Below are 194,772 nucleotides of genomic sequence, written 5' to 3' on the forward strand. Positions count from 1 at the left end.
GGGAGCGACGGCCTTTTGTCGCATCCGCGGTTATTTGTCGACGTTGCGCAAGCAGGGCGTGGATCTGCTTTCTGCTTTGGAGGCCACGTTGCGCGGTCATCCTGTCCTTCCTTCATTTCAGACTACCTGAGTAGTTACGAAAACTTACTTTACCAAAACCAAATAAACGATGTAGAGACCTAACGAATTGCATCTCTACATCGCTTTTCAGGCAGAATACTACCCATTGAGTGAGCAAACCCAATCACGCCGTCCTGATGTTCCTCGCCTCCTCAAGCCCTAACATCTTGATAGCGTTCTCGCGCAGGACAAATTTCTGCACTTTGCCGCTGCCCGTCATGGGATAGGACGTGACGAACTGGAAGTAGCGCGGAATCTTCTGGCTGCTGATGCGGCCCTTGCAGTACTCACGCAATTCTTCCTCAGTGAGCTCCACACCCTCTCGAGGAAGCACCACGGCCAGCAGTTCTTCACCATAGAATTTGTCGGGAACGCCCAGCACCTGCACATCGGCTATCTTAGGATGGCGAATGAGGAATTCTTCAATCTCGCGCGGGAAGATATTCTCGCCGCCGCGGATCACCATTTCTTTGAGGCGGCCCACAATGTTGACATAGCCGCGCGCATCCATTGTTGCCAGGTCGCCGGTATGCAGCCAGCCATCAGCGTCAATAACCTCGGCAGTTTTCTCCGGCATATTGTAGTAGCCCTGCATCACCAGGTAGCCACGGCAGCAAATCTCGCCGCGCTCGCCGCATGGAACGACCTGCCCCGTCGCCGGATCAATGATCTTGACATCGACATACGGCTGCGGCACGCCTACCGTCGCCGCCTTGAGTTCGAATGGGTCTTCCGGGAAGGTCAGGGTGAAGCCGCCGGTGCTTTCGGTCTGACCGAAGGTAATCGCTACATCCGCCCCCATACGCTCTTTTACTGCCTCCATCAAGGCGACTGGTACGGGAGCGCCTCCACAGAGTATCATTTTCAGTGACGAGAGATCGTACTTATCAAAGTCGGGATGCTGCAACATGGCAAGAAACATCGTAGGAACGCCGCCGGTATAGGTGCATCGTTCGCTACTGATGATCTGCAGGGCTTTCAGGGGATCGAAAGCGATCAGCGGATAGATGGTGCCACCCTGACTGAGCGCGGCTACCACGAAACCCACACAGCCGAAAACATGGAAGAAAGGAACGATGACGCAGCCGCGCAGGTCCTGGTCAAACCCCAGACGCTTGCCACCGATCCAGCCAATGTTGATGACCGCGAGGTGTGAGAGGACGGCCCCCTTGGGAAAGCCGGTCGTGCCGGATGTATAGAGAATCATCACCGGGTCGTCAGGTGTAACGCTCGCCTGCCGCTCCTTGAGGGCCTCGGCGCTGATCTGGGCGCTACCGGCGACCATCTCGCGGAACATCGTGGGCCGCCATTCCTGTTGCTCTAACAATCCCTGCGGTGGAGCACCGAGTAAGCTGACGTAACGCAGGTTGGGTAAACGCTCGCCCGTTACTTCGCCATTCTTCGTGCCGGGAGTCGTCAGAGAGCGTATCGTCGCCAGGCAATCGTGGTCGCGTATCTGCGCCATGAAGAACAATGCGGCAACGTCGCCCTGCTTCAGAATATACTCCAATTCGGCCCCGCGCAGCAGGGGATTGATTGTTACCAATACCAGGCCGATTTTAGCGGCGGCCAGCTGGATGAGCGGCCATTCCGGCAGATTAGCAGCCCAGATGGCGATATGCTCGCCCTTGTTCAAGCCAAGCGCCATCAGGCCGCGGGCCACGGCATTGACGCGCTCGCGATACTCGACATAGCTCCAGCGAATATCGAGCGCCCCGCCAAACTCTGGATAGCCGGAATAGACCAGCGCTTCCTTGGTGGGATATTCTTGAGCGCGCAGGTCTAAAAGATCGCCAATAGTGATTTCAAGCAGTGATTCGCCGTCAGTTTCAGCCTGCCAGTACGACAGGCCATCATTGGTCATGCCCATGATCGCATTTCCTCCTCCTGGGCAGCAGGTGAAAGCATCTATACAGACGGTTCAGTTAAGGATATAACTCAGTATAGCACGTCAACAATTTAGCGTATATGTTTTCTTGTACGGCAAATCTTTATACAGAGATCATAGTGAGACTTTGGACACCGGAAACTGGGCAAACTACTCACCTTTAGGACTACACTCTCCCAATTTGAGGCAATACGACATGAAGACGAAAATGGCAACGAGTATTGGAGCGCTAAGGTTTATTCCTTCTGATCATTTCAATTCAGGAAGGCAGCCATAAAAAGATCAAGGGCTACACCTTCACATACACATGCGTTGTCGCATCATAGCGATACGCCGGATTCCCCTTATGAAATATCAGGTTGCCGTTGTTGTCGAGCGTGAGCCAGAGCAGAACCTGGGTACCGGCGGGGAGATGTAAGGGATAGCCCCAGTGATCAAGCGCGCCGGGTCCGGTGACTCCAAACAGCCAGGCGCCATTATCATCGATAATTGTGTTGGGGAGCAACTGGCTGCAGGAGAGTGAGTTATCATCATGGGTATTGTCTACCTGTAGATCACAGGCACGTAGCGACATTCCATTGAACGAAGCGGTAGGATCGGCATAGGGATAGTTCGGGAAACCAGGCACGACCTTGCGCGCAAGCGTGGCCTGCGCCCATACCCAGGAACCAACTTTAACCGGCAGAGATGTTTGCACAAGCAGGTGAATCTTCACGCCCGGAGCAACACGCACAGTGAGCCAGCAGCCGCCGGAACAATCGATGCCGATATTTTGCTGCTGCGCGACATTGATTAAGGGCGTCGGTAATGGCTGCTGAGGAGCGGTTGGATTGATCTGCACAACTACGCCGCCCAGCGCTACCAGTGGATATTGCGGGGGCAGGGCCAGCACCATACCGGGTTGTAGGGCGTGACAATTTTGACCAAGTACAGCATTCAGAGCTTTGACGGTATTTGGATTGGCATCACTGAAGATCTCGCTTGCATCTGCCATGCGCATTTGCACAGTGAGTATTTCATCGCAGGAATCACCTGCCTGGACAGTATAGAGAATGGAACCTGCTTGCGGCAGCACCGGGGAAAATGGGGGCAAGGGCGTGGGGGTTGGGGCCGGCGGCGGACCGGAAATGTTATAGAAATACCTGGTCAGGGCCGGTAATAGCTGCTGGCCTTGCTTTGTGCCAAATAAAAAAGCAGGGAAAGCGACTATGATTAAAATAGGCAGCAAGAGCAGTAATCGCCAGGGGATAGCATGGACTACCGCACGTACATTTTCCCGTGGTGTGCTGCGATGTTGAACACGGCCGTCCATAGGTTTTTTCCCCTCGTTAAATCGTCTCTTCCAGAACGTATTATAGCAAGATGACACAGAAATTACCATCAATACATATGAACACATAAATTTTTCAATGGCTATTTTTAGCTATTCAGATGGCGGAATATACGCTTTATACTTTTTGCAAGGTATACTTTTTATTAGCGCAAGGTTTCATTAGGAAGGGGTATTATTCGTGGCAAATGCACCAAAGGTTCTGATTGTTGACGATAGCGCTACGTCATGTTTATTAATGGCTCGCGCCCTGGCAAATGCCGGGTGCGATGTAATAACTGCATCCGATGGGAATGAGGGCATAGCTAAGGCTCTCATGGAACGCCCTCATTGTGTCATACTCGATGTTGTCCTGCCGGGAGTTAGCGGCTACGGTATATGCCGCCAGTTGCGAGCGTTGGACCCGGAACGCAACCTCTCCATCATCATGGTGAGTACCAAGAATACTTCGCTGGATCAAAGCTGGGGGCTGCGCCAGGGGGCAGATCGCTATCTGCCCAAGCCATTTACCGAAGAAACGCTGGTGCAAACTGTGGGAGAGGTGTTGACGGAACATATGTATCGATGATTGGTCCCCGGCAGAGAGGCGATGCCTATTATTCGCCTCTCTGCCTGCTACTCCAGACTTTCAACCCGGCAGCTGCATCAATTGCTGATAGTGCGTTTCACTCAACCATAACAACGGGAACATATCTTCCTCGATTGCCAGCATCAGGGCGTCGGCTTCCTGCCAGGCAAAATCGTATGCCAGGGGGGATATTTTTCCCTCTCGCAACGCCTCATCCAATTCTTCAACATCCAGTAAGATTATTTCTCCGTCTGGTGTTACCACAATATCAAGATAAAGATCGTCATACCAGGGCACCCCATCTTCATCAACGCCCAGTTGCCAGCAAATGTCAATATACCACTGAATAACCTCGCCATCCGCATTAAACATGGTGGTCAAGGTATAATGGGCTCCTTCAGGAAAGTGCTGTAGCCATGATAAATCTCTGTCCGCAATGTATATCTTTTGATCTTGTAGTTCAATAGAGAGAGGCTCTTCTACCTCATCCATATGTAGCAATGTGATATAACCGCTATATTCTTTCGCGTTCACACGTGTCATACGAAATCGGCTTCGGGTAATGCGTTTCCAATCGGCGCGGTCCGCGCGTTTGCGTTTCAAGCGTCTCTCCTGCCAGGTACTACTGAAACTCAACCAGAAGTGGTATACTGAATTGTACTGATTATTGTTGCTACATTTTAGCACGTTCTGAAATCAAGCAGGCAGATGAACATGGTAGAAGGCACAGGTCGTAGCCTTCTTGAACGCGCAGGAACACTCCTGACACTTTTTACGCTCATCGACAAAAGGCCTGCCGGTTTCTTGAATTTCACCGGCAGGCCTTTTATGGATGGGTGCGAAATCAGCTATTCCGCGCTACCGAACTCCTTGATTTCCTGCATCTCCGTTTCGGAGAGTTCGCGTGGCACCTCTCCACGGTTAATCTTCTGGCTTTGTACATAACGGCGCGTACTTTCAACGATCTCCGGGTTGGCAAGCGTCGTCACATCGCCCACGGGAGCGAAGTTGGTAATCGAAGCAAGGACGCGGCGCATGATCTTGCCGGAGCGTGTCTTCGGCATATCCGCGACGATCCAGATATTCCTCGGTTTGGCGATCTTGCCGATCTCCCTTTCAATCGCCTGGGATACCTTATCCTCGATTTCCTTGCTTGCTGTGTAACCAGGTTTGAGCGAGACATACATCTCGACCACTCTACCGCGCAACTCGTCCATCATGGGAACAGCGGCGGCCTCGGCAACCTCATCGACGGTCAGAGCGGCAGACTCAAGCTCCTTGGTGCCAAGACGATGTCCGGCTACGTTGATCACGTCGTCAACGCGACCCAGGATGCGGAAGTAGCCGTCGGCGGCCAGTACCGCGCCATCACCGGCGAAGTACGGCCAGTCATGCCAGTCCTTACTTTCGGGATTCTTGCAGTACTTGGCATAATAGGTTTGCACAAAGCGTTCCGGCTGGCCCCAGATTGTCTCGAAAACACCTGGCCAGGGATTGCGAATACAGATGTTGCCCGCGCGCCCGCTTCCGGCTGGAACCTCATTGCCTGCCTCATCATAGATCACCGGGTAGATGCCAAGCGCGCCGGGACCGCAACTGCCAGGCTTCATTGGCTGCAAGGCAGGTAGTGTAGTGCAGAGGAAGCCACCTGTCTCAGTCTGCCACCACGTGTCGACAATGACGGCTTCATCCTTACCAATGGTATGGTAATACCAGCGCCAGACATCCGGCTCAATCGGTTCACCTACCGTGGTCATGTGCTTGAAATGGTAGTTGTATTTGGCCGGCTGATCGGAGCCAACCTTGCGCAGCATGCGAACAGTCGTTGGAGCGGTATGGAAGATGGTCACACCCAGCCGTTCAGCGATGCGCCAGGGTCGGCCAGGATCGGGATAGGTTGGCACACCTTCGTACATTACACTTGTCGTTCCCAACGCCAGTGGGCCATACACGATATAGGAGTGACCGGTGATCCAACCGATATCGGCGAAGCACCAGTAGGTATCATCGGGATGGATATCCTGATAGTACTTCGACGTTCCGGCCACATAGGACAGGTAGCCGCCGGTGCTATGCTGGCACCCCTTGGGCCGTCCGGTCGTGCCGCTAGTGTACATGAGGAACAATGGGGCCTCGGCAGGCATAGAAACCGGCGGGACGATTTTTCGTTGATAGTTGGCGAGCAGCTCATCAACAAAGAAATCTCGCCCTTCGACCATCGGCGTATTAGAAGAATACTTGCCGGGATAGCGCCGCCAGACCAGAACCTTCTCAACCTCGACACCTTGTTCGCGGGCCGTTTTTACCGCCTCGTCTGCCTTGGCCTTGTGATCGACCAGCTCTCCATTACGGTAATAGCCATCCATTGTCACCAGGATACGACTGCCCGAATCTGCAATGCGGCCTCCACATGCTGCCCCGCTGAATCCACCAAATACCTCAGAATGAATCACGCCCAGACGGGCGCAAGCGAGCATGGAAACGGGCAGTTCAGGCACCATCGGCATGTGGAAAGTGACACGGTCGCCGGTCTTAACGCCGCCAAAATCGAGAAGCAATGCAGCGAATTCATTCACCCTGACATAAAGTTCTTGATACGTGATGGCCAGTGTCTGTTCTGCTTCCGGCTCGGGCACCCAGATCAAGGCCGCCTTATTAGGATTCTTCTCGCGATGGCGGTCGACACAGTTGTAGCAGGCATTGAGTTTGCCGCCGACGAACCACCTCCAGAACGGCGGATTGCTCGTATCCAGCGTCGTGTGCCAGTACTGATCCCAGGTGAGCAGGTCGGCATATTCCTTGAAGCACTCTGGGAAATTTTTTTCTTTAAATCGCTCAAGGATAGCCGGATCGTTTACATTCGCCTGTCCAATAAACTTTGGGCTGGGATAGAAGTATTGCTCCTCGCGCCAGTGAACAGCAATCTGAGCTTCGGAGACTAATCCTTCCTCTTCTTCAATTGCCATGACTTGATTTCCTCCTACATGGTAAAAATACTATGTTCCACGACTCTTGTGAACTTGTGATAATCATTCCAGTTGCAAGAATGTTACGGTGACATTGCTCTCTTATCCTTTCTCTCTGGTTGCATCCAGAATTCAGGAATATATGAATGATTTCAACCCCGGTCGGGCTTGCTAAAGCATTTAGCCTTCAGGAAATCACTATGTTCTTCTTGTTTCGTTTCAATCTCAAATGAGAAGCCAGGCCTTTTTAGCCTGATATAGCTCACAAGAGCCTGTGTTGAGCGTGGATTGTAGGGATCGAGTACCGGGCTAAAGCATGGCAGCACGTCTTTCCGCCAGAATGCGAGAAGTTTAAGTTTACTCTCCTGACTTGGATGTCGCTGTATGCTGGTTTCGTGCTGAAAAAGAGATCAAATATCATGGAACAGTTCTCGTGGATATAAGTTGGACGAATCTCTTTTCCTGCTGAAATACTACCATAACCAGAAGCTATTTACAAGGGAACAGGTTAGCTCTAGAGGTTCATTCATGCAAACGAAAAAAGCCAGGATAACCTCGCCTGGTCATCCTGGCTTTTAAACTCAGACCCTGTCTATGTCTGCGAGGGAAGTGGCACACCGATCTGTTGCAATACGCCTGGAACGCCACCACCAGGTACATTATCCGAGGATAGGCTGGCAATTTTATCACCCTGGAATGTGAACTCCAGATGTTCTTCGGGTAAGGCAACCGCTTTGTTGGTTGCCGGAATGGGCGGGAGACCTGGGACCTGCAAGTCTCTAGTATGCGTGCCGGTAATGTGTACTGTTGCTACCACTTTGTCGCCCTGCTCTTCCAGAGAACCCAGGTTGAATGACCAGTCAGGGAAAGCATTCATAAATGCGCTCTGGATGGCGATGAATTCTTTTTTCCCGACCGGTTGCGGTGTTGGGCCACTGAGCGTGAAATCATCCGACAGGTACGTGGCTACTTTGTCCCAATCGCGCGCTTCCATGGCCTCGGAAAAGGCCTCGACGGTCTGTGTTTTACTCATACTGCCTGTACTCCTTCTCTTTTTATCATGCTTTGCATTTCAGAAAGGAGTTATGCGCGTACTTGCTCTTAGACGCCATAACTCTCTCAATAGAAAGAGCGAGCATATTTTGCACATCGCTCTTTCTGCTGAGAGAGTACGTAAAGGTTTTCAAGATAGATCAATCTTTATCTTCCGCCCATCGTCAGGGCCATAATCGCGTTCTGGGCGTGCATGCGGTTTTCGGCCTGGTCGTAGACGACGGACTGCGGGCCGTCGATCACGGCATCCGTGACCTCGACGCCGCGGTCTGCCGGCAAGCAGTGCATGTAGATGGCATCCTCTTTTGCCAGGGACATACGCCGCTCGTCGCAAATCCAGCTTTCGTAGCGGCGAATCGTATCGGTGAGCTTCGATGGGTCCTTTACCGCGACGAGCGGCCCCCAGCTCTTGGGATAGACAACGTCGGCCCCCACAAAAGCCTCATCCATGTCGTGGACGATTTTGAAACTACCGCCGGTCTTGCGCGCATTAGAAGCCGCATTGTCCAGGATTTCCGGCATCAGTTCAAATTCGGGTGGATGAGCCAGTGTGACATCGGCTCCGAACTGCGTGAAGAGTTCGATGACCGACTGCGGAAGCGAAAGCGGCTTGGTATAGGATTTGGCATAGGCCCAGGACATGACGACTTTTTTGCCGCGCAGGTCGCCCTTCTTTTCGATCACGGTCATCAGGTCGGCCATGGCCTGGCAGGGATGGTAGATATCACATTGCATGTTGATGACAGGCACGCTGGCGTATTCCGCGACATCGCGCAGGTATTTGTTGCCCTCGCCCCAGTCGCAGTGCCGGATGGCGATGCCGTGTCCGTAGGCGGAGAGTATTTTGCCGATCTCCTTTGGCGTGTCACCGTGTGAAATCTGCATCTTATCGGGTTCGAGGAAAATAGCATGCCCACCTAGGCGCGTCATTCCGGCCTCGAACGAGTTGCGCGTGCGTGTCGAGGAAAAGAAAAAGAGCATGAAGAGCGTTTTGTCTTCCAGCAAGCGCGTTGGCAGGTCAAGTCCCCATTTCATTTTGAGGTCGAATGCCAGGTGCAGCACAGTCTCTAATTCTTCTTTTGTCCATTCCTGCGTACTGATAAAATCTCGTCCGCGTAAATTGGTTTTCATTCTATCAAGTCCTTTCTATAGAGCATTTATCTTTCTTCATCGGGCACAATCCAGGTTCCGGTCTGACCGGCCAGGGCCTGGTCGATAGTTTCGGGCATGGTTATTAGCGCGGCCTTTCCGCCTTGTTCGAGATAGTTGATGCAGGCCTGCACTTTTGGTCCCATGCTGCCCTTTGCGAAATGGCCCTGTTCGTAGTAACGCTTTGCCTCGCTCAGGGTAATACGGTCGAGATCGCGCTGGTCGGGTTTCTTGTAGTTCAAGGCAACCTTTTCCACGGCGGTTGAGATGAGGAAGAGGTCGGCATGTAATACCTGGGCAAGCAGGCTGGAAGCCAGGTCTTTGTCGATTACCGCCTCTACGCCTGAGAGCCTGCCCTCGCTATCGGCAACGACCGGAATGCCGCCGCCTCCCACGGCTACTACAATAACGCCGTTTTTGAGCAGCCAATCTATCACGTCGCGTTCGATTATTGCCCGCGGAAACGGAGATGATACAACGCGCCTCCACCCGCGCCCGGCATCTTCAACCATCTTCCAGCCCTCGCGCTCCATTTTGACGCGCGCCTCCTCTTCCTTGTAGAAAGAGCCGATGGGTTTGCTGGGATTGTGCATGGCCGGATCATTTTTATCGACCAGCACCTGCGTCACGACGGTCACGCACTGGCGCGAAATATCCCGGCGCAAAAATTCGTTGTGTAGCGCCTGCTGGATCATGTAGCCAATGGCGCCCTGCGTATCGGCCCCGCATGAATCGAGCGGGACGGTATGCAGCACGTGATGGGATAGCTCGGAGCGCAACAGGATGAAGCCGACCTGCGGCCCATTACCATGAGTGATGACCACATTCCAGCCCTGCTCGATCATTCCGGCAATATGTACCGCCGTCTCGCGCACGGCATTGAATTGATCTGGTACGCTCTTGTGCGCCTCATCCTTGATTAAAGAGTTGCCGCCAATGGCAACCACGGCTAATTTACTCATAGGGCCTCCAGGAACAATGGCAGCATGGCGTAGAAGTCCGCGCACTGCGCAACCTCTTCAGCCGGCACCTGGTCGAGCGTGGTATGCGCCCAGTGTTCTTCTCCGGGGCCGAAGCCAATCGACGGAATGCCTGCCTTGCCCATCCAGTAGGTTGCGTTGGTCGAAAAGACCCACTTGCCGGTCTTCGCGGGGCGTCCATAGCAGCTTTCAAAGGTCACTTTGCCCGCCTGTACGTAAGGATGGTCTTCCGCCAGCGCCCAGGCCGGGAAGATTTTTTCGACGGGGAAGACAAATCCGGTGTAACTCGGCACCTCGTACATGGGTACGACAATTTCGGCAAGGTGCGCGTTGGGCAGCGCGCGCAGTTCGTTCAGCACTACTTCCTTCGTTTCAGCCGGGTGCATGCGCCGGTCGATATAGAGGTCGCACTGGTCAGGCACGGCATTGAGTGAGGCGGTGCGCGTGCTGATGTTGGTCACAGTGATTGAGCCAGGGCCGAGGAACGGATCGGGACGGCTCTTCAACTCCTCGTTCAGTCGCTCGACGCCCTGAATAAAGGGAAGCGCCTTGTAGAGAGCGTTATCGCCGCGTTCCGGGGCGCTGGCATGACAGCTGCGACCCTTGAAAGTGACGCTGATCTCCGTACGCCCGCGATGGCCGCGATAAATCTCCATGTTGGTCGATTCGCCGATCACGACAAAATCGGGACGAATGCCCTCGTGTTCGACCAGCGCATTGCCGGAGATGCCGTCGCACCATTCTTCCATATTGCCGAAATAATAGAGCGTCCAGTCTCTGGCCAGGCCTAGCTTCTTCAGTGTTGCCAGGGCGTAGATCATGGGCGGCGTGGAGCATTTTTCATCGCCCGCGCCGAGACCATAAATAATGCCGTTTTCGTATTTGCCCTGAAATGGGTCCCATTGCCACTGTGTGGGGTCGGCAATGCTGACCGTGTCGATATGGCTGTCGTAAAGCAGCACGCGGGGGCCATTGCCGATGCGTCCAAGGATATTGCCCATCGAGTCGCGGCGCACCTCGTCGAAGCCAAGATCAGCCATGCGCGCGCCTATAGCATCGCCAACCGGGCCTATCTGACTATCAAAGCTTGGTATGGCAACGATATCACGCAGGAACTGGATCATTGTATCATGATGTTGTGCCAGTTCTTGCTGGACGGCGATCTGAGATTCATGTGAGTTCACTCTTTTCGATTCCTCCTCATTTTGTTGAATTATTGGCCTGGCAGTCTCCCAGGAGTGTCATTCTTCGCTGCGCTCAGAATGACAGGCCCAGGAGCGATGCAAAAAACCTACCTCCACTGCCCATGATTTTTAATGCCGCATCCAGACCGGGCGCCTGATCGGTGTCATGCATTTATTCTTCTATTTTCGCGATCCAATATAATAGAATCATAACCTCTTCCATAAAGCCTGTGATAGTTCCCTTGCCCTGGCATGAATACGTGCCTCGTCAATCGTCAGCAACTGGCGGTTGCGCATCAACCAGCGACCGGCAACCATAGTCGAGTTGACCTGAGATCCATCCATGCCGAAGATGAGGTGCCAGGGAAAATTATCGCTGCTGAGCGGCGTGGGCGGCAGATAATCGAGCAAAACAATATCGGCGGCACCTCCAACGCTCAATTCGCCGACACGCGGGAAGTCGGCGCAGAACGGACTGAAAACGGCTTGCATAATCTGAGCGTTATCTTCAAATGCCAGCTTGAGTACCAGGTCTGCTGGCATGGCCCTGGGGTCTGCCAGAGCCAGTTTGTGCAGAAGATAGGCCGTCTTCATCTCCTGCATCATGTTCATGCTGAAGCCGTCGTTGCCGAGACCAACATTCACTCCGGTTCGCAGCAGTTCCTCGACAGGCGCTCGCCCGACGGCATTGTTCATATTCGAGCGCGGATTATGCACACTGCTGGTGCTTGTATCTGCCAGCCTGCCCATCTCACCACCCTGCACATGCACGCAATGCGCGGCTATTGTGCGCGACCCCAGAATACCCGCTTGCTCGAGACGGTCTACGACGCGCATATCATAGCGCGCAATGCTATCCTGCTCATCGGCAACATCTTCGGCGACATGAATATGAAAGCCAACGCCGAGATTCGCTCCGCCCTCTGCGCACCGTTCCAGCGTTAAAGGGCCGAGTGTGAACGAGGCGTGCAGGCCATAGCTCGCGGCAATCCTGCCTGCCTCAGCTGCTTGCCTGCGTTCGGAGCGTAACGAACGGATAAAGCGTTCATTCTCATGGATGCCCCCGGCGGTTACATCCGGCCCATCGCGATCTGAAACCTCGTAGGCGAGACAGGCTCGAACTCCTGCTTCCTCCACAACATCACCGATGACATCCAGGCTGCCCTCAATCGCATTCGGGCTGGCATGGTGATCGACGACACAGGTCGTGCCATGTCGAATGGCATCGACCATATATACTCCTGCACTGGCCTTAATATCTTCGAGCGTCAGGAGCTTATCCAGCCGCCACCATAAACGCTCAAGGATTTCAAGGAAATTACGCGGTGGTTCGCCTGGAATAGCCATGCCACGCGCAAAGGCGCTATAAAAATGGGTATGCGAACAGAGAAAGCTAGGCATAATCAGGCCATCGTTTGCATCCACATACTCGGCATCGGGATATTGCTGGCGCAACAGGCTATCAGAATCGATGGCAGCAATGCGACTATCGCGAACCAGCACAGCTCCCCGCTCGATTAGCCGGTTTTCGGCACCCAGCGTGACCACTATGCCATTGCCGATGAGAATCTCCGACATGCTTTTTCTGTCCTTACCTGGCATCCGCGAGGTTGGTTACCTATCCCGGACAGGGTTCCCCCAAGAGGTGCCACTACACTACTTTCCAACTTTCTCTGATGGCCTGAAGCGCATAGCAGACCAGACATCGTTCAATGAAACAAGCGTAACACCGCTATAGCCATGTTGCGCAACTGCATCCCACAGAATATCGCGATTCAAGTCGGTACCTGCTTTCGTTCCGCCTTTGGGATACGCAATCCACAATAATGCATCGTATTTGACGGCCTGCAGAGCAAGCGGCAGAAATCGCTCTAACTCACTTTTATTCTTCGCGAACACCTGCACAAAATCGCAGTTGCCTTCAGGATGTTCAACCAGCTCAATGCCCTCCGGCAAAAGACCAGGTTCGTCGAAGTAGCCAGGCGGCGGATTGATGATCATGGCTCGCTGCCCGGCTTTGAGCTGGAGTTTTTTGACGAGTGTACTATTGACCATATTCCACTACTCGTTCGACTATCTCCATGCCTTCCTTTCCTGTGGCGACCGACACGACATTGCCGGCGGTTTCAACTACAGCATCGATACTCTTCAGGCCACTTCCTGTTACCAGCAGCACGACTCGTTCATCGCGGTCAATCTTGCCCTCTTCTAAAAGACGAAGTAGACCGGCATAGCTGGCGGCGCCTGATGGTTCGGCGAAGACGCCGGTGAGGCGCGCCAGGGCCTTTTCCGCCGCTAAAATCTCTTCATCGGAGACGGTTACGCCAAAACCGTTGCTGGCACGGATCATGCGTACCGCCATTGTGCCATTGCGCGGGAGACCGACAGAGATACCATCAGCTACCGTGTGTGCCGGATAAGGTCTCACTACCCCATCACCTTCCAGTGCGCGCACAATGGCGGGCGACCCTTCGGCCTGCACAGCGATCATACGCGGGATGCGCTCGATCATGCCCAGGTGGTAAAGGTCGTCAAAGCCCCGGTAGACGCCGCTGATAATGCAGCCATCTCCGGTTGGCACGATTACGCTATCAGGAACCTGCCAGCCCAGTTGCTCGGCGATTTCGAGACTGGCAGTTTTTTTGCCCTCGACAAGATAGGGATTGTAGCCGGTATTGCGATTATACCAACCAAAAGCGTTGCAGGCTTCGATACACATATCAAAGGCATCATCGTAGCTGCCCTGCACGGCAAAGACGGTCGCCCCGCACATCAGCAATTGCACAATCTTGGCCCGCGGCGCATTATAGGGAACGAAGATATAGCAAGGCAGGCCAACCGATGCAGCCTGTACCGCCAGCGATGAGGCCGCGTTGCCGGTAGAGGCGCAGGCTACCGTTTTCCCCTCCGCCAGCAGAACGGCAATAATACTGGCCCTATCCTTGAGCGAGGCACTGGGATTGCGTGTATCATCCTTCAGCCAGAGATTACTCATACCCAGATAGGATCGCAAGCGTTCAACCTGGTACAGCGGCGTTCCACCAATCGCCAGCGGGGGCCTTGTCTTCCGGCTATATGAAATGGGCAAGAGTGCGCGATAGCGCCAGATGGTTGGTTCGCGATCTTCTGCCAGCGTGTCGCGATTGATACGTGAGGCTATGCGCTCGTAATCGTAATGGACTTCCAGCACTCCAAGCGAGCCACAAGCAGGACAGCTATAGGTGACATCGGCGGGGCTATAGGTTGTTCCACACAGCACGCATGTCAAATGATGAATGTGGTCAGGAACCATTGTTTATGCCGCCTCAGGAAATCACTTCGAGTTTGACCCGTGCCAGTTTCGCCCGGTCTGCGTCGCTGATGGGATGCTCGCGTTCCGGCACTTCCAGGTCGGTGTACACACCACATAGTTCGGTAGTGAAGTAGCGCAGGCCATTATCAGAAAGCACGGTAACAATCATGCCGATATCGGGATAGCGTTGCGCAACCTTGATTGCGGCAGCGACATTGCAGCCAGAAGAGATGCCGCAGAAGATGCCCTCTTCTCGTGCCAGGCGACGGGCCATCTCAATTGACTCATCCGAGGTGGTAGTGACGACACCATCAAGATACTCGACGTGCAGCACTTCGGGGATGAAGCCATCGCCGATGCCCTCGATCTTGTGCGCGCCCCATGAGCCGCCTGAGAGGATATCGCATTCGGCAGGCTCCACGGCAAAGACCTTGATGTTGGGATTCTGTTCCTTGAGATATTTGCCCGCGCCTGTGACCGTCCCGCCCGTACCCTGCGATAAGACAAGCGCGCCGATTTTGCCTCCGGTCTGCTCCCAGATCTCGGGGCCGGTCGTGCGATAGTGCGCCTCGACGTTATCCTGGTTGACAAACTGGCCGACCTCCCAATATTTGCCAGGAGCGGAAGCCTTCAGTTCCCGAACCTTCTCGATCACCAGGTCTACATCGCTTTCCGCACCTGGAGTCAGCACCAGCTCCGCTCCATAGGCGCGGATGGTCTTTTTGCGCTCCTCGCTCATGCCCTCCGGCATGACGATGACAACAGGGTAGCCCTTCGCGGCGCCAACACACGAGGTAGCAATGCCGGTGTTGCCGGTCGTCCCCTCGATAATGGTCATGCCGGACCGCAAATTGCCGCGCCGCTCGGCCTCCGAAACAAGAAATGGTAAAATGCGATCCTTGACGCTGCCGCTGGGACTAAAATATTCGACCTTGGCAACGATGGTAGGCTTCACATCGCCTACCACGCGGCGCAGGCGCACCATCGGAGTCATGCCTGCTGTGTCAAGGATAGTATCAGCAATTTGCGCGCGACGATTCCAGTCAACCATGAAAAATGCCTCCTCAATACTCTATTGGAATAACCAGTATAGGCCGGTGAACGAAGAGATTAGCTCTACAACTTCAGCAGCGAACGATCAATAGAATCGATAGTTGGGCGACCGGCGAGGGCCATATCAAGCTCGAGTTCGTTACGCAGCAACTCGAGGACATGGCGCACGCCTTCCGCGCCGTTGACGGCAAGCCCCCACAGGACAGGGCGGCCAAGCAGCACTGCTCGCGCTCCCAGGGCCAGGGCTTTCAAAACATCGGTGCCGCGACGTATGCCACCATCCAGGTAGACTTCGCAGCGTCCGTTAACCGCTTCAACGACTTCGGGCAGGGCTTCGATGCTAGGAATAGCTGTATCAAGCTGTCGCCCGCCGTGATTGGTGACAACGATGCCATCGACGCCATGCTCAACCGCCAGTACAGCGTCCTCCGCTGTCAAAATGCCCTTCAGGATGATTGGCAGCGAGGTGATGGAGCGTAACCATGACAGTGACTCCCAGGTAAGCGTCACCCACTCCTGGCCCGTCTTTTCAACGCCCACAAAATTCGCCTCTAAGTAAGGTTCTGGCGGTATGGTGACGCCATTGCGAATATCTTTCTCGCGCCTGCCGAGCCGGGGGAGATCGACGGTCAGCACAATCGCGCGATATCCTGCTGCTTCGGCACGCCGCACCAATTTTTCCGCGACTTCGAATGTTGGATAGACGTAGAGCTGGAACCAGAGCGGGCCGGTAGCCGCCGCGGCAACCTCTTCGATGTTTTTGGTGGCAGTAGTGCTGACAATCATCAGCGTCCCGGCCATACCGGCACCCTGAGCAGTCGCGCACTCGCCATCGGGATGCGCCAGGCACTGTACAGCCGTAGGAGCAACCAGGATGGGCATGCGTACAGGAGTACCCAGAACAGTGGTGCCAGTCTCGCAATCGTGAACATCGACCAGCACGCGCGGGCGCAGCCGGATGCGTTCATATGCGGCACGGCTGCCACGCAATATCACCTCATCATCGCTGCCCCCAGCATAAAATTCCCAGAAGGCAGGTTGCATGCGTTCCTGAGCAAGCTTCCCGTATTCGTAGAGATTTATCGGTTCCAATGGTTGCTCCTCTCCAAATCTATGTACCGGTTCGCGCATGTCATTCTGAGTGTAGCGAAGAATCCGTATCCAACGACCAGAGATTCTTCGCTACACTCAGAATGACATGGTAGCGAGAGAGATTCTTCCCTTTCGTTCCTCAGGGCTTCGGCTCACACGCTCAGCATGATATGAGCGAACCTGATCTTTATTATTCATTATTCATTATGAAGCCCATCCCAGGACACGATCATGGGCTTCGAAAAAATCACCCAGCAATGGACGCAAGGCCGATGAATCGGCGGTGGGCGCGATCAATCGGCCCCTACACACCCCTCATTGCTCCCTCATCCTGGCTCTGAATAGCCTTTAACACCCTTTCAGGCGTCAGCGGTATTTGTCGTATGCGGAACCCTAGCGCATCGGCGACGGCGTTTGCCACGGCTGGGGCCATGCCGTCGATGGGTATTTCGGCGATGGCTTTGGCGCCAAATGGACCAAAAGGATCGCTGGTTTCAACGATGTAGGTCTCCATCTGCGGCATATCGGGCGCACTGAAGATGCGATAATCGCTGAAATTGGTGGTGAGTAGCGCCCCGTGTTGGTCGTAAAGCATCTCTTCACACACGCCATAGCCGAGGGCCTGGGTCGCACCGCCCTCGATCTGCCCCTCTGCGGTGATGGGGTTGATGACGCGCCCGGCATCAATCGCTGAGACGGCCTTGAGAACGCGTACAACGCCGGTTTCGGTGTCTACCTCGACCTCCGCTCCCTGTGCGGCAAAAGGCGGCGGCGAGTCATAGCTCATCCAGGAAGCCGTGGCCATAATCTGCTGCTGATTTTCGATGTGCAGCGAATGTAAGGCGACCTGCGAAACGGTGACTGTCTGCCCATTGGGAGCGGTGATGATGCGATCCTTGATGGTCAACGTTTCGGGGTTGGCTTTCAACATGCTGCCCGCGACCGCCAGTATCTGCTGGCGTACCTGTTCGGCCGCTTTTTTCGTTGCGCCGCCACTGATATAGGTGGTTGAAGAGGCGTAGGCGCCAGTATCAAACGGCGTGAAATCGGTGTCCGAGGAGTGCATGATGATATCTTCGACGCGCACGCCCAGCACTTCGGCGGCAATCTGCGCGATCACCGTATCGGAGCCGGTGCCGATATCGGTCGCACCCACCAGCACATTGAAGGAACCATCATCATTGAGCTTGATGCTGGCTCCGCCCATGTCCAATCCGGCGATGGCGGTGCCGTGCATGGCGAGCGATACGCCGACGCCCCGGCGCAGGCGTTCCGTGCCGCCCTTATTCTTACCGCGCTTCTCTTTCCAGTCAAGCCGCTCCTCGACGATTTGCAGGCATTGGGGCAGGCCGCAGCTTTCGATGATCTGCGTATAGCCCTCTTTGCCCTCGCCCAGAACTTTGGCAAGCGGATTTTCCTCGCCCTGTTGAATCCAGTTTTTGCGGCGCAGTTCCAGTGCGTCCATGCCGAGTTGCTTTGCGATCTCGTCGATATGGCTTTCGAGCGCGAAGAAGCCCTGTGGTACGCCGTAGCCGCGAAACGCGCCAGGGGGCGGCAGGTTGGTATAGACAACATCGGCCACAAAACGAATATTGGGACAGGGATACATCGGCAGCGTTTTCGAGCCGGTATTGCTCTGCACGGTAAGCGAGTGCGTCCCGTAGGCGCCGGTATTGGCAAGCAGTTCCATCGAGTTGGCGATGATAGTGCCGTCACGCATGACACCGGTCTTCATGCGAAGAATCTGGGGGTGGCGCGAACGGCTGCTGCGGAACTCCTCGGCGCGCGATAATTCCAGCTTCACGGGCCGATTTGTAGCGATGGTCAAGAGCGCGCAGATATCCTCGATCAAGACCTCCTGCTTAACGCCGAAGCCGCCACCGATGCGCGGCTTGACGACGCGAATGCGCCGCGGGGGCAGGCCGATGACCGGTGCGATAATACGCCGCACGTGGTAAGGCACCTGCGTGCTGGTGCGCACAACCAGCCGGTCATCTTCATCCCAATAGGTGATGACAATGTGCGTTTCGATAGGCGTCTGCTGCACCTGCGGAACAATATATTCGCCTTCGACGACCAGGTCCGATTCGGCAAAGCCGCGCTCTACGTCGCCGACCTCCGCTTCCAGGTGCGCGGCGATGTTGCGCGAGGCATCGTGGATGCGATAGGACTCTGGTTCAGGATGAATGCGCGGGGCATCGGGGTCCATGGCTTTACGTGGATCGAGCAGGGCCGGCAAAACCTCGTAATCGACCTGAATGAGCCTGAGAGCCTGTTCGGCAATTTCCGGCGTCTCGGCGGCAACGGCGGCGACGCGGTCGCCCACGAAGCGCACGCGATTGTCCAGGCAATATTGATCGTGCGGGCCGGGTTCGGGCCAGGATTGTCCGGCGGTTGTATAGGGGATGCGCGGCACATCCTTATAGGTGAGAACGGCATGCACTCCCGGTAGCGCACGGGCCTGGGATACATCGATATCGCGAATGATGGCATGGGCGTGCGGGCTGGTCAGCAAGCGCGCATAGAGCATACCGCGCAAATCAATATCATCAACAAAGGCAGGTTTGCCGGTGGCCAGCTTGACGGCATCCACCTTGCGCTCGGCCTTGCCAACGACGCTCAGTTCAGTGGAGACGCGCGTATCGACGAGCGTTGCAATTCCACCACCCGACGCCTCTTTGCCTGAACCATGTCCGGCAGGCTTGTCTTCTACATCAGGGTTGGTCGCACCATGTTCGGCATGCTCAAGGGGGGAGCGTCCGGGGTCCCAGGGACGAAAGTTCTCATTGGAGTTGGGGCGGCTGATCGGTTCTACCGTCTCGCCGCGCATAATGGCAGCGGCCCGTAAAACGGCCTGGACGGGCTTGACGTAGCCGGTGCAGCGACACAGATTGCCGGAGATGGCATCGCGAACCTCTTCTTCCGTTGGCCGCGGATTGCGTTTGAGCAGCGCGTAGGCGGAAAGCAGCATACCGGGCGTGCAGAAGCCACATTGAATGGCGCCAGTATCGATAAATGCCTCTTGCAATGGATGCAGCTGGCGCGCATTGCCCAGGCTCTCAACGGTGGTTAATGTGCAGCCGCCTGCCTGCGCCGCCAGCGTGACGCAACCTGGACGCGGCACGCCATCGACCAGCACAGTGCAGGCTCCGCATTCTCCGGTCTCACAGCCATGCTTAACACTGAAATAGCCTTCGTTGCGCAGCGTCGTCATTAATGATTGGTTCGGGTCAACATCCATGCTTCTGACGACGCCATTGATGCGTAATTCTAATTCCATATATTATGACCTTCCGTAGGGACTGCTTTGATTGCGTCCAGCCATACCTCGCCAGCGCGAAATATTGGCAGCCTCTTCGAGCGCGCGATAGGCCAGGTGCATACCGCTTAAATGCCGGTAATCACTGCTGGCGCGAAAATCGGATGGTGGCCGGAACTCGGCCATGCCGGACTCAACGGCGCGCTGCAGCGAGAAAATTGGCTTATCCGTTCCCTCATTTTGAGCGGCTGTCGCTGCCTCAACGGGCTGTCCCAGCAGTTGCTTTTCAACTGCTTGCAAGCGTACCGGTTCCATATTGACTCCGCCCAACGCCAACCGCACCTGGCTATAAACACCATCTTTTATCTCGACAAGGGCGGCAACGTTTAATAGCGCGATATCCGTGGGCGTGCGTCCTACGCGCAGGAAGGACGTACCACAGGTATAATTTGGGCGGGCGACGATGACCTCGATAATCAGTTCGCTGGCACGGCGCTCCCTGCTCAGGAAATTACACGCGACACGACGCTCCTGCTTGCCCTTGAAGGTGACGCCGGAAAGCGCCAGCCCGGGACGTTCGACGGTGCCTGCGCCCAGGTTCACCTGTGTTTTCGAGGCGGAACGCAGTACTACCTCGGTATCGAGAATGGCCAGCGCGGTAAGTAGATCGGCTCGTGAAGCGATGCCTGCGCCCAATGTGCCGCCAAGTGTGGCGCTCTCACGAATGACGCGCGAGGGCGAAGAGGCCTGGGCCGCCCGCGAGAGCAATCCAACGGCAAACTCTTTGAGGAGCGGCGAATCCACCATTGCTTGCAGGGTCGTCATCGCGCCGATATGCACGCCGCGCGCGTCCTCAGAAATATAGGCCAGCTCGAGATCGCGCAAATCGACCACAGCCTGAATGGTATCATCCACCAGGCCAAGCAAATAGGTGCCACCGGCCAGGGGGACGGTTTTCGTATCGTTGCGGGCCAGCAGCAGCAAGGCCTGATCGATATCCTCCGGCCAGTTATATTCGAGCAAATTCAGCAACATTGATTTTACCTTTGTAGTGGCAGCAATGTGAACGTTTCAACATCAATCAGCCCCTGGTCGGTCAATTTCAGCGCCGGAATGACCGACAGCGAGAGGAAGCTGAGCGTCATACACGGATGTTCGAGCCTGCAACCAAGCTCAGCAGCAGCAGCATCCAGGGCTTCCAATTGCTGCACCAGTTCGGCGGCAGGTAGTGGCGAGACGAGCCCACCCAACGGCAAGGGTACGCTGGCACGCACTTCCCCATCGACCACGCAGGCAAAGCCGCCGCCCATTTCTTCGAGAACCTGGGCGGCTCGCAAAATATCGCCGTCGTTCGCGCCCGCTACAACCAGGTTATGCGCGTCATGCGCTACGCTGGAAGCGACTGCTCCTTTGCGCAACCCGAAGCCCTTGACCAGGCCCAGGCCTACTTTGCCGCTGGCATGGTGCCGTTCAATGACGACGAGTTTGAGCAAATCGCGTTCCGGGTCGGCGACAATCTCGCCATTCCTGATGGGGGCCTCTTCCCGCAGGTGTTTTGTGGTGATCTGCCCAGGCTCAATGCCGATCACCTCGACCATTCCAGGCTTACCTGGGATGCGCAGGTCTGCCTCATGGATAGCGCCAACATGGATGGTGCCGGTGACGCTTGAAAAATCCATGGAAGGTACATCTGCCAGCAAGTGGCCATGCTGCACAACCAGCTTCCCATCCTTGTACACCGATTCGACCTGAAAGGTGTTGAGGTCATCCAGCACCACCAGGTCGGCGATAAAGCCGGGGGCAATGGCACCACGATCATACAGCCGGAAATATTGGGCAGTATTATAGGAAGCGAGACGAATGGCTTCGACCGCATCGAGTCCGAGTTCGATTGCGCGGCGTACCATGGAATCGATATGCCCGCGCGTGGTCAAATCCAGCGGGTCGCGGTCATCGGTGACAAAGAAGACGCGCGGCGGATGCAGCTCTTTGACCAGCGGCAGCAACGTATCCAGGTTGCGCGCCGCCGACCCTTCGCGAATCATCAGCCACATACCCAGGCGAATGCGCTGGCGAGCCTCTTCAAGCGTCGTGCATTCGTGGTCGGACATGATACCGGCGGCGGCGTAGGCGCACAAATCGCGATCATTCAGCCCCGGCGCGTGTCCATCGACGACCAGCCCATGCTCGCGAGTAGCAACGATCTTTGCCAGCACCTGCTCATCGCCTTGCAGCACGCCCGGCATGTTCATCATCTCAGCCAGGCCCAACACGCGCTCATCTTCCAACAAAGGCAGGAGATCAGCAGCCATCAGTACCTGGTAAGGACTTTCAAAGGACGAAGCGGGGACACAGGATGAGAGCATGACATAGGCGGTAAGTGGCAGATTGCGCCCCGATTCAAGGACGTAGCGAATGCCCGCGACTCCCATCACATTGGCGAACTCGTGCGGGTCAAGCATGACGACGGTAACACCACGGGGTACGACGATGCGAGCGAATTCGGGCAGGACAAGCATCGTGCTTTCAATGTGCATGTGACCATCGATCAATCCGGGAGCCAGCCAGCGGCCCTGCAAATCACGCTCCTCGTTGCCCCGGTAGCCATTGTTTGAGGCATTTATTCCGACCACACGCCCGCCATCGATAGCAACATCAGCGAGGTAACATTCTCCGCTACAAACATTCACGAGCCTGGCATTACGCAGCACCAGCTCTGCGGGCAATTGCCCACGCGCAATCTGGATGCGACGTTGAAGTTCGTCCATAAAACAACTTCCTCCGTGTCTAACATAGGATATGTTGCATGTTTTACTGGACATCCTATCAGAAACCCGGCAAATCGTCGAGGGTTCAGGTAGAAGGCTACCGGTGATGAAGACGTTGTAGTTAAGTATACTCCCTTTAAGGGGGTTGTGGAACGCTTTTCCACTGGACGGGATAAGGAGAACCGATGAATATCGTCGCTTATCAAGTTGACTGCTCTTGCGGGCGGCGCAGTACTCGGTGCGCTGCTGGCACGCTGGCTCGATGAGGTAGCGACAACACGTGCTGAAGAGCGGTCAGAACGCGATAGAACACGCTACGCGCAGGGACTTTCACCGATTGCTGATGAGGGCAGGAATAGGCAGGGAACACAGCAGTAACAATGTAGCTACATTACCATGATACCTGCAAGCAATGTCATCAAAAGCATTAGCTAACACGATGTGCGAGGAAAACCTTTCTGTTGCTCTGCATCCTAAGAAAAAAGTGAATCACAATTTTTCGCGAGTCCTGAAATTTGTAGCCTCCGTTACCAAGTTTTCCAACCAATATTGGCAATACTAGCTTGACGAATTGGTTAGGACCCTGATGGTGTACGCTGTCTGTACCCAGGCAGAAAAATCGCGATTTTTCTGCCTTTCTACCAATGCGTACCCATCCCTATACGGTTGCACGGGAACAAGTGGGGTCGGCTGGGAATCGACGTCCAATAGAGCCCAGCTGGTCCCATCAAAATTACCAAGAAACCAGCCGCGCTGAACAGAAGTGACCACCGTAACCCATTTGCCGCTACTAAAGAGCCCCTTCTTCAGTTGGCTCTCGATCTGATAGATAGCGACAGGCTCCTCTTTGCTAGAGAGGAGGGCCTTTCTCGCTGCACCCGACAGCAAGTATTCACGAGCTTCAACGGCTTCGGCTCGCTGTCTGGCTCGCTTCGCTTCCTCTGAGGAATTATCGAAACAAGGTCTACATCTAGGAACGTAGATTTCTGGCTGAAAAACTGTTGTGGGAAGTCGCTCAAATATCCTGTGTGTGGCACAGATAGCTCGCTTACAGATACCACAATGATCAACCGCAGTAACACCGCAGTTGTCTACTTCGCATCGTTGCTTGCCTTCTTCAGTCTTAGGAAAGCAAGGGGCGCAGGTATCCGTATAGACACGCTGCAAGAAGCGAGCTCTGTGCGTATCACAGAAAGCATGTCCACAAAAAACACAACGACCAACTGCGATAACCCCGCAAGCTTGTCCGTTTTCAAGCTGTACCTCGCACACGGCTGGCGTTGCTACTCTCTGAATCGTCTCTTCATCCATATTATCCCCACTCCTCTCATTGTGTCTGTCTAGTGCATCTACACTTGACATGTTCGGGTTTGGCTACTATACTCTTCCCACGCAGAAGCGGCAGGAACTGGACCTTTTCCCAACTTCCCGCTGGGGATTCCTGTGGAAATAGCTCATATGGATGAGCTACAAGCGCCTTTCCATGCTCCTCTCTGACACCGCGGTGTCATGGCGCTTGAAACTAGAAAACTTGCACATCGGGTTAGCTAAGACTTATGAGTGGCCTATATAGAGGGCAGCGCGGCTTATGTCAGATTATCGACTAATCTGCGGGCGACGTGTAGCCATTCCTCAGATACGTCATCAGGCACAGAACACCCGTTTGCCAGGATGAACTTTCGTCCTTTTGTCTGACTGATTGCTGAGAGGATTTCGTTTTCCAGTTCGGTTTCGCTACCGTGCGTGAGCGGGCCGCGCTCCCATAGGCCACCCATCAGGCATTTATCGGTAAGGGTTTGAGCTTCGCTGAGGCTTGGTCCTGTAATGCGGTCGCTCCAACTCATGACCGAGACGGGATAATCGGTGAAGGCTTCGAAGTAGATTTCATCACCGGTCTGCGTAGGGTCGGCATGGACGTGGACGGCATTGAGCCAGCCATTGCCCGCGCCCTCTAACGCATGGAGATCGTAAGGGCGTCCGATGCGCGCATACTCCTCGCGCGTAAAGTCGGCGCTGGTCGCTCCCATACAGGAGAAGAAGATGCCGCTCGCGCCGGTCTCGATGGCCGCTTCCATGAGCCTGCGCAAGTTGGCCGCGATGGTACCCAATCCTTCCTCAAACGGTTCGGGATTCTGGCGTGCAACCTCGATGGCCTTTTGCTTGCCCATGAAGCGCAGCACATAGGTCAACGGGCTGAAGAGGGTCAGCAGGATCGGATAATCATTGCCCAGGCGCGAGCGAAGTGCGCGAATGCATGTGAGCTGCTCCGCGAACATAGGTGTATCCAGGTCAAGGCGGGGTAGCATTTGTACCTGTTCGGCCTCGACCAGCGGCTCCGAAGGCGCCGGATAGGGCAGGTCAGGCATGATCTTGGCGATATCTAAATGAAACTTCTCGACGAAAAACTCTATTGTGTAGGCTGCCAGTCGTTCGCCGGAACCCTCCGGTTTGAAGTGATGCCAGAAACAGATTGGTACGCGATCTACATGCTCACCCTTTACTGCGGCGCGAACACGTTCCCCAGGTGTCATACTTGCCATACGTTATCCCTCAAAATAGTTGTTCTCTGGCATCCGCGAGGGATGCCACTACATTTCACATAGTTCCCACGAATTATATCACGTTTCGGTCCCGGTCTTTATGAAATTTTCTCACCGAAAGGGGAGTGCTGTAGGGACAGCGGCTGGTTCCTGTCCTGGCTGGGGTCCTGGTTCCTGTGCTGCACCCCCTGAGAGGACAGGGACCAGCCACTGTCCCTACAGGTCTTTTCAGTCGCCCAGTGGATGCGATCTCAGCATTGTAAGCAGGGAGCGGACTTGGTATAATGTGTCTGTACAAATTACTAGACAGGAGGCAGCTATGAAATCATTCGAGATTGACGAGTTATACGAAGTAGACAAGTTAAAGCAACGTATAGAAGAGATATTGCGTATGGTTGAGGAAAAGGGGGAATCTATAGATGTGACTAGAGGCGGTAAAGTGATTGCACATCTGATACCGGCAAGTGAGCCAGAAAAGCCGGTCAAAAGGGACTCTCAGGATTTCCTGGAGCGACTTGATCGGTTAGCTGCCGAGATTGGTGCAGCCTGGAAAGGAAATATGGATGCGGTTGAGGCAGTGCGTGATGTAAGACGAGATCTATGATAAGAGGCACCTATGAAGACTCTCAGGCAAACGAATTCATTGAACATATCAACGAAGTTTTACGCATGGTTAAAGAACAGGGCGAAACCATTGCGGTTACTGAACAGGGCAAGGTCATTGCCCGTGTAGTGCCGACAAATGAACAAAAATCTTCCTTCGCAGAGAGAGATGCCGCTGCCTGGGAGGATTTGAAAAGGATAGCCTCAGAACTTGGCCCTTATTGGCCTGAAAATACTGATGTAGTTGAAATAGTGCATGATATCAGGCGTGATTTATAATGAGTGTTTCGGTAGTTGTAGATGCAAGTGTGTGGGTAAGTTTATTGAGGGACGAGGACATAAACCATATCCCAAGTCGCCTCTGGTTGGAACAATATATCGCCATTAATGGTGCGATGACATCTCCAACATTTTTGTTGATTGAGGTAGCGGCTGCTATATCAAGGCAAACAGGTCAAGCAGAGTTAGCTAAAAAGGCTCTTGAAGAACTGAAAGGAAATACCGTCCAGTTTGTTGCCATAGATGATAATTTAATACAATCTGCTATTGATGTTGCGACCAATATGCAACTACGTGCAGGTGACACCATCTATGTAGCACTGGCGCGTCAATTAAACCTTCCTCTCATTAGCTGGGATAAGGAACAACTTCTAAAAGCGAGCAAAGTTATTACAACGTACACCCCCAGTACTTATCCTTTTTCAAAAAGCGAGGACTTGAAAGAATCCGAGTAATAACCTGAACCTTGGATCAAGCTGTTCCCACCCTCAATCCTGATTGAGCCGCAAGACCTGACTAAGTGATGGACGCACAGCCACACCTGCCATTGTTCCCAGCGTAAGCGCGCAAATGGCGATAAATGCGATGAATGCCAGCACTAGCGAAAGTGGCAGAATAATTTGCACAGGAATGATTTGCTGAATAGCATAGAATTCGTCGTTGCTGATGCCGCTCAAGGCGCTACCGGCCGGTGCAGTGGTAAAAGTAAGCAAGGGTATGGCTGTAGCTGAAAACACTCCACCGAAGAGAATACCCAGCACGAGTGCTGTCATATATATTATCCCCTGCTCCCAGAAGAGAACAGCGATAATCTGCCGTGGAGCCGCTCCTAGCGAACGCAGTACAGCGAAACCGGTCAGGCGAGAACGCACACTCATCCACGAAGAGAGCAAATCTCCCACCAACGTCAACAGCAGCGCGGTCGTGGCCCCGGTTACAAGCAGGATAATGATGCTCAGATAGAGAGGGTCGCTGCGCATGCTCTCGATCAGCTGCTGGCGGTCATAGAGGTTATCAAGATGCAGCGGGCCTGGTTGTACCAGCACTGAACGCACATTTGTGAGTGCTACCGGATCATCACTTGTATGGAGCCACACATGGTTCACTGGTAAATAGGGATGTGCTATTAAACCGCTTCTCAAGTAATCACGTGTATAGATGCTGGCATAAGTACTATAGTCGAGCAGCACTCCACCGGGTAGTGTAGTGTCGCCGGTAGTGCTGCCGTCACCACTATTATTGATGGTAGGAATATGCCATACAGTAGCGATTACAACACAATTCAGACTATCATAGGGCAGATTGTTCATCGTGACAGAAAAGGTGCTTCCAGTCTTCAAATCCAGCGTATTCATGACCTCAGCGTCGATAATTACGGGAACAGTATCATTCAGGCTCCCATTCAACACATCTTGCTTTTGGGCGAGAAGCTGAGCCATTAATGAAGTAAGTGGTTGTGAAGAATCTTCAGGCGTCCAGATGGCCGTCTGCGCGAAAGTGCTGGCATCTACCGCACGAATTTGTAGAGGAATAATCGGTGAGGTGCCTGCTGAAGTCGCGGTATCCGTAAATCCAACTGTAGCTGAAAGAACGCCTGCAATGTGTTGATAACGTGCAGTTTCCTGCGAGATAGAAGGGAGTTGATCAATTTGCTGAGCGAGAATGGGCCGGTCGCCGCTGAAGTCGGCTCCGGTTTCATACGCCGCAATATTAGCAATATGTGCCGACTGGGAAGCGGCAAAGACAAGTGTGAAGATGGCAAAAGCAACTGCCAGGGCCAGCAATAGTATCATGCGCAAAGCCTGGCGGGGAGCGCGAGCCATCTGCGCTAAGGCCAGTATAGCCGTCGCTCCACGACCCTGTGCAGAAAGCCGCGCTCCCCAACGCAACAATAGGGGAAAACCGCGTAGGAAGAGCAACAACACGGCGATCAGCAGAAAGAGAGGAGCAACCAGCGCGAGCGGCGTTGCAATCAGCGCCCGCGTGCGTGTATCTAACCACGTACTCAGGCTAGAAATATAGAAGGACATTCCATAGCCGGTAAGAGCAACCAGCGCGGCCAGTCTATCGAGATTGAGGCGTTGCCAGAGAGAAGGCTGCGTCGCGCGTGCTGCCTCACGCCGGGCAAGCAGGATGTTCAAGCCCAGCGCTCGGAAAAGTAAGAAGATCGTTACGACTACTACTAACACAGCGGTTCCAAGCGCATACATTCCTACTCCTACGGCTTGAGATAGCAGCGAAAATGTGCCTGGAGAAAAAACATGCTGTCCAGCCGTCCCAAGAAAACGCTCGGAAATCGCTGAAACGAGCAGCACCGCCAGCACTGGCCCGGTAAGCATAGCCATAATACTTAGACTCGCGCTCTGGGTGAGTAGCGCGGTAAAAATCTGACCTGAACTTGCCCCGCGACTGCGCAGCAGGGCAATAGCCTCTTCCTGTCGTTCGACGAGCAGCTGGATCATCAAGGCAACGAAGAAAAGCAGGAGACCAAGTATCTCCAGCGAAAGCACTGTTATAGGGATGGACACGGCGGCGATATGATTACGATACTGATCCAGTGTATCCACAATGGAGTAGGAGCCTGGGGCAGGGTTATAGATGTTTACCTGCACCAGATAGGGAGAACGCAAACTGCCATCTGGTTGTGTTTCATTACTCAGGGTTCGGTCAAAGAGTGACAAGATTTTGAAAATGCGGTAAGCTATCTGCATGGTAGAACAGATGAATATCACAACAGAACGAGTCGACGATCTTCCCCTCTTGCTGGGTCAAAGTGACAAGATGGGAGTGCCAGAATTGCTGAATACCTATTTCAAGCCTCATGGGAACTGGGAGGGAATGAGCCTGGGCTGGACAACAGCGATCTGGATAACGCACATCTTGTCGGAAGGCGATCACCGCATGAATCAAGTTCAAGGCTGGGCGGGGCAGCGCGTCCACACGCTCTCGGTCTGCAGCGGGCAAGAGGTGACCGAGCGCAGCTTGAGCGATGACCGCCTGGCACTGGTGCTCGATGCCCTCAGTGATGAACAGAAGTGGCAGCCGTTTGAGACGGCGTTGAACCGACAGCTCATTCGAGTCTACAACTTGAAGCCCAAGCGAGTGCGAGTCGATCGTACGACGGTCAGCGGCTACTGGAGCGTCAGCCAGGAGGGCTTGTTCCAATTCGGCTACAGCAAAGATCATCGTCCGGCCTTGCCGCAACTCAAGGTGATGCTCTCGGCCCTGGATCCGCTAGGGTTGCCGGTCGCGACGCAAATCGTCTCGGGGGAACGGGCCGACGATCACCTCTATCTTCCGGCCATTGCCCAAGTCAGTCAGAGCCTGGATGAGCATGGTCTGCTCTACATCGGCGATTGCAAGATGGCCGCCCTGGACACCCGGGCGTATCTGCAGGCCCAACAGGACTACTATTTGTGTCCGCTGTCGGCTAAGCAGATGCCAGAGGAGGTCCTGGACGAGTACTTGAAGCCGGTGTGGGCAGGGGAGCAAGCCTTGACGCCGATCGTGCGCGAACGGGAAGGGGGCAAGCCGGAACAGATTGCTGAAGGATACGAGAAACGGGTCACGCTCTCGCGCGAAGTGGCAGGAAAGACGATCAGTTGGACGGAACGGCAGTTGATCGTGCGTTCCTCCAAGCTGACTCAAGCGGCGACCCAGGCGCTGCATGCCCGTTTGGCCAAAGCTCAGGCCGAACTGGAAGCGCTCAATGAACACAAACAAGGCAAAAAACGCTACACGGAGACGGCGGCGTTGCGAGCCGCTGCCCAAGCCATCCTCAAGCAGTATCACGTCGAAGGATTGGTGCAGGTGAGCATTGAAGAACAGGTCCAAGAGCGAGCGGTGCGGGGGTATGGAGGCCGTCCTGCTGGCGTGCGCGTGGAAGGCAGCCTGCACCTGCACATCAAGGTCGATGAGCAAGCGCTCGCCAGAGGAGTGCGCCGCCTGGGATGGCGGGTCTATGTCACCAATCATCCGGCAGAGGAACTCTCGCTCTCGCAAGCGGTGCTGGCGTACCGCGAAGAATACCTGGTGGAGCACGGCTTTGCTCGCTTGAAAGGCAAACCCCTCTCGCTCTCGCCCATGGATGTGCAGAGTGAGCAGCGCGCCATTGGCTTGGTGCGCTTGCTCTCTATCGGCTTGCGCATCTTGACCCTGCTGGAGTTCCGGGTGCGTCAGCGCTTGGCTGAGCAGCAAGAACCTCTGGCAGGGTTGTATGCGGGCAATCCCAAACGCAGCACGCAACGTCCCACAGCTGAGGCGTTGTTGACAGCTTTTCAAGGGATTCATTTGTCTCTCGTTATCTTGCAGCAGCAGCTTCACCGTCATCTCACTCCTTTGTCAACCTTACAACAGCGCATCTTATCTCTGTTGGACTTTTCGTCCGATCTCTATGAGCAGCTTCTGTGCTGAATTTCCAAAACCTCCTAGAAAATGACCGAACCGTGAGGATAGAGTTAAGAAACAGAAATGTTCTGAATGACCATCTTTCTCTTGAGTTTTGCCTTTGACTGTTGTGAAAAATAGGTAACTTCCCATTGGAGGAAACAATGAAAGGTACTGAAGACGAGCAGATACAAAAGGGGTCTGAATACTCACAACATCAGCGTTTTTTCAAACTAGCTCTGCGGGTTGGGATCGTGGTGTTGGTGGCACTTGTTATTGTCGCAGGTTTTCTAGCCGCTCGTACATTGGGATTTGGTGCTTTCGCTCCATCTCATACCTCTACTGGAACACCCATTCCTGGTTCTAATCTTTTCTATATTCAAGCTTCTCCCCCTTGGGGCCGTGTTTCGGTTGATGGACAAGTTTTGAAGCAAGTGCCTGATTCTGGAACAGGTAAGCCTCTCCAATTATCCCAGGGTACACATCTGGTTGAATGGAGTGCTCCGCCATTTCTCATGCAACGCTGCACAGTTATTGTTCCCTCACAAGCTGTAGCAGATTCCTGTACAGGCGGTGGAACCAATACTGTCCAACCAGAACCTGGCGCCTGGACGATTACCTTTTCTGAGTCATTGGATACTCTACCTAATGTGCAACGCTCGATGCTGGTACAAGCGACACAATCCTTGTTAAACAGCTTTCAGGCGACCACAATAGTGCAGCCAGGAGAGCGGTTTGTCAATCTACAAGCGAGCCAACATATTGATATGGCTAGCCAGCCGCTCGAAGCAACTGAAAGCTTTCAGCTGGATACCAATCCTAACTCTAGCAGCCTGTGTGCCAGTTTTGTTTTAGGGATGTCATGCGAAGCGAATTCAGACTGTCACCTGCTCTGTGATCCAATTTATGATGTGCCAATCTCGCAGGCAGGCATAAAAGGGTGGGATGTCTATGTCGTGATGCGAACATCATGGACCTATACTACTATGAATGGGCAGCTCATTGCCAGGAGCCAACCAGACGGATCTGATAGCGGTGGAACGGAATATCTCCTACTTCTTTTTATCACTTGGGATGGCGCGAACTGGCATGTGACAAGTAAACCAGGCACAGATGGTCAGAGCGTTTATATTGCTCCTCTCAATCCGGTTGATCCTCCTTGTGTAGTCGCGCAGTATAAGACGCAAGGAGATAGAATGTTTAGCGTTGTAAATCCAGGAAATACAGCTCAAACAGTCAACTGGCACTTCGTGACCGGATCAAATCCTGCTCAGGGTTGCCTGGCAGTTGCAACCTTACCATCTACTAACCCGGTTACCCCCACCTCGTCTCGGTTGGCAGGGGCCTATTGTCTTTATCGGTTCGGCGTACTCCTGGCCGCCAATAATCTAGCACATCGTTATTGGCCCCAACTACCGATGGCGGATGCCTATGAGCAAGATTTAGCATCCCATTTAGCAACTTTAATTGCCTCACAATAGACGTTTTTGTAACTCATGAGGGGAGCGGAGAAAATAGTGCCGTATTGAGCGTGCTTGTTCTTTGATAGATAAAGAACAACTGAAAGGTTAAACTTAGTACCGTCAGATATTGTTGAGTTCAACAATGACTGCTACGATGATACTACCGATGGGATTGTACTTAGCAGCTCTCGTAAGAGATCATAGTTACTTACTGCTCCTTTCGCGCGAACTACGTTTTTATCATCAAGTACAAAAAGAAATGGGAAAACGTGTACATGATAAATATCTTCCAAAGGGCCTGGAATAGAGGTAAGGACAGGTATATCAATTTGATGCTCAGTAACATATTTACGATTCACATCAAGATTAGGACTTGCTACAACAAGTCCTGCGAGTTCTGGCTCTTCTTGAAGTACACGATTAAGAGCCTTAAGCGCATGAGGACAAGCAGGGCATCCAGGCGAGATAAATAAGAGTAGGAGCCATTTAGCCTTGAAATCATTCAGGCCGACACTTTTACCATTTTGATCTCTAGTAGTAAACCCAGGAGCCATCTCGCCCACCTCAATTCCCCCAAGTTCTGTATAATGTGTAGAAGTTGGAGAAAACTTTTCTTTGCTTTTAACCAGCATTTTTATCGCAAGAAATCCCTCACCTACAATAAATAGAGTAATCCCTATTGATCGCCACATCCAGTTTACTGAAGGTACCCAAATGATCAGGCCCAAGTGGATAAGGGTACATAGAATCAGTATAACTGAGACTACAATGCTGCTACCACTGATCTCCTCTATTTTTGCATTTCCGTAGCAACCGCAGTCTTTGGCACGTCCTGTGATTAAAAGAATGATCTTTGTACTAAGGAAACTGCCAAAAAGAATGACTACAATTATCGCATTAATTACTTTTGCAAAGCCTGTAACGAGAAAGAAAGCTATAACTATTTCTAACCAAGGCAAGATTCTTGCAACTGATTTTATACTCCAAGATGGTATAATGTGCTGACGAGACAATATTTCTTCGAAATTACTCAGGTCATCAATTTTTGTTAAACCTGATACACCCAGCATGGCTGCAAAGTAGAGTTCAAGCGCAAAAGAGATAAGACTCATACTATCTCCTGATTCGGATAGCTGCACTACCTATTAATAGATTTACGCTTATTCAGGTTTTGATTTACTGGCTGAACGAGGGTCTAACGTAATTGTTGAAACAAATATAATTGTTTTCTTACAATCTAAGGACACTTTGCAGCGAAATTATAGCAGTAGCAAAATCCAGCACCACAACAGTCATAACACCAGTAATTAAGATTTGGATCTATTGAACACCATGTTGACTGAAAGACGCAATACACATTCTGGCACGGGTAGTAATTGGGAGTTGCCTGACGTTGTGATACTTTTATTCGGGAACCCTTAGCTAGAGCCTGTGCCGCTGGAATGAATGCAAAAAGGCCTGCTCCAATTTCTGCAGCTATTTTAAATAAATGACGACGTGGTAATTTTTCCTGCTGATGGAGTTCATCATTTTGCCGATTCTTGTCTGCCATAGGATTGCCTCTTTCTGACATAAAACTACAACAAGAATAGCTGGTGACTCAAATTGAGTTCCATGAATATAGTACTTGAGATTATGCCATTTGTCAAGCTTTACGTGAACAATCGTAAATTTGCGTTGTCATGTCTTTGAACTCAGTTAATTCGACTTTTATGAACTTTAAATAATTTATTAGCAGTATGCACTGTGCCAATTTCTACTCCCATTAATTTTTTAAACTCCATAATAGCCCTACATCAGTTCCGCCCCAAATATGTTATGATTGAACCAGCCAACCGAACATTCTTGCTCATTCACTCATAACTTTCAGGAGAGACAGTTATGATAGTCCATGCACCTCTAACCAGAAGCAGAACTGGAATACCCGACCCGCTACTCATCACAGTTCTCGCCCTCAGCCTCATCTTCTCTCCATTGCTCGTCCGTGGCATCACTTATGCTAGAGGCAGCGCGTATGTCAGACTAAACCAGATAGGATATGTCAATGGTGAGACGAAGCAGGCGATATTGATGGCGACGGGTTCCGAAAATGGGGCCAGCTTCGATGTCGTCGATGTCTCAACGGGAAAGACGGTCTATTCGGCCCCGATTGGTGCCGGGCAGGGCAAATGGAACTCGACCTTCCCCAACACGTATTTGCTCGATTTTTCTTCCGTCACGACAACCGGAAGCTACTCTATTCAGGTCAAAGGCCCGATTGCCGCAAATTCACCTACCTTCAGAATCGATACTGCCAGTAACCTTTACTCCGGTTTGCTGCCGAACGCGTTGTTCTTTTACCTGGCGCAGCGCGATGGGCCGCATGTTGATCCGCATGTCTTGCAGCGCCAGCCTTCGCATTTGACTGATGAACACGCTTATACCTACGACATCCCCGTTTACAAACATGGTGTGTTACAAGGGCTGACCAGGATAGGCAGGCCTATCGATGTCTCGGGTGGATGGTTCGATGCCGGAGACTATCTGAAGTTTGTAGAGACGGCCAGCTATACCGATGCGATTATGCTATATGCGGTGCGCCAGTATCCCAACCTTTTCAACGGCGGTTCGTCCGATTTCAATACGGAGGCCAGATTTGGCCTGGACTGGCTGCAAAAAATGTGGGACGACCACAGCAAGACGCTGTATTACCAGGTTGGCATCGGCGACGGCAACTCACATATTGTCGCCGATCACGATATCTGGCGCCTGCCACAAGCCGATGATAAGTTGAACGTGAAGCCCGGCGACCCGAAGTATTACATCAAATATCGCCCTGTTTTTCGCGCCGGGCCTCCTGGCTCGCCCATCAGTCCCAACCTTGCTGGTCGCATGGCGGCAGACCTCGGCCTGTGCTACCAACTCTATGACGGTAGCGACCCGGCTTATGCCAATAAGTGCATTGCCAGCGCGGAGCATATTTTCGATCTTGCCCAGATAAGCAATATCAAGCAGCTACTCACCGCTTCGCCACATGGATACTATCCGGAGGTCGAATGGCGCGACGATATGGAGATGGGAGCTACTGAACTCTATTTCGCTACGGCGATGGGCAATCTACCGCCCGGACTGCCGCATACCAACCCGATGTATTATCTCGCAGCAGCGGCACATTGGGCGAGGCAATACATGCTGAGCCCGAACGATGGAAAGGATTCTCTCAACCTCTATGATGTCAGCGGACTGGCCCACTACGAACTCTATCATGCCATCACCCAGGCAGGAAATCCCCAGGGCTTAGAGGTATCGCAACAAGAGCTGCTGCACGATCTGAATAAGCAATTGGTGAATGGGATAACACAGTCGAAAAAAGACCCGTTTGGGTTGGGTATTGCCTACGGTGGAGAGGATGCTACGCCGCATGCGTTGGGATATGCATTAGAGGCCGATTTTTATGATGAACTCGCTGGAGTGAACACATATGAAACGTTCGGCCTGACGCAGCGCAACTGGGTGCTGGGCGATAACGTCTGGGGCGTCTCATTTATCGTGGGGGACGGCAGTACGTTTTCGGATTGCCTGCAACACCAGGTCGCGAACCTGGTCGGTTCACTGGATGGGAAACCTCCCATCTTGCTCGGTGCCGCCGTCGATGGGCCAAACGCAATTTCATCCTTTAAGGGACTGGGCATACCAAAAGGAGCCAGAAAGTGTCCGCCCAATGGCGGCGACCCGTACAAGGTATTCACAGGCATGGGAGCGCGTTACTTCGACAACGTGGTGGCATGGCCAAGCACGGAGCCGAGCGACGATTACACGGCATTGAGCATCGTGTTGTTCGCGCGAGAGGTGACGGGCGGGATGTAGGGGTCGATTGATCGCGCCCAATCTCGATGATGAACATGAACAAGCAAATTGGTCAGCGCCCTCTCGCCATGTCATTCTGAGCGAAGCGAAGGATCTCGGTCTCCCCGAGCGCGGATTCTTCGCTTCGCTCAGAATGACACGACCAGCGCAACGCGGATTGCCGATTTGGCCGTGATGGCCGGCCCAAGGCCTGTTACCAGAATCGTTTGTCAAGCGCCATCATCTCCCCTACTCATAGCGTAACACGTCCAGCGGGCGCACTCGTACCGCGCTCCATGCAACGAAAGTAGCCACCAGCATCGTCACCAGTGAGGTTGAGGCGATGATGAGTGTTACCAGCCAGGGACCAATATTCAGGTCGGTGTGGAAGACGAAGCGACTGAGCGCCGTAATCGCGCCCGTCACCAGCAGCATCGCGACCAGGGAACCGAGCAAACCCACCAGGCCATTCTCGATCAGTACGGTGGCAAGTACCGATTTGCTGGTATGGCCGACGGACTTGAGGATGCCGATCTCGCGGCGCCGCTCAAGCATTGCCAGCGCGACGGCGTTGGCGATGATGATTAAGCCGGCAATCATAGCCAGCGACGCAATAGTCGTCAGCATGATGACCAGGTTGTCAAGGATCTGGTTGACGAAGGTATCGATATCGACGACGCTGAGAATGATGGCCGTGGGTACGGATTGGTTGAGAGCTTTGCGCAAGGCGGGTACGGCGTTGGGATCAACCTTCAACGAGAAGACTTCCAGCGTGAGCGATTTTCCGAGCTGCAGCGTCACGGAGTCATCCGCCAGGATGCCCGCGAAATCAGGATTGCTGGTAAGGGTCGAACTATCATAAAAGCCGACCACCTTCAGCACTCGCGTGACGGAGCCATCGGCGCTCTGCACGACTACGCTATCGCCTAGATGCAAGTTGACAGGTGCCTGTTCGAGTTGGGAATCGAGGATCACATTGTTGGTGCCGGCATCCTGCGCTTCCAGATTGCGGCCATTTTTCAGTGTAATGTCCGGCAGGTTATTCTTGCCGCCACTCAGGTCGAAGCCCTGGATGCTTGTCAGGTCGCCGACAATATCACCTTTATCGATCTTATCGGCCTTTGTGACGCTACGAACGATAGTATTGATATCGCGTCCACCGACCAGGACGGGATAAATTTGCGGCACGACCGGATTGACCAGCGTCTTATCGGCATCAACGCCTTTCAATGTTGCCAGCTGGTTTGTGACCGTTTGCTCCTGTTTGGGAGATACCACGACGAAGACGTTATGGGTGAAGAGCGTACTCAGCGTGCTATTGACGGAGTCTTTGATGCCCTGCCCCAGGATCAGCACCATGCCAATGGCAAAGACGCCGACAAAGAGCGCGGTTAGCGTAGTCGTCGTGCGCAATCGCTGCCTGCCGAGGTTACGATAAGCCAGCATCACGGCGGTCTTCCACGAACGCGGCGCGAACAGGATCAGGCCATTGAGGATTGAAGCAAGCAGGTAAACCAGCGACCCACCTACCAGGATAATTCCAAGACCACCCAGCACAACCAGAACATATGTGCCGAGGAGGCTGTTGCCTGAACGTATCGCCAGGTTATTCGCGGCCTGTCCCAGGAAGAGCAGAGCAACCAGAATGACTGCGGAAGCTAAAGTGAGACCGAGCGCCACAAGTATCCATAGCAACATACGCGGGCGAGGGCGCTCATAAACGGGCAGCTTCGAGATGGCCAGCACTAACAGGCCAAAGCCGAGTCCGAGCGCAAAGATTACGCCTGCGCCACCGTAGACCGCGATGGCCGCCGTTATCAGGTCGCCCAGGATGGTTGAGGCCAGCACGACAAAGAGCAGCGACAATACCACGAGCAGTATAGCGGTCAGGAGCCAGGAGAAGCGCCTGTTTCCTTCAGGCAGTTCGCGCAACACCGCGAGCGGGCGCACCTGGCTGGCCTGCACAATCGGCAGCAGGCCGAAGATCAACGCGGTTGCCAGCCCAATAAACAGGCCCGATGCAATCGTCAGGCTGTCTAATACAACCGGCAGGTGAATGAAGAAGGCGTGTTCGACGACGAGGCGCACAAGAAAACTGGCACCCACACCGACAAGCGTCCCAAATATTCCGCCCATAATGCCCAACAGGGCAGCTTCCAGTCCAAAGAGCGCATAGAGATCGACCTGGCGATAGCCGGTAGTCTTGAGCATGGCAATCTCGATCTGGCGACGGCGCAGCAACACCTGGATGGTATTGATGATGCCGATGCCGCCGATGAAGAGCGCCAGCAAACCGACGATGCGCAAGAAGAGTCTTATCTGATCAACCTGCGACTGGCGCTGCTTCAGCAAATCGTTGGCCGTGATGACATTCGTCGTCGGAAATTGCGCGCTCAACTGCGCCTTGACCGAATTGATATTCGCCTGGGGAACGGTCATATAAATCGTGCCGTATTGCGTAGGGGGTACAATGCCGTCAGCATTGGGGATAGCGGCCAGGGCCGTTTGCGAGATGATGACCTGCGGCCCCCGAAAGACGCCATTCTCCTGAATTTCCGCGGCAACCGTAATGGCTACGTAGCGCCCATCCAGCGTCTTCACCTCATAGACGCTGCCGATATGGGCATTCAGGTCCTTGAAGACGGTCGAACTCATCGCTACATTTCTGCCATGGACAACGCTTTGAATTGTGAGGCTCGTAGATGGCGCGATGAAATCTGCCTGGCCAACCAGGGGAAAGTTGCTCGAGACGGCGATAAAGGAAAAGGACTCTTCGCCGCCTGCCGGAAGCGCGATACTTCCGCCCGGATCATAAGCGGTAGCATAATCGGTGATGCGTCCCTGCTGCTTCAATCTATCGAAAAAGGCCAGGTCTTTCTGACGTAGGGGAGCGAGTTCGGCATTGAGGCGAATATCTCCGCCATTCGCCTCGACAATATTGCCAATCAAGGCCGAATTGACGCTGAGGCCGACCAGTTGCAGGGCGACAATAGCCATCACCCCCACCGCGACACAGAAAATAGCGAGTACCGTGCGCTGTCCGCCGCGCATCAATGAGCGCGTGGCATAGGACCAGTACAGTCCAAGTTTCATAAAAATCTATCCTTAAGCTCTTATAGAGAATGTTTTATTTACCGGCAATCAAACAATAGCAATTTGTATGATAGAGGAACAGAGCAAGTTCTGCAATGGTTACAAACCCCTTTCCTCAAATCTTAACCATATCATAACCGCTTTTCAATTCCGCAGCCCATGGTTTATCCTTATCCTCTACATTAGGCTCTCTGAATGAACCGATGAAAACCAATACGGGAGACCGTCATTATGCTGAAAAAGTATCGTAAATATATCGTTTCGCTCATTATACTCGTGGTGGCCTTACCTGGGATATCAGGCACAGGTCTCATAGTCGCTCACGGCCAGAATAGCAGTCCGAGCGCCGGCACAATTATAACCGGCTCCGCCGAAGCTGTCACATCGTCCCTGGTGTACAGGCACACCATCAATATGCGCACCACACCACCAGCTAAATCTACATCATCACATACATCCACTGTCAAAAACAGGCCATTGCTAACGGGTGTCAATGCTTCGACGTATGCTCAACTCAAAGCAGCAGCGGCACATAATCCATCCGCTCCCGTTGCTACTCATATTCTCCAGAACACCGGAAATATTCTTCCAGATACTCCGCCTACAATTACGAAGTTCAACGGCATGGCCGATTCACCGTCAATCTGCCCGCCGATTGGATGCGAACCGCCGGATATGGCAATCGCCGCGTCTACACAGTGGGTCTTCCAGGGAGTTAATACGGCTTTTGCCGTCTATGACACAAATGGAAACGTACAAAATGGATGGCCAAAGACGAGCCAGGATTTCTTCGGCATCCCCAATCCGGGCAGTTGCGATCCCAACGGCGCATATGTGACCGACCCACGCGCCTTCTACGACTATGTCGATGGGCGATTCTGGGTAGCTATGCTCCAATTGCAGGGGGGCTTTGTCGACCGCTGCCCACCACTCTCGCTCTACTGGGTAGGGATCAGCCAGACGAGCGATCCCAATGGCGCCTGGAACATGTATGCGTTCGATATGCTGCTCGGCACGCAGTACATTGCCGATTACACCCAGTTCGGATTCAACCGCACGTCTGTTTTCTTCTCGGTCAACATGTACAATAAAACCGGTGATAATTTCAAGTACGCTCAGGTGCTGGCGGCGAACAAGGCGCTCATGGAAGCCGGATCACCTGCCACTGCCAGGGGCTTCAGGAGGCTGAAGGTTGGAACAACTCTGGTAGATACCGTCCAGCCGGTCGAAACACTGGCAAAAGGCCAACAAGCGCCAGATGCAGAATTATTGATCAGTTCGTTCGATATCAATTCGGGCGGAAGAGAATGCAACCAGGGATGCAGCGGGCTGGTTGTATGGTCATTCGCGAACGCGGATGAAAAAAATCAATTACTGACCCAGGTCAGTGTTTCGACACCAGAATATATTCTGGCTCCTGAAGCGGATGAACCGGGATGCTCGCAGTGCATCGAAACGCTTGATACGCGTATCACCGGCACGCCCGTCTATCAAAGTGGCTTCATCACCTTCGCCCTTGAGACGGGGGTGAATAATGGAACGCAGGTTGTGCCGGGCATTTTCTGGGGCGAGGTGCAGCCCACACTCGATCAGAATGGCAAGATCACAGGAGCCACGCTGCTTCAGGATGGCATTCTTGCATTCCAGGGCGACCAGGCTGCTTCCTTCGGCTGTACGATGATCAATAGAGGCGGCAACGTGCTGATGGTCTTCGATACCATGAGCAGTTCGCTAAACCCCAGCATCATGTATACCGTGCATAAGAAAAGCGACCAGCCGGGAATGCTGGAGAATCCCAAATTCCTTATAAAAGGGCTACAACCGACGAATAATGATCGCTGGGGTGATTTCGAGGCCACCTCTTATGATGGCGTGGGCAAGAATCACGTCTGGTTCGCCTCAGAATATGCCGGTGAGAATCAGGATTGGGCCTCGTATATCGGAGAAGCGCAAATATAGGATGTGTGAATGTAAAGATGATGATCAACTTTGACCAAATCATCCGATAATGGACGATGGGCCCATCACCGATTTATCGGCTTCGCTGAGTTGCTGAACCATTTTGTTTAACTATATCACCTGGCTGCTATGTCCCCTGAGCGGACCACTGTCCAGGCCGGGCAGAGTACAATACTTGAGTAGTACCCGAAAGATGCCGTACCAGCCTGATGAATTGCTCTATTGTATCGCGCTGACCCTCGAATGCATGGGTAACGAGCAAGTAAACCAGAGCTGTATGAGGTATATTCTTCATTCCGCCCTGCGCGCTCAACATCACGCGCGCAATGATCTCTGGTGTAAGCACATCTCCCATAGTAATGCTTGCCACTTTTGCGACCTGCTCGGGCCGGTGCGCAACCTCTGCGCTCAACGGCTGATTGATCGCCCCCGCACTCATCATCAGGAATGCGACATTTGTTTGAGGGGGTACGACCGGCTCGTGTTCTGCCGGGGCCTTGATCATATGGTGGCGGGCGCCGTCGGCTTCGACGATGACGACATCCGCGCCGCTTTTCATCAGTAGTTCGTAAGGTTGATCAACCTGCAGCCCGGCTAGTTTGCCCGCGCCGGTGGGACTGGCGGCTACAGTAATTCGTTGATGCTGCTCCCAGCTAGCACGGATCATTTTGAGCAGGCGGGGTGTTTCCGGTGAGACGATGAGCGTATCGGTTTCGCCTTGCTGTGGAAAGTAGATGTTGGTGGTCGTGGTGGTAATGACCCGCTTGCCCTGTTGAGCCAGTTCCTGGGCCAGGGTATACATAGTGGTGGTTTTGCCGCCCGCGCCCACGAGGGAGATAAGTGGATGAGCGGGTAATGTAATGAGATCAGAAAGTAAGGGCATGTTATTCGGGCTCTTTTCAGTTGCAGGCTAATCAATCGGCCCCCACGGCTTCGCCGTGGGGGCCGATTGATCGTACACACCGCCGATTCATCGGCCTTGACGGGATTACCACACTAATTCGTTAACCCCATCACCTGGCTCCTACAGGGCTTTTGCCGTGATACATCAGGCATCGCCAAAGATGGTGTAGTGCCAGCCCTTGCGAGCCTCGCCCGACAGCTCGATCATCACGTGCTTGATCTGCGTATAATCCTCGAAGGCGTACATCGACATATCCTTGCCAATGCCACTTTCCTTATAGCCACCATGCGGCATCTCTGAGGTCAGGGGTAGGTGATCGTTGACCCAGACGGTTCCGAATTGCAGCACTCTACTGGCGCGCATGGCCTTGTAGATGTCGTTCGTCCAGACCGAAGCCGCCAGGCCGTATACCACGTCGTTGGCTTTCGCCAGCACCTCTTCCTCGGTACCGAAACGAGCAACTACGACGACAGGGCCAAAGACTTCCTTCTGTATGATCTCGGCATCATTGCGGTCTTCCGCAATTACCGTCGGCTCAAAGAAAAATCCCTTTTCCAGGCCCTTGACTGTGGCACGCTTGCCGCCGGTGACGATGTTAGCTCCAGCACGCAATGCGCGCTCGACGAAGCCCTCAACGGTCTCGCGCTGCGTAGCAGAGATCAATGGACCCATATCGGTTGATTCCTGCGATGGATCGCCGACGCGGATCTGCTTGACCTTGCTCAGAAACGAGTTCAGAAAGCTATCGTACACATCGTCCTGGACATAGATGCGCGTGGCAGCCGTACAGTCCTGGCCGCAGTTCACGAAGGCTCCGACGACCGCGCCATGAGCGGCTGCTTCGAGGTCGGCATCGTTATACACGATGAATGGGGCTTTGCCGCCGAGTTCGAGATGTACATGCTTGATCGTGTCGGCGCCCGCGCGCATGATATGCCTGCCGCTTTCGGTGCTACCCGTCACGGAAACCATATTGACCTTGCTATGGCCGGCCAGCGCCTGCGCAACGCCGGGGCCGCTGGTAATGATATTGAGGACGCCTGGGGGTAAGCCCGCTTCCATGGCAAGCTCGCCGAGTTTGAGCGTGGTGAGCGGCGTTTCAACCGACGGTTTGAGGACGACGGTATTGCCGGCAGCCAGGGCCGGGCCAATCTTCCAGGCCGCCATCATGAACGGATAGTTCCAGGGGGCGAGTGAGGCAACCACGCCGACAGGCTCGCGGCGAATGATGCTGGTATGGCCGCCGCTGTATTCGCTGGCGGCAACACCGGCAAGGTGGCGCGCGGCACCAGCAAAGAAATGCAGGTTGTCGATGGCAAACGGAATATCGCTATCACGCGCCAGCTTGATCGGTTTGCCAGCATCCTGCGACTCCAGCTGGGCCAGTTCCAGGGCATGTTCCTCTATCAATGTAGCCAGCTTCTCCAATGTGGTGGCGCGCGCTCCATGCGGCAGGCCGGACCAGCGTCCATCATCGAACGCCTCGCGGGCGGCGGCAACTGCGCGTTCCACATCCTCAAGCGTACTCTGAGGAACCTGGGCAATTGGTTCGCCCGTAGCAGGGCCGATATCGTCAACAGTCTTGCCCGAACTGCTATTGACGAGTTCGCCATTAATAAGCAGTTTGTACTCGGCCATTCGAGATTCTCCTTTCGGAAAAGTAAATAACGGGTCATTCCGGCAAGGACAGGCACAAGGCGCTGTCCCTACAGACTTCAAATTTCGTGTCAAAATGACAAAATAGATACGAATCTACAAGGCGAAATGATCTACTGCTGCCATTTTATCACGACAATGATATGTAATAAAAACCTTCACCATTTGGTGATTCCCTCGAAGGTGGGCCGGGATTCTTCGTTTCACTCAGAATGACATGCTGGCGCCATGGCATGTCCTCCGGCATGTCATTCTGAGTGAAGCGAAGAATCTACCCCGCACCATCCTGAGATCAATCAGCTCCTCTTATTCCGGGGTATTCTGAACAATCACCAGTTCACGAAATCGTCACAGTGCGCGTCTCGGTAACGTGCATGTCGTATTTTGCCAGTTCGCGGAAGAATGGCGCGGTGGGTACGCATGCCTCGGGGCCGAAACAGCCACGCCGCGTTATTTCACCGTTCGCCAGCATGCGTCCCGCGATGGCGAGTGGCACGCCGGTATCGAGCGCGCCCGCGCTGATACCCCAGCGCCGGTAGGGCAGGACAACGATTTGATTCGTGATTTCTACAGGTTGCCCATTAGTTTCACCATTCGCGACGATGCGCAGCACATCACAATCCTGTGGCTCTACATCCTCGGCAGGGATCATGTCAAGCAACTGCGCCAGCACTTCACGGGGCGAAACCTTGACGCCCTGCACGGTAATCGGTTCGGCACTACCGAATCCAAGGTCAACCAGGAACTTCAATTTCGTCATGAAGTCGGGCGGGAAGGCGATCTTAAATGAGACGTGACGGATGCCCTTGTCTCGGAAGGACACCGGGAAGGTCGCGCATTCCGAATGCAGCGAATAGGTGGCAGTCGCACGCCCAATCGGCAAAGGAAAAACCATCTCTTCCACCCCGCTCAACGGTTTCTGTGGATACCACTTGCCGTCCTGGAAGACCTGTGGCTCCTTGGTAAATTCATCGAGGATGGTGCGGATAGAGTAGGGCGCGACCAGGGGCGCCTTTGAAGGCGTCTCGTCGCCACAGCCAAGCTGCACCCGAATGCTGTCGACGCTATCCAGTTGGTCGACGGCGGCGCGAGCGAGCAGATTGGTGACGCCGGGTGTGCCGCCCATCCCTACAATAGCGGTAATACCCGCCGCTTCGGCTTCCGCGGTCATATCCGTGAGCTTGCGCGTCATATGGAAGAGGCCGCCAAGGTCGGCATAATGCACCTTTTCCTGAATGCACGCCCGCAATACAGGCAGGTTGAAGACGTATTCGACTGCGTTCAGCACGGTATCGGCTCCGTGCAGCAGCTTGCGCAGGCGCTCCTCGTCATTGACATCGATCTGCTTGACCTCGATTTTGCTGCTGGCAAGCGCTGCCGCGACCTCGTGAGCGCGTTCCTCGTTATAGTCTGCGATAGTAATGTGATCTACGTCGGGAAATTCGGTCAGTGCGCGCACGGCAATACGTCCCATAGCGCCGGCGCCACCAAGTACAATGATTTGCATAAAGCCCTTTCTGTGTGGTGTAAAAGATACACGGGCCTGGCATCCGCAAGGAATGCCAGGCTACACGTCATGCTACTGCCGTTGTGGAAACATGAGGCACTACGGCTGGGGAAGCGGTTGCAATCAGCGAAGGCTCCATTACTGGAACTGCCGGTATCGAAAGGCTCGCGCGCAGTTCCTGCAATGTATCTTCCAGGCGATTGAGGATAGTATCGATCTCCTCGCGCGTAATGACCAGCGGCGGCTCAACACGAATCACACGCGAGTTATTGAGCGTGCCTGAGATGAGAACTCCGCGCTTGAAGAGACCCGAGGCGACAGCATAGCCAACGTCATCATTCACGAAGTGCTGGCCGATCAACAACCCCTTCCCGGTAATGCCGGTGTACACATCGGGATGGCGTGCGGCAATGCCCTTCAATTGCTGGATAAAGTAGGTGCCTTTTTCAGCCGCCTGCTCGGGAAGGCGCTCTTCAAGTGTCACATTGATCGCGGCGATAGCAGCGGCGCAGGCCAGCGGGTTGCCACCGGTCGTGGTCGTATGAATGAAAGGATTGCTGTTCATCACGCTCCAGATTTTGGGCGTGGACATGAAAGCGCCGATGGGCATGACACCACCACCGAGAGCCTTCGCGGAAGTGATAATATCGGGGGCAACATCCCAATGCTCAACACCCCACAATTTGCCGGTACGCCCCATACCGGTCTGCACCTCATCCGCTATCAGTAATACCTCATATTCATCGCAAATCTGACGCAGGCGCGGCCAAAAATCATCAGGGGGAACAATGGCGCCAGCTTCACCCTGCACCGGTTCCATGATGACGGCAGCAATATCGTTGCCGACCTCGCGCGCGATGCGCAACTGCTGCTCAACCGCGTCGGCATCGCCGTAAGGCACGTGAAAGACGTTGTTGTGCAGGGGCATGGCAGGGCGACGGAAGATGGCCTTGCCTGTGAGGGATAAAGAACCGGCGGTCTTACCGTGGAAGCCGCGCACAGCAGCAATGAAGCCACTCTTGCGCGTGTACAATTTGGCGAGTTTCATCGCGCCTTCAACGGCCTCTGTCCCGCTGCTGACGAAGAAGCTATACTGGATATCGCCCGGGGTAATCTCGGCCAGCAGATGGGCAAGCATACCGCGCAGGGGATCAAGTAGTTCCTGCGTCGGCAAAGGGCTTTTTTCTAATTGTGCCTGAACGGCCCTCACGACTTTGGGATGAGTCCAACCGAGGTTGAATAACCCGAACCCACCCAGGCAATCGATGTATTCGCGGCCCAGCACATCCCTGAAGGTTGCACCATGCCCCGTCCATTCGACTGCCGCAAAGTCACCAGCCTCGGCGACCGATTTGCGGTACTCGATAAACCCGCTGTTGTAATACCTGGCAAAGTTGCTGACAGTGGTTTCGATCAACCACTCCGCCTCGCTTTTGCCCAGGCGCGGTTTTTGCACAATATCAAGGTACCGCTGCGAATCGTTGAGGGCCTTGAGTAAGCCATCGCTACTCATAAAAAACCTTTCTCGTTAAGCGGACGAATAATAACTACTCACACCGACCCGCCTATCGGCTTAGCACTCTCTCTATTTCTCATCATTAATGGCTATAAGAAAACGAGGTGCTTGTAAGTAGTAAGGCGCCTATCCCTGGGGATAAACGCAAGGAAAAACTAAGGACGCTTGCTTGTGAATAGAATGAGATAAAGCTGAATAAACTCAGGCTATCCGCAAGAAAGCCAGACATTGTAAGAAGTGGAATCAATAGTGAGATGCTGAAATGTACAAAAACACTTCAAGCAGCCGGGTTCAATTCGTATGGATGGGGAGAAGGCGGTTCAGGGGTAGCAGGTAGACAGGTGGAAGCCGCGAAATACGTAGTATTTCGGAATGTAACGGCCTCGTTTTTTTCCCGGAATCTCGGTAATTTTCACGGAAAACACCTGGTTTCTTTGCATTTTTTGCGATGTAGCAATTCCTCTTTTCTTAGTATAGCCTATAAAGCGCGTAGAAGCAAGTCTTTTTTCAACCTGTTGACGCTGCTCTACTATACATGGTACTATCACTTAAAGGAATCCTCTCCGTAGGAGCTTTTCGAGGATTCCACTACATTCTGGAGATCCATATAACTGTAAACATCACCCGGGACGCGTATCTGGAATCAGGCTTGAAGCAAAGGTAGAGCAAATTGGGAACATCATCCTGGCGTGAGCTGCTTAAGACCATCGTCAGCATCCCAGCAGAGCGCAATCGCCTCGCTGAGGCTGCCGGAGTGCGCTCGATTACATTGATGCGCTGGATTAGTGAAGCTGCCCAGCCACGTCCTGAGAACATGCGCCGCCTGATTCAGGCCCTCCCACCCCAGTATCGAGAACAATTCCTGGAACTGCTCGAGCAAGAAGGTGGGGAGATTCCTATTCTTTCAACGAACGAAATCGTCGAACAGCACGAGATCCCTTTCACCCTGATCGATGAGATTCTGCGAACGCGCGCAACTACTGCTGATGCGCTCCGCTTCTGGGCCGTCAGCAGAATGATTCTACAACATGCGTTGCGACACCTTGATCCCGAATCTTCAGGCATGGCTATAACAGTGGTTCGCTGCATGCCTCCGACGCAAGACGGAAAAGTTCATAGTCTGCGTGAAAGCATAGTATATGGAACGCCTCCCTGGCATAACGAAGCGGAGCAACAAGGGTTGTTCCTGGGAGCAGAGTCGCTTGCCGGATATGTGGTGGCAACCTGCCACCCGGCCGCCATTCAGAACCTGCAAGACAATACCAACTATATCCCTTCTCAGCAAGGCGAGTATGAAGTAAGCGCTGCCGCGGCACCTCTCCTTTTCGCGGGCCGTATAGCAGGTTGCCTGCTCTTTTCCAGCACTCAGGCGGATTATTTTAACGAGTCCCGCTTCCCATATATCCAGGCCTATACTCACTTGATGACCCTGGCGCTCGATCCCGAGGATTTTCACCATTCCTCGCTCATCGATTTGCGTGTAATGCCATCCCTGCAAATACAGCGAACATATCTTGCCGATTATAAAAAGCGCGTGCAGCAGATACTGCGCGATTCTTTACAAAAAGGAGAACCTATAACATTTCTTGATGCAGAGCAGATGGCCTGGCAATATCTTGAAGAGTTGCTGCTGAGTCTGCCTCATCAATAGGAATATAAAGGTACAGCGAATACAAAGTGAGGAGCACTACGATGGCAACGACACCGGAGCCTTATGGTTTACGGTCTAATGAAAGCGACTACTTTATCCAGGACAGTGGCGCAGAACTTGCGCGTCTTGTAGAGCAAGAACGGGCATTCGAACAGGCCCTCGGCGGCCTACTACCGGAATACGCAGATGAAGAAGCATTTGCAAGCTCACTTCATCGCATACTCGATGTCGCCTGTGGTTCCGGCGGGTGGGCGCTCACGCTGGCCCATACATATCCACATCTGGAAGTGATGGGCTGCGATATTGATGAACGAATGATCGGCTATGCCAACTCGCAGGCCCAGGTAGGAAAGCTGGACAATGCCAGCTTCCGCGTGATGGATGCGCGCAAACCACTGGATTATCCAGATGACTACTTCGACCTGGTAAATGCTCGTTGGATGGCTGTTATTGGAACTGCGGCATGGCCGGGAGCTGTGAGGGAGATGTTTCGCATCACCCGCCCTGGGGGTATCATCCGGCTGACCGAGAGCGAAGATTTCAGTATTACCAGCAGTCCAGCTTTTGAGCGCTGGAGTGTGCTTATGTTGCAAGCACTCAAACGAGCAGGAACCGGCTTCTCTCCTACAGGCCGTACCGGCGGTCAGACCGTCATGCTACGTCACTTCCTGCGTGACGCCGGATGCCAGAATATTGAAGAGAGGGTATTCCCTATCAACTGGTCGGCAGGAACCGACAGCCACGAACCGATGGTGATCGATCACCTGGCAATTGTCAAGTTAAGCCAGCCATTCATCATACGCTTTGGCATGGCTACCCAGGAAGAACTTGACCGGTTATATGCAGAGGCCGAAGTCGAGATGCGGCTCGACGATTTCTGCGCATTATGGTACCTCTACACCATCTGGGGCCAAAAACCCGCGGAATAATATCTAAAGCCATCAGTATACCTACGGGAGAACCATCTTCGAACGCGCAGTACCGGTTGCGTAACATTGAACACAACCACAAAATGAGGGGCGGTTTATAGTGTATGAACCACCCCTCATTTTGTTTGTAACACACTCGGCCATTCCAGACCCGCCTTTACACCTGAAATTCTTTAAACTCTTCTATAATAAACTCTACTAATATTGTTATATTAGAATATGCTGAGAAAGTTCTACAGTTATCTAATAATTAGCCTGGTCACGTATTGATTAATGCTCAATTGTGTGCTACACTCGAAAAAGAGACCACAGATGGCCCATGAGAAGCGCCCTACCAGGCTCACAGCCGGGAGAATATCTCATAGTATACCGTCGAAACTGTCCAGTTTTACTTGAGACTGAAGTAATCTAAAGGACTACCCGAAGTACCTCGCAAATACTGATCGTTGTTCTTTAGTTATTTCTTAAGTAAGCTGCCTTTTCAGTAATGGCGGAAGGATAAAGCATCAGTTGCTGCGAACCTTTCCCTACTGAACCAGGATGCGAGAGAAGCAAGCCTATGACGTGGTTATTTTTAGAGGCTTTTGCATTCACACCCTCCAGATGCAATTTCTTTGTTACGTCAAAATTCGATGTAATAAACTTCGACGTAGAATTTTCTCTGTTACTGTTTTAGCCCCTAAAAGGTAATCTGCCCAGGCAAGCAGGCGTATTATTTAAAAGGAGGGTTTAAGTGGTGGGAATTTCGGTCGTTGACGAACGAGATACGCAAGGATGCAGTATTTCAATGTCGTTTCACCTCACTTTTGCAACACTGCATCATTTCCGGACTTCCTATATTTGAGAGGAGGTATGCAAGCAAGGATTTAGCCGGTTGCCAGATTCGCGAAACCCCTGATCGTCGTAAAGTTTAGCAGAGGCATTTTCCGTAGGTTGTAGTTACGGTTAATTTATGCAACTGTTTAAGATGCTCGCAGTGGCATCGTTCAAGGAGGTACAACATGGCGACCAAAGTGGAGGATGTCCACGTTATCTGGATTGTGGAGGGGTTGGGATGTGAGGGGGACACAATCTCGGTCACCGCGGCGACCCAGCCCAGCATAGAAGATGTTGTGTTAGGCGCCATCCCTGGCCTGCCCAGGGTTCACATCCATAACAAGTGTATTGCCTTTGAGTGGGGCAAAGACTTTATGGATTGGTGGTACAAAGCGGAGCGCGGTGAACTCGATCCTTTTGTTCTCGTCTTTGAAGGCTCGGTGCCAAACGAAAAGATCAAGGCCGAGGGCTACTGGGCGGCCCTGGGTGTCGATCCCGCAACAGATCAGCCTATCCCCGTGACTGATTGGATTGATCGCCTGGCGCCTAAAGCGCTAGCAGTGGTCGCGGTAGGGACCTGCGCCACCTATGGTGGCATTCACGCTATGCAGGGCAATCCCACAGGTGCCATGGGTGTTGCCGACTACCTGGGCTGGAACTGGAAATCTAAAGCCGGCATTCCCATCATTAACGTCCCCGGATGTCCTGTGCAGCCGGATAACTTCATGGAGACCATCCTTTACCTGCTCTATATGGCAGCTGGCATGGCCCCTATGATTCCCCTGGATAAGGAAGGACGGCCCACCTGGCTGTTCGGAAAAACCGTTCACGAAGGCTGCGACCGCGCCGGTTATTACGAGCAGGGCGATTTTGCTACCGAGTATGGCTCTCCCAAATGTCTTGTGAAGCTGGGCTGCTGGGGTCCCGTTGTGAACTGCAACGTGCCGAAGCGAGGTTGGATGAACGGCATTGGAGGCTGCCCGAACGTCGGCGGAATCTGCATCGGCTGTACCATGCCAGGATTCCCCGATAAATTTATGCCTTTCATGGATGAGCCAACCGGTGCGAAGATATCGACGAATTTGATCAGCACCTACGGTAATGTGATTCGCAGGCTGCGCAGTCTCACCAATAGCACCGACAACAAGGAGCCATCCTGGAGGCACAAGGGTAAGGAACTCACGACAGGCTACCAGCCCACATGGCGTCGATAACCAGTACAAGTACAGGTACCCTGTAGGGACAGTGCCTCGTGCCTGTCCTCGCCGGAATCCCTAGTAAAGGAGACAGTAATATGGCTACAGAGGTCAAACGCGGTGAGACCCCAACCGAGCCGCCACAACTTGTAGAGATGTCCTGGGATCCGATGACGCGCATCGTTGGCAGCCTGGGCATCTATACCAAGATCGATTTCAAGCAGCGCAAGGTGGTTGAGGCCTTCAGCAGTTCCCATATCTTCCGTGGCTACAGCATTTTCATGAAGGGCAAAGACCCACGCGATGCCCACTTCATCACGAGCCGCATTTGTGGCATCTGCGGCGACAATCACGCCACCTGCTCCGTCTACACACAGAACATGGCCTATGGCGTCAAACCACCGGCCATCGGCGAATGGATCATCAACCTGGGCGAAGCAGCAGAGTACATGTTCGACCACAACATCTTCCAGGAAAACCTGGTCGGTGTTGACTTCTGCGAGCAGATGGTCAAAGAGACCAACCCAGAGGTACTCGAGAAGGCGAACAATACGCCCGCACCACACGCGGCAGATCACGGCTATCGCACCATCGGCGATATCATGCGCTCGCTCAACCCTTTCACCGGTGAGTTCTACCGTGAAGCACTCCACGTGAGTCGCTATACGCGTGAGGCGTTCTGCTTGATGGAGGGCCGCCACGTCCATCCCTCGACGCTCTATCCCGGCGGTGTTGGAACCGTCGCCACCGTGCAGCTCTTCACGGACTACCTGGTCCGCCTGATGAGATACATCGAATTCATGAAGAAGGTCGTGCCGATGCACGACGACCTGTTCGACTTCTGGTACGAGGCCCTGCCCGGCTATGAGCAGGTCGGCTACCGCCGGACACTGCTGGGTTGCTGGGGATCGTTCCAGGACCCCGACGTGTGCGACTACGATTATCGCACCATGGATAAATGGGGACGCGCCATGTTTGTGACTCCGGGAGTTGTCGTGGACGGCAAGCTCGTCACCACGAGCCTGGTCGATATCAACCTCGGCATTCGCATCCTGCTTGGCAGCTCCTATTATCAGGACTGGGAGAACGAAAGAACCTACGTGGATCGCGACCCACTCGGCAATCCGGTCGATAAGCGCCATCCCTGGAACCAGACGACCATCCCCAGGCCGCAGAAGCGCGACTTCAACGACAAGTATAGCTGGACGATGTCGCCGCGCTGGTACGATAAGCGCACCGGCGATTACCTGGCGCTCGATACCGGCGGTGGACCGCTCGCACGCCTGTGGGCAACGGCTCTGGCCGGACTGGTGAACCTGAACGGGTATGTCGAGGCCACCGGAAACAGCGTCAAGATTCGACTGCCGAAGACGGCTCTGAAGCCGGAGGTGGAGTTCGAGTGGAAGATTCCGCATTGGAGCAACGCCATTGAGCGCGACCGCGCGCGAACGTACTTCCAGGCCTATGCTGCCGCCGTCGGTCTATACTGCGTGGAAAAGGCGCTTGCCGAGTTGCATAAAGGTCATACTCAGACCTGGAGCGACTTCACGGTGCCAAAGGAAGCTATCGGCTGCGGCTTCCACGAGGCCGTGCGCGGTGTGCTTTCTCACCACATGGTCATCGAGAACGGCAAGATCGCCAATTATCATCCGTACCCGCCTACGCCGTGGAATGGCAGCGTGCGTGATATCTATGGCACCCCCGGCCCATACGAGGATGCCGTGCAGCACACACCGATCTTCGAGCAGAATGGCCCGGACACCTTCAAGGGTATCGATATCATGCGAGCCGTTCGCAGCTTCGACCCCTGCCTGCCATGCGGTGTCCATATGTACCTGGGCGAAGGGAAAGAGCTGCAGAAGGTTCTTTCACCAACCTTCGGCGTACACCAGTAGGGACAGCGGCTTGTCCCTGCCCCGTGGCCCTGAGGCGGACAGGAACCTGTAGGACAGCGCCTCGTGCCTGTCCTGGTATGGGGGACGAGGACAGGTAACCAGGCCACCATTAGCGCGTTTTGAGGTAATGCAGGAATCCGCAATTGTTGCGCTTCCTGCATTGCCGACTCATAAACAGACCAGCCTGTAATATGCTGGTCAGAGGAGCAAGGGTAATGCAACAAGGCATGCAGGAACACGAGCGGCGCGCGGCACGTATCGAGGCACTGATTTCGGAGGTTGCGGCCTTCCCCGATCCGCATGTTCGCGCCACGACCGAGGAACTGATCCAGGCGCTCATGGACATGTACGGCGATGGGCTGGCAAGACTGCTGGAAATCACAGCGCAGAGCGAAGCATCGGGACTGGCGCTGATTGAGACGTTCGCGAACGACGAGCTGCTGAGTGCCCTGTTCATGTTGCATGGACTGCACCCCCTGGACCTCGAAACACGGGTCTTGCAGGCGCTGGACGAGGTGCGGCCCTACCTTAAATCACATGGCGGCAATGTCGAATTAGTGCATATTGAGGGCAATGTGGCACACCTGCGCCTTCAGGGCAGTTGCCATGGATGTTCATCCTCAACCATGACACTCAAAATGACTATCGAGGAGGCTATTTACAAAGCCGCTCCAGACCTTGATGGTATCCAGGTAGAGGGAGTCGTATCACCGCCGGCACGACAGGGCCTTCCTATGACATTCGTCGCTCCACGAAAACGCAAGGACAGCACGCAGGCGGCGGATCAGGGCAATGTATGGAGCATAGTAGAAGAGATCCAATCTCTTCCAGCCGGGATTCTCAAAGCGGTCACTGTGCGGGGTCAGCGCCTGCTTTTCTGCCGCGTCGACGCTACTTACTATGCTTACCATAATCACTGCGCAAACTGTAACGGGCCTCTTGAGAACGGAACATTAGCGGCAACTACCCTCACCTGTGCGAATTGTGGACGAGCATACGATATCAGCCGCGCAGGGCGATCTCTGGATGCTTCTGACCTGTTTCTCCAACCCGTCCCGTTGCTCCTGGACAACGGCAAGGTGAAAGTGGCTCTACCATCATTGTCAAAAGATGATCAATCCGAGGCTATTCTATCGACGCCCGCTAGATGAGGTAAGCAGCTATGTCATCGTCAGAGCCAACGAACAACAATGGTCAGGGCTTTGCTACCCCCTATGATGTGCTGCGGCAATTCGCGCGCAAGCGAGAAACGCAGCTGCCCGAAGAACAGTGCGAACTGTGCAGCGTCGGAATATTGCCGAAACATCGCCACCTGCTCGACCTCTCAAATCGCACGTTGGTCTGCGTCTGCCATCCGTGTTCGATTCTCTTCAGCGATTCCAGCGCGGGTGGTGGGAAATACAGACTTGTGCCTTCGCGCCACCTGTTCTTGCAGGATTTCCAGATGACGGACGAGCAATGGGATAGCCTGATGATTCCGGTAAACATGGTCTACATGTTTTATAGCTCAATAGAGAAGCACGTCGTGGCTTACTATCCCAGCCCCGCCGGAGCCATGGAATCCCTACTCAGCCTGGAGGGTTGGAACGAGCTTGTCAGGGATAATCCCATCCTGAACGAACTGGAGCCGGATGTCGAGGCGCTGCTCATCAATCGCGTGCGCAACAGGGGCGTCGAGGAGGATTATCGCGAGCATTTTATCGTCCCGATAGATACCTGTTACGAGCTGGTTGGCTTGATCCGGCTCAAATGGCGCGGTCTGAGCGGTGGGCAAGAGGTATGGCAATCAATTGCGGATTTCTTCGCGGATTTACGGGCGAAATCACGCGTTGTTGAGAGGAGCGTCTGATGCCTGATTTGAATTTCGAGGTAATCGGCGCTGAGGCACCACCCTATACCGCCATTCCAATGGTACTCTTCAAACTGCGCATCACCAACGCGAACGAGGAAGAGCAGGTACAAAATATTAATCTGAAGAGCCAGATCATGCTTGCAGTCACACTCCGCCGCTATAATGGTGATGAAAAAGCTAAACTGTATGAACTCTTCGGCGAGCCTGAGCGTTGGGGTGAAACATTGCGCGGCTTTCTATGGACGCATGTGACATCGGTGGTTCCGCGTTTCAACGGCAGCACTGTTGTCGATCTACCTGTTCCCTGCACCTACGATTTCGAAGTGGTCAGCACGAAATATTTCAACGCGCTCGAAGAGGGCGATGTTCCTCTCACCTTCCTGTTCAGCGGCACTATCTTCTACCAGGGCGAGTCCGGTAATGTGCAGATCGAACAGATTTCCTGGTCGAAGGAGGCATCCTTTCGGCTCCCGGTTGCGACCTGGAAAGCTGCAATGGAGCATCACTTCCCCAACAGCGCCTGGATTCGCATGCGCAAAGACATCTTCGACCAACTCTACCAGTATAAGATGCGCTCCGGCCTGCTCACCTGGGATGATGTACTTGAGCGCCTGCTGCGAGCAAGTAGCGAGGAGGTACAGCGATGAAGCTCGAGCAAATTCAGGAGATTGCCAACGCCGTCCTCTACGAGGGCTACCTGCTCTACCCCTACCGGCAGTCGGCCATCAAAAATCGCACCCGCTGGACGTTCGGCGTCGTCTACCCGCGCGAGTACAGCGAAGCAAATGGCGGCATCGACCCCTGGACGATGCGTACCGAATGCCTGGTCGAGGGCAGCGCGGATGAGACCGAACTGGATATTCGAGTACGATTTTTGCACCTGCTTTTACGCACGATTGTGAAGCAAGGGTCAACGACGCAGCACGCAGAGGAAAACGCGAAAGAATGGAGCCTGGCCGGACGGCTCGCGGATGAACCGTTGCAAGAGGGCATGGAGCGTGAGGTAAGCGCCCTGAACCTTCCCTTAAGCGAGGCGCTTGCCCAACCCCGGCGCGTGCCAATCGAATTTCCCACTTCGCGCATGGCCGAACATCCGGCAAGCGCACCAGGAACCGAGATTATGCGAGAGCAGCACGCCATTTCCGGTGCATTCGCCATCTCAGCGCGGCAATTAGACGCCAATCTTTTCAAACTGACCATCGAGATCGAAAACACAACGCCTGAGACTGGAATCGTGACGAGCAGGCGCGATGCGATACTATTCCAATCCTTCGTCTCCACTCATACTATTTTGCAGGTACGACAGGGCGCATTCATTTCCCTGATGGACCCGCCTGGGGATTTGCAGAGGTTCGCAAGCGAATGCCAGAATATGAGTACGTGGCCGGTGCTGGTAGGCGACGAGGGAGAACATAGCGCGATGCTCTCGTCACCCATCATTTTATACGATTATCCTCAGATTGCCCCGGAAAGTCCGGGGGCGCTGTTCGACGGCACTGAAATCGATGAAATTCTCAGTTTGCGCATTCTGACGCTGACCGATGAAGAGAAGGAACAGATGCGGCAGGATGAGCGGGCGCGCGAAATCCTGGAACGGACAGAGGCTCTGACGCCCGAGCAATTTATGAAGCTGCATGGTACCATTCGCGACCTGCGTCCCATTGGAGAGGGAGGTGAAGGATGATACGCCGCGGGGGTTGGGATTTCCCAGGCGAGGATTACCCGCCGCCAGAGTCAATAACCATTGATGGGAAGGAGATTCGCGCAGGAGATCGCGTGCGTTTACACCCAAGGAAAGGACGCGCCGATATTTTCGATCTGATGCTGGACGGCAAGACCGGGACGATTGAGGTCATCCACCAGGATTTCGAGAATCGTATCTACCTGGTCGTCACGGCGGACGATGATCCCGCGCTGGAGCAGATGCAAGCTGACAAGCGCATCTTCCCCGGTCATCTTTTCTATTTTTTCCCGGACGAGGTAGAAGTGTTGGAGGATACGCCGTGAACCATTCCCTGCCGTTAGAAGATACTTCACAGAGTGCGACCGGGCGCATCCTGATCGCCTGCATTGGCAATATCTTTCTCGGTGATGATGGCTTCGGGGTCGAGGTGGCACAGCGACTGATGGGCCGCAACTACCCGCCGCAAGTGCGTGTCGTTGATTTCGGCATCCGGGGCATCGACCTGGCGTATGCGCTGATGGATGACTATGATACACTTATTCTGGTAGACGCTGTGCCACGTGGAGGTTCGCCAGGTACGGTATATCTTATCGAGCCGGATTTATCGGGCCTGAGTTCTGAGAAAGGCGAGGAAGCGGGCAGAGTTGCGCTGGATAACCACAGCATGGACCCGGTGAAGGTACTCGCTTATGCCAGGACGCTTGGCGCCAGAGCAATTCGCACCCTGCTCGTCGGCTGCGAGCCAACCCCAATGGGCGAGGGTGAGAGCTACGAAGAAATGCAGATGGGATTGAGCGAGCCGGTACAGGCCGCCGTTGACGAAGCAGTGAAGTTGATCGATTCGCTGGTCGAGGAGTTGATTCCGGCGTAATATTACTCGTAGATGGCATCAAGGGCAACTCCGCAAGGTTGCCGGGTGAATATAGCTCATGAAATTGGCTTTTAGTCCAGGAAAGGGAAGGAAACCATGAAAGTTGTCGCTATAGCAATAGGCGTGCTGGTTGCAGCAGGTATTGGTTACTTGATCGTCCAGTCATATCCTGATATCCAGCGGTACATGAGGATACGCTCGATGTAGTGCTTTGACAAGTGTACCACTGGAAACGAGGCCGGTCATGCATGAACTCGCTATTGCCGAGAGTATCTATGATGCTGTTGTAGCCAAAGCAACCGAATGCAGCGCCACGCGGGTGAAAAGCGTACGACTGAAGATTGGCGAGGCCACCAGTATCGAGCTTGACTCGCTAACCTTCTGCTTCGAGATGATGGCCGACCTCGATCCACTTCTATCAAGGGCGCAGTTATTGATAGATACTGTGCCACATCGCGCGCGATGTCGTTATTGCGACAAAGAATTTGCGGTCAGAAACTTTATCGCTCAATGTCCGGCGTGCCAGGAATGGTCCGATGAGATTGTTTCTGGCACCGAAATGCAGATCGTAGAGATGGAGATCGACAGTGCCGAAAGTGACCATCGCTCAGAACATCCTGGCCGCTAACGATACCATTGCCCAGGAGATAAAACAGTCCCTGGCGGCACGCGGCATTCGCGTCCTCAACATCATGAGTTCGCCGGGGGCAGGGAAGACGACGTTGCTTGAGCGCACTATCGAGCGGCTGCGCGGGCAATTGAGCATCGGCGTGATCGAGGGCGATATCGAGACCAGCGCCGACGCCGAGCGCATCGAGGCATGGGGCGCCGAGACGGTACAGATCAACACGCAAGGCGCGTGCCACCTGGAAGCGCATATGATCCGTGACGCGCTGCAACAGGTGGACCTGGAACGCATCGAACTGCTCATCATTGAGAATATCGGAAACCTGGTCTGCCCGGCCGATTGGAACCTGGGAGAGGATATACGCGTGGTGGTCGTCAGTACCAGCGAAGGCGATGATAAGCCGGCCAAGTACCCGCAGATGTTCGCTGCCTCGCAGATTCTGATCGTCAATAAAATCGACTTACTGCCCTATGTGGATTATAACGTCGAAAAGGTCAAAAGGCAGGCGCTCGCTATCAATCCACACCTGCGGATATTCGAGATGAGCTGCCGGACAGGTGAAGGGCTGGATGCGTGGTGCGATTGGTTACTATCATTTGCGCGTTCTGGCAAATAATTGGCTGGTAGGGCCGATCATGAATGTTCACAACAGATTACGGTAACGGGTGCGGGCCGATGAATCGGCAGTGGGCGCGATCAATCGGCCCCTACAAAGGTGTTATCTATGACATCGACAATAGGATCGACAATCCAGCGCAGGCGTATTCTCATTCATGGCATCGTGCAGGGCGTGGGTTTCCGACCTTTCGTGTATGGACAGGCCCAGCGCCGCGGATTGGCCGGCTTTGTCTTGAACGATAGCAACGGTGTGACCATCGAGGTCGAGGGGCCAGCAGAATCGCTTGATGCCTTCGAGTGGGCGCTGCGCCAGGAACCACCACCCCTGGCCCGCATCGATTCGCTTATCTCGCATGAGATGGCGCCTCGAAATGAAACGAACTTCAGGATAGCGCACAGCCATGCTGGTACGGAACGCAATGCGCTCATCTCTCCTGATACCGCGACCTGCGATGATTGCCTGCGCGAGCTCTTCGACCCCAATGATCGCCGTTTCCGCTATCCATTCATCAACTGCACCAACTGCGGCCCGCGTTTCACCATTGTGCAGGATGTACCATATGATCGAGAAAAGACGACCATGCGTGTCTTCGCCATGTGTCCGGCCTGCCGGCAGGAATACGAAGACCCGCTGAACCGGCGCTTCCACGCGCAACCGAACGCCTGCCCCGTCTGCGGCCCCCAGGTGAAACTGGTCAATTGGAACACTGATGCTCCTATCCATACCGGAAATGCTTCAGCACTGACGGAAGCAGCACACTATCTCGCCGGTGGCGCAATTCTCGCCATCAAGGGATTGGGCGGCTATCACCTGGCCTGTGACGCCATGAACGTTGAGGCAGTGCAGCGACTACGGCAACTGAAGCACCGTGAGGCCAAGCCTTTCGCGCTCATGGTGCCTGACCTGGAAACTGCCCGGCAACTGTGTTTCATCAACGATGCCGAAGCGCGACTGCTACAATCCCACAAACGCCCCATCGTCCTGCTGAATGCCCGCAGGGGCCATTTGATCGCGCCCGCCGTCGCCCCGGCCTACAACACGCTCGGCATCATGCTGCCCTACACGCCGCTGCATCACCTGCTGTTGCACGATTTTGCCGCGTGTATAGGCCAGGGACGCCCGGCAGTGTTGGTCATGACGAGTGGAAACCTGAGCGACGAGCCGATTGCCTACCAGGACGAAGACGCGCAGGAGCGGCTATCAACCATTGCCGATGGAATGTTAACCCATAACCGGGCTATCCACATGCGCTGCGATGATTCCGTTGTGCGCGTGACGACTGCCGGAGAACAACTTTTCCGTCGTTCTCGCGGCTACGCACCCGAACCGGTATCCTTATCGTTCCACCTGCCAATGCCAATTCTGGCATGCGGTGGACATCTCAAAAACACCTTTTGCCTGGGCAAGGGGCGACAGGCATTCCCCAGCCATCATATCGGCGATCTGGAGAATCTCGAAACCCTGACTTCTTTCAAAGAGGGTATTGAACATTTCCAGCGCCTGTTCGATATCCAGCCACAGGCAATCGCCTACGACCTGCATCCCGAATACCTGGCGACCAAGTATGCCCTTGATAGCGCTATTCCGCACAAAATTGGCGTTCAGCACCATCACGCCCATATCGCCAGCGTGCTGGCGGAACACGGGCTGCAAGGGCCGGTCATCGGGGTCGCCGCCGATGGGACAGGCTACGGGACAGACGGAGCTGTCTGGGGCTGCGAGATTATGAGCGCCGACCTGAGCAGCTTTGAACGCCTGGCGCATCTCGCTTATGTAGCGCTGCCCGGCGGCGAGCAGGCCGTTCGCCAGCCCTGGCGCGTGGCAGCAACTTACCTTCAGCAGGCATATGGGGATGAATTCCTGAAGTTGAATATCCCATTTGTGCAAAGACTTGATCGCTCAAAGTGGCGCACGCTATCGCAGATGGCCGCGCGCGGTATCAACAGCCCACCTACTTCCAGCCTTGGACGGTTGTTCGACGCCGTCGCTGCCTTGCTTGGGCTGCCTGCAGGAGCGGGTGTCGAACCCTACACGGGAACCTTACTCTACGAGGGTCAGGCAGCTATCGAACTTGAAATCGCCGCGCAGTTCGTCGGCTCCGAAGCAATTGAGGATACGCCGGGCATCTATCCCTTTACGCTCAAAATGCGCGATGCGAAGGCAACACTATTGGATGTGACGCCAATGATTCGCGCCATTGTCAGCGATATCCAGCAGGGCAAACCTGCATCATTAATAGCCAGTTGTTTCCATCGTTCCATCTCCGCGTTGCTGGCAGCGACCTGCGCCGGAGTACGCGCCCACACGGGCATAAACATCGTCGCGCTCAGTGGGGGCGTATTCCAGAACAGGTTGCTGCTCGAGCAACTGGTGGCACGCCTGAAGGAGATGGGTTTTCAGATCTACATCAACCGGCTCGTACCACCAAATGACGGCGGATTAAGTCTCGGTCAACTGGCGGTCGCCGCTGCACAACTGGAACACTCGAAAACGTAACCACGCGGCTTCGCCGCGTAGGGGCCGGTTCACCGCGCCCACCGCCGATTTATCGGCCCACGCCGGTGCAGCTATAATCCAACGGCAACCATAGCCGTCCATACAAAGGAGGCAGTCATGTGCTTAGGTATTCCGGGCAAAATTATCGACATCGTAGATGATGAAAATTCGATTGCGAAGGTCGATGTATCTGGCGTCAAGCGCAACGTAAGCATTGCGCTGGTGCGTCCAGATGGTATCGCACCAGGAGATTGGGTCTTGATTCACGTCGGCTTCGCTATGAGCAAGATCGACGAAAACGAGGCACACGAAACGATGAAAGCCTTGCAACTGCTGGGCGAAACCTATACTGACGAACTGCAAATGCTGCACTCGAGTCAGATCGAATGACGCAATTGAGATGGTGAATGGAGATTGAGATGGCAAGGTCCGACCTGGTGGAAGTTGTTACCGCTCGCTTCGAGCAAAGCATGACCGTACCCGAAGCATTTTTTACGGCAGAAGCGGAACGGATTGCCGAGGCTTGCTGGGCAATGGCACGCCGTTTTCACGCGGGCGGGCGGTTGCTGGCTTTCGGCAACGGCGCGGGAGCAACAGATGCACAGCACGTCTCGGTCGAGTTTGTGCATCCCGTCATCGTCGGCAAACGAGCATTGCCTGCTATCGCGCTGACCAACGACAGCGCGACCCTGAGCGGACTGATGGCCGGTGGAGACGCTGAAATGCCTTTTGTGCGCCAGCTTCAGGTATTGGCACGCCCGCAGGATATAGCAATGGGCTTTTCACCTGGTGGCACCTGTGCTAATGTTGTCGCGGCACTGCGATTGGCCAGGCAGATGGGCCTGCTGACAGTTGGTCTGGCAGGAGCCGGTGGGGGCCAGATGCGGCAAACGGAAATGGATTTTTGCTTCCTCGTCCACTCGCAGGACGCAATGGTAATCCAGGAAACACATGAGACACTCTACCATGTCCTCTGGGAGTTGGTACATATTTTCTTTGAACACGAGGGGTTGTTGACATGAGCGATGACAATACAATTGTAAGGATGGGGGAAGTGGAGACAAGCGGCGGGGACCCTGGTGGTCGCCCTCAGATACGCCTGGATCGGAGCTTCATGATTGATGGCGGCATGTATTGCATTCCTGATGAGGATGGTCATTGCACGACATGCTCGGACGAGGCATTACAGGCAAAAGTCTTGCGCATCGACGAGGAGACCGGCCTGGCGCTGGTGGAAATGATGACGGAGGAGCCACGAACAGAGGAGGTCGATATCAGCCTGGTTGAGAATGTCGTGCCGGGCGATTTGTTGCTGGTCCATGGCGGAGTGGCAATTGGGAATGCCGATATGGTCTAGAAGAGATAAACAATGAGCGACTCGGAGGGTTCTGAATACGACCGGCTATTTTATCCTTTCCTTTTTGAGGGAGGTAAATCTAGTAAAGAGGATGTGCTTGCGCAGGTACGCCATTCGACACTGGAAAAGTGCCGCGAGGTGATTGAGCTGCGACGCGCAACCCTGGAGCATTCTGGCGAGCGCATCGTTGCCGCGGCTGAGGCGATGGCGAGCGCTTTTGCGCGTGGAGCTACGCTGCTGGCCTTCGGTAATGGCGGAAGCACCACCGACGCTCAGGACCTGGTGACAGAACTGCTCAATCCGCCTTTTCCTGACTGGTCGCCGCTGCCGGCCATCGCGCTGACCAACGATATCGCCGTAGTGACAGCAGTGGCAAATGATGTCGGCTTCGACAATGTCTACGCGCGCCAGGTGATTGCTTTCGGCAGGCCGGGAGATATCGCGCTCGGCATCTCGACGAGTGGCAATTCGACGAATGTGCTGGTTGCGCTCGAACAGGCCAAAAAGCAGGGACTTATGACGGTAGGATTGACCGGTTACGACGGCGGCAAAATGATGCGTTCCAGAGTAGTCGATTTTTGCATCAATTCGCCGGGAGACCATATTCCGCGTATTCAGGAGGCGCAGGCAACGGCCTATCACGCGCTCCTGGAGGTGATCCATGTTCTCTTGAAGGAAGGGAAAACCAGATGAGCATGAAGTATGTTGACGAGTACCGAGATCCAGAACTGGCCAAACGCATCGCCGCCGAGATCGCGAGGATGAGCGAAGCTCGACCCCTCAAGTTCATGGAGGTCTGCGGCGGCCACACGCACACCATCTACAAACACGGGATCGAGGACGTATTGCCGCATAATATTGACCTGGTGCATGGGCCGGGCTGTCCCGTCTGTGTCCTGCCCATGGGCCGCATCGATGACGCCATCGCCATTGCTCGTATGGACAATGTCATCTTCACTACCTTTGGCGATATGATGCGCGTGCCGGGTTCAAAAGGCAGCCTGCTCGATGCCAAGGCCGAGGGAGCCGATGTGCGCTTCGTCTATTCGCCGCTTGATGCCTATAAGCTGGCCCGCCAGAATCCGGACCGCCAGGTAGTCTTCTTTGCCATCGGCTTTGAGACCACCGCGCCCTCAACTGCCGTAACCCTGCTGCGAGCGAAGGCTGAGGGACTCAAGAATTTTTCCGTCTTCTGCAATCATGTCACCATCATCCCGGCAATGAAGGCCATCCTTGACTCGCCCGACCTGCGGCTGGATGGCTTTATCGGCGCGGGGCATGTCAGCATGGTCATCGGCATGCGACCCTACAATTTTGTTGCGCGCGACCACCACAAACCGGTCGTGATCGCCGGCTTCGAGCCGCTCGATATCATCCAGGCTGTGTATATGCTTGTGAAGCAGATCAACGAGGGGCGAGCCGAGGTCGAGAACCAGTATTCGCGCGTCGTGCGACCGGAAGGGAATGTCAAGGCGCTAGAGGCAATGGCGCGTACCATGGAATTGCGGCCATTCTTCGAGTGGCGCGGCCTCGGTTTTATCACGCACAGCGCGCTGAAGCTGCGTCCAGAATTTGCCGATTGGGATGCCGAACTGCGCTTTGAGGTGCCGGGACTGCGTGTGGCCGATCCCAAGGCCTGCCAGTGCGGCGAGGTACTCAAGGGAGTCATCAAGCCGTGGGAGTGCAAGGTATTCGGAACCGCCTGCACGCCGGAGACGCCTATCGGCACCTGCATGGTTTCGCCAGAGGGTGCCTGTGCCGCGTACTTCAACTATGGGCGGTTCTCTATGGCCGCTGAACGCACGCGGCTGAAAGTTCTTCCAACGACAAATTAACACTCCTCTGGAGGCAAGTATGGATACATCAAGGCCGGATAACTCGGAGCGCATCGACGATGTGCTGAAGAAGATTGAGCGCACGCGGCAGGCACGCAGGCATAAGTTCTACCTGCGCGACGAGAAGATCAATCTCAGTCACGGCAGCGGTGGTAAGGCCACGCATAACCTGATCGAAGGCGTCTTCGCACCCGCCTTCTCGAATCCGCTGCTGGACTCTATGGACGATGCGGCAACATTCGGCATCGATGGTACGGGGCAGCGCCTGGCATTCACCACCGATACATACGTGGTAAGCCCGCTCTTCTTTCCCGGCGGCGATATCGGCAAACTGGCGGTCCATGGCACCATCAACGATCTGGCAATGGCGGGCGCGCAACCACTCTATCTTTCCGCAGGCTTTATCCTGGAAGAAGGATTCCCCATCACCGAGCTGCGCCGCGTCGTGGCCTCGATGGCAAAGGCGGCAGCGGATGCCGGTGTAGCCATTGTCACGGGTGATACGAAGGTGGTGCAGCGCGGCAAGGCGGACGGCCTGTTCATCAACACGGCGGGTGTTGGACTTATTCGTGCCGCCTGGCCCATGGGGCAGGCCCAGGTGCAGCCGGGAGACAAAGTGTTGTTGAGCGGCCCGGTTGGCGATCACGGCATCGCCATCATGCTGGCACGCGAGGCGCTGGACATTGAGACCGACGTGGTAAGCGATACGGCTCCCCTGCATACAATGGTGGCCGCTATTCTAGAGGCGGCAGGGGATGCAGTTCATTGCATGAAAGACCCCACGCGCGGCGGCGTAGCGACGACATTGAACGAGATCGCCATCGGCTCGGAAGTTTCCATCGGTCTTGACGAACAGGCTATCCCCGTCCGTGCGGAAGTGCGCGGGGCCTGCGAAATTCTCGGCCTCGATCCGCTCACCATCGCCAACGAGGGCAAGATGCTGGCTATTGTTTCTGCTGAGAAAGCGGAGGCCGCGCTGGAAGCCATGCGCTCGCACCCGCTGGGACAGGAGGCCGCGATTATCGGCTCTGTACAATCCGAGCCGCCAGGAATCGTTTTCTTGCGCACGGACATTGGGGGCATGAGAGTTTTGGATATGCTGGTGGGGGATCCGCTGCCGAGGATATGCTGAAGATGAACCCTGTATCATTGAAGTGAACAGGTCAAATTCATATTGAGGCAAGCAGGTTATTCTTCTTGATCTAGCGCATCTTTCAAGGGAACCAGATTCTGTTGCAGGGCATATATCGCGGCCTGCGTGCGGTCTGCCAGGTGCAGTTTTGAAAGAATATTTGCGACATGGGTACGTACCGTCGGCTCGCTGATAACGAGTTCCTGAGCGATCTCAAAATTAGTGCGCCCGCGAGCGATGCGCGCCAGTACTTCCAGTTCACGCGGGGTTAGATCATTGAGCGGGGTGTGCGGACGATGCTGCATCTCACGTAGCAGGCGGGCAGCAACCATCGGGTGCAACTTGCTCTCTCCCCGGGCGGCGGCGCGTACCGCTTCAACCAGCTCCTGGGGACTGCTATCCTTTAATAAATAGGAGAGCGCCCCGGCCTTAATGGCATTGAAAATATGCTCATCATCGTAGTAGGAAGTCAGGATGATAATCTTTGTGCTAGGTACGAGCCGCTTGATCTCTCGTGAAACCGCGACCCCATCCATTGTAGGCATAAGCAGGTCCAACAGAGCGACATCAGGTAACAGTTCGGCAACCAGCTCGAGCGCTCGCGCTCCGTCACCACACTCTCCCACGACCCGAATATCAGGACGCTGCTCTAACATAAAACGCAGGCCATGACGTACAACCGCGTGATCGTCGGCCAGTACTACTTTAATCATTTGCTTTCTCCCATGGTACACTGAGCAGGATACTGGTTCCCTGTCCTGGCGCCGTCTTAAGCTCGAATATGCCATGCAGTTCCTCAACACGTTCTCGCATGAGATGCAGTCCCAGACCCTCCTGATCTCTATCATCATTCGCAACAAATCCCTTGCCATTATCGGTAATGGTTAGCTTCACGCTATCCCCCTCACTCGCCAGGCAAAGTGAGATCAGGCTAGCGTTGGAATGGCGGGTGGCGTTGGCAAAGGCCTCCTGCGCGATGCGCAATAGTGCATGTTCTATCCTCGGCTCAAGTCTAATCGGCCGCACATCGGTTGTAATAGTAATACCCAGGCGCGTGCTATAGACCTGGGCCAGCTTCAACAGAGCGCCTTCCAGTCCAAGGTTTTCCAGCTGTAGCGGGCGTAATTCAAGCAAAAGCGCGCGCATTTCGCGGATCATATTGGCTGTTGTTTGCTCCAACAGTGTGATATGCTGGCGCAGGTCTGTAACAGGTTGTCCCGCCCGTGCAGCCTCCTGCAAGCCATCGGCCAGCATACGCAGCGAAAAGAGGTCTTGCGAGATGGCATCGTGCAACTCACGCGAGATGCGAGATCGCTCTTCCAGGCGCGCATTCTGTTCGGCCAGTTGTTTTTGCAGCACGATATTCTCCGCCAGTCGCTCAGCCATCTGGTTAAATTGCCGCTCCAGCTGTCCGATCTCATCTTGCCCATGCGACTCGACCTGTTGTGTATAATCTCCAGCGGCAAAGCGCGTCGTCGCCAGCACAAGCTGTTGCACCCGCTGCACCAGGCCCCTTGTCGTCACCCGTCCGAAAAAGACGCCAAGCGGAATGACGAGCAACAGCAGCAAGATATTGGTAATCAGTGCGCTGGTTAGCCGAGAAAAAATACTATCTTCCTGGGGTTCTGGGGCCTGCAAAAAGATCGCGCCAATCGGCTGGTGATTCTCGCTCCAGACGGTTTCCGCGGCGTATGCCAGCGGGACCGAGGAGAGTTGTTCTGTCCCCATGAAAGCCTGTCCAGTAAGGGCCTGCCTGATGGCCGATCTTTGCTCAGGCAACAGAGCAGCAACAGTCATACCGGCGGGATAGCGTGACGGATAAGAGCTGGCAACCACGCGACCATCTGGCGCAATAAGCAGAGCAATCGTCACTGCTGTTGGATCGGGAGTAGCTGTCGAGATATAGGGAGCGAACACGTTATAGACCTGATTTTCCTGGCCAGGTAAAGCAATCGTATGCGCCTGCCCGGGCATAAAATTGCTCTGTGGATCAAGCGCCATACCCTGAGCCTGGAGACCAGCTACCAACGCATACGCCTGAGCCTGTTGTTGCGTGTCCCTAAGAAAAGTGCTGTTCCCCTGTGAGTCCGAGAAAAAAGCCGCCAGCACTCCGGTGGTCAGGGCCACCAGCAGCAAAAAAGAGACCACCGAGCCGAGCGTTACAGCCACATATGAAATAGTCATATGCCTCCGCAGGCCCGATCCATGAAATGGCCGCGGGACGCGCAATCGCATCCACAAAGGAACCGCCGGACTTTTCATAGGTATGCCTCCCAAAGATAGCAGGACCAGACAGAAGCTCTGTAAAATCTTCTTTTGAAGATACGTTTCACAACGTACAGAGTTCTATCTGTCCTGTTTTCCCGCTCGTAGAACTAGCTGGTCACATCGCGATGCACCGTCAGCCAGCAGGAGACGCCTACAAACACGACCAGGTAAGCAGCAACCACCAGGAGCGAATGCCCATTGGAATAGGGACCAGGATCGCTAAATGAGAGGATGTGTCCCTGGTTATGCAGCAGCGACGTGAGGTTATTGCCCAGGAAGTAGTCCGGGACATGCTTCAGAAAATCCGTCAGACCGCCGCTGCTATTGCTCGTCAGAACCGTAATGCTGCTGCTGACCAGAGGTTCAATAGCGAGTACGATGAGCGGCCCGACAATAGCGGCCACTGTCGAACGCCCTACAGTACCAAAGAACAGCGCCAGCAGCATATAGGCATACCAGTAGAGTATCGCCATTAGCGCATAGAGGACAACATGACCGAAATGGTCTGCGGTCAAAAAGCTTAAACCGTTGGCAAGGCCTGCCAGTTGAGCCATGACCGCTCCAATCACGATTCCCAACAGCATCAAGAACAGAATGGTGGGAATGACGTAAATGACAAGCACTAGCATCTTCGCGATGAGAAACTGCAAGCGGGTCGGGCCGCGCGTGAACATCAGGCGCACCGTACCCAGGCTATATTCACCGCCCACCAGCGTGCCGGCCAGGATGACCCCCAGCACCGCGAGTGGCAGGATGAAAAAGTGTTCCTCTGCGAACCAGGCGCCGGGCATAGTCAAAAACTGAGCCCCGCCATTCACGACGCGCTGCTTCTCGCGCTGCATATCGGCAAGGGTTGCCGGTTGATGGGTAATGCACCCGGCAGCAGAAAGCTGCGGAGTCGCGGCACATTTCGATGGCACAAAACTGGTGACAGGCTCGCTCGCGTAATGTAGGACCGCTATACCAATCCCCAGAAAAACCAGGGCGATTACACATATCCCGACAAGCAGCAACACTCTCGCTAGAAGACGACGGTACACTTTATACAAGTCCATGCCGACCAGGCGAAACAGCTCACTCAGGTAATCTTTGCGTCCCATCACAATGGGCGCGACACGTTTAACATCAGGCCGGGCCTGCGTATCAATAATCATCGTTTATCTCACTTTCTTTTTATCGATGCGGAATCAGTAGTTGATTTAGGGCATATCAGGTGCAGTCGGGTTGGTCAAATCGGTCATTCTGGAGCGTGAGCCTTCGCCTGACGCGGTACCGGTCAATTCCAGGAAGAACGCTTCCAGACTGGCCTCGGATTGATACATTTCAGCTATGAACAGATTGTGCCGGCCTAGCAGCGAGGCAATCTCTTGCGAATGCGAGGCCGGGGCATCCACAAAGAGTGCCGGAAGATCGTGCTTATCGGTACCCTTACTCACCTGGGAAATCCAGTTCATATCATTCTGCGCAGCCTGCTGGAGAATAGCCAGGGCTTGCTCAATCTCTTCAACTGTACCCAGGCGTATCACAAGTCGTCGTCCTTCACTGAGCAGTTCCTGTACATTTCCCTGTTTGAGCAGCCTGCCTTTCTGCAAAATGGCCACACGGTTGCAGACCTGCTGGATCTCATAAAGGATATGACTCGACAGGAAGATCGTCTTACCGATCGAGGCGAGACGGACAATCAACTGGCGAATCTCACGCACACCCGCGGGATCAAGGCCGTTCGTCGGCTCGTCGAGCAGGATCAACTCGGGATCGGTCAACAAAGCAGCGCCAATGGCCAGGCGTTGCTTCATACCAAGCGAGTACTTGCGATAGGCATCTTTTGCTCGCGCGCTCAAATCTACCAGGTCCAACACCTCGTCGATGCGCGCCTGATTTACTCGCCCCAACCGCATCCCGGAAGCCGCGGCGACCATGCGTAGATTATCGACGCCCGAGAGGTAAGGATAGAAGACGGGGGTCTCGACGATTGCTCCAACACGCGGCAAAATTTCTCGAAGGTGCGTAGAGTTGTCCAGGCCAAAGAGAGAAACGCTCCCTGCAGTGGGCCGGATCAGACCAAGCAGCATACGAATCGTCGTTGTCTTGCCGGAGCCATTAGGCCCCAGAAAACCGAAGACATCGCCGCGCAACACCTCAAGTTCTAGATCATTGACGGCTACCAGGGTATCAAAAGCCTTTGTCAGCCGATGGGTGGTGATGATATGTTCTTGCGCAGGTTCTTTTTCCATAAGATTCCTCTTCTTTCAACAAAATGCTTTTTTGTTCATTTTCCTGTTCTACAGGAGTGATCCAATGAGCTAACTATAAAAAGTAGGGGAAAGGACATCTCCTCTGTTCACAAGTGTAACCGCTCTCCGGGGATTTGTGATCAACGCAGCATAGATTGCGCCTCATCATTTTGTTGAGTGGGAAGGAGTACTTATGGGTGGATGATGCAGGCAGGGATGACAGGGAAGTGAGAAAAAGGCAAACGGAGGCAAGATGCTGGCTATCATCTTGCTGACAAAAGCGGAAGTCAAAGTAAATGGAAGGCCAGATATCAAGATATCTAGTCTTTAGCCTGTGGATATATTTGTTAGTTTCATCTCAGTACGCTCTCCCCATCCTCCCCTCAAGATACCGGGCCACCAGTGCCAGCGCGTAGCAGATCACGAAGTAAATCATGGCGCCCAGAATATACATGAAGAGCTTGTCATTTGAATTCAACATCGGGTCGGCAAACGAACCGGTTGTTTGCTCCAACTCGGTCACGCCAAGGATTGACAGCAGGGCGCTATCCTGGATGAGCGTGATGAAATAGTTGGTAAATGGGGGAAGTGTAATGCGCAGGGCCTGGGGCAGGATGATATGGCGCATGGTTTGGCGCGAATTCAAGCCCAGGCTCAAAGCGGCCTCGGTCTGTCCTTTATCCACGGTTTCAATACCCGCGCGAAAGACTTCGGTCAGGTAAGCGCCATAGTTGAAACTCAAACCGATGACTCCATAGAAGAAAGCATCGAAAGCGATTGGCACAAGGCTATTTTCTTGCAATATGGTCATGAAATTAAATGCAGCATTATATGGATCAAAACCAAGATTCGAGAGCAACTGACCGATGCCAAAATACCAGAATAATAACTGTACTAGAATCGGCGTGCCGCGCACAACCTCGACATAGATGGTCGCAATCCAGCGCAGCGGGGCAAAACGCGAGAGACGCCCCATCGCCCCCAGGAAGCCGAAGATGATCGCCAGTATTGCGCTCACTACCGAGAGACCAATTGTCAAGCCGGCCGCCTGCAATAGATAGGGCAGATAATTGCTGATAATGTCCCGGTAGGAATACAAATAGTAAATGAATCCTGCCACGGCTGCTATCAAGACGATATAGAAGATATAGTCCAGTATGACGCGCCAGTTACGCGGCTGCGGTGTAGCTTTTACGATAGTCTGTTCCATACATTCCTCTTTCTATTCGTGTTACAAAGCTGCGCGTAACCGGCGCTCGAACGTTCTGGCAACATACGAAGTCGGCAGGCTCATTACCAGGTATAAGACGATGGCGAGGGCGAAGAGCGGCAAAGGATTGGCCGGGTTCTGGAAAACTTTGAGTTGCAGGACAGAGGTGAGTTCGCTACCGGAGATAACGCTTACTATTGCCGAGTCCTTCAGCATATAGATAAAATCATTGACGAATGGCGGGATCATTAAGGGGATGGCCTGCGGCAGCACAATGCGAAAGAAGTTCTGCTGTGGCGTCAGTCCTAACGAAAGCGCGGCCTCTGTCTGCCCCCGGTCCACGGAGAGGAAACCGGCACGATAGACTTCGGCCTCATATGCAGCATAGTTCAAAGCTAACGTTGCGATACCGGCGACCCAGGCGTTATCATACTGCGCAAGATTGTAATTCACCAGAATTGCTCCTATACCATAGTAGACGAGAAATATCTGTGTGATAATCGGGGTACTGCGCATAACCTCGATAAAAATCCGAGAAGGCGTGCTCAACCAGACAAAAGGGGAATTTCGCATCAGGGCGAGTATCAGCCCTAGCAGCAAAGCCAGGGGAAAAGAGATGAAACAGTAAATCAGGGTGTTGCGCGCGCCAATCAGAAAGGCCGGAAGGTTTTGCAGGATTATATCCATCAGGAGATGCCTCCATTACATAGCACATTGCTCGTGAAGTAGAGAATATCCACAAACATCTCCATTACACACATTGCATATAATGGAGATGTTTGTGGATATTCTCTACTTCATATAGGACCCTTACACGATGCCAATTGCCGCCTGCTGGTCGTTCCACATGCTCCATTTCATGTAAATACGCTTGAGCGTGCCATTCTTTTTGAGAACAGCAATCGCCGCGTTGATCTCGGGCAAGAGGATCTGGGCATTGGGATTGCTCTTGTTGAAGCCGCACACATACACATCGGGATAGAGCGGCTTGCCGATGGGCTTCAAGGCAGGATCGGGCGTACCGCCAGGACCAGCGCCATCCACATAATAGGCAACGATGGGTACATCAAGCATTGTGGCATCAATCTTCTTCTGCTTGAGGTCGTCAAATGGCAGATCCCCATTGTAGAGCTTGGTATTGATCTTGGGGTCCGCTTGTAAATACACAGCCGCCTTGTAGCCATCGCCGGTTCCCACTGTGAGACCATCCAGGACGCTTAAGGTTAAATCGCTATTGCTGTTATACTGGGAGAAACGGGGGTCGTCCGCGCGCACGACGATTTGCTGGCCGTAGCGATAGTAGGGATCGGAAAATAATTGGACTTTCTTGCGCTGGTCTGTAATTTCCCAGCCGTTCATGACCATATCGAATTTGTTGGCTGCCAGCGCCTGGTCAAGCTCGCCGTAGCATGTTTCAACCTGTACTTGTCGCACGCGCATCAGGTTGGCCATAGCAACCGCAATCTCAACCTCGAAGCCGATGAGTTGCGAGGGATTTTTCGGGTCCTTGAAGACGTAGGGAGCGCCATCGACAAAGTCCGACCCCCATTGCAACACACCGGGGGTCTTCAGACCAGCATTGCCAATGGGTGTGACTCCTGGAGTAGGAGTCGAACTTGATCCGGTAGAAACATTGCCTCCACAGGCCGCCAGCAATGCTTCGAGTGAGCTACCGGCAACGACGAGGCCACCCGCCTGCCCCACGCGCTTCAAGAATGTTCGCCTGTCGATTTCATGGCTCATGATGTGGATAATCCTTTCCGTTGATCGTCCTGGTACATCAATCGTATGAATGCTTTATCTATGGCAACGTTGAGAGCACGCGCTCCAGGAATAGCCTTGTGCGCTCATGTTTGGGTTGCTTAAACAGTTCTTCGGGGTCGCCCTGCTCCACAATCACACCATCCGAGATAAAGACAACGCGGTCCGAGACATCGCGCGCGAATTGCATTTCATGCGTCACTACCACCATCGTGCTACCCTCGTAGGCCAGGTCGCGCATTACCTTGAGTACCTCTCCCACCAGCTCTGGATCGAGCGCCGATGTCGGCTCATCGAATAACAGCGCCCGTGGCTGCATGGCAAGCGCGCGGGCAATAGCTACACGCTGCTTTTGCCCACCTGAAAGACGGCTGGGATAGACATCGCGTTTGTCGGAAAGCCCCACTTTCGCCAGTAACCTTTCGCCGAGAGCCACCGCCTGGTCTTTGGGCATCTTGCGCACAAGTAGCGGCGCCATGATAACATTTTGCAGCACGGTCATATGGGGAAAAAGGTTAAAATTCTGGAAGACCATGCCGAGTTCGCGGCGTATCGGGCTGAGTTGTTTATTAGAGAGATTGGGATCGAGCTTCTGCCCGTGAATGTAGATTTCGCCGCTGGTACACTTCTCCAACCCGTTCAGGCAACGAATAAGCGTGCTTTTACCCGAACCACTGGGGCCGATCAACGCGACAACTTCTCGTTTACGCACTTCAAAATCGACATCCTTAAGGACATGCTTATCGCCGAAATACTTGTTGACCTTGATGGCGCTGATAATGACTTCATCCTCAATGCTATTCGAGACCTGGGGCAGACTACCAGAACTGGTTGCGGGAGATAAGGCATCATTCGAAATAGTTTGCTCGGAGTCCATAGGCCACTCCTTCCAAAAGCGCAAAATATGCACCTTATCGCATGGCGAAATCTGGCGGTTAGATCACCGAAATTATACAGCCATGAATGTTGCCTTATAGTATAGCACCGGCAAGAAGCCTGTCAAGCAGTCGAATTTGACCCCGCGGAACAGGCAGACTCAACGCATTGATTGCCTGGTGATATACTATTTGCATCTCAGCAAGTCGGGAAACATCGTTTTCACAAAGTAGGTACAAAAATGCCCTTGCTTACAACCCCAAATACTAGTCTGTACTACGAAATTTTTCAACCAGCGTTCACCGCACAGCCCCTTCTATCCTACTCATCAGAAACTGTGTTGCTACTGCACGGCTTCGCGGGAACCCCGGAAACCGATTTTGAAGCCCAACTCCCTCATTTGCGAAATCGCTACCGCGTGCTTGCTCCTCACCTGCATGGCTACGGGCGCTCATCACATCGAGATCGTTACAAACTCACCTACTATCGCGATGATGTGGCGGATATGGCCGCACTGCTTGACGCGCTGCGGATCGAGCAAGTACTGGTGCTGGGTTTCAGCGATGGCGCGATTGTCGCTCTGTTGCTGGCAGCACTTCACCCAACACGGGTGAAAAAATTGGCCGTGCTGGGGGCACAGCCAACTATCAATGTGCAGAACGCAGCCGATATTCGTCACTGGCTGCTTGAAGAGCCTCTTTCAGAGAAATGGCAGGCGCAAATGGCGGCACTACACGGCGAACCCTACTGGCGTTCCCTGCCGCGTATGTACGTCGAAGCTCAGGAGGCGCTGGTCGCCAATGGTGGCGTCCTGATTACTGACGAAGAACTGGCCTCTATCCGCTGCCCGGCACTCGTTATGCACGGCAAGCGCGACCGCGTCGTTCCTGCTGAGTACGCGCGTATTATTGCCGAACATATTCCCGGTTCACAATTGCTACTGTTCGACGCCGGACATGCCGCGCACATTCGCCGCGAAAACGAATTTACCGAGGCAGTTATGAATTTTTTCGCGAGGGCGGCGGAATAAACTTATTCCGCCGTCTTGCCACGAGTTGAGCGTTTTTGTTTGCTTCCTTTACCCGTCCCTGATTTACCAGCCGTACGCTTTTTACGTGAAGATGTGGACTTCGATACAGATTTAGTGGCCTTTTGCTTGACAGGAACAGCCTCTTCTAAGACAACTTCTGGCTGACCTCGGTCACTACCGGACTGATCAGGTATCAATGCATCCCCGGGTTCCTCCTGCTTCTCAGGGAGTACCAGCTCTAACTTATCTATTTTTTCCTGCTGCTCTTCAGGAGAGATCGGCTCCAACTTCAGCGTTACTTCCTGTTGCTCTTCAGAAGGTGTCTCGGGCTGCGGTTCTGCCAGCTTCTGTGTGGGAAGTTCTGCTTCTGTCTGAACTTCTGTCTCAACCGGCATGCTATCAGTTCCAGGTGACTGAAGTTCTGATACTACTTCGCCTTGCTCCTGAGCAACAGGTTCGGATTCCACCAGCTTTGCTGTGGCTGGTAAACCGTCTTCTCCTGGCAGTTCAGCTTCAGACTCTTCCTTCCAGGCATCCAATAATTCGGCCCCTGGTTCAATCGCCGGCTCCTGCCTGCCATTGTTAGAAAAATGCACTGGCACTGTAGAAGGCCCTGGTTGCTCTTCGCTTTCAACGGCTTCACGCTGTCGCTGCAAGCGGCGCATGCCGCGGTCTGCGCTTATCTTCGCGCGCAGGCGTCCTAGCAACAGGAAACCGAGTAAGACCGCTTCAAGGGCCGCGGCTCCTCCAACGGCCAGGGGAATGGACATGAGCAAGTACTTGCCGTGCAGCACCCGAACGAGCATGACGATCAGCCCGACACGCGCTCCTAATCCAATGATATCCATGAAGAGCGGCGTGCGAGCATCCTTTAAGGCGTAGAAGCTGCGATTCAACAATTCATCCGCGACGCGTGCCGGCAAAATGAGGGCATAGCCGACGAGCGCGTAATAGACCAGGCTGGAGGAGCGTCGTGTAAAGGCTCCGTGCTGGAACAGGAGATGAATGACAGGCTTGCCGAACAACGCCAGGAAAATGGCCGCGGGTATGCTTAGCAAGATACCGGCTCCCACCACCTTGATGATCATTTTTCGCAAATGCACGTAATGCTGTTTCAATGCCAGCAAGGACATACGAGGCAAGGCCGCTCGAGCTACTACCTGCGCCAGCAGCGCGAATGGCAGGGCAAAGAGCAACTCTGCATTATTTATCGCCGCAATACTCCCCTTATCGCGAAAAAAGGAAGTAAACGATATATCGATGACCGATCCAATTGAGGCAACGCCTACAGCAAGCAAGCTTGGGATCAGCAGGCGCAAGACGGCATGCAGTCCGGGGTCTTTGAGATCCCAGACGAAGAAATAGCGCACCTTTTGCTTCACCAGACCGGGTACCTGCACGCCAAAATGGCAGGCAGCCGCGGCCAGCACACCAAACGTAGGGCCATAGATGCCGATGGATGGGAAAATCAATGTACAGATCAGGCCACCGATCAGCCCGATGTTGTAGACGGCGATGGCAAGAGCGGGCAGCGCAAACTGTCGCCTGCTGCTGAGAACACCACTCATGACGGTACTCAAACCAAGGATGAGCGGCTGGAAAAGCATAATGCGTGTCAACGTGATCGTTAACGCCTGCTCGGATGGCGAGAAACCGGGAACGAGAAATCTATTGACGAATGTGGGAGCCACAAACTCGCCGATCACGAGTAAAGCAGCTAACGTTGCGAACATGATATTGAAGACCAGGCTTGCAAGTCGCCAGATTTCACTTTCGCTGCGCTCCTTGTCATACGAGACGAAGATGGGCACGAATGCATGAATGAGCGTGCCTCCAGCAACCAGGTTAAACAGCGTATCTGGCAGGCGGAAAGCCGCTACATAGGCGCTGGCCTGCACGCTCGTACCGAAAATCGCATTAAAGGTGACCTGGCGTACTACACCGAGGCCACGCGAAGCAAGTATGCCCATCATAAGCAGGACCGCGGCTTCTGCTACGCTAAAGCGGCGCAGCGAAAAGCCCCGGCCTGGTCGAAAATTTTCCAGGTTGAAGTGGAAACGAAACGAGCCTATGCCCCACTTCTCTCGCTGTTGGGGTATTTTCTCATGTCTCGTCGATGGAGATGCTTCTGGTTCAGGATCAAGAGTGGACACCGCCACGGTTGATTTATCTTCCGGGTGTTGTGATTTGTTTAAAATGGTAGTCTCTCCTCGTCTATATAGCCGATGACAGAAAGTATTGGTTCCAGGGCGATCTCAAGGGCATCGCCCTTACATGGCTATCGAATGTATCGACGGCAAATAGCGCTAAAAACGGACATTTTTACCGAAAGTACTCCTGCATGCTTCCCCAAATAAGGCTATTCGTGCTATGAGTAGAACGAATAGCTGCGAATTTCATCACGCCCTCTCTTTTTTGGTACTATTGAGGACCGCCTAAAACCTGGAGTGCTGGTATAATGCCCTGGTATCAGCAGAGACGACCAGAGGCGTCGATGGCCATGTATTAGAGGCTATTTCGCATGAGCGGCTTAGAACCCTACTCCAGTCTTGAACTGAAATCAGGGCGTATCTCATCCTCTGCAAAACACTACAAAACGAACGTTCATATGCAGTAGATAGCAGGCTGGCATAAATCGATGGTAAAGATCCCAAGGCTCGCATAGCCTATTCGCGCTATCTCACAACATTCAAGCTAGCAAATTGCCATATTTTCAGGTAAATTTACTCTTGTGTATTTTAAAAGCACAACAGATTATTGTTTTCGTAGAGCGAGGATGTAGTATGTTATCTTCAAATGAGGGTCCGCATCTAACGAAGCCCTTACTAAGTGGAAGTAGCTGACCAGCATCTGAGCCTGCAAAATTAGCACTTCGTTCTCAATCAGAGCAAGCCACCGGGCCGCTAACTAGCCTCAAGCAACCCATAGTCATTCCGGCCTCAACTAAGAGATTGAAAACACAGCCATTGGCCTCACCACAACCCAGGCGCCGTTTTGCTCCGCTGATTATTTTGTTTGGCAGCCTGCTTATGGTTATTGGCGCCTCTCTTTTTGTTGTGCCTTTAGATAACGGGCAGCAATCGCATACAGTTGTTCAAATTATCAGTGACTTGATTGCTAGCGGGGAATTGAATAGCGCCAATCCTTTGGAGTATTCAGCCCCTCCTACACCGACAGTTCCACCGCAAACGTTGAACGAAGGATACTGCGGCGGTACCGATATCTGGGGGACGTGCGCAACCTATGATACTCAGAGCGGCGTCATGGGAACCGGGCATATGCAGCGCCCCATCATTGGCGCTGTGATTACGCAGGTATTTGGGCACCCCGAATTCCAATCATGGTGCGGATGCTGGAAGCCGCATACCGGCATCGATCTTGCGGCCCCTTTTGGCACGCCTATCATGGCGGCAGATAGCGGCCAGGTGATCTGGACGGGTTGGGATTGGTCAGGGCTGGGATGGGCTGTAAAAATCAATCACGGGAATTATATCGCAACGATTTATGGGCATATGGAACGCTTCATCGTCAAAGTTGGGCAGAACGTGACAAAAGGGCAGGTGATTGGCTATGAGGGAAGTACAGGAGCTTCTACAGGGCCGCACTTGCATTTCATGGTAGTGATCAATAATACCTGGGTAGACCCTACCCTTTACGTACAGCTTCCTTAGAAACAGGAAAGGCTGGCGTAAAAGCCAGCCTGACCGAAGTATCGATCCCGTTTTATGCCTGAGCAGCATTCTTCGGGCGACGGCGGCTAATGGAACCACCCTTGCGGCCCGCAGCCTGTGCTTCTTCGCTCGTCCATTTGTGCGCTGTTCCCATCTGATGGGCAGCTTTTCCGCCCTTGCTGGCAATCTCGCGCTTCTTTTCCGGGCTCATCGAGGCAAAACCACGTCCACGACCTTTGTTTCCTTGCATTGTTCTCTCTCCTTACCTTAAAATTAGAGGTACCAACCAAAGGTATTGAAACTCTGAACAGATAGCTCTCTCTGCATCTGTTCCCAACATGAGATGGAGTATTTTCTTCCATCACAATCATAAGGTTAACATGCTCTCATCTATTCGGCAAGTCAACAATAAAAAGACTCAGCATTCTCTAAGGTAGACTCAGCATTCTTTCATGATGAGCTTATTTACCGGGCTTGATTGCTGCAAACCCTCCATACAGCTATGCCCCGGTACTCTAATGACTCCCGGAAGATGTTGTCGTAAGGCTCTCGACCATCTTGACAAGCTCATCAACGTCAAAAGGTTTTTCTAAGAAATGCACACGTAAATCTGAAAGATCCTCTATGTCGGTAAAAGAGGCAGCAGAGGTTAAAATAATGGGGAGGGAAGAAAGACGAGAATCATTTCGTATCTGCCTGATTACCTGGATACCTGAAACTGCTCTTGGCAGGCGCAAATCTACGATCAGGAGACCCATCGAAACGGCGGCCTGTTCTCCTTCTCCGGCCAGCAATGCGTTTAAACAGGCATCGGCAGTAGGATAAATGACGACGCTATATTTTGCATCCTCCAGTATGAGACGCAACATCTCCTGGATCGCTACATCGTCTTCCAGCAGGCCAATTTGCATACTTCTTCCCTTTTTACGATTCATGGGACGACTCTGCTTACATAGACACTATATCAGAACCGGCCACGTTTAGCAAGAGTTGGAATATGTTACAAATGTGGGGCGGAATGAAGACCTCCGCTTAAGTGGAAACGACTAGACTTTTTTCATCTGCTGGGATCATAATTTCATTCGTTTGCGCCAGGAGCATAGTAGAATCGGCGAGTGGTAAGGTGAAAGTGATGCTTGTCCCTTCCGTTTCACGGCTGGTCAGCATAACTTCGCCCTGCATAGCCTCGACAAACTTACTAGTGATATAGAGCCCGAGTCCAATACCAGGAATATAGGCTGTAGCCGGGCGCGCGAGCCGGCTATACGGCTTGAAGAGCTGCGAGCGCAGCTCATCAGGAATACCGATACCATAATCGCGTACAGTAATATGCATCACGCGAGATTCTTGTTTATCTTCACCGGCGATGAACTTTTGTAGCTCCTTTTCCCACGAGAAGCGGTTTTGCTGTTGCTGCGGCCTTTGCTTTACGCATGCCAGCACCTCGATCAATCCCCCATCCGGGGAATATTTCAGCGCGTTATCCAGGAGATTCTGAAGCACTTGCTCCACCCGGTCTGCATCGGCCCATACTAAAGGAAGATCAGGATCGAGATCACAACGAATATGATATTTTCCCGGTTGTTGCTGATCGACGCGATCCTGGATAAGCTGTGCCACACGCCGGCACAATTGCGCTATATCGACTTTAGAGAAGTAGAGAGCCAATCGCCCCGACTCTATGCGCGAGATATCGAGAAGATCAGCTATGATGACTTCCAGGTGATCGACCTGCTCCATAATCACGTGCAGGTAGTGTTGCCGGCGTTCCAGGGTCATCTCTGCCTGACCACTCGTATCAAGATGATCCGGCACGCTATACGCCTGTAAAAGCCCTGCGTAGCCTTTGATCGCGGTCAGCGGCGCTCGCAGTTCATGGCTAACCATAGAAACAAACTCGCTTTTCACCACGCCATCATTCGCCATCCCTGCCTGAGGCGATTCATATCTATCCGGGCTGGAAGTCAATATCTCCTTCATGCGATGAAGATATAGATCACGTAGCGCGCGTTCGAGGTCAGGAGCAATTGCCTGTCGATACTCATCCAGCAGCCGGTACTCACCTTGAGAGAAATTGCCTGGAAACGGATTGGCTATAAGAAACAGGCCAGGTAGCCCGGCAGGTTGCTCAACCGGCACCACAACAAGGCTGCGCACCTCAAGATTGGAAATTGCCACCCGGTAGTTATTGCTGTATTGTATGTAACCGGACTGTACAGCGAGATCGAACAATGCCCGCACCTGCTCTTGCTCGAGTAATGGCTTAAGTTCTGGCGAGCCATAATAGCTCAGGGGAAAGCATGAAGTGGAAGGAAACAGGTCAAGCAAGGGATGCCGTAACTCCATAACAGGGCAGCCTATCATAAGACAGGCTGCCTCACCATCTACAAGCTGCCTCGCCTGTTCTACCAATCCAAGAACACGTGCTTCCCGTCTCACAGGCATCTCTCCCTCGCCGTTTAAAGTACGCGCCAGAAGAATCTCATTTCCAGTATATGCGGCACTCCAACAAGCGGGCGAAGAATCCAGAAACGCGGGTTATGGCCGGGTGTTCAAGTGTATGTCACCGCTGTTCGTCTTGAACGTCAACTGGCTAGATGAGCCTGGCGAGCCAATATAGCCGCTGGCTGTCGCACCAGAGTCGTTATTCTGTACATCTATCGTGGGCACATTTCTGTCGATCGAACCTGAATCTGTAGAGGCATTTACAGAGGCATTACCATTCAAATTGGCAGTGATATCACCGCTGTTGGTCGTAAACTGGTAGTTTCCAGAGCCGGTAATGCTTCCATCGAAATTAATATCACCAGAATTATCATTGAGAGTAGTTGTGCCTGCCAGCTGATCCTGCCTGCCATTAATATCACCGGAATTATCCGTCAACAGGGAAGAGGTACTCAATATATCGTTTGTGGTCGTGATATCGCCGCTATCGGTGGAGAGAATCATCTGCCCACTGATACCGTCAACACTGATATCATCTGAATTTGTATGAATTTGCAGGTTGCTATTATCAGGAACCGTTAGATTAAAATCAACGGAGCCACCCTGGCCATCAAAACTGATCGTAATAGTATTCCCATCCTGGTTGTAGGCTACTTTTTCATTGTTGGGATTGCTAAAAATATCTGCTTGCTTGATAGCTTGAACATTTACGCTTTTCGAACTACCGCTGCTCTGCACGTGAACCGAGCCGCCCAAATCGTTGATGATAATCGTCGGCTGATTGGTCACAGTGAACGTTTGCGGTACAGTAACGCTATTCTGGAAGCCAAAACCTCGAAAGGCCGAGCCGAATCCGCCGCTCATAAACCCAAGAATGATAATTGCGATGATGATCCATAACCAGGGGCTGCGACCACGCCTTCTCGCCTGTTGCCTGTAAGGTGTTCTGGTAACGTTGTTTGGCGGAGCATAGCTATAAGAGTCTGGGCTGGGATAATCCAATTTCTGATCTGGTGGAATCTGCTGCCCGGCGCCGGCATACCCATCTTGATAGTCGCGTAGTGGAGGCGGCGCCTGCCATTGCTGCTCTTGCGGTCTAGCATTGACCGGTTGTGTCGCGTCTATTTCCTGCTCCTGCGGAACATTATTCTTGTTCAGTGGCCGCGTAGGTTTCCAGTCCGGGTCGGCAAACTGCATCTCCTGATCGTTCATAGTATCCTCTTCTCCATGTGGAATTACACTCAGCACCCTTATTATCCTGTAATCATTTACGCAAAGTGAGAGGTAGAGTTGCACTTGACCATCGCGGAAGAGGACGTTACAATAACCCCGTATCGCTCAGCGTATTGTTTTGAGAGGACTATGTAAAATAGTTCTGAGCAAATATGATTACTATAAAAGGATAGAAATTGCATGTCCGAAACGAGATTGGAACAAACTGAGAATCCCATTCCTCCTGATAGCGGCTCATCCGAACCCGGTGAGGTGCTGATCGACGAAAGTACAACGGGAACGACTATAGTAGCGCTTGCCCCCCCTGCCAATGTCTCTCCTGTACCGGCGGCAACACAACGACCATCAAACCGCTCCGCCACAGTAGAACACCTCGCTGCCCGGCGCACTGTAACGCCGCTCAATGCTGATGATCGTGAAGTGAAACAAAAGATCAGCGAACTGCGCGCGGAAATGACGACTCTGGTGACTGGCCTGCGCTGGGGAGGAGTGCCTGTCAGCGAGACTGCTGAGCGTATGATCCCGCTTCTGAATATGGGTTCGTTGCAGCAATGGATACCAATTCTGGTGCCCAACCTGCTGGAAATTGATCGTGCCGGAAACCTGGTCCCGGCCTGGTTCAACATCATCGAACGAGAAGACCCTATCGATATAGCTCCAGATGCCAACCCTGCTGAAACGATGATCGGACGCGCCCGCCGCATCGGTATCCTGATGCTGGGGTATTATAAAACCCCGGAGATTGCCGAATTCCTGGGCAAGCTGGCAACCGATCCCCACTCTTCACTCTACGCCACGCGCTCGCTGGTAAAGCAGAACACAATCGCTTCAATGCAGGCCATGGCCAATGCGCTCAAGTCTGCTGAAGGCTGGGCGAAGGTCGATATCATCGATGCTTATGCCACGCTGAACCAGTCCCGTTTCTATGAACTTATGCTGGCAAGTGGGCTGGATCGTGCCAACGGGCTGGAAAGCTATATTGCCATTCCACTTTACCGCACTATTCCACTCGCGAAGTACTTGCGGGGTGGAAAAGACATCCCGGCACGCCTCACACAGCAAGCCGCCCTGGTTGTCGGCCAGGTGCTTCAGGATAGTTCGAATACAGCTCCGGCAAGCCCTGATGCGCTTCCCATTATCTTCGAGCGCGATTTGCGTGAGATTGCCACGGCCCTTTTTGAGGGAACCCGCAATACTCCTTTCTGGCAGAACGTGACCGCGTTGCATCGCCTGGGCCTCTTCCTTGGCCGGTATTGGGCGAACATCTCGCGCGGCGCTGTGCAGGATCAGCGTATTGTACAGCCCGTCTATGCCTGCCTATCGCTGATGCCGGATATCGAACGCTGGATGAATAGCACGGGCCGCGATGTGCTGCTGAACGCACTCGCCAATTCAGAAGAGGCTTTCCTACCCGCGATGAAGGTATTGAATGAATTGCGCGATCCACGCGCGGCTTCTGTACTCCTGTCACGCCTCGACAGCGTAACACAGATTACTGACCGGACGCAAGCCATCCAGGTGGGTCATATCTGCGATACCCTGGCGCAACTTGGAGATCCCCGCGCGACCAGCTCCATGCTTTCGCTCATCAAACGGGTCGCGAACATTGACCTGCGGGCCAGTCGTGGCAGGCGTCGCGATAACCTGGCCGTAGGTGATCCCGACCTGCCTACAAGTATTGTATACGCTGCTGTTATTCGCGCTTTTGCCCAATCCGGTGATCGCGGCGCTATTGATATTGTTGCTCGCGCAGCCGGCGACTTCGATCCATATGTGCGAACACAGGCGCTTGAAGCATTGAAAAAAATCGACCCGAATGGAGAAGATATGCGCAGCCGCCGGGCAGCACGCGAAGCGCTGAACGATCCGCGTGATACAGTAGTCCGACTTGCCTGCCAGCTACTCACACAGTATCACGACACCGAATCGATACTCCTGCTACGCAACCTGGCCGAGACCCGTCCTGAATTCGCCCCATCAGCTCAGGATGCCTTGAGAAAGCTAGAAATGTGAAAACGAGGCCGGATACCCGAAAACTTTCCGGGCATCCGGCCCCATTTTTGTCTGTCTATCCCCTATTTCTTTTCCTTCCATGATAGTTCTATTGGGTGATACTCAATAAGAGAACTTCAGACGCCTCTGTATACTGTTAGTAGGAAATATAATTATCCGAGATGCGAGGCAAAGGTTGTCCTCAAGCTAACGGTACATGAAAGACTTTTCTGAACTACATCTTTTATCTTATTTCTTACTAGAGGCGGCAAATGAATATGCTGGTGGGGAAAACTCTTGGTGGGTATCGTCTTTTGCGGCTCATCGAAAGCGGTGGAATGGGTGATATTTACCTGGCCCAACATGCTCGCATTGGGCGTAAAGTTGCGATTAAAGTTGTGTGCGGAGATTTGCGCGACCATCCCGATACGCCTGAAAGCAGGCAGGCGGCGGCGCGTTTTGAACGCGAGGCCCGCGCTGTGGCCGCACTGGAGCATGAACATATTTTACCGCTCTATCATTTTGGAGAAGAGGTCATCGATGGCGATGCAGCGCCCATTACATACCTCGTCATGCCCTATTTACCGGAGGGTTCGCTGTGGAACTGGCTGCAGAGGCGCACGCAGCACTTTGGCTTCTCCTGGCCAATTGGCGCACAGGAAGCCGGTTATTATCTCTTACAATGCGCGGCGGCATTACAATGTGCCCACGATCATGGCATCATCCATCGCGATATCAAGCCGACGAATTTCTTAATTCGCGTTGAGCGGGGCACCGGCAAAATGGGAGCAGATGGAAACCTCAAAAAAATCTTTCCCCATGGCAGGCCGCACCTGCTACTGGCGGATTTTGGCTTAGCCGCATTCTACCGCAATGGCCGTTCACTGCACCGCTCTGTCGGCACTCCTTTGTATATGGCCCCCGAACAGTTCGACGACCCGGCGCTAGAAACTTCTGTACATGTAGGGCCGGCAGCAGATCAGTACGCGCTGGCCGTCATGATCTACCAGCTTGTGACGGGTCGCGCGGTCTTCGAGGGAACGGCCAGCCAGTTGCTTCACCACCATCATCATACACCGCCAACTCCACCGAGTGTTTACAATACTTCTCTTCCTGCTGAGTTGGACGAAGTATTTCTCAAAGCATTGGCGAAGAAACCAGAACAGCGCTACGCCAATATCCTCGCGTTTGCTCAGGCCTTTGACGCAGCGCTGCAACACCTGAGACGTTCATACCAAACCGGTCCCCTTGAGCCAGGAAGGCGCGTGGAACAGGCTGAAATTGAGAAGCCGAAAGCGGCCCCTGTACTCCCCGCCGCCCAGCAGCGAGATCGCGGCACTATGCCTTTGCCAACCATCAGAATAGCCGCGTCTCCCCCGCGTGGCACTCCCCAACCCGCCCTTATCCTGCCAGGCAGGCCTCATATTGCTACATTGGAGAAGAGCAGGTCGCGCGGACAGACGCCACTTCCGCAGGTGGAAGCGGCCTACAGCGATGAACCAACAGCGCCCACAATAGAGATACCGCAGGTACCGCGTAGGACGAGAGCAGTTCACCTCTCATCCTCAACTATAGTAGCGTTGACGGGATCGATTGTGCTTTTGCTGCTGGTAACGGGCCTGCTGTTGGCGATGTTGAGCCTGGGGCATGGACACTGATAGCGATGCCTTCCGGCGGCAACTTACACCTGGCTCATAGAGGCCAGGGGGAGAATAAACCAAAAAGTAGAACCCTGCCCGGGGATGCTCTCGACGCCAACCTGCCCTTGATGGCGTTCAATAATGATGCGGCAAATGTACAACCCTAATCCCAGTCCAACGCTGTTGCCGCTCTGGACCTCAATCCCCGGGACCCGGTGGAAGCATTCCCAGACTCGTGCCTGTTCTTCTGCTGCAAGCCCTGGCCCCTGATCGCGCACCCAGACTCGTGCCTGCTGTTCCATAACATCAAGCCCCGCAAAAACAGGGCGATCTTCGGGCGAGTACTTGAGCGCGTTGGTCAGGTAGTTAGTCACAACCTGGGCAAGGCGATCGGCATCAGCGTAGACCAGCACCGGCTGTGCCTGCGGAATTTGGAGCAAAAGTGTACGTGTTGGCGCAGCCTGACGTTGCTCGTTGAAGGCCCGGCGGACAATCATCCTCAGATCAGTGGCCTCACAGTGCAGTTCCAATCTACCTGCCCGGATACGCGACACATCCAGCATATCGTTCACCAGCCGTTCTACCAGGCATACCTGTTGATCGATGTGCGCAAATTCCTGGGGCATGAGCATTACCTTCTGGTTGAATTCCTCAGGCACCCCGGAACTCGTGCGTACCAATTTCTCCAGACGCCGCTGCATCGATTGAAGACTAAGCTTGATGTAGGTCAGCGGAGATTTCAGTTCATGGCCGGCTATAGCCAGAAAGGTATCCATCTGGGTCTGGGTCTCACGCAGGACCTGCGCCTGCGTTTCGACTTCCTGGCGGGCCTGGCTCCGTCGCGCCACGTTCCCGGCGATCAGGCTGATCAGCAGGCCCACCAGCAGCATCAACCCCACGCCAACTACCTTTTCCATCCTTACGATGGACCAGGAGAACTGAGGTGGGAAGATAGCATAATACTCCATTGCTGAGCCAACTAGCGCCGCCAACAGGCTCGGGCCACCACCCCAATTCAGCGCCACCAATGCCACTCCCAGGGTCACCAACACCCCTGACATGCTGAGTGCAGGCATGACCATCCTCAAGAGCAGTGTCAATGCGACGGCAATCACTTCCACTATTACTGCTGCCAGGTAGCCAAGAGCCGGATGGCGGAGACGAGCGGGCAACCAGGAAGGCGCAAACGTATTGATGCGTACCAACTGGCATAGGCGATGCCACGTGTCGCCGGTAAGCCACCACTGTGGAGCGGACGGCCTGGTTTCGTCCAGGTCATGGCCAGCGTTTGGCGTACCGGACTGAGACCGGTGCTTCACGGAAACCATCTCCATCATATTCCACCACGTTCATAGAGGAATGCTCTTCTGGCTGCGCTAGCTCATCAGACAAAAGATAATGTCCCTGTTTAGAGTATGACCGGAGAGCATTATGAAAACGTCACGCGCATCGTCATAAATGGAAACCGCCTCCACACCAGGCATCTTTCGGAGAGGTTTTTGGGTAAGGAGCGCACTTTTAACACTGTGCGCTCCTCTTTTGTTGGCTCAGTCCCCTCTACTGCCCGGGCACAACCGGCAGTACTATGTAGGATGGATGGTCACGGTCATGCAATATTGTCTGATGTGCTACTGCCAGCTCTATATCTACACCAAAATCGTGCCCTGTATTGGGATTGCGGTCCCAGCGCGGGAAACCACTGCTTGTCACATCCAGGCGAATGCGATGCCCGGCCTTGAAGACGTTACTGGTTGACCAGAGATCAATTTCATATTCATAGGCTCTGCCCGGCTCAATGAGGGAAGGAGCCTCGCCGCGAGCAAAGTTGCGGTAGCGCGCGCGAATGATGCCATCGGTCAGAATTTGCGCGAAGCCATTGGGATGCACATCCACGAGGCGCGCCACAAAATCAGTATCCGGCGCGCTGGAAACGGCCCAGAGATGCATGGTGATGGGGCCAGTGACCTCTACATCCTGCTCCAATACGGGCGTCGTATAGACCAGGACATCCGGGCGGATTTCAATGGGAGTTTGATCAAGCGGACCAGCACGAAATTCCGGCGACATCAGTAGCGCGCCGCCACGCGTCATCACCGGATTGGCCGGATCGTAGACAAATTGATCGAACGGCTCATTATCGGGACTTTCAGTACTCAAAGTACCATCTCCGTTCAGTGTATTGGCCTGGCCATTGCTGCGCAGGTAGAAGCGTGTCTCGACTGCTCGCGCCAGCGGCCATTCCTGCTCGTCGCGCCAGATATTCGCGCCCATCACGAACAGGCGAATCGGTGCCTCACGCATCATGCCCGTGTCGATCCCCTTAAGCCAGTGGTCGAACCAGCGTACTTGCAGGCTTGTCAGGTCGATCTGCAGGTTGATGTAGGCGGCGGAAGCGCCAAAGCCAAAATTCATATCGCCAATGGGATTGTTCATTCCACCATGCGACCAGGGGCCGATCAGCAACTTGCTCTGCCGCGCCTCTGACGTGCTGCCAGAATGGCGCATGAAGGTGAAATTGTCGATGGTATCCTGCAGGAAGATATCGTACCAGCCGGCGACGTTAAACGTAGGAACCGTGACACGCTCGCGTTTCTCCAGCAACGTCATGTAATCGAGCGAAGAACGATCCATCGGCTTTTCGACGAGCGAGAAGAAGGTGGAATCGATGCCTTGCCGTTTGAAAGGCGCGAAATCCCGCAGTGGCAATTCCCAGTAACCCCGGCTCGCCAGGTTATCCATTTCGGCGGCAAGCATATAGATTGCGCGCCCTAGAGCCTCTGGATTCCCACGATGACGGCGCATCAGCACATCGAGATTCATTTGCAAATCCCAGTTCGCCAGCCCAAGCTGCAATGCTCCACCGCGGAAGAGGACGCCGTTCAATGGGTCATTCCAGGTTTGAACGGGTACCATTGCCTTCAGTGCGGGCGGCTGGAGTACGGCGGCGGACCATTGCGTGAAGCCGAAATAAGAGATGCCGTACATACCGACGCTGCCGTTACTGTAGGGCAACCTGGCGGCCCATTCAACGGTATCGAACCCATCCTGATCTTCATTGTGAAAGGGATTCCATTCGCCCTCCGAAGTCAGGCGCCCGCGCGTATCCTGTACAATCACGACATAGCCCCGTCGCGCCACCTGCGCAGGGTCCATGACGGCAGTCCCAATGGGGAAATCCTTGCCATAAGGTAGACGTGTGAGCAGAACCGGCCATTGACCATCGCCCGCGGGCCTGTACACATTGGAACGTAATACGGTGCCATCTCTCATGCTGGCCGGTACATCAAAATCGACGGTGATTTCCTGACCCAGTTGCATTGCCATAAACGGAACATCCTCCTGAGGTTATGATTCTTTTCGTGTAGAAAGGTTGATAGGTTTTTCATCATACAACTTTAAAGGAGGGAATGCCAGTTCTGGTAACTGGCGCTTCCCATAAGTTGGGGGGAGATTCTTCGCTGCGCTCAGAATGACAGGCCCCAAGATCAGAATGACACGGGGACCCGTCATTCTGAGCGCAGCGAAGAATCTCTGTCTACCCTCTAGAGAATCACCGGCTAATATCCTCTCGCACATTAGGAGGCCGGGGGAATGCTCTGGGCGAAGTGGAAGAGATTATTGGGATCGTAGGCAGCTTTGATTTGTTGCAATCGCGGCAGGTTGGAACCGTAGTAGGCCTGTTGCCAGTTGGCAAGGTTGGGATCAATGTAGTTCTGGTATGCGTATCCGCTGGCATAGGGGCGCATGCTCTGCCAGATGCTGGATAACCAGGAAGTGTTGGCATTGACAATGGAGTCAGGATCACCAGCATTCCAGTTGGCGGTATACTGGGCACTGAAAAGGGCATTGCGATGCACAAAAGCAGTTGCATCCGCGGCAACGCGATTAATAGCCCCGCCAAACGCATCCAGCCCGATACCGCCATTACCAAATGTGGAAGCCTGGCGTTGTGCAATCGCGTTTACCAGGCTATTGATGCCCTGACGCGGCAACAGACTATTGAAGTAGTCCGATTTAGCGCCATAGGCGGTGCGCTGCAACTGGCCCTGTGGATTCTGGCTCGGCAGGTGACACTCACTCACCGTCTTACCATAACAGCCGGCCTCGACCATCATTGTATCGAGCAGGCCTGAATTCGAGGCGTAACGACTCGATGGCGCGGAACCAACGCGATTGATCAGTTGCTGGAGCAGCGTATTCAGTGCGGAGACATCTCCAACATAGACACCATTCGCAAGCACAACCGGGCCAGCACTCTTATCAGCAGTGGCTTCGAGTACGCAATTCGACCAGAGCGCGTCCGGGGCCTGGGGCGCCCAGTTTTGCCAGGCGTCGACAACATTGGCCGCCTGGCTCCAGGGCCAGTACAGCGTGAAAAGCGAGAGTGCAGAGACGGGCTGCGCCTGGAACGTAAAGGATGTGACGACGCCAAAATTGCCGCCACCACCGCCGCGCAGCGCCCAGAAGAGGTCAGCGTTGGTATTCGCATCGCAGGTGAGTACGCGTCCATCGGCAACGACAATCTGCGCCGATTGCAGCGTATCGCAGGTGAGGCCGAACTTGCGTCCCAGCACACCAACGCCACCTCCCAGCGTTAGCCCGGCAATACCTACAGTTGGGCAGGAACCGCCGGGGAGCGCCAGGTTATACTGCGACAGGGCCGCGTAAATATCGATGAGTCGCGCGCCTGCGCCGATGGTAGCCAGACCGCTGCTGCTATCCACTTTGATGGTATTCATGCGGGTGACATCAATTACCAGGCCGGTACTGGTTGAATAGCCTGCATAGGAATGGCCACCGCTGCGGGGCGCGAACGACACTGCGAACGAGCGCACGAAACTGAGGCACTGCTGCACGTCGGCAGGCGAGACGCAGTAGGCAATGGCCGCTGGTTGAATGCTGTCGAAGCGTGGATCGAAAAGCTGCAATGCAGTCGCATAACCAGGGCTGCTCGGTCGAACCAGGGTTCCTTGCAGGCTGGAAGCCAGGGTTTTCCAATCGGCATCCGCAGGTGAAGGACGCGGTGTGGGTGACGGCTGCGGTGTGGGTGACGGCTGCTGAGTAGGTGACGGGCGAGGCGTGGGTGTAATGGTAGCCGTACCGGATGGGCCATTCTGACAGGCGCTCAAGATGCAGGGAACTGCTCCCAGGACGCTCAAAGCGAGGAATTTACGCCGGTTCATTTCAATCCCAAATGGGTTCGGGAATGGATGCAGTTCCTGTTGCCTGGTCATGGAGAAAAGTATACCACGAAACCCGAAAAGGTCAAGTGGAAATGCCCTCATTTTTTGCTCGTTAAATCATGACCACAACAAAAAATCAGCTTTGATAGCGAAATCACCCCAATTTTCGACTCTCATGAAATGTGCGGAAACAGGTCAGTAAGCCTTCTCGACAAAGAAATATGGTATATTTTTGTATACCTGAGAAACAAGACGATAGGCCTTGTGATTTTGTACCTATTCATACATCAACACATTACCAGAAAGGTTTGAGCTATGAGTGATGCCATCGTGGAGACGCGCTACGGCAAAGTGCGTGGGACGAATCATGGCACGGTCAGTGTGTGGAAAGCTATTCCATTCGCGCAACCACCCGTGGGAGCATTGCGTTTTCGCGCGCCACAACCACCGGCGCCCTGGTCGCATGTACGTGACGCGACAGCATTTGGCCCCATTGCGCCTCAAGCCACTTTACAAGGCAACGGCTTCTTCGGTGCGCGGCGGTTGACGCAGGAACCCGAAAGCGAAGATTGCCTGTACCTGAATATCTGGTCGCCGGTGCCACAGGCTGATGGCAAGAAGCGACCCGTGATGGTCTGGATACATGGGGGAGCGTTTACGATGGGGTCAGGCTCGACCGCTACCTATGATGGCACGAACTTTGCCATGCATGGCGATGTTGTCGTGGTAACACTCAACTACCGGCTGGGCGCGCTCGGATTCCTTTACCTGGAAGAGCTGGCCGGAGAACAATATGCCACATCGGGCAACAATGGTTTACTCGACCAGATAGCGGCGCTGCAATGGGTGCGCGACAATATCGAGGCCTTCGGCGGCGATCCCAACGCGGTCACGATCTTCGGCGAATCGGCCGGGGCGATGAGTATCGGAGCCTTGCTCGCTATGCCCGCGGCAAAGGGCCTTTTCCGTCATGCCATTCTTCAAAGCGGCGCCGCTCATAATGTGCGCAGCAAAGAGGCGGCCAGCCAGATCGCTTACCAGTTCCTGCAGGCGCTCAATCTGAAAGAGGACGAGTTGGCATCGCTGCTCCAGGAGCCGACTGATGCTTTGCTGGCAGCGCAGGCCGTTGTATTACGCAAGCATGTCAGCCTCGCATTCGGGCCTGTTGTTGATGGTATTTCCCTCCCCCTTGCTCCCAGCGCCGCGATTGCAAGCGGCATGGCAAAAGATGTGACCGTGCTGATTGGCACCAACCACGACGAGATGAAGCTCTTCCGCGTGGGCCCTGCCGCGACAGAACCTGACGCAAGAGTACTGCAACGCACATTCGGAGCGGCCGCTGATACAGCCATTGCCACCTACACCTCTGCCCGCCCGGAGTTGCCGCTTTCCGACGTCTGGACGGCTGTGCTGACCGACCAGGTATTTCGCATTCCGGCCATTCGGCTGGCCGAAAAGCAGGCACAACAAGGAGCGCCTGTGTGGATGTATCGTTTCGACTGGGCTACCCCTGCCTTTGGCGGCATTTTCGGTGCCAGCCACGCGCTAGAAATCCCTTTCGTCTGGGATAATCTCGACACGCCGGGGTTAGGCATGCTGCTCCAGGATTTCCCGGGACGCCAGCAGCTTGCTAATCGCATGCATCATGCCTGGATCGCCTTCGCGCGTACCGGTAACCCCAACGCACCCGATCTGCCGCCATGGCCCCGTTACGATACCCTTCGCCGCGCCACAATGCTGTTTGATGAAGTATGCCGTGTGGTCGATGATCCGCAGAGTGAAGAACGCCTGGTTTGGGACGGGCTGATGTGAATAGCAATGATATGTTACACTTTAAACATCAGAGCTTGTACTCCCAGGAAAGGAATCAACGACGATGAGCGGAGCCACAGGTGACACAAGAAATACTCTTCCCATTGACTTAGTGGAAATGCAGCAGGCAGAAGAGGCATTCCGGCAGGCATATCCATCCTTTGAAAGCACGTCCTTGCTGGATGATCTGCGGGAAACCGAGTATGTACGCCTGGACGAGCTGGATCATATCTACCTCGATTATACCGGCGGCGGACTCTATGCCGATAGCCAGCTGCGCGAACACTTTGAACTGCTGCGCCAGAACGTCTTCGGCAATCCACACTCGCTCAATCCCACCTCGCGCGCGATGACCGAACTGGTCGAACGAGCACGTGCCAGCGTGCTGGACTTTTTCCATGCCTCACCCGACGAATACGCGGTCATTTTCACATCCAATGCCAGCAATGCATTGAAGCTGGTTGGTGAGGCCTATCCTTTTCAGGATGGCGGCCAGTTCCTGTTGCTCTTCGATAACCACAACTCGGTCAATGGCATCCGCGAGTTTGCGCGTACCAAGGGCGCCTCTTTTACCTACCTGCCCGTTATGGCTCCCGAACTACGGGCCGAGGAAGATCTACTCTTCTCGTTCTTAGATCTGGGCAGGCGTTATACGCATCCCTTATTTGCCTATCCCGCGCAATCCAATTTTACCGGCGTGCAGCATCCGCTAGAATGGATCGAAGAAGCTCAGAAGAGAGGATGGGATGTGCTGCTGGACGCGGCAGCGTTTGTGCCCACCAATCGCCTGGACCTCTCCCGCTGGCACCCCGATTTTGTGCCGCTCTCGTTCTACAAGATGTTCGGCTATCCGACGGGCGTGGGCTGTTTGCTGGCGCGCAAGGCTTCGCTGGCTAAATTGCAGCGGCCCTGGTTCGCGGGCGGAACGGTGTGGGGCATTTCGGTACAGGGCGATGGCTATGTCATGCTTTCAGGTGGCGAGGGATTTGAGGATGGGACGGTCAACTACCTCAATCTGCCAGCCGTCGAAATCGGCTTGAAACACCTCGAATCTATCGGTATGGAAACCATCCACGAACGGGTTTGCTGCCTGACCGGCTGGCTACTCGACGCCCTGCTGTCCCTGCGCCACAGCAATGGGAACCCGCTTATCGAAGTTTACGGTCCGCACGATACTACTATGCGCGGAGGAACCATCGCGCTCAATTTTCTTGACCCGGATGGTACAATCATCGATGAGCGCGTGATTGACCGCAAGGCTAGCGAAATCCGTCTCTCACTGCGTACTGGCTGTTTCTGCAACCCGGGCGCAGGTGAGGCCGCTTTCAACCTGTCGAAAGAGGCGCTGCATAAAATCTTTCATGAGAAGCCACAAGAGACTCTTCCACAGCTTTTTCAGGGTGAGAAGGGTATGACCTGGGATGAATTTCTGGCCGATTTGGGCATGCAGAGCGGCGGTGCTGTGCGCGTCTCGCTGGGCCTCGCCACGAACTTCGCGGATGTGTACCAGCTGGTGCAATTTGCCAGAACTTTCGTGGATACTTTTCCGGGAGAAACCGATTTGCCGCCAAGGTTGCATTGTTAATTACTAATGAATAGATTCTTCGCTGCGCTCAGAATGACATGCCGCGGGTATGACATGCCGCGGGCATGTCAGGACAGTCTGGGGCATGACTGGACTGTGCGGGGCATGTCATTCTGAGCGCAGCGAAGAATCTACTCAACCAAAAACACTTCGCATGGAGGATAGTCGCGATGAGCGAATATCAACGTTACGAGTTTATGACCATAGATCGACCGCTGACACGGGAGCAGCTCGATGCCATCAATGGTCTTTCCAGCCACATCAAGGCATCACCAACCCACGCTTTCATAGAATATCATTGGGGCGATTTCAAGCACGACCCTATCCAGGTACTTTACGAGTTCTTCGATGCCTTCCTCTACTGGGCCAACTGGGGCTCGCCGCAACTCGCATTCCGTTTTCCCCATGGCGTCCTGCCCGCCAATCTCCTCGAGGGCTATAATCTCGAAGACTTTGTCACGTTCACACGCCATGCTGACTATGATATCCTCGATATCGAGTTTGGCGAGTTGGAAGCGCCTGATGTTTGGGCTGAGTATGAACTTGGCTCGCTCATCCCTATCCGCGATGAACTGATGGAAGGCGACCTGCGTCCGCTCTATATCATCTGGCTGGCTGCTCAGAATATGATGAAGGGCTATGCTCGGAACAGGTATAGCTATTCTCGTAACAATGATAATGATGGATATGAAGAGGACGAAGACGAGGAATGGGATGAGGATCAGGAGGACGAAGACGACGAGAGTGAAGATGAGGATCAGGAGGAAGACGAAGACCATGAAATCAGCATACCGGCGGTTCCACCTGCATTCGATAAACTGACTGCCGCTCAGCAGGCGTTGGCCGAGTTGTTTCGGGTACCTGAAGAACTACTTACGGCTGTAGCAGGACATAGTAAGGCAAGCATGGCTCGGGCTAAGGATGATTTTGCAGCCTGGATCAGGTTGTTGTCACCTGAGCGCCAGCACGATTACCTGGTTCGCTTAGCGCATAATGAGCCAGGATTGAGCAGGCAACTTGTGAGAGAGTTGCGCGAACTGGGTCATGACAAAACGACAGATGCAACGCCAACAGGCGAGCGCGTCCCTTTTGCCATACTGCTTGCTGAAAGCAAAGAGATTAAAGATAGGGCGGAACGCGAAAAGCGCGAACAGGAGCGCGCGGCGCGATTGCGTCACCTGCAAGATATCCACAAGTACCGCGACACCTACTGGCGTAAGGTCGATCAGGGAGCTGCAAGCAAAACGTCCGCTGGCTATGACGAAGCCACCACATTGCTGGTTGACCTGCGTGATGCTGCCGAACAATTCAATACGACCCAGGAGTTTCAAGATCGTTTCAACACCTGGATTCGAGCTTACCTGAGCCGTCCTGCCCTTATCAGGCGATTGAAGGAACGTCATTTTTCGTGGCCAGGAGGGTGAAAGATAAGTTAAACCTATCCATTGTGTGAGACCTTGTGTTCAAACCTGCTCAGATGGTGTGACAGGTCATGCACCATGAATGGCTATTTCTTTCTGACGGGCGTAATGCCAGGCTTCACGGGGATTGCTTATTCCTCTAGTGCGTGCTTCCTGGTAAAGTCTTTCTGAGTGCTTCCGTTGCCTCCTCATCAACCATATAAAGATTCGGTGGCCTTACAAGCGCCTTCTCACTCCCAAGATAGCGAATCACGACGCCATATTCGCGCTCGGCGGCTTCGAGCGAGACATAGCCGTTCACGACATCCTTCAGGACAAGCTCGATGGGACGTTTGAAAGGATCGCCATAGCCACCACCGCCGGGCAGGTTCAGTTGCACGCGGGCATCCGGTGCGAGGGGGACGAGCGCCTTGGCTTGCGGGCGAATGCTGTTGTTGACGAGAAATTCGCCGGGGGCGCCGGATTTCCCGCCTTCAAGCCCGGTAGCGGGAAATTGGGTGCGGTCGACCAGCGCGGAAACACCCCAGGGTACGCGGGCAGGATTACCAAACTCTGTCCATTGCCCCAGGCCACCACGATAAGTGCCAGGACCGCCGGAGTCGGTACGCAACTCGCGGCGATGCTGCACCAGCGGCGTCAGGCTTTCCATCACTTCGGCTGGCACGCCGGCCACCCCACTGGGAAATCCTGTGGTATTTAACCCATCCTTGATGGCTCGCGCACCCGTTCCACCACACTGGAAAAGACTGAAGGTGAAGGATTCCTGGGAAACGGGCCATTTGCCGTGCCAGACGGAGATCCAGATCGGGTCGGCGCCACAGGCCATCAATTTGCCTGGCATCGCGGGTGCCAGCGCGCCAAAGATGACTCCGGGCAGGAAATGTCCGATCACATGCCGCGAGGCAACAGGCGCAGGCTCAAGGCAGTTCAGGATAGAACCGGGCGGCGCGCTCACATGCACGGGACGAAATGCGCCCTCGTTATGCGGTACCTCCGGGCTTACGGCAGCTTTGATGGCAAACGAGGCATAGGCGTGGGTATAATTCAGCACCACGTTGATGCCACGCGAACTTTGCGGCGATGAACCCGTGAAGTCGATAAACATATCTTCGTCCTCGATAGTGACCGTGACGTTGATACGGATGGGTTCGTCATAGCCATCGCTCCACGACTCGTTCTCGTAGCGTCCGTTGGGAAGAGCGCGAATAGCATTGCGCATCGCCTGTTCGGAACGAGTAATGATCTCGTCTGCAAGCGGATCGATGGAGTCTAGCCCGAACTCCTTCATAAAGTGCAGCAGTTCGCGAGCGCCGACCGCGTTCGAGGCCGTCTGCGCGTACAGGTCGCCAACTGTTTCATCAGGGGTGCGCACGTTGGCGCGGATAATCTTGAAAAGCTCGGCATTCGGTTCATTGCGCATGAATAATTTGGTGATGGGGATGCGCAGGCCCTCCTCGAAAACTTCGCGCGCCTCACCTGAGAAGATGCGGCCGCCGATATCGGGTGAATGGCAGGTGCTGGCAAAATAAGCCACGACGCGCTCACCTATGAAGACGGGAGTCAGGATCGTCATATCGTTGATCTGCCCGGCCGTCTGCCAGGGATCGTTGGTAATCAGCACATCGCCCGGCTGCAGCGTTTCCGGTGGATACGCTTGCAAGAAATGGCGCACTCCGGTTGCCATGGCGTTGATATGGCCGGGCGTGCCGGTCAACGATTGCGCAATCATCCACCCGTGTGTATCAAATACGCCGCATGCCAGGTCCTGCGATTCGCGCACAATGGTACTGAAAGCGGTGCGCATCAGTGTGACCTGCTGCTCGTTCACCACCGCAAGCAGCCGATTCCACAACACTTCTAACGTTATTGGATCAAGTGTATTCCTCATCAGAAAGAAAAACCTCGCTGCTTGCGTTACAATTCAACAATCAGATTGCGCTGCTCATCGATGCGAAAACGGCTGTCTGGCCCTATGATCACCGTCGACTCACGCTCTTCAACGATGGCAGGCCCGCTGAAGCTCATGCCGGACACCAGGCCATAACGGTTATACACAGGCGTATCGACATAACCGCCCGGCTCAGGGAAATAGGCCTTGCGATATCCCTTGTGAACAGCTTGACCCGCTTCCTGCTGTTCTCCAGACGCTTGCAAGCGTATCTTTGGCGCGGGACTGGACGAAACGATACGCCAGTTGATAATCTCAACCGGCACGGACGGGCTGAGCCGTTCATAGAGGTTGCGATAGACCTCTTCGAAGGATTTGAGAATCGTGGGGACGCTTTCACTACTCAGGTGACCGGGCGGTAGAGGCACCGCTATCTCATGACCCTGACCAACATAGCGCATATCCGCCTGGCGACGATGGTTTATCTGCTCTGAGGAAACGCCGGACTGCTCTAACAGCGCCTGGCCCTCTGCCTCCATTTCAGCGAGCAGCGCGTTGGCCCTGTCCCAATCCAGGGTATCGAGGCGGCCGCGCCAGGAGCGCACGAAGTCAAAGGCGAGCGGGGCCGTTAAAAAGCCAAACGCGCTCATTACTCCCGCCCCAAAAGGCGCGATCAACGCCGGAGATCCCAAAGCTCTAGCGATACGAAAACCATGTACGGGTCCTGCTCCCCCAAAGGCGAAGACCGGAAAGCGATGCGGGTCTTTGCCGCGTTCAAGTGTATGGATACGGGCAGCATTCGCCATGTTTTCGTTTACTACCTGGTGGATGCCCCAGGCCGCTTCCTCAATCGAGAGTCCTAATGGCCGGGCAATTTGTTCTTCAATGGCCTGTCGAGCCGCCGCGAGGTCTATTTTGAACTGGCCGCCGAGGAAGTAGTCGGGGTCAAGATAGCCAAGCACAAGGTCGGCATCGGTTACAGTAGGCTCGGTTCCACCCAGGCCGTAGCAGGCGGGGCCTGGATCAGCGCCTGCCGATTCTGGCCCTACTTTCAATAATCCCAGCGGGTCTATACGGGCTATAGAGCCGCCACCGGCGCCGATCTCGATCATCTCGATCACCGGCAGCTTGATCGGCAGCCCTGATCCCTTTTTCAAGCGGTAGCGCCGGTCAACCTCGAAATTGCTGGTAGTGAGCGGCTGGCCCTGGTCGATGACGCAGAACTTGGCGGTGGTTCCACCCATATCGAACGAGAGCAGGTCATCGTAACCGCAGGCGGTTCCGTAGCTGGCTGCCGCCAGTGCCCCCGCCGCCGGACCCGATTCGAGCAGCCGCACCGGAAAGCGAATGGCCGTGTCTATTGTAACGATGCCACCGCTGGAAGTCATCAAGAAGATACTACCGTGAAATCCGATGCGCTCCAGGCGTGCCTGCAACTCGCGTAAATACCTTTCAACGCGATCCTGCACATAGACATTCGCAAGCGTCGTCGAGGTTCGTTCAAACTCGCGGATTTCAGGCACCACCTCTGATGAGATGGAGACGCGCATATTGGGAGCGATGCGTTGTATGACGGCTCGCGCTTCCCGTTCGGCGGCAGGATTGGTGAAGCTATGTAGAAAGGTTATGGCGATGGCCTCTATGCCATTGGCAACCAGTTCGCGGGTCAGTCGCTCGACAAAGGTGATATCTAGCTCCTGGAGTGTCTCACCGCCTGCAAGCGTCCTTTGAGGCACGTCAAACCGCAGGTAGCGAGATACCAGTGGCTGCGGCATTTCCAGCATCAGATCGTAGAGTTCGTAGCGATGTTCGCGCCCGATTTCTGTAGAGTCGCGGAATCCCTGCGTGGCGAGCAGCGCGGTTGGCGAACCGGTGCGCTCGATAATGGCATTGGTGACTAACGTCGTGCCATGGATAATCTGCTGAACCAGCCCCGTGTCGAGCTGCACGCGCTCAAGGGTATCGAGGATGAGCATTTCGACGGCCTGAGAAGGATCGCGCGGCGTGGTGAGCGTTTTGCCAACAGCGAAATTGCCACCGGCATCGTCAAATAGGACGAGGTCGGTGAAGGTTCCGCCAATATCTACCCCTATCCTGTGATGGGCGGCAATACCCTCCATCACTCGACCTCCAGCTTGGGAAAACGGCTCAGCGGGAAAATATCGACCTGCGGCGAGCGCTGCTGGGCAAGGAGTCCACCGTCAACTACGAGAATATGCCCGGTGATATAGCTGGCATCATCTGAGGCGAGAAAAGCGGCAGGGCCGGCCAGTTCTTCTGGTTCGCCCACGCGCCCCAGCGGTATGGTCTGGCCGCGATCATGCTTCACCTCCAGATTCATGCCCTGCGTATCAATCGAGCCGGGAACAAGCGCGTTGACGCGAATGCCATACGGGGCAAGGTCGAGCGCCATCGCCCGCGTCAGAGCTTCTATGCCGCCCTTCGAGGCATCGTAAGCCGCCATCCCTCGATGCGAGCGCGTGGCTCCTCCGCTGGACATATTGATAATTACGCCTTGACGGCGACGGGCCATCGCGTGAGCGGCGCGCAGCGAACAGAGAAATGCTCCCTTGAGATTTGTTGATAGGACGCTATCCCACCAGGCCTCGTCACCCTCGAGAAAGTGGCGTTCGACATTGATGAGACCGGCGTTGTTGACCAGCACATCCAGCTTGCCGAAACGCTCAAGTATGTTGTCGAACAGGCCATCAACCTGGCCTTTATTCGATACATCCGCGATACCGGCAATGGCCGATCCACCGGAACCGGTAATCGCCCGCACGGTGGCTTCGGCGCCCTCCCTATTTACATCATTAACGATGACCTGCGCGCCCTCGTTAGCGAAACGCAGTGCGATGGCACGGCCTATGCCATGCGCGGCTCCCGTCACCAGCACCACTTTAGACGTAAAGCGTTTCTCCATGGATGCATTTTCCTTTCTGTTTTGAGGCTTCAACAACCGTCGGGACCGAGGGCCGATTCAGGAGTTCGACAAAATACTCCAGCAATGCACAGCAGGCCGATGAATCGGCGGTGGGCGCGATCAATCGGCCCCTACGGCAGAGCCGTGGGAGCCGATTCATTGTCCTCAGACTCTTGTAAAACAGCGGGGACGTTGAGTGGCAGGGTGAAGCAGAACGTTGCGCCTGCGCCCTCCTCACTTTCTACCCATAGGCGCCCCTGGTGCCGCTTAATCAGGCCTGCCGCTATCGCCAGTCCCAAACCGAGGCCTTGCTTAGAACCGTTGTCGGGCGTATCGACGCGGTAAAACGGCTCAAATATGTACTCCTGATATTCTTTAGGGATACCTGGACCGAAGTCCTGCACGCATGCCGTTACAAACTGCTCATCTCTCTTCAGTTTAACCAGAATCGTCTCGGATTCTGGAGCATATTTGATGGCATTCGCCAGCAGATTCGTCAACACCTGGCTGATGCGTTCCCGGTCTCCATAAATCGTTGCGCCGCTCCGGCCCTCGATGACGATGGTTTGCTGCTCCGTTGTCAGTTGGATATCCGCCACTACCTCTGCCACCAGTTCATCGAACGCGAACAGGCTTTCACGCAGCCGGAGCTTTCCTCCCTCCATGCGATTGATATCCTGTAAATCGTCGATCAGGCTGGTCAGGCGGTTGACCTGCTGGTCCAACCTGGCCGCCAGTTGTGCTCCCTGCGTATCCCCTGAACGTCCGCAACGCCTGCCGAGCAATTGCGAATATCCTTTGATGCTGCTGAGAGGCGTCTTGAGTTCATGCACAACCATGCTGATGAATTCATTTCTCCTCGCATCGCGCTCGTCACGAATCATTTGCTCGCGCATCAGTCGCTGGCGCTCCTGCTCAGCTTTGCGTCGCTCAATCGCATAGCGTATCAGGCGATCCAACAATTCTCCTTGCAGCAGGTCCTTCGTGATATAGTCATCAGCACCGGCCTGCAATGCCTGGATATCGATGCCTCCTCCCCCAACCGCGCCCGTCAGAAGAATAATGGGCAGGTCGTACCCTCGCCTGCGGGCCTCTTTCAACAGTTCGATGCCGCTGTTTGCCCCAAGCCGGTAATCGATCAGGCAGATATCGTGATCCTCTCGCAGCATGTGCGCGAGTCCTTCCCCGGCATGTTGTTCCCACTGCACCTTATAGCGAGTGGATGAAACCTTCGCGAGTACCTTTTGCAGGAGAATAAAATCTTCCTCGTCGTCCTCAATGAGCAGGATGCCAATCGATTGTGTGTCAGTAGGCACCTTTGTTCTCCTCCGGAGGTAATGTTACAATCTCGAACCAATATTTGCCGATCATCTGCATGACCTCGATGAGGCGTTCAAATGTTACCGGCTTCGTAATAAACGAGTTTACGCCCAGTTTGTAAGAGCGATAGATATCTTCCTCTGCTTTTGAGGTTGTGAACACCACGATGGGAATATCGTTGACATCTGGATGCGCTTTGATCTCTCTGAGCGCCTCGCGTCCATCCTTGCGCGGCATATTTAAATCGAGCAGGATGACGCCGGGACGGGGCGCACTCTCCTTATCTGTATAGGCCCCACGATGAAACAGGTAATCAAGTAATTCTTCGCCATCCCGCACACAATGGAGTTCATTGAGCAGTTTCCCCTGCCGCAGCGCTTTTTGCGTGAGCAGGATATCATCTTCATCATCGTCAGCCATCAAAATCACAATAGAATCTCTGCTTGCCATAGGCTCTTTCCTTACTCATTTATTAGGGGTTTCGCGGTCTGCCGGAGTGGAAGCGTTACGAGGAATGTTGAGCCTTCCCCGACAGCGCTTCTCGCGGTAATAGACCCGCCGTGCCGTTCGACAATTTTTCGTACGACTGCCAGGCCGATACCTGTTCCCTCGTATTCTCCCCGGCTATGTAGCCGCTGAAAAACGGTAAAAATACGATCAAGGTATTTCTCATCGAAGCCAATGCCATTATCGCGGACGGCAATCACACATTGTTCTTCGGATGCCTCCGGATTCACCTGCAATTCAGCAGCAACGGAAACGCACGGTGGAACGCCAGGACGATGAAATTTTAATGCATTGCCAATCAGATTTTGCAGCAACTGGCGCATCTGCAAAGGATCGGCCTCGATGATGGGTAGCGTGTCGATCTCGACTGTTCCTCTGGTTGCCTGTAGCAGGGCTTCCAGGTCGATAACCACCTCGCGTGCGATCACATTCAGATCGACCTCGCTAAACGGCAGGGCCTTTGTGGTGACGCGAGAGAATATTAAGAGATCGTTGATCAATACCTGCATACGCGATGCGGCATTACGCATGCGATCCAGGTATGTTTTACCTTCGCTCAGGACGGAACCGTATTCTTCTTCCAGCAGATTGCCGAAGGCCTGGATTTTGCGCAGTGGTTCCTGTAAATCATGCGAGGCAACATAGGCAAAATCTTGCAGTTCCTGGTTGCTGCGCTGCAATTCGGCGTTCAACTGGCGCAACGCCTCGCTCGACTCCGTCAAAGCAGCAGTTCGCTCAATCACCTTCTGCTCCAGATTGGCGTTGAACTCCTGAAGCTGGCGGTACATGCGGGCGTTTTCCATGGCCATGGAGATACGGTTGGCGAGTTCTTCTGCCATCGTCAAATCGGTAGGAGTATAGTGTCGCTTCGTTTCGGTTGTCACCAGAGTGATTGCGCCTATCCCTCGTTCCTGCAAAACGATGGGAACAGTGATCACTGAGGAGAAGCCGATGGAGCGAATCATTTCAAGCTCCTGTTCATCTTTCGCCGCGGCCACCAGCATTTCATCTGGAATAAATGGGTAAAATTCAGATGTTCGTGTGCGTATCACGGCAGGGACTCCGCCTGGGGCATCGGGATCATACGGGGTCTTTGCGCTCAATTCGTAAGCCCAGGCCACCTTCTCAGGATCGACATGCGCGATGGCCAACGGGTAAAGCGTCCCATCCTCGCGAAGCAGATCAATACGGCACCAATCCGCGACCATGGGTACGGCATGTTGAGCCACCTGTACCAGTACATCCGGGTAATCGAGCGAGGAGACTAGCAACTTACTGGCTTCTGTCAAGAATCGCAGGTGTTGGAGGGTACGCCGCAGTTCAGTGATATCCCGATTGACTTCTAAAATCGTCATCGACGTACTCTCCGGCAGCTCCAATACGATCCAGCGGCTAGCAACCACGAGAGGCTCTCCATCACTCCTACTCTGTTCAAGCTCACCTTCCCAGCTGCCTTTTTCGCGCAGGGTTTGTTCAATCTCCGCCAGTGGCACGGAGGGTTCGGTCTTCAGCACGCTATGCACATTCTTGCGCTGGATTTCCTCTTGCGACCAACCATAAAGCCGGCTGGCTCCAGAATTCCAGAACAGCACATGGCCATTCTCGTCGTGAACGATAAACGCATCGTGCGATGCCTGCAGGAGCAACGCGAGTTGCTTCTCCGTAAGCCGGCCATAAAAGGTGGGAGCCGAAGTCTCAGGCAAGCTGGTATCTGTAATATCCTGAGACGATGAACCAGCAAGCATAGAAGCAGCGGGAAGCTGATCGCTGTTTCCTTTATTCAAGGTCATATGTACTATTAACCCTTTCCAACACAAATAAAGAATATGGGTCTCTTCTCTTCAGATGTGGCACAGTAGCGAGCGAGGTAGTCTACCTCTATAAATCTTACGTGCAGTATAAAGAAAAGTTGATGTGTTGGCAAGTCCCACTATCCTTGCCTTATGTCTGCTGCGCCTTGCTATAAAGCTCGTACCAGGTATCATCGTAGTAGGGAGAGAACATATGGCCACGCTGCATACTGCTCGTGAAGTCGTTGTGGCCGTTCAGATACCAGTCGCCGTTGATTTGTATGAACCAGGGGCCGCCACTTGAGCCACCGGTCATGTTGCAGGGGATAGAGATGACGGTACCACCACCATGCTGCCAGGCGATGCCGGTGGCACCAGGGCAGGACTGGCGGGTCTCACCATCAAAAGGATAGCCGGCAGGGTAACCATAGGCGTAGAACGTGGAATTCTCCGGCTGGTTATAGGCCCAGCCCGCGCCACCGACTACGTTGGTCAGTTGGCCCTCACTATTGGGCGCAACGATGAACATGCCAAAGTCATGATGTAAGTCGTTCGGCGCGGCATCTATCCAGTCAGCAGGAACCTCCAGATCGCGAGCCGCCCAGCAGCCATAGGGTGTATTGCCATGATCATACAATGGGCAGAAAATGACATTATTCATCCAGCTTCCCTGCCAGTAGAGGCAGTGACCAGCGGTATCAACCACGCTATGATTGCTGCTCACAACAGCAGTGCCAGAACAGGACAGGTTTTGACCGGAAGCGTTGGTCAAAAAAACCCTTCCCACGGTCGAAAGCGGATAGGAAAGGTCCTTGCTGCCAGGCAGTTGCCCCCGTTGTTGGGCCGCTTTTCCCGCGCTCTGGTTACTGCTCTGCTGTGTCAACCCCGAAGTAGAGGCCATTTGCGAATCGGCAGCGGTGGCATTCTGCATATTTGTAGCTGTCCAATAGTTGATCTCGAACTGAGGATTCGTCGCTACCTGGTGTTCGACAACCGTCACGCCGGGAGCTGGCAAGGATGGAAACGCGAACAAAAAATGCGCGAACGCAACCAGGTATATCAGGTAGGCGCTGCCAAGTGTGTAAAGAAAAACCTTGCCGGTTAATGGATGTAGAATGAATCGATGCAGTTGCGGCATGATACGTCTCGCTTTCACTCAGCATCGGGAGATCGCCGTGGCTGTTCCTTTTTTGGCTCGACCTGATTGACCCGGGGCATCTCAACACCCTTAGTCTTGCGCATCTTCTCTTCAGTCCAATATTTCAACGCATCTTGAGGAGAAGTTTTCACCGTATGTTTGCGAATCCTGGACGCGGGACCCGGTTTCGAAGAACGCTTACCCGCGAACAGGTAAAGAGCAACTACTACGCCCACAATCGTCATGCCTATGAGAGGTAGGCGAATAAATTTCTTGTGCCGCAACATTCTGGCTCTCACTTTCACATAATGGACCCTCGGACAGGCACAAGGCGCTGTCCCTACAGCCGAGACCCTAAAGCGTGTAACAAGCATCACCTTAAAACAATACCATCTTCACATTGCAAAAGCAACTCTCGTCCAATCATTTTCAACAACCCGGGAACAACAGCAAAAAAAGACATGCTGGAAAATAACGACAAAAAATGGGAACTTTTGGAACGGGAAAAACGACTATCGCACAGATAGAAGGGATCGTATCTTCTTTGTTTTCCCCATACAAAGAAGTCCCCCAACATCCCTTCTTTCTGTCTTTACTCGTTCTCCTGTTCAGTAGACAGAAGTGGAAGAGTCAAGAAGAACGTGGAACCGGCTCCCTCCGCCGATTCAAACCAGAGATGACCCCCGTGTTGTTCGACCAGTTCGCGGCTGAGATACAATCCCAGGCCCGTTCCGCCAATGCCCCAGGCCGAGGCGTTATCAGCGCGCATAAAACGTCCGAATATCTGGGCATGTTGCCGCTCCGGAATCCCTATGCCCTTATCCTGCACGCTGATCTCAACCATCGACTCGGCCACTCGTGGCCGGATAGTAATGACAACGGGTCCCCCTTCAGGGCTGTACTTAATGGCATTACCGATCAGATTGATCAATACCTGCTCTATTCGACCTGGATCGATATACGCAACCAGCGAGATGTGGTCCGTATTTACTGTTATACTGTGTCGTGTGGTAGTCTGCTGCAGGTGGGCGACCATACGGCGTGTCAACGGCACTACATCGGTGGGTACGCGGTGCAGGAGCATCCGCCCCGCCTGCAATCGCGTGACATCCAGGAGTTCGTCAGTCAGCTTGGAAAGGCGGGTGGTAGCCTCGTCAATCTCCATCAGCGCTTCCTTTTGCCAATCGGCCAGCTGCGGCCCGTGCCCGCGTCCGGTTTGCACCAGCAGCATGTCGGCAAATCCTCGCAGGGCGGCCAGAGGCGTGCGCAATTCGTGCGCCACAATACCGATGAATTCGTCTTTGAGATATTCCGTTTCCTTAAGAGCGGCAACATCCTGATAGACGACCAGGGCTACCGCCTGTGGAGATGATACCTGCTGCTCTGCCCCCTCACGCTGTTCTTGTAGCATCTTCCAGGACTCTTGCGAGCCGAGCGGCAGGGCATTGACCAGGACGGGCAGGCTCGATTCATCAGGACGGCGAATGGTTTCCTGGTGTTGCAGCACGGTTTCTCCTCGTACCGCTCTTAGTGTCGCGTAGTGGGATTCAGGCAAAGGATGGCCCTGGGGGTCGAAAATTCTGATACCCTTCGTTGCAAGAAACTCCAGCATTGGCCGGTTCACCTGCCATTCAGCACCCCATAAATTGTTGGCCTTGCGATTGGCCAGCAGAAGGCGCGCGTCGGGGCCATAGACAAGATAGATGCTACTGGGCAGGGCGTCAAGTATTTTACGCAGAAATTCTAGCTGCGCTGCCGTTTCAACATGCGCTGCATGCTCCTGTTCTTCCTGGCGCTGCCGCTCAGTAATATCGCGGTTAATCTCCAGTATAGCAGATGGCTTCCCTGCTTCATCGCGAAAGAGTGCCTGCCGGCTTTCGACGGTGACAATCCTGCCATCTTTGCAGGTATGGAGCAGTTTCCCCTCCCATTGTCCTTCTTGTTCGAGTTGCGCATCAATGACGGAAAGAGTGAGAGGAAAGCGCGTTTTGAGCAATATGTGAGTGATACGCCCTGACGCTTCCTGGGCCGTCCAGCCATAAAGTTCTTCAGCGCCGCGATTCCAGTAGAGAATACGACTGATGGGGTCGCGCACGATAATCGCATCATGTGCCTGGTTGATTAATTCGGCCTGTAAGCGAATTTGCTCTAATTGTTGCAGGCGTTCCCGTTCCGCACGCCGTTGCTCGGTAACATCCCGAATAGCGGCGATAGTCAGGGGCCGATCATCCAACAGTAATGGGCGCAGGCTGATATCTACCGGAAACTCGCTGCCATCCTTGCCTCGCCCAAAAAGTTGTAATCCCAGTCCCATAGGACGGCGGCGTGGAGCAGCGAAAAAGCGCTCGCGGTGACCAATGTGAGCTGCGCGAAAACGTTCGGGCATCAGCGATTCGAGGAGCTTCCCCTGGAGTTCTTCCTGGTCATAGCCAAACAATGCAGCCGCCTGCTCATTGAGCATCACAATCGATCCTGCCTGGTCAGTAACGACCAGCGCATCCGGCGACACATCCAGCACCTGCTGCAATCCACTTGCATTGACATGCAGAGGAGCAGACGAGAGAATAGCATTGGTTTTTTCCGATGATGGCTCGGGTATCAGGTCGATATCCTTTCAATTACAGGCCGCTACTAACTGCAAGACAAGATGAGGCAAAGACCTATCTCAGCAAGGGCATGTAATAATTATAGGGTATCTCTAAGTGAGGAGAAATGCAAGGGAAAGCAATCAGAAGTGTTGTTTGCGAACTTGCAAGGCGCTCAACACAGCAAATACTGCATCGAATGGTTGTTACCTGTCAACATCGACAACCAGAACGCGGGCACCGCCAGGTCTTTGCACCACATCGATGTGCGGAGTGGCGGAAGCCGCGGACCTCTGGCCTTTTTTGACGCGAACGTACCTGATAAGGGTCTTGATCGCATCAGAGAGAGCGTCGCTATCCACATTTGCAGGGGTGGCAAGCTGTACGCTGGTCAGCAAAGGTTCGTAGTAGGATATTCCTCTTGGGATGCTGAGCCGGGCTATCGCAAGGTTGCGCGTGTCCGGTGTAGCATTCCAGGCATCGGCAAACTCTTCGGCGCTCAGGTTGAGGTCGGGCGATAATGCTACCTGGTATGTCTGATACTCCATCTGGGTCTTCCTCATTTTACATAGCTATGACTGCTGAGTGTAGCATACCACATAGCCTACAATTTGCAAACCTCGTGTTGAAACTGACCCCCGCGGTACATCGATACATATACACTGTCGTGGTTATTTGCTATACTATGGCACAAAGCATTTGATCAAAATCCTGGATCATGGATTACATGCATGTGGAGTAGAGGCAATGGGAAACAGGTTGCGAACATGGTGGCAGAAGATTACGAGGCCATTGGATGCCGTCATCATGATTTTCCTCGTCGTTTTGTTCGCGCTCGTCATTGTGATTATCTGCGGTTACCTGCTCCATTGGGGTTGGACAGGGCTTACTGCATCTTCCAGCACATCTATAGCCACTGAAATCGACACCGCAACGCACAAAGTCACGACAACGATAAGCCAGCAACCAGGAAAAACATTATGGGACTGGCTGCAGTTGCTTGTCATTCCGGCAGTACTTGCCATAGGTGGCTATCTCTTCAATTACACTACGAGCGAAAATGAGCGAAAGTCTACAGATAGCCGTGATAAGACCGCGCGCGATATCGCATCGAATAACCAGCGCGAGGCAATCTTGCAATCATACATTGATAAGATGTCCCCGCTGCTGCTCGAGAAAAACCTGTCTAATAAGGCAACCAATGAAGCGAAAACTATAGGCCGCGTGCGAACGCTGACAACTTTCCCTCATCTGGATGGGCAACGAAAAAGAGTTGTGCTTATGTTTCTTTATGAAACCGGGTTGTTAGACAAAGACCATACCATTGTCCCTTTAAAAGAGGCTGATCTCAGCTTTATCAACCTGATTTCGGCCAGTCTACGCAGAGCAAACCTGAGCGGAACAATTTTATTTAAGGCCGATTTAAGGTTCGTTGATCTGAGTGGTGCCGACCTGAGCAATGCCAATCTCACCGAAGCCGACCTGAGCTTCGGTGACCTGAGTGATGCCAATCTCAGCGGGGCCGACTTCAGCGGTGCTGATCTCAGCGGGGCCAATCTGAGCAGGGCTGATCTAAGTGGAGCTATAATCTTCGAGAAACAACTGAGCCAGGCAATATCGCTCAAAGATGCTATTATGGTGGATGGATCAAAGCATTCATAACGGGGAAGTTATCATTTATCATCTGTCAGAGATGTTGATAATTATTGAAGGAGCAACCATTTTGAACGACATCAACCCGCGCGCGCAACAATACGCCGATATTCGCCAGGGAGTGCGCGATGTTTGCAAGGCCTTCGATAGCGCCTACTGGCAGAAGGTTGAGGAAGCCTCTAGTTATCCTGAAGCGTTTGTGCAGGCGCTGACAGAGGCAGGATGGCTTGCCGCGCTCATTCCAGAGGAATATGGCGGCAGCGGGACCGGTTTGACCGAGGCGTCGGTGATCCTCGAAGAGATCAACCGCTCAGGCGCGAATTCTGGGGCCTGCCACGCGCAGATGTATACCATGGGAACGCTATTGCGCCATGGCTCGCCTGAGCAGAAACGCGCCTACCTGCCGCGCATCGCTTCGGGCGAGCTACGCCTGCAATCCTTCGCCGTCACCGAGCCAACAACCGGCACCGATACCACGAAGACCAGAACCTTCGCCGAGAAGCGTGGAGACCGCTATAGAGTGAATGGGCAGAAGGTCTGGATTTCGCGCGTCCAGCATTCGGACCTGATGCTGTTGCTGGCCCGCACCACACCGCTGTCGCAGGTCGGGAAGAAAACCGAGGGATTATCCGTCTTCCTGGTGGATGTACGGCAGAGCCTGGGACATGGTATGACGGTGAGGCCCATCCGCAACATGGTCAATCACGAGACCAACGAAGTCTTTTTCGACAATCTCGAGGTTCCCGCTGAAAACCTGATCGGAGAAGAGGGCAAGGGCTTCTCATACATCCTGGATGGCATGAACGCCGAGCGCATCCTGATCGCGGCGGAGTGCATCGGCGACGGCTACTGGTTCATTGACAGGGCCCGTACGTATGCGAGCGAGCGCATCGTCTTCGACCGGCCTATTGGGCAGAATCAGGGCATCCAGTTTCCTATCGCCCAGGCTTATGCTAACGTGCGCGCTGCCGATTTGATGCGCTACGAAGCAGCAGGCCTCTTCGATGAGGAACAGCCCTGCGGAGCCGAGGCAAATCTGGCGAAGCTGCTGGCGGCAGACGCTTCCTGGCAGGCGGCCAATGCCTGTCTGCAGACGCACGGCGGCTACGGCTTCGCGGCAGAATACGATGTGGAGCGTAAGTTCCGCGAGACGCGCCTCTACCAGGTAGCGCCCATCTCGACAAATCTGATCCTATCATATCTAGGCGAGCATGTGCTGGGTATGCCGCGCTCATTTTAAAGGGCAACGCGCAATAACATGCCAGTCCTACTCACCAGGGAATGAGAATGAACTTGTGACGGGCAAAAGCTGCCTGGCGCTCCCAGGCATCCGCAACTTGCTCAAGCGGAACCATCTCCCGCTCAACCGTACAACGGCCAGCGGCAGCATATGCCAGGATTTGTTTGAGTGCCTGGGCCTTCTGCTCGTGTGCCAGCGCATTGTTGGTATAGCCTAGAATGGCATGCAACCGGCTGCGCACGGTGGCCGATTCAAAGCGTGCTGAGGCTCCGGCAGCAGAGCCGATATTGACGAGCCTTCCTTCTGGCCCCAGCACGCGCGCAGCTGCTTCCGCCGGAATGCCCCATACAGGATCAATCACGAGGTGCAGTGGACCATCACAGGCCGCGACGATACGCCTGGTGATCTCGTCCACATCACTGCCTATAAGATCAACAGTGGCATCGGCGCCACGTGAAAGCGCCAGGGCAAGTCCTTCCTTGTCACGCGAGGCAGCAATCACACGTCCGGCCCCAAGCAGCCTGGCCAACTGCACAGCCACCTGTCCAACCGCGCCGCTGGCCCCCAGTACCAGCACCTGTTCTCCAGCCTGGAGGCGACCGCGCCAGGTGAGCGCCATCCAGGCGGCAATCGCGGATAGTCCGAGGGCCGCGGCAAGGTCGCTCTCGATCTCATCAGGGAGCAGGAGGGCCGCCGTCTCGTCGATCAGGCAGTACTGCGCCATGCTGCCATCCCCAGGCTTCATACCAGCATCGCAACTGAACCATATGCGCTGCCCCGGCGCAAGGGTATCGGCCTCTTCGACGATGCCGACGCCCTGGGTACCCGGAATATAGGGGAGCTTTGGCGGCCCAAAGTAGGACTTACCGGACGCGCACAGCCGGTCTAAAGGGCTGATGGGAGCGGCCAGGACGCGCACCAGGACCTGCCCTTTCCCACGCTCAGGGATGGACCACGGGTGAAATTCGGGTGGAGCAGCATACTTGTGAAGTACTGCTGCCTGCATCTCGGCGCTCATTTTCATCTCCTTTCACTTGGAGTTGAAGAAGATAATCTGAGAAACATCCTGATGAATTTTGACGACCGAATGGCGCCCTGTCATGCTGAGCGCAGCGAAGAATCTCTGCCGGGCGAGTGAGATTCTTCGCTGCGCTCAGCATGACAGGGCCAGAGGGTCCTTACCGGATTTGAAAGTTAAAATTCACCAGGATGTTTCCGCCAGTACATTAGCTGCATCCGTTTATGAAGTGAACGTTACTCCTGTTGCCCGGTCTGCGCATGTTCAGAATGGGTGTAGGTATATGGATTCTCAATCAGTTCAACTTCTGCCTTCTCGGGGTTCATACCCTCATTCCAGGCCTGTTCGCCCATTTTAGATCGCGCGTATTCAACCGTTTTCGCCACGGCCTGCCTGGCCTTTTCAAGGTCAATGCCGATGAGGCGGTGGTCGTACTTGATGACCTTGCCATCCACCATCACCGTATGCACATCGCCGCGTCCGGCCTGGAACACGACATGTCCGTAGGGATGAAGCACCGGGAACATGGCGGGCGAGGAATCATTCTTAATCAGGACGAGATCGGCCTTTTTGCCCGGAGTGATACTGCCGATAATGTTGCCCATCCCTAACGCTTCGGCTCCTCCAATCGTGGCGTAGGCGACAACCTGCTCGGCGCGCAGGTGAGAGAGCATGACGGTTTCGCCGCGTTTATGCGCTTCCATATGCTCGCGAGCGCGGTCGGCATTGAGCGTGGCACGCATGGCAGAGAATAGATCGGCGCTCCACCACACGCTGGTATCCATCGACAAAGAAACCGGGATGTTATGCCGCCGGAGCTTCCAGGTCGGCGGATAGCCCTGTCCGGCGTTATCCTCGCTCTCGGCGGACACGGAGGCATGACCGCCCGTTGCGGCGATACGCTGGTACGAATCATCGGACAGCGATGCCGCGTGTACGTAGATAGTAGACGGGGTCATGAATCCATGGTCATACATCATACGGATACTATCATCTTTGGTGACGCCCCACACACCGGCATGGGTTGTCACCGGCAGGTTGAAGTCACGCGCCGCCTCGAAAGCCGCCTTTTCGGGGAAGGCCGGGTCGCCAGTCACGTCAAAGGCAATCTGCATACGCAGCATATCTCCGCGCCCATCGATACGGCGCTTGATGAAATCGGCAAACTCCGGCGCCCTTGTCCACTCCCAGGGCGCTCCAAGTAGATTGCCATAGGCGAGAACGAAGCGCCCCGGAACCGCTTCGAGCGCATCCACCGCGGCATCGGCATATTCAACAGTTTGCAAGCCATGAGACCAGTCAACTGCCGTGGTGACTCCGGCGTCTACAGCCTCAATCGCGGACAGGAGGTTGCCGGCATAGATATCTTCGGGGCGGAAAATCTTGCCCCAGTTCAGGTAGTAGAATTGGAAATAGTTTGTGAGGGTCCAGTCCGCGCCGTATCCACGAAGTGCTGTCTGCCACATATGGCGATGGGTGTCGACCATACCGGGCATGAGAATGCCGCCGCTCGCGTCGATCTCCATGGCACCATCAGGAGCAGTAAGCTGTCTCCCGACTTCCGCAATGCGGTTATCAACGACGAGGACATCGCCTTGTTCAATCATCCCGAGTGAAGGATCGATAGTCAGCACGGTGGCGTTGCGAAATACCACCGGGCGTCCTGAGGGGAAGGAAGTGCTGTCTGCTGCATTCTGGCTCATATTGCTCACCTCGTTGTGTCGTGGCCGCAGGACGTGAAGCAGGACGCATGTTGCCTGATTGCCGGACGCCACTGCTGGTGCTGGCAGCGCCGGGCGAGCTGTACCGTCTCCCGCATCCTGGTAGCCGGATTATAATACTACTTTCAAAAGGCTGACGGCGGTTATGAGAAGTGTCCGTAGAACGGACAAGTGTCCACGCGATAATATTACATGACAGATGAGGATGTGTCAAGGATAACACTGTGAACAAACTGGACATCATATAGTGTTTCTGTTACGATGAGCGCAGAAAAATGGTATCGTGTATACTGGCACAACGTACCCGGAAATGATCTGATGTGCATAGAGGGAAATGATGCGAGGCGAAACAGGACCCGACTTTATCGAGGCGCTGGCACGTGGCCTGGATGTCATCCGCGCATTCGAGCCTAACCGGCCAACGATGACGCTCAGCGAGGTGGCTGCCGCTACCGGTCTGGCCCGACCGACGGCGCGCCGCATGCTGCTGACGTTGGAGGAACTGGGCTATGTCCGCATAGCGCAGGGAGGGTTTGCCCTAACTCCACGCGTGCTGGAACTGGGTATGGCCTATATCGGCTCGACCAGCATCTGGGAGATAGCTCGCCCGCACATGGAGCGGCTGGTCAGCTTTACCGGCGAATCTTCCTCGCTCGCGCAACTCGATGGCTCTGATATCGTCTACGTCGCGCGTGTCGCCGTACCCAAAATCATCACCCTGGCGGTCACCATCGGCACGCGCTTTCCGGCCCTTCAGACCTCGCTCGGAAAAGTGCTGCTCGCGGAGCTGCCGCCAGATGAACTGGAACGAGTGCTCGCACAGCCAGGTCGCTCCGGCATTACACCACTCTGGCAGCCGGATAGAGAGGAGCGCGACCGCGTTCTGAGGGAGGTGCGAACGAGGGGCTGGGCGCTCACCGATGAACACCTGGCATATGGCATTCGCTCGATAGCCGCGCCTATTCGCGGCTGTAACGATCAGGTCGTTGCCGCGCTTAACGTTTGTGTTCACGCGGCGGAAACCAGCATCGAGGTACTGACCGGAAAGTATCTTCCCAGGCTGTTGCAGACCGCGGCCGCCATCAGCGGCGACTGGGTGCGATGGCAAGGCAGGCCGCAGATCACGCTTGGGACAAGGGCCACGAGCGACGCACCTTGAAACGCTTTCATAGACCCGCGTCCCTTGACAGCCTCTCCTATTGTCATCTATACTTCTTTTACGGACGGCTGTCCGCATAACGGACATCAATCGCGCGAGAATAAATACTCCAACCAACAGGAGCCTGTATATATTGGTGACAACCGTTCGCTACCACGGGAGGCGTACATCTTATGCCAGAGCAGGAACATGAGAGAACCAGGCAAGAAGCCAATTCGCGGCCCGCTCCACTTGATGGCCTGCTGGTCGCCGACTTCTCACGAGTGCTGGCCGGCCCATATTGCACAATGCTGCTGGGTGATCTAGGGGCGACCGTGATCAAGGTCGAAAGCCCCGCCGGAGATGATACGCGCAACTGGCTACCGCCTGAACGGGATGGAGTAGCCACCTACTACCTGGCCATTAACCGCAACAAGCGTTCGGTCATCCTCGATTTTAACAACCCCGACGACCTGCAACTGGCTCAAGAACTGGCGGCACGTGCCGATATCTTCATCGAAAATTTCAAGCCCGGTGGCCTCAAGCGTTTCGGGCTGGATTATGACGCCATCCAGCAGCGCAATCCTGCCATCATCTATGCCTCCATCAGTGGTTTCGGAACCGCGCAGGGAGCGTCGCTGCCCGGTTATGATCTCATCGTGCAAGCCATGTCCGGCTTAATGAGCCTGACGGGTGATCCCGATGGCCCGGCTTATCGCTCCGGCATCTCAGTATTCGATGTGATGGCCGGGCTGCACACAACCATCGGCATTCTGGCCGCCCTCAACTATCGCAACCATACGGGCCAGGGCCAGCACGTGGAAACGAGCCTGTATGCTACTGCCATGTCGGGCATGGTCAATCAGACATCCGCGTATGTCTCCGGTGGCGTTGTTCCGCACCGCATGGGCAACGCCCATCCCAGCCTGTTCCCCTACGAGCCGCTGCCAACAGCGGATCAGGCCCTCATCATCGCTGCCGGCAACAATGGGCAATTCGCCAGGCTTTGCGAGATTCTTGGCCTTCCTGAGCTGCCACATGATCCCCGGTTTGTCAATACCAAAGATCGCACCCGCAACCGCGAGGCCTTGCGCCCATTGCTGGTGGAGCGACTGCGCACGAGGCCGGCGCAGGAGTGGTTCCGCTTATTAACGGCAGCCGGGGTGCCGTGTGGCCCGATCAACAGTGTCGATCAAGGAGTCGCATTCGCGCGCGAAATTGGACTCAATCCCGTGGTGGAGGTCGGCAGCGGAGATAATGCCCTGCCTATGGTTCGTCATCCAATTTTGTTTTCGCTGACGCCACCGCGCTACAAGCTGCCGCCCCCGGCGCTCGGTCAGGATAACGAGCAGATTCGCGCCTGGCTCAGTCAAGGGGAAAGCACCGGCGCGGAAGGACTCGATATAGATAGTCCTTCCTCAGAGGAGGGCTGAGCTACGAGAAGTTCCGTTTAGCCAGATATGATCTGGCAACTGCCTTGCACTGAGAGAAATGAGCAGTATTGTAATGGAGAACGAAACACATGGAATATCCTACCGGCATCGGGACATCTGATGCCACGAGTATTCACCTGCTTGGCCACGATCTTGCCAACGAACTGATTGGTCACGTCGGCTTTGGTGAGCTGGCCCTCTGGCTCGCCACACAGCAAAGACCGACACCCCAGCAGGTACGTGTGTTCGAGGCAGTGCTGGTCTCGCTGGCCGATCATGGCTTTACCCCAACCGCGATCGCTGCCCGCCTGACTCTATATAGCGCCCCGGATGCGTTCCAGGGGGCGATGGCGGCGGGCCTGCTGGGAGGCGGCTCGCGGTTCCTTGGCGTTACGGAAGATACCGGGCGTTTTCTGGCAGGCGTGCTGGCAAGCGTCGCGGGGCACCTTCCAGAGACCGATGAAGAATGGGATGAGCTTGCCCGCGAGGCCGTCGCAGGGCAACGAGCCGCGGGGCGCTTCGTTCCAGGATTGGGCCACCCGGTACATAAGACGGCTGATCCGCGAACCCCGGTGATCATCGCTATTGCCGAACGCGAGGGTCTGCGCGGCCCGCACCTGCGGCTGTTCGAGGCGATTGGCCGCGTCCACCCGGAGATACTTGGTCGCAAGCTGCCCCTCAACGGCGCTGGAGTGGCTGGAGCGGCCCTTGCCGACCTCGGGCTGCCACCGGATTTGCTGCGCGGCGTGGCATTGCTGGCGCGAGCGGCGGGACTGCTCGGTCAACTTGCTGAAGAGTTGCGCCATCCCATCGCACCCGATATCTACGCGATGGTAGACCGCAATGCCGTATACCGGCCAGCAGCGAGCGACGACCATTCAGAATAGTAGGACAACTTCTCTGATGATGAGTTTGAACAAATAGTCCGGCAAGGGATGCAGGGCCGATGAATCAACCGGTTGCTGGTGTATTTTGTTCAACTGCTTTATCCGACGCCTGCCACATGTGCAGGCCCATATTTGAAGGAGGCACTTATGGCAAATATTGTCGCTGTCCTCGCTACGACGCACCATCCTTTCTTTTATCGCGCCAGTACCGCGCCGCCTGAAAGCAGGCCCGATTTCGCGGACGAGTGGGTAAGCAAGGTGCTGGCCTACCGCGAAACGCTTACCCGTGCCAACCCGGATGTACTGGTGATGGTTGGTTCCGACCACTTCCACCAGCTCTTTTACGATAACATGCCGCAGTTCCTCATCGGCAAAGCGCCCTTCTACGACGCCAACTATTACAATGAGGAACGCGAATTCGGACTGCCGCGTATGAAATTGAAAGGACACGAAGAACTCTCGGCATACCTGCTGCGCGCCGGGCTGGATGCCGGTTTCGACTTCGCCTTCAGCAACGAACTGCGCGTCGATCACAGCATTACCTGCCCCATCATTACGACGCGCCCGCAGGCCGATTTGCCCATTGTGCCCATCTACACGAACATCTTCGCGCCGCCACTTCCGCAACCCTGGCGGTTTGTCGAACTGGGCCGCACCCTGCGCCGTCTGCTCGAGGCCTGGCCCAGCAATGAGCGGGTAGCTGTCATTGGTACCGGCCATCTTTCTCTTGAACTCGGCGGGCCGCGACAGTTTGGCCCGCATGGACCTGACCCTGAGTTTGACCGCAAAGCAATCGAGTGGATCGCCAACGGCGACATCAAGGCCGCGTTACAGGAAGTTTCACTCGAAAGCCTGTGGCTGCCTGGCAACGCCACGCATGGTTTCCTCGACTTTATGCTGATGATGGGCGTCGCCGGAGAAGTGAAGGCTGATTATGTCGATTCGCTCGATCTGTTCCACACCATGGAAGCCTACATCACCTGGTATCCGAAAGGGGCGAACTCATGAGCAAGTATCTTCTCAACAAGTTTCTTTTCACCATTGACCGCGACCCGCAACTGGTCGAGCGCTACCGCGAAGATCCACGCGGCACCGTCACCTGGTGGGAAGCCGAGCGGGCCAACGTCGTCCTGAACCTGCCCGAGATCGAAGCCAGCTCGTGGCAGCAGTTTACTGACGAGGAGCGCGAGGCGCTGGCGACGCATGATTATGTCAAGCTGTTCGAACTTGGAGCGCACCATTTCCTGACGCTGACGCTCTTTATCGCCCTGTTTGAGCGCGATTACGAGGAACCGCTGGGCTTTCAGCGCGAGTACGCGCGAAAGCTCCAGCACTGGTCGCTGCCCTACCCCGATATCACTACGTGACGACGGGGCTTTTGAGTGGACGCGTCACTGGACGATTGTTTCACTCGTATTGACCGAGCAACCAGTTCAGGCGTTCGCGATTGCGGCGCAAGCGTTCAATGAAGTTCCGGTTCAGGCAATAGATCTCTTTCACGTCGCTAAATTCGCCTGGACAGTGGGCGACGATCTCTCGTGGCTTCAGGCCACAGTAGTAAAGCAGGTAGGCCACCCGGCTTTCACGCGCATCTGAGAGCAGTGGTTGTATGCTCTGCCAGATACCCTCGCTATCGAGCGTATCTCTGGTTTCCGGTTCTCCAGGAAAACCTGGCTCCGGTAAAGGAACAATATGCGAGCGCCGGTACATACGCAGAGCATCGATGAGGATACCATTAAGGGTGGCATGCAGGTAGTTCAGCAGAGCCGCCAGGGAGGTAAACGCAATAGGCGAGTCGTGTACCGCGCACCAGAAGCGAGCCATGGTTTGAGCAACATAGTTCTCTTCTGTATCGAACTGCAGGACGAGGCTACAACTGGAATGTGTGCGTACCCAGCAACAGAGCATATCGCTAAAACAGTGCTGTAACGCTGTCCAGGCATCATCTTCTTGTTCCTGGATAGCGCGCCGCAACAGTTCCAGGCAATAGCCCTCATCACCGGTTTCCTTGCGCCGGCAGCGCCTGAGTTCTGCGGTGCAGAGGTCGGCCAGGGTTGCCAGATTCATCTGATCGAGTACTTCATCTATGCAGATAATCATCGTTTGCGACTCTTTCTTGTGAGTAATAACTGGACATCCTTGTTGTTCCAAGTGTGCCCGAAAAGTGGTCGCGTTTGAATAGCAAAGACTTATCAACTACTAGGCAATTTTTATTCCGGTTTTAGCGGCCAGATGATATGATTACGACAGCTTTAACCGGCCCATATTGGGAAGAGGGCGCGGTGACGAGTTGCCCGGCAAAGGAGGTGGTTTCCTAACACGGACAGGCACGAGGACAAGGACAAGCCATTGTCCCTACAGCATTCCCAGCAAAGTTTCAACGACGAATGTCACACAATGAAAGGAGGCTATGATGCCAGCCAACCCGATGGATTACAATAGCAAAGACCTCGTACTTGATATAGCACGCACCGAGCGCGCTAAATTCTATGACATCATTGACAATCCCGATAACTGGTACGTCCAGACGCGTTGCGAGGATTGGCAAGTGCGCGATATGGTCGGCCATATGATCGATGTGACCGAGGGCTATCTGGCGGCCTGGGAGATGGATCGCCGGGGCGAAACCGGCACTCCGCTTGGCCTGGGGATCATGAGCGAGCGGCTCAATGAACATGCGCAGGCATTCCGCAGCCTGCCACGCGAAGAAGCCATCGCCCGGCTCAAAAGCGACTCAGATCAGGCATTCGCTATTTTCGAGGGCCTTACCGCCGATGAATGGATGGGGAAAACCATCCCTCACCCCTATATGGGTCCAATTCCAACCTGCTTCTATCCTTCCTTCCAGATCATCGACTATGGCATTCACACGTGGGATATGAAATGGGGCCTGGGAGACAAAACGGGCAAGCTCGAGGAGCGCACCGCCGGTATCTTGATGCCGTACATGTTTATCGTTATGCAGTATACGGTAGACGAGGAGTCGGCCAGGGGTGTTGATGCGGTCATTGGCATCATTGTCGATGGCGAATGGGGTGGTCAGTGGCGCGCTACTATCAGGGATGGACAGTTCATTTGCGTCCCGGCTGACAACCTTGATGATGTGCAGGCCATTTTCCACTTCAAAGATGCATCAGATTTTGTACTTACGACCTACCAACGCTTTCCGGGCGGCGAGACGAGCGGCGATCCCAGAATAATCGACCAGGTTCGCCATCTCTTCTTCAGGATATAGGAGTCAGTAATAGTGGGAGTAGGACTTTTACCCAAGAGCGCGCGAGAGATTCTTCGCTGCGCTCAGAATGACATGCCTGCGAGCAGGCATGTCATTCTGAGCGCAATCAGCCGAAGCCCTGAAGAACGAAGGGGAAGAAGCTCTTGCGCTGAGGGTCGTCTAGAAGAAGGGTGAAACAAAAGCTCTGCTCCTGCTGGGAGGAACTTTATGTCTACAATACAAGCTCAAGGTGTTCACCATATCACTTTCGTCGGTTCTAACCGGGAGGCGACCATCGATTTCTATGAGGGTGTGCTGGGGATGCCGCTGGTGATGGAGCAGCCCAACCTTGATGTGCCAGAAGAGACGCATCTCTACTTTGACGCGGGCGATGGGCGATTGATTACGTTCTTCGTGCGCCCTTCACGGGTAAACGATCCAACTCCCAATCCAGAGGGTATTGGCAACCTGCATCACCTCGCTTATACCGTCTCGCGTGCCACGTATACCCAGGTCGCTCAACGCCTCAACGAGCGTGGCATCTGGAATACAGGCAACATCGACCGCGGCTTTATGGACTCGATCTACTTCAGGGACCCGAACGGGCAACTCCTCGAGATGGCCTGCTACAAGTTCGTTCCGCCGGAAGGCTATAGCGTTGTCGATGTGCTTGTCACAGCCCATCGCATTCGGGTGGCTGCCGGCGCCTACAGTATCCAGGATACGCACCTGGCCGATGCGATTGCCGAGTTGACCAGGCGTAAGGGGATTTCCATCAGTGAAGTGGTCCCGGCATAGCGAAACATTTTGAGAGGGAGGGATGAGTATGGCAGAGATGCTGCTGACGACGGTTGTGGGAAGCTACCCTCAACCCGAGTGGCTGGTTGACCGCAAAAACTTACGGAGCCGGTTACCACCGCGCATCCGGGCGCGAGAAATCTGGCGCATCCCCGAGCCTTTGCTGCAAGAGGCACAGGACGATGCCACGCTGCTCGCCATTCGTGACATGGAGCGCGCCGGAGTCGATATTATTTCTGATGGGGAGATGCGCAGAGAGAGCTACTCCAATCGCTTCGCTACGGCGCTGGATGGGATGGATCTCGATAATCCGGGGGTGGCGCTGGATCGCACAGGTCATGCTAATCCTGTCCCACGCGTTGTCGGCCCGATCCGTCGCTTACACCCGGTCGAGGTGCGCGACGTGGAGTTTTTGCGGCGCAACACCAACCGCCGTATCAAAATCACGGTGCCAGGCCCTTTCACGGTCACCCAGCAGGCGCAGGATGACTATTACCACGATGAGAAAGCGCTAGCGTTGGATGTGGCGGCGGCGGTGAATGAGGAGATCAAGAGCCTGCAAGCTGCCGGAGCCGATGTGGTGCAGATCGATGAACCGTACCTGCAAGCGAGGCCGGAGAAGGCGAGAGCCTATGGGGTAGAGGTCATCAATCGCGCGCTGGAAGGAATTGAGGGGACTACGGCGCTGCACCTGTGCTTTGGGTATGCAGCCATCGTTCACAACCGGCCGCCCCAGTACTCGTTCCTCACGGAGTTGCGTGATTGCGTGGTGAGGCAGATTTCGATTGAGGCCGCTCAACCGCGCCTCGACCTCTCTGTGCTGCGCGCATTTCCAGATAAAACCATGATTGTGGGCGTGCTGGACCTGGGCGATATGGAGGTGGAGACGCCAGAGACGGTCGCCGAAAGAATACGCAACGCCTTACAGTACATAGAGCCGGAACGCCTGGTGCTTGCCCCGGATTGTGGTATGAAATACCTGCCACGAGAAGTCGCTTTTGGTAAGCTGCGCGCGCTGGTGGAAGGTGCCAGGATGGTGCGACAGGAGCTAGAGGAGGCCAGGCTCTAGAGCTTGACCACCTTGAAGCTGCTCATTTCAATTTGCATGTTAGCGCACCATAATCCGACTTCGCCCGCGGAGATGAACCTGTTGTCAACGACATTGAGGACGGATTTGCCATCGATCAAGAAGTTGATGGTATTCCCTCTGACTTCGGCGCGGTAGGTGTGAAAAGATGTGCCAGGGTTAAAAGAAGTAGTGTTGATGGCATCGCCGCCGGCAATAGCGATATTTGCTCCACTGGAGGAATCGATATATGTCGAGTACCCGGTTTGAGTAGATGGAGATGGAAGCCCGCGCACATTCAGGCCGAAGCCGGAGTAGCTGTTCCTTGACGTTGATACGACCTGAATCGTTGCTTCCACGGCGTAGTCTGTGGTTTTTGGCTGGCAGCGGGCAGGAGCAACGAGCGTGGGCCTGCCATTATAATCGCCGTTGGTGCCGTCATTGAGCAGGAGGTTATTGAGTTGTTTCCAGCCGTTGCCGAGATGCCAACCGCGCCAGTTGTCGTTACTGCCTGATTGACACAACACGTCCTCTGTTACCTGCCCGGGGAGTGAAGGAGCGAACGTGTGGTAAGCAAAACCGATCAGGAATATTACAAACACAGCCGCCATCAACTGCCAGCGATAGTGCCGCGAAAAATGTTGTAGAGCCAGGTAGCCCTTTTTTCCCCTTTCAACAAACCTGTTCTTCCGGTCATCCACATTCCGTCTCCTCAATGAGCAAACGACGTTCCCACAATCGCGAGTGATGATGGCGCAAAAGGGATAGGCAAGGCGGCACTATTTGCGCGCTCAAATGCCTCTGATAGCTTGAGAGCTTCCACCAGCCTTTTCCGGTTCTAGTTTAAGGAGGAAAGCGTCATGAAAGCGCTATAGCCTCGTCACAGTGTTTTGATAATTCGCTCTCATGAGCCTCAAGCGCTTGAGGCGAGACGTTACTGATGAACTTCCCGCTACTCTTACCACCTCAGGACCCTGTCATCTGAGCATGCTCCTTCGTCAGAAAGCTTGCAGTGGCAACACTGACGCCTTATGGGAAGCGCTTTCCCGTTTGTAATGGTGCCATAACGTTTTCATAGCACTTCTCGCCTACACTGGGCTTGAGTTCACAATGGTCCTTGAGTACATGTGAGGATGAACGGAGGAGGAGGCCTACGCGGGTTCATGGAACGTGGTGAACTCTGGTACCTGGAAAGCACACCTGCCGGGTGCAGGGGAAAGCAGCAGGAAATGCGCCTGTAGATGACTGTACAGGTCGCTTCCTGCTTCCTTACCCGCGACCTGGCAGGTAGTGCCGGCACCATTGGCGGTTCCAGGTGGGAAAGACGACGTGGTCGCCCATCTGGGCCTGGGAATATGGCCTTATGTTTCTGGTAGCAGGCGCGGAATCTTCGGCGCCTGCCCGCGCTTGTAGAGCATGATTATCCGTTGTTGTCACCGTTTTTCCCAGCGGATGTAGGCACACATCGCCAACCTCAAATCCTCGAAGAAGCGTCCTTGCCAGCCTTTTTTGATTGCCATGAGTGTGTTCCTTCTTGTAGTGTGTTCGCGTTAGATCACCACGGGCAGTTCGCTTCAGGGCTTGTCCACGACGAAGACATGCAGGGTGCGCGGGCCATGCACGCCTTCAACGCGGCGAAGTTCGATATCACTGGTGGCTGATGGCCCGGATATGAGCGTGATGGGAGAGGTTTTGCGATCCGCGAGCCAGGCGATGGCTTCGGGAACCAGCCCGACCACCTGTTCCGCATGCACGACGCAGAGATGTCGATCTGGAATCAGCGATAACGCGCGCCTGCCCTGGGTTGTCCCGCTATCCAGGATAATTGTGCCCGTTTGAGCGATGGCCACGGCGCAGCCGGTGAGCACGGCGGAGCTTGCGTCCAGTTCAGCATAGGGGAGCGGTGGATCATCCTTTACTATGGTGATACCTGCCGGCATCCAATTGTTGGGCAGATCTATTGGAATCACCAGTCGAGTGACGCCCAGCTGCTGGCAAGCATTCGCAATAGCGCCGGGCAAATTGGCAGCACTGGTGCGCGTGACGACGGCTTTGTAATCAACCAGCCTGTCAATGAAATCTTCGAGGATGGCGGCGCGGTCGCGCTCATCCCGTTCGCGGAAATCGCGCGGCACCGGCGCTGGTTCGGGCGCGTTGGCAAGGGACTGACGAATGCGCGCGAGTATAACATCTCTAGCGGTGTTGCTCATGGCTGATCCTCTTTCTCTCGCGCTCGCCACCAGTCGCGGAAGCTCTGTTTTGGAACAGGCGAGAGATCGCGGGCTGCGGTCCAGCCTGAGAGCATGCCCGGCAAATGGTTGATGACGCCTTGACGGACGAAGATGCCTTGCCCGCGTCGCGCCAGTCGCTGTGCGCGTTCGTAGCGTTGCTGGCTGGCGAAGATGTACGCTAATTCTCGCATCACCAGCGCCTCTGGATTGAGAGGCGAGGCATGACGTGTCACTTCACCACGCAAGTGCAGCAGCACTTCAGGAATATTGATCTTGACCGGACAGACTTCGTAGCAGGCCCCACAGAGGCTGGAGGCATAGGGTAAGCTTTTCGCCCGCTCGATACCTAGCAACTGCGGCGTGAGTATAGCGCCGATAGGGCCGGGATAGACAGAGCTATAGGCATGCCCGCCCACACGAGCATAGACAGGGCAGATATTGAGGCAGGCGCTGCAACGGATGCAGTGTAAGGCCTGGCGACCTACCTCGTCGGCCAGGACACGCGTGCGACCATTGTCGAGTAATACCAGGTGAAATGCCTGCGGGCCATCGCCAGGCGTTACGCCTGTCCAGAGGCTGGTATAGGGGTTCATGCGCTCACCGGTGGAACTGCGCGGCAGCAATTGCAGGAAGACGGCAAGGTCCTGGAAAGTAGGCAGGATTTTCTCGATACCCATGACCGTAATCAGCGTCTGGGGCAGCGTGATACACATGCGTCCATTGCCCTCGCTCTCTACGACGCAGATGGTGCCGGTTTCAGCAATGGCGAAGTTGGCGCCGCTGATGGCTACCTGGGCCGAGAGGAACTGCTCGCGCAGGTAATGACGCGCGGCGGCGGCGAGCTGCTTCGGGTCGTCGGTGAGGTTCTGTCCCTGGGCGATGGTCTGGCGGAAGAGGTCGCGTATCTCGGCTCTATTCTTATGAATGGCGGGCACCAGGATATGGGAAGATGATTCGCCGGCAAGCTGGATGATGAGTTCGGCCAGGTCGGTCTCGATAGCACGGATACCTGCCCCTGCCAGCGCCTGGTTGAGATGAATCTCATCGGTCGTGAGGGACTTGACCTTGACGACGCGATCAGCGCCGGTATCCTGGACGATCTTCGTAATAACGCGGTTCGCCTCGGACGCGTCGCGTGCCCAATGGACCTGTCCTCCGGCACGCCGGACGGAGGCTTCGAGCTGCAATAAATAGTCATCCAGGTGGCGCATGACGTGGGCTTTGATAGTCGATCCTGCTACGCGCAAGGCTTCCCAGTCGGGTAGTTCGCTGACAACGGCAGTGCGCTTGTCGCGGATGGTGGTGGTGGCTTTGCGCAGGTTGCTGCGCAGCTGGCTGTTGGTGAGGGCCTTTTTCGCGGTCTGAGGGAACATGGGCAAGGATTTGGATGGCATCACGCGACCTCGCTTTCGGTGCGCGCCAGGATTTCGGCCAGGTGAACGGTTGCGACTCCGGCGCGCTGGCGATGCAGACCTCCGCCGATGTGCATCAAACAGGAGGTATCGGCAGCGCACAACACTTCCGCGCCGGTATCCAGCACGCAGCGCATTTTGTCGCTGAGCATCGCCAGGGATGTATCGGCATTCTTGATAGCGAAGGTGCCGCCAAAGCCACAACATTCGCGCGCGTTGGGCAGTTCTACCAGGTCGATGCCTTTGACGGCTCGCAGGAGTTGTAAGGGCGCATCGCCAACATGTAGCACACGCAGGCTGTGGCAGGTTGGATGATAGGTGACGCGGTGCGGATAGTAGGCCCCTACATCGGTGACGCCCAGGCGTTTCACCAGGAACTCCGAGAGTTCATAGACGCGCGGGATGAGTTGTTCAACGTCTTCGATCAGCGCTTTGTCGCTAGAAATTGCGGCGGCTCTGGGATATAGTTCGCGCACCATACCAACGCACGACGCGGAGGGTGCAACAATCACTTCTGCATTGCGAAACACTTCGACGAAGTGCCGTACCAGCGGGATGGATTCGCGCTGGTAGCCGGTATTGAAGTGCATCTGCCCGCAACACGTCTGCGCTTCTGGGAAGTCCACAGTGAGGCCGAGCCGTTCCAGCAATTGCGTCGTAGCGATGCCGACATGAGGAAAGAGCGTATCGTTAAAGCATGTGATAAAGAGCGCAACCCTCATCAGCAGTTCCTTTCATGAGACGGGCCTGTGAGAGACCAGCGTGGCGAAGCGTTGCGCGGCCCCGTCCCAGGCCGCACGTTGAGCTGCTCGCGGCGTAAAGACGCGTGTGGGTGCGTTGCGAGCCATGGAACGTACCTCTTGCAGTCCGCTCAGTTCACCCAGACCGGCCAGTTGCATCAACGCGTTACCCAGCGCTGTCGCCTCATAGGGTCCGGCAATTACCGGCCTGTCGAGCGCGTCTGCCAGCCATTGATTCAGGCGCGTGTTGCGCGCTCCGCCACCAAGAATATGGACGGTGTTGATCATGGCGCCGGTCAAGCGACCGATCTGGTGAAACACCTCGCAATAGCGCAGCACCAGGCTCTCCATTATACAACGCGCAAAGGCCGCCGGTGAGGAAAGCGGGGCCTGTTGATGCTCCTGGAGATACCCATTGATTGCGTCCGGCATATCCTGCGGCGCCAGAAAGCGGGGGTCATCCGGGTCGATCAGAGCAGCAAATGGCGAAACAGCATCCACTTCGGCCAGCAGGGTTTCGTAGTCCGTCACATACCCATTATGTGCCCAGTGCCGGCGGCATTCCTGCAACAGCCATAGTCCCATCACGTTCTTAAGGAAGCGCGTCGTGCCAAATACGCCACCCTCGTTCGTACAATTGGCGGCCTGCGCTTCCGGCGTCATGATCGGACGCGCAAGCTCTACTCCCACCAGCGACCATGTGCCGGAACTGATATAACCCCAATCACGCGAGAATCGCGCCGGAGTGGCCGCAATCGCCGAACCGGTATCGTGTGTCGCCGGGGCAATCACCCTCGCCGCGCCGAGATCTGCACGCAATTCTGGCAACACCTCGCCCAGCGCGACGCCAGCTTCGATGGCAGGGGGAAAGATGCTTGTGGGGATGGAGAGTTGCTCCAGCAGATCGTTCGTCCAGGTTTTCGCGAGAGGGTCCCAGCATTGCGTGGTGGAGGCGTTGGTTTGCTCGGTCATAAGCGACCCACACAGCCAGCCATGCAGCAGGTCGGGGATCATCAGCAAGCGATGGGCATGGGCCAATGCTCCCGGCTGCATGCGTTCGTGGGCGTAGAGCTGGAAGAGCGTGTTAATGGGCAGAAACTGGATACCCGTGCGCCGGTAGAGGACATCGCGAGGAATACGCGCGAAGACCTGCGCCATCACGCCCTCTGTACGTGAGTCGCGATAATGGAAAGGCAGGCCGAGTAGCAAACCTTGCGCATCCAGCAGACCATAATCAACCGCCCAGCTATCTACGCCAATACTGTCCAGCCCGCCAGTAACCTGACGTGCCTTGCGCAGTCCTGTGAGGACTTCATCCCAGAGCGCGAGGATATTCCAGAAGCGATGGCCACGCACCATCACCGGCCGATTGGGGAAACGATGCACCTCCTCCAGGCTTAATTGTCGCCCATCGAAGCGCGCTAGCATCACGCGTCCACTTTCCGCACCCAGATCGACGGCAGCTATATTGCGTGTGACCATACGCCTTTCCCTCTTTCATCGTTGCCGATGATGAAGTTTTATCATCAAAATCGGTCATCCGACTGGTTGAGTCATGTCATTCTGAGCCGTTAGTCATGTCATTCTGAGCCGTCAGTCATGTCATTCTGAAGTGGGTCATGTCATTCTGAGCGCAGCGAAGAATCTCATGACCCACTTCAGAATGATTCGACTCACTCATGCTTACCGGTTTTGATAGTGAAAGTTTATCACCGGTCCCTACGGTCAGCGTGGATAGGCAGCTGCGATGCCGCCATCCACATTGAGGATGTTGCCGGTGCTTTTGATGGATCGTGTGGGGGAAGCGAAGAAGGCCACCGCCTCGGCGATATCCTCCGGCAGGATATTGACACCCAGCGTCGTGCGCTTGCGATACACCTCTTCAAGCTGATCGGGAGCTACCCCATATGTCGCGGCCCGCTCCTGTCGCCAGGTGCTATTCCAGATGCGCGACCCGGCCAGCACCGCATCGGGATTCACTGTATTCACGCGAATGCCGAACTGGCCGCCTTCTTCTGCCAGGCAGCGCGCCAGGTGCGCTTCGGCAGCTTTGGCAGTCGAATACGCAGCGGCATTCTTTCCGGCCACAAGCGCGTTCTTACTGGCGACAAAGACCAGGTTACCTCCCCGTCCCTGCGCTTGCATCAGCCGGAAGCCTTCACGCGCCACCAGGAAATACCCGGTCGCCAGCACGTTCCAGTTCTTGTTCCACTCCGCCAGGCTCGTCCCGGTAACTGGTGCGCTGGAGGCCAGCCCGGCATTGTTGACAATGATGTCAATACCGCCAAAAGCCAGCGCGGCTTGCTTAAATGCTGCCTGTACGCTGGCTTCGTTGGTCACATCCATCTTCACCGCTACGGCGCGCCCCGAACCGAAGTGTGAATTGAGGTATGCGGCCAGTTGTTCCGCGCCTGCCAGGTCAATGTCGGTAGCGACGATATGCGCTCCATCCTGGGCCAGGCGCCAGCAGACCGCGGAACCAATACCTCCTGCCGCCCCGGTCACCAGCGCCACGTGGCGGGCGAATTCGCGCTCCGGTGGGACCAGTTTCAGCTTGAATTGTTCCAGGGGCCAGTATTCGACCGCGTAGCTTTCGGCATCATTGAGCGAGATGAAGCCACCACAGGCCTCTGCTCCACGCATCACAGCGATAGCCCGGTGGTAGAGCTGGGCAGAGACACCGGCCATCATAGCATCCCTGCCGGTGGTGAACATGCCAACGCCAGGAATCAGGATCACGCGAGGATGTGGATTGGCGACCGCGTCCCCCGCACGATAGATTGGTGTTGCCGCGTCGGGATCGAGGTTCTGCTGCGCGTTGGCTTGCAGGTAGCGGCGATACTGCTCCACATAGGCCGCCACTCCAGTACGCAAGACTTCCAGTAGCGCCTCGAGAGGCTGATCGGGCGCCCACTCGACGAGGAGCGGCCAGGGTTTGGTATGCACCAGGTGATCGGGACAGGCCGCGCCAATCTTCGTCAATCGCGGTGCATCCTGACTGCTGGCGAAGGTAAGCACATCTTCACCATCTTCAAAGCGTAAGATCTGGTGTTTCTCGGCGGAAACCAGTCCGCGTAAGACCGGAGCAACCTGCGCCGCGATATCATGCCGTTCTCCGGCTGGAAGTGCAGGAACACGCGGGCCGCCAAAGACTCGCCTATCAGCACGGGCGATCCGTTCCTCGACGAAGTTCCGTGCCTGGACGATGGTTGCGAGAGTCGAGTTGTAGCATTCCTCATCGCTTTCGCCCCAGGTGATGAGTCCATGCTTAGCAAGAATGACGAGCTTCGCGTGCGGATTGGCACGCACCGCCAGAGCGACTTCGCGCGCCAGGCCGTAACCGGGACGGCGATAGGGAATCCAGATCAACGCATCGCCAAAACAGTCTCGTGCGAGTTGTTCGCCGCCCTCCGCACAGGCGAAATAATTCGTTGCATCCGCGTGTGTATGGTCAACATGCGTAAATGGCAGGAATCCATGCAAGAGCGCCTCGATGGATGGGCGTGGCCTGCCCGGCTCATAGAAGCAATGGGCCAGGTACTCGACCATCTCCGTATCGCTCATGCGGCCGCGTTCCAATAGAGGAAGCACATCGTCCAGGTACAGCCCGGTAAATGAGGCCTCCGTGACGGTTGCTAAATCCGAGCCTGAGCCTTTGACCCACAGGACGCGCGTTCGACGCCCCCGGAAGTCGATTTCCTCTGCCTTGGCCGAGGTATTGCCTCCTCCCCAGTTGGCGATAGAGCGATCAGCTCCCAGCTTGCGCGAACGCGCTACCAGTTGCGCGAGCGTCGTTGCTGTTGAGTTATTTTCCATCGTAGAGAATCCCCCTTCTAAGCCCCTGGATACCCACTACCCATCGCATGACCAACTCGCTCCCGCGCCACACGTTCGGCGTATCCACTGGCACGAAAATCCGCAATGGGGTCGGGATTGCGTCCTTGTCGAACTCGGAATTCGGCCAGCAGGGGTCGCACATCTGTTTCGTAAGCTTGCTGGAATACGCGATATCCACCCAGCACATCACCGGCTTCCTGGGCCTCGCGCAAGGCCACGCGATCCACCAATAGCGCCTTGACATAGGCAGTCTGGATGTTTACGACGCTCTGGATCATGGCCTCGATCTTGGGCTCGATATTGTGCGATTGATCGATCATATATGCGATGCGACCGGCGTTGGCGTTACCCTCACTCGCCGCGCCGGTGATCTCATTGAAGATGCAGAAGAGTTCGAAAGGATTGTTCGAACCGGCGATCAGGTCATCATCGGCATAGCGACGGTCGTTGAAGTGGAAGCCGCCCAGCCGTCCCTCATCGAGCAACTGCGCCACGATCTGCGCAATATTGGTTCCTTGCGGGTGGTGGCCGGTATCCACCAGTACCTCTGCCTGCGGACCCAGCTTCTGCGCCATCAGTAGCGAGGTGCCCCAATCCGGCAGGTCGGTGGAATAAAACGCCGGCTCGAAGAATTTGTACTCAAGCAAGAGGCGCATATCAGCGGGCAAAGCAGCGTAGATGGCCTGTAAGGATTCCAGCAAGCGATGGCGGCGGCGACGCAGGTCATCCTGTCCAGGATAGTTAGTGCCGTCAGCCAACCATAAGCTGATAATGTCCGAGCCAACCTCCTGCGCGATCTGGATGCACTCGATCACATGCGCGATAGCTCGCTGCCGCACCTGCTTATCGAAATGACACAGGCTGCCGAGGCGATACACGTCATCCTGAAAGAGATTCGGATTGACCGCGCCAATCCGCAGACCAAGAGTACTCGCATATTCCTTCACCGCCTGCCAGTCATCTTCCTTGTCCCAGGGAATATGGATGGCGACGCTGGGACAGATGCCGGTAACTCTCTGCACCTCAGCTGCATCATCCAACTTTTCACGCAGCGTTGTGGCCGCTCCAGGCCAGTGAAACACCTTGAAGCGCGTGCCCGAATCACCATAACCCCAGGAGGGCGTCTCGATGGTAAATGCCTGAATTTTCTCTAACACAGCTTCGATGTCTCGATTTTGTTTCCCTAAACTGTCATTCATATGAAAATTCACCTTCGCGCTTCAGTCCAAAGGCCTGCACCCCGCCGAATTACTTCGTGATGCCAGTGAGTTCCAAGAACGCGTGCCAGATGCTTCTCCAGCTTTAAAGCCGGTGAGCGAAGCAGTGGCCGCGAAGGAGAGACCAGGCAGCATTGGAGGAAAAGAGATGCTAGCGCAATGCTCCGTTTCCCTCAGCTTCTCATGAACGCTTCTCCCCACCGGTTGAGCGTATCCGGTTCCTTTGGCCAGATGCCGGCCGGTCGCCCTGGCTCAACCAGTTCCAGTTCCGCCGACAGTTCGATGCGATTTCCATCAGGATCAAGCACAAAGATGAAGAGGTTGTTTCCGGGCCCGTGCCGTCCAGGTCCCCAGACGAGCTTGACACCCTTCGATGCCAGGTAGTCCGCCCAATCGCGAATGAGCATCCAGTCGCCGACCTCGTAGGAGTGATGATCGATCCCTTTCTTTGCCGTGCGGAAGATGGCGAACGAGTGGTGTTCCCTGTCCTCATCCGCTCGCATCCAGCAGGCAGCAACTGCCGTACCATCGAGCATTTTATCAGAGATTGCCAGGCCAACGATATCACTGTAGAAACGTACCAACGGCTCAGCATTCTCGCTTGCCAGGACCAGGTGTTGCAGCCGTCCTGTAAGAGCGGGCTCCGAACTCCTATGATCCGGCTGTTGCCCTGGAAGACCAAAGACCAGGCGATTCCCATCAGGGTCGGAGAAGGAAAAGGCGTCTGTTGAAAAGAGTGGACTCGGTGATGGTTCCAGTTGCACTTCCTGTCTCAGGAGCCTGGTGCGTAACGCCGACAGATCATCTCGGGTTTCGCACCGGTAGGCACCGAATCCCAGTGTATTCGATCTACCTCGTCCAACTAGCAGGCGCCGTTGCGGCCCCTGGCAAAGCCATAGATCATGATCAATAGCCTCGGTGGTCATGCCCATGATATCCTGATAGAAGGCCACGAGTCTCTCGGGCGCTTCACTTAAGAGTTGAAAGTGGTCGAGTCGAGCTAGCATGTGGCAGTCCTCTGCTATGATTTCCTACATTTCAAGATGTCTATCCTGAATTATAGGAAAATCGTAACACCTGCCGTCTCATTGTGTCAAGCACTTATCCCCACACCTGCGCTGCCGTCTCAAGCATGATATCGAGTTTGCGCCACTGGTCGTCCTCGCTCAACAGGTTTCCCGCCATCTCGGAGGCGAAGCCGCACTGGGGGCTGAGGGCAAGCTGGTCGAGAGGAATGTAGCGAGTGGCCTCCTCTACGCGGCGTTTGAGTTCATCAACCGTCTCCAAACGACCCGTCTTCGTCGTAATCAGGCCCAGTACGACTACTTTCCCCTTTGGCACGAAGCGCAGGGGCTCAAAGCCGCCCGCCCGCTCAGTATCGTACTCCAGGAGAAAACGATGGTGATGAAGACTATTGAAGAGGCGCTCGGCGATAGCGTCATAGGCTCCTTCTCGATGCCAGTAACTCTGGCGGTTGCCCCGGCATAGGTGAAGCCCGAAAGTGACGCCGGGTATTCCGGCAATGATCTTGTTGTCCGCTTGAATCGAACGCTCCATGTTAGCTATCGGATCTTCGCCGCGAGATCGCATTTCGGCGAGAGAGCCTGCATCGACGTAGGCTGTGTAGCCAGGCTCATCGATCTGCACGTATTGACAACCCGCCTGCACCAGTTCGGTGATCATCTGCCGCTCGATAGCTATAACGTCGGCCAGGAACTCATCAATACCGGCGTAGACCGCCTGCGAATCCTCATAGGCAAAGCGCTGTGAGATACGGTCTGGGCCGATAAGCGTTATTTTGACAGGGGTCGAAGTGAGGCCTTGAGCGAAACGAAACTCGTCTAAAGGTCGATTGCTTACCAGGCGCAACCGCTGCGTAGTCGGCCTGCGCGTAGCGGGAAGTGGGTCGCGCCCTCGCTCTTGAGCAGCCGGAAGAGTTCCCGATTGTTCTCCTTCTAAAAGCCCTGGGGAAGCCTGTGCTCTGCTTTTCCATAGCTCGAAACCGGCAACATCGGCAAAGCTCTCCATGAAATTGTGGCGTCGAAATTCGCCATCGGTGATGATGGGAAGGTGATGCGCCTCCTGGAGCGCAATCACGTCGCGAATAGCCTCATTCTGAGCAATGATCAGTTCTTCGTCGCCCGCCAGACCCCGACTATGGCGAGCGAACGTTTCTTTCAACTTCGCCGGTCGCAGCAGGCTCCCGACCTGGTCCGCGCGCAGCAAACGAAGGTCTGCAGGTTCCCGATTTATCGTGGAACTAGAAATAGCCATCTCTTTTAGCCGATCTCAATGAAGTTCCGAGGACGCTTGCCAAGTCGTCGCGCCCCCGAAGGAGTTGCAACAACCGAATCGCCCCAGCACACGGTCCTGGCTCCGCTCTCCGTCGCGCTGGCCAGCTGACCGCCACCTATGACAGAGCCACCCCAGGAGACCGAGCGCACCCATTCACCTGTCATCACCACGGGTTTGATGACAAAGACGGAATTTTCTTCGATGCGCCAGTTTCGAATGCGCTCGTCACGCGTGCCAAAGACGGCAATGGGCGCATCGTTACCCAGTCCCCGGCTGTGCATAATCATCCTGCTCTGATAGGGCGTTCCTTGCGTCGCCTCCTCACCTATGCGCAGGAGTTCACCGATGGGAACACCAGGGCGGAAGCGCTCGTATGCCCGGTCAATGATTTCCTGCTGGATGCGGTACATATCCGCGTAGTCGGGCGGCACCTTCCCAATAGCCCCCGTGATTGTTACCTGCCCAACATAGCCGCCCCAGTGCGCTTCGGCCTCGCTGGTGATGATATCCCCCTGTTGCAACCGGCGCTGTGTAGGCATGAAGGCATTGGTAGGTGGTTGTGGAGAGCCTGCTGCCCAGAGAATCATCGTCGGCAACTCACCGCCATTCTCTACCATATATGCGAGCATACGAGCGTAGACAACGTTCTCCGGTACCCCTGGTCCGGCTTCTCGTATCATCGTCTCGATGGCCCCCTCCACCAGTTCGACCGCGCGCTCGAGAAAGGCGATTTCCTCTTCGCTCTTGACGAAGCGCGCCTCATCCATCAGGTAGGTTGCGTTGACCAGTTCCGCGTTGGGGAAAGCATTGCGAATCTTCATGTAGATGCCGTACGGCACGATACCGTCAGGCATGCGTGGAACATCGGCAAGCCCTGCAATGCCTATACGCCCGCGATCAACAGAGAGTTCTCGCAAGCGCTCGACAATAGCATCACCTTCAGAGAAGAATTTAGCGCGGATGTCCGTGACCCAATCCTGGAAGCCAAGCCAGTACTCAGGATAAGGTACGGGACCGGTAAGCGCGGTCACTTCGCCATGCCGGGGAAATACGGCTGCTACCGGCGAGCTATTCACGCCGATGCCTGTGAGATAACGGACGTTGGCCTGGAGTCCATCCCTGCCACCCGTATTGGAAGGAGCAACGATAACGTCTATGCCTTCGCGATCCATCAACTGGCGCACCTTGCCCCAGCGTCGTTCGCGTTCGGCCAGCGAGAAGCGGGGAACATCGAGTTTCGGAACAGTAGCAGCCATGATATCTCCTCCATAACAGGTCTCTAAGCATACTCAATACAGGGGATTGTCGAGCGGTACTCTTCCCAAGGGATAGTAAGTTATCGTCGCGCGTCTACGATTCTTCGCTACGCTCAGAATGACACGCTGGAGAGTCATATCATTCTGCGACCGATCTGTGCCAACATATCCTTTTCATCCTTCGCCTCAGAATGACACCCTGGGGTGTCATGTCATTCTGAGCGCAGCGAAGAATCCAACCACTTTTTAAGAGCATATCCCGCTTGAGCAGCCCTTGTCAAGTATTTTTCTTGACGACCGTCATTTAATATGCTATGTTTTTCCAGGGTTGTAGGGCTCCTCGCCGTCTTCGTCTACGTGCTGCAATCTCATAAGGGAGAGAAACGATGCAAGATACTATGCGGGCCGCCAGGATTCACCCGGGCGAACACACGTTTCGTATTGAAGAGGTACCTGTTCCCCAGCTCGAAGATGGCGATGTGCTGGTGCAGGTGAAGGCTACCGGCCTTACGCGAGGCGTGCTCTCCCTCTGGCGCAGTAGGGGCAGGATGCGAGTGCTTCCTACCATCCTGGGCTACGAGACAGCAGGGGTCGTGGCAAAAATCGGGCCAGGCGTTACCTCGGTTAACGAAGGTGACAGGGTTCGCGTTCACCCCGTCCTCTCCTGCCACAACTGTTATTACTGTCGTACAGACCTGGAGCCGATGTGCCCGGCCGTATCCGTAATGGGCGGAGCCGTGTACAGCGACCAGGCCATGCCGTTGTACCAGAAATATCACAATGGCGGGCTGGCCGAGTACATCAAAGTGCCGGCATGGAACCTCGATCCTCTCCCCGGCGCGATCTCCTTTGAAGTAGGCGCGCGCATTCATAGCCTCGCGGTCGCATTTCACGCTATCCGCATAGCACAGCTCAACTTTGGTTCAACGCTGGTTGTCAATGGCGCAACGGGCGGTGTCGGTTCAGCAGCAGTGCTATGCGCGCCACTTTTTGGCGTCACTCGGATTATCGCGATCTCAAGAAAAGCAGAAACGCTGGCAGTAACTCGCAATCTTGTGCCCGGCCTGGTCGAAACTATTGCCACCGGTGATCTGCTGGAAGATTGGGAAGCCAGGCAACTTTTGACAGAGCATATCCGCACCCTCAACAACGGGCAGGGTATAGATGGCGTCGTGGATTTCCTGCCGGGAATGCCCAATATAACCGTACAGTCGATATTTGCCATGAGGAAAGGCGGCAGCGCGATTCTGGCCGGCGGCAACTACGAGGAACTGGTCTTCCCCTATGGGCGCATTATGACGAATGGCTACACGATCAAAGGCTCCAACGGCTATGTGAGGCGTGATGCGCAAGAATTGATTCGCCTGCTCCAGGCGCGACGACTGGACCCTTCCCCTCTCATCACGCACCGTTTCCCCCTTGAAGAGGTGAATAAAGCCGCCGAGACGATCTGGGACCGCCGCGGTGATGTGAGGTTCGTCATCATTCACCCGAATGAGTAATCGGAATGGCCTTCGAGTTCTGACCCGGCATAGACGCTACAAGTTGCCGCAGGCTCTCCTCCGTTTGTCCTTCAAGCTCAAGCTGTTCAACATAGGGCGGCTGGTAGTCTTCTCTGCCTGTGGCCCAGTACACTTCAACGACGTTCCCTTCCGGATCAGCAAAATAGATGGCGAGCGCAAAGCCATGATTCCAGGTGTAGAGTATCTGCAAGCCACGTGCTTTTGCCTCGCGATAAAACTCGAGTAGTTCCCCGGGCGACTCGACGCGCAAGCCGATATGAGCGGCGCGAGGATTATCTTTGAAAAGTGCCAGGTCATGATTCTCTTCATGTGGGTTGCTGGCGACAAAAGCGTTGGAACCTGTTTTTGTGCCTCCAACCAGTTCCATACCAAACATTTCCTGGTAGAATTGCGCGAGGGCGGTCGGATTTTTCGCGGATAGGGCGACGTGAGCAAGGCGAGCTTTAGGCATGGTGTCTCCTCCATGAAATCAGGATTGCACGGGCGTTTCGAGCCGCCCAAGACCCTCTATCTCAATAGCGATCTCATCGCCGGGTCGCAAGGGTTCCTGTGGCCTGCGTGCATACCCTACGCCGGCAGGGGTTCCTGTGGCAATCACATCTCCCGGTTCGAGCGTCATAATCGAGGCAAGATGTTCAATGATTTCCCGCACCGAAAATACCATGTTAGCAGTGTTCGAATCCTGTTTCACCTGCCCGTTGACCGATAGCGTGATGAGCAGGTTCTGCGGGTCTGGCACAAACTCCGCGGGAGTGATAAACGGTCCCATAGGCGCGGAGCCATCGAACGCCTTGCTTAACACCCAATCGATACCGACGGGCGCGGGTTTTGTGATCCAATCGCGCACGGACAGGTCATTGAAAACGCTGTAGCCGGCAACGATGTGCAGCGCCTCATCACCTCGAACATTGCGCGCTCTTTGCCCGATGACTACCGCCAGTTCTGCTTCGTAGTCGGTGAACTCCGCATATTTCGGGAGAGTGAAAGGCTCACCCGAACCAATCAGGGTAGTAGTTGTGGGCTTCAAGAAGCTATACGGGTAGGCAGGTAATTTCATACCCGCTCCGCCGCTCATTTCCAGGATGTGGTCTTTATAATTGGTACCGATGCAAATCAGCTTGTGGGGATACAACAGTGGCGCACGCCATGATAGTTGATCGGCTCCGACCTGCGCGGGTAGAGTCCCGGCAAAGCTATCACCGGCTAGCCAGTCTGCGATGGATGCAAGTTGCCCTTTCCAGAACGGCCACCTCTCCATCACCTCCATGAGCGAAACCGGCGGATTCACCCGTTCCAGGGAAAGTGCTTGTTTCGACTGCACTAACTTGAGAAGAGATGACAGATCGAAGAAGGCATCGCGGCAATACAAAATAATGCTTTCGCGACCGGCTACAAGCGCGGTTCCAAGTTGGTATTTCAATACTCATGCCCCTCTTGGTCTTCCAGGCTTACGGGGACGGCTGTCAACACGGGGAAATATAGCATATTTTGTGACGACCGTCAAGATAAACTCTTGCTATTCCTATGATCGATGGCTTATAATCGTTTAAATATAGAAATTCAGTATACAATATCTTCATTTTGTTCAAGAAGAAATAAATAAGTTCTGAGCGAACCTATGCCAAAGCGAAACATTTGCTGATCGCTGTGCGTGATTACTGGTGGTGACGCCGGTAGCAAAATGTCCCAAAGCCTTGCGAAATTCACGCGGACTCACCGGTGCAAACTGAAGTTGTGCCATTCTACTCCCTCATTTCGATCAGCATATTCACCCCGGCTTAAGAAGTATTATAACGCTTTGCTGCTATGGATACAATCAAAAATAGCCTGTCTTTCCCGCAATGTGAAAATAAGTTCCCGAAAATAAAGAAAAATTGTTGCTTTTCACACAGGCATATGGTATCTTTCTTCTCAGAAAGCCCTCTCCATGAGAATCGAATCAGAAAGGTGATACGAACATGGACCAGATCAAAGATACTGCCACGAACGAAGAGAGCAACGAGACGAAGGCGCGGCCGATGACGGGGGATGAGTATCTGGCAAGCCTGAATGATGGGCGCGAAGTCTGGATTTATGGCGAGCGCGTCGAGAATGTGGTAACGCATCCCGCTTTCCGCAACACTGCGCGTATGATTGCGCGGTTGTACGACGCGCTCCACGACCCTTCGAAGCGAGACGTGCTTACCACCGGGACAGATACCGGCAACGGGGGCTATACCCACAAGTATTTCAAAAGCCCGCGAAGCGCTGATGACCTCGTGGGCGACCGCGACGCCATCGCCGAATGGGCCAGGCTCACCTATGGCTGGCTGGCGCGCAGCCCCGATTACAAAGCCAGTTTCCTGGCAACGCTGCGGGATAACGCCGAGTTTTACGAGCCCTATCAAGAGAATGCTCGCCGCTGGTACAAAGAGGGCCAGGAGAAAGTGTTGTACTTCAACCACGCCCTTGTCAATCCGCCGGTAGACCGCAATCGCCCGCCGGACGAGGTCAGCGATGTCTACTTGCACGTTGAAAAGGAGACGGACGCCGGCATTATCGTCAGTGGGGCCAAGGTTGTCGCTACCGGTTCCGCGCTGACACACTATAACTTTATCGCGCACTATGGCCCTCTACCCATCAAGAAGAAGGAATACGCGCTCATCTTCATCGTCCCCATGGGGACGCCAGGAGTGAAGCTGATCTGCCGGCCCTCTTACTCGATGGCCGCAGAAGTGATGGGCAGCCCCTTTGACTACCCACTTTCAAGCCGGCTGGATGAGAACGACGCGGTATTTATTTTCGACAAGGTGCTTGTACCCTGGGACTGCATCTTCGTGTATGGAGATGTAGAGAAAACGAACAACTTCTTCCCCACCTCGGGGTTCATCCCACGCACGACCTTTCACGGCTGCGTGCGCTTTGCCGTTAAGCTGGATTTCCTCGCGGGACTCTTCCTGAAGGCGGTAGAGGCCAGCGGGACAAAGGATTTTCGGGGCGTGCAGGTGCGCGTGGGCGAGGTGCTGGCATGGCGCAACCTGTTCTGGGGGATCGCCGAAGCCATGGCACGCAATCCTGTTCCCTGGAAGAATGGCTCGGTCCTGCCCAACACGGAATACGGCCTCGCCTACCGCGTTTTCGCGACGGTGGCCTATCCGCGTATCCGGGAGATCATCGAGGGGGATGTGGCGAGCAGCCTGATCTACCTCAACTCCAACGCAGTAGATTTCAAGGTGCCCGAGGTGCGCGCCTACCTGGAGAAGTACGTGCGCGGCTCCAACGGATATAGCGCGGTGGATCGCATCAAGCTCATGAAGTTGCTCTGGGACGCCCTGGGGAGCGAGTTCGGCGGCAGGCATCACCTCTACGAACTCAACTACGCGGGCAACCACGAGAACATCCGCCTGGAGGTACTGTTCAACGCCCTGTCCAACGGCGATGCGGAACGCTTCAAAGGATTTGCCGAGCAATGTATGGCCGAGTATGACCTGGATGGCTGGACCGTGCCCGACCTGATTACGCCCGAGGACATCAATCTTCATATGGGGAAGTTCAAAGAACCATAAAGGAGTAGTGCTATGACATGCTTATACGTCGCAATGGACGATGCAGTCGCAGTTGTAGGCCGCCAGAATGGTCGCTGGCAATTTGTCGAACGCTTGCATGACGTACATCCGCAGTGCCTGGCAGTAGACCCTTTTCAGCCGGATCGTATCTACTGTGGCACTTTTGACAGGGGACTCTGGTGCAGTGACAATGCCGGGGAGACCTGGCAGCCCATAGGGAAGGGCGACCAGGGGATTCCGCAAGAGAGGGTGATGTCCGTAGCTGTCAGCCAGGCCGAGCGAGTCGGAACCTATGGTGTGGTCTGGGCGGGAACAGAACCAAGCGCCCTGTACTGCTCAGAAGATGGTGGCAATACCTGGCAGGAACTACGCGCCTTGCAGGACATCCCCTCGAAGCCCAACTGGAAATTCCCCCCGCGCCCTAATTCGCACCATGTGCGCTGGATTTCGCCCGACCCCAACGACCCGGATCGGTTGTTTGTAGCTATTGAACAGGGCGGCATCATGCGTACGCTCGATAAAGGGAAGACCTGGGACGACCACAATCCCGCTGCGCAAAAAGATGGGCATACGCTGGCAATGCATAAGCTCGCGCCGGGCCGCCTGTACGAGGCCTCGGGTGGTGATAGCGTGAAGTTCCGCATGTTTGTGCGCCTCGCCTGGCCACCACTTGAACCCAACGTGATTATGACCGAAGGCGGCTTTGCCGAAACCTACGATGGCGGCAACACCTGGCAAACCGTCATCGACGGCTTGCAGCATCACTACCTGTGGGGAGTAGCCGTTGATCCGGGAGACCCTGATACCATTGTCACCTCCGCCTCGATTGGCCCATTGCAGGCGCATCGTTCAGGAGCGGTCTCGTTCATCTACCGCCGCACGGGAGGCAAGCCCTGGCAGATGGTGACCGATGGATTACCTGAGCCAAGGGGTATGAGAGTTTCGGTGCTGGCTGCTAATGAGTCGGAGCCGGGAGTATTCTACGCGCTCAACAACGAGGGCATTTTCCGCTCAACTGATGCGGGCTTAACCTGGAAAGCGCTGGATGTGGAGTGGCCGCAGCGCTTCCGCAAGCAACATCCCCAGGGGTTAGCCGTAGTTGAATAAGGAGACAAAATGGTATGAGCGAGGAGACAATAGCCTCTCATAAAGGCGATGGTTTACTGTCATCACTTGCCGGCCATAAATTTATCCAGCTCACAACCTTCCGTAAGAACGGCGAGCCTGTAGCAACGCCGGTCTGGTTTGTGGCCGAGAACGGCAAGCTCTACGTGACAACCAACGGCAACGCAGGAAAAATGAAGCGCATACGCAGCACCGGGCGCGTGCTGCTTGCGCCAAGCGATCCCCGTGGAAAGCCCCTTGGTGAGCGGGTCGAGGTCCGCGTGCGCGAGGTGCCCCAGGAGCAGCATCGCGACGTTCATGCTCTATTAGCCCGCAAGTATGGCTTCCCCTACCGCGTGTTTGCGTTCATACACATCTTTATCGGATGGAAGCGCAAGGCAAAACGAACGTACCTTGAGATCGAGCCAGCATGATCTACTCAAAGGTCAACAGCACCTTGCCGAAGGGCCGGCCCTCCATCAGGTAACGCTGCGCCTCTGCCGCCTGCTCCAGTGGAAACGTGCGGGCGACAAGAGGCTTGACGCGGCCTTCCGTCCAGAAATTGAAGATGGTACTGAAAGCCTGCTCGCGTATCTCGGGCGGCGTGGTGACGGTGCGATGGCCTATAATGTGAGGCTCCTTGGCCAGGAAGTCGCGGGGAATATTGAATCGCGCCTCCGAGCCTGCCGAATCACCTATCAGCACGATTATGCCTCCCACCTTGATCGATGCCACCACCTCTCCAAGAATATGCCCACCCAGGCTGTCTATCGCCAGGTCAACGCCTTGATTGTTGGTCAAGCGTGCCACACCATCACGCAGCCTCTCCTGCGACAGATCGATCACATCCTCGTAGCCAAGTTCGCGGGCCTTTTTCGCTTTTTCGGAAGACCCAGCTGAGGTGATAACGCGAGATGCGCCCTGAACAAGGGCAAGCTGGATGACGGCATTCCCAACGGAGCCGCCTACGCCGGGCGATAAGACCACCTGCCCCGGTTGAAAGCCGCCCTTGTATGTGAGAGCGAGTTGAGCCGCCTCGTAACCGGTGCGCAGCGCGGCTGCTTCCAACTCGCTCTTGCCGTCCGGGATAGGTTGAAGGGCCCGGGGAGCAGTTACTACATACTCCTGCCATGTCCCGCCGCGCGGGAGAAAATAGCCGCTCTTGAACATCACGCGCGTGCCTATCGGAATAGGTGACTCCCCTGCCACGACAATGCCCGCGCCTTCGTTCCCCAGGATAATGGGCGGCTTCTTCCCCATGGTCACGATGCCCCGGCGCATCACGTCGTCCAGCGGGTTAATGGCCGCGGCAGTCATCTTCACCAACACCTGCCCCAGTTCAAGTTCGGGTATGGGCAACTCGACCAGTTGCAGCCGATCATAGCCCCCAAAATCTGTCACTTGAATAGCTCTCATCACGCTTCTCCTATGACAAAACCGAATACACGCTGCCAGCGGAATCGCTCAGGTATTCGCAGGTCAAGCTGCTGCCACGTCACTCCTGTATCGACCGAGCGATAGATGCCCCTGCCGCTGGCGGCATAGAAGGTACCGGGCCGGTGTTCATTGGTTGCCAGCACACATGCTCCCGTCCCCCTTGGTTCCGGCAGTCCCTCAGTAACCATCTGCCAGGGAGTACCGGTCGTGCGACGGTAAAGAAAAGATTCGGCGAATGCAGGGAAATGGGCCTGATTGGGGCCAATCGCTGCCGAAGCGACTATGGTATCAGGGTCTCCCGGATCAACAGCTAATCCCCACAGGTAGTGATGCTGCTCCAACCCTTCTGTTTGTGTCTGCCAGGTAGCTCCACCATCACGCGATTCAGCATAGCCGCCACGTGTGAGCACGGGATACTGGCGGCCCTTTTCATCCTTGCCAAGAATCAGGCCATCTCCACCGGCTGCCTCGTAGACACGTCCCGGCGCCTTCTTATGCGTTCTCAGTGTGTGACCATCGAACTGCGCACCCGGCTTGTGATCTTCCCACGTTTGCCCACCGTCAAGCGTGCGCATGACCCCACCCTGTTCAATGGCGAGAAAAAGGCGTCCCGGCTCCACGGGATCAGGTTCGATCCAGCGCACATGATGGGTGTACGGACGAGGGGGAAAGCTCCAGATCGGCTTCGAGGGGATATCCTGCAAGGCTCGCAGTTCCTGCCAGCTCTCACCGCCATCCTCCGAGCGAAACAAGGCGCTCGGCTCAGTTCCCACCCACAGCAGACCATACTTGCCTACCCGCTCGATAGGGCTGATCGCCACCGACATCACCTCTGCATACGGGATACCTTCTCCTGCAGGCTGCCAGGTCTCCCCAAAGTCATCGCTGCGCCACAGTCCTTTGCCAAAGGTGCCGCAATACATGCGACCGGCTCTATGTGGGTCCTGCGCGATGCAATACGTTGGCAGCCCATCCAGTCGAAGCTCAAGCTGCCAGCGCCCCTTTTGCTCCTGCGCTACCAGGAGTGCATCCTCCATAGCGATATATAAGGTTGTCATGGCTGTTCCTCACAAATATCCATGTTCTCGATAGTACCGCTCCGCACCTGCATGAAGTGGAATCGGCACCGACCGGCACATCTCTTCAGGCTGCATAGGATAATGCAGCGCGCTCTGGTTGAGCGGGAGCGAGGTATAGCGGGACTCGAAAGCCTGCCGGTCCTCGACAATGATGCTCGCCGCCAGGTACGCCACCTCCTCCGGTACGTCCTCACGTGTCACGATCAGCCACTGGCTGAAGTCCACGCAAGGGATGGGCTGCGTTACTCCCGGCAGTTCCCCAGGCTCAACATTGGCACGCTCGAATCCATAGTGGTGATACAGGCCCTCCAGGATGAGCCGGTGGATGGGGAAAAGCCGGTACGATTTCTGCCCAAGCTTCGGCCAGAGCGTGATGGCTTCAAAGAAGAGCGCATCCGCCTCTCCACTCGCGAAGCGCTCCAGTGCGGGAAACGGCGTCTCCGAGCAAAGCCATTGCCCACCCCATTGCTCAAGGTCTTCCCACATCATGCTGTGCGCATTGAGAATCTTCTCGACGGTGTAGCCGATCATGTTGATGCCATCGTTGATACCTGTTGCGATGCGCAGCGGCGGGCGCTTAGCAACCAGTTCAGGCAGTGAACGAACGCCATAGCGCTCAGAGGCCCCGGTGCTGATCGCCAGCAATAATCGATCGCGGTGCGGAAGGGCCGCAAGTGAGCGTAGTTGTGGATGGGTTTCGGGATACGGCCCCAGGCCCTTGAAGGCCATGAGCGCGTTCACACCTGGCGTAGTGATGGCGATATCTACTGTGCCATCAAGCACGGCATTCACATTATCGAGCATACCTCGCCCGGTGTAGATGACGAAGGTCGAGTTTTTGGCCGTGCGCCAGCGCATGCCCGTCGCAATCCAACCACAGGCGCTGGTGAGGTTGTCCATGCCCCAGCCGCCCATAAAGCGCAGGTAAACTTCCAGGTCGCTTTTGCCCCAGTTCAGTTCGGTACTCATCAATCAGACCTCTTTAGAGGATGGAGTATCAGGATCAAAAAACATCATGTGTCACGTGTGGTCTCGGCGAAGAGGCTTTCAATGCCCGGACGCGAATCGAGCTGCCCTTCGTAGTGCAGTTGCTCAATAAGCACCTCGAGCATTGTCCGATTCGCGCTTATGCCGGAAGGATAAGGGTCTGTACCAAAGATCGCTGCCTGCCGTGCGAAATCCCCGCTGGGAAACAGCAAATAGGCTTCGGCAGCTTGCAGTGCCGACTTATAGGATTGTTGCTTGGCCTCCTCAAACATATCGTAGAGCGCTCGCGCCAGTTGGGGTTGCCGAGCCAGCAAGCGTCGTTGCACGATCACGGTGTGATTGACCGGTGTCGTGCCGGTCTTGCGAGCAAATTCCGTAATCAATTGCCGGGCCTGCTCTGAATCTAATAGTTTGCGCACATGCTGCCCTTCGCTCACCGGTGCAACCGAGTAGTCACCAAAAGCCGCGTCAATTTCACCCCGCTTGAGCATTTCGTTTAACGTCGTGCCAGGTTCCAGTTCGAGCACACGTACCTCACGCCCGGGCGGCGGTTCGTGAAAACCGATCAGCGTGCTGTGACGCTGAGATGGAGACCGGCCATTGATCCAGGTAATATCTTCCGGGCGGATTCCGTAAAGTTGCCACAGCATGATGCGCATCCAGATCGAGGCGGTCATGTTGTAATCCGGGAGGCCAATCCGCTTACCGGCCAGGTCGGCCCAGCTTCGAATGCCGGCATGTTCGTTAACGCAGAGTTCCAGCGGTAGGAATGCCTTAGAGAGGAAGATAGGGAGAGATGTCCATCCCAGGTGCGTCCATTTCGGCCTGTCGTTGACAACCAGGTAGCCCGACAGCGAGAACTCGAACACATCAAACGGGTTCTCGCCGAGGTGCCGGAGATTGAGGGCGGCAGGATGCCCAAATTCCCAGTCGAACTCTATGTCCTCCGTCCCAACGCTGCCATCAAGCAGCGGCTGAAGGCGTGGGTTGTGCATAAAGGCGGCCTTCAAGCGCATAGGTGTCTCTCTCCAGGATTACAACGAGAGCTTCAGCAATCTGGCGGCATTGCCTCCCAGGATAGCGCGTTTGTCTTCATCGCTGATCGGCAGCTCCTGCACCAGTCGCTTTGCTTTTGGTAGTAAAGGCAGAAGTGGCGGGGCATCGCTGCCAAACATTACGTGATCAACTCCTACCGTCTGGATGCCACACATCAGAGCGGGAGCATGATAGCTCACACTATCCATGTAGAGCTTGCGCAGGTAATAGCTCGGCGCGTGAGAGATAAGCAGCGGTTCATACGTACCGAGGAAATGCGCAAAGTCGCCCAGTTCATAGGCGTAATCCATACGTCCGATGACTTCGCAGATGCCGCCGCCCAGGTGAGCGCCCACAAACTTCAAGTCCGGCAACTGCTCGAAGACGCCGCGCACGATCATGCGTGCAATCGCCAGGCATTCATCGAATGGTCGCCCTATGCTCGAGGTGAGGCGGTACATGCGCATGCATTCTTCGCCGAAACTCGAGGCCGGCGCGTGAATCATGACGGGCACATCCAGACTGTTGATGAGTTCAAAGAATGGGCGGGCGCGGTCCTCATCTGGATATGCCCCCTGGTGGCTGGAATTGATAAAGACCCCGTGCAGGCCATACTCGCGAATGGCCCGTTCGAGTTCCTTGAGAAACTCGTCCCCGCCACCAGGAATCGAACTGGTGAAGACCACGACACGATCTGCATAGCGCTGCTGCACCCCGGCGGCGTACTCATTCCAGCGTTTGATGGCCGAGAGCGCCTGCGAGTCCGACATCGTCTTGAGATAATGGATGGGATTGGTGACGACGCAGAAGTCGATGCCGGCCCGCTCGTGCGCATCGAGCAGCTTCTCGATGGTGAGCGGGCAGTCACCTCGCCATTCAGGTGCCGCAGCTACCTCCGGTGGGTAGATATGCGCGTGCCAGTCGATGACCGGCGAGCGGTTCTCCCCTGAATTGTTCAATTGGCTACGCTGAGCGGGTGAGATTTCGCTTCCTGCCATCCGTTATTCTCCTGGTAGGCTTGCTCACGATAGAAACCGAACGGCTCCTGCATTGGAAAGTCGCTATACGAGAAGAGCACGACTTCTTCATCGCCTGCGACATGCTCATGCCAGGCCCAGGTCGGAACGACGAAGATATCGTTCTGTTCCCAATCATGACGCTGGCCGTTGATTACACTATAGCCGGAGCCGCGCGCAACGCAGTAGACGGTGCTGGTGGTATGACGGTGCGCCTTCGTATGCGCTCCCGGCTTGAGCAATTGCAGGTAAGCCGCGATGGTGGCAAGGACATGCCCACCCGTTACCGGGTTGACATACTCGACAATCGTGCCATCATACGGGTCTTGTTCGGTCGCCTGAAGGTTCTTCAAGGCCTCGTAGGTGGGCTGCCACTTGTAGACACACAAAGGCGAGAATGGCGTCGTGGGCCGGTTCTTGACGGGAAGCACGCTTGCAGTGCCAAAGGTGTTCAGCGACTCGCCCTCTGGTCTTGTCACAGGCTGCGCCTCGTCGATTTCCTCGTAAAAGATGGGGCGTAAAGCGTTGACAAATGGAAAGTCGAGGCCATCCAGCCAGACCATCGGTTCGCTTTTGCCCTCGTGCCCGTGATCGTGCCACTTCCAGTTAGGTGTCAGCACCAGGTCGCCTACCTCCATAAAAATCTTCTCACCCTCTACCACCGTGTAAGCGCCATGCCCGCTGAGCATAAAGCGCAGGGCCGAATAGGAGTGCCGGTGCGCGGGCGCGATCTCGCCTGGCATTAACATCTGCAGCGATGCCACCAGGGATTGGGTAGCTCCCACGAAGCGCCTGCCCGGGTTCTTGAAGGTGATCGCCCTCCGCTCGGCGCCCTCGCCCAGTTTGACAACCTCGACCGACTTCCGTAGCAGGGGCAGCAAGTCTTTATAATGCCAGACGTACCCAACCTCGTCCGGTTTCGGCTCGGTCTGCTGCGACTCCGCCAGCTTCCAGAGAGGGATAACGTTAGCCTGCTCCAATGACTGGTAATACTGTGCAGGATTGACTGCTGTAACTTCGCTCATAAGAGTGTCCCTTTCTCGAATGCTTCAGAAACGTGGCAGGGCAAGCCCTACCTGCCTATCTTTAAACGCATCACGATCCTGTAATACGGGAGCATCATCTTGAAATACAGGAAAAGCGTATCACCGCTATGCTCTTCCTGTCAAGCGCGAACGCATCCTTTAGCTTACGGCAGGAGCGCTTGCAGCCTCCCGCGTAGATGCCTTGAAATGCGGCATCACATGTTTTGCGAAAAGTTCGATTGTGCGCATAGCCTCGGCTTCCGAGATATTGCCAAAGGTGACCTGCATCGAAGGTTCCATCTCACCGAAGAGGCCGCGCAAGTAGTTGATGTGCTCCACCACATCATCGGGCGTCCCTACAAAGGCCGTACGATTGTCGAGATTCGTCTTCCAGGTCTGTGAGGAGATGGCGGAGACGAGTTTGTCGTAGCCGGGATAACTGAGCGAAGAGGTATTCTTCCAGCCGCTGACAGCCTCGGTAAAGACTTCGAGGTAGGTGGTCATGGGACGTTTGTAGCCCTCGATGGCCTCTTCGCGCGTCTCGGCTATATAGCAGTGGAAGGACATCTGAACCTGCTCTTTACCCGGTTCATGCCCCGATTCGCGCCATGCCTGTCGGTAGGCCTTCACGAAGTTGCTGGTGCGCTCAAGGCCACCCGCGTAGGGCACGATCATCAGGTTGTAGCCCTGCCGACCGGGCCAGGTGAACGACTCTTCCGAGGATATCGCCGCTATCCAGATCGGCGGATGAGGCTTCTGGTAGGGGCGCGGCATGGAATGTACGTCGCGAAGATGATGGAAGCGCCCATCAAAGGTCACACGATCTTCCGTCCATAGACGCTTGATGACCTCAATGCCCTCCTCGAAGCGAGCGCGGCTCTCATCCATAGGTATATGGAACGCTTCGAACTCATCGGGGATGAAGGCACGTCCGAATCCAACATCCAATCGACCCTGGCTAATGTTGTCCAGCATCGCCAGCTCACCTGCTAGCTTGATAGAATTGTTGAACGCGGGGATCACCGCTCCTGTGATGGGACGCATATGCTTCGTGCGGGCCGCGATAGCCGCCAGCAGAATGCCTGGATTGGTAGAGTAGCCTCCATATTCGTGAAAATAGTGCTCGACGGTCTTGACCGAGTCAAAGCCTAGCGCATCGGCTCGTTCGCAGATACGCAGCGTCTGGGCAAAGTAATCCGCCGCCGATAGTTCGCTTGAGCGAAAGGCGGGAAAAAAGTTGAGGCCAAACTTCATAAAAGATATCTCCTTTCTATCTCACATAGATATCCATCCGGCCTATTTTCTCGATCTCAAAGGTCATCCTATCCCCGGCAGCAATCTTCCCTACACCGGGTGGCGCACCGGTGCTGATGACATCGCCAGGATTGAGCGTCATGATCCTGGAAATATAGGCAATCATCTGCGGTATCTTGACCTGCATTTCTCTCGTGTTCACATCCTGGCGTGGTTCATTTTGAGCATTCAGCCACAGCCGGATACGCAGGTCGTGCGGGTTTCCTACTTCGTCGGCGGTCACCAGCCAGGGGCCGATAGGCGTAAAGCCATCGTAGGATTTGCGAGTAGAGCGATCACCCTGACCCCGTACTGTTATGTCAAGTACTCCGGTATAGCCCAGGACGTGTTCCAACGCCCGCTCTTCAGGAATGTTTTTTCCGCCCTTGCCGATGATGAAACCTAGTTCTGATTCGTGATGGATTTCGGCATCACCAACATCCGGCAGTTCAATCGCATCGCCCGGACCAATAATCGAGCTGGGAGCTTTGAGAAAAACTCCAAATTCCAGCATCCAGGCCTCATAGGGGCCCCTTGCGGTCATCTCACCTACATGAGCGGCGTAGTTAGCGGCCGCGGCCACAATCTTCTGAGGCCAGAGCACCGGAGCATTGAGCTTGACTTGAGAGAGCGCTACTTCCTGGCCTCTTGCAGCCTCGGCCTCGATGCGTGGCCGCATCTCATCAAAGTCGTGGCACAGGCGCAACCACCAGTTGGGCGCGTAACCATTATCCCAGTGCGGTAGCGCCGCCGTCACGTCGATCATCTGTTCGCCTTTGAGAACCCCCAGGCGATTGCCATTAAAGAGCGCTAATTTCACCGCATCTCTCCTCGTGTACATGGAAGCAAATGGTAAAACTCAACCCTACAATGTACATCTCAATTGCTCTTGCTCAAGCACGGCTCGGAATTGGTTGAGCAGTAGCGCGAGCGGAAATACAGCAGCGGCTGCGACTCCTGCCCATCCGCACCCGTTATATCGTTATAGTGCATGTCGATGACCTCGCCCAGAAAGAGCGTATGATCACCACCCTCGTACTGTGCCACTACCCGGCACTCCAGGTATGCCATCGCCTCGTCAAAAAGTGGAACGCCCGTCTCGCCCGTGTGCAGCTTGATATCGGCAAAGTTTTTCCCTTCGCCCGTATCCTTGCGAGCAAAACGCTCCGAAAGGTACTGCTGTTGCGCCGTAAGGATGTTCACGCCGAAAGTATGGCTCTGAATGAGGATCGGATACGTTTGCGAAACGTTATCAATGCTGATCAGCACCAATGTGGGATTTAGCGAGACCGAGCAAAAAGCACTGACAGTCAGGCCATAGAACCTGCCCTCAAGTACGGTTGTCACGACAGTGACACCGGTAGCAAAATGAGCCATGGTACGGCGAAATTCGGCAGGAGTGACAGGCATTGCTACCTCCAGGCGCTGAGCAAAGGATGCCTTATAAAGGCCCTATGCGACGGCAATAATAGTTCCACGTGTTCTGTATGGCTTCAGGATGATACATCTTTCGCTTCGCCAGGCATTCCTCGTCGCCGGTATAGCGCAGGTGCTGGCTCGATGCCAAAGCCAGGAGCTGAAGTTGGCTCGCCCGCTCCAAATTGAGCGCTGCAATCACAGCCAGCTCGATAGTCTCAGCGGCAACCACGATGCCGTGATTGACGAGGTAGCACGCTAGCGCATTCCCCAGCGTAGCCGCAACGGCCTCACCAAGCTGTCGTGTGACAATCAGGTTAGAAGTCATGGTGAAGCGCGGCACGTCCGGAGGAGTAAACATGCAGCCCTCATGCGAGATCGCCCGCAATGGCTGCTCAGTCGCGGCAAAGGCGATAGAGTAGGGTGGGTGCGTATGAATGACACACCGGATTTCAGGACGAGCGCGAAAAATCTCCGTATGAATCGGGTATTCCAGGTGACGAGGGAATTTACCTTCAAGCACCTGGCCGTCAAGGTCCATGCGGATAAGCATTTCGGGGGTGATTTCATCCAGTCCCATCCCTGCCGGTTTCATCCAGAAATTTTCGGCTCCAGGCAAACGATGGGTCACGTGCCCATAAATCGCATCATTCTGTCCGTTAGCAGCCAGAATGCGACAGGCATAGGCAAGCTCGCTACGCAGCTCCATGCTTTCCCCTGAAAATAATGCCATAGATACCTCTCCGGTCTCGTCCTTCACATCTTTTGCCGAGTACATACTTCCCCTTTCAGAAACCTGTACTTTCTGAACATTATGTCTTATAATATGAGACGGATATCTTGATTTATAGGAAACATAGCATCTAGCAGAGCATTTGTCAAGATATTGGCAAAGCCGCAATCACCAAGAAGGGAGATCCAAGAATGGCAGAATCTTCACTTCCCGGCGACGCTCGTATTCCAGCCGACCTTTCGGCATCCGATGTTCGTGCGACTGATCTTCCCGAAGCCTTGCAGGCTCCAACTCGGAGAGTCGGTGCGGGCTTCCAGGTTCTCTTCCTGCTGGCGAATATCGTTACCTGGCTTGCTAAGTTCCCTTTCACACAAATCGTGCTACCCCTGCAAATCCTGGCATTTGATCCCGGCAATAAAGTGGCCGACCTGGCTATCATCACCGGTGTCGGATCATTCTTCGGCCTCGTTGTTAACCCTATCGCAGGGGCTTTAAGCGATCGTACCACCAGAGCGTGGGGCCGCAGGCGACCCTGGCTCATCGCAGGTGGATTGCTTTCCGCGGTGGTCCTTGTACTGCTTGCCTATGCGCCCGGCGTGATTGGCCTGCTCATCGAATGGATCGTCTACCAGATCGTTGTCAACGCGGTACTGGCGGCCCTGCTCGCGACCATTCCCGACCAGGTGCCACGCAGCCAGCGCGGGACCGTCTCAGCCTATACCGGCCTCTCCTACCCGCTTGGACTGATCCTGGGCACGCTATTGGTAACGCGCGTGCTGAAATCGGCGATTGCTCCTTCGTACTACGTAATTGCCGCTATTTTCCTGGTAGTCATAGTGGCCTTTGCCTTGATATTGCCCGACAAGCAACTGGCAAGGGGAATCATGCCATCATTTCATCTGGGTAGGTTCCTCGCCAGCTTCTGGATCAGCCCCAGGCGCTATCCCGATTTTGCCTGGGCCTGGATCACCCGCTTCCTGCTGATTATGAGTTCGGCTGTCGTCACCGTCTACTTGCTCTACTACCTGCAAGATGTGCTACATTTCAGCACCGGCCTTGCTGCCCAGCGTGCAACCACCTTCAACAGCATCTACGGCGTCATACTCATTGTCTTCGCCTTCCTCAGCGGCTTCGTCTCAGACAGAATCCAGCGCCGCAAAATCTTTGTGATGAGCGCAGGCATCATTGTCGCTGTATCGATGCTCATCCTCGCCTTCGTTACCTCTTGGGCCGGGGTGCTCGTGGCTGCCGCCATCTTTGGACTTGGCTATGGCGTCTATATCGCCGTCGATATCGCGCTTATCACCGAAGTGCTCCCTTCGGCCGGCGACCGTGGCAAAGATATGGGCGTCTTCAATATTGCCAACTCGCTGCCACAGGTGATCGTTCCAATCATAGCCGTCATCACCGTCAGCTCTTTCCACAATTACAGTGTACTCTTTGTCGTCGTAGCGATTGCCGCCGTCCTGAGCGGCGTATTGATCGCCCCAATCAAGGGAGTTCGTTAAGTATATACAACCCGGTATACCCTGAAAGGAGAAAGTCGTATGACACGATTGTATATAGCCATGCAGAATTCACTGGCGATAGTGATCGGCCACAACGGGAGCTGGAAAACAGAGGTAAAACTCGACGGCATGCCAGTTTATGATGTAGCTGTAGACCCGTTGAATTCCGATCGCGTCTATGTGGCTACTATGGGGAACGGAGTTTTGCGCAGCGATGACGCGGGTGAAACCTGGCATCCCGTCGGCCAGGGCATTACGCACGATGTGGTGATGTCAATCGCCGTCAGCCCTATCGAGCGCATTGGCAAATACGCCGTGGTCTGGGCAGGAACCGAGCCGAGCGCCCTGTTCCGCTCAGAGGATGGTGGTGAAAGCTGGCAGGAGAGACCGGCGCTGCTCGATCTTCCGTCGAAGCCAACGTGGAGCTACCCACCCAAACCCGATACACACCACGTGCGCTGGATTCAACCGGACAGCCATGATCCGGGTCTCATCTTTGTTGCCATCGAACAGGGCGGCATCATGCGCAGCCTGGATGGTGGCCTGACCTGGGAAGACCGCAAACCGGGAGCGCAGCGCGACGGTCATACGCTGAGAACGCATAAGCTGGCTCCCGGGCGTGTCTATGAGGCGGCGGGGGGAGAAGACCCGCAGTTCGTGACCGAAGAGTTGGGAAGGTACGTTGTCATGTCGCGAGGCGGCTATGCCGAGACACGCGATGGCGGGGCAACCTGGGAAACCATTACAGATGGGCTTGACCGACACTATCTCTTTGGCCTGGCCGTTGACCCCGGCGACCCCGACATCATTGTCGCTTCAGTGACACGGGGACCCGAGCAGGCCCATAGGCCACCAACATCCGAATCGTTCATCTATCGTCGCGCTCATGGTAAACCGTGGGAGCTGGTTAGCGAGGGCCTGCCCGCTGCAAGAGGAACGCTGGTGTACTCCCTGGCTTCCAACGAAGACGAGCCCGGCATATTCTATGCCGCGACCAACAAGGGCGTCTTCCGCTCGGCAGATGCTGGCAAGACCTGGAGGCAACTTGATGTGGGCTGGCCTGAGCGCTATCGCATGGCTCATGCGCGTGGCATGCAGGTCATCTCTTAAGTCGGAGTGTAACCATGCCAACAACGCAACAGGAAGAAATGGCGACCGCGGGATGATGCCATGCAGCACTTCTGCCATGTCGCGTTCGGTTTTGGCTCGCCGAATCCTTTCTGTTATCGATATCAGCCTTATTCTAATGAGGGCGGACCTGCCTCCGCCCCATCCATTCTTGACACATATATGGCCGGGTGATACCATAATTCCAAAATTACAGGATACGTATCCTGAATAGCAGGAATCTTATAGATAAGTACCATGAAACAAGATCTAACCCGCACTCCAGAAACCACTGCATCGCAGGGACGTAACGCCACTGCTGATCGCGCCATTGACGTATTATTGCTCTTCAACGAGCAGCAGCCAGTACTGACAGCAGAAGACATCTCCGAGCAACTGGGTATGCCACGCAGCACAACCTATCGCTACCTGCAAAGCCTGCGCTCGTATGGATTAGTCGAGGAAAACGATAGCAGCGGTGGATTTCGCCTGGGACTGGCGGTATTCCGCCTCGCCCGCGCCGCTCGCCAGGGCATGGGCCTCTCCGAGGTCGCGCTTCCCATTATGCACGAACTGGCTGCTCAGACAGGCGAGACAGCGCTGCTGACCCGGCGCACGAATTCGCACGTTGTCTGTATAGAACGCGTTGAAAGCCAGCAGCGGGTGCGCCTCTCTTACGAGCGAGGGCAGGTGCTGCCGCTGCACGCCGGAGCATCGGCGAAGGTGCTGCTCGCATATCTCGACCCGGAAGAAATCGAGGCCATTCTCAGCAACGGCCCATTTCCCCGCTATACCGAGCACACCATGACCGATCCCGACACCCTCCGCAGGCAACTCGAGGTCATTCGCAGCAGAGGATACGCGATGAGCGAGGGAGAGGTTGATGATGGCGTGCGGGGCGTGGCTGCTCCCATCTTTGATACACATAAGCGCGTCGTGGCCGGTTTGAGCGTGGCAGGACCAGCGTTTCGTATCAATGATGATGTTTTGCCCGGCGTTATTCAGGCCGTGCAGGAGGCCGCCAATCGCATCAGCAGTCGCATACGCGAACTCGATCTGTAATGTACGCGGACCGCTTTCTGGAGCACTTCAAGAGTTCTTCAAGCAGGCCAGGGCTATACGCGCCGGGACCGCAAACAAACAGGAGATACTTCTAGAGGAGGCACATGCATGATGAAAACGCTCGAAGGTTTTGCACCCTATCCTCCAGAATTTATCGCTCGCTATCGAGAAGCAGGCTACTGGGAAGACCGCTCAATGGCCGATTTCTTCGCGGAGGTCTGCCAGCGCTTCGCACCTCGCATTGTGCTGGTAGCGGGGGATGAACGCATCACGTATGGTGAGCTGGATGCCCGGGCAGAGCGACTCGCGTTGCACTTGCTCAAGCTGGGTTTGCGCCCCGGTGACCGTTTCGTCTTGCAGCTCCCGAATGTGCCGGAATTCGTCTATTTCTACCTTGCGCTCCAAAAAGCCGGCATCATGCCTGTAATGGCCCTGCCGCCTCATCGCTATACGGAGATCAGTCACTTCGTCAAGCTGAGTGAAGCGGTTGGATACGCTCTCCCCGAACGCTTAGGCAACTTCGAATTCGCTGCTATGGCCGAAAGAATTCGAAGTGAGAATCCGCACCTGCGCTGGGTATTTGTCCTGGGCGATACCATCTTTCCCGAATCGATCTCCATCCGGCATCTTCTGCAAACTGAGAGCGGGCTTCCTAAAGAGCGACTGGCCCACATCGAGATTGATCCCCTGCTTCCCGCCCTGTTCCTGCTCTCAGGCGGTACGACAGGCGTACCCAAGCTCATCCCGCGCACGCACAACGACTACATTTACAACTCGAAGGCGGCGGCCGCTATCAACGATATTCATCCAGATGATGCGCTGCTGCTTGTCTTGCCCATGGCCCACAATTTCCCGCTGGCATGTCCCGGCATGCAGGGCTTCCTGATGCATGGCGCTCGCTGTGTCCTCAGCACTTCGACCCAGGCCCAGGATGTGTTCTCGCTGATTGAGCGCGAAAAAATTACCCATCTCGAACTGGTTCCCACGCTACTCATCCGTCTGCTGAACGATCCTTTGCTCAAGGAGTACGACCTGTCGTCTGTCCGCATCGTCAATACAGGGGGTCAGAAGCTCCAGCCCGAGGTAAAGCGGCGTACAGAAGCGCTCATTCCTTCCTGCAAGGTGCAAGAAGTATTCGGTATGGCCGAGGGGCTGCTCAACTACGTACGGCTTGATGACCCGGATGAACTCCGCTACGAGACCGTGGGCCGGCCGGTCTCTCCCGGCGATGAACTGCGGCTGATCGACGACGAGGGCAACGAGGTGCCTGAGGGGGCAACCGGAGAACTGCTTGTCCGGGGTCCGTATACCCTGCGTGGCTATTTCCGTGCCCCCGAACACAACGCAAAAGCGTTCACTCCCGATGGTTTCTACAAGACGGGAGACCTGCTCAGGCGTCACCCATCGGGCAACTACATCGTCGAAGGTCGCAAGAAAGACTTGATCAACCGGGGCGGTGAAAAGATCAGCGCGGAAGAAATTGAGAACCTCATGCTCGCTCATCCCGCTATTCTAAATGCGGCATGCGTACCCATGCCAGATCCGATGTTAGGAGAGCGCGTGTGCGCCTTCGTGATCCTGCGCCCAGGAATGACCCTCATGCTTGAGGAGTTGACAGGCTTCCTCCTCGCTAAAGGTATCGCGAAATTCAAGCTTCCTGAGCGCCTTGAAGTTGTGGACGATTTCCCCATGTCGAAGTTCGGCAAGGTGGCGAAAAACGTGCTCACACAGCAAGTGACTGAGAAACTTGCGCAAGCTCAGGTATGAGTGGCCTGGCCATCAGGCCACTTTTAAATGGTGCATAACTGGAGGAAGACGATGATCGATCTCTCTGGCAAGGTTGCGCTCGTACCAGGCGGCAGTGGTGGCATTGGAAGCGCAGTCTCACGCGTTCTCTCCGAATGTGGAGCAGATATTATCGTTGGGTATCGCTCAAACAAGGAACAAGCAGAACAAATTGTCGAGGAAGCCCGCCGACTTGGAAGACGGGCTCGTGCTGATGAGATCGATGCCACAAGCTTGAGCAACGTACAGCGCTGGATCGATGCGACACTCAACCAGTACGGGAAAATCGATATCCTGGCCAACTGCGTCGGCTGGCATGGACAATTTCGACTTCTGAAAGACCAGCCACCAGAAGAGTGGAGGCGCATCATCGATATCGAGCTGATGTCATGCATCTATTTCGCTCACTCTCTCCTGCATGCCATGCTTGCCAGATCATCTGGACGCATCATCACGATAAGCTCAGATTCCGCTAAAGCAGGTGAGACGGGGGCTGCTATCAGTTCTGCCGCACGAGGTGGCGTCAATGCCTTCTCCAAGGCGCTGGCTCGGGAGGTAGCGGCCAATGGTATTACCGTCAACACCGTTTGTCCTGGGCCTGTGCAAACTCCTGCTCTTCAGGAGATGCAGGAGGCCGAAGGCGTGGGAGCTAAGATCGTTGCTGCTCTTATCCGGCATATTCCTATGAAACGTGTTGCAGACCCACGCGAAATCGCCAATGTTGTTGCCTTTCTCGCCTCTGACGAAGCAAGCTTTATCACAGGTCAAGCAATTAGCGTCAGTGGAGGCCTCACAATGTCTTGACGAGGAGAACGATTATGCGGGCTATCGATATACACTGTCATCCTATGACAAAGGAGTGGTTCAAGGCATTCGGCACGTTTACACCTGCGCTTGAAAACATGTTTCATGTGAGCCTGCGTGAGAAAACCGAAGCTGAGATGGCTGAGGATTTCCGTCGTGCCAACGTGCTGGCAATGATGATTGCATGGGATTCCGAGACCGCAACAGGCGCGGGTATCATCTCCAATGATTGGGTTGCCAGCCTTACACAAAAGTTCCCGGATGTATTCTTGCCCGGCTGGGCAGTCATCGATCCATGGAAAGGCGATGCGGCGCTCCAGGAACTCGAGCGCGCACTGACGCAACTTGGACTCAAAGGAGCCAAGTTCCAACCACCGGTCCAGGCCTTTTTCCCTAACGACCAACGCTTTTATCCGATCTGGGACCTCTTACAGTCACTTGGTGCCCCAACGCTCATTCATACTGGCACGACGGGACTGGGCGCCGGTATGCCAGGGGGTGCAGGCATTCATCTGAAATACGCTCAACCTCTAGCAATTGATGATGTGGCGGCGGACTTCCCCAACCTGACTATTATCGGCGCCCATCCATCATGGCCCTGGGTCGAGGAGATGATCGCCGTCCTCGTTCACAAAGCCAACGTCTATATGGATATCTCCGGGTGGCGACCAAAATATATCCCCGAAAGCCTCAAGCGCGAGATCAACGGCCGGCTGCAAGACAAAGTGCTGTTCGGCTCTGATTACCCATCTTTAGACCCGGGCCGCTGCCTTGATGAGTTAGAGCAGCAGGGTTACAAACCAGAGATAATCGAAAAAATCTTTTACAAGAACGCACAACGTGTGCTCAAACTGTAAGCAGTTGACAAGCCAGAGATCCGAGGAGTTACACTTCCACGACAGGCCTGGCACGATGGATGAGCAAATGAGCCAGACCCCACAAAGGAGCAAGGTGAATGCATATGAACGAGCCTCCAACAACTAAACTTCCTCTCTATGCTAAAGCTATCGATTGGGACACTTTCTTCAGCGATTACCCTGTACCGGACGTCTTTGCTGAAACTGTCTACCGGTGGCCAAGGGAAAGGATACTCGACCTTCAGAATCAGCGATTTATAAAACTCGTTGAGGATAGCTGGAAGAATCCCTTCTATCGAAGACGCTGGGAAGCCGCCGGTTTGAAGCCGGGTGATGTGCGCGACTTGAGCGATATCACAAAGCTCCCCACCTTCAATTCAGACGACATTAAAGATAATCAGCACGACTACCCACCTTTTGGTGACATCCAGGGCGTAACCCTGGCAAATCTAACATCCACTCCATTGAAGGTCCAGACGAGCGGGGGAACAACCGGCAAGCCCCGCCCTACACTCTTCGGACCAATTGAATGGGAAATGAATGCCCTTACCAGCGCACGTGGCCTCTACATTCAAGGCGCCCGTCCAGGAGATGTTCTCCAGATTCCCACGACTCCCTCGCTCGCTAACCTTGGTTGGGCCTATTATAAAGCAGCACACGATTACCTTGGCATACTTCCGCTAACGACTGGCAGTGGACTTGTGACTCCTAGCCGCCGACAAATTGAGATAGCCTTCGACTGGCATACTACCATCTGGACATGCTTCCCTGAATATTTGACCCAGCTCGCCAAAGTCTGCCATGATGAGTTTAATCGCGATATCCGCGAACTCGGCACAAAATTCATTGCCACATTCCTTGGCCCTGATGTAGAAGAGACATTGCGGCAGAAGCTCGAAACATTATGGGGATGTCCAGTCTACGATCAATACGGCACACATGAGATTGGCCTTGGAGCTTTTGAATGCCAGGAACAACAGGGACTGCATCTTATGGAAGATTGCGCGTATTTCGAGGTGGTCGATATTGAGACTGGAGACCCCCTACCTCCAGGGGAAATCGGTAATCTCGTAGTAACCCTCCTCTTCCGCAGGATTCCACCAATCATCCGTTTCAATGTTCGTGACCTTGGGCGCATCATCTCCGAGAGTACTTGTGGCTGTGGGAGCAGCTTCCGCCGCATGGATCATTTCCTCGGGCGCAGCGACGACATGGTCAAAATCCGTGGGGTCAATATTTACCCCATGGCCTGTTTACCGGCCGTCCAGAGTGACGCCCGGACAACAGGCGAATGGATCTGTATTGCGGACCGGACCGAAACAGAGGGCGTTATCCGAGACGAGATGACCGTACTCATAGAGACACGTCGTGACGCAGGAGATCTCACCGGTTTAACTGAGCAGCTCGAACGTAGATTGCATAATGATCTTGGTCTAAAGGTCAAAGTAGAACTCGTCGATGAGGGCGGTTTAGCCGAGGCGGCCAATCTCGGACGCGAAGGCAAACCAAAACGGTTGCTTGACCGCCGGTATGCACCTAAAGCTGAGAGGCAGTGAGTATCCTAAATACGCTCTGGTATTTACCTCTTAGCAGCCAGGTAAGCTTCATAACGCGCCATAAAACGCGGGGACTTCTGCCGCAGAGCCTCTTGATCGATGCGCCCACTTCGCGTCACATAGCTATACGTAAGAGCCAATGGGTCGAGGTCCATTTTCTCGTGAAAGGTCTCGTACCACGTATAGCTTTGTTGCGCGATGCTCAGTAACTTACCCGCCCCTGGCCTGCGTGCCTGCTCAAATGCCTGCAATGCCGCCGGAACATCCCCGGTTGCTGTGAACGCATTGTAGAGCGCAATCGCATCCTCGAGCGCCATGCGTGTCCCGGAGCCAATCGAGAAATGTACGGTTCGCAGGGCATCTCCCAGTAACACCACGTTTCGATAGTTCCAGTAGCGATTCGATACCACTCGAAAATTGAGCCAGACAGACTTATTCAAAAGAAGAGCATGCCCCCCCAGATCATCCTGAAAGATGTCCTCACAATAAGCGCGGCTCTCGGCCTCAGACATTTGCTCAAAGCCGGCTCGTCTCCACGTCCCGGCATCACACTCCACAATGAAGGTGCTGGTCGAATCACTATAGGGATAACAGTGAGCAACAAAGGCACCACCCCGGTAGGAGCGGAAGATCAACGACAGGGTATCAAAGAGTTGGTGCGTACCGTACCAGATATATTTGTTTGATAAGAGGCTTGTTGAGGGCTGGAAATGCTCGGCGTAATGCTGCCTGACGACACTGTTGACCCCATCAGCCCCAACCAGCAGATCATAGTCTGCGAATTCCGAGGCATCCGTGACTCGAGTCTCAAACTGCATTTCGACCCCATAACGCCGGCAGTGCTCCTGGAGAATACGTAACAAGGCAAGCCGTGCGATGCCAGAATATCCACTGCCATCAATGCGCACCTTTTCGCCCCGATGCACAATCGTCTGGTCATTCCACGTCTTCAACACTGCCTCAATATCAGTGTAAGATTCTGGATCACTATTTTTGAGAAACGACAGCGCCCGTTCCGAGAAGACCACCCCCCAGCCATAGGTGGCACCGGCGGGATTCTGCTCCACCACCTGAATCTGATGCGCAGGGTTGTGTTTCTTCATCAGCAGCGCAAAATACAAGCCCGCAGGTCCCCCACCGATGATGCCGATTCTCATGCATTCTTCCTTCTATCAAAGCAAGCCAGGTTCATTGCTTCCAACATCTGCTATCCTGGTCTATATTGTACCTCAAAACGATTACTCGCTAAGAGAGGCATACCCGAAGGAAGGATGTAGAGTAAGGGTAAAGTCCTGGAAAACGATAGACGCCGCTGGGACAGGTGACCTCATGATAATAACAGAACTGTGCGAAGACGGTCTGGATAGCGTTCCTACAGAGTACGAGCCGCTGAGATGCCCATCGCTATGTTCAATTTCACCGAATCGTTTCCTGCATATAGGCTGCGAAATCGTTCAAGGCGGCATGGCCAACAGGCCGTTCCATTCGCTCGCCTCGATAGAGAGCGAGGGCCTGGTGGATGAGCGGATGATACTGTTCAGGCAAATGGGCGAGTCCCCAGACCCCTCCTGCATCTTTGGAACGGATGGTGCCATCAGACAGGTAAGCAGAGGTGCGACAGGCGTTCAATACAAAAGAGATGGGGTCGTTGAGCGGATCACTCGATGCGGCCTGCATGGCTTTCACGAGCGCATCTCCAAAAGCGCGTTCTGGTAGGGTGGGGAAGGCCTCCGCGATAGGTTTCCCGTACAGACAGATGCCATGCCGATGAAGCACCGCGAGAGAGAGTGTGAGATGAGGGTTGCGCAGGATGCGCTCATTCCAGTGTTTCCAGGTACCATTGTGCAGGGCCTGTTGATCGTCCTCACGCCATGTTTCACTATAGTGAAGATCATAGGGCAGGGGATGATGGAAAGGGAAGATATCTTGCTCAACCAGGAAAGGGACGTCGAGCGGGCATGGCATCTTCGAGATGCGCAGAAGGAGTTCTATACTCCTGCGCTTCGTCTCCACATCCATCCTCTGGCGGGTCACCACGATCACATCGATATCGCTGCGGGTTGGATTGAAACCGCCCAGTGCCAGCGAGCCGTGGAGATAGATGCCGAGGAGATTCTGCTCCAGCACGCGTTGAAGCTCCGTTTGCAAGGTATTGACTTCAGCTTTTATAACTTTTGAACAGGTTGTCCAGTTGTATTGTCCCATGCTGTAACACTCCTTCTCTCCTGCTTCCCTCTCGCTCAAGCATAGTTTCTTCAGCTTCTGGAGTGACAAGCTCGATGGAGGCATCCTCATCGGTGCGAGCTGAGAAGAGTCTCGTCTCATTGGTGCCATCCATGAGCACATAGACAACTCCCCCGTCAGTGGCATTCACTCGCCCGGTTTCTCCTGTGCGCTTGATGCGCAGATGATCGCCTTCCTGAAAATAGGTTCCTTCTGCATTGGTTTCCATAGCTCTGTCTGCCTTTCTCAAAGAACGTGCGGTTCCCGCCGACCCAGGTGTTCGTCAAGCTTCTTTTGCTTCTTGTTCACGCTATCGGCATACATGTAAGCGTCATGGCGAACGGAGAACGACCGGACGATGCGGTCATCGGGTCCCGATTCTCCGTCAGCAGACGTGCGCTCACGGATCAAAAAAATCTGCTCCGTCAGACGCTGGACGTAGTAGCGGTCTTTCATTTCCTTAGACACGATCATGGTATTGATTCTGCCTCTTTTCCTCGGCTCGATTCCTGGAGTTACGAAACACCGTCAGGCTAAAAGCGGACGCGAAGAACGCGAGGGCGAGGAACAGGAATATGAGTGGTGGCATAGTGCATTCCTTTCTGCCGTATCCCTGCTCTTCCTGAAATCATGCTCCCGGGTGGGGAGAGGTGAATGCGAAGACGTGTGAGCCGTCGCGCCCCCGTAAAGTGGAGGTGCTTTGAATGTCGTTTCATACGAGGGACATGCTTCACGGGAAGAAGTAGGATACGAGCTAAGTATACACTATTTTTTACAACAATGCAACATTTATTTAACTATTTAAGTTTCATAGAATGGACCCCCATTAGTCCCAGAAATGAAGGTCCTTTCCGGTAGGAGAGGAGATTGTAAAAACCTCCCTCAATGTTACTGTGTCAGAATGCCTGGCTCTTTCTCAGCGTTTCTGCACAGCACACTTTCAGACCATTCTTTAGACACCAGAGGATACTTCATCTCTTGCTGTAGATGTGCTTGCCATCACTGCCTTCTCCTTGTAGCCAACAACACGCCGCGCTCGTAAGATGGGTGGGATACGATACACGTCCTGTGCAAGGCCGAGTCGTTCGAGCGTCCAGATAAGGTAGCCGGACAAATCAAACTGCCACCAGTGCAGACCATGAAAGGCGGAGCGAGGGAACGCATGATGATTGTTATGCCACCCTTCACCAAAACCGAGCAGCCCGACAATCCATTCGTTGTGGCTCTGATCGTTGGTCTCGAACTCGCGCTTACCAAAGGTATGACAGACTGAATTGACGCTCCAGGTCACGTGATGGGTAAGGAAGATGCGCACCAACCCACCCCACAATAGCCCCGACCATCCACCAATGGCAAACGGGATCAGCAGGGAGAGGAATGACCAGAGCAAGAAGGTACGACTAACGAAAACCACCATTCCATCGCGTGTCAGATGGCGGCAGTACACAGTGGGATCAGCCATGCCACTGAAGAGCCAGCCGATATGCGCATGAAAGAAGCCCTCCACGGGACTATGCGGATCACCGGGGCGGTCGGCCTGCGCATGATGTTTGATGTGGGTCGCTGTCCAGTCCAGTGCCGGTCCCTCAATGGACATGGAGCCAAGCACCAGCAAGAGAAACTTGACCACAGGATGAGGCCGAAAGCTGCGGTGGGTCAGCATGCGGTGAAAACCGACGGTCACCCCTAAGCCCACCAGGATGTACATGATTGCCAACAACACGAGATCGGACCAGTGGACCGCTCGCTCCCAGAGCAATGTTATCGCCAGAAGAGTTGCAAGCAAGGGGACTATAACAACTACGAGGACAATCAATTTATTGAAGAAGGAATTGGGTCGCATTAAGCCTCCGCTCATTTAAGCTCCATCGCTAAAGTGGAACATAAGTTTAGAGCTATTTGCAAGAGCTTTTGTTTCACGGCGTTTCTAATGATCGCATATCCTTGCGAGCGCCATGCCAATACTGATTCCAGGAGCTCTATGCTATAATGGGAATGCCCTCTATAGGGCGACCACAGAAATACCTGTGTGATTTCCCAGGGAAGAGATAAGAGTATCTCATTCATCGAGCTTGAGGGAGACCGAACTTGTCACTACAACGCGAAACGGTAGCACATGCCGCACTGCATTTATTGGATGAGGTTGGGTTAGATGGTTTGACCATGCGTCGCCTTGCCGCGTACCTGGATATTCAGAACCCATCGTTGTACTGGCACTTTACGAACAAGCAAGAACTACTCAACTATATGGCCGAGTTGATGATCGCCGATGCCTTTGCCGAACTCCGACATCCAGGGCCTGAGCAGGACTGGGCCGATTGGCTGGCAGCTTTTGCCCGCCGGTTTCGCAGGACGATGCTTGCTCATCGCGATGGGGCGCGAGTCCTGGCGGAAGCGGACGTGTCTATCAGCAATTTTTTTGAAGGCCTGGAATTGGCACTGGATGTGCTTCAGAATGCTGGCTTCGACGGGAACACGGCTGCCGCTGGAGTGATAACGGTCATTCACTTTATCCTGGGCAATGTCTTTGAAGCACAGGCTGATCCCTCTTCTCTCTGGGATGGAGTGGATGAGAAAAGTCCTCGCCCCCTGAGGCTGCCTATCGATAGAGAACGTTTTCCCAGGATTGCTGCCTTTTTTCACAGCACTGATGTTCTCTCGCCTGCAGAGGCGGACGAATGGTTTGAAGCCGGATTGTCCTTAATACTGGAGGGCCTGCGTGCCCATCTCGCAAAAGAGCGCCCAAACGGCACAAGCAGATAGAATACCTGCAGGGTGTTCCTTCGTGGACGCCCTGGTTGAGGCTGTCTCGTAACAAGGGTGCTCCCTCTGCCCCACATTGCCCTCCACGAACTTCGACATTTTGAAAGCCCATATCGATACAGCAGTGCGTTTGTTAAAGCTGCCTCTTGACAATCTTGCATTGCTAGGTTACACTTGGTTCCAGGCACACCTAGCAATGCTAGCCGAAAGGACTTTCAGCTTTCAGCCACCTCGGCAGGGAGAAGGTGATATGGGCGCTGAGCCGCCGGGGTTGAGCGAGCGGCAGGTGGCGGAGATGATCTGCCGCGAGTTGGGAATCCACGGTGTGTCGGTGAGCCACAGGTAGTCACTTTAGCATGAACTGCGCGACAGTATTTCCATCACCATGGAGGACACATGACCACTACATCGAATCACACGGAGACCGGGAGCGTCTCCCCAGCAGCAGAGGGCCAGAACGTCACAGCAGCCATTGCGGACATCGTCCGGCGGTCGGAGAAAGCGCGCGAAGAGCTCACCAAGATCGCTCCCGCACTGGACATCAATGAGGACCCGAAAGCCGGCATACAGATCGCCTGGCAGGCAGAGATCCACCGGTTGAGCCTTCCCGTCGAGTATGGTGGACTCAGCGACGGCTCGTTTACCTTCGCCCTCGAACCGCTGATGGAATGCTTAATCAACATCTGCGCAGGCGAGAGCAGCGTCGGGCAAATGATTCTCACGCAGGCATTGCACATCCGCATTCTGTTTCCCAACTCTGGGCTGTCAAAAGGCGCTCTGAAACAGGTCGCTGCCAGCTTCATGGAAGGCGATACCAGGCTTGTCGGCTCGGCTGCACAACCTGGCATCAAGGAGCCGGTCACCGCGACGCCCGTCGAAGGTGGTATCGTCATCAACGGTGTGAAGCAATTCAACACCCAGAGTGAGGGACGAGGCTGGGCGGAAGTCGCCTGTGTCCTGATCCTGGAGGATGGTACGAAGAAGCCGATGGCGGCGCTCGTCCCGCTCGACGCCCCCGGTGTCATCCAGCATCACGACTGGGACAACATGGGACAGCGGGGGACGGGCAGCCAGACCATCACCTACAAGAACGTCTTCGTCCCCGACGGCTGGCACCATCAGTTGGACCTGGCGGCGCTGGGACCCGTACTGGGAATCGGCATGCTCTACCACGCCGTACTGATCCAGGGCATCGGGGAGGGCGCCTACGACGCCATGCTGGACTACGCGCGCACTCTCAACCGTCCGAGTGTGAGCGCGTTTACGTCCGCCAGGGACGATGTGTTCATGCAACGGCTGATAGGCGTCAACCGTGGCAATCTGTGGGCTGCGCGCGCACTCCTTCTGGAAACTGCCCGAAAGGCTGAGCATGCCACCCCGGAGACGGACATGATGCAACTCTCAGCTCGAGCGATGGCCGCGAAGGCCGCGTCGGTGCGCGCTGCCTTGCAGGTCTGCGACCAGATGTTCGACGTGTGTGGGTCACGCGCGACGGCAAACAAGTACCATCTTGACCGGTTCTGGCGAAACGCTCGCACGTTCGCCTGCCACGATTCCACAGATGCGAAGGACGCCATTGTTGGCGCCATCGAACTCACGGGTCAGATGCCGATGACATTGCTTCCGCGCCTCTAGCGGCGCGAGGGTGTGGCGTCGCGGGCGACCTGCCTCAACTGCCACAGGTATTTCGCCCGCGACGCACATCCTGAACCGGCAGTTGCGTGCCACCCATGGGCCATCTTTTGTACGCGCACGAGGAGGAGATCAATGCAGATTATGATCGAGCGCGACGTCATGGTGACGATGCGCGATGGCGTTCGCCTGGCGACCGACATCTACCGACCAGCCACGGCTGAGCCTGTCCCGGCCCTGGTCGTACGGCTTCCCTATGGGAAGGCTATAGCTGGCATGCTTGCGGACGGGCGCAACCTGCCATCGATCCTGGCGTTGGCGGAGGCTGGCTATGCTGTGGTCTGGCAGGACTCACGTGGGAGCGGCAATTCGGAAGGACAGTTCACAGCCCTGCAAGACGAGACGCGGGATGGCGAGGACCTCTTGCAGTGGTTGGCGAATCAACCCTGGTGCAACGGCAAGTTCGGCACCTATGGCCGCTCTTACCTTGGCTTCACCCAGTGGTCGCTGGCGGCAGGCAAGGTCGATGGCAGGTTGCTGGCAATGATTCCGTCGTACACCAGCGCCGACCATTATGCCGGCGCCTTTCACCACGAGGGCGGGTTGCTCGCATTGAACTGCGCGATTGCCTGGTCGCTCAACATGGCTATGATGCTGGCGGCTCGGCCAGGCGCACGCGAGAACGGCTCCCCGCCAGATGTGCGGGCGCTCCAGCAAGCGGCAGCCGAAGGAATTCGCTACTACCGGCGGCTGCCGCTTGCTGACCGACCGGAGTTGCGGGCGACCGCGCCCTGGTACGCCACCTGGTTCGATCACCCCGATCGCGATGCGTACTGGCGCGAGATCAGCCCATCAGAGCGTTACGACTTAATGACGACGCCGTCGCTCAACGTCGGCGGCTGGTTTGACATCTTCATCAATCAGACGCTGACATCGTACATGGCCCTCCGAAAACGCGGCGCGAGTGAAGCGGCACGCTCCGGGCAGCGCCTCCTGATCGGGCCGTGGAGCCACGGAGTGCTGACCGGCGTGTTTCCCGAGATGCACTTCGGTCCTCTCGGCGACATGATGACACAGGATATTACCGGCAGGCACCTCAAGTTCTACGATCGGTGGATCAACGGAAACGCGCGGGCGCTCGATGACACCAAACCCGTCCGCATCTTCATCATGGGCATCAACCAGTGGCGCGACGAAACTGACTGGCCGCTGCCGGATACTGCATGGACCGACTACTACTTGAGCGGCTCCGGGCGCGCTAACAGTATGCATGGTGACGGCGTCCTATCGACACAGGCTCCCTCTAGCAATGCTGTCGATGCATACCTCTATGACCCACGACGTCCGGTGCCGACGCTCGGTGGTCACCTCTACGGCGGACTGCCCATGGTGAGCGACACATCGCTGGCGGCAGGTCCCGCGGACCAGCGGCCCAACGAAGCGCGGGACGACGTGCTGTGCTATACGACGGACACACTCAATCGACCCGTCGAGGTCACCGGACCAATCACCCTTGTCCTGCATGTCTCGTCGTCCGCGAAGGACACGGACTTCATTGCGAAGCTCATCGACGTGCATCCTGACGGGCGGGCCATGTTTGTCACGGAAGGCGCGCTACGCGGGCGCTACCGTCTATCAACATCGCACCCGCATCTTCTCATCCCCGGGGAGATCTACGAGCTGCGGTTCGAGCTGTGGGGGACATCAAACGTCTTCCTGTCCGGCCACCGCCTCCGCCTCGAGATCACCAGTAGCAACTTTCCACGCTTCGACCGCAACACCAACACGGGAGGAGATATTGGAAGCGAGACCGAAGACGACTTCGTGCTCACTCTCAACCGCGTCTACCACGGGCCGGATTACCCGTCGCGTCTGATCCTGCCGATCATTGACCGTTGACTGTGGTCTGGCTTGTTCAGGAAAGGGCGTCCTTCGCGGACGCCCTGATTCTTCAGATGGTGCCTGGTGAATGGAAAACGGCTCGCTCAGGGCAGCTCCCTCATGGGCACTGCTTCCTCGCGTGTCAATGGCTTCATGCGCGCGAGCAGAAGCGTACAAATCAGCGCGAGGAGGCAGAGAGCGGCAATACCATACAGGCCAACATCGAATGAACCCGTTGCATCCTTCAATGCCCCAAGAGTATAAGTAAACGTCAATGCACCCAGGTTGGCGAAGAAGTTCCCAAATCCGCTCGCGAGTCCTGCAACCTCTGGCCCCAACATCTCAATCGGCACGTTGAAGAGCGGTCCGAAGTACAGCTGGACAAAGACCCCGTTGAGCGCGCACACAAACAGGAGGAACACGAGGTTCTCGACACGTACCAGCAGGACGGTCGTGAGCGCGAGCATGGCCAGGGCGGTCCCGATGATCAGCAGGGGATTGCGCAGGCGGTCCGAGAGATAGCCGCCAAGGAAATTCGAGGGGACCGTCAGTGCTGCCCCCAACGCCACCACCAGACCGGCGACCTGAAGGGAATATCCCTTTTCGACGACCACAAACGTGGGCAGCCAGAATTGCAACCCCAGTGCGACCGCAAGGCGCACATACTGAATCGAGCCGATCAACCACATGGCACGATACCTGAAGAGCGACAGCAGGTCGCGCAGTGGCCGTGGTTTTCCAGTAACAGTGCCGGCGCCCTGGTATCCAAAACGCCAGTAGAGCAATGTGACGAGAAGCCCGGTCAGGGAGAACAGGACAAACAGGAGCCGCCAGCCTAAGGGACCAACAAGGTAAGGACCAAAAATATTGAGCAAGACATTCGAAGAGGAGCCACCGGCAACGTAGAGTCCCATCGCCATCGCACGCCGGTTCGGCGGGAAAAGCGCGTTGATCAGCAGTAACCCTGGAGCGAACATCAAGGCACGAAAGAAGCCGGAGATGGCCTGATTGAGCACCAGGAGCCAGTAGACATGCAGCAGCGCGAAGCTCAATGATAGCACGCTTGAGCCGATGAGTCCCATCAGGAACAACCGCCTGGCACCAAAGCGGTCGGCCAGATAGCCAGCCGGAATCTGCATGAGCGCATAGGTCAGGGTCGAGGCTGCCGCCAGGGTGCCGCCTTGCGTGAAGTCGAGGCCGACATTCTGACGGATCAGGGGGAGAAACAGCGAGATGCCGCCCGTCGCGAGTATCTGCTGGCTCTGACACAGCACAAGCAGAAGAACGGTCAACGCGATGATCTGCTTCCCTGGTTTGCGTTCGGTACCAGGAAGCGTAAGCTCGTCTGATTTAGCCATCAGATGCGCACCTGATAGGGATTGAGCGCAGGAATCGTCCCGGTCAACTCATACGTACCCACCATGAGCAGCTTGAGGTCGGTCGCGTCATGTACTGAGAAGGTGCGCGCATTGCGCCAGAAGCGATCAAGCCGGTAGGTATTGGAGGTACTGCGAGCACCAGTGAGTTCATGCATGCCGCCAGTCGTCGTGAGCGCAGCATCCACACTTGCGACCTTGGAACGCATCGCATGAGCCAGCAGTCCGCTGATGTCCTGGCCCGCTTCAAACGTTTCGACCAGGTGAGCCACTTCGCGTTGGAGGGCATGGGCCGCAGCCAGCTTCGTCGAGAATTCACCCACATGCAGTCGCATGAGCGGGTCTTCGGCAGCCCCCCTCACGCCTGGAAGAATGGTGCGATTGACCGTGCGCACGTAATCGAGCATGGCGTCAAAGCCTCCCATGCCAATGCCCAGTTCCAGCGCTCCATGCAGGAGAAAGACAGCCGGGATTAGCAGTGGGTCGAGGTCAGCCCGGTGGTAATGCCAGCCATCAGGCACAAACACATCCTCATACGTGATGCTCTGGCTGACGGTCGCACGCTGGCCCATATTATCCCAATCATGATGCAGCTTGACGCCGGGGGCATTGAGAGGGACGAGGGCGTGATGCATCCCCTCTACTCCTTCCAGGATCAGTCCAACACTGGCATAGCGCGCTCCCCCACTGCCGGTGTTGAACGTTTTGGTGCCGTTGACTACAATCCCACCGGGAACTTTGCGAGCTATGACCCGACCGCTGGTTCCGGTCTCGGCATTTGAGGCAACGAAGCGGGCGTCCTCTTCTAAAACTTCGTGAGCGAGTTGCCTGAGCGTCGACTCAGGGAGGTCCGCATGAGAAGCGAAGAGTTCCCGCAGAACCACCGTTTGCACGGTATAGATCATACCGGTGCTGCCTTCCCCGGCAGAGAGCTGGGTGATTGTTTCCGCGACCGCTCCGAAGCCAAATGGGAACGTGCCGTTGCTCAGGCCACCATATGCCTGGGGAATATGGATGCGGTATATTCCTGCTTCTGCGATCTGGCGCAGGTTTTCGCCAGGATCTTCTCCCTCTGCATCAACCTGGGCCGAGGTCTGAGCAAAGACTTTCCGCAGCTCCTCCGAGCGGCGAATCAACTCCTGGAGTTCATCGGTCACAGTCGTGTCGCTGATCGACATCGCTCTGTCTCCTTTTCTGACAAGGGTTATTCAAATGAAAAGACAAACGGCAGTGGAAATATCTCTATAAGACGGTTGGCAGGGATCTCTTCTCCTTTTCCTTCCTCTTTTTGCACAGCAGCAGGTTGTACGGTTGAAACTGGTAGCTTGCTCGCTGCCCGCTCCTGCGGATTCACCCAGAAGGTCGAGCGATAGTAGAGCAGCGGCTCATACGATAGAGAATCGTCGCGGAAAGCCACGCTCACGACTTCACCGAGCATCAGCGCGTGATCGCCACCGGGGTACTCGTGTGCCACGCGGCACTCAATGCAGGCCAGCGCTTCAGCAAAAAGTGGCACTCCGGTCGTCTCACCAATGCGGATGGCAATGTCATCGAACCTTTTACTCGACAGGTCCTTGCTGGCGAAGCGCAGGGCAAGAGGTTCCTGCTCCTGTGTGAGCACATTGACGGCAAAGACACCGCTCCGGCGAATCGATGCGTAGGTCTGTGACCGCAGATCCAGGCTGACGAGGATCAAGGGCGGATTGAGCGAAACGGAACTGAAGGCATTGACCGTCAGGCCAAAGTAGGTGTGATCGAGGGCAGTAGTGACGATCGTCACCCCTGTTGCGAAACGAGCCATGGTTGTACGAAAGTCAGATGGGGTAAAAGACATAGACTGCTACCTCCAGTCAGGTCATCGAGCCGGACTGCTCTCTACGGGTTACTCTACGTATGAACGACGACATCAAGTCTCAACTCCTTGACAAACTAGCAAAGCTAGGTTATTATTAAGAACAAGGATAACCTAGCTTTGCTAGTTTGTCAAGAGGGTACAGGAACAGCGGACCTACTGCTCTGCCAGGCACAGAGGCTCTACAATGCAGGAACATGCAGCACGAGCGGTTTCCTCTCCATCGTGAGAGTGATATGCCGCATGGGCGCATCGTCAATGATTGAGCGCTCAGTGCAACAAGCAAGGAGAAACACATGATCGAGACCTGGGGCTTTTATTTCCTCCCACCGCAAAGGTATGTGCCATTGACCGAGCTTACACCAGATGACATTCAGGGTGCGTATGACCGCTACGTCGATCTCTGGGTGAATTGCGAGCGCTGGGGTTTCGACGGCCTGGCCTGGCCCGAACACCACTTCGGCATGATCATGTCACCCTCACCGCACCTGTTCGTCGCAACGGTCGCGGCACGAACCCAGCGACTCCGGTTCACGACGCTGGGAAGTGTGCTGTCGATACACGACGGCAGGCGGTATGCCGAGGAGTGTGGCATGCTCAACTACCTCACGCACGGTCGCTTTGAGCCTGGGGTTTCGCCAGGTGCTGGCCCAATCGAGGCCGTTATGGCCGGTATTCCAGAGGAGCAGGTTCGCCCGCGCTACTACAGCGCCGTCGAGGTGCTCGCAAAGGCTCTCGCGCAGCCGCTCGTCACGCATCATGACACCTTCTACAACCTTGAGCAGGTTCCGATCGTCCCTCGCCCGTGCCTGCATCCAGGACAATCGGTGTGGGTGACGGTGACGTCGCAGAATTCGGCGGCCTGGTGTGCTGAACGCGGCTACAAGATGTGTACCGCGTGGTCGCCCACACCGGTTGCTGCTGCCCTCGCCGCCAGTTACCACGAGGCGGCTGAGGCGGCAGGCACGTCTAGCAGTCCCTTGATGCTGGGCCTGCGGCGCAGGGTCTTCGTGGCAGACTCCGACGCAGAGGCCCAGGAGAAGTACGAAGCATCACTCGACCTGATCCGCGCCACGATGGCACCAGCAGGCTCGAACGGCGAGGGTGCGGCGGGATTCGAGATGGCCGACCCGAACATTCTGCGCATGATGATGCACCCGGACGACTTTGCCATTGGCTCGCCCCAAACCGTGGCCGAAAAGTTGATTGAGCAGTGCCGCGCTGGTGGCTACGGCGTTGTTATGGCCTTCGCCGATTTCGCGCTATTCCCTCACGAGGACCTTGTCCGCTCTCATGAGCTAATTGGCACCCGTGTTGCACCCATCCTGCGCGCCGCAGAGGTTGGCTCGGCAGCCGTCTAATAAAGCTCGCCGCATTTCGAGCATGTACAACAAAGGAGGATGTATGAGCATTCAATTTGACGCTGTGTACGGGACGCGCAAAGACCGCGAGATGCACCTCGATATCTACCAGCCATCAAGCTCCATCAATCACCGTACCGCCGTTCTCATCCTTCACGGTGGGGGATGGGCAGCCGGTGACAGAAAGTTGATGCAGTCTCGCTGCGAAGCCCTTGCCAGTCGCGGGTTTACCACCCTGGCCGTCGAGTACCGCTTTCTGGGCGAGATCCCGTGGCCAGGTCAGCTCCATGATGTCAAAACCGCCATTCGCTGGACCCGCACACATGCCAGCGAACTCGACATCGATCCAAATAAGCTCGTACTGCAAGGCCACAGTGCTGGCGCTCACCTCTCCCTGATGGCCGCGGGCACCTTTGGCAAGCCAGATTTCGATCCAGATTTTGCTTCTGCACCTCCAGCCGGTCCGATCTCCGCCGTCGTCGCCTATTACCCACCAACGCGTCTCACTGCTGACCGGGCAATGCCCGACATCAGTGCCGGGCCTCCAGACCCGGAGGCGTTTCGGGCGATTCGAGGTGCCGATGGTTCGATCCCCGCGGCGATGCTCTTAGGGCCAGCGGGGACCGCTGAAGAGGCCGCGTCGGCAAGCCCCATCAATTATGTCACGGGGGTGTTTCCTCCCACGATTATCCTCCACGGTACCGCTGATATGCTAGTTGCGCACGCTGGCTCTCTCAGCTTCTTCGAGAAGCTCCAGGCGGCGCAGGTGCCCTCCGAACTGCACCTCTTCTCAGGGGTCAACCACGAATTCGATATCACGCCGAGTTTGACCGAGGTCAGCACGACAGTTGTCGCGTCTTTCCTCAACCGATACGTCGTGGACCCAGGGGGATTCGCAGAGGAGGTTGCACGGACTAATCCGCTGGCTGCTATGACGGCCTAAGATTGCTTGTTTCACCCCCACACGCTGACGTACGGTTCTGCAAGTGAGTGGGGAGGGGCGACGATTGAGTGGGATCATACTCCTTTTCTGGTCCTTCTCGATATCTTCGTCTCGTTCAATTGAAGTGTGCAAAGGAGCGCTCAAGATGACACAAACGCCAACGCCAAACATGACGGATTACGAGGCGGAACGGCAGCATTTCCACCTGGATGTTCCCGCAGAATTCAACTTTGCTATCGATGTGATCGGTAAATGGGCCAGTGACCCCGACAAGCTCGCCATGCTCTGGGTGGGCCAGAACGGGGAGGAGCGGCGCATTTCCTTCGCCCAGTTTGCCGAACGTTCCAGCCGCGCCGCTAACGCCTTCGTCACGCTAGACATGCAAAAAGGCGATCGCGTGCTGGTGATGTTGCCGCGTATTCCCGAATGGTGGGAAGCCGTGCTGGGTCTGATGAAGATGGGAGCCATCCCCATTCCCTGTACCACGCTGCTGACGCCCAAAGACATCCAGTTCCGCGCCGAGATCGCCGAAGCTGTCGCCATCATCACCGATCACGAGGGTGCGGCCAAATTCGACCAGGTGCGTACCGACTGTCCCACCGTCAAGTACGCCATCCTGGCCGACGAGGCCAATGCTGGCACAGCAGGCCACGAAGGCTGGATCGATTTCCAACAGATCCTCAGTGAGGCTTCGCCCGAGTACAGGGGCCCCAAGACACGCAGCGATGATGCCTGCCTGGTCTACTTCACCTCCGGCACGGTGGGCTATCCCAAGATGGTGCTGCACACGCAGGCCAGCTATCCCATCGGCCACACCATTACCGGCAAATACTGGCTCGACTTGCACGAGAACGATCTTGTCTGGAATTTATCTGAAATGGGATGGGCAAAGGCTGCGTGGAGCAATCTTTTTGGCCCCTGGATTCAGGGCGCGGCCATATTCATCCAGGATGCTCGCGGCAAATTTGACCCCATCGAGACCCTGGAGATGCTCAACAAATACCCGATCAGCACGCTCTGCGCCCCGCCCACTGCTTACCGCATGATGGTGCTCGACGAACCGATGGCCTATATGAAAGCCCATCCTCCAAAAGCACTGCGCCACTGCGTGGGAGCGGGCGAACCGCTCAACCCGGAGGTCATCAAGGTCTGGGAAGAGGCGACGGACATGACCATTCGCGATGGCTACGGGCAGACCGAGACCGTGCTGCTGTGCGCCAACTTCCCGCCCATCCCCGTCAAACCCGGCTCGATGGGCAAACCCTCTCCCGGTTTCGAGGTCAGCGTCATCGATCACGATGGCAGCGAACTGCCGCCCAACAAAGAGGGGGATATTGCAGTGCGCGTGAAGCCGAACCGCCCGACGTGGATGTTCAAAGAGTACTGGCGCAATCCTGAAGCCACCAACGCCTGCATTCGCGGCGACTGGTACATCACCGGCGATCGCGCCTACAAGGACGAGGACTGCTACTTCTGGTTCGTGGGACGCGCCGACGATGTCATCATCAGCGCCGGCTACCGCATTGGCCCCTTCGAGGTCGAAAGCGCGCTCAAAGAACATCCCGCGGTCGCCGAGTCCGCTGTCGTTGCCAGCCCCGACGAGATGCGTGGCGAGATCGTCAAAGCCTTCGTCATCCTGGCTCCCGGCTACACCGCCTCGCCCGAGCTGGCAAGCGAACTGCAAGAGCATGTGAAGCGCGTCACCGCCCCCTACAAGTATCCACGCGAGATCGAGTTTGTGGACAGTCTGCCCAAGACGATCTCCGGCAAGATCCGTAGAGTAGAACTGCGCGAGCGCGAACGCGCCCGCAAGGCTGAAAAATAAGAGCATGGTTCACCCTTGCGGACCGGGCGAAGACAACATGGTCACACAAGAAGACTGCCAGCATAAATAGGGGACTTCACGAGAAATCGTACCCGTGCGACGACCAGGAACACTCCTTTCCTGTTGCCCGAAACGCACAAAAAGCAACGGCGAACGATATTCGGGACCCGTTATGTACGGAGAAAATAGGGGATTTACCCGACCGGGGGTACGATTTCTCGCGACATAATGCGCACCCCAAAATGAGGCAGGATGTCGCTGTACACCTTTTGACACAACATAAAACCGCTTGCTTGCTGGCTCTCACGCCGCTCGCTTGCCACGAAGCGGCCTGTGGTGAGCCAGTAAAGAGACGGTTCATCGAAGAGAGCGGGAGACGGGACTCGAACCCGCGACAGCCTGCTTGGAAGGCAGGGTGTTACGGCTTCGCCGCCAGCTTCCTATAAAATGGCTCTGGGAGAGCGATCATACGGTTTCGCTGTGACCCACGCTCATCTGTGGCAGATGGTCATGGATCAGATGTACTGGAAAGAGTATACGCGTCACCTTCTCGAAAGGCAAGAGAGGCAGATGGTCAACCACCCAGGAACGAGGTGCTGCCCTTCGCTCTTATGCTCATTAACAGCCTTTGGAACATTTTCAAATTCCCGCTGATTAGCAACGAAATCGTCCCTGCAAAACTTAAAAACGAAAGTCCTCAAAACCTTCTTCCTCTTGGCAAAGCTGCATTGAACGGAGAACCGCACCACCTCTCCTGAGGAGAGTTCTGCCTTCACACGTGCGACAATATCCGGAGCAGAGAAATGATGAGGGACATAGCTAAGATGACCAGAAAAACAGGCAACATCCTCCGCAGGAGGAGCCGAGGCTTCGGCAGGTTCGCTATATTGTCACCACCGCCCCGCAGACCGGCGATCCAGTTGATGGTTACTACGCCGCCTTCCGAGATGGCTATTTCTTTTGTACTGGGAAAGGGGCCAGTAGGGAAGAGGCTCTTGCCGACCTGCTCCCCAAACTCGAGGCGTATCTTTTGAGGGAATGGCAAGAGAGCAAACGCAAGCTCCTTCCCACCCCGCTCTCTTCCGAGGAAGAGGTGAACACCGTGGTCATCTCCATCCCTGATCTTTTTGGAGAGAGATACGCCCTACCCGACGAGCAGCGGCACAAACGACTGCAAGAGCGGCCACGGGTCGCCATCTACATCCAGAAGGTACCCGATCGACTGCCAGAAAGTATCAAACGGCACTATGCCTCCCGACTGAGTGAATGCCGAACATATGCAACAGAGCAGGGGTGGCAGGTTGTTGCCATCTACGATGAGGCCGAGCACCCAGAGAAGACACCCCTCCTCGAGGATATCCGGGCGGGACGAGTGGATCTCGTGCTGGTTCATTCGCTCCATGATCTCAGCCATGAGAAGCGCGAGGTACTCACACTCTACGCGGAGATGCGGGCTACAGGTGTCCATCTTCACGAGCACAGGGCAGGCGACTTCGAGTCCATCTTGCAAGAAGATGAGCGCTTCACCCATTTTCTCTACCAGCTTGAACCCGCATGGATTGATTACCTATACAGCAGCAGGGCACCTCGGCAAGGAGAATCACTCCCTCTCAGCCACACCACCACAAGAACAGGAGCATCCCATGAGCTATATCGAGCAGAGAAATGCGCGCCTGGCTCTCTCCCGCGAACTTAAGCATGACATCGAGACCGCCGTCTATCTTCATGCTACTACAGAAACCGAACTTGCCGAGCGGGAAGCCCGCTGTATGGCGCTGGCAAAGCAACAGGGATTGAAGGTCTTGACCATCTGCCAGGATCTGATCACCTCTGAGGAAAAGGACTACCGTCGCGCGCTCGCACGCCTCTATCTTCCCCCGATCCCGTTTGACATCATCGTCGTAGACGATCTCACCCAATTTGCCGAGACGCAAGAGCAGGTGGATGAGATTATTGAACGATTCTACGAGCAGCATTGCTATGTCCTTCCTGTCGGAGCGTCCTCCCATCTCAAACCACTCCAGTTTGGTCAAGATGGCATCCTCTGCCGAGGCTACTCTCACCGGTCGCGTTCCTGCCTCCAGGATGTGCGATTGAGCCCGATTCGCTTCTTCTCGCGTAAAGGCGCGCCGTTTTGAGGGGCATAAGATCTATCTTGAGCATTGTGCTCAGATGGATTACACTGTAGGGCAAGTCCCAGCGAACTGCGTCTTGCCAGGCCTGCTCATCGACATAATAGTCGCGCTGGAGGCGTTGCACCAGCAAACGCACCTGGCTTGATCCAATAGCAACAATCACGTCCACATCCTGGGTGCGTCGCACCAGACCATGCAGAGAACTGGAAACTGAGCCGCCGATGTAGTAGGTGATACCAAGCCGCTCGAACGCTTCGATGAGCGGAGTTAGCGCTTCCATGACCTCGTGATACAGCGACATCAGCGACCTCTTCCTTCGTGTCTTCTTTTGCTTGCTGATATTACGCTTAGACGGTAGAGGATCGACAGATTGAAGCAGTTTCCCACGCGCGCACGCAGGGTTCGCAGGTGCGTGATACTCAGGCTTCTTCCAGCCCGGCATCGGCCAGCGCCTGGTGCCAGGTCTCTCTCACGTCGAGCTTGTCGGCCCATTCTGCCAGGAGCGCCAGATCGAGATCTGGACCTTGCACTTTCAGCATGCCCAGGATGTCGTTCCACTCAGCATCATCCTGCATGCCATCGGTACGCGAACGCGCGTCTCGCCGATAGTGCTGGACTTTGAACAGGATCATTTCGGTTGCCGAGGCAAGATGGATGGGAGGATAGCGTTCGTCAAGGGTAGAGCATGCGATGAGTTGGCGCATGAGGGTATCGAATGCCTCGTGTTTCGAGAGAACGACATCGACCTTCATCAGCGAGTCCAGGTGGATTAAAGGAAACAAGCCACATGTTCGCGCAGCCTCTCGAGCCTCACTTTCATTGAAGAGGTAGTGGTGCCTGAGTACGGAGAACAACAAAGGAAGCACCTGTTCGTCCAGGTCGACAACCAGATCGATATCCTGCGCCAACTGCTGCATGCCATATAACGAGCTGGCAATCGAGCCTCCCAGGTAGTATGGCAGATGCAGATCTTCGAGGGCATGCCGAGCAGGGAGCATGACTGCGAGCAGATCAACCGGCTGCAGGTGCCAGTCCTCGCGCCTCTCAAGGGCCACCTGCACCAGCTTCGCCAGGCCGGGTCCATAGGAGCAGGAGAGAACATGTACGGCGGCTTGTTGTTCGCTGGCCCCGCGGTGGCGCTCCTGCCAGGTATGGATAGTTGCCCAGATTCCACTTTGGGTCAAGGATTGCACGAGCCTGAACCGTTTGCCCATGGGGGAGTTGCGGATCAACTCAATCATGATCCGCTCGGCCTCGGGATGGGTATCGACAGACTGCGTTCTCATCTCTTGCTCCTCTTATGCATAGTGTACGAGCATTGCTCGAGCTCGTCAAGGGAGAAGACTAGAAACCCAGGGAGATTTACAAGTTCGCAGGTTGAGCGGACTTCCATTCGTTTGGTTCTCGCTTTTGTGCTCAGTTTCACGACTTTTAAATGGCCCTGGGATGTCTATCTCTGATAGTGGCCCTTTCCGGCTAGTCCATCCCTGGATTTTTTCGTATCGAGCTTGTCACCATAGTCGTGCAAGCTATTGTACTGCTCACAATGCGTTAAAACCGAGATCTCGCCACAGCATTTCGAGTTGCGATCGTTCCCAATCAGCGTATGTTTGCGGGTCGTTTAAGAAGCGCTCCCATGCTTCATTTAGTAAGGAAGGGATATTCCCACCGGTAGAGTTAGAGGCATTAAAGCTCCGCAGGCTCAGCATCCGACACACTTCGATAGTACGCTGTGCCAAAGCTTCAATCAAGGTCTGTGGATAGCACACCTCATAGTCGGGAGGCAGCGTCTCTCCACAAGCGGCGAGGTAGTTGTCCCAGAGTGTTTGGATACGATCGACTGCCTCTAACGCCCCGATTTGCTCCAGCACAGCAATGATACCCCGGAATCGAGCCTCATCCGCTGGATGTTCCGCTATGTCACTCAGGCCCGGGTAATAGACCGTCCGACTATTGCCAGTACAGAGCCGCAGGTGTTGCCATCCGAAGGCTGGACCGACAAGGTACGTAGCGATCATATCCGCAACGAACTCCAAGACCCAGGCGTCTTTCCACTGCATCAGGAGCACCTCGTACAGCGGCCGGTACTGGAGCGGACGCTGCCCCGTATCTACGCGCCGCTGTTCCTCCAGAATGTAGTGTTCGAGTATGTGAAGAAAATCTTCGAGGAACAAGGCTTTGTATGCTAATAGCAAGATATGGCCCAGTTCGTGACAGAGGTCCGGCTGGCTCAACAACAGTATCCCTTCGATACCCGGTGTACAGACGAGATTGAATTCCGCCACCGTCCAGTAATACTGGTGGGAAAAGGTCGCTACCAATGGGGCCGACAGAGGCCATCCGATCTGCTCCGTCAACCGCTGGCAAAACCTGGTAATCCGCCGGTCCGGCTCTGCATAGCGCTCGACGAAGAGAAACGGGAACGATTCGATCACCCTGACACGCTCATTCAAGCGCTTGTACAACTGGAGGTGATTCGACAGCAGCAGAGGGCTGCTCAGGCTGGGATCAGCCAGCAGCTGTGCCACCCTGCGTCGTATGCGTTCTGCCTCCTGGTAGGTGCTCATGGCATACGAGCGAACTTCCTGGTCTACGGGGATTGTTGCCAGACGATCTCGCAAGGTAGAGCAGCGCCGCTCTAAATCCTGCAGGAGTCCATGTAAAAACCGTTCCACGCTACGCGCTCCTCCAATTCCTTACAGACGCATCAGCCGACGGAAGACACTTGATGCTTCTGCATCCGCCAGCATCGCGAGATGATCGAGAAGAGCAAGGTCCTCGTTGCTCAGTTGCAACGGTTCAGAATGTAACTGGGCAGCTACACGCGAGAGGTCATCCAGATAGTAGGCAAGGTCTCCACGCCGCTCGGTTCGTAGCCGGACAATCAGGGCTCCCGGTATCTGGACCGTCGTTATATCCTTTACATGGCGCGCTCTGGAAGCACTCAGCAAGTTGACAAGAGTAGTCAATATCTCTGCTAGAGTACGCACGCTGTCGTTCAGTTGTTCAGCATCGATCGTTTCTCCCCAAGGTAGGTTATACCGGACTTTCTTGAGTATGATGAGTGCATTGCTAATACGCTGCGAGAGGTCAGAAGCGGTTTTATATTCATGCGAAAGGACGCTCATATCGCTCATAGCCTTTCGCCTCCCTCCTTCTCATGTGTTGTTCATGGGACGACTGACGGCCACCCCTAAAGTGTCAGACATGAACGCATCTTCTTCTAGAGAATCAAGTGCCTCGGCAAGCTCTGTTTCGTATAAGACCCCCTCGTCCTCTACCTGACTGGCAATGGGCTCCAGGAAGTCATCGGCCAGCTTCACGGTCAGGGGGAGTCGGGCGCACTTATCGGGCGCTGTAAAGGCTAGCTGCGATAAGGCGAAGATATCCTCCAGCACCCAGGCAACATTGAGATCCCCCTCGGCAATAAACGCAGCCAGGGGTTTGGCAGTACCCGGAAAGCGGAACGGCCACCCTGTCGTGCAGACGACTCCCTCCGTGCGACCAAGGATATAGTAGCTCCCGACGGGACAGTTCTGCGCTCTTTGCAGGGACTCTCCCTCCACAAGGCGCAGCCGGTCGGCAGTCGTTTTGCGAATATCCACCGCCCCTACAAGGACTTCACGCGGAAGGACACCTTTGCTCTTCAGTTCCTGCACCGCTCTGTGCAGACCTTGTAATTCAGAGGGAAAGGTGCGCCCATCACGATGAATGACGATGCTTCGTGGCCGGAGTTGCAAGTCTGCAAGGTCCTCGGAGAGGTGCTTGAGCAAAGTCTCCCGCATCAGGGGCATCGTCAACCGCTCCTTCTGTTTGCATGGACAGTTGCGAAAATAGATGTGCCGACCGTGATTATAGACAAAGGTGAAACCGGCCATGCCGTTCAGGACATCGATGCCGATGTACACCTCGTAATGAAGGGGAGCAGCCAGAGACCAGATCCACTTGCGATTCACTACCATCATCCCAAAAGCGCAGTTCTGCACATAACTCGCAAGTTTGTGCGCTCGGTCCCGTCCCGGACTGTAGATGGACATACGCGCATCCCACTCATAGTAGCTGCGAATTTTGTTGGCCATCGCGCATTGGAACTGCAGATCTGGCCAGAGCTCCCGTTTCATATAATTATGCAGGTCTCGTTTGGCGCGCTCAGGAAGGACTAATAATGCATAGCCGTGATCAATGCGGCTGCTGGAAATCGCGCTCTTGATGGCCTGGACTTGGGCGTACAGCGAATTCGCCTTGCCGTCATCGTAGAGAACGCGCTGTACCGCATAGCCTGGCTTGTGAGCGATCGCCTGCATCGCGCTTTGAAACCGCTTCATAAAGTCGTCGTTGATAGAGCGATGCAGGCTCTGCGGAAGAAAAAGATACTGCACATCGAACGGGGTGGTATCCAGCGGCCCCGCCTGTGGATCGAGGACGAGTTGCAGCCGCCGCTGGCCAAGCTGGGGTAGAGGTACCACGTCGGTAGCTTGAGCCGTGACCCCTCTCTCTACAGCCAGTACGCGGTCTTTGCCGAATCGCTGCGCGGGGACTGGAAAGAAGCGGCGTTCGATTTCCAACGGCTGCTCCGTTATCTGAATCCTGTGGGAGCCGAGCCCCGCGTGTTGAAAATGGCGCGCGACGATTTCGGCGATGCGCCCGAAACGCGCCGCTGGCTCCAGGATGGAAAGGCGGTGCAGATAGGCCGTTTCCTCGTCGGCCGTTGAGAGGAGCAGCTTGCAGAGGGCTAAAGCACCGTAGCGCTCCTTTTCGTTCCCTGGGTAGTGATAAATGATCGCCGGGCTATCGGGGCCAAGATCACGTACCCACGCCGGAGGGTTCATTCGCCATTGCTCTTTGGTGTACGCGAAAACGTTGTGGGCCTGTGTCTCGCCTTCAGCGAAAAACTGTTGCTCAGCAATGGTTCTGCCTGTGAGACCCCAGAGTTGGACAGGATACCACTGGTGACCGAAGTGATAGAGGCAGTGCCTACGGAGATATCTGTTCGGATCGTTCTCATCCCATCGCTCTGGCAGCCAGTAGCGGTCCACATAGCGGGAGGTCGTGTCCACCGCCAGGAAGAGGCGGCCATTCTCCATCACGATCACGTTCCAGGTGAAACCGGGATAGATGTCAACACGATCCCTCGAGTTGTCTCGATTCAGCGCCTGCTTGTAATAGTAGGCACGGCCACTGCCCCAGAGATCCTGGGAACGCTGCAATGGAGAACTCAACGCGAAGTGGAGAAACGCGATAGCAATCTGCGCCGTATCCGCATCGAGGCGGGCAAAATCGAGGATATGGCTTTCCTTGCGCGGGGCCAGAGTGACGACATGGGGCATGAGCTGCCGCTGTAACTGCGGAAGCGTGGCATCGGCCGGGATGGCCAGGAAATGAGCAGACCCGTCCCGCACTAAAGCGACTGGCTGCCGCAGTTCATAACGAACCGCCTTGAGGAGCTGGTTGATGTTCTTCTCATAGTGGTCACCGGGCGGCAGGTTCTGTACCTCGAGCAGCCGGTAAGCAACTTCCAACTCGCGTCGGTTGGTCACCTCAAAGAGGTTTGCCCAGCGATGTCTCCCGCGTCCTGTGCCGCGATACTGTGTATTCGTCACCATAGCCTCTCCTGGATCACCTCTGCTTCACTGGGACACCCCGTGTCCGCGAGTTGCTGCACGCACAGGGAACCGAAGTTACAGTGAAAGCAGGTGCCTGGCCGCTCGGCTACCTCGAACTCGCTCAAGTCCAGGTCCTCGAATCTGCCAGTGCCAATGAGTGTTTCCCGTTCTACCAAGCTTCTGTAAATGAAGTCTTCCGCCTCTTCGAGATGCTGGCTGCTCACCGGATGCACGCGTATCTGGTTCTTGAGCAGATTCGCCTCGAGGAGTTGAACTGATTCCGCCCTTACCCAGGGCCAGCGGCCGCAGCGCGCCACGGCCAGGGCATACACGAGGAGTTGGCGCGAATAATCGCTCGTTTCGCTTTCGGCGATCTTCCAGTCCACCACGGTGAGCCGACGATTCCTCTCGACATATACCAGATCCGGCGTTGCCGTCACGCTCTCCCCATTCAAGGCAAAACCGAGCGTCTGCTCCGCGACATGACCAGAGCCTGCATAGAGACGAGCGAGAAATTCGCGCTGTCCTGCGAGGTGCTCAAAACATCGGGTTATAGTGGTAGAAACCTGCTCCATGCTGGTCGGTGAAATTGCTAGCCCATATTCATGCTCGAAGAGCGCACAGTACTCGTTCGCAGCTGCTTGCTTTGTCTGGCCAGGCTCGCGGTATCGCTTCGCAGCTGAGAAAGCAAGCTGCCTTCGGGCAAGGGCCTGAGCCGCAACCGCGAGAGCTGTTGGATCGAAGGGGCGCTTCGCACGCAGATCGGCAAGAAAGTTGGTAGCCAGTATCCGATGCACAAGACTGCCCTGCCATGCCGAGAGGTGTTGAAGCTGCTTAAGGACGTAGGCTTCAGACCGGAGCGGATCATGGGCCTTATGGGAGGCGATGACGTACCCAAAGGCGTAGGCCCGCTGGCATCGCCGCATCACGGTGTGCCCTGAGTATGACCATCTCATAGGTTAACTTTCCTTGCCTCTTCTGCCATAAGTCATTCTCCCTCTTGTTCGGTCCAACATCTTTTACCGGTCATCAGGTTACTCTTCATCTTCGGCCTGCCTATCGAGATAGGCCAAGAGATCACGCCAGCCTTCGGGGCTCTTAATCGTTTCGGTAGCGCGTCGGAAGAAGCGCATCGCATCCTTGTCCCGCGCGATAGCCTCCAACACCGGCGGCACCTTGTTGGCAAGCTCCATCAACTCCAGTTCATCGACCTCTAGAATCCGCGCCAGGTCCTGAAGAGTCTTGATGGAGGGTGTATGCTCAAGACGATTATTCTCGATCTTGGAGAGATAGCTGAAATCGACGCCAGCCTGCTCAGCGAGTTGACGTTGTGTGAGGTGGTGCTGGCGTCGCAACTCCTTAATATATTCTCCCAGTGTCATAGCGCACCCCTTTCTCCTATCCACAAGTATACCAAAATGTTGACTTGAAGTCAACATCAACTTCGTTGATTCTGCGGATAAGCTTTTTTCACCGAAAGACATGCTCAGTCAATCTTCTCAGAACCTCATTTTCGTCCAAATTAATGACACGAAATGAGATGGCCTGAGAGCCAGGAGAAATGGTTGAGCTACGACAATACCCGTTGTTGTCGAGCTAATGCTGCCCACCCTCTCAAGGCTGTACAGAACTCGCTTCTCACTTTTTTTACGCTATTTTGGACGAAAATTAGGCAGAAAGATGGGTTGAGATGCTCGAAACGACACAGGAACGATGGGACGCTTCATGTGAATGAGTTGGCGGCCAGGTGCTAAATCTATGTTTAACAAGATTCACGAGAATTGCGCTGGTTGGCTGCCATACGTCCCCTTTTTATGCCCCTGTCATCTCCACTTCGTCTTTAAGATTGATGAAAGGAGCATCAGGTCTCAGGCGATAGCATCCTCTTTTTTGCCGAATCTCTCAGTGTTTGAAACGATGTCTGACAGCCGAGTCCACCTTGTCAGACAACACGGCGATTTCCCCGGCGATGTCTAACATCTTGCTGCGGCGAGCAGGGGCGTGCATTGACGAACACGCACGTCCTCTGTGAAAGAGGAAAAATCGTCCTTAAGACTATCTTCACTCAGGCGTGAGAAAATAGAACACAGAAAAAATTTGCCATGTTTGCTCTCGATTCCCACAGCCAATGCGGTTATGCTTGTCTCATCTGTAAACGCTCTCATAAGAGAGGAAAAGGAGGGAGAAGAGATGGAGCCCTATGTGAACTCTCCGCAGTTTACTGCCCGTCCAGTTCAACCCTGGTATGCAAAGCAGGAGATGGTAGAGGCCGCCAGGGCCTATGGCTATGAGGCAACCGAGGCGCTTTTGGACGATTGGATCAAGAAAGGGTTGATGGGGCACGCTGAACGAGCCGGACTTGGGCGCGGGCGCGGCTCTGTTGCCTGGTGGTCCGCTTCACAATTTACGCTGTTTGTAGAATGTCTCAAAGCGCGACAGCTTGGAAATCTCCGGATTGGCCAATTGTGCGCGTTTCCGGTATGGAGATGGGTCTACTTGAGAGAGCTAGGAGGGGTGAAGCTTCCTCAAGTCAAGCGTGCTATGGAGACCTGGGTTGCTTCCGTCAAGAGCACAATCACTGAGCGTGAGCGCAAAGAGGTGCGCAAAGGAATGAAGAAGCTGCAGGGGCGCGGCGCTTCTGGAAAACTGGCCTTAATTCAGGAACTCACCGCCATCGGGTCCTTTCAGAAGGACCCAGATCCAGACCTGCTCCGCTACCTGCTCGAGCCCGTGGTGACCGACTCTCCTCTCCAGGTCACTCTGGAGAACGGAGAAACACGCTCATCCGACATCGAAATGCTTGCGACGCTCTACCCTCTGCGCATGAGGGCCTTCCGGCAGTATGAGCAAAAGATCGCTGGTCTACCCGATACCGTGTGGGAGTGGGCGCGGACCTTCCTACTCTTCCTGCAGTACCAGGGGCAGCGGGCGCAGCCGGTACTCGCGCGCAGCCGACGGTTGGCCGAACGCTATCACCGCCTTACCATCTATGATGTCCTCTGGGGCTGCTGCTATGACCTGCTCACACCCCTCTCACTGGCAGCCCTGGAAGCGGTCCCAGATCAGTCCAGCCGCGATCCCCTGCCGTTTCTTTCCTACCGGGCGTGGCAGGCAGGGGAAGCGACCGCGCGAGTCACCACGACCCTGGTTCCATCTCAACTCCTGCTGCCCGGTGGGGACCCGCTCATCTATCTGCGCAATGAGGTGGGCATTGCCTACCAGGAACACCTCTATAGCTTTACGCTTAATCTGCCGTTTCTCTGAATCGCCCGTTCGCCGGACGGTCTTCCAGCAGAGCAGGCGGAGATGCGAGGCTTCGACGAGGCCAGCAAGCTGTGGTGGGAATGGGCGTGGTGCTCGACGCGCAAGAGAAGCAAGCATATTGGGAGAAATGGGATGACATTTGTAAGCTCTTACACGATCAGGCCCGTGCAGGTAGGTTCCGGACAGGCTCCCTGCCGCCTGGACCTTTCGGACCTCTCACTGGTAGTGCCTGTCTACAACAACCGACATGGGGTCCAGCGGCTATTGGTGGCGTGTCTGGATATGTTTTCGCCAGGTCGCTGCCCCCGAGAGATTATTATCGTTGATAATCTCTCCACTCCCCCGCTCACCGTTCCCCGGTTCGCCTCCTGGGGCCTTCCGCTGCAGGTACTCTCGTGCCGTCGGCCAGGTACTGCTGCGGCGCGCAACCTTGGCGCCCGGACCGCGACAGGCGAGTGGGTGCTCTTTCTGGATAGCGACTGTCTGCCGACGCCCAACCTGATTGAGGGCTACCAACGCGCCATCAACGGCGCAGTTGCCTATGCTGGGGTAGTGCGTGCGGCACATGGTGATCCGCTGTCACGGTACTATGACACCCAGGGGATCTTCTCTCCTCCGCCTGTGCGGCACCAGGGAAGAGAGCATCCGGCATACCTGATTACCGCCAATGCGCTCGTATGGCGGCAGGCCCTTGCTCGGGTGGGCGGCTTCGACGAGCGGTTTCCTAACGCCGGAGGAGAGGACGTTGATCTCGGTCTGCGCCTGTGGCGTATCGGGCCGCTAGCCTATGCGCCACAGGCGCAGGTGCTCCATGCTACCGAGCCTCGTCTGGGTGCCTTTATACGCCGGTTCGTCCGCTATGGACGCGCGAATCGCTTGCTCAGCGTCCGCTATCAAGTCGATCTAACGCCGCAGCGGTTTGTCCCGCAGCGGGATACCGCGCTGAATCATGTGCTGGCTGACCTGCAGTTCGCCGCGCTGTGGTGGGGATACGTAACGACAAGACCTGGGAGATCCTGGTCAGTCCCTTCACTGGAAATCCCATGGCGCCTTGACCTTGAATAAGAGGCTGACATTAGAACGGTTCTGCGCCGACCAGCCTCACTTCACACGTCTTTTGATCCAGCGACCAATTGCGGGGAACATCGAATCGGCGTGGAAACAGAGCGAAAGGAAAGACACGCTCAGCCCAGCTATCCACACTGTGCTCATCGATGAGACCAAGGACAGTTTCAAGTGCGACGGTCAGCATTTCGCCTGTTTCACGCAGCAAGAGCCGTTCTTGTTGCGGTGAAAGGCGCCTCTGGAGAAGAGGATGCGGAGCGTATGCCCCTGCGTGGAGATTTTCAACGCTTGAGCCGTTCCGCCAGCACATGTTGATGATTCCATTGGCAAGGACGCGGGTCGGATAGGCGAGAACAGTGCTGCGTATCTGTTCCACCCATTCTGCTTCTCCTCTGGACGCCACAAGCTGCTCCCGTTCTTGTGGAGGAGCGAGTGAGCGTATACATTCGGCGAAAAAAGCCCATTCGAGGAGACGCTCCCTCTTACGAGGAGGAACGCTGATACGCTTGAGGGGTAGTGGAAGCTGTTTGGCCGCCTGCACCAGGGCAAAATAGCGCTCCCTATCAGAGCGGACCATTTCAAGCCATTGCTCGAGCGCTGCCGACGTTTCGATATTGATCCGAGCCATTTCTGCATCTTCAATAAGACTGATGCTTTGCTGGTTTGTCATTGGCCACAGCGGTTTTGATTCGTCTGCCAGGACAGCAAAATAGGACCCCCAACGAAGGCAGACGGACAGCATGGCTCTGACTTGTTCGCTGAGGGTACTCCGTGTGAGCGAGGGTTTGGGCAACTGAGCGGCAATCGTCTCCAAATAGAGCAGGACTTGTTCAAACAGCGTTTGCTCTGGGGGAGAGACCATCCGATAGCGTGTTCCATCAGCTTCCGTCAACTCTTCCCACCGTCCGGCGTGGAGAGCCAGGTGATTGTTTGCATAGATGACTAATTCGTGCTTGCGCTTTTCCATCTCATACGCTCCATGATGGTAAGAGAAGTATGAGTTTGACCTTGAAAAGAATGGACAGGCTCACCATTCTGTTGCTCCAGCCCCTGCTCATGAGGAATAATCCCCGACCAGCATTTTCAGATCAGCGAGTTGGCACTGAGGGTTGAGCGCAATCAGTTCAGCAAGCACCTCTTGCTTCTGTTCAGGCGGTGTCCACTGGATATTCGCCCGCCGGCAAACAATCCGCACGAGATCGTTGTCCTGTGGCTGCTCTCCCAAAAATGCTCGTAACTGTTGGCGAGTTGCTGGCAGACCTCGTTTCTGCAATTCAGAGAGCGTCACCTCGACGAGGATCTCATTCTGGTTCTCCCCGTATGGCCGCGAGGTCATACTGTACCCTTTGCCAACGTCCCAGCGCCAGACGGCATCACTGTGAAGGAGAGCGACTAACAGAGCCGTTTGCAGGTCTGTCAGATCTTGTCTCCTCCAGGTTTTGGTGGGGCTGCTCTCCTTCGCATCAAACGCAAGAGTAATCAGGAGGTCTGCCAGTTCTCCAGCAATCATACCATTGAGCTTGAACTCTCCGCGCTCCTCCCGTTGATCCAGAGACGAGAGTACCTGGATCAACCTGGGGATTAGATGAGAGGCAAAGGAAGAGGAAGGCGCGTACAAAGAGCGGATGACATCAAAGACCAGACGACTCTCGGCCCAGGGAAGCTCGGTGTAGAGATCGTCGAGCGGGTCAGGATACTGGATTCGTTCGAGCAGGAAATCATATGCCCTTGCAGGGACCTCTGGCTTGCGCGTCCACACCAGCGCCATCGCGGCGGCCAGGCGCACCAGGTCTGTCTGGCCATCGTCTAGCCCCTTTGCTAACAGATGCCAGCCAGCGGGGGACGCTTCCTCCTGCCTGGCAAGAAGCGTTCCCAGCGTGAAGAGCAAGCAAGCCTGCACGCGCTGATCGCGCTCAGTGGAAAACCGCTCGGCGAGTAGAGAGACGATCTGAGCAGCCTAGCGGGATAACGATCCCAGCAAACGGAGCGCAGCCATACGGAGCTTCGGGGACGGGTCATCAAGCAAGGAGCAATACAGTGGCAGGCCCGCAGACACCGCCTCATAGGTTTGCTCGACCCAGAAGACCCCTTCCTCTAATTCTGCAAGAAGAGCCGGGTCTTGTTTGCGCTCTTCGCTGTAAAAATGCCAGTGCTGGCGATGATACGTATTCCCCCGAGCCAGATGGGCTAACAAGACTAGAATCTCCTCTCGCTCGGGCATCGTTTCTCCTCGCAGCAGTTCTAACAGGAACGGAACGGCGTAAGCAGACGCCTGATACACGGTTCCCTGGTGATAAATATTGGTGTACAGCGTTCCCAGCGCTCTGCTCCGAAGCTGCTCATCGGTCGAAGCCAGATCGCGAAGCAGTTGGGGGACATCCGCTGCTGAACCATATGCATGAGAAAGGTCACTCCAGGTGATGGATGAAAGCTGTTCCAGCATCGTTTTTCCTCCACAGACATAGGGCAAAAAAAGGATCCAAACAGAGAAAACGACATTTACCACCGTTGGAGATGTATTGTGATCGTATGTGAGCTTGCTGTGTATAGTTATCCTGTGCCGAATATACATACACAAACGATCCAGGAGGGAGGCTACGTCCATCAGGCCACGATATCCTAATAATCAAGGTAGGATTTCTTTTCGGCGAGACAAACTGATCAAGTAGCTTGTCATCGTCAGTACCGATTCTTCCATACCCGACTGCCCCGATCACAGCTCTAGACTCATGTAGAGAAGGAAAGGCATCCGTTTTCAAATATCCCTCTAACAGGTCTAGTGTTTCATTGGGAAGACACACATGCCATTGAAAATCCTGGAGATCATGTCTTTGAGCATCTTTGTAGCTATAGAGCAGGAGCGATAAGTAGCTCATCCTCTCCGGTAAGAGCTTCATCTGCCTTTTCGTAAAGCTCCCCCATGCACCCGTTTCCCCTTTCAGCTTGGCCTGGCAAAGAATTCCTCGTCGGTAGTCCCCAATCTTGAGTAAATTATCGATACGTGTGACCTGGGGGCGGATAATCATCAAGCCGAAGTCCCCTCCAGTAATTTTTTCTGTTGCTCGCTTATGCAAGGTAATATCAGCCACTAATCCCTCGGCAATTTTCCACAACTCCGGCGAATCTTTCAAATCTGGGAAATTCTTTCCCAAATCGCCGAGAAAAGCTTGCGCAAAGAGCCCAGCATGACTGCGTTGACGCAATTGCTCAGCAAATTGAAGATAGAACAAAAGCGTGATCGTTTCTTCATCTGCCCCTGGAAGGTCGCAGCGAATGGTCTTCTGCAGTGCCTTCTCAGCAAGCTTCCAGCAGAGCGAAAGGTTCTCAAGTGTTGCCGGTATTTGCATAATCGTGCGGGGAAGAGCGTAGTTCATGTCACATTTCTCGTTCTATAGCCAAAACACAAGAGGCCAATCCTCAAGTGCGTCTTAGATATGCCGTAGATTGATTCTCCTTTGCTACCAAGGAGCAATGCAGTCCATACCTCTCTCCTGCCATTCTTTTTCACCATCGAAAAATGGAATTATGCTTCATGATCATTGCATTGAACGTAGTAGGAATTCTGAGACGGAAGTTGATTTTGCTTCGGCACAAAAGGTGAGAATACTTTCTGCAAGAGCTTCACTTGAGTGTCTCCCAGTCGGAAGAGTGCTCTCAGCGATTCTGGCCCGGAGCTTCTCAGGCCGCCAACTTATTCCTAGTTGCTTGAGTCACTATCGCGCCCCTCGTACTGGTGGCTCCAGTGACTGGAAACCCGTTGGATCACCCGCTCATGAACCAAACGTCGGGCGATCTGCTGCTGTTCTTCTGTCCACTCGCCAACATAGCGCAGCACACTGGTTCGCGGCCCAGCAGGTGGATCAAAAAACGGAAACGGCGCGACCTGAAAGGGCAGTGGCAAGACGCGCGTGACTTCTGCTATGCGCTCGGTCTCGACGTAGATGGCTACCTCTTTGACAGTCTTGTCCATCATATCTCTTCCTCTTCTTTACCTGCACCAGGATCAGTTTCTATAAGGTGTTTCCTGCCATCCCTACGGTAGCACTACCTGCCACGTCGGTTGCCGGCCTGGGTGCCGTGTGAGAGTTAGTAGCCGCGAAGCAGCACTGGGCTGTCAGGGGGCAGGTGAAGTCAGCGCTCCAGCATGTCCTGCAAGGAAGTGGCCTGCAACGAGATCAAGTGAGCTTCCTCTTGGGTGACTCCTACCTAGTAGACCCCACCTCTTCTGCAATCCAGGCCGAAGCCGCCATTGGCCACCTCGGCGTAGTGGGCACGCAGCAGAGGCGGCAGCAGGAACCCAAGGGCCGTTTCCGTAGCGCATAATTGCTCCTCGCTAGCCGGAGGGTAAGCAAAACCGTGGTGCTGGGGATGATCGGGCCCGGCATGGCGCAGGTCCGGCGTTCCTCCATACCAGCCATCTCGCCGGCATTTCTCCTGGATACGGCTACATAGTTCGGTGAAATCCCGATCCATTAATTCTGCCTTTCTCGGCGAAGGAGGTGCTGTCGAACCCCCTGTATGGGTCGTTCATGAAAAAAGACTCTCCCCATTGTAGCACACGTGTTCGTGAACGGCTAGCGAGGTCTGACATGTGAAGACGGAATCATCCTGGTGTCTGACAACTGCCTCCAGCATGTCAGACACCATTTCAGGTAAAAAAACACAAGATAGCGGAGGCCATTGCGCCGATGATGCTCTCCCCCTCTTCGGTTGGCACAACTGAGAGATGACCAAGCGATCTCCCGACCCACGAAGGCAAGCAGGTGCTCGTTCAGCCGTGAAATGCTGTGGAACGAGCGAAACAGGAGACACGCTTACAGCTTTCAAAGATCGAGAGAAGGAGACCGAACGACTGCCCACAGCCTATCCAGACCAACTGGGTTGTGATAGCCTCCGAGGAGCATGGGATAGCCTACGGCTGCATGGCCTGCTCAGTCACGACCTGCAAGAACGGTAGGAGCATGAGCAGGGTCAGGACGGCGCAGAGCGCGAAGGCTGCGCGGAGTCCGCAGAGTTGCGCCAGCACGCCCCCAAGCAGCGGCCCAACTGCAGCCAGCCCATTGCCCAGGAAGCGATAAGCCGCATTGACTCGTCCCTGTAAGTGATGAGAAACCGTGCGGCCCAGCAGAGACGCCGCGGCGATGGTCCATAACGGTCCGGTCATGCCACCCAACACCGCTGCCCCACCGATGATCCAGGCGTTGGTCGAGAGTGCAGGAGCGGCAAACATCATTGCATTGCCCAGAATGTTGAGGCCAATTGCCCAGCGCCGTCCCAGCCAGCGTTGCACCGGCAGCATCAGAAGCGTGCCGAGTACTCCTCCGGCACTGCCACACATCACGAGGAGGCCGTAGCCAGGAGCCGAGAGTCCGACTGGTCCGGGAGCGACCGCATAGAGCACCAGTAGCGCCAGATAGGCCCCCCAGCAGGCATTGATCACCCCTGCCATGAGACCAAGGGCGCGCAACACTGACCGGTGCCACAGGAAGCGTATCCCCTCGCGAAGTTCCGCTAGCAGATGGCGCTTGCTGCTGCGTGGCGGACGGAACGTTCCATGCAGCAAGAGCAGCGCGGCACATGCGGCCAGAGCACATCCCTCGCCGACACCCAACGCGAGAACGCTGCTGACACTAGCAAAGAGGCCACCCAGTGGCAAAGCGAGCAGTTCAATGAGATTCTGCGCACCGGTCAGCCAGGTATTGGCTCGCTCAAGCAAGGCTGCTGGCACAACCATGGGTACCGCAGCGGCCAGAGCAGGCTCCTCCAACGTCTGGGTCATCCCCAGGACGAACGCCGTTCCGTAGAGTAAGGGCAAGCTAACCGATCCGAACAGCGCAGCCAGGAGAGGCAAGACAAACGTCAGCAAGCGGAGGAGGGCGATGCCAAGCAGCATCTGCCGGCGATCGTAGCGATCCACCAGCGCCCCGACAAACAGACCAAACCCGAGGGAAGGAACTGTCAGAGCGAAGGTGATCCCAGACACCAGCAGTGGCGAGCGGGTCAGGGACGTGGCAAGGATCGCCAGCGCTACCTGCATCGCCCAGGAGCCGAAGTAGCTCGCTCCAGAGGCGGCCCAGAGCGCAAAGAAGCTCCACGCCTCTCGCGCTGCACTCCTGCTCGAGCTGGTCTCAGAGAGAGCAGACTGATCACAGTGGTTCTGTTGTTTCATTGCTGATGTTCTCCGTTTCTTTAAAAGCACAGCCATGAGGAAAATGCCTCATATCTGTGGACTACTTCACTCTGATGAGCAGCCAGGCAGAAAGCCTTCCAGAGGACAGGCATCATTGGGGTTGGAGGCTGCCATCAACGGAGAACCAGATGAGAACTCACCGCATAGCGAATATCTTTCCTTTCTTGCTTGCTTTACTCTCGTGACAGTACACAGTATACTTGAAAGAGGAACGAGGAACTTATCAAGCACTTAACATGTCTTCTCACGTTTTCTCTCCGTTCCTCTGCCTGGGTGCGGAGGAAGCGGCCGCGTTTTGATGGCATAGGTGGGAGACCAGACGAATGAGTAACATACAGCAGGCATCTGAGCAGAACAGAGTCAAGGCAGAACGCGTCCCGAATACGCATTTGAAATCGCAGCAGCTCAAGAAGAACTGGACGCAGGTCTACGTGGCGACCCTGATTGGCTCAAGCGACGTGGAGGTCTCCCACAGTACGAGGCCCAGGCGTATCAGAAGTTGGATCGATTCGAACGGGCCTAGATGTTGCAGCAAGCCCTCTCAGTAGAGGAGTGAACGAGCGGGACGCATTTCTGCCTACACATGTTAAATGTCAATAAGAAATTCGGGTGAGCGCGTATTACTGCTGCCGCTGGTGCTTACTCCGCCAGTTCACCTCCTTCTCCTTGCAGCCGAAGCTGTGCCGTTCTGGCTCGGTAGCTCTCCAACTCCATCATGTCGAGAA

The 194,772-nt window shown here is 55.1% G+C and carries 168 protein-coding genes; 64 read left to right on the top strand and 104 right to left on the bottom strand.

Annotated features, from left to right (window positions below; all coding sequences use genetic code 11):
• Positions 1–244: 244 nt before the first annotated feature.
• Together VFA09_06230 and VFA09_06235 are read right to left on the bottom strand one after the other, a co-directional pair.
• Positions 245–1,990: an AMP-binding protein gene (locus tag VFA09_06230; protein HZU66857.1), complete on the bottom strand. Its 1,746-nt coding sequence runs from the start codon at positions 1,988–1,990 to the stop codon at positions 245–247.
• A 307-nt stretch (positions 1,991–2,297) separates the two neighbouring features.
• Positions 2,298–3,320 (bottom strand): hypothetical protein, encoded by a 1,023-nt coding sequence (locus tag VFA09_06235; GenBank protein ID HZU66858.1) that lies wholly within the window; start codon positions 3,318–3,320, stop codon positions 2,298–2,300.
• A gap of 199 nt (positions 3,321–3,519) precedes the next feature.
• On the opposite strand from VFA09_06235, the gene VFA09_06240 reads away from it, so the two are divergent.
• A complete protein-coding gene (locus tag VFA09_06240) occupies positions 3,520–3,906 on the top strand; it encodes a response regulator (protein HZU66859.1) in 387 nt (128 codons plus the stop codon).
• Positions 3,907–3,966: 60 nt separating this feature from the next.
• On the opposite strand, the gene VFA09_06245 is transcribed toward VFA09_06240, so the two are convergent.
• The 14 genes from VFA09_06245 to ade all read right to left on the bottom strand — a co-directional run bounded on the left by VFA09_06245 (position 3,967) and on the right by ade (position 22,702).
• Positions 3,967–4,449: a DUF402 domain-containing protein gene (locus VFA09_06245; protein ID HZU66860.1), complete on the bottom strand. Its 483-nt coding sequence runs from the start codon at positions 4,447–4,449 to the stop codon at positions 3,967–3,969.
• A 305-nt stretch (positions 4,450–4,754) separates the two neighbouring features.
• Positions 4,755–6,872 (bottom strand): acetate--CoA ligase, encoded by a 2,118-nt coding sequence (acs, locus tag VFA09_06250; GenBank protein HZU66861.1) that lies wholly within the window; start codon positions 6,870–6,872, stop codon positions 4,755–4,757.
• 592 nt (positions 6,873–7,464) lie between these two features.
• On the bottom strand, positions 7,465–7,905 hold the full coding sequence (locus tag VFA09_06255; protein HZU66862.1) for a nuclear transport factor 2 family protein: 441 nt from the start codon (positions 7,903–7,905) through the stop codon (positions 7,465–7,467).
• 167 nt (positions 7,906–8,072) lie between these two features.
• A complete protein-coding gene (locus VFA09_06260) occupies positions 8,073–9,056 on the bottom strand; it encodes an ornithine carbamoyltransferase (GenBank protein HZU66863.1) in 984 nt (327 codons plus the stop codon).
• Positions 9,057–9,082: 26 nt separating this feature from the next.
• The gene (gene arcC / locus VFA09_06265) at positions 9,083–10,036 is read right to left on the bottom strand and encodes a carbamate kinase (GenBank protein HZU66864.1); all 954 of its coding nucleotides are present in this window, start codon (positions 10,034–10,036) and stop codon (positions 9,083–9,085) included.
• Entirely contained in the window at positions 10,033–11,238 is a 1,206-nt protein-coding gene (locus VFA09_06270; protein HZU66865.1) for a YgeY family selenium metabolism-linked hydrolase, read from the bottom strand. The genes arcC and VFA09_06270 overlap by 4 nt, the downstream gene beginning before the upstream one ends.
• Before the next feature lie 207 nt (positions 11,239–11,445).
• Positions 11,446–12,816: a putative aminohydrolase SsnA gene (gene ssnA / locus VFA09_06275; protein HZU66866.1), complete on the bottom strand. Its 1,371-nt coding sequence runs from the start codon at positions 12,814–12,816 to the stop codon at positions 11,446–11,448.
• Positions 12,817–12,894: 78 nt separating this feature from the next.
• Positions 12,895–13,293 carry a hypothetical protein gene (locus tag VFA09_06280; GenBank protein ID HZU66867.1) on the bottom strand — a complete coding sequence of 133 codons (399 nt, stop codon included), beginning with the start codon at positions 13,291–13,293 and terminating at the stop codon, positions 12,895–12,897.
• Positions 13,283–14,530 carry a threonine synthase gene (locus VFA09_06285; GenBank protein HZU66868.1) on the bottom strand — a complete coding sequence of 416 codons (1,248 nt, stop codon included), beginning with the start codon at positions 14,528–14,530 and terminating at the stop codon, positions 13,283–13,285. The genes VFA09_06280 and VFA09_06285 overlap by 11 nt, the downstream gene beginning before the upstream one ends.
• A gap of 13 nt (positions 14,531–14,543) precedes the next feature.
• Positions 14,544–15,581, bottom strand: a complete 1,038-nt coding sequence (gene cysK / locus VFA09_06290; GenBank protein ID HZU66869.1) for a cysteine synthase A — start codon at positions 15,579–15,581, stop codon at positions 14,544–14,546.
• Positions 15,582–15,646: 65 nt separating this feature from the next.
• Complete coding sequence (locus VFA09_06295) at positions 15,647–16,675, bottom strand: alpha-hydroxy acid oxidase (GenBank protein ID HZU66870.1); 1,029 nt, start codon at positions 16,673–16,675, stop codon at positions 15,647–15,649.
• Positions 16,676–16,979: 304 nt separating this feature from the next.
• Positions 16,980–19,955, bottom strand: coding sequence for a molybdopterin cofactor-binding domain-containing protein (locus VFA09_06300; protein HZU66871.1), 2,976 nt, complete (start codon positions 19,953–19,955; stop codon positions 16,980–16,982).
• A gap of 3 nt (positions 19,956–19,958) precedes the next feature.
• Positions 19,959–20,969 carry an FAD binding domain-containing protein gene (locus VFA09_06305; protein HZU66872.1) on the bottom strand — a complete coding sequence of 337 codons (1,011 nt, stop codon included), beginning with the start codon at positions 20,967–20,969 and terminating at the stop codon, positions 19,959–19,961.
• 5 nt (positions 20,970–20,974) lie between these two features.
• Complete coding sequence (gene ade, locus VFA09_06310; GenBank protein HZU66873.1) at positions 20,975–22,702, bottom strand: adenine deaminase; 1,728 nt, start codon at positions 22,700–22,702, stop codon at positions 20,975–20,977.
• A 207-nt stretch (positions 22,703–22,909) separates the two neighbouring features.
• Here ade and VFA09_06315 point away from each other — a divergent pair, with 207 nt between their 5' ends.
• Positions 22,910–23,080 carry a hypothetical protein gene (locus VFA09_06315; protein ID HZU66874.1) on the top strand — a complete coding sequence of 57 codons (171 nt, stop codon included), beginning with the start codon at positions 22,910–22,912 and terminating at the stop codon, positions 23,078–23,080.
• Between the two features lie 1,208 nt (positions 23,081–24,288).
• Here VFA09_06315 and VFA09_06320 read toward each other — a convergent pair.
• A complete protein-coding gene (locus VFA09_06320; protein ID HZU66875.1) occupies positions 24,289–25,242 on the bottom strand; it encodes a uroporphyrinogen decarboxylase family protein in 954 nt (317 codons plus the stop codon).
• Positions 25,243–25,561: 319 nt separating this feature from the next.
• Here VFA09_06320 and VFA09_06325 point away from each other — a divergent pair, with 319 nt between their 5' ends.
• From VFA09_06325 to VFA09_06335, 3 genes are read left to right on the top strand one after another with little or no spacing between them, the layout of a single operon-like run.
• Positions 25,562–25,846, top strand: a complete 285-nt coding sequence (locus VFA09_06325; protein HZU66876.1) for a hypothetical protein — start codon at positions 25,562–25,564, stop codon at positions 25,844–25,846.
• The gene (locus VFA09_06330; protein ID HZU66877.1) at positions 25,843–26,124 is read left to right on the top strand and encodes a hypothetical protein; all 282 of its coding nucleotides are present in this window, start codon (positions 25,843–25,845) and stop codon (positions 26,122–26,124) included. The genes VFA09_06325 and VFA09_06330 overlap by 4 nt, the downstream gene beginning before the upstream one ends.
• Positions 26,124–26,579, top strand: coding sequence for a type II toxin-antitoxin system VapC family toxin (locus VFA09_06335; protein ID HZU66878.1), 456 nt, complete (start codon positions 26,124–26,126; stop codon positions 26,577–26,579). Before VFA09_06330 ends, VFA09_06335 begins: the two co-directional genes overlap by 1 nt.
• 33 nt (positions 26,580–26,612) lie before the next feature.
• Here VFA09_06335 and VFA09_06340 read toward each other — a convergent pair whose 3' ends face one another.
• Positions 26,613–28,754: an FtsX-like permease family protein gene (locus tag VFA09_06340; GenBank protein HZU66879.1), complete on the bottom strand. Its 2,142-nt coding sequence runs from the start codon at positions 28,752–28,754 to the stop codon at positions 26,613–26,615.
• Positions 28,755–28,845: 91 nt separating this feature from the next.
• Here VFA09_06340 and VFA09_06345 point away from each other — a divergent pair, with 91 nt between their 5' ends.
• A complete protein-coding gene (locus VFA09_06345; protein HZU66880.1) occupies positions 28,846–30,537 on the top strand; it encodes an IS1634 family transposase in 1,692 nt (563 codons plus the stop codon).
• 137 nt (positions 30,538–30,674) lie between these two features.
• A complete protein-coding gene (locus tag VFA09_06350; GenBank protein ID HZU66881.1) occupies positions 30,675–31,991 on the top strand; it encodes a hypothetical protein in 1,317 nt (438 codons plus the stop codon).
• A gap of 131 nt (positions 31,992–32,122) precedes the next feature.
• Here VFA09_06350 and VFA09_06355 read toward each other — a convergent pair whose 3' ends face one another.
• Together VFA09_06355 and VFA09_06360 are read right to left on the bottom strand one after the other, a co-directional pair.
• Complete coding sequence (locus VFA09_06355) at positions 32,123–33,085, bottom strand: MauE/DoxX family redox-associated membrane protein (GenBank protein ID HZU66882.1); 963 nt, start codon at positions 33,083–33,085, stop codon at positions 32,123–32,125.
• A 125-nt stretch (positions 33,086–33,210) separates the two neighbouring features.
• Positions 33,211–33,525: a hypothetical protein gene (locus VFA09_06360; GenBank protein ID HZU66883.1), complete on the bottom strand. Its 315-nt coding sequence runs from the start codon at positions 33,523–33,525 to the stop codon at positions 33,211–33,213.
• A 329-nt stretch (positions 33,526–33,854) separates the two neighbouring features.
• Between VFA09_06360 and VFA09_06365 the strand changes: the two genes are divergently transcribed.
• A complete protein-coding gene (locus VFA09_06365; GenBank protein ID HZU66884.1) occupies positions 33,855–35,819 on the top strand; it encodes a glycoside hydrolase family 9 protein in 1,965 nt (654 codons plus the stop codon).
• A 228-nt stretch (positions 35,820–36,047) separates the two neighbouring features.
• On the opposite strand, the gene VFA09_06370 is transcribed toward VFA09_06365, so the two are convergent.
• Positions 36,048–38,891, bottom strand: coding sequence for an FtsX-like permease family protein (locus tag VFA09_06370; GenBank protein HZU66885.1), 2,844 nt, complete (start codon positions 38,889–38,891; stop codon positions 36,048–36,050).
• A 231-nt stretch (positions 38,892–39,122) separates the two neighbouring features.
• Between VFA09_06370 and VFA09_06375 the strand changes: the two genes are divergently transcribed.
• On the top strand, positions 39,123–40,850 hold the full coding sequence (locus tag VFA09_06375) for a hypothetical protein (protein HZU66886.1): 1,728 nt from the start codon (positions 39,123–39,125) through the stop codon (positions 40,848–40,850).
• Between the two features lie 127 nt (positions 40,851–40,977).
• On the opposite strand, the gene yqeC is transcribed toward VFA09_06375, so the two are convergent.
• The 4 genes from yqeC to VFA09_06395 form a co-directional block, all read right to left on the bottom strand.
• The gene (gene yqeC, locus VFA09_06380) at positions 40,978–41,733 is read right to left on the bottom strand and encodes a selenium cofactor biosynthesis protein YqeC (GenBank protein HZU66887.1); all 756 of its coding nucleotides are present in this window, start codon (positions 41,731–41,733) and stop codon (positions 40,978–40,980) included.
• Positions 41,734–41,898: 165 nt separating this feature from the next.
• Positions 41,899–43,392 (bottom strand): aminobutyraldehyde dehydrogenase, encoded by a 1,494-nt coding sequence (locus VFA09_06385; protein ID HZU66888.1) that lies wholly within the window; start codon positions 43,390–43,392, stop codon positions 41,899–41,901.
• 355 nt (positions 43,393–43,747) lie between these two features.
• Positions 43,748–44,917, bottom strand: coding sequence for a saccharopine dehydrogenase NADP-binding domain-containing protein (locus tag VFA09_06390; protein HZU66889.1), 1,170 nt, complete (start codon positions 44,915–44,917; stop codon positions 43,748–43,750).
• A gap of 67 nt (positions 44,918–44,984) precedes the next feature.
• A complete protein-coding gene (locus tag VFA09_06395; protein ID HZU66890.1) occupies positions 44,985–46,430 on the bottom strand; it encodes a putrescine aminotransferase in 1,446 nt (481 codons plus the stop codon).
• A 673-nt stretch (positions 46,431–47,103) separates the two neighbouring features.
• On the opposite strand from VFA09_06395, the gene VFA09_06400 reads away from it, so the two are divergent.
• The 19 genes from VFA09_06400 to hypE all read left to right on the top strand — a co-directional run bounded on the left by VFA09_06400 (position 47,104) and on the right by hypE (position 65,394).
• The gene (locus VFA09_06400; protein HZU66891.1) at positions 47,104–48,084 is read left to right on the top strand and encodes a GAF domain-containing protein; all 981 of its coding nucleotides are present in this window, start codon (positions 47,104–47,106) and stop codon (positions 48,082–48,084) included.
• 41 nt (positions 48,085–48,125) lie between these two features.
• Complete coding sequence (locus tag VFA09_06405; protein ID HZU66892.1) at positions 48,126–49,013, top strand: methyltransferase domain-containing protein; 888 nt, start codon at positions 48,126–48,128, stop codon at positions 49,011–49,013.
• A 1,001-nt stretch (positions 49,014–50,014) separates the two neighbouring features.
• The gene (locus VFA09_06410) at positions 50,015–51,043 is read left to right on the top strand and encodes a hydrogenase expression protein HypE (GenBank protein HZU66893.1); all 1,029 of its coding nucleotides are present in this window, start codon (positions 50,015–50,017) and stop codon (positions 51,041–51,043) included.
• Between the two features lie 80 nt (positions 51,044–51,123).
• Positions 51,124–52,920 (top strand): nickel-dependent hydrogenase large subunit, encoded by a 1,797-nt coding sequence (locus VFA09_06415; GenBank protein ID HZU66894.1) that lies wholly within the window; start codon positions 51,124–51,126, stop codon positions 52,918–52,920.
• A gap of 215 nt (positions 52,921–53,135) precedes the next feature.
• Positions 53,136–54,071 carry a NifU family protein gene (locus VFA09_06420; protein HZU66895.1) on the top strand — a complete coding sequence of 312 codons (936 nt, stop codon included), beginning with the start codon at positions 53,136–53,138 and terminating at the stop codon, positions 54,069–54,071.
• 11 nt (positions 54,072–54,082) lie between these two features.
• Complete coding sequence (locus VFA09_06425; protein ID HZU66896.1) at positions 54,083–54,769, top strand: DUF5947 family protein; 687 nt, start codon at positions 54,083–54,085, stop codon at positions 54,767–54,769.
• Positions 54,769–55,419 carry a DUF6084 family protein gene (locus VFA09_06430; GenBank protein ID HZU66897.1) on the top strand — a complete coding sequence of 217 codons (651 nt, stop codon included), beginning with the start codon at positions 54,769–54,771 and terminating at the stop codon, positions 55,417–55,419. Before VFA09_06425 ends, VFA09_06430 begins: the two co-directional genes overlap by 1 nt.
• Positions 55,416–56,456, top strand: coding sequence for a hypothetical protein (locus VFA09_06435; protein ID HZU66898.1), 1,041 nt, complete (start codon positions 55,416–55,418; stop codon positions 56,454–56,456). The genes VFA09_06430 and VFA09_06435 overlap by 4 nt, the downstream gene beginning before the upstream one ends.
• The gene (locus VFA09_06440) at positions 56,453–56,779 is read left to right on the top strand and encodes a hypothetical protein (protein HZU66899.1); all 327 of its coding nucleotides are present in this window, start codon (positions 56,453–56,455) and stop codon (positions 56,777–56,779) included. Before VFA09_06435 ends, VFA09_06440 begins: the two co-directional genes overlap by 4 nt.
• Positions 56,776–57,327 carry a hydrogenase maturation protease gene (locus VFA09_06445; protein HZU66900.1) on the top strand — a complete coding sequence of 184 codons (552 nt, stop codon included), beginning with the start codon at positions 56,776–56,778 and terminating at the stop codon, positions 57,325–57,327. Before VFA09_06440 ends, VFA09_06445 begins: the two co-directional genes overlap by 4 nt.
• 244 nt (positions 57,328–57,571) lie before the next feature.
• Entirely contained in the window at positions 57,572–57,955 is a 384-nt protein-coding gene (locus VFA09_06450; protein HZU66901.1) for a hydrogenase maturation nickel metallochaperone HypA, read from the top strand.
• Positions 57,915–58,571, top strand: a complete 657-nt coding sequence (gene hypB, locus VFA09_06455; GenBank protein ID HZU66902.1) for a hydrogenase nickel incorporation protein HypB — start codon at positions 57,915–57,917, stop codon at positions 58,569–58,571. The genes VFA09_06450 and hypB overlap by 41 nt, the downstream gene beginning before the upstream one ends.
• Positions 58,572–58,679: 108 nt before the next feature.
• Positions 58,680–61,070, top strand: a complete 2,391-nt coding sequence (hypF, locus tag VFA09_06460) for a carbamoyltransferase HypF (GenBank protein ID HZU66903.1) — start codon at positions 58,680–58,682, stop codon at positions 61,068–61,070.
• A gap of 117 nt (positions 61,071–61,187) precedes the next feature.
• The gene (locus tag VFA09_06465) at positions 61,188–61,460 is read left to right on the top strand and encodes a HypC/HybG/HupF family hydrogenase formation chaperone (protein ID HZU66904.1); all 273 of its coding nucleotides are present in this window, start codon (positions 61,188–61,190) and stop codon (positions 61,458–61,460) included.
• Between the two features lie 29 nt (positions 61,461–61,489).
• Positions 61,490–62,092, top strand: a complete 603-nt coding sequence (locus tag VFA09_06470; GenBank protein ID HZU66905.1) for an SIS domain-containing protein — start codon at positions 61,490–61,492, stop codon at positions 62,090–62,092.
• Positions 62,089–62,427: a HypC/HybG/HupF family hydrogenase formation chaperone gene (locus tag VFA09_06475; protein ID HZU66906.1), complete on the top strand. Its 339-nt coding sequence runs from the start codon at positions 62,089–62,091 to the stop codon at positions 62,425–62,427. The genes VFA09_06470 and VFA09_06475 overlap by 4 nt, the downstream gene beginning before the upstream one ends.
• A 12-nt stretch (positions 62,428–62,439) precedes the next feature.
• Positions 62,440–63,120 carry an SIS domain-containing protein gene (locus VFA09_06480; GenBank protein HZU66907.1) on the top strand — a complete coding sequence of 227 codons (681 nt, stop codon included), beginning with the start codon at positions 62,440–62,442 and terminating at the stop codon, positions 63,118–63,120.
• A complete protein-coding gene (gene hypD, locus VFA09_06485; protein ID HZU66908.1) occupies positions 63,117–64,262 on the top strand; it encodes a hydrogenase formation protein HypD in 1,146 nt (381 codons plus the stop codon). Before VFA09_06480 ends, hypD begins: the two co-directional genes overlap by 4 nt.
• 19 nt (positions 64,263–64,281) lie before the next feature.
• Positions 64,282–65,394, top strand: coding sequence for a hydrogenase expression/formation protein HypE (gene hypE, locus VFA09_06490; protein ID HZU66909.1), 1,113 nt, complete (start codon positions 64,282–64,284; stop codon positions 65,392–65,394).
• Between the two features lie 56 nt (positions 65,395–65,450).
• Here the strand turns inward: hypE and VFA09_06495 are convergent, their stop codons facing one another.
• The 8 genes from VFA09_06495 to VFA09_06530 all read right to left on the bottom strand — a co-directional run bounded on the left by VFA09_06495 (position 65,451) and on the right by VFA09_06530 (position 73,744).
• The gene (locus tag VFA09_06495; protein HZU66910.1) at positions 65,451–66,107 is read right to left on the bottom strand and encodes a response regulator transcription factor; all 657 of its coding nucleotides are present in this window, start codon (positions 66,105–66,107) and stop codon (positions 65,451–65,453) included.
• Entirely contained in the window at positions 66,100–67,578 is a 1,479-nt protein-coding gene (locus tag VFA09_06500) for a HAMP domain-containing protein (GenBank protein ID HZU66911.1), read from the bottom strand. The genes VFA09_06495 and VFA09_06500 overlap by 8 nt, the downstream gene beginning before the upstream one ends.
• A 191-nt stretch (positions 67,579–67,769) precedes the next feature.
• Positions 67,770–68,816, bottom strand: a complete 1,047-nt coding sequence (locus VFA09_06505; protein ID HZU66912.1) for an ABC transporter permease — start codon at positions 68,814–68,816, stop codon at positions 67,770–67,772.
• A gap of 45 nt (positions 68,817–68,861) precedes the next feature.
• Positions 68,862–69,896 carry an ABC transporter ATP-binding protein gene (locus VFA09_06510; protein HZU66913.1) on the bottom strand — a complete coding sequence of 345 codons (1,035 nt, stop codon included), beginning with the start codon at positions 69,894–69,896 and terminating at the stop codon, positions 68,862–68,864.
• A gap of 358 nt (positions 69,897–70,254) precedes the next feature.
• Positions 70,255–71,106, bottom strand: a complete 852-nt coding sequence (locus tag VFA09_06515; protein HZU66914.1) for an amino acid ABC transporter permease — start codon at positions 71,104–71,106, stop codon at positions 70,255–70,257.
• Between the two features lie 21 nt (positions 71,107–71,127).
• A complete protein-coding gene (locus VFA09_06520; protein ID HZU66915.1) occupies positions 71,128–71,793 on the bottom strand; it encodes an amino acid ABC transporter permease in 666 nt (221 codons plus the stop codon).
• 123 nt (positions 71,794–71,916) lie between these two features.
• Positions 71,917–72,849 carry an ABC transporter substrate-binding protein gene (locus VFA09_06525; protein ID HZU66916.1) on the bottom strand — a complete coding sequence of 311 codons (933 nt, stop codon included), beginning with the start codon at positions 72,847–72,849 and terminating at the stop codon, positions 71,917–71,919.
• Between the two features lie 58 nt (positions 72,850–72,907).
• Positions 72,908–73,744, bottom strand: a complete 837-nt coding sequence (locus VFA09_06530) for an amino acid ABC transporter ATP-binding protein (GenBank protein HZU66917.1) — start codon at positions 73,742–73,744, stop codon at positions 72,908–72,910.
• Positions 73,745–74,080: 336 nt separating this feature from the next.
• On the opposite strand from VFA09_06530, the gene VFA09_06535 reads away from it, so the two are divergent.
• Positions 74,081–74,773: an alpha/beta hydrolase gene (locus tag VFA09_06535; GenBank protein ID HZU66918.1), complete on the top strand. Its 693-nt coding sequence runs from the start codon at positions 74,081–74,083 to the stop codon at positions 74,771–74,773.
• A gap of 2 nt (positions 74,774–74,775) precedes the next feature.
• Here the strand turns inward: VFA09_06535 and murJ are convergent, their stop codons facing one another.
• Positions 74,776–76,932: a murein biosynthesis integral membrane protein MurJ gene (gene murJ / locus VFA09_06540; protein ID HZU66919.1), complete on the bottom strand. Its 2,157-nt coding sequence runs from the start codon at positions 76,930–76,932 to the stop codon at positions 74,776–74,778.
• Between the two features lie 807 nt (positions 76,933–77,739).
• On the opposite strand from murJ, the gene VFA09_06545 reads away from it, so the two are divergent.
• A complete protein-coding gene (locus tag VFA09_06545; GenBank protein HZU66920.1) occupies positions 77,740–78,444 on the top strand; it encodes a M23 family metallopeptidase in 705 nt (234 codons plus the stop codon).
• Positions 78,445–78,496: 52 nt separating this feature from the next.
• On the opposite strand, the gene VFA09_06550 is transcribed toward VFA09_06545, so the two are convergent.
• The 4 genes from VFA09_06550 to VFA09_06565 all read right to left on the bottom strand — a co-directional run bounded on the left by VFA09_06550 (position 78,497) and on the right by VFA09_06565 (position 82,101).
• On the bottom strand, positions 78,497–78,694 hold the full coding sequence (locus tag VFA09_06550; protein ID HZU66921.1) for a KGG domain-containing protein: 198 nt from the start codon (positions 78,692–78,694) through the stop codon (positions 78,497–78,499).
• Between the two features lie 265 nt (positions 78,695–78,959).
• Positions 78,960–79,379 (bottom strand): response regulator, encoded by a 420-nt coding sequence (locus tag VFA09_06555; protein ID HZU66922.1) that lies wholly within the window; start codon positions 79,377–79,379, stop codon positions 78,960–78,962.
• Between the two features lie 97 nt (positions 79,380–79,476).
• Positions 79,477–80,883, bottom strand: a complete 1,407-nt coding sequence (locus VFA09_06560; GenBank protein ID HZU66923.1) for a HAMP domain-containing sensor histidine kinase — start codon at positions 80,881–80,883, stop codon at positions 79,477–79,479.
• Positions 80,884–80,982: 99 nt separating this feature from the next.
• On the bottom strand, positions 80,983–82,101 hold the full coding sequence (locus VFA09_06565) for a DUF4097 family beta strand repeat-containing protein (protein ID HZU66924.1): 1,119 nt from the start codon (positions 82,099–82,101) through the stop codon (positions 80,983–80,985).
• A 201-nt stretch (positions 82,102–82,302) separates the two neighbouring features.
• Here VFA09_06565 and VFA09_06570 point away from each other — a divergent pair, with 201 nt between their 5' ends.
• Together VFA09_06570 and VFA09_06575 are read left to right on the top strand one after the other, a co-directional pair.
• Positions 82,303–84,135, top strand: a complete 1,833-nt coding sequence (locus VFA09_06570; protein ID HZU66925.1) for a HEAT repeat domain-containing protein — start codon at positions 82,303–82,305, stop codon at positions 84,133–84,135.
• 251 nt (positions 84,136–84,386) lie between these two features.
• Positions 84,387–85,772 carry a serine/threonine-protein kinase gene (locus VFA09_06575; protein HZU66926.1) on the top strand — a complete coding sequence of 462 codons (1,386 nt, stop codon included), beginning with the start codon at positions 84,387–84,389 and terminating at the stop codon, positions 85,770–85,772.
• Positions 85,773–85,795: 23 nt separating this feature from the next.
• On the opposite strand, the gene VFA09_06580 is transcribed toward VFA09_06575, so the two are convergent.
• The 3 genes from VFA09_06580 to VFA09_06590 form a co-directional block, all read right to left on the bottom strand.
• On the bottom strand, positions 85,796–87,073 hold the full coding sequence (locus tag VFA09_06580; protein ID HZU66927.1) for a HAMP domain-containing sensor histidine kinase: 1,278 nt from the start codon (positions 87,071–87,073) through the stop codon (positions 85,796–85,798).
• Positions 87,074–87,311: 238 nt separating this feature from the next.
• Entirely contained in the window at positions 87,312–89,078 is a 1,767-nt protein-coding gene (locus tag VFA09_06585) for a CocE/NonD family hydrolase (GenBank protein ID HZU66928.1), read from the bottom strand.
• Between the two features lie 251 nt (positions 89,079–89,329).
• Positions 89,330–91,039 carry an FAD-binding oxidoreductase gene (locus VFA09_06590; GenBank protein HZU66929.1) on the bottom strand — a complete coding sequence of 570 codons (1,710 nt, stop codon included), beginning with the start codon at positions 91,037–91,039 and terminating at the stop codon, positions 89,330–89,332.
• Positions 91,040–91,252: 213 nt separating this feature from the next.
• On the opposite strand from VFA09_06590, the gene VFA09_06595 reads away from it, so the two are divergent.
• The 3 genes from VFA09_06595 to VFA09_06605 all read left to right on the top strand — a co-directional run bounded on the left by VFA09_06595 (position 91,253) and on the right by VFA09_06605 (position 95,758).
• Entirely contained in the window at positions 91,253–92,749 is a 1,497-nt protein-coding gene (locus tag VFA09_06595) for a carboxylesterase/lipase family protein (protein HZU66930.1), read from the top strand.
• A 64-nt stretch (positions 92,750–92,813) separates the two neighbouring features.
• A complete protein-coding gene (locus VFA09_06600; protein ID HZU66931.1) occupies positions 92,814–94,334 on the top strand; it encodes an aminotransferase class V-fold PLP-dependent enzyme in 1,521 nt (506 codons plus the stop codon).
• 170 nt (positions 94,335–94,504) lie between these two features.
• A complete protein-coding gene (locus VFA09_06605; protein HZU66932.1) occupies positions 94,505–95,758 on the top strand; it encodes a hypothetical protein in 1,254 nt (417 codons plus the stop codon).
• A 136-nt stretch (positions 95,759–95,894) separates the two neighbouring features.
• Here the strand turns inward: VFA09_06605 and VFA09_06610 are convergent, their stop codons facing one another.
• From VFA09_06610 to VFA09_06660, 11 genes are all read right to left on the bottom strand, one after another.
• A complete protein-coding gene (locus VFA09_06610) occupies positions 95,895–97,643 on the bottom strand; it encodes a hydantoinase B/oxoprolinase family protein (GenBank protein HZU66933.1) in 1,749 nt (582 codons plus the stop codon).
• A gap of 26 nt (positions 97,644–97,669) precedes the next feature.
• Entirely contained in the window at positions 97,670–99,763 is a 2,094-nt protein-coding gene (locus tag VFA09_06615; GenBank protein HZU66934.1) for a hydantoinase/oxoprolinase family protein, read from the bottom strand.
• A complete protein-coding gene (locus VFA09_06620) occupies positions 99,763–100,566 on the bottom strand; it encodes an SDR family NAD(P)-dependent oxidoreductase (GenBank protein ID HZU66935.1) in 804 nt (267 codons plus the stop codon). Before VFA09_06620 ends, VFA09_06615 begins: the two co-directional genes overlap by 1 nt.
• Positions 100,544–100,726, bottom strand: a complete 183-nt coding sequence (locus VFA09_06625; protein ID HZU66936.1) for a hypothetical protein — start codon at positions 100,724–100,726, stop codon at positions 100,544–100,546. The genes VFA09_06620 and VFA09_06625 overlap by 23 nt, the downstream gene beginning before the upstream one ends.
• Entirely contained in the window at positions 100,698–101,882 is a 1,185-nt protein-coding gene (locus VFA09_06630) for an ATP-binding protein (GenBank protein ID HZU66937.1), read from the bottom strand. The genes VFA09_06625 and VFA09_06630 overlap by 29 nt, the downstream gene beginning before the upstream one ends.
• Positions 101,872–102,336 (bottom strand): response regulator, encoded by a 465-nt coding sequence (locus VFA09_06635; protein HZU66938.1) that lies wholly within the window; start codon positions 102,334–102,336, stop codon positions 101,872–101,874. The genes VFA09_06630 and VFA09_06635 overlap by 11 nt, the downstream gene beginning before the upstream one ends.
• Before the next feature lie 11 nt (positions 102,337–102,347).
• Entirely contained in the window at positions 102,348–104,183 is a 1,836-nt protein-coding gene (locus tag VFA09_06640; protein HZU66939.1) for an ATP-binding protein, read from the bottom strand.
• Between the two features lie 151 nt (positions 104,184–104,334).
• The gene (locus VFA09_06645) at positions 104,335–105,321 is read right to left on the bottom strand and encodes a hypothetical protein (GenBank protein ID HZU66940.1); all 987 of its coding nucleotides are present in this window, start codon (positions 105,319–105,321) and stop codon (positions 104,335–104,337) included.
• Between the two features lie 14 nt (positions 105,322–105,335).
• Complete coding sequence (locus VFA09_06650) at positions 105,336–105,608, bottom strand: hypothetical protein (GenBank protein ID HZU66941.1); 273 nt, start codon at positions 105,606–105,608, stop codon at positions 105,336–105,338.
• A gap of 305 nt (positions 105,609–105,913) precedes the next feature.
• Positions 105,914–107,839, bottom strand: a complete 1,926-nt coding sequence (locus VFA09_06655) for a PAS domain-containing sensor histidine kinase (protein HZU66942.1) — start codon at positions 107,837–107,839, stop codon at positions 105,914–105,916.
• 273 nt (positions 107,840–108,112) lie between these two features.
• Positions 108,113–108,454, bottom strand: coding sequence for a hypothetical protein (locus tag VFA09_06660; protein HZU66943.1), 342 nt, complete (start codon positions 108,452–108,454; stop codon positions 108,113–108,115).
• Between the two features lie 199 nt (positions 108,455–108,653).
• Here VFA09_06660 and VFA09_06665 point away from each other — a divergent pair, with 199 nt between their 5' ends.
• Together VFA09_06665 and VFA09_06670 are read left to right on the top strand one after the other, a co-directional pair.
• A complete protein-coding gene (locus VFA09_06665) occupies positions 108,654–109,568 on the top strand; it encodes a pentapeptide repeat-containing protein (protein HZU66944.1) in 915 nt (304 codons plus the stop codon).
• Between the two features lie 61 nt (positions 109,569–109,629).
• Positions 109,630–110,799: an acyl-CoA dehydrogenase family protein gene (locus tag VFA09_06670; protein HZU66945.1), complete on the top strand. Its 1,170-nt coding sequence runs from the start codon at positions 109,630–109,632 to the stop codon at positions 110,797–110,799.
• A gap of 31 nt (positions 110,800–110,830) precedes the next feature.
• Here VFA09_06670 and VFA09_06675 read toward each other — a convergent pair whose 3' ends face one another.
• Positions 110,831–111,817: a zinc-binding dehydrogenase gene (locus tag VFA09_06675; protein ID HZU66946.1), complete on the bottom strand. Its 987-nt coding sequence runs from the start codon at positions 111,815–111,817 to the stop codon at positions 110,831–110,833.
• Positions 111,818–112,053: 236 nt separating this feature from the next.
• Positions 112,054–113,520 (bottom strand): amidohydrolase family protein, encoded by a 1,467-nt coding sequence (locus VFA09_06680; protein ID HZU66947.1) that lies wholly within the window; start codon positions 113,518–113,520, stop codon positions 112,054–112,056.
• A 352-nt stretch (positions 113,521–113,872) separates the two neighbouring features.
• Here VFA09_06680 and VFA09_06685 point away from each other — a divergent pair, with 352 nt between their 5' ends.
• The 5 genes from VFA09_06685 to VFA09_06705 all read left to right on the top strand — a co-directional run bounded on the left by VFA09_06685 (position 113,873) and on the right by VFA09_06705 (position 118,363).
• Complete coding sequence (locus VFA09_06685) at positions 113,873–114,697, top strand: IclR family transcriptional regulator C-terminal domain-containing protein (GenBank protein HZU66948.1); 825 nt, start codon at positions 113,873–113,875, stop codon at positions 114,695–114,697.
• A gap of 173 nt (positions 114,698–114,870) precedes the next feature.
• Positions 114,871–116,109, top strand: a complete 1,239-nt coding sequence (locus VFA09_06690) for a CoA transferase (protein HZU66949.1) — start codon at positions 114,871–114,873, stop codon at positions 116,107–116,109.
• A gap of 89 nt (positions 116,110–116,198) precedes the next feature.
• Positions 116,199–116,996, top strand: a complete 798-nt coding sequence (locus VFA09_06695; protein HZU66950.1) for a citryl-CoA lyase — start codon at positions 116,199–116,201, stop codon at positions 116,994–116,996.
• A 147-nt stretch (positions 116,997–117,143) separates the two neighbouring features.
• Positions 117,144–118,004 (top strand): hypothetical protein, encoded by an 861-nt coding sequence (locus VFA09_06700; protein HZU66951.1) that lies wholly within the window; start codon positions 117,144–117,146, stop codon positions 118,002–118,004.
• Entirely contained in the window at positions 118,001–118,363 is a 363-nt protein-coding gene (locus VFA09_06705) for a hypothetical protein (protein ID HZU66952.1), read from the top strand. The genes VFA09_06700 and VFA09_06705 overlap by 4 nt, the downstream gene beginning before the upstream one ends.
• 40 nt (positions 118,364–118,403) lie before the next feature.
• On the opposite strand, the gene VFA09_06710 is transcribed toward VFA09_06705, so the two are convergent.
• On the bottom strand, positions 118,404–119,096 hold the full coding sequence (locus VFA09_06710; protein ID HZU66953.1) for a hypothetical protein: 693 nt from the start codon (positions 119,094–119,096) through the stop codon (positions 118,404–118,406).
• A gap of 310 nt (positions 119,097–119,406) precedes the next feature.
• Between VFA09_06710 and VFA09_06715 the strand changes: the two genes are divergently transcribed.
• From VFA09_06715 to VFA09_06725, 3 genes are all read left to right on the top strand, one after another.
• Entirely contained in the window at positions 119,407–120,231 is an 825-nt protein-coding gene (locus VFA09_06715) for a maleylpyruvate isomerase N-terminal domain-containing protein (protein ID HZU66954.1), read from the top strand.
• A 207-nt stretch (positions 120,232–120,438) separates the two neighbouring features.
• Positions 120,439–121,008, top strand: a complete 570-nt coding sequence (locus VFA09_06720) for a VOC family protein (protein ID HZU66955.1) — start codon at positions 120,439–120,441, stop codon at positions 121,006–121,008.
• Positions 121,009–121,036: 28 nt separating this feature from the next.
• Positions 121,037–122,077, top strand: a complete 1,041-nt coding sequence (locus VFA09_06725) for a uroporphyrinogen decarboxylase family protein (GenBank protein ID HZU66956.1) — start codon at positions 121,037–121,039, stop codon at positions 122,075–122,077.
• On the opposite strand, the gene VFA09_06730 is transcribed toward VFA09_06725, so the two are convergent.
• The 11 genes from VFA09_06730 to VFA09_06780 form a co-directional block, all read right to left on the bottom strand.
• On the bottom strand, positions 122,074–122,775 hold the full coding sequence (locus VFA09_06730) for a hypothetical protein (protein ID HZU66957.1): 702 nt from the start codon (positions 122,773–122,775) through the stop codon (positions 122,074–122,076). The two genes, VFA09_06725 and VFA09_06730, sit on opposite strands and share 4 nt — an antisense overlap.
• 568 nt (positions 122,776–123,343) lie before the next feature.
• A complete protein-coding gene (locus VFA09_06735) occupies positions 123,344–123,511 on the bottom strand; it encodes a hypothetical protein (protein ID HZU66958.1) in 168 nt (55 codons plus the stop codon).
• 137 nt (positions 123,512–123,648) lie between these two features.
• Positions 123,649–124,284 carry a lactate utilization protein C gene (locus tag VFA09_06740; protein HZU66959.1) on the bottom strand — a complete coding sequence of 212 codons (636 nt, stop codon included), beginning with the start codon at positions 124,282–124,284 and terminating at the stop codon, positions 123,649–123,651.
• The gene (locus VFA09_06745; protein ID HZU66960.1) at positions 124,281–125,699 is read right to left on the bottom strand and encodes a LutB/LldF family L-lactate oxidation iron-sulfur protein; all 1,419 of its coding nucleotides are present in this window, start codon (positions 125,697–125,699) and stop codon (positions 124,281–124,283) included. The genes VFA09_06740 and VFA09_06745 overlap by 4 nt, the downstream gene beginning before the upstream one ends.
• Entirely contained in the window at positions 125,699–126,439 is a 741-nt protein-coding gene (locus tag VFA09_06750) for a (Fe-S)-binding protein (protein HZU66961.1), read from the bottom strand. The genes VFA09_06745 and VFA09_06750 overlap by 1 nt, the downstream gene beginning before the upstream one ends.
• Positions 126,440–126,451: 12 nt before the next feature.
• Positions 126,452–127,939, bottom strand: a complete 1,488-nt coding sequence (locus tag VFA09_06755; GenBank protein HZU66962.1) for an FGGY-family carbohydrate kinase — start codon at positions 127,937–127,939, stop codon at positions 126,452–126,454.
• A 243-nt stretch (positions 127,940–128,182) separates the two neighbouring features.
• Complete coding sequence (locus VFA09_06760) at positions 128,183–130,273, bottom strand: bifunctional aldolase/short-chain dehydrogenase (GenBank protein ID HZU66963.1); 2,091 nt, start codon at positions 130,271–130,273, stop codon at positions 128,183–128,185.
• 17 nt (positions 130,274–130,290) lie between these two features.
• Positions 130,291–131,493 (bottom strand): L-rhamnose isomerase, encoded by a 1,203-nt coding sequence (gene rhaI, locus VFA09_06765; GenBank protein ID HZU66964.1) that lies wholly within the window; start codon positions 131,491–131,493, stop codon positions 130,291–130,293.
• A gap of 191 nt (positions 131,494–131,684) precedes the next feature.
• Positions 131,685–132,518: a VOC family protein gene (locus tag VFA09_06770; GenBank protein ID HZU66965.1), complete on the bottom strand. Its 834-nt coding sequence runs from the start codon at positions 132,516–132,518 to the stop codon at positions 131,685–131,687.
• 94 nt (positions 132,519–132,612) lie between these two features.
• Positions 132,613–133,785 carry a hypothetical protein gene (locus VFA09_06775; protein HZU66966.1) on the bottom strand — a complete coding sequence of 391 codons (1,173 nt, stop codon included), beginning with the start codon at positions 133,783–133,785 and terminating at the stop codon, positions 132,613–132,615.
• A 5-nt stretch (positions 133,786–133,790) separates the two neighbouring features.
• Positions 133,791–135,062 carry a M24 family metallopeptidase gene (locus tag VFA09_06780; GenBank protein ID HZU66967.1) on the bottom strand — a complete coding sequence of 424 codons (1,272 nt, stop codon included), beginning with the start codon at positions 135,060–135,062 and terminating at the stop codon, positions 133,791–133,793.
• Positions 135,063–135,448: 386 nt separating this feature from the next.
• On the opposite strand from VFA09_06780, the gene VFA09_06785 reads away from it, so the two are divergent.
• Positions 135,449–136,564 (top strand): alcohol dehydrogenase catalytic domain-containing protein, encoded by a 1,116-nt coding sequence (locus VFA09_06785; protein HZU66968.1) that lies wholly within the window; start codon positions 135,449–135,451, stop codon positions 136,562–136,564.
• Here VFA09_06785 and VFA09_06790 read toward each other — a convergent pair.
• Positions 136,545–137,036 carry a VOC family protein gene (locus VFA09_06790; protein ID HZU66969.1) on the bottom strand — a complete coding sequence of 164 codons (492 nt, stop codon included), beginning with the start codon at positions 137,034–137,036 and terminating at the stop codon, positions 136,545–136,547. The genes VFA09_06785 and VFA09_06790 overlap by 20 nt on opposite strands.
• A gap of 18 nt (positions 137,037–137,054) precedes the next feature.
• Positions 137,055–138,005: a fumarylacetoacetate hydrolase family protein gene (locus VFA09_06795; GenBank protein ID HZU66970.1), complete on the bottom strand. Its 951-nt coding sequence runs from the start codon at positions 138,003–138,005 to the stop codon at positions 137,055–137,057.
• Between the two features lie 538 nt (positions 138,006–138,543).
• Between VFA09_06795 and VFA09_06800 the strand changes: the two genes are divergently transcribed.
• Genes VFA09_06800 through VFA09_06810 form a run of 3 tightly spaced genes read left to right on the top strand, consistent with a single transcriptional unit; the run spans position 138,544 to position 141,668 of the window.
• Positions 138,544–140,130 carry a 4-hydroxyphenylacetate 3-hydroxylase N-terminal domain-containing protein gene (locus tag VFA09_06800; protein ID HZU66971.1) on the top strand — a complete coding sequence of 529 codons (1,587 nt, stop codon included), beginning with the start codon at positions 138,544–138,546 and terminating at the stop codon, positions 140,128–140,130.
• Positions 140,131–140,142: 12 nt separating this feature from the next.
• Positions 140,143–141,237, top strand: a complete 1,095-nt coding sequence (locus VFA09_06805) for a glycosyl hydrolase (protein ID HZU66972.1) — start codon at positions 140,143–140,145, stop codon at positions 141,235–141,237.
• Between the two features lie 14 nt (positions 141,238–141,251).
• Positions 141,252–141,668, top strand: coding sequence for a PPOX class F420-dependent oxidoreductase (locus VFA09_06810; GenBank protein ID HZU66973.1), 417 nt, complete (start codon positions 141,252–141,254; stop codon positions 141,666–141,668).
• Between the two features lies 1 nt (position 141,669).
• Here VFA09_06810 and VFA09_06815 read toward each other — a convergent pair whose 3' ends face one another.
• The 10 genes from VFA09_06815 to VFA09_06860 form a co-directional block, all read right to left on the bottom strand.
• The gene (locus VFA09_06815) at positions 141,670–142,650 is read right to left on the bottom strand and encodes a zinc-binding alcohol dehydrogenase family protein (protein ID HZU66974.1); all 981 of its coding nucleotides are present in this window, start codon (positions 142,648–142,650) and stop codon (positions 141,670–141,672) included.
• Positions 142,650–143,729, bottom strand: coding sequence for a glycosyl hydrolase (locus tag VFA09_06820; GenBank protein ID HZU66975.1), 1,080 nt, complete (start codon positions 143,727–143,729; stop codon positions 142,650–142,652). The genes VFA09_06815 and VFA09_06820 overlap by 1 nt, the downstream gene beginning before the upstream one ends.
• A gap of 9 nt (positions 143,730–143,738) precedes the next feature.
• Positions 143,739–144,719, bottom strand: coding sequence for a TAXI family TRAP transporter solute-binding subunit (locus VFA09_06825; GenBank protein ID HZU66976.1), 981 nt, complete (start codon positions 144,717–144,719; stop codon positions 143,739–143,741).
• A gap of 44 nt (positions 144,720–144,763) precedes the next feature.
• Entirely contained in the window at positions 144,764–145,753 is a 990-nt protein-coding gene (locus VFA09_06830; GenBank protein HZU66977.1) for a hypothetical protein, read from the bottom strand.
• 18 nt (positions 145,754–145,771) lie between these two features.
• Positions 145,772–146,770 carry an amidohydrolase family protein gene (locus tag VFA09_06835; protein HZU66978.1) on the bottom strand — a complete coding sequence of 333 codons (999 nt, stop codon included), beginning with the start codon at positions 146,768–146,770 and terminating at the stop codon, positions 145,772–145,774.
• A complete protein-coding gene (locus VFA09_06840) occupies positions 146,728–147,813 on the bottom strand; it encodes a cupin domain-containing protein (protein HZU66979.1) in 1,086 nt (361 codons plus the stop codon). Before VFA09_06840 ends, VFA09_06835 begins: the two co-directional genes overlap by 43 nt.
• Before the next feature lie 159 nt (positions 147,814–147,972).
• On the bottom strand, positions 147,973–149,067 hold the full coding sequence (locus VFA09_06845) for an LLM class flavin-dependent oxidoreductase (protein ID HZU66980.1): 1,095 nt from the start codon (positions 149,065–149,067) through the stop codon (positions 147,973–147,975).
• 16 nt (positions 149,068–149,083) lie between these two features.
• Positions 149,084–149,926 carry a fumarylacetoacetate hydrolase family protein gene (locus tag VFA09_06850; protein ID HZU66981.1) on the bottom strand — a complete coding sequence of 281 codons (843 nt, stop codon included), beginning with the start codon at positions 149,924–149,926 and terminating at the stop codon, positions 149,084–149,086.
• 59 nt (positions 149,927–149,985) lie between these two features.
• Positions 149,986–150,516: a flavin reductase family protein gene (locus VFA09_06855; GenBank protein HZU66982.1), complete on the bottom strand. Its 531-nt coding sequence runs from the start codon at positions 150,514–150,516 to the stop codon at positions 149,986–149,988.
• 31 nt (positions 150,517–150,547) lie between these two features.
• Positions 150,548–151,255 (bottom strand): class II aldolase/adducin family protein, encoded by a 708-nt coding sequence (locus VFA09_06860; GenBank protein ID HZU66983.1) that lies wholly within the window; start codon positions 151,253–151,255, stop codon positions 150,548–150,550.
• A 191-nt stretch (positions 151,256–151,446) separates the two neighbouring features.
• On the opposite strand from VFA09_06860, the gene VFA09_06865 reads away from it, so the two are divergent.
• From VFA09_06865 to VFA09_06895, 7 genes are all read left to right on the top strand, one after another.
• Positions 151,447–152,763 (top strand): MFS transporter, encoded by a 1,317-nt coding sequence (locus tag VFA09_06865; protein HZU66984.1) that lies wholly within the window; start codon positions 151,447–151,449, stop codon positions 152,761–152,763.
• A gap of 39 nt (positions 152,764–152,802) precedes the next feature.
• Positions 152,803–153,873 (top strand): glycosyl hydrolase, encoded by a 1,071-nt coding sequence (locus VFA09_06870; protein ID HZU66985.1) that lies wholly within the window; start codon positions 152,803–152,805, stop codon positions 153,871–153,873.
• A gap of 255 nt (positions 153,874–154,128) precedes the next feature.
• A complete protein-coding gene (locus VFA09_06875) occupies positions 154,129–154,932 on the top strand; it encodes an IclR family transcriptional regulator (GenBank protein HZU66986.1) in 804 nt (267 codons plus the stop codon).
• Between the two features lie 108 nt (positions 154,933–155,040).
• Positions 155,041–156,699 (top strand): AMP-binding protein, encoded by a 1,659-nt coding sequence (locus VFA09_06880; protein HZU66987.1) that lies wholly within the window; start codon positions 155,041–155,043, stop codon positions 156,697–156,699.
• 51 nt (positions 156,700–156,750) lie between these two features.
• Positions 156,751–157,521, top strand: coding sequence for an SDR family oxidoreductase (locus VFA09_06885; GenBank protein HZU66988.1), 771 nt, complete (start codon positions 156,751–156,753; stop codon positions 157,519–157,521).
• Between the two features lie 14 nt (positions 157,522–157,535).
• Complete coding sequence (locus VFA09_06890; protein ID HZU66989.1) at positions 157,536–158,378, top strand: amidohydrolase family protein; 843 nt, start codon at positions 157,536–157,538, stop codon at positions 158,376–158,378.
• 104 nt (positions 158,379–158,482) lie between these two features.
• Positions 158,483–159,934, top strand: coding sequence for a hypothetical protein (locus tag VFA09_06895; GenBank protein ID HZU66990.1), 1,452 nt, complete (start codon positions 158,483–158,485; stop codon positions 159,932–159,934).
• 23 nt (positions 159,935–159,957) lie between these two features.
• On the opposite strand, the gene VFA09_06900 is transcribed toward VFA09_06895, so the two are convergent.
• From VFA09_06900 to VFA09_06925, 6 genes are all read right to left on the bottom strand, one after another.
• On the bottom strand, positions 159,958–161,091 hold the full coding sequence (locus VFA09_06900; GenBank protein ID HZU66991.1) for an FAD-dependent monooxygenase: 1,134 nt from the start codon (positions 161,089–161,091) through the stop codon (positions 159,958–159,960).
• A gap of 259 nt (positions 161,092–161,350) precedes the next feature.
• Positions 161,351–162,139, bottom strand: a complete 789-nt coding sequence (locus VFA09_06905; GenBank protein HZU66992.1) for an aminoglycoside adenylyltransferase domain-containing protein — start codon at positions 162,137–162,139, stop codon at positions 161,351–161,353.
• Positions 162,093–162,386, bottom strand: coding sequence for a hypothetical protein (locus tag VFA09_06910; GenBank protein ID HZU66993.1), 294 nt, complete (start codon positions 162,384–162,386; stop codon positions 162,093–162,095). The genes VFA09_06905 and VFA09_06910 overlap by 47 nt, the downstream gene beginning before the upstream one ends.
• A gap of 17 nt (positions 162,387–162,403) precedes the next feature.
• The gene (locus tag VFA09_06915; protein ID HZU66994.1) at positions 162,404–162,631 is read right to left on the bottom strand and encodes a hypothetical protein; all 228 of its coding nucleotides are present in this window, start codon (positions 162,629–162,631) and stop codon (positions 162,404–162,406) included.
• Complete coding sequence (locus VFA09_06920) at positions 162,618–162,746, bottom strand: hypothetical protein (GenBank protein HZU66995.1); 129 nt, start codon at positions 162,744–162,746, stop codon at positions 162,618–162,620. Before VFA09_06920 ends, VFA09_06915 begins: the two co-directional genes overlap by 14 nt.
• Positions 162,747–163,109: 363 nt before the next feature.
• Complete coding sequence (locus tag VFA09_06925) at positions 163,110–164,015, bottom strand: acyl-CoA desaturase (GenBank protein ID HZU66996.1); 906 nt, start codon at positions 164,013–164,015, stop codon at positions 163,110–163,112.
• 230 nt (positions 164,016–164,245) lie between these two features.
• On the opposite strand from VFA09_06925, the gene VFA09_06930 reads away from it, so the two are divergent.
• On the top strand, positions 164,246–164,920 hold the full coding sequence (locus VFA09_06930) for a TetR/AcrR family transcriptional regulator C-terminal domain-containing protein (protein HZU66997.1): 675 nt from the start codon (positions 164,246–164,248) through the stop codon (positions 164,918–164,920).
• 199 nt (positions 164,921–165,119) lie between these two features.
• Here the strand turns inward: VFA09_06930 and VFA09_06935 are convergent, their stop codons facing one another.
• Entirely contained in the window at positions 165,120–165,260 is a 141-nt protein-coding gene (locus VFA09_06935; GenBank protein HZU66998.1) for a hypothetical protein, read from the bottom strand.
• A gap of 56 nt (positions 165,261–165,316) precedes the next feature.
• Between VFA09_06935 and VFA09_06940 the strand changes: the two genes are divergently transcribed.
• The gene (locus VFA09_06940; protein HZU66999.1) at positions 165,317–166,555 is read left to right on the top strand and encodes an acyl-CoA dehydrogenase family protein; all 1,239 of its coding nucleotides are present in this window, start codon (positions 165,317–165,319) and stop codon (positions 166,553–166,555) included.
• A 132-nt stretch (positions 166,556–166,687) separates the two neighbouring features.
• Positions 166,688–168,451, top strand: a complete 1,764-nt coding sequence (locus VFA09_06945; GenBank protein ID HZU67000.1) for a CocE/NonD family hydrolase — start codon at positions 166,688–166,690, stop codon at positions 168,449–168,451.
• Between the two features lie 86 nt (positions 168,452–168,537).
• Here VFA09_06945 and VFA09_06950 read toward each other — a convergent pair whose 3' ends face one another.
• From VFA09_06950 to VFA09_06960, 3 genes are read right to left on the bottom strand one after another with little or no spacing between them, the layout of a single operon-like run.
• Positions 168,538–169,791 carry an MFS transporter gene (locus tag VFA09_06950; protein HZU67001.1) on the bottom strand — a complete coding sequence of 418 codons (1,254 nt, stop codon included), beginning with the start codon at positions 169,789–169,791 and terminating at the stop codon, positions 168,538–168,540.
• A complete protein-coding gene (locus VFA09_06955; protein HZU67002.1) occupies positions 169,791–170,987 on the bottom strand; it encodes an acyl-CoA dehydrogenase family protein in 1,197 nt (398 codons plus the stop codon). The genes VFA09_06950 and VFA09_06955 overlap by 1 nt, the downstream gene beginning before the upstream one ends.
• Positions 170,988–171,013: 26 nt before the next feature.
• Positions 171,014–171,643 carry a flavin reductase family protein gene (locus VFA09_06960; protein HZU67003.1) on the bottom strand — a complete coding sequence of 210 codons (630 nt, stop codon included), beginning with the start codon at positions 171,641–171,643 and terminating at the stop codon, positions 171,014–171,016.
• 365 nt (positions 171,644–172,008) lie between these two features.
• On the opposite strand from VFA09_06960, the gene VFA09_06965 reads away from it, so the two are divergent.
• The 3 genes from VFA09_06965 to VFA09_06975 all read left to right on the top strand — a co-directional run bounded on the left by VFA09_06965 (position 172,009) and on the right by VFA09_06975 (position 175,790).
• The gene (locus VFA09_06965; GenBank protein ID HZU67004.1) at positions 172,009–173,022 is read left to right on the top strand and encodes an LLM class flavin-dependent oxidoreductase; all 1,014 of its coding nucleotides are present in this window, start codon (positions 172,009–172,011) and stop codon (positions 173,020–173,022) included.
• A gap of 43 nt (positions 173,023–173,065) precedes the next feature.
• On the top strand, positions 173,066–173,965 hold the full coding sequence (locus VFA09_06970) for an alpha/beta hydrolase (GenBank protein ID HZU67005.1): 900 nt from the start codon (positions 173,066–173,068) through the stop codon (positions 173,963–173,965).
• Between the two features lie 64 nt (positions 173,966–174,029).
• Positions 174,030–175,790, top strand: a complete 1,761-nt coding sequence (locus VFA09_06975) for an AMP-binding protein (protein ID HZU67006.1) — start codon at positions 174,030–174,032, stop codon at positions 175,788–175,790.
• A 1,144-nt stretch (positions 175,791–176,934) separates the two neighbouring features.
• Here VFA09_06975 and VFA09_06980 read toward each other — a convergent pair.
• The 9 genes from VFA09_06980 to VFA09_07020 form a co-directional block, all read right to left on the bottom strand.
• Positions 176,935–177,183: a hypothetical protein gene (locus VFA09_06980; protein ID HZU67007.1), complete on the bottom strand. Its 249-nt coding sequence runs from the start codon at positions 177,181–177,183 to the stop codon at positions 176,935–176,937.
• 217 nt (positions 177,184–177,400) lie between these two features.
• Entirely contained in the window at positions 177,401–177,823 is a 423-nt protein-coding gene (locus VFA09_06985; protein ID HZU67008.1) for a hypothetical protein, read from the bottom strand.
• Positions 177,801–178,226: a hypothetical protein gene (locus VFA09_06990; protein HZU67009.1), complete on the bottom strand. Its 426-nt coding sequence runs from the start codon at positions 178,224–178,226 to the stop codon at positions 177,801–177,803. Before VFA09_06990 ends, VFA09_06985 begins: the two co-directional genes overlap by 23 nt.
• Before the next feature lie 118 nt (positions 178,227–178,344).
• The gene (locus tag VFA09_06995; GenBank protein ID HZU67010.1) at positions 178,345–179,211 is read right to left on the bottom strand and encodes a hypothetical protein; all 867 of its coding nucleotides are present in this window, start codon (positions 179,209–179,211) and stop codon (positions 178,345–178,347) included.
• A gap of 255 nt (positions 179,212–179,466) precedes the next feature.
• Positions 179,467–180,600, bottom strand: coding sequence for a hypothetical protein (locus tag VFA09_07000; GenBank protein ID HZU67011.1), 1,134 nt, complete (start codon positions 180,598–180,600; stop codon positions 179,467–179,469).
• A gap of 21 nt (positions 180,601–180,621) precedes the next feature.
• On the bottom strand, positions 180,622–181,062 hold the full coding sequence (locus tag VFA09_07005; protein HZU67012.1) for a hypothetical protein: 441 nt from the start codon (positions 181,060–181,062) through the stop codon (positions 180,622–180,624).
• Positions 181,063–181,083: 21 nt separating this feature from the next.
• Positions 181,084–183,528 carry a hypothetical protein gene (locus VFA09_07010; GenBank protein ID HZU67013.1) on the bottom strand — a complete coding sequence of 815 codons (2,445 nt, stop codon included), beginning with the start codon at positions 183,526–183,528 and terminating at the stop codon, positions 181,084–181,086.
• Entirely contained in the window at positions 183,522–184,484 is a 963-nt protein-coding gene (locus tag VFA09_07015; protein HZU67014.1) for a PD-(D/E)XK nuclease family protein, read from the bottom strand. Before VFA09_07015 ends, VFA09_07010 begins: the two co-directional genes overlap by 7 nt.
• A 78-nt stretch (positions 184,485–184,562) precedes the next feature.
• Positions 184,563–184,910 carry a helix-turn-helix transcriptional regulator gene (locus tag VFA09_07020; protein HZU67015.1) on the bottom strand — a complete coding sequence of 116 codons (348 nt, stop codon included), beginning with the start codon at positions 184,908–184,910 and terminating at the stop codon, positions 184,563–184,565.
• A gap of 808 nt (positions 184,911–185,718) precedes the next feature.
• Here VFA09_07020 and VFA09_07025 point away from each other — a divergent pair.
• Both VFA09_07025 and VFA09_07030 read left to right on the top strand, forming a co-directional pair.
• Positions 185,719–186,792 carry a hypothetical protein gene (locus VFA09_07025; protein HZU67016.1) on the top strand — a complete coding sequence of 358 codons (1,074 nt, stop codon included), beginning with the start codon at positions 185,719–185,721 and terminating at the stop codon, positions 186,790–186,792.
• Between the two features lie 42 nt (positions 186,793–186,834).
• Positions 186,835–187,857, top strand: a complete 1,023-nt coding sequence (locus VFA09_07030) for a glycosyltransferase (GenBank protein ID HZU67017.1) — start codon at positions 186,835–186,837, stop codon at positions 187,855–187,857.
• Positions 187,858–187,867: 10 nt separating this feature from the next.
• On the opposite strand, the gene VFA09_07035 is transcribed toward VFA09_07030, so the two are convergent.
• From VFA09_07035 to VFA09_07065, 7 genes are all read right to left on the bottom strand, one after another.
• Positions 187,868–188,824, bottom strand: a complete 957-nt coding sequence (locus tag VFA09_07035) for a hypothetical protein (protein ID HZU67018.1) — start codon at positions 188,822–188,824, stop codon at positions 187,868–187,870.
• An 87-nt stretch (positions 188,825–188,911) separates the two neighbouring features.
• Entirely contained in the window at positions 188,912–189,757 is an 846-nt protein-coding gene (locus VFA09_07040; protein HZU67019.1) for a hypothetical protein, read from the bottom strand.
• Between the two features lie 57 nt (positions 189,758–189,814).
• The gene (locus VFA09_07045; protein HZU67020.1) at positions 189,815–190,300 is read right to left on the bottom strand and encodes a HEAT repeat domain-containing protein; all 486 of its coding nucleotides are present in this window, start codon (positions 190,298–190,300) and stop codon (positions 189,815–189,817) included.
• On the bottom strand, positions 190,266–191,231 hold the full coding sequence (locus VFA09_07050; GenBank protein ID HZU67021.1) for a hypothetical protein: 966 nt from the start codon (positions 191,229–191,231) through the stop codon (positions 190,266–190,268). Before VFA09_07050 ends, VFA09_07045 begins: the two co-directional genes overlap by 35 nt.
• 323 nt (positions 191,232–191,554) lie before the next feature.
• Positions 191,555–191,830 (bottom strand): hypothetical protein, encoded by a 276-nt coding sequence (locus VFA09_07055; protein HZU67022.1) that lies wholly within the window; start codon positions 191,828–191,830, stop codon positions 191,555–191,557.
• 233 nt (positions 191,831–192,063) lie between these two features.
• On the bottom strand, positions 192,064–192,330 hold the full coding sequence (locus tag VFA09_07060) for a hypothetical protein (protein HZU67023.1): 267 nt from the start codon (positions 192,328–192,330) through the stop codon (positions 192,064–192,066).
• Between the two features lie 439 nt (positions 192,331–192,769).
• The gene (locus VFA09_07065) at positions 192,770–194,026 is read right to left on the bottom strand and encodes an MFS transporter (protein HZU67024.1); all 1,257 of its coding nucleotides are present in this window, start codon (positions 194,024–194,026) and stop codon (positions 192,770–192,772) included.
• Between the last annotated feature and the right edge of the window lie 746 nt (positions 194,027–194,772).

It is taken from the genome of Ktedonobacteraceae bacterium (assembly GCA_035653615.1).
Lineage (GTDB): Bacteria > Chloroflexota > Ktedonobacteria > Ktedonobacterales > Ktedonobacteraceae > DASRBN01.

Coding starts and splice junctions, on each gene's coding strand:
- VFA09_06230 (HZU66857.1), bottom strand. CDS start 1,990: ATGGGCATGACCAATGATGGCCTGTCGTACTGGCAGGCTGAAACTGAC.
- VFA09_06235 (HZU66858.1), bottom strand. CDS start 3,320: ATGGACGGCCGTGTTCAACATCGCAGCACACCACGGGAAAATGTACGT.
- VFA09_06245 (HZU66860.1), bottom strand. CDS start 4,449: ATGACACGTGTGAACGCGAAAGAATATAGCGGTTATATCACATTGCTA.
- acs (HZU66861.1), bottom strand. CDS start 6,872: ATGGCAATTGAAGAAGAGGAAGGATTAGTCTCCGAAGCTCAGATTGCT.
- VFA09_06255 (HZU66862.1), bottom strand. CDS start 7,905: ATGAGTAAAACACAGACCGTCGAGGCCTTTTCCGAGGCCATGGAAGCG.
- VFA09_06260 (HZU66863.1), bottom strand. CDS start 9,056: ATGAAAACCAATTTACGCGGACGAGATTTTATCAGTACGCAGGAATGG.
- arcC (HZU66864.1), bottom strand. CDS start 10,036: ATGAGTAAATTAGCCGTGGTTGCCATTGGCGGCAACTCTTTAATCAAG.
- ssnA (HZU66866.1), bottom strand. CDS start 12,816: ATGTCGGAGATTCTCATCGGCAATGGCATAGTGGTCACGCTGGGTGCC.
- VFA09_06280 (HZU66867.1), bottom strand. CDS start 13,293: ATGGTCAATAGTACACTCGTCAAAAAACTCCAGCTCAAAGCCGGGCAG.
- VFA09_06285 (HZU66868.1), bottom strand. CDS start 14,530: ATGGTTCCTGACCACATTCATCATTTGACATGCGTGCTGTGTGGAACA.
- cysK (HZU66869.1), bottom strand. CDS start 15,581: ATGGTTGACTGGAATCGTCGCGCGCAAATTGCTGATACTATCCTTGAC.
- VFA09_06300 (HZU66871.1), bottom strand. CDS start 19,955: ATGGAATTAGAATTACGCATCAATGGCGTCGTCAGAAGCATGGATGTT.
- VFA09_06305 (HZU66872.1), bottom strand. CDS start 20,969: ATGTTGCTGAATTTGCTCGAATATAACTGGCCGGAGGATATCGATCAG.
- ade (HZU66873.1), bottom strand. CDS start 22,702: ATGGACGAACTTCAACGTCGCATCCAGATTGCGCGTGGGCAATTGCCC.
- VFA09_06320 (HZU66875.1), bottom strand. CDS start 25,242: ATGGCAAGTATGACACCTGGGGAACGTGTTCGCGCCGCAGTAAAGGGT.
- VFA09_06325 (HZU66876.1), top strand. CDS start 25,562: ATGAAATCATTCGAGATTGACGAGTTATACGAAGTAGACAAGTTAAAG.
- VFA09_06330 (HZU66877.1), top strand. CDS start 25,843: ATGATAAGAGGCACCTATGAAGACTCTCAGGCAAACGAATTCATTGAA.
- VFA09_06335 (HZU66878.1), top strand. CDS start 26,124: ATGAGTGTTTCGGTAGTTGTAGATGCAAGTGTGTGGGTAAGTTTATTG.
- VFA09_06345 (HZU66880.1), top strand. CDS start 28,846: ATGAATATCACAACAGAACGAGTCGACGATCTTCCCCTCTTGCTGGGT.
- VFA09_06350 (HZU66881.1), top strand. CDS start 30,675: ATGAAAGGTACTGAAGACGAGCAGATACAAAAGGGGTCTGAATACTCA.
- VFA09_06355 (HZU66882.1), bottom strand. CDS start 33,085: ATGAGTCTTATCTCTTTTGCGCTTGAACTCTACTTTGCAGCCATGCTG.
- VFA09_06360 (HZU66883.1), bottom strand. CDS start 33,525: ATGGCAGACAAGAATCGGCAAAATGATGAACTCCATCAGCAGGAAAAA.
- VFA09_06365 (HZU66884.1), top strand. CDS start 33,855: ATGATAGTCCATGCACCTCTAACCAGAAGCAGAACTGGAATACCCGAC.
- VFA09_06370 (HZU66885.1), bottom strand. CDS start 38,891: ATGAAACTTGGACTGTACTGGTCCTATGCCACGCGCTCATTGATGCGC.
- VFA09_06375 (HZU66886.1), top strand. CDS start 39,123: ATGCTGAAAAAGTATCGTAAATATATCGTTTCGCTCATTATACTCGTG.
- yqeC (HZU66887.1), bottom strand. CDS start 41,733: ATGCCCTTACTTTCTGATCTCATTACATTACCCGCTCATCCACTTATC.
- VFA09_06385 (HZU66888.1), bottom strand. CDS start 43,392: ATGGCCGAGTACAAACTGCTTATTAATGGCGAACTCGTCAATAGCAGT.
- VFA09_06390 (HZU66889.1), bottom strand. CDS start 44,917: ATGCAAATCATTGTACTTGGTGGCGCCGGCGCTATGGGACGTATTGCC.
- VFA09_06395 (HZU66890.1), bottom strand. CDS start 46,430: ATGAGTAGCGATGGCTTACTCAAGGCCCTCAACGATTCGCAGCGGTAC.
- VFA09_06405 (HZU66892.1), top strand. CDS start 48,126: ATGGCAACGACACCGGAGCCTTATGGTTTACGGTCTAATGAAAGCGAC.
- VFA09_06410 (HZU66893.1), top strand. CDS start 50,015: ATGGCGACCAAAGTGGAGGATGTCCACGTTATCTGGATTGTGGAGGGG.
- VFA09_06415 (HZU66894.1), top strand. CDS start 51,124: ATGGCTACAGAGGTCAAACGCGGTGAGACCCCAACCGAGCCGCCACAA.
- VFA09_06420 (HZU66895.1), top strand. CDS start 53,136: ATGCAACAAGGCATGCAGGAACACGAGCGGCGCGCGGCACGTATCGAG.
- VFA09_06425 (HZU66896.1), top strand. CDS start 54,083: ATGTCATCGTCAGAGCCAACGAACAACAATGGTCAGGGCTTTGCTACC.
- VFA09_06430 (HZU66897.1), top strand. CDS start 54,769: ATGCCTGATTTGAATTTCGAGGTAATCGGCGCTGAGGCACCACCCTAT.
- VFA09_06435 (HZU66898.1), top strand. CDS start 55,416: ATGAAGCTCGAGCAAATTCAGGAGATTGCCAACGCCGTCCTCTACGAG.
- VFA09_06440 (HZU66899.1), top strand. CDS start 56,453: ATGATACGCCGCGGGGGTTGGGATTTCCCAGGCGAGGATTACCCGCCG.
- VFA09_06450 (HZU66901.1), top strand. CDS start 57,572: ATGCATGAACTCGCTATTGCCGAGAGTATCTATGATGCTGTTGTAGCC.
- hypF (HZU66903.1), top strand. CDS start 58,680: ATGACATCGACAATAGGATCGACAATCCAGCGCAGGCGTATTCTCATT.
- VFA09_06465 (HZU66904.1), top strand. CDS start 61,188: ATGTGCTTAGGTATTCCGGGCAAAATTATCGACATCGTAGATGATGAA.
- VFA09_06470 (HZU66905.1), top strand. CDS start 61,490: ATGGCAAGGTCCGACCTGGTGGAAGTTGTTACCGCTCGCTTCGAGCAA.
- VFA09_06475 (HZU66906.1), top strand. CDS start 62,089: ATGAGCGATGACAATACAATTGTAAGGATGGGGGAAGTGGAGACAAGC.
- VFA09_06480 (HZU66907.1), top strand. CDS start 62,440: ATGAGCGACTCGGAGGGTTCTGAATACGACCGGCTATTTTATCCTTTC.
- hypD (HZU66908.1), top strand. CDS start 63,117: ATGAGCATGAAGTATGTTGACGAGTACCGAGATCCAGAACTGGCCAAA.
- hypE (HZU66909.1), top strand. CDS start 64,282: ATGGATACATCAAGGCCGGATAACTCGGAGCGCATCGACGATGTGCTG.
- VFA09_06495 (HZU66910.1), bottom strand. CDS start 66,107: ATGATTAAAGTAGTACTGGCCGACGATCACGCGGTTGTACGTCATGGC.
- VFA09_06500 (HZU66911.1), bottom strand. CDS start 67,578: ATGACTATTTCATATGTGGCTGTAACGCTCGGCTCGGTGGTCTCTTTT.
- VFA09_06505 (HZU66912.1), bottom strand. CDS start 68,816: ATGATTATTGATACGCAGGCCCGGCCTGATGTTAAACGTGTCGCGCCC.
- VFA09_06510 (HZU66913.1), bottom strand. CDS start 69,896: ATGGAAAAAGAACCTGCGCAAGAACATATCATCACCACCCATCGGCTG.
- VFA09_06515 (HZU66914.1), bottom strand. CDS start 71,106: ATGGAACAGACTATCGTAAAAGCTACACCGCAGCCGCGTAACTGGCGC.
- VFA09_06520 (HZU66915.1), bottom strand. CDS start 71,793: ATGGATATAATCCTGCAAAACCTTCCGGCCTTTCTGATTGGCGCGCGC.
- VFA09_06525 (HZU66916.1), bottom strand. CDS start 72,849: ATGAGCCATGAAATCGACAGGCGAACATTCTTGAAGCGCGTGGGGCAG.
- VFA09_06530 (HZU66917.1), bottom strand. CDS start 73,744: ATGGACTCCGAGCAAACTATTTCGAATGATGCCTTATCTCCCGCAACC.
- VFA09_06550 (HZU66921.1), bottom strand. CDS start 78,694: ATGCAAGGAAACAAAGGTCGTGGACGTGGTTTTGCCTCGATGAGCCCG.
- VFA09_06555 (HZU66922.1), bottom strand. CDS start 79,379: ATGAATCGTAAAAAGGGAAGAAGTATGCAAATTGGCCTGCTGGAAGAC.
- VFA09_06565 (HZU66924.1), bottom strand. CDS start 82,101: ATGAACGATCAGGAGATGCAGTTTGCCGACCCGGACTGGAAACCTACG.
- VFA09_06570 (HZU66925.1), top strand. CDS start 82,303: ATGTCCGAAACGAGATTGGAACAAACTGAGAATCCCATTCCTCCTGAT.
- VFA09_06575 (HZU66926.1), top strand. CDS start 84,387: ATGAATATGCTGGTGGGGAAAACTCTTGGTGGGTATCGTCTTTTGCGG.
- VFA09_06585 (HZU66928.1), bottom strand. CDS start 89,078: ATGGCAATGCAACTGGGTCAGGAAATCACCGTCGATTTTGATGTACCG.
- VFA09_06590 (HZU66929.1), bottom strand. CDS start 91,039: ATGAGGGCATTTCCACTTGACCTTTTCGGGTTTCGTGGTATACTTTTC.
- VFA09_06595 (HZU66930.1), top strand. CDS start 91,253: ATGAGTGATGCCATCGTGGAGACGCGCTACGGCAAAGTGCGTGGGACG.
- VFA09_06600 (HZU66931.1), top strand. CDS start 92,814: ATGAGCGGAGCCACAGGTGACACAAGAAATACTCTTCCCATTGACTTA.
- VFA09_06605 (HZU66932.1), top strand. CDS start 94,505: ATGAGCGAATATCAACGTTACGAGTTTATGACCATAGATCGACCGCTG.
- VFA09_06610 (HZU66933.1), bottom strand. CDS start 97,643: ATGAGGAATACACTTGATCCAATAACGTTAGAAGTGTTGTGGAATCGG.
- VFA09_06615 (HZU66934.1), bottom strand. CDS start 99,763: ATGGAGGGTATTGCCGCCCATCACAGGATAGGGGTAGATATTGGCGGA.
- VFA09_06620 (HZU66935.1), bottom strand. CDS start 100,566: ATGGAGAAACGCTTTACGTCTAAAGTGGTGCTGGTGACGGGAGCCGCG.
- VFA09_06625 (HZU66936.1), bottom strand. CDS start 100,726: ATGAATCGGCTCCCACGGCTCTGCCGTAGGGGCCGATTGATCGCGCCC.
- VFA09_06635 (HZU66938.1), bottom strand. CDS start 102,336: ATGGCAAGCAGAGATTCTATTGTGATTTTGATGGCTGACGATGATGAA.
- VFA09_06640 (HZU66939.1), bottom strand. CDS start 104,183: ATGACCTTGAATAAAGGAAACAGCGATCAGCTTCCCGCTGCTTCTATG.
- VFA09_06645 (HZU66940.1), bottom strand. CDS start 105,321: ATGCCGCAACTGCATCGATTCATTCTACATCCATTAACCGGCAAGGTT.
- VFA09_06650 (HZU66941.1), bottom strand. CDS start 105,608: ATGTTGCGGCACAAGAAATTTATTCGCCTACCTCTCATAGGCATGACG.
- VFA09_06660 (HZU66943.1), bottom strand. CDS start 108,454: ATGGAGTATCAGACATACCAGGTAGCATTATCGCCCGACCTCAACCTG.
- VFA09_06665 (HZU66944.1), top strand. CDS start 108,654: ATGGGAAACAGGTTGCGAACATGGTGGCAGAAGATTACGAGGCCATTG.
- VFA09_06675 (HZU66946.1), bottom strand. CDS start 111,817: ATGAGCGCCGAGATGCAGGCAGCAGTACTTCACAAGTATGCTGCTCCA.
- VFA09_06680 (HZU66947.1), bottom strand. CDS start 113,520: ATGAGCCAGAATGCAGCAGACAGCACTTCCTTCCCCTCAGGACGCCCG.
- VFA09_06685 (HZU66948.1), top strand. CDS start 113,873: ATGATGCGAGGCGAAACAGGACCCGACTTTATCGAGGCGCTGGCACGT.
- VFA09_06690 (HZU66949.1), top strand. CDS start 114,871: ATGCCAGAGCAGGAACATGAGAGAACCAGGCAAGAAGCCAATTCGCGG.
- VFA09_06695 (HZU66950.1), top strand. CDS start 116,199: ATGGAATATCCTACCGGCATCGGGACATCTGATGCCACGAGTATTCAC.
- VFA09_06700 (HZU66951.1), top strand. CDS start 117,144: ATGGCAAATATTGTCGCTGTCCTCGCTACGACGCACCATCCTTTCTTT.
- VFA09_06705 (HZU66952.1), top strand. CDS start 118,001: ATGAGCAAGTATCTTCTCAACAAGTTTCTTTTCACCATTGACCGCGAC.
- VFA09_06710 (HZU66953.1), bottom strand. CDS start 119,096: ATGATTATCTGCATAGATGAAGTACTCGATCAGATGAATCTGGCAACC.
- VFA09_06715 (HZU66954.1), top strand. CDS start 119,407: ATGATGCCAGCCAACCCGATGGATTACAATAGCAAAGACCTCGTACTT.
- VFA09_06720 (HZU66955.1), top strand. CDS start 120,439: ATGTCTACAATACAAGCTCAAGGTGTTCACCATATCACTTTCGTCGGT.
- VFA09_06725 (HZU66956.1), top strand. CDS start 121,037: ATGGCAGAGATGCTGCTGACGACGGTTGTGGGAAGCTACCCTCAACCC.
- VFA09_06740 (HZU66959.1), bottom strand. CDS start 124,284: ATGAGCAACACCGCTAGAGATGTTATACTCGCGCGCATTCGTCAGTCC.
- VFA09_06745 (HZU66960.1), bottom strand. CDS start 125,699: ATGCCATCCAAATCCTTGCCCATGTTCCCTCAGACCGCGAAAAAGGCC.
- VFA09_06750 (HZU66961.1), bottom strand. CDS start 126,439: ATGAGGGTTGCGCTCTTTATCACATGCTTTAACGATACGCTCTTTCCT.
- VFA09_06755 (HZU66962.1), bottom strand. CDS start 127,939: ATGGTCACACGCAATATAGCTGCCGTCGATCTGGGTGCGGAAAGTGGA.
- VFA09_06760 (HZU66963.1), bottom strand. CDS start 130,273: ATGGAAAATAACTCAACAGCAACGACGCTCGCGCAACTGGTAGCGCGT.
- rhaI (HZU66964.1), bottom strand. CDS start 131,493: ATGAATGACAGTTTAGGGAAACAAAATCGAGACATCGAAGCTGTGTTA.
- VFA09_06770 (HZU66965.1), bottom strand. CDS start 132,518: ATGCTAGCTCGACTCGACCACTTTCAACTCTTAAGTGAAGCGCCCGAG.
- VFA09_06775 (HZU66966.1), bottom strand. CDS start 133,785: ATGGCTATTTCTAGTTCCACGATAAATCGGGAACCTGCAGACCTTCGT.
- VFA09_06780 (HZU66967.1), bottom strand. CDS start 135,062: ATGGCTGCTACTGTTCCGAAACTCGATGTTCCCCGCTTCTCGCTGGCC.
- VFA09_06785 (HZU66968.1), top strand. CDS start 135,449: ATGCAAGATACTATGCGGGCCGCCAGGATTCACCCGGGCGAACACACG.
- VFA09_06790 (HZU66969.1), bottom strand. CDS start 137,036: ATGCCTAAAGCTCGCCTTGCTCACGTCGCCCTATCCGCGAAAAATCCG.
- VFA09_06800 (HZU66971.1), top strand. CDS start 138,544: ATGGACCAGATCAAAGATACTGCCACGAACGAAGAGAGCAACGAGACG.
- VFA09_06805 (HZU66972.1), top strand. CDS start 140,143: ATGACATGCTTATACGTCGCAATGGACGATGCAGTCGCAGTTGTAGGC.
- VFA09_06810 (HZU66973.1), top strand. CDS start 141,252: ATGAGCGAGGAGACAATAGCCTCTCATAAAGGCGATGGTTTACTGTCA.
- VFA09_06815 (HZU66974.1), bottom strand. CDS start 142,650: ATGAGAGCTATTCAAGTGACAGATTTTGGGGGCTATGATCGGCTGCAA.
- VFA09_06820 (HZU66975.1), bottom strand. CDS start 143,729: ATGACAACCTTATATATCGCTATGGAGGATGCACTCCTGGTAGCGCAG.
- VFA09_06825 (HZU66976.1), bottom strand. CDS start 144,719: ATGAGTACCGAACTGAACTGGGGCAAAAGCGACCTGGAAGTTTACCTG.
- VFA09_06830 (HZU66977.1), bottom strand. CDS start 145,753: ATGCGCTTGAAGGCCGCCTTTATGCACAACCCACGCCTTCAGCCGCTG.
- VFA09_06835 (HZU66978.1), bottom strand. CDS start 146,770: ATGGCAGGAAGCGAAATCTCACCCGCTCAGCGTAGCCAATTGAACAAT.
- VFA09_06840 (HZU66979.1), bottom strand. CDS start 147,813: ATGAGCGAAGTTACAGCAGTCAATCCTGCACAGTATTACCAGTCATTG.
- VFA09_06845 (HZU66980.1), bottom strand. CDS start 149,067: ATGAAGTTTGGCCTCAACTTTTTTCCCGCCTTTCGCTCAAGCGAACTA.
- VFA09_06855 (HZU66982.1), bottom strand. CDS start 150,516: ATGCCTGTCACTCCTGCCGAATTTCGCCGTACCATGGCTCATTTTGCT.
- VFA09_06860 (HZU66983.1), bottom strand. CDS start 151,255: ATGGCATTATTTTCAGGGGAAAGCATGGAGCTGCGTAGCGAGCTTGCC.
- VFA09_06865 (HZU66984.1), top strand. CDS start 151,447: ATGGCAGAATCTTCACTTCCCGGCGACGCTCGTATTCCAGCCGACCTT.
- VFA09_06870 (HZU66985.1), top strand. CDS start 152,803: ATGACACGATTGTATATAGCCATGCAGAATTCACTGGCGATAGTGATC.
- VFA09_06875 (HZU66986.1), top strand. CDS start 154,129: ATGAAACAAGATCTAACCCGCACTCCAGAAACCACTGCATCGCAGGGA.
- VFA09_06880 (HZU66987.1), top strand. CDS start 155,041: ATGATGAAAACGCTCGAAGGTTTTGCACCCTATCCTCCAGAATTTATC.
- VFA09_06885 (HZU66988.1), top strand. CDS start 156,751: ATGATCGATCTCTCTGGCAAGGTTGCGCTCGTACCAGGCGGCAGTGGT.
- VFA09_06890 (HZU66989.1), top strand. CDS start 157,536: ATGCGGGCTATCGATATACACTGTCATCCTATGACAAAGGAGTGGTTC.
- VFA09_06895 (HZU66990.1), top strand. CDS start 158,483: ATGAACGAGCCTCCAACAACTAAACTTCCTCTCTATGCTAAAGCTATC.
- VFA09_06900 (HZU66991.1), bottom strand. CDS start 161,091: ATGAGAATCGGCATCATCGGTGGGGGACCTGCGGGCTTGTATTTTGCG.
- VFA09_06905 (HZU66992.1), bottom strand. CDS start 162,139: ATGGGACAATACAACTGGACAACCTGTTCAAAAGTTATAAAAGCTGAA.
- VFA09_06910 (HZU66993.1), bottom strand. CDS start 162,386: ATGGAAACCAATGCAGAAGGAACCTATTTTCAGGAAGGCGATCATCTG.
- VFA09_06915 (HZU66994.1), bottom strand. CDS start 162,631: ATGATCGTGTCTAAGGAAATGAAAGACCGCTACTACGTCCAGCGTCTG.
- VFA09_06920 (HZU66995.1), bottom strand. CDS start 162,746: ATGCCACCACTCATATTCCTGTTCCTCGCCCTCGCGTTCTTCGCGTCC.
- VFA09_06925 (HZU66996.1), bottom strand. CDS start 164,015: ATGAGCGGAGGCTTAATGCGACCCAATTCCTTCTTCAATAAATTGATT.
- VFA09_06940 (HZU66999.1), top strand. CDS start 165,317: ATGACCACTACATCGAATCACACGGAGACCGGGAGCGTCTCCCCAGCA.
- VFA09_06945 (HZU67000.1), top strand. CDS start 166,688: ATGCAGATTATGATCGAGCGCGACGTCATGGTGACGATGCGCGATGGC.
- VFA09_06950 (HZU67001.1), bottom strand. CDS start 169,791: ATGGCTAAATCAGACGAGCTTACGCTTCCTGGTACCGAACGCAAACCA.
- VFA09_06955 (HZU67002.1), bottom strand. CDS start 170,987: ATGTCGATCAGCGACACGACTGTGACCGATGAACTCCAGGAGTTGATT.
- VFA09_06960 (HZU67003.1), bottom strand. CDS start 171,643: ATGTCTTTTACCCCATCTGACTTTCGTACAACCATGGCTCGTTTCGCA.
- VFA09_06970 (HZU67005.1), top strand. CDS start 173,066: ATGAGCATTCAATTTGACGCTGTGTACGGGACGCGCAAAGACCGCGAG.
- VFA09_06980 (HZU67007.1), bottom strand. CDS start 177,183: ATGAACCAGCACGAGATCCACTCGTCCCGCCCGGATATCCTCGAGGAG.
- VFA09_06990 (HZU67009.1), bottom strand. CDS start 178,226: ATGTCGCTGTATCACGAGGTCATGGAAGCGCTAACTCCGCTCATCGAA.
- VFA09_06995 (HZU67010.1), bottom strand. CDS start 179,211: ATGAGAACGCAGTCTGTCGATACCCATCCCGAGGCCGAGCGGATCATG.
- VFA09_07005 (HZU67012.1), bottom strand. CDS start 181,062: ATGAGCGATATGAGCGTCCTTTCGCATGAATATAAAACCGCTTCTGAC.
- VFA09_07010 (HZU67013.1), bottom strand. CDS start 183,528: ATGGTGACGAATACACAGTATCGCGGCACAGGACGCGGGAGACATCGC.
- VFA09_07015 (HZU67014.1), bottom strand. CDS start 184,484: ATGAGATGGTCATACTCAGGGCACACCGTGATGCGGCGATGCCAGCGG.
- VFA09_07020 (HZU67015.1), bottom strand. CDS start 184,910: ATGACACTGGGAGAATATATTAAGGAGTTGCGACGCCAGCACCACCTC.
- VFA09_07025 (HZU67016.1), top strand. CDS start 185,719: ATGGAGCCCTATGTGAACTCTCCGCAGTTTACTGCCCGTCCAGTTCAA.
- VFA09_07030 (HZU67017.1), top strand. CDS start 186,835: ATGCGAGGCTTCGACGAGGCCAGCAAGCTGTGGTGGGAATGGGCGTGG.
- VFA09_07035 (HZU67018.1), bottom strand. CDS start 188,824: ATGGAAAAGCGCAAGCACGAATTAGTCATCTATGCAAACAATCACCTG.
- VFA09_07045 (HZU67020.1), bottom strand. CDS start 190,300: ATGCTGGAACAGCTTTCATCCATCACCTGGAGTGACCTTTCTCATGCA.
- VFA09_07050 (HZU67021.1), bottom strand. CDS start 191,231: ATGAACTACGCTCTTCCCCGCACGATTATGCAAATACCGGCAACACTT.
- VFA09_07055 (HZU67022.1), bottom strand. CDS start 191,830: ATGATGGACAAGACTGTCAAAGAGGTAGCCATCTACGTCGAGACCGAG.
- VFA09_07060 (HZU67023.1), bottom strand. CDS start 192,330: ATGGATCGGGATTTCACCGAACTATGTAGCCGTATCCAGGAGAAATGC.
- VFA09_07065 (HZU67024.1), bottom strand. CDS start 194,026: ATGAAACAACAGAACCACTGTGATCAGTCTGCTCTCTCTGAGACCAGC.